General features: G+C 46.7%; 196 protein-coding genes and 5 tRNA genes (1 of these 201 cut by a window edge). 77 read left to right on the top strand and 124 right to left on the bottom strand.

The features are described from left to right. Position 1 precedes the first annotated feature (1 nt). Together QL234_RS14980 and QL234_RS14985 are read left to right on the top strand one after the other, a co-directional pair. Positions 2-77, top strand: a tRNA-Val gene (locus QL234_RS14980). A gap of 34 nt (positions 78-111) precedes the next feature. Then, positions 112-187: transfer RNA gene (locus tag QL234_RS14985), tRNA-Val, on the top strand. A 527-nt stretch (positions 188-714) separates the two neighbouring features. On the opposite strand, the gene QL234_RS14990 is transcribed toward QL234_RS14985, so the two are convergent. Beyond that, a complete protein-coding gene (locus QL234_RS14990; RefSeq protein ID WP_281558633.1) occupies positions 715-1137 on the bottom strand; it encodes a hypothetical protein in 423 nt (140 codons plus the stop codon). A gap of 650 nt (positions 1138-1787) precedes the next feature. On the opposite strand from QL234_RS14990, the gene QL234_RS14995 reads away from it, so the two are divergent. Continuing rightward, entirely contained in the window at positions 1788-2294 is a 507-nt protein-coding gene (locus tag QL234_RS14995) for a hypothetical protein (RefSeq protein WP_281558634.1), read from the top strand. A gap of 18 nt (positions 2295-2312) precedes the next feature. On the opposite strand, the gene QL234_RS15000 is transcribed toward QL234_RS14995, so the two are convergent. Continuing rightward, positions 2313-3386: an endonuclease/exonuclease/phosphatase family protein gene (locus QL234_RS15000; protein WP_281558635.1), complete on the bottom strand. Its 1074-nt coding sequence runs from the start codon at positions 3384-3386 to the stop codon at positions 2313-2315. Between the two features lie 343 nt (positions 3387-3729). Here QL234_RS15000 and QL234_RS15005 point away from each other — a divergent pair, with 343 nt between their 5' ends. Next, positions 3730-4947 carry a lanthionine synthetase C family protein gene (locus QL234_RS15005; RefSeq protein WP_281558636.1) on the top strand — a complete coding sequence of 406 codons (1218 nt, stop codon included), beginning with the start codon at positions 3730-3732 and terminating at the stop codon, positions 4945-4947. A gap of 140 nt (positions 4948-5087) precedes the next feature. On the opposite strand, the gene QL234_RS15010 is transcribed toward QL234_RS15005, so the two are convergent. After that, positions 5088-5291, bottom strand: a complete 204-nt coding sequence (locus QL234_RS15010; RefSeq protein ID WP_281558637.1) for a GDCCVxC domain-containing (seleno)protein — start codon at positions 5289-5291, stop codon at positions 5088-5090. A 270-nt stretch (positions 5292-5561) separates the two neighbouring features. On the opposite strand from QL234_RS15010, the gene QL234_RS15015 reads away from it, so the two are divergent. The 4 genes from QL234_RS15015 (at position 5562) to QL234_RS15030 (ending at position 7914) form a co-directional block, all read left to right on the top strand. Beyond that, complete coding sequence (locus QL234_RS15015; RefSeq protein ID WP_281558638.1) at positions 5562-6713, top strand: patatin-like phospholipase family protein; 1152 nt, start codon at positions 5562-5564, stop codon at positions 6711-6713. A 379-nt stretch (positions 6714-7092) separates the two neighbouring features. After that, positions 7093-7293: a hypothetical protein gene (locus QL234_RS15020; RefSeq protein ID WP_281558639.1), complete on the top strand. Its 201-nt coding sequence runs from the start codon at positions 7093-7095 to the stop codon at positions 7291-7293. A gap of 38 nt (positions 7294-7331) precedes the next feature. Beyond that, positions 7332-7499: a hypothetical protein gene (locus tag QL234_RS15025; protein WP_281558640.1), complete on the top strand. Its 168-nt coding sequence runs from the start codon at positions 7332-7334 to the stop codon at positions 7497-7499. 199 nt (positions 7500-7698) lie between these two features. Beyond that, positions 7699-7914, top strand: a complete 216-nt coding sequence (locus tag QL234_RS15030; protein WP_281558641.1) for a hypothetical protein — start codon at positions 7699-7701, stop codon at positions 7912-7914. Positions 7915-7952: 38 nt separating this feature from the next. Here the strand turns inward: QL234_RS15030 and QL234_RS15035 are convergent, their stop codons facing one another. The 4 genes from QL234_RS15035 to QL234_RS15050 all read right to left on the bottom strand — a co-directional run bounded on the left by QL234_RS15035 (position 7953) and on the right by QL234_RS15050 (position 14749). After that, positions 7953-9338, bottom strand: a complete 1386-nt coding sequence (locus QL234_RS15035) for a copper chaperone PCu(A)C (RefSeq protein WP_281558642.1) — start codon at positions 9336-9338, stop codon at positions 7953-7955. A gap of 5 nt (positions 9339-9343) precedes the next feature. After that, positions 9344-13024 carry a multicopper oxidase domain-containing protein gene (locus QL234_RS15040; RefSeq protein ID WP_281558643.1) on the bottom strand — a complete coding sequence of 1227 codons (3681 nt, stop codon included), beginning with the start codon at positions 13022-13024 and terminating at the stop codon, positions 9344-9346. A 443-nt stretch (positions 13025-13467) separates the two neighbouring features. Beyond that, a complete protein-coding gene (locus QL234_RS15045; protein WP_281558644.1) occupies positions 13468-14352 on the bottom strand; it encodes an NPP1 family protein in 885 nt (294 codons plus the stop codon). Positions 14353-14539: 187 nt separating this feature from the next. Further along, positions 14540-14749 (bottom strand): hypothetical protein, encoded by a 210-nt coding sequence (locus QL234_RS15050; protein WP_281558645.1) that lies wholly within the window; start codon positions 14747-14749, stop codon positions 14540-14542. A 277-nt stretch (positions 14750-15026) separates the two neighbouring features. Between QL234_RS15050 and QL234_RS15055 the strand changes: the two genes are divergently transcribed. Then, the gene (locus tag QL234_RS15055; RefSeq protein ID WP_281558646.1) at positions 15027-15311 is read left to right on the top strand and encodes a hypothetical protein; all 285 of its coding nucleotides are present in this window, start codon (positions 15027-15029) and stop codon (positions 15309-15311) included. A gap of 46 nt (positions 15312-15357) precedes the next feature. Here the strand turns inward: QL234_RS15055 and QL234_RS15060 are convergent, their stop codons facing one another. From QL234_RS15060 to QL234_RS15105, 10 genes are all read right to left on the bottom strand, one after another. Further along, positions 15358-15729, bottom strand: coding sequence for a hypothetical protein (locus tag QL234_RS15060; RefSeq protein WP_281558647.1), 372 nt, complete (start codon positions 15727-15729; stop codon positions 15358-15360). Between the two features lie 129 nt (positions 15730-15858). After that, complete coding sequence (locus tag QL234_RS15065; protein WP_281558648.1) at positions 15859-16446, bottom strand: cytochrome b/b6 domain-containing protein; 588 nt, start codon at positions 16444-16446, stop codon at positions 15859-15861. Between the two features lie 482 nt (positions 16447-16928). Next, entirely contained in the window at positions 16929-17996 is a 1068-nt protein-coding gene (locus QL234_RS15070) for a hypothetical protein (RefSeq protein WP_281558649.1), read from the bottom strand. 504 nt (positions 17997-18500) lie between these two features. Continuing rightward, positions 18501-18641: a hypothetical protein gene (locus tag QL234_RS15075; RefSeq protein WP_281558650.1), complete on the bottom strand. Its 141-nt coding sequence runs from the start codon at positions 18639-18641 to the stop codon at positions 18501-18503. Between the two features lie 212 nt (positions 18642-18853). After that, positions 18854-21415, bottom strand: coding sequence for a M9 family metallopeptidase (locus QL234_RS15080; RefSeq protein WP_281558651.1), 2562 nt, complete (start codon positions 21413-21415; stop codon positions 18854-18856). 461 nt (positions 21416-21876) lie between these two features. Further along, complete coding sequence (locus QL234_RS15085; RefSeq protein WP_281558652.1) at positions 21877-22482, bottom strand: DNA-3-methyladenine glycosylase I; 606 nt, start codon at positions 22480-22482, stop codon at positions 21877-21879. A gap of 27 nt (positions 22483-22509) precedes the next feature. Then, a complete protein-coding gene (locus QL234_RS15090; RefSeq protein ID WP_281558653.1) occupies positions 22510-22797 on the bottom strand; it encodes a YciI family protein in 288 nt (95 codons plus the stop codon). 20 nt (positions 22798-22817) lie between these two features. Continuing rightward, positions 22818-23399, bottom strand: coding sequence for a TetR/AcrR family transcriptional regulator (locus QL234_RS15095; RefSeq protein WP_281558654.1), 582 nt, complete (start codon positions 23397-23399; stop codon positions 22818-22820). Positions 23400-23699: 300 nt separating this feature from the next. Further along, positions 23700-26411, bottom strand: a complete 2712-nt coding sequence (locus QL234_RS15100) for a TonB-dependent receptor (protein ID WP_281558655.1) — start codon at positions 26409-26411, stop codon at positions 23700-23702. A gap of 418 nt (positions 26412-26829) precedes the next feature. After that, positions 26830-27348, bottom strand: coding sequence for a DUF1697 domain-containing protein (locus QL234_RS15105; protein WP_281558656.1), 519 nt, complete (start codon positions 27346-27348; stop codon positions 26830-26832). 485 nt (positions 27349-27833) lie between these two features. Here QL234_RS15105 and QL234_RS15110 point away from each other — a divergent pair, with 485 nt between their 5' ends. Then, entirely contained in the window at positions 27834-28655 is an 822-nt protein-coding gene (locus tag QL234_RS15110) for a Vps62-related protein (RefSeq protein WP_281558657.1), read from the top strand. After that, positions 28636-29310, top strand: coding sequence for a Vps62-related protein (locus tag QL234_RS15115; protein WP_281558658.1), 675 nt, complete (start codon positions 28636-28638; stop codon positions 29308-29310). The genes QL234_RS15110 and QL234_RS15115 overlap by 20 nt, the downstream gene beginning before the upstream one ends. A gap of 73 nt (positions 29311-29383) precedes the next feature. On the opposite strand, the gene QL234_RS15120 is transcribed toward QL234_RS15115, so the two are convergent. Next, the gene (locus QL234_RS15120) at positions 29384-29815 is read right to left on the bottom strand and encodes a PACE efflux transporter (RefSeq protein ID WP_281558659.1); all 432 of its coding nucleotides are present in this window, start codon (positions 29813-29815) and stop codon (positions 29384-29386) included. An 82-nt stretch (positions 29816-29897) separates the two neighbouring features. Between QL234_RS15120 and QL234_RS15125 the strand changes: the two genes are divergently transcribed. Further along, the gene (locus QL234_RS15125; protein ID WP_281558660.1) at positions 29898-30776 is read left to right on the top strand and encodes a LysR family transcriptional regulator; all 879 of its coding nucleotides are present in this window, start codon (positions 29898-29900) and stop codon (positions 30774-30776) included. Between the two features lie 165 nt (positions 30777-30941). Continuing rightward, on the top strand, positions 30942-31208 hold the full coding sequence (locus tag QL234_RS15130) for a hypothetical protein (RefSeq protein WP_281558661.1): 267 nt from the start codon (positions 30942-30944) through the stop codon (positions 31206-31208). A 698-nt stretch (positions 31209-31906) separates the two neighbouring features. On the opposite strand, the gene QL234_RS15135 is transcribed toward QL234_RS15130, so the two are convergent. Further along, positions 31907-32542 carry a hypothetical protein gene (locus tag QL234_RS15135; protein ID WP_281558662.1) on the bottom strand — a complete coding sequence of 212 codons (636 nt, stop codon included), beginning with the start codon at positions 32540-32542 and terminating at the stop codon, positions 31907-31909. A 275-nt stretch (positions 32543-32817) separates the two neighbouring features. Between QL234_RS15135 and QL234_RS15140 the strand changes: the two genes are divergently transcribed. After that, the gene (locus tag QL234_RS15140) at positions 32818-33072 is read left to right on the top strand and encodes a hypothetical protein (protein ID WP_281558663.1); all 255 of its coding nucleotides are present in this window, start codon (positions 32818-32820) and stop codon (positions 33070-33072) included. Between the two features lie 121 nt (positions 33073-33193). Continuing rightward, positions 33194-33457 carry a SymE family type I addiction module toxin gene (locus tag QL234_RS15145; RefSeq protein WP_281558664.1) on the top strand — a complete coding sequence of 88 codons (264 nt, stop codon included), beginning with the start codon at positions 33194-33196 and terminating at the stop codon, positions 33455-33457. 215 nt (positions 33458-33672) lie between these two features. Here the strand turns inward: QL234_RS15145 and QL234_RS15150 are convergent. The 9 genes from QL234_RS15150 to rlmE all read right to left on the bottom strand — a co-directional run bounded on the left by QL234_RS15150 (position 33673) and on the right by rlmE (position 40684). Further along, positions 33673-33757 (bottom strand) — tRNA-Leu (locus tag QL234_RS15150). A gap of 165 nt (positions 33758-33922) precedes the next feature. After that, positions 33923-34007: transfer RNA gene (locus QL234_RS15155), tRNA-Leu, on the bottom strand. Positions 34008-34172: 165 nt separating this feature from the next. Beyond that, positions 34173-34257, bottom strand: a tRNA-Leu gene (locus QL234_RS15160). 16 nt (positions 34258-34273) lie between these two features. Then, entirely contained in the window at positions 34274-34666 is a 393-nt protein-coding gene (gene secG / locus QL234_RS15165; protein ID WP_281558665.1) for a preprotein translocase subunit SecG, read from the bottom strand. A gap of 3 nt (positions 34667-34669) precedes the next feature. Continuing rightward, positions 34670-35440 carry a triose-phosphate isomerase gene (tpiA, locus tag QL234_RS15170; protein WP_281558666.1) on the bottom strand — a complete coding sequence of 257 codons (771 nt, stop codon included), beginning with the start codon at positions 35438-35440 and terminating at the stop codon, positions 34670-34672. A 109-nt stretch (positions 35441-35549) separates the two neighbouring features. Next, positions 35550-36887, bottom strand: coding sequence for a phosphoglucosamine mutase (gene glmM, locus QL234_RS15175; protein ID WP_281558667.1), 1338 nt, complete (start codon positions 36885-36887; stop codon positions 35550-35552). A 74-nt stretch (positions 36888-36961) separates the two neighbouring features. Next, positions 36962-37741 (bottom strand): dihydropteroate synthase, encoded by a 780-nt coding sequence (gene folP / locus QL234_RS15180; RefSeq protein WP_281559008.1) that lies wholly within the window; start codon positions 37739-37741, stop codon positions 36962-36964. 321 nt (positions 37742-38062) lie between these two features. Next, positions 38063-39997: an ATP-dependent zinc metalloprotease FtsH gene (gene ftsH / locus QL234_RS15185; RefSeq protein WP_281558668.1), complete on the bottom strand. Its 1935-nt coding sequence runs from the start codon at positions 39995-39997 to the stop codon at positions 38063-38065. 57 nt (positions 39998-40054) lie between these two features. Beyond that, positions 40055-40684, bottom strand: coding sequence for a 23S rRNA (uridine(2552)-2'-O)-methyltransferase RlmE (rlmE, locus tag QL234_RS15190; RefSeq protein ID WP_281558669.1), 630 nt, complete (start codon positions 40682-40684; stop codon positions 40055-40057). 96 nt (positions 40685-40780) lie between these two features. On the opposite strand from rlmE, the gene yhbY reads away from it, so the two are divergent. Further along, positions 40781-41077 (top strand): ribosome assembly RNA-binding protein YhbY, encoded by a 297-nt coding sequence (gene yhbY / locus QL234_RS15195; RefSeq protein ID WP_281558670.1) that lies wholly within the window; start codon positions 40781-40783, stop codon positions 41075-41077. Between the two features lie 131 nt (positions 41078-41208). Here yhbY and greA read toward each other — a convergent pair whose 3' ends face one another. The 7 genes from greA to QL234_RS15230 all read right to left on the bottom strand — a co-directional run bounded on the left by greA (position 41209) and on the right by QL234_RS15230 (position 49626). Then, entirely contained in the window at positions 41209-41685 is a 477-nt protein-coding gene (greA, locus tag QL234_RS15200; RefSeq protein ID WP_281558671.1) for a transcription elongation factor GreA, read from the bottom strand. A 131-nt stretch (positions 41686-41816) separates the two neighbouring features. After that, positions 41817-45035: a carbamoyl-phosphate synthase large subunit gene (gene carB, locus QL234_RS15205; RefSeq protein WP_281558672.1), complete on the bottom strand. Its 3219-nt coding sequence runs from the start codon at positions 45033-45035 to the stop codon at positions 41817-41819. A 44-nt stretch (positions 45036-45079) separates the two neighbouring features. Then, on the bottom strand, positions 45080-46210 hold the full coding sequence (gene carA, locus QL234_RS15210) for a glutamine-hydrolyzing carbamoyl-phosphate synthase small subunit (RefSeq protein WP_281558673.1): 1131 nt from the start codon (positions 46208-46210) through the stop codon (positions 45080-45082). Between the two features lie 323 nt (positions 46211-46533). Continuing rightward, the gene (gene dapB / locus QL234_RS15215) at positions 46534-47343 is read right to left on the bottom strand and encodes a 4-hydroxy-tetrahydrodipicolinate reductase (RefSeq protein WP_281558674.1); all 810 of its coding nucleotides are present in this window, start codon (positions 47341-47343) and stop codon (positions 46534-46536) included. Positions 47344-47354: 11 nt separating this feature from the next. Then, positions 47355-47789: a hypothetical protein gene (locus tag QL234_RS15220; RefSeq protein ID WP_281558675.1), complete on the bottom strand. Its 435-nt coding sequence runs from the start codon at positions 47787-47789 to the stop codon at positions 47355-47357. A gap of 130 nt (positions 47790-47919) precedes the next feature. Further along, a complete protein-coding gene (locus QL234_RS15225; RefSeq protein ID WP_281558676.1) occupies positions 47920-48543 on the bottom strand; it encodes an FKBP-type peptidyl-prolyl cis-trans isomerase in 624 nt (207 codons plus the stop codon). 156 nt (positions 48544-48699) lie between these two features. After that, positions 48700-49626, bottom strand: a complete 927-nt coding sequence (locus QL234_RS15230) for a 2-dehydropantoate 2-reductase (RefSeq protein WP_281558677.1) — start codon at positions 49624-49626, stop codon at positions 48700-48702. Between the two features lie 292 nt (positions 49627-49918). Between QL234_RS15230 and QL234_RS15235 the strand changes: the two genes are divergently transcribed. After that, a complete protein-coding gene (locus QL234_RS15235) occupies positions 49919-51253 on the top strand; it encodes a Na+/H+ antiporter NhaC family protein (protein ID WP_281558678.1) in 1335 nt (444 codons plus the stop codon). An 80-nt stretch (positions 51254-51333) separates the two neighbouring features. Here the strand turns inward: QL234_RS15235 and QL234_RS15240 are convergent, their stop codons facing one another. Further along, positions 51334-52131: a M48 family metallopeptidase gene (locus tag QL234_RS15240; RefSeq protein ID WP_281558679.1), complete on the bottom strand. Its 798-nt coding sequence runs from the start codon at positions 52129-52131 to the stop codon at positions 51334-51336. A gap of 46 nt (positions 52132-52177) precedes the next feature. Beyond that, entirely contained in the window at positions 52178-52882 is a 705-nt protein-coding gene (locus QL234_RS15245; protein ID WP_281558680.1) for a hypothetical protein, read from the bottom strand. Positions 52883-52989: 107 nt separating this feature from the next. Here QL234_RS15245 and QL234_RS15250 point away from each other — a divergent pair, with 107 nt between their 5' ends. Beyond that, complete coding sequence (locus tag QL234_RS15250) at positions 52990-53370, top strand: hypothetical protein (RefSeq protein ID WP_281558681.1); 381 nt, start codon at positions 52990-52992, stop codon at positions 53368-53370. A gap of 33 nt (positions 53371-53403) precedes the next feature. After that, complete coding sequence (locus QL234_RS15255) at positions 53404-54081, top strand: NAD(P)H-binding protein (protein WP_281558682.1); 678 nt, start codon at positions 53404-53406, stop codon at positions 54079-54081. A 63-nt stretch (positions 54082-54144) separates the two neighbouring features. Here the strand turns inward: QL234_RS15255 and QL234_RS15260 are convergent, their stop codons facing one another. The 6 genes from QL234_RS15260 to smc form a co-directional block, all read right to left on the bottom strand. Next, on the bottom strand, positions 54145-56940 hold the full coding sequence (locus QL234_RS15260; RefSeq protein WP_281558683.1) for a LamG-like jellyroll fold domain-containing protein: 2796 nt from the start codon (positions 56938-56940) through the stop codon (positions 54145-54147). 37 nt (positions 56941-56977) lie between these two features. Further along, the gene (locus tag QL234_RS15265; RefSeq protein ID WP_281558684.1) at positions 56978-59377 is read right to left on the bottom strand and encodes a LamG-like jellyroll fold domain-containing protein; all 2400 of its coding nucleotides are present in this window, start codon (positions 59375-59377) and stop codon (positions 56978-56980) included. 496 nt (positions 59378-59873) lie between these two features. Further along, the gene (locus QL234_RS15270) at positions 59874-60197 is read right to left on the bottom strand and encodes a DUF3392 domain-containing protein (protein WP_281558685.1); all 324 of its coding nucleotides are present in this window, start codon (positions 60195-60197) and stop codon (positions 59874-59876) included. Beyond that, the gene (gene ligA, locus QL234_RS15275; protein WP_281558686.1) at positions 60194-62248 is read right to left on the bottom strand and encodes an NAD-dependent DNA ligase LigA; all 2055 of its coding nucleotides are present in this window, start codon (positions 62246-62248) and stop codon (positions 60194-60196) included. The genes QL234_RS15270 and ligA overlap by 4 nt, the downstream gene beginning before the upstream one ends. A gap of 142 nt (positions 62249-62390) precedes the next feature. After that, positions 62391-63470, bottom strand: a complete 1080-nt coding sequence (gene zipA, locus QL234_RS15280) for a cell division protein ZipA (protein WP_281558687.1) — start codon at positions 63468-63470, stop codon at positions 62391-62393. Between the two features lie 14 nt (positions 63471-63484). Continuing rightward, positions 63485-66979, bottom strand: coding sequence for a chromosome segregation protein SMC (smc, locus tag QL234_RS15285; protein WP_281558688.1), 3495 nt, complete (start codon positions 66977-66979; stop codon positions 63485-63487). A 224-nt stretch (positions 66980-67203) separates the two neighbouring features. Here smc and cysZ point away from each other — a divergent pair, with 224 nt between their 5' ends. Then, the gene (gene cysZ, locus QL234_RS15290; protein WP_281558689.1) at positions 67204-67968 is read left to right on the top strand and encodes a sulfate transporter CysZ; all 765 of its coding nucleotides are present in this window, start codon (positions 67204-67206) and stop codon (positions 67966-67968) included. Positions 67969-68239: 271 nt separating this feature from the next. After that, the gene (locus QL234_RS15295; RefSeq protein ID WP_281558690.1) at positions 68240-68587 is read left to right on the top strand and encodes a hypothetical protein; all 348 of its coding nucleotides are present in this window, start codon (positions 68240-68242) and stop codon (positions 68585-68587) included. 160 nt (positions 68588-68747) lie between these two features. Here QL234_RS15295 and QL234_RS15300 read toward each other — a convergent pair whose 3' ends face one another. Together QL234_RS15300 and QL234_RS15305 are read right to left on the bottom strand one after the other, a co-directional pair. Continuing rightward, positions 68748-70595, bottom strand: a complete 1848-nt coding sequence (locus QL234_RS15300; protein ID WP_281558691.1) for a M1 family metallopeptidase — start codon at positions 70593-70595, stop codon at positions 68748-68750. 144 nt (positions 70596-70739) lie between these two features. Continuing rightward, positions 70740-71606, bottom strand: a complete 867-nt coding sequence (locus QL234_RS15305) for an OmpA family protein (protein WP_281558692.1) — start codon at positions 71604-71606, stop codon at positions 70740-70742. A 181-nt stretch (positions 71607-71787) separates the two neighbouring features. Between QL234_RS15305 and rnt the strand changes: the two genes are divergently transcribed. Continuing rightward, positions 71788-72525, top strand: coding sequence for a ribonuclease T (rnt, locus tag QL234_RS15310; RefSeq protein WP_281558693.1), 738 nt, complete (start codon positions 71788-71790; stop codon positions 72523-72525). Positions 72526-72678: 153 nt separating this feature from the next. Here rnt and QL234_RS15315 read toward each other — a convergent pair whose 3' ends face one another. After that, positions 72679-73284 carry a peroxiredoxin C gene (locus QL234_RS15315; RefSeq protein ID WP_044831509.1) on the bottom strand — a complete coding sequence of 202 codons (606 nt, stop codon included), beginning with the start codon at positions 73282-73284 and terminating at the stop codon, positions 72679-72681. A gap of 109 nt (positions 73285-73393) precedes the next feature. Continuing rightward, positions 73394-73732, bottom strand: coding sequence for a Grx4 family monothiol glutaredoxin (locus QL234_RS15320; protein ID WP_044831508.1), 339 nt, complete (start codon positions 73730-73732; stop codon positions 73394-73396). A gap of 324 nt (positions 73733-74056) precedes the next feature. On the opposite strand from QL234_RS15320, the gene sodB reads away from it, so the two are divergent. The 4 genes from sodB to QL234_RS15340 all read left to right on the top strand — a co-directional run bounded on the left by sodB (position 74057) and on the right by QL234_RS15340 (position 79957). Further along, positions 74057-74638, top strand: coding sequence for a superoxide dismutase [Fe] (gene sodB / locus QL234_RS15325; protein ID WP_281558694.1), 582 nt, complete (start codon positions 74057-74059; stop codon positions 74636-74638). A gap of 510 nt (positions 74639-75148) precedes the next feature. Continuing rightward, the gene (locus QL234_RS15330; RefSeq protein ID WP_281558695.1) at positions 75149-77083 is read left to right on the top strand and encodes a PrkA family serine protein kinase; all 1935 of its coding nucleotides are present in this window, start codon (positions 75149-75151) and stop codon (positions 77081-77083) included. Positions 77084-77132: 49 nt separating this feature from the next. Further along, entirely contained in the window at positions 77133-78419 is a 1287-nt protein-coding gene (locus QL234_RS15335) for a YeaH/YhbH family protein (RefSeq protein WP_281558696.1), read from the top strand. 23 nt (positions 78420-78442) lie between these two features. Then, a complete protein-coding gene (locus tag QL234_RS15340) occupies positions 78443-79957 on the top strand; it encodes a SpoVR family protein (protein ID WP_281558697.1) in 1515 nt (504 codons plus the stop codon). A 109-nt stretch (positions 79958-80066) separates the two neighbouring features. Here the strand turns inward: QL234_RS15340 and fadR are convergent, their stop codons facing one another. Beyond that, on the bottom strand, positions 80067-80777 hold the full coding sequence (fadR, locus tag QL234_RS15345) for a fatty acid metabolism transcriptional regulator FadR (protein ID WP_281558698.1): 711 nt from the start codon (positions 80775-80777) through the stop codon (positions 80067-80069). 416 nt (positions 80778-81193) lie between these two features. On the opposite strand from fadR, the gene nhaB reads away from it, so the two are divergent. Both nhaB and dsbB read left to right on the top strand, forming a co-directional pair. Then, positions 81194-82783, top strand: a complete 1590-nt coding sequence (nhaB, locus tag QL234_RS15350) for a sodium/proton antiporter NhaB (protein ID WP_281558699.1) — start codon at positions 81194-81196, stop codon at positions 82781-82783. A gap of 346 nt (positions 82784-83129) precedes the next feature. Continuing rightward, the gene (dsbB, locus tag QL234_RS15355; protein ID WP_281558700.1) at positions 83130-83648 is read left to right on the top strand and encodes a disulfide bond formation protein DsbB; all 519 of its coding nucleotides are present in this window, start codon (positions 83130-83132) and stop codon (positions 83646-83648) included. Between the two features lie 184 nt (positions 83649-83832). On the opposite strand, the gene QL234_RS15360 is transcribed toward dsbB, so the two are convergent. The 3 genes from QL234_RS15360 to QL234_RS15370 all read right to left on the bottom strand — a co-directional run bounded on the left by QL234_RS15360 (position 83833) and on the right by QL234_RS15370 (position 87100). After that, positions 83833-85209, bottom strand: coding sequence for an SLC13 family permease (locus QL234_RS15360; RefSeq protein WP_281558701.1), 1377 nt, complete (start codon positions 85207-85209; stop codon positions 83833-83835). An 83-nt stretch (positions 85210-85292) separates the two neighbouring features. Further along, positions 85293-86306: a beta-N-acetylhexosaminidase gene (gene nagZ / locus QL234_RS15365; RefSeq protein WP_281558702.1), complete on the bottom strand. Its 1014-nt coding sequence runs from the start codon at positions 86304-86306 to the stop codon at positions 85293-85295. A gap of 161 nt (positions 86307-86467) precedes the next feature. Further along, positions 86468-87100 carry a TetR/AcrR family transcriptional regulator gene (locus tag QL234_RS15370; RefSeq protein WP_044831498.1) on the bottom strand — a complete coding sequence of 211 codons (633 nt, stop codon included), beginning with the start codon at positions 87098-87100 and terminating at the stop codon, positions 86468-86470. A 471-nt stretch (positions 87101-87571) separates the two neighbouring features. Here QL234_RS15370 and QL234_RS15375 point away from each other — a divergent pair, with 471 nt between their 5' ends. Next, positions 87572-89422, top strand: coding sequence for a M2 family metallopeptidase (locus QL234_RS15375; protein WP_281558703.1), 1851 nt, complete (start codon positions 87572-87574; stop codon positions 89420-89422). A 270-nt stretch (positions 89423-89692) separates the two neighbouring features. Next, the gene (locus QL234_RS15380) at positions 89693-90565 is read left to right on the top strand and encodes an aspartyl protease family protein (RefSeq protein WP_281558704.1); all 873 of its coding nucleotides are present in this window, start codon (positions 89693-89695) and stop codon (positions 90563-90565) included. Between the two features lie 129 nt (positions 90566-90694). On the opposite strand, the gene rimO is transcribed toward QL234_RS15380, so the two are convergent. The 27 genes from rimO to QL234_RS15515 form a co-directional block, all read right to left on the bottom strand. Next, entirely contained in the window at positions 90695-92116 is a 1422-nt protein-coding gene (gene rimO, locus QL234_RS15385) for a 30S ribosomal protein S12 methylthiotransferase RimO (RefSeq protein WP_281558705.1), read from the bottom strand. Between the two features lie 162 nt (positions 92117-92278). Next, positions 92279-92698 (bottom strand): hypothetical protein, encoded by a 420-nt coding sequence (locus QL234_RS15390; protein ID WP_281558706.1) that lies wholly within the window; start codon positions 92696-92698, stop codon positions 92279-92281. Between the two features lie 156 nt (positions 92699-92854). Next, on the bottom strand, positions 92855-93943 hold the full coding sequence (locus tag QL234_RS15395; RefSeq protein ID WP_281558707.1) for a hypothetical protein: 1089 nt from the start codon (positions 93941-93943) through the stop codon (positions 92855-92857). Then, complete coding sequence (locus QL234_RS15400; protein ID WP_281558708.1) at positions 93943-95268, bottom strand: hypothetical protein; 1326 nt, start codon at positions 95266-95268, stop codon at positions 93943-93945. The genes QL234_RS15395 and QL234_RS15400 overlap by 1 nt, the downstream gene beginning before the upstream one ends. Before the next feature lie 64 nt (positions 95269-95332). Further along, positions 95333-95626 carry a PAAR domain-containing protein gene (locus QL234_RS15405; protein WP_281558709.1) on the bottom strand — a complete coding sequence of 98 codons (294 nt, stop codon included), beginning with the start codon at positions 95624-95626 and terminating at the stop codon, positions 95333-95335. A gap of 162 nt (positions 95627-95788) precedes the next feature. Continuing rightward, on the bottom strand, positions 95789-96058 hold the full coding sequence (locus QL234_RS15410; protein ID WP_281558710.1) for a hypothetical protein: 270 nt from the start codon (positions 96056-96058) through the stop codon (positions 95789-95791). A gap of 129 nt (positions 96059-96187) precedes the next feature. Next, on the bottom strand, positions 96188-96667 hold the full coding sequence (locus QL234_RS15415) for a hypothetical protein (RefSeq protein WP_281558711.1): 480 nt from the start codon (positions 96665-96667) through the stop codon (positions 96188-96190). Between the two features lie 8 nt (positions 96668-96675). Beyond that, entirely contained in the window at positions 96676-98091 is a 1416-nt protein-coding gene (locus tag QL234_RS15420) for a hypothetical protein (protein WP_281558712.1), read from the bottom strand. A 27-nt stretch (positions 98092-98118) separates the two neighbouring features. Next, on the bottom strand, positions 98119-99954 hold the full coding sequence (locus QL234_RS15425) for a type VI secretion system tip protein VgrG (RefSeq protein ID WP_281558713.1): 1836 nt from the start codon (positions 99952-99954) through the stop codon (positions 98119-98121). 90 nt (positions 99955-100044) lie between these two features. Then, on the bottom strand, positions 100045-100524 hold the full coding sequence (locus QL234_RS15430) for a type VI secretion system tube protein Hcp (protein ID WP_044831486.1): 480 nt from the start codon (positions 100522-100524) through the stop codon (positions 100045-100047). Positions 100525-100966: 442 nt separating this feature from the next. Then, positions 100967-103585 carry a type VI secretion system ATPase TssH gene (gene tssH / locus QL234_RS15435; RefSeq protein ID WP_281558714.1) on the bottom strand — a complete coding sequence of 873 codons (2619 nt, stop codon included), beginning with the start codon at positions 103583-103585 and terminating at the stop codon, positions 100967-100969. A gap of 55 nt (positions 103586-103640) precedes the next feature. Next, the gene (tssG, locus tag QL234_RS15440) at positions 103641-104663 is read right to left on the bottom strand and encodes a type VI secretion system baseplate subunit TssG (protein ID WP_281558715.1); all 1023 of its coding nucleotides are present in this window, start codon (positions 104661-104663) and stop codon (positions 103641-103643) included. Then, positions 104660-106492, bottom strand: coding sequence for a type VI secretion system baseplate subunit TssF (gene tssF / locus QL234_RS15445; RefSeq protein WP_281558716.1), 1833 nt, complete (start codon positions 106490-106492; stop codon positions 104660-104662). The genes tssG and tssF overlap by 4 nt, the downstream gene beginning before the upstream one ends. 88 nt (positions 106493-106580) lie before the next feature. Then, the gene (gene tssE / locus QL234_RS15450) at positions 106581-107072 is read right to left on the bottom strand and encodes a type VI secretion system baseplate subunit TssE (RefSeq protein ID WP_044831484.1); all 492 of its coding nucleotides are present in this window, start codon (positions 107070-107072) and stop codon (positions 106581-106583) included. Between the two features lie 63 nt (positions 107073-107135). Continuing rightward, on the bottom strand, positions 107136-107942 hold the full coding sequence (locus QL234_RS15455) for a type VI secretion system accessory protein TagJ (protein WP_281558717.1): 807 nt from the start codon (positions 107940-107942) through the stop codon (positions 107136-107138). A gap of 14 nt (positions 107943-107956) precedes the next feature. After that, positions 107957-109537, bottom strand: coding sequence for a type VI secretion system contractile sheath large subunit (gene tssC / locus QL234_RS15460; protein ID WP_281558718.1), 1581 nt, complete (start codon positions 109535-109537; stop codon positions 107957-107959). A gap of 122 nt (positions 109538-109659) precedes the next feature. Continuing rightward, positions 109660-111153 carry a type VI secretion system contractile sheath large subunit gene (tssC, locus tag QL234_RS15465; RefSeq protein ID WP_281558719.1) on the bottom strand — a complete coding sequence of 498 codons (1494 nt, stop codon included), beginning with the start codon at positions 111151-111153 and terminating at the stop codon, positions 109660-109662. Next, positions 111150-111656, bottom strand: coding sequence for a type VI secretion system contractile sheath small subunit (gene tssB / locus QL234_RS15470; RefSeq protein WP_281558720.1), 507 nt, complete (start codon positions 111654-111656; stop codon positions 111150-111152). The genes tssC (QL234_RS15465) and tssB overlap by 4 nt, the downstream gene beginning before the upstream one ends. 163 nt (positions 111657-111819) lie before the next feature. Beyond that, on the bottom strand, positions 111820-112938 hold the full coding sequence (gene tssA / locus QL234_RS15475; RefSeq protein WP_281558721.1) for a type VI secretion system protein TssA: 1119 nt from the start codon (positions 112936-112938) through the stop codon (positions 111820-111822). 240 nt (positions 112939-113178) lie between these two features. Beyond that, positions 113179-113955 (bottom strand): protein phosphatase 2C domain-containing protein, encoded by a 777-nt coding sequence (locus QL234_RS15480; protein ID WP_281558722.1) that lies wholly within the window; start codon positions 113953-113955, stop codon positions 113179-113181. Beyond that, a complete protein-coding gene (gene tagF / locus QL234_RS15485) occupies positions 113955-114677 on the bottom strand; it encodes a type VI secretion system-associated protein TagF (RefSeq protein ID WP_281558723.1) in 723 nt (240 codons plus the stop codon). Before tagF ends, QL234_RS15480 begins: the two co-directional genes overlap by 1 nt. Then, positions 114659-118204, bottom strand: a complete 3546-nt coding sequence (gene tssM / locus QL234_RS15490) for a type VI secretion system membrane subunit TssM (RefSeq protein ID WP_281558724.1) — start codon at positions 118202-118204, stop codon at positions 114659-114661. Before tssM ends, tagF begins: the two co-directional genes overlap by 19 nt. A gap of 74 nt (positions 118205-118278) precedes the next feature. Beyond that, positions 118279-119577, bottom strand: coding sequence for a type VI secretion system protein TssL, long form (gene tssL / locus QL234_RS15495; protein WP_281558725.1), 1299 nt, complete (start codon positions 119575-119577; stop codon positions 118279-118281). A gap of 69 nt (positions 119578-119646) precedes the next feature. Further along, positions 119647-120975 (bottom strand): type VI secretion system baseplate subunit TssK, encoded by a 1329-nt coding sequence (gene tssK, locus QL234_RS15500; protein WP_281558726.1) that lies wholly within the window; start codon positions 120973-120975, stop codon positions 119647-119649. Positions 120976-121020: 45 nt separating this feature from the next. Next, entirely contained in the window at positions 121021-121494 is a 474-nt protein-coding gene (gene tssJ, locus QL234_RS15505) for a type VI secretion system lipoprotein TssJ (RefSeq protein ID WP_281558727.1), read from the bottom strand. A 28-nt stretch (positions 121495-121522) separates the two neighbouring features. After that, positions 121523-122848: a type VI secretion system-associated FHA domain protein TagH gene (gene tagH / locus QL234_RS15510; RefSeq protein WP_281558728.1), complete on the bottom strand. Its 1326-nt coding sequence runs from the start codon at positions 122846-122848 to the stop codon at positions 121523-121525. An 80-nt stretch (positions 122849-122928) separates the two neighbouring features. Beyond that, complete coding sequence (locus QL234_RS15515; protein ID WP_281558729.1) at positions 122929-124914, bottom strand: serine/threonine-protein kinase; 1986 nt, start codon at positions 124912-124914, stop codon at positions 122929-122931. 542 nt (positions 124915-125456) lie between these two features. On the opposite strand from QL234_RS15515, the gene QL234_RS15520 reads away from it, so the two are divergent. Next, positions 125457-126359 (top strand): ABC transporter substrate binding protein, encoded by a 903-nt coding sequence (locus tag QL234_RS15520; RefSeq protein WP_281558730.1) that lies wholly within the window; start codon positions 125457-125459, stop codon positions 126357-126359. Between the two features lie 47 nt (positions 126360-126406). Further along, a complete protein-coding gene (locus QL234_RS15525; protein WP_281558731.1) occupies positions 126407-127978 on the top strand; it encodes an ATP-binding protein in 1572 nt (523 codons plus the stop codon). Here QL234_RS15525 and QL234_RS15530 read toward each other — a convergent pair. The 5 genes from QL234_RS15530 to QL234_RS15550 all read right to left on the bottom strand — a co-directional run bounded on the left by QL234_RS15530 (position 127975) and on the right by QL234_RS15550 (position 136281). After that, on the bottom strand, positions 127975-128787 hold the full coding sequence (locus QL234_RS15530; RefSeq protein ID WP_281558732.1) for a hypothetical protein: 813 nt from the start codon (positions 128785-128787) through the stop codon (positions 127975-127977). The genes QL234_RS15525 and QL234_RS15530 overlap by 4 nt on opposite strands. Further along, positions 128780-129637, bottom strand: a complete 858-nt coding sequence (locus QL234_RS15535; protein WP_281558733.1) for a hypothetical protein — start codon at positions 129635-129637, stop codon at positions 128780-128782. The genes QL234_RS15530 and QL234_RS15535 overlap by 8 nt, the downstream gene beginning before the upstream one ends. Next, positions 129637-131754, bottom strand: coding sequence for a TonB-dependent receptor (locus QL234_RS15540; RefSeq protein WP_281558734.1), 2118 nt, complete (start codon positions 131752-131754; stop codon positions 129637-129639). The genes QL234_RS15535 and QL234_RS15540 overlap by 1 nt, the downstream gene beginning before the upstream one ends. A 105-nt stretch (positions 131755-131859) precedes the next feature. Continuing rightward, positions 131860-133635: a thiamine pyrophosphate-binding protein gene (locus QL234_RS15545; RefSeq protein WP_281558735.1), complete on the bottom strand. Its 1776-nt coding sequence runs from the start codon at positions 133633-133635 to the stop codon at positions 131860-131862. Positions 133636-133776: 141 nt separating this feature from the next. Beyond that, a complete protein-coding gene (locus tag QL234_RS15550; protein WP_281558736.1) occupies positions 133777-136281 on the bottom strand; it encodes a GGDEF domain-containing response regulator in 2505 nt (834 codons plus the stop codon). 654 nt (positions 136282-136935) lie between these two features. Between QL234_RS15550 and QL234_RS15555 the strand changes: the two genes are divergently transcribed. The 7 genes from QL234_RS15555 to QL234_RS15585 all read left to right on the top strand — a co-directional run bounded on the left by QL234_RS15555 (position 136936) and on the right by QL234_RS15585 (position 144197). Then, positions 136936-138138: a multidrug effflux MFS transporter gene (locus tag QL234_RS15555; RefSeq protein WP_281558737.1), complete on the top strand. Its 1203-nt coding sequence runs from the start codon at positions 136936-136938 to the stop codon at positions 138136-138138. Positions 138139-138317: 179 nt separating this feature from the next. Beyond that, positions 138318-139739 carry a pepsin-like aspartic protease gene (locus QL234_RS15560; RefSeq protein ID WP_281558738.1) on the top strand — a complete coding sequence of 474 codons (1422 nt, stop codon included), beginning with the start codon at positions 138318-138320 and terminating at the stop codon, positions 139737-139739. A 103-nt stretch (positions 139740-139842) separates the two neighbouring features. Further along, positions 139843-140427 carry a GNAT family N-acetyltransferase gene (locus tag QL234_RS15565; RefSeq protein WP_281558739.1) on the top strand — a complete coding sequence of 195 codons (585 nt, stop codon included), beginning with the start codon at positions 139843-139845 and terminating at the stop codon, positions 140425-140427. Positions 140428-140523: 96 nt separating this feature from the next. Beyond that, complete coding sequence (locus QL234_RS15570; RefSeq protein ID WP_281558740.1) at positions 140524-141015, top strand: GNAT family N-acetyltransferase; 492 nt, start codon at positions 140524-140526, stop codon at positions 141013-141015. 294 nt (positions 141016-141309) lie between these two features. After that, positions 141310-142098, top strand: coding sequence for an SAM-dependent methyltransferase (locus tag QL234_RS15575; protein WP_281558741.1), 789 nt, complete (start codon positions 141310-141312; stop codon positions 142096-142098). Positions 142099-142155: 57 nt separating this feature from the next. Further along, positions 142156-142422 carry a hypothetical protein gene (locus tag QL234_RS15580; RefSeq protein ID WP_281558742.1) on the top strand — a complete coding sequence of 89 codons (267 nt, stop codon included), beginning with the start codon at positions 142156-142158 and terminating at the stop codon, positions 142420-142422. Positions 142423-142556: 134 nt separating this feature from the next. Continuing rightward, positions 142557-144197, top strand: coding sequence for a GGDEF domain-containing protein (locus QL234_RS15585; RefSeq protein WP_281558743.1), 1641 nt, complete (start codon positions 142557-142559; stop codon positions 144195-144197). A gap of 86 nt (positions 144198-144283) precedes the next feature. On the opposite strand, the gene QL234_RS15590 is transcribed toward QL234_RS15585, so the two are convergent. Continuing rightward, entirely contained in the window at positions 144284-144946 is a 663-nt protein-coding gene (locus QL234_RS15590) for a glutathione S-transferase family protein (RefSeq protein ID WP_281558744.1), read from the bottom strand. Between the two features lie 152 nt (positions 144947-145098). Between QL234_RS15590 and QL234_RS15595 the strand changes: the two genes are divergently transcribed. Beyond that, positions 145099-145551, top strand: a complete 453-nt coding sequence (locus QL234_RS15595; protein ID WP_281558745.1) for an Lrp/AsnC family transcriptional regulator — start codon at positions 145099-145101, stop codon at positions 145549-145551. Between the two features lie 85 nt (positions 145552-145636). Here the strand turns inward: QL234_RS15595 and QL234_RS15600 are convergent, their stop codons facing one another. Then, positions 145637-146014, bottom strand: coding sequence for a Mor transcription activator family protein (locus tag QL234_RS15600; RefSeq protein WP_281558746.1), 378 nt, complete (start codon positions 146012-146014; stop codon positions 145637-145639). A 298-nt stretch (positions 146015-146312) separates the two neighbouring features. Here QL234_RS15600 and QL234_RS15605 point away from each other — a divergent pair, with 298 nt between their 5' ends. Further along, positions 146313-146945 carry a S24 family peptidase gene (locus tag QL234_RS15605; RefSeq protein ID WP_281558747.1) on the top strand — a complete coding sequence of 211 codons (633 nt, stop codon included), beginning with the start codon at positions 146313-146315 and terminating at the stop codon, positions 146943-146945. A gap of 86 nt (positions 146946-147031) precedes the next feature. On the opposite strand, the gene QL234_RS15610 is transcribed toward QL234_RS15605, so the two are convergent. Next, positions 147032-148570: a dipeptidase gene (locus tag QL234_RS15610; RefSeq protein ID WP_348650719.1), complete on the bottom strand. Its 1539-nt coding sequence runs from the start codon at positions 148568-148570 to the stop codon at positions 147032-147034. 94 nt (positions 148571-148664) lie between these two features. Beyond that, on the bottom strand, positions 148665-148820 hold the full coding sequence (locus tag QL234_RS15615; RefSeq protein WP_281558748.1) for a hypothetical protein: 156 nt from the start codon (positions 148818-148820) through the stop codon (positions 148665-148667). Between the two features lie 93 nt (positions 148821-148913). On the opposite strand from QL234_RS15615, the gene QL234_RS15620 reads away from it, so the two are divergent. The 3 genes from QL234_RS15620 (at position 148914) to QL234_RS15630 (ending at position 153930) form a co-directional block, all read left to right on the top strand. Then, complete coding sequence (locus QL234_RS15620; RefSeq protein WP_281558749.1) at positions 148914-149852, top strand: LysR substrate-binding domain-containing protein; 939 nt, start codon at positions 148914-148916, stop codon at positions 149850-149852. 208 nt (positions 149853-150060) lie between these two features. Next, on the top strand, positions 150061-151776 hold the full coding sequence (locus QL234_RS15625) for a proline--tRNA ligase (RefSeq protein WP_281558750.1): 1716 nt from the start codon (positions 150061-150063) through the stop codon (positions 151774-151776). 93 nt (positions 151777-151869) lie between these two features. Further along, complete coding sequence (locus tag QL234_RS15630; RefSeq protein ID WP_281558751.1) at positions 151870-153930, top strand: hypothetical protein; 2061 nt, start codon at positions 151870-151872, stop codon at positions 153928-153930. Positions 153931-153939: 9 nt separating this feature from the next. On the opposite strand, the gene QL234_RS15635 is transcribed toward QL234_RS15630, so the two are convergent. After that, on the bottom strand, positions 153940-155184 hold the full coding sequence (locus QL234_RS15635) for a hypothetical protein (protein WP_281558752.1): 1245 nt from the start codon (positions 155182-155184) through the stop codon (positions 153940-153942). Between the two features lie 317 nt (positions 155185-155501). Between QL234_RS15635 and yfbR the strand changes: the two genes are divergently transcribed. Beyond that, positions 155502-156095: a 5'-deoxynucleotidase gene (gene yfbR / locus QL234_RS15640; protein ID WP_281558753.1), complete on the top strand. Its 594-nt coding sequence runs from the start codon at positions 155502-155504 to the stop codon at positions 156093-156095. Positions 156096-156264: 169 nt separating this feature from the next. After that, the gene (locus QL234_RS15645) at positions 156265-157479 is read left to right on the top strand and encodes an EAL domain-containing protein (protein ID WP_281558754.1); all 1215 of its coding nucleotides are present in this window, start codon (positions 156265-156267) and stop codon (positions 157477-157479) included. Between the two features lie 54 nt (positions 157480-157533). Here the strand turns inward: QL234_RS15645 and QL234_RS15650 are convergent, their stop codons facing one another. Continuing rightward, positions 157534-158871 carry a HAMP domain-containing sensor histidine kinase gene (locus QL234_RS15650; RefSeq protein ID WP_281558755.1) on the bottom strand — a complete coding sequence of 446 codons (1338 nt, stop codon included), beginning with the start codon at positions 158869-158871 and terminating at the stop codon, positions 157534-157536. A 9-nt stretch (positions 158872-158880) separates the two neighbouring features. Next, positions 158881-160422 carry an HD domain-containing phosphohydrolase gene (locus tag QL234_RS15655; protein WP_281558756.1) on the bottom strand — a complete coding sequence of 514 codons (1542 nt, stop codon included), beginning with the start codon at positions 160420-160422 and terminating at the stop codon, positions 158881-158883. Between the two features lie 534 nt (positions 160423-160956). On the opposite strand from QL234_RS15655, the gene QL234_RS15660 reads away from it, so the two are divergent. The 5 genes from QL234_RS15660 to QL234_RS15680 all read left to right on the top strand — a co-directional run bounded on the left by QL234_RS15660 (position 160957) and on the right by QL234_RS15680 (position 165934). After that, positions 160957-162681 (top strand): acetolactate synthase 3 large subunit, encoded by a 1725-nt coding sequence (locus QL234_RS15660; RefSeq protein WP_281558757.1) that lies wholly within the window; start codon positions 160957-160959, stop codon positions 162679-162681. Next, a complete protein-coding gene (ilvN, locus tag QL234_RS15665) occupies positions 162681-163178 on the top strand; it encodes an acetolactate synthase small subunit (protein ID WP_044831448.1) in 498 nt (165 codons plus the stop codon). The genes QL234_RS15660 and ilvN overlap by 1 nt, the downstream gene beginning before the upstream one ends. Before the next feature lie 82 nt (positions 163179-163260). Continuing rightward, positions 163261-163737: a GNAT family N-acetyltransferase gene (locus QL234_RS15670; RefSeq protein WP_281558758.1), complete on the top strand. Its 477-nt coding sequence runs from the start codon at positions 163261-163263 to the stop codon at positions 163735-163737. A gap of 190 nt (positions 163738-163927) precedes the next feature. Next, positions 163928-165313, top strand: coding sequence for a hypothetical protein (locus QL234_RS15675; protein WP_281558759.1), 1386 nt, complete (start codon positions 163928-163930; stop codon positions 165311-165313). Positions 165314-165538: 225 nt separating this feature from the next. Further along, positions 165539-165934 (top strand): biopolymer transporter ExbD, encoded by a 396-nt coding sequence (locus QL234_RS15680; RefSeq protein WP_281558760.1) that lies wholly within the window; start codon positions 165539-165541, stop codon positions 165932-165934. 187 nt (positions 165935-166121) lie between these two features. Here QL234_RS15680 and QL234_RS15685 read toward each other — a convergent pair whose 3' ends face one another. From QL234_RS15685 to QL234_RS15700, 4 genes are all read right to left on the bottom strand, one after another. Beyond that, on the bottom strand, positions 166122-167750 hold the full coding sequence (locus QL234_RS15685) for a SulP family inorganic anion transporter (RefSeq protein WP_281558761.1): 1629 nt from the start codon (positions 167748-167750) through the stop codon (positions 166122-166124). 196 nt (positions 167751-167946) lie between these two features. Next, positions 167947-168399, bottom strand: a complete 453-nt coding sequence (locus QL234_RS15690; RefSeq protein WP_281558762.1) for a hypothetical protein — start codon at positions 168397-168399, stop codon at positions 167947-167949. A gap of 224 nt (positions 168400-168623) precedes the next feature. Next, positions 168624-169739, bottom strand: coding sequence for a DUF3083 family protein (locus QL234_RS15695; protein ID WP_281558763.1), 1116 nt, complete (start codon positions 169737-169739; stop codon positions 168624-168626). Positions 169740-169971: 232 nt separating this feature from the next. Continuing rightward, positions 169972-170631 (bottom strand): glutathione S-transferase family protein, encoded by a 660-nt coding sequence (locus QL234_RS15700; RefSeq protein ID WP_281558764.1) that lies wholly within the window; start codon positions 170629-170631, stop codon positions 169972-169974. A gap of 198 nt (positions 170632-170829) precedes the next feature. Here QL234_RS15700 and QL234_RS15705 point away from each other — a divergent pair, with 198 nt between their 5' ends. Further along, positions 170830-171195, top strand: coding sequence for a helix-turn-helix domain-containing protein (locus tag QL234_RS15705; protein ID WP_281558765.1), 366 nt, complete (start codon positions 170830-170832; stop codon positions 171193-171195). 22 nt (positions 171196-171217) lie between these two features. On the opposite strand, the gene QL234_RS15710 is transcribed toward QL234_RS15705, so the two are convergent. The 3 genes from QL234_RS15710 to QL234_RS15720 all read right to left on the bottom strand — a co-directional run bounded on the left by QL234_RS15710 (position 171218) and on the right by QL234_RS15720 (position 175446). Next, positions 171218-172423 carry a cation:proton antiporter gene (locus QL234_RS15710; protein ID WP_281558766.1) on the bottom strand — a complete coding sequence of 402 codons (1206 nt, stop codon included), beginning with the start codon at positions 172421-172423 and terminating at the stop codon, positions 171218-171220. Between the two features lie 104 nt (positions 172424-172527). After that, complete coding sequence (locus QL234_RS15715; protein WP_281558767.1) at positions 172528-174357, bottom strand: GGDEF domain-containing response regulator; 1830 nt, start codon at positions 174355-174357, stop codon at positions 172528-172530. 210 nt (positions 174358-174567) lie between these two features. After that, complete coding sequence (locus QL234_RS15720) at positions 174568-175446, bottom strand: LysR family transcriptional regulator (RefSeq protein ID WP_281558768.1); 879 nt, start codon at positions 175444-175446, stop codon at positions 174568-174570. A 202-nt stretch (positions 175447-175648) separates the two neighbouring features. On the opposite strand from QL234_RS15720, the gene QL234_RS15725 reads away from it, so the two are divergent. The 4 genes from QL234_RS15725 (at position 175649) to QL234_RS15740 (ending at position 181746) form a co-directional block, all read left to right on the top strand. Next, positions 175649-176746 carry an efflux RND transporter periplasmic adaptor subunit gene (locus QL234_RS15725; RefSeq protein ID WP_281558769.1) on the top strand — a complete coding sequence of 366 codons (1098 nt, stop codon included), beginning with the start codon at positions 175649-175651 and terminating at the stop codon, positions 176744-176746. Further along, positions 176747-179842, top strand: coding sequence for an efflux RND transporter permease subunit (locus QL234_RS15730; RefSeq protein ID WP_281558770.1), 3096 nt, complete (start codon positions 176747-176749; stop codon positions 179840-179842). It begins immediately after the preceding gene. A 347-nt stretch (positions 179843-180189) separates the two neighbouring features. Further along, a complete protein-coding gene (locus QL234_RS15735; protein WP_281558771.1) occupies positions 180190-180966 on the top strand; it encodes an alpha/beta fold hydrolase in 777 nt (258 codons plus the stop codon). Positions 180967-181020: 54 nt separating this feature from the next. Continuing rightward, positions 181021-181746 carry a 4'-phosphopantetheinyl transferase superfamily protein gene (locus tag QL234_RS15740; protein WP_281558772.1) on the top strand — a complete coding sequence of 242 codons (726 nt, stop codon included), beginning with the start codon at positions 181021-181023 and terminating at the stop codon, positions 181744-181746. Here the strand turns inward: QL234_RS15740 and cobN are convergent. From cobN to QL234_RS15755, 3 genes are read right to left on the bottom strand one after another with little or no spacing between them, the layout of a single operon-like run. After that, positions 181743-185828, bottom strand: a complete 4086-nt coding sequence (gene cobN / locus QL234_RS15745) for a cobaltochelatase subunit CobN (protein WP_281558773.1) — start codon at positions 185826-185828, stop codon at positions 181743-181745. The two genes, QL234_RS15740 and cobN, sit on opposite strands and share 4 nt — an antisense overlap. A gap of 4 nt (positions 185829-185832) precedes the next feature. Continuing rightward, positions 185833-186189 (bottom strand): DUF2149 domain-containing protein, encoded by a 357-nt coding sequence (locus tag QL234_RS15750; RefSeq protein WP_281558774.1) that lies wholly within the window; start codon positions 186187-186189, stop codon positions 185833-185835. Beyond that, entirely contained in the window at positions 186189-186719 is a 531-nt protein-coding gene (locus QL234_RS15755) for a MotA/TolQ/ExbB proton channel family protein (protein ID WP_281558775.1), read from the bottom strand. Before QL234_RS15755 ends, QL234_RS15750 begins: the two co-directional genes overlap by 1 nt. Before the next feature lie 305 nt (positions 186720-187024). On the opposite strand from QL234_RS15755, the gene QL234_RS15760 reads away from it, so the two are divergent. Beyond that, positions 187025-189217: a TonB-dependent hemoglobin/transferrin/lactoferrin family receptor gene (locus QL234_RS15760; RefSeq protein WP_281558776.1), complete on the top strand. Its 2193-nt coding sequence runs from the start codon at positions 187025-187027 to the stop codon at positions 189215-189217. Positions 189218-189332: 115 nt separating this feature from the next. Here the strand turns inward: QL234_RS15760 and QL234_RS15765 are convergent, their stop codons facing one another. The 6 genes from QL234_RS15765 to QL234_RS15790 form a co-directional block, all read right to left on the bottom strand. Beyond that, a complete protein-coding gene (locus QL234_RS15765) occupies positions 189333-190133 on the bottom strand; it encodes a GNAT family N-acetyltransferase (RefSeq protein ID WP_281558777.1) in 801 nt (266 codons plus the stop codon). A gap of 3 nt (positions 190134-190136) precedes the next feature. Then, positions 190137-190580: a DMT family transporter gene (locus tag QL234_RS15770; RefSeq protein ID WP_281558778.1), complete on the bottom strand. Its 444-nt coding sequence runs from the start codon at positions 190578-190580 to the stop codon at positions 190137-190139. Positions 190581-190649: 69 nt separating this feature from the next. After that, the gene (locus QL234_RS15775) at positions 190650-191291 is read right to left on the bottom strand and encodes a Crp/Fnr family transcriptional regulator (protein WP_281558779.1); all 642 of its coding nucleotides are present in this window, start codon (positions 191289-191291) and stop codon (positions 190650-190652) included. 276 nt (positions 191292-191567) lie between these two features. Continuing rightward, positions 191568-191990 (bottom strand): GNAT family N-acetyltransferase, encoded by a 423-nt coding sequence (locus QL234_RS15780; protein ID WP_281558780.1) that lies wholly within the window; start codon positions 191988-191990, stop codon positions 191568-191570. Positions 191991-192097: 107 nt separating this feature from the next. Next, the gene (locus QL234_RS15785) at positions 192098-192553 is read right to left on the bottom strand and encodes a VOC family protein (protein ID WP_281558781.1); all 456 of its coding nucleotides are present in this window, start codon (positions 192551-192553) and stop codon (positions 192098-192100) included. A 59-nt stretch (positions 192554-192612) separates the two neighbouring features. Beyond that, complete coding sequence (locus QL234_RS15790; protein WP_281558782.1) at positions 192613-193374, bottom strand: class I SAM-dependent methyltransferase; 762 nt, start codon at positions 193372-193374, stop codon at positions 192613-192615. Between the two features lie 181 nt (positions 193375-193555). On the opposite strand from QL234_RS15790, the gene QL234_RS15795 reads away from it, so the two are divergent. After that, positions 193556-193849: a hypothetical protein gene (locus tag QL234_RS15795; protein ID WP_281558783.1), complete on the top strand. Its 294-nt coding sequence runs from the start codon at positions 193556-193558 to the stop codon at positions 193847-193849. 46 nt (positions 193850-193895) lie between these two features. Here the strand turns inward: QL234_RS15795 and QL234_RS15800 are convergent, their stop codons facing one another. Further along, positions 193896-194789: a LysR family transcriptional regulator gene (locus QL234_RS15800; protein WP_281558784.1), complete on the bottom strand. Its 894-nt coding sequence runs from the start codon at positions 194787-194789 to the stop codon at positions 193896-193898. A 95-nt stretch (positions 194790-194884) separates the two neighbouring features. Here QL234_RS15800 and QL234_RS15805 point away from each other — a divergent pair, with 95 nt between their 5' ends. The 5 genes from QL234_RS15805 (at position 194885) to QL234_RS15825 (ending at position 198998) form a co-directional block, all read left to right on the top strand. After that, complete coding sequence (locus QL234_RS15805; protein WP_281558785.1) at positions 194885-195265, top strand: hypothetical protein; 381 nt, start codon at positions 194885-194887, stop codon at positions 195263-195265. 108 nt (positions 195266-195373) lie between these two features. Further along, a complete protein-coding gene (locus QL234_RS15810; protein ID WP_281558786.1) occupies positions 195374-196345 on the top strand; it encodes an MBL fold metallo-hydrolase in 972 nt (323 codons plus the stop codon). 377 nt (positions 196346-196722) lie between these two features. Continuing rightward, positions 196723-197007: a SymE family type I addiction module toxin gene (locus QL234_RS15815; protein ID WP_281558787.1), complete on the top strand. Its 285-nt coding sequence runs from the start codon at positions 196723-196725 to the stop codon at positions 197005-197007. 290 nt (positions 197008-197297) lie between these two features. Further along, positions 197298-197744 (top strand): hypothetical protein, encoded by a 447-nt coding sequence (locus tag QL234_RS15820; protein ID WP_281558788.1) that lies wholly within the window; start codon positions 197298-197300, stop codon positions 197742-197744. 225 nt (positions 197745-197969) lie between these two features. After that, entirely contained in the window at positions 197970-198998 is a 1029-nt protein-coding gene (locus tag QL234_RS15825) for an endonuclease/exonuclease/phosphatase family protein (RefSeq protein WP_281558789.1), read from the top strand. 52 nt (positions 198999-199050) lie between these two features. On the opposite strand, the gene QL234_RS15830 is transcribed toward QL234_RS15825, so the two are convergent. Then, the gene (locus tag QL234_RS15830; protein ID WP_281558790.1) at positions 199051-199527 is read right to left on the bottom strand and encodes a hypothetical protein; all 477 of its coding nucleotides are present in this window, start codon (positions 199525-199527) and stop codon (positions 199051-199053) included. Between the two features lie 228 nt (positions 199528-199755). Between QL234_RS15830 and QL234_RS15835 the strand changes: the two genes are divergently transcribed. Next, on the top strand, positions 199756-200823 hold the full coding sequence (locus QL234_RS15835; RefSeq protein WP_281558791.1) for a UDP-N-acetylglucosamine 2-epimerase: 1068 nt from the start codon (positions 199756-199758) through the stop codon (positions 200821-200823). A gap of 38 nt (positions 200824-200861) precedes the next feature. Here QL234_RS15835 and QL234_RS15840 read toward each other — a convergent pair whose 3' ends face one another. The 10 genes from QL234_RS15840 to QL234_RS15885 all read right to left on the bottom strand — a co-directional run bounded on the left by QL234_RS15840 (position 200862) and on the right by QL234_RS15885 (position 208473). Further along, positions 200862-201479, bottom strand: coding sequence for a hypothetical protein (locus tag QL234_RS15840; RefSeq protein WP_281558792.1), 618 nt, complete (start codon positions 201477-201479; stop codon positions 200862-200864). A gap of 87 nt (positions 201480-201566) precedes the next feature. After that, positions 201567-203192 (bottom strand): YHYH protein, encoded by a 1626-nt coding sequence (locus QL234_RS15845; protein ID WP_281558793.1) that lies wholly within the window; start codon positions 203190-203192, stop codon positions 201567-201569. A gap of 185 nt (positions 203193-203377) precedes the next feature. Beyond that, the gene (locus QL234_RS15850) at positions 203378-203665 is read right to left on the bottom strand and encodes a hypothetical protein (RefSeq protein WP_281558794.1); all 288 of its coding nucleotides are present in this window, start codon (positions 203663-203665) and stop codon (positions 203378-203380) included. Between the two features lie 134 nt (positions 203666-203799). Next, positions 203800-204234: a hypothetical protein gene (locus tag QL234_RS15855; protein ID WP_281558795.1), complete on the bottom strand. Its 435-nt coding sequence runs from the start codon at positions 204232-204234 to the stop codon at positions 203800-203802. Positions 204235-204526: 292 nt separating this feature from the next. After that, the gene (locus QL234_RS15860; RefSeq protein ID WP_281558796.1) at positions 204527-205075 is read right to left on the bottom strand and encodes a hypothetical protein; all 549 of its coding nucleotides are present in this window, start codon (positions 205073-205075) and stop codon (positions 204527-204529) included. Between the two features lie 122 nt (positions 205076-205197). Beyond that, entirely contained in the window at positions 205198-205899 is a 702-nt protein-coding gene (locus QL234_RS15865; RefSeq protein WP_281558797.1) for a hypothetical protein, read from the bottom strand. Continuing rightward, on the bottom strand, positions 205896-206153 hold the full coding sequence (locus QL234_RS15870; protein WP_281558798.1) for a helix-turn-helix domain-containing protein: 258 nt from the start codon (positions 206151-206153) through the stop codon (positions 205896-205898). Before QL234_RS15870 ends, QL234_RS15865 begins: the two co-directional genes overlap by 4 nt. Positions 206154-206339: 186 nt before the next feature. Further along, positions 206340-207680, bottom strand: coding sequence for a hypothetical protein (locus QL234_RS15875; protein WP_281558799.1), 1341 nt, complete (start codon positions 207678-207680; stop codon positions 206340-206342). After that, positions 207677-207988 (bottom strand): DUF2249 domain-containing protein, encoded by a 312-nt coding sequence (locus QL234_RS15880; RefSeq protein WP_281559010.1) that lies wholly within the window; start codon positions 207986-207988, stop codon positions 207677-207679. The genes QL234_RS15875 and QL234_RS15880 overlap by 4 nt, the downstream gene beginning before the upstream one ends. Positions 207989-208014: 26 nt before the next feature. After that, on the bottom strand, positions 208015-208473 hold the full coding sequence (locus QL234_RS15885; RefSeq protein ID WP_281558800.1) for a hemerythrin domain-containing protein: 459 nt from the start codon (positions 208471-208473) through the stop codon (positions 208015-208017). A 263-nt stretch (positions 208474-208736) separates the two neighbouring features. Here QL234_RS15885 and sigZ point away from each other — a divergent pair, with 263 nt between their 5' ends. The 4 genes from sigZ (at position 208737) to QL234_RS15905 (ending at position 212289) form a co-directional block, all read left to right on the top strand. Then, the gene (gene sigZ, locus QL234_RS15890; RefSeq protein ID WP_281558801.1) at positions 208737-209279 is read left to right on the top strand and encodes an RNA polymerase sigma factor SigZ; all 543 of its coding nucleotides are present in this window, start codon (positions 208737-208739) and stop codon (positions 209277-209279) included. A 237-nt stretch (positions 209280-209516) separates the two neighbouring features. After that, the gene (locus QL234_RS15895; protein ID WP_281558802.1) at positions 209517-210200 is read left to right on the top strand and encodes a hypothetical protein; all 684 of its coding nucleotides are present in this window, start codon (positions 209517-209519) and stop codon (positions 210198-210200) included. A gap of 13 nt (positions 210201-210213) precedes the next feature. Continuing rightward, complete coding sequence (locus QL234_RS15900; protein ID WP_281558803.1) at positions 210214-211821, top strand: hypothetical protein; 1608 nt, start codon at positions 210214-210216, stop codon at positions 211819-211821. An 84-nt stretch (positions 211822-211905) separates the two neighbouring features. After that, positions 211906-212289, top strand: coding sequence for a DUF2750 domain-containing protein (locus QL234_RS15905; RefSeq protein ID WP_281558804.1), 384 nt, complete (start codon positions 211906-211908; stop codon positions 212287-212289). A gap of 98 nt (positions 212290-212387) precedes the next feature. On the opposite strand, the gene QL234_RS15910 is transcribed toward QL234_RS15905, so the two are convergent. Beyond that, complete coding sequence (locus QL234_RS15910; protein ID WP_281558805.1) at positions 212388-217766, bottom strand: response regulator; 5379 nt, start codon at positions 217764-217766, stop codon at positions 212388-212390. Positions 217767-217983: 217 nt separating this feature from the next. Here QL234_RS15910 and QL234_RS15915 point away from each other — a divergent pair, with 217 nt between their 5' ends. Both QL234_RS15915 and QL234_RS15920 read left to right on the top strand, forming a co-directional pair. Continuing rightward, positions 217984-218913 carry a diguanylate cyclase gene (locus QL234_RS15915; RefSeq protein WP_281558806.1) on the top strand — a complete coding sequence of 310 codons (930 nt, stop codon included), beginning with the start codon at positions 217984-217986 and terminating at the stop codon, positions 218911-218913. A 165-nt stretch (positions 218914-219078) separates the two neighbouring features. After that, positions 219079-219429, top strand: coding sequence for a hypothetical protein (locus QL234_RS15920; protein WP_281558807.1), 351 nt, complete (start codon positions 219079-219081; stop codon positions 219427-219429). A 92-nt stretch (positions 219430-219521) separates the two neighbouring features. Here QL234_RS15920 and rssA read toward each other — a convergent pair whose 3' ends face one another. After that, complete coding sequence (rssA, locus tag QL234_RS15925) at positions 219522-220424, bottom strand: patatin-like phospholipase RssA (protein ID WP_281558808.1); 903 nt, start codon at positions 220422-220424, stop codon at positions 219522-219524. Positions 220425-220467: 43 nt separating this feature from the next. On the opposite strand from rssA, the gene QL234_RS15930 reads away from it, so the two are divergent. From QL234_RS15930 to QL234_RS15950, 5 genes are all read left to right on the top strand, one after another. After that, positions 220468-220647: a hypothetical protein gene (locus QL234_RS15930; RefSeq protein ID WP_281558809.1), complete on the top strand. Its 180-nt coding sequence runs from the start codon at positions 220468-220470 to the stop codon at positions 220645-220647. An 88-nt stretch (positions 220648-220735) separates the two neighbouring features. Further along, positions 220736-221230 carry an N-acetyltransferase family protein gene (locus QL234_RS15935; protein WP_348650720.1) on the top strand — a complete coding sequence of 165 codons (495 nt, stop codon included), beginning with the start codon at positions 220736-220738 and terminating at the stop codon, positions 221228-221230. A 54-nt stretch (positions 221231-221284) separates the two neighbouring features. Next, positions 221285-221794: a GNAT family N-acetyltransferase gene (locus QL234_RS15940; protein WP_281558810.1), complete on the top strand. Its 510-nt coding sequence runs from the start codon at positions 221285-221287 to the stop codon at positions 221792-221794. A 339-nt stretch (positions 221795-222133) separates the two neighbouring features. Then, a complete protein-coding gene (locus QL234_RS15945; RefSeq protein WP_281558811.1) occupies positions 222134-222349 on the top strand; it encodes a hypothetical protein in 216 nt (71 codons plus the stop codon). A 160-nt stretch (positions 222350-222509) separates the two neighbouring features. Next, a complete protein-coding gene (locus tag QL234_RS15950) occupies positions 222510-222701 on the top strand; it encodes a hypothetical protein (RefSeq protein ID WP_281558812.1) in 192 nt (63 codons plus the stop codon). 12 nt (positions 222702-222713) lie between these two features. Here the strand turns inward: QL234_RS15950 and QL234_RS15955 are convergent, their stop codons facing one another. Next, a complete protein-coding gene (locus tag QL234_RS15955; RefSeq protein ID WP_281558813.1) occupies positions 222714-223223 on the bottom strand; it encodes a hypothetical protein in 510 nt (169 codons plus the stop codon). A gap of 239 nt (positions 223224-223462) precedes the next feature. Here QL234_RS15955 and QL234_RS15960 point away from each other — a divergent pair, with 239 nt between their 5' ends. After that, positions 223463-224317, top strand: a complete 855-nt coding sequence (locus tag QL234_RS15960) for a glycoside hydrolase family 18 protein (protein ID WP_281558814.1) — start codon at positions 223463-223465, stop codon at positions 224315-224317. Positions 224318-224399: 82 nt separating this feature from the next. Here QL234_RS15960 and QL234_RS15965 read toward each other — a convergent pair whose 3' ends face one another. The 3 genes from QL234_RS15965 to QL234_RS15975 form a co-directional block, all read right to left on the bottom strand. Next, positions 224400-225224, bottom strand: coding sequence for an ion transporter (locus QL234_RS15965; RefSeq protein ID WP_281558815.1), 825 nt, complete (start codon positions 225222-225224; stop codon positions 224400-224402). Between the two features lie 76 nt (positions 225225-225300). After that, the gene (locus QL234_RS15970) at positions 225301-225942 is read right to left on the bottom strand and encodes an MBL fold metallo-hydrolase (protein ID WP_281559012.1); all 642 of its coding nucleotides are present in this window, start codon (positions 225940-225942) and stop codon (positions 225301-225303) included. A gap of 285 nt (positions 225943-226227) precedes the next feature. Next, positions 226228-229101, bottom strand: a complete 2874-nt coding sequence (locus tag QL234_RS15975) for a TonB-dependent receptor (protein ID WP_281558816.1) — start codon at positions 229099-229101, stop codon at positions 226228-226230. Between the two features lie 496 nt (positions 229102-229597). Here QL234_RS15975 and QL234_RS15980 point away from each other — a divergent pair, with 496 nt between their 5' ends. Beyond that, positions 229598-230686, top strand: the 5' portion of a protein-coding gene (locus QL234_RS15980; RefSeq protein WP_281558817.1) for a TonB-dependent receptor. 1452 nt of this gene lie beyond the right edge of the window; the window shows 1089 of its 2541 coding nt (coding positions 1-1089); the start codon lies at positions 229598-229600; the stop codon falls past the right edge of the window.

The raw sequence follows: 230686 nt of genomic DNA on the forward strand, positions 1-230686 counted from the left end.
TGGACGATTAGCTCAGTTGGGAGAGCACCGCCCTTACAAGGCGGGGGTCACTGGTTCAAGCCCAGTATCGTCCACCATTTCGCTTTATAAGACTATCAAATATCTCTATACGGACGATTAGCTCAGTTGGGAGAGCACCGCCCTTACAAGGCGGGGGTCACTGGTTCAAGCCCAGTATCGTCCACCATAACCTGCCTTTACGATTCGTGAACACCACCATTTCACGGAAAAACTTTGCTGTTAACGCGCAAAAAGAAACTTTTTATTAAATATTTTGTTACACAGTACCGCTTTAAACTTTACTTTTATTTAACTAAAAAACTTGAGTTTAACACTGACATTCCTTTTCCTGATCATTTTCCCTATATTTCTCTAACTGAAATGCGCAAGCTCACCGCCAAAATGCATAAGTAGTCGCTCTTGATAAAGACGTACCTTTGCTATAGCTGCACAGAGCCGCTGTCAGCTCAGTAAATATTCGAGACATTACTTCATCCTCTCATCAAACATGATAAACCTTAGCGCCCGTTGCAGAGGCTGGATAAGCAAATAACCTTCAAGCCAGGAACATCGTAAAGGCTCAAAATCAAAGGCTTGACTGGTTCGAAACAGGAAATAATATCAGCGAGTGCTTAGTCGGTAATTACAGAAAAAGTATTGAATAGGGATCGACCGATCCCTATATAAGTAAGGTAGTTTTAATCAATAAAGTGATTAAAAATCAAACTCATGTACCGAGTAAAAATATTCTTTATTGTCACAGTCAACTGCCTTGGCGGTCACCGGCTTAAAGTCAGATAAATACCAGGTTGCCGTCAGTTCACTATTTACGCTGCCTGCCGGGCATGCACCGGCAACGGTATGTGCAATATCACGACCGGCGGCAATATCGGCCGGCACATTCTGATTCCAATAAAGTCTTGCTTCACTGTGCGGTGGCGTACCCACTTCATATTTATAATAAACGGTCATCGCGCGAAAAGGCGTGGTAGTCCCCGGCGTACAGGCACCGCCTATACATTTCAAGTAAACCAGGGAATCACTGTATTTTTCTACGCCGTCATCGGTGGCTGTAGCCGCAAATGAAGAAGAAGCAAGAACCAGGGCAGCAAGTAAAGTTTTTTTATTAGCTAGCATAAATTTTCCTTTTTATATTAATTTTATATTCCGTATTACTGCTTGTTAGATCGTATGAGAGGAATCAACCTAACAATACGGGCTAGAACAACCTGCCGGAGTCAATTCCAGAAGGCATTAATAGGTATAACAAGGAAAATTTATTCATACCAGAGGGCGAGTGTTTCAAAGCTTTTCCCTGTGTTTCAAGTCATTACCAGCTTTTTTAAGGAGGGAAAATACTTTTGCTTTCCACCCAAATTACAAGCCCGGGTTTAAATAACGCTTAAAAATCCTCCAAAAAGATAACTTTTTGAGAATTCTTCAATAATCTTGCACATTTCAGTGTTACACTGCACGACCAGTTGATTCACTGCCTCCTTGTTATCAAGGAGTAATAAGAGGATGCCAGCTAAAATCCTCAAGATTATGCTCTCGTGGCCGATAAATAAAATCTGGACAGATCAGGAACAAGGTAGCGTCACTGCCATATAACCTGTCGCAGCAGACATTGCCAGGTTCAACTAAGGAGCAATAATCCCGCATAGACGGGAAATAAATAAGAATAAGATGTACAGAGGTTAGTCGTGACAACTATGTTCAACCCCATCCGGTATCATAGAAAAACAAAAGGTAATGCCCCCACTAATACCATGCAGTTCGGTAGTATCATGGTTGAATTATACCAGTTAGGCAAAGATGCTTACCGCATTGTCTGGCGCAGTAAGATGACAGGCGCCAGCACTACTTTTATCAGTATGGCCAAAGATAAATACCAGGTGATCCGTCAATGGGCGCAAAATAAAAGGCTACCTGATATCAATATTGAATTTGAACAACGTAAGGTCGCCTTCAGCCATTTTTTACGCAATGTCGATATTGTTAAAATTGCCCATGATCTGCTGCGCAAAGCCAGAGAGTTTTGTACCGGTTTGTTTGCCGAGCAGGAAAACCTGCCGGATATCAAAGCCCCCGATTTTCGTTTTGGCCGCCTGCAGTCCGCCATCGGCCGAAAAGTGAATATCTACTCAAAAACATCAAAAGAGCACCTAATCGCCCGGGGATACCTGTTACAGCTGGTGGGCTCGCAGGTAGAAGTGCATATCACCGAAAGGCTTGATTTACAAAACCCGAAAAAGATCCAGAAATTCCCCACCAATAGTGCGTTCTTAGTCTAGCTCCCGGCGCTTGTTTCGTCATGCTCGCAAGGTCAGGGTCACCAGCACAATACCGTGATCGCTGCTTTCACCGTCCCGGTCAAAAACCGGATTAATCAAATGGCGATCATAAGTTTCATGCCCGCCTACCTCGAACAGGCTTAATTGATAACCGGCGTCGAATTCACGGGAAAGCAAAATATAGTCCAGGACCGAGCCTTTAGCGCCGTAATAATGACTGGGCTTGCGGAGAGGTTCAGCCTTTCCCCGGCTCTCCACCAGTGCCTGAAACATATTCCAGGCATCCTGCAGACAATATTTTTCCAGATAAACTTCACTGCCTTCAACGCCATCAGCACGTAGTGCTTGCGTTGTTAGGAACACCAGCTCTTCCTGAGCCAGGCTGTTATTAAAATCCCCCATCAGGATCATTGGCAAGCCGCCCTGTTCGCGCCGACTGATCATCTCAACAAACAGCAATGCCGCTTCACTGCCCCTTTGTATTGCCGCCCCCCAGCCTCCTGCGACCTGGGCTTTAAGCTGCTCTAAAGTATTTTTTTCACCTGACAGGGCTTTAGCCGCTTCATACTCAAACAAGGGGCGCTTGGATTTAAAATGCACCACATAACAGTCGCAAAAACCGATATGGGGCAAATCCACCGTCGCCCTGAGCACCTTGCGGCTAAAAGCAAACCCCGCTTTAAGCCCCATAGTTTCGGCAAGTTCGGGATCTGGCACTACCGGTACAGCTTCAGCCACAGGATAACGGGAAGCTATCGCCACCACAGGATGCGAATAAATAAAACCATCCGTGACCTGAGGTTGATCCACGACATGAAAATAAGGATAGCCCTGCCCTGCCAGCAATGCTTTTAAAGAGTCGGGACTAAAGACTTCCTGAAAGCCGATCACATCCGGTTGATGCGCGGTTAAATAGTCAACTATCCATTGTTGTTTTTTACGCCACTGCTGTGCGCTGTAGATACGCTGGAATTCATAGAATGCATTGGGAGGTTCAAGATAATTGAACAGGTTGAAACTTGCTATTCGGATCTGGGATTGAGATACAAGTTTATCGGTAGACTTTTGTAGTTTCAGCTTTTTTTCTGACAAATGATTTCCCTGATGATTAAACTCCTACTCCCAAAAAAAGCTCCTCGAAAATAGGATGTAAGCACAAAGCGCTCAGCATGTCTTACCTTAAGGGGCAAAGCGGCTGCTGTAAATGAGTTTATCGTTTTATTTCTTTGCCGGCTTGATAAATACAGACAACAACCTTGGCTGTAAATATAAATCAGCGGATATTTATGAGACTTGATTAAAAACCGTGGTGAAATTTTTTTAATTAGGCTAAATTGTCCCTACCTTGATTTATCAGAGACTTAAGCAATAAAAGACCTCAGATAAGAGATCAAGCAAAGAACCCAAAATAATAACCAAAAATAAGGATGTTTTGATGTCTCCTGCATTATCGTCAGCCCTTGAAAACCGCCCGCTTATCGAGCAAATTCTCAAACAACTCGGCGACACGGTCGCAAATTTACCCTCAAATCCGGGCTTTTGTGGTTTGTTGAGTGGTTTAAGCGGAAACCTGTTGTTTTTATATAAACTCAGCGTATTTGATGCCAAGCTGGTCAATGAAGAAATCTTTGATGACAAACTGGAATTTTTACAACAGCAACTGGCCGCCCATATTCATTATAACGATTTAAGCAGCGGTCTCAGCGGACAGGGCTGGTTGCTGGAATACCTCAACCAAGCCCAGGGGGACGATTATGATCCCGAAATGTGTGAAGAAATCGACAGTCTTTTACAGGAAAGCCTGTCGGATACCCCCTGGCCGGGGGAAATTGAAATGGTGCTGGGTCTGGGGGGCGTCGCCGTCTATGCCGCCAGACGTTTATTGAAATCACCCTCTGCCGATTTATTTGAAACTTTAGTCAGCCATTTTGAACAGGCAGCCGTGCAGGTGACCGAGCACACCCTGACCTGGTCACAGCCGGCGGACTCAGTTTATCGCTTCAATAAGGAAGAGAAAGAGACCCCTGAATTTAACCTCGGTCTGGCCCATGGCGTCCCCGGGATCATTGCCGCCTTGCTACCGGCATTAAAAATACCGGCTTTACACCAGCGTACGAAATCTTTGCTGATCCAAAGCTGTGACTGGTTAATGGCACAGGAGCTGGATAAGCATAAGTTAGGCAGCTGTTTTGGCTCTTCGTGTAACGAAGAGCACATTTCACGCCTGGGCTGGTGTTACGGCGATCTGACCATAGCCTTAACCCTGGCGCGGGTCGGCCAGACGCTGGAACTGCCTTCTTACCTGGAAAAAGCCAGGGAAATCAGCTTACATGCTGCCGGGCGCGACCAGGATAACGGTATGGTCAATGATGCCGGTTTATGTCACGGCAGTGCCGGCATCGCCCTGGTTTTTCAGTTATTGCATCAACACCTTGATGAAGAAGAATTATTGCACACGGCAAATAAATGGCTGGATATCACCTTGAACGACTACCGGGAAAAAGGCTTAAAAGGATTTTATATGTTTTCCGGCGTGACCAAAGAGCACGAAGAAGATACCGGATTGTTAATGGGCTACACAGGGATCGGCCTGTGCCTGTTATCGGCCTTAACTGGCGATACCGACTGGGTAGACTCCTTGCTGATGGCTTAAGCTAAACCCTGAATGCAACCCAAACAAGCGCCAGACAGCTAACGGATGACGACAACAATAACATCCGTTAGCACCGCTTCATGATAGCGAAAGATAGCGCTTTGTCACCGGTGAGAGAGATGCCCCGATAACTGGCGGAGTTAATGACCACAGTTATCACCAAGCTGTACCGGCGGGCATTTCACCGTGCCAAAAGAGCAAAAAACACAACAATCCCCCTTTAAGGGTTTCAGCCAGACCTGGCAGCTATTGCACTGATAATAATACCAGCAGGCATTGACCGGCATCGTTTCTTCCTGCTGAAAACCGCATTCCGGACAAGTAATTTTTGAAACAAGTATCATCTTCACACCCGCAGATCCGGGCATGGAATTAGCCCTGGCCTGATTTTAAAAAACTCATTACACTGACAACTATATAATACCAAAAGAAATAATTAATTGATCACCTTCAATGGTCTAAACACTCAATTCCTTCGTTGCACTCAATCCCAATAACTGGCTATTGGTCAATCATGCGCCTTGAACTTGAATGTTTATCCTCATTGAATCTTGGTCAATTATTTATTACGTTTGGTATAAGATATAACTATATAAGAAAAAAATATCGGATTTATGTCGAATAAAAGAACCTATAAAGATTCTAAAAATGCCCTGGTATTAACCGGCGGCGGTGCACGTGCCGCCTACCAGGTAGGGGTGCTGACGGCTATCGCGAAATTCGTGCCGAGAAATCACGGCATCCCCTTCCCTATTTTGGCGGGCACATCCGCCGGCGCCATCAATACCACGGGTCTTGCCTGTTACGCTTCCTGCTTTCACCTCGGGGTAAAAAAACTGGAATGGGTATGGAAGAACCTGAAAACCAACCGCATCTACCACAGCGATCCGCTGCGGGTTTTTGGCAATATCAGCAAAGGCATGCTGGCCAGTTTCCAGGCGGATTATGCCACCAAAACCGCCCGCAGCCTGTTAAATAACGCCCCGCTAAGGGATTTGCTCAATTTAGTGGTGGATTTTAAACGTATAGACGCCAATATCCTGCGCGGCTATCTAGATGCGGTGTCCGTCACCGCCTCAAGTTACAGCAGCGGCGACTCCATCAGTTTCTATCAGTCTGAGCAGGCGATCCCCCCCTGGCACCGCGCCAAAAGACGGGGCCAGGTCGGAAAAATCAACAGTGAACATTTAATGGCTTCTGCCGCTATCCCGATGATTTTTCCCTCGATCAAGCTGCAGACCGAACATTTCGGCGACGGCTCGGTTCACCAGCTGTCCCCTTTGAGCCCGGCCATTCATTTAGGCGCCGAGCGCTTGTTTATTGTCGGGGTCGAACAGCCGAAAGAGCCGCGCCATGCAATGGAGAACAACCCCCATCCCCCCACCAGCGCCACCATCGCCGGACATATGTTAGATACGGTTTTTGCCGATACCCTACAAAGTGATCTTGAACGTATGAAACGGATAAATGCCACCTTGTCGCTTATTCCCGAAAAGCAGCGGAAAAGCCACGAGGGACTCAAGCATATCGACAGCCTGGTACTGAACCCCAGCCATGATTTTAATGCCATCGCCAGCGAGTATTTTGACGAGTTACCTTTATCCATCCGCATGTTGCTGCGCTGCATCGGGATCCGGGAAGACTCGGAGTCAAGCATCACCAGTTACCTGCTGTTTGAACAAAAATACTGCAAACACCTGATCAAACTGGGATATGAGGATGCAATGGAAAAAGAAACTCAGATCAGGGAATTCTTATCCCTGTAAAGAAAAGACCAACCAAAAAATCGCTCATTAACGGGGACATCAATGAGCGAAGAGAAGCAAAAAAATGTATCCATACCCAGCTTCATGAAACAATTTAATTATAGCGCTTTTGTACAATTTTTCTTCTTATCAAAGCCCCGAAGCACACAATTTACTGCTCAAGATTATCCGTTTTTGTCCAGAATTTTAAACACCTTAAGCTAAGTTCCTAAATTACAGCAATAAGTTACCACTACAATTTTACCCACTAAAAACATAAAGCCATCCCAAAAAATAACAGACAAAACATCAATAAAACACCGGGATTATTGAAACCCTCAATTGCCACTGCTACATTATTTTTAAGAAGGAAAAACATCTCAGGCAAAGGATTGACCTTATGTATACTTCGACTATCACTTGCGCTCAATGCAAAGACAATATTCAACTGCCGCCTAATACCGGCCCGTTTGAACTAGTCACTTGTCCCCATTGCCAGCACACGGCAAAATTCATTGACCTGCAATTGAAGGCCCAAGAAGAAGATCAAAAATTTGTCGATGAGTTAACGCTGACATTAGCCCCGCCTACGGGTGATTAGCAAGCTCTAGCCTTATCAAGCAAGCAGGGAGAATTATTTTGAACACAAGCGCAACAAGCCAGGAAAGTATTCAACAAAACACTTATTCACAGCCGGGCAATGCCAGCTTTCGCCTGGGCCCGGAGCAACAAGGGATCATTTATGCCGGTTTAGTGCTACTGGTGATGGTCGCCATTGTTGTGGTCATTCTTCGCAAGAAAAAATAATCTTCCTATGCCTCAGATCGTTGCTCGCGGCAATCATCGCGGGGCATAAGCTTTCCTCTGCTTATTCCAACCTTTGATAAAGGCCTAAGAGAAGCCCAGATAATTCCTCAGTTTACCCGAGCGGTCAATTTTGCCCTTTGCGAAAATCAGCAAAATGATATCTTAATCGCAACTTTACCCCTGTTATAAGGACATCAAGATGTTAGCCCAAGTACCCGATCAAAATGCCCAATTAAAAAGAATTATCGCCCAAAGCCAGGACATTACCGACATTAATGAACGCAAGTTTATCGCCGATCTGGCAATAAAAATCTGGCTGTCCGGCCGTAATATCGCCGGCAGCCTGGAAAGTGCACTGGAGCAGGCCAAAGTCATTCATCAGGATTACCAGGCCTTTATCAAAGGGGAATGTTAATGCATGACCCCGGCTTCCCTTGCCGGGAAAGCACTCGGTTATTTTGCCGTCACCTTCACCGAAACTTTTTGCTGCCAGCCGGATTTAAACTTTAACGTCAGGTTAATGCTGTCATCTTCATTTAACGGCTTTCGCGGCGACTTGAGCATTAAATGTTTACCGCCAGGCAGCAATGCCGCCTGCCCGAATGCAGGCACAGCCAACTCATCGAGCTTTTGCATCGCCATCAGGCCATCTTGCATCGCCATTTCATGAATTTCTATCTGGCTAAATGCATCACTTTCCACTTTCACCAGCGTCAACTCCTGCCCGGTGGGATTAATCAAGGTCAGATAACCGGCATTGACCTTAGCCTCAGGTAAAGCCTGACGCACCCAGGCATTGACTATCTTCACCGCTTTATCGCCAATGCTGCGCTGGCTGCCAGGAGCTTTAACCGGCCCGGACGCGGCAATACGCTCGCTTTCCTGCTTGATAAAAGCGAGTATTTGCATGGTCTCCTTATAGGTTAGCCGCATATTCGGCATGGCCAGACGGTCATATTGCAGGTAGAGGGACATGGCAATGGGATCTTTCTCTGCCAGCATTTTATCCGGCGCCATTATCCAGTTGACCAGCCAGTTTTTTTCCCGCCTTTGACTCACGGCAAATAAATCAGGCCCCAGCGCTACCGGCACTGTTTGTGCGGCCTTTTCCCCAGTGCTTGTTCCGCTGCTCACTCCGTTATTTTCCCCGGCAATGTTATGACAGTTTTGACAACGGGTACGAAAAAGCTGCTCTCCGGTTGCCAGGTTACGCAGCTTGGGCGCGCTGGCATAGTCCGTTAACGGCTTGGCAGACTTCCAGTCACTGAGCCAGTTGCCGATTTGATCCGCCAACACATAAGGGTTTTCAAACGGCGAACGTTTCATCCAGCGACCGGTACTTTGATTGCCGATGATCATGCTGACATTGTGATTTAAAGAGCCGTCCTGAATCTCCTCGATATATAACCCCAGTTTGCGCCGCAGCCTGCTGATATCATTTTCATTACCGGTGAGAAAGGTCCATTTGGCGCCGAAGCGGCTGCGATAGGCATCGAGGACTTCCGGGGTATCGGTTTTCGGATCAATGGAAATCGAATAGAAAAACACATCTTTACCCAGCCGGTTGCCCAGGATGTTTTGCACCCGGATCAGCTGGGCGGTTTCCAGCGGACAAGTATCCGGGCAAGCGGTATAGATAAAATTAATGACCACGGTTTTATCTTTGATTAAGTCATCAAAAAACCTGACTTTTCTCCCTTCATGGGTTGTTAACAGGGTATTGGGAAAATAGTTTGCTCCCCAGGGGCTCGCTGCGCTCAGCACTTGAAAACTGCTCGAGATAGTCAGCGCAACCAAGAGCACCACACTCATTTGCAAACGGGGTTGATAGTTAGCCATCTTAACTACTCCCCGTTATCGGCTTTGCCGGCATTACGGGCATCATGCACCAGCTTATCCACTGTCATCGGCACCGGACAGTTGACCACATGGGGAGAGTTGAGGTTTTCAAAATCATAATTGTTGAGGCCGATATTCGGCGGCGGCGGAAACTCCAGCACTTCCAGTTCGCCTTTGGCACGCAACTCTTTTACTTGTTCCAGGCCCTTAACAACACCAACGCTGTCTATCGCCGGCGTCAGCCAGTGGGCAAAGCCGATATGCCACATCGGGCTATAATCGTCTTCCGGCATAAAGTAGGAAGGTACCCCCACCTGGCTGCCAAACGGCCCGCCGCCGAGCAGCCCCATGCCGTCGCTTGGCGTGGGCGGATAACTGCTGCGTATCGGCGCCGGCGGTATAAACTGGATCAGCGGTACGGCAACCGCGCCGAGAAATTGATGCTTAGGCACATAAGGCACCCCCATGGCTTTGGCCGGGCCAAAGGGAAAAGTATCAAGCACAATATAATAAGGCAGATAGTCCCCTTCCCCGGCCCAGGATTTATGCAACTTAAAAGTCACATGGGGATTTTCCCCTTCGGTCTCCAGCGCAAGCACATGGCCGGAAGCATTTAAACCGCCCCAGACTTCGCCGTTATATAAACATTGCGTATTGGCGGGCAAATCGGGAAAGCCGCGGCAGGATTTATCGATGCGATTTTGCTGCCAGGGTTTATCCCCCCACTTAATGATCACGGCATTGAAGATCACCTCTTTACCGTTATAGTTGACCCGGCGCAGCGGCGAATAACTGTTGTTATCATCAACCTCGGGAATACCTTCGGGGTTTTCATCATTGGCCCACACGGGATTTGGCAGGTCGCCGTAAAAGGTCCACTGCCCCGTCGGCGATACCGAAGCCGAAGCCAAAGCCGCTTGTGGGGTTTTCGCCAGCGCCCCGGCCCAGGCCAGGCCTAACTCATCCGCCAACGCCTCATCGCTGACATCATGCAAAAAATACCAGACCAGGGTTTCTACCCCCTGCTCATCAATATTGATACCCTGCTTCAAGGCAAAGGTCGCCGTGCCCCGTTCATTATCCGGCGGCACTGCCGACAAAGCATCGCCGATAGGGTTATCGCGAATATTATCCAGCTCGCCGATTTCTGTCCCTTTCACCCAGACGGATACCGGCTCAAGCTCAGGGCCGTACTGACCTGTGCCATCACCGGTTCTTGCTGTCGGCAGCGCCACGGTATCGACATAACCGACCCCGTCCCAGGAAGGAATCGGCGTTGGCATCAGCTTGGTTTGCCCGGGGTTTTCCACATCCCAGCGCAGCAACATGGCATGATCTTCATGCTGGGTATTATGACAATGCTCCATATAGGTACCGGCAAATTCCCGAAAACGAAAAGCAATCTCTATTATGCTGCCGCTGTCTTCCTGCGGGCCGAGCCGGTAGACATCCTTGCGCGCCCACTTTTCCCATTCCGGCGGCTCTTTGCCGTCACGCCTTAAAATGATGCCTTCTTCAAAATGGATATGTACCGGGTGGCTCCAGCTGCCGCTGTTGACCAAACGCCAAACTTCAATGCCGCCCGAGTTCTTATCCGGCGCCGCACTGAGCCTGCGGGGATCCATACTCAGCCCTTTGCCGCCATCGGTTTCTATCACCCAGGGCTTTTCGTCCGTGGGTTGACGTTCAAATTCAAAGGTGCGGTGCAAGGCATTGGCGAGCTCACTCTCATCGGGGCGATTTAAGGGGATCAGGGTTTTCTTGCCGGCAACAAAGTCGGCGGGATCCATGCTTTTATCTTCTCCCTGGTACCTTTGCACGCGAAACTCAAGAAACTTGCCCACCACGGGATCGCCGTGCATCCAGCGATCCACCTGGCCATCATCTTCATCATCATAAGGGAGGGCATAATAATCACCGCTAAGAATATCCCCGAGCGGGATCACCTTGTCGGTGACCTGGCCGTTTTTATGCTGCAGCATATTGACAAAATAAAGCTTGTCACCGGCTTTAAAGGCGCTGAAATCCACAATAATGTCATAACGCTCGGCGATGCCCAGGGTGGGTAATTCGCCGTTTTCAAAATAAACGGTATGCTCCATAATATTACCGTCATTGGCGATCAGGTAAAAAGGCACCGGCTCGCCTGCTTCATCCACCAGCGCCAGTTTAAAATAGCGCGATACCGAGCCGTTTAAAATGCGAAAACGATACTGGCGGGCGCGCACATCAAAATAAGGTTTGTAAAGCCAGTTCACTGTCATGACATCGCCGACAAAGCCTTTGACATTAAAAGGATTAAACCAAAGCTGGCCTTCGCTGTCCCAGGCCTTTTCCGCCAGCAGCAGGTTGACATCATAATCCCGGTTGCCCCAGTCCAGGGCGCTGCCGCTGGGCAGACGCAAATTCACACCATCGTCGAGGGCTTCATTGCCGCGATCAAGAGCGCTGTAATAATTCATCATGGCAACACTGCCCTTGTAGACATTTTGCGCGGTAAAGTCGAGCATATGATCATGGAACCAGTGGGTACTCATGGTTTCGCGCCAGTCACCGCGCAAATTAACTATGCCCCCCTGGCCGTCCGGGCTACCAGCCCTGGAATCCTTTGCATCGCGATTAATCGAATCATAACCGGCCAGTACCATAGGCCAGCGGTAATCAAAGAATTGTCCGGGGAAAAAGAAAGCATTGGTATAACCGTCACTTTCCGCCGGGTTATGGCCGTTATGCTCATGGGTACTCAGGGTATGCACGCCAAAACCGCGGTTGGCGGAAACATCGATGGGCAAAGCATTATAGTGACGCATAATAAGCGGCTCACCGTAACGCACTTTCAGCAGCTTGGGCGGGAAAGTGCCGTCGAAGGTCCACAAGGTGGTTGGCCCTTGCTGCGGCATATTCGGATGGAACCGCACCGGAATGCCGGCCGTGGTGCCTGCCCCGCCGACACTCTCATGATAAAGCCCGCCGGGGGCAAACTCTCCCACTTGGTATTGATGATCCTGCTTATTATCCCTGAGTCCGCCGTTAAGGCGGGCGCCTGTGGTCGCGGTCTGAAAATAACGTGTCGGGGTAAAATCAGACCAACGTTGGTGCGACCAGCCTAAACCCGGTGGCCGCCCTTCGGCGGGCGGCTTATCAAGCGCCCGGCCGAGATATTGCTGGATATGCCCTTGCCAGGGGTTTAACTCCCGGGTATTGGCGGCCACGGTCGGCAGCGGCCAAATCCCCTGGCTCAGGAAGTTGTCCAGCTGCTCACCATTGGGCAGGCTTTGGCTGTCTGGCGGCGTTGGCAGCGACCGCCAGTTACCGGGTTTATTGTTATCCAGGTTTAACGGCTCCAGACCAAACTCTTCAAAACGCAGCATCGGCTGACTGAAGGGCAAGGCGCCAAACAAAGGGCTGGGGGCGCCATTGGTGGGGATATTAAAATAACCGTTATCCTGCAAACTGCCCTTGGGCAAAACATTGGTTATGGTGGTATCTTCGCTGGTACCGGTTGCGCCTCCTTCAAAAGCCCCTTTATTGGCCTCTGGCAGATCATCGGGCAGATCACCGAATACCGGTCCCGTTGGCAAGGAAGCATCTTCTTCTGCCACTTCTGTGTTATCGTCGCTACCGCTATTTAATTCCCATTTACACCCAGGCACAGCAGCAAACACCAGCGATAAAGCCAAGAGCATCGCACCTGGCCTTACTTGTGTGAATACTGATCTGAAAAGAGAAGGAAATGAATAAAGCGACAAAGATAAAAACGGACAGTGTTTTTTTTGTAATAAGCTCATAAAATCACCTATACACCTCTAGCCCTTACCTGTACCCCGGTAAGCGCAAAGAATTAACTTAGGCACTTAATACTTTTCCAAAGTATAGTGTTATTGGCTGTCGGCAGGTGCAGTGGATGTCTTGCAGTGGCACAGGAAAATGACCATGGAACAAAACAATGCTCCCTGCCATTCTCCCCTGGATTTTACCGGGAAGTAATTAACAAGCATAGGCGGGAAAAAGACCACCGGCAAACCTCTAAACACAGAAATAAAAACCGCGGTCTTTCTTTTATCAGGATAAAAAGCTTATCTATTATCGGATTAAGCCAGCTTTGCTTTAGCTGCAGGTTGTTAAGCCATTATTCGCTGAGATCAAAGTAAGCATGAATGCTGTCGGCGGTAAAAGCCGGGTAAGCTGAAGGCTTAAACTCATTAAGCTTGTTTTGGAAATTGCTGTTTCTAAAATCAAAACTGGCATTGCCGAAATCACTGTTATTGATCAACTGCCGGAACATGGCATTATCCGCGCTGCCATCTCCTTTGATCATGGCATAGCTGACAATTGTTGGTGTCAGAAATGCTCCCGGCGCTTCCGGCTCGGCAACATCGCTGGCACGGGCAAAGCGAAAGGCATGGGTTAAAATACTGTCTTTGTGATAAACAATGGCCGGATGTGCACCGATAAATTCAACCTCATCTACGCTGCGGGTGTCATAATCACCATGGGCGCTGGCACTGACATGGGTCATCACGCCATTGACAAACCAGGTGATAACATGTTCGAGATCATGTCTGTGACCAAACCAAAAAGATGCCTGATCTTTAATAAAATACAGGGCATACATATTGGCACAATACTCTACCGAGTCTTGCTCGACGCAGGCATGCCTGTGATAGGTATTTGACTCGTTATAAAAATCACTGAACTGGCAATTTTCGCTGACGCCGCCGCTGATCTTCAATCCCGGATTGGCCACGCCGCTGCGGTCAAACGCCGCGGCAGCATAACAGCCGTCACCGTCAAAATCCCAAACCGGCGCCTGGCTTGCCACTACCTGGCTGTTGCGATAGGTACTGTCCTTACGGATATAGGTATGCCCCTGATACTCCAATAAGTAAGGTTCCTCAACCGCCCAATCTAATTTTTCATCATAGCGAAAATCGCCTGCCAGCGCCGAAAAAGAAATACCAAGTAAGGCAGAAAGAGGTAGGAGTTTCAGGAGGTTCGTTGTCGTTTTTTTCATGTTTTTCCCTTTTATCTATAACAGCACGGGAGTGCAAATTTTAAAGCTTATCTATGAGCAGCTTAATCACCCTTCCCGGGTGGCGACGCGTACAATATAGAGGGACTGGCCATTAATCAAGGACTTTTACAAAGGGGGTTTAAATACGGCAGCCGAAGGAGAGCTCGACCGCCGTAAACTCCCTGCTTTACATTTCAGGGTTAATACAGGCTTCCCATGGAGTAGAAAAACATCTGCTATTGGTTGGACAGCCATTAAATACATCGGTATTCGGAGCACAACCTACTACTGTCGGTATAGGACCGGCACCGCCAACCTGAGGCGTCATTGCCGCCGGTAGTGCTTTATTGTCTCGTGATAGGTTTTTTAACTTTTTCTTATTCAATTTTAATTTCACGACATATCCTTATTATTTTTAATTGATAAACAGCTGCTGAACAAATTTCACACAGCAAAATATAAATTAGCCAACAATTAACTTATCGTCAACATTATGAATACACAAATGAAATATATATGGTTGTCATATGATCGCGATCAACATCCGCCGCAGGAATAAAACCGGGAAAAGACCAGCACACTTTTTGCTGATATTTTGTACAAAGGTTTGATTGAACTCCCAGTCGGCCCCTGATAAGCTAAACTAGCTAACAACTTGATTTAAGGGGAAGAAAATGGATATTAATTTAGAAAAATTCGACAAATCAGCCGTAGCAATCCTCAGGCATCTGGCCGCAGAATTCCCGACCGGCAAACGCATAGACTTTAAAAGCCTGTTCACAACAGATCCCAGCGATGATGAATTTGATACCCACCGCGGTGCTATTACGGTATTACGGGATAAAAAACTTATCGTCGAAACCAAATCCGCCAAGTTCACCCTGTCTAACGAAGGCCTGACCATGTTTGGCATTGCCGATATTAAAAACCATCTGCAAACGAAAGTGGATGCCCAATAACCGTTAACACGAGCCTGCCTTACACCGGTAAGATGCGGCTGCTTTGTCAGCCGTAACTTTGCAGCCAGACACTTAAACCACGAAGGGTTAAAATAAGGAGCCCGGCAGTGGTCACAAAAGCGACAATCGCCAGCACAGAATATAAAAACCTTTTAAAGTTAATGCCAAGCCTTTTAAAAAAACCTAGCTCCCTGCTGGCCTTGTCCGGTACGCCGGGAAAGGTATACAACAACCAATAGATGAGTGCCGACCATAATAATGCAATCACACTGGGAATATGCAGGTAATCATACTGGCTTGAACCGGCGTTACCTATCAGGATATAAAAGATCAAGGCTAAAGATGCCAAGCCAACAACAAGCGCAACCCCTTTAAACCATTGAACTTTTAATGCCAGTAATCGTAATTTATCTATCATTTCCTCAAGCTATCTCTTTTAACTATTACCCGTACCGCCCTTATACTGAAAGACAGCCCGGCTTGCTGTGCACTATTCCTTCTGGCATAAAGGCACGGGATTTATGGTTTTCTTATCTTAACCGGCAATCTATTTGTTGGTGGTCATTTTGGCAAGGGTACGATCTTTTTTAACGAACTGGTGATACAGGGCAGCCATCACATGTGCCAATATCAGCATCCACACCAGCCAGGCGCCCAATATCTCTTTATGGATAAAATCTATCGGCGCTTCAAATTCTTTAAAACTTAACCCCAAACCTTCGCTGACTAATGACACAAATAACTGGGTGTCTTCAAATTTCGGGATATCAAATAGAAAGAAATACTCGGTATTAACCCCGGTACCCACATAGCCGGTAATGGGCATGATGATCATGATGGCATATAAGGCATAATGGCCGGCATGTGCTGCCAGGTGTTCCAGCTTAGAACCCGGCTCTAAATCCGGTACACGGTTAGTCATACGCCAGACAACTCGCAGCACAACCACTACCGCAATCGTCACCCCAACTGATAAATGCAACTGCAACGCAGTCCAGTTCTCCGGCGTTTTCTCCTCGGTAAACCAATGGCGGTAATAAACACTCATATATGAAGCTAAAAATAACACCGCTGTGCCCCAGTGTAACCATTTTGCTATTGTTCCGTAATTATCAGCAGTGTTTTTAAATTCCATTCAATACTCCAAAACAGGTAAATACATAAAAACCCCTTTAAAGGGGCTTTGTGGCGTATACATCTCAAGTCAGCAAACCTTTACATTACCAAAGGTCACCTCTTGTTATAACAGGCTCAATTTCACCCGGCCAAACGGACTTTCCATGGCTGGTGATCAAATGAAGCCAGGTACAGCCAGAAAACTTCTCTCTTCGGCTGTGTCTGGTTATACCCTAAGTTACTCTGATTTGAATAGTGATTTCAACACATTAAGCTAGATTACGGCTGAATATTCTAAAAAACTGAACATAAAAGCCGCTCAAAAACATGATAACACCGTCTAAGGTTTACCAACGACACTCACCTTACCATGATGCCATTCAGGCCAAGAGACTGACAATACAGGACAATTCATTTCAGGGGACGGTGCATGATAATTACCTTAAAGATATTGCTCCGTATCCCCTGCATTGTCCTTTTTATTATCACTAAGTTGGTAAATTACTTCCCGGGTACACTCGGGCTAACACGGGAAACATCGCCATGTTTATAATAGCTTCGATTATCTTTAGGGCCAAAGACAACCGCAGTATGTTTTTGATAGCCGATTTTCCCGAATTGCTCACGCTTTTTCGATATTACCGCACCCTGTGTTGTCGGCCCCATATAGCCGACAACCCGGTTATGACGTTTGTCCATGGCATCAATCGCTTCTTTACGCTCTTTGGTGAGATTGTCAGGATTGAAAAAGGCTTTTACCTGGCCCCACTTGCCCAAAGGCCTGTCCATCATTTTATCGACCTGTGACTTATTTCTTAGGTATTGAGTTTTATAGCTGGGTTGATTTAACTCCTGCTCCAGGGAACCGGCAAAGGTTTTACTCCATTTACCGGCGCTTTGCTCTATGGTTTGTTCACGAAACTTTTGCGGTACATTCTGCATATTCGATAAATCCGTTTCCGTTCCGCTAAAACATGAGTTTGCACGCAGCTGGCTTACGCTGGGTAAGCCCATCTTATCCAGCATAGAGGCAACGGATTTCGCTGACGTTGCCTCATGGGCATCCGAATAAATTTTCTTATCACCGGCAGAGCCGTGCCCCTGAACAAAAACCACCGGATGGGATCGCTTGGTATTAACACTGCTAAAATCCATCATGGCATTATCTTGATGAGACCAGTCACGCAGTTGCTGATAAGTTTGCTTCTCGGTGGCACTCATAAACCCCGGGGCATTTAACTTCTGTTTGGCTAACTGATGAAAGGCATCACGTTGTTCTACATCCTTAAAAATAGGCCTCACCATGGGATGATCATCGCGTAATGCCTGCATCCCCATACCGCGCGAATTTGCCATAAAATTCGTGACATCACGGTGGGGAGAAACCATATAACGCTGCTGATCCACCAGCGGACTCAGGTCACTTTTATTAAAATTTTCGATCTGAGACAACATAACATTACGATTCATATCACGGGGCTGTGGATTGGCCACCCCCATACGTTTCAGCATATTGGTCGTTGCTTGTTCTTTTGTCGGGGGAGCTTGAGGTTTTCTAAGATTCAACATAAAAATGACTCCTTTTCTGTGGCTACGAATAAAGACGGTTACCTTCATTGCCCAAATGAGATTCAGGCAATGAAGGTGCCACAATAGAAAGAATCCCCCAAATGCATATACGCAACTGATTTACCAGTAAAAGCTAAACAAGTGTCATTTTTTGTTGTCTTAAAGACTCCACCAATATCAGCTATTTGGGCAGGCAATGGATATAATTTGACCCAGAGGGTTAAAACAGACCCGCATAGTTTTTACCCGGTAGCAGGTATTTCATCGCAGTTATTCCAACAGACTTGAGAAGTTTGCAATTTTTGGCTGCACTGAAAATAACCAGGGGGGGGACTTAAGCGATGGAATGAAGATTAGCCGCACAAGCTGCTGTTCAGGTTAAGACAGCTTAACGGACGGGGATTGGCCAAGGCAAACTCACCAATGTTCTCCCCAGCAAAGCAATAGGGGGTAATAAGCAGCGTGGTCTGAAGCACCACGCCCTTACTGTTTCACTGTTTACAATCAGCAGTGAGTAATGCCGATATAAGTGGTATTTGGCATCTCTTTGGCACCACCGGCCACTTTGTCAGTCATATCCATAGGAAGGGTTTTATTATCTTTAGAAAGGTTTTTCAGCTTTTTCTTGTTGAGTTTAAGTTTCATTTTTTCATCCTTATTATCATTATCAGTCAACACTTATTGCCTAAGTGCACCTTTAAACTAGCAGAGCCACACGCGAAGTCAACAAAACAAAAAACAAAAAGTTACAATTAATTTACATAATTCAGAAGAGACTAAAACGGCCCTGACCCATATGGTAAGAGCCAGAGCCGCTTAAACTGTATACTGGCTAAGCCAGCATACGTACACAGGTGTTATTTATAGTCGGCAACCAATTGTGTACCCGTCCCCTGTCCGGTGATCATAATATAATGCCAGCCTGACGAAGGGTTATTTACCACTATGCTTTCTTCACTGGTGTTTGCTGTGGTTGCCGCATTTTCATAGTTGCTGCTGCCCGGCCAGCCAGTGGATGACTGGTAGATACTGGCATCGCCATTGCCGCCGCTTGTGGTAAAACTCAGGCTGCTTTGACCACCAGGCACACTAAGAGCCATATAAATCGTGCCATCACCTAAACATACTGCCTGGTTGTCGAGCAGATCACCGCGAGTTACCGGCCCCTGGCTGTCACAGGCATTGCCTGTGCCGCCGCCGTTATCTTCGCTCCAGCTGGCACTCAGGCTGACATTATCGAAGGCCTGATTGTTATACGGATTGCCCATAACATACCAGATACCGGCCTGTGGCGATGCCACATTGACAGTTTCGTTATTGCCCGACTTATAGGGACGGTGATCATAATTGGTCAGGGAGACTTCACTGCCGGCTTTGACATATAAATCGACATCGCCGCTGCCGCCGGAAGACTGGATCACCAGATCAGTTGCCCCCTGGGGAAGTTCAAAGGTATATGTTGGTTGTTCGCTGCCGTCGGAGCTGATGGTGACGCTCTGGCCATTTTCCAGGACATTATCCGGCTCGGTTGGCGTTTCTGTGGTGCTTTCTACCGTTTGCAGCCAGGCGGCAAATTCAGTATCTAAACTGGTGCCTATATTGTCTAAAATACGGTCATAAGCGTTAAAGTCCCCGGTGCGCAGCTCAGACAAGATGTTATTGACATAACCCATTTCATTTTCAAACATGAAACGTACCGCCAGATAACTCCAGTCGTAAATCCGGCTTGAACTGTGGTCATAGTTAGTACGCAGTAATTCACTTAACTTATAGGTGTTTTTACGCGCTTCGGCGATGGCATCATCGTTATAGTCTTTATTGGCGATATATTCCGCCAGCCCTTCGCCCCACCACACCGAATCATGGGCATTAAAGTCACCGAAGTCGCCGTATTTGTTAAAGCGGCCATCCAGGTAATGCACATACTCGTGTTTTAAATTCCACACGGCAAACTCCGGCAATAACCAATCGGCCTCATGAGCAAAAAAGCGTGCGACATTGCCAACAACCGACGGGTCGCCTTCAAGATAAATACCGCCATTGTCTGTGTTGTTGCCATAAATATGATAGGAGAATTTCTTATACTGGGCGGTGCTGTCGTAAATCACCAATTCAAGCGCTGAGTTGTGATCATCTGCCACCGGAATATTGTTCGTGTTCAGGCGTTGATGGAAATAACTTTCCTGCTCCCCCAGTTCATCACACACCTGGCTCAGCTGACCATTGGTCAGCTGCTGGGCACGTATGGTTAAAGTTGAACTACAGGCATGGGTAATCGGCAGGATTTGCGCTTCCAACTCGGCTTTGTAATTACAGGTATTATAAAAACTACAATTTGCACCGTCGTAATAGTCCACCTGGCTTATCATTTTAAACCAGGCCTCGGAAGCATCGCCTGTCATGCTGTGACGGGATAAGAAATCTTTGATTAAATTTTGTGCCCGGGTACGGGTTGCGCCGCTGTATTTCAAGATACGGCCGAGTTCGGAGGCGGCATCGTTAAACTGCGGCTCCTGGCTGTGGCCGATCAAATCGGTATTATTTTTTAAGAAACGATCCAGGGCATTAACCAGGGAGAGATCGGCTTCTACCGCATTGATAAAGGCGGCATCGTCCCTCGCACGATAGATGTAGATAAGCGTTTTGGTAAACCAGTTCTGGCCATTGCTGCCCCATTCCTTAACGTAGGCATCCAATATGCCGATGGCCTGTGGCAAATAACGATAACGATCGACAGGCTCTGTAGTATACATCAAAATCATGACTTCTTTGGCAAGATAGGCATGGGTTTCATCGCTCTTATAAAAATTGCTGTTGGCGGCAAAAGCATCGAGAAAACTGACGATGGCCTCATCAAGTGCGCTGCCATAGTTGCCGATAATGCCTGAGTTTCCGGCTTGTTCTTGGGTCCATTTGCCCGAACGCAGATAGGCAACAAAAAAACGTAAGTTATTGGCGCTGGTGCCGTCATAACTCTGCGCCAAAGCTCGGGCTTCATTGGCGATATCTATCATGGCGCTTTCGTTAAACAGTGACTGCATATCAGCCGTTGGTGTGGTCCAGATGTTATCTTCAAAACAGCTATAATCATCCTGGGTTTTCATCAGGTCGTTACGCGCCCTGCCGGTAACGGCGGCAAGCTCGGTTGTGGTGGCACAAGTTGCAGCAGCCGTGACTTGTTCGGCGCTTTTCGCCAATAGCCGGTTTTTCAACGTATGGCGTAGCGGGCTGGTTGTCGCCCGATCCCGTGCCAGGGGATCGGCATCGCGAATATCGTGCTTAACGGCTGTTAGCGCCGTTAAATGGCTGGGTTTATGATCATGGCTTAAGCGGATGTTTTTATCGGATACTGTACTGGCGATACTGGCATTGGCCGCTAATATCGCAGATGTTGCAAGGATTATTGTTTTAATTTTCATCGTTTTTATCTTTGTAGTTATTGATTTAGTTTTATTAACTCCCGCCACATCAGAATTATCCCGTTCATTTTTCAATGAAATTTATACCTTCAGAGAATCTTTCTTTCCGTGACTATAAAAACATATATTGTATACATTATACCCGTCAAGCAGTTTTGTTTATTACTTGACCACCGCCATCAGCAGCACCAAGCCTTTAAAAATCAATTAAGCACTTGATATAAATAGAAAAATGTGTTTAGAATTCAAGAAATAATACTCCCCTGCTTATTTCTTTAAGGAATATGTGATACACAATAGGAATGAAAATCGTCTATTTAGTCGCCACGACGTAACATAAATTTAACAAAGAAATGTTATTGGCAGCAGCGTTAACGAAGGGATTAGTGAAGGTTTTGATCATCCGCACAGTAAAGGTGGGATGATCATTCAGGGACTTTACTTACCAGCAAAGAGTCACACTAAGGTCTTTGAAAGCAACTGCGCGACTGCTCTACCCGGGCTCTGACCACACAGCCTTTGGCGTGATCATTGATCAGCCCCATGGCCTGCATAAAGGCATACACGGTCGTGGGACCAACAAATTTCCATCCCATCTTTTTCAATGCTTTCGACAACGCCACCGACTCATCTGAGGTAGAAGCCGTCTGCGGCTCTGCCAGGGCTTCGGCTTCAGGTTCGTAGCCCCAGAAAAACGCCGCCAGGGAGCCTTGTGTTTTCACCAGCTCCTGTGCCCGCTTGGCATTATTGATCACCGCTTCAATTTTACCGCGATGTCTTACTATGCCTTCATCCTGAAGCAGGCGTTCAACATCCTGGCCGGTAAAGGCGGCAACTTTATCTAGCTCGAAATTATCAAAAGCAGCACGAAAATTGTCGCGTTTGGCCAAAATCGTGCGCCAACTTAGCCCAGACTGAAAGCTCTCAAGGCATAACTTCTCGAACAGGCGGCGATCATCGTCTACCGGAAAACCCCATTCATTATCGTGATAGTCAAGAAACTCGGGCGCCGCACCGCACCAGCGACAGCGTGAACCGCCATCCGGACCGACAAAACTTTCTGTCATCTTTTTCTCCTTAAGTCATATAAGCAATCAATTCAGCAGGAAGTTAAGGCGTTCATCTCCCCGGTGCGGGGAAATTTCCAGAATTTCTGCATTAACCACATTTTCCACCACAAATGGATCGCTATTTACCCGGCTTTGCAGCGCTTGCAAAGTGCTGTTATGGGCTAAAACCGCTCCCCCTTTATTCGGTTGCAGGCTGCCCACCATTAAAAATACGCCATCCGTCAGACCCTGTTCAATCCAGGCCTTATGCCCGGCCATAAACCGGCTCGCCTGGCTTTTATTTTCAGAAAACGTCAGTAAGATAATAAACATCTGGTTAACTCTCCTTTGATTTAATGTTCTGGCTTTGGCTTTATATACACACTGAGCCAGCGATAGAGCTGCTCGACTTCTTGTTTGATAAAGGTTTCATCATTAAAGGCACTGGCCAGGGTCGCCACCCCCTGGCTGCGTGCCAGAAGGTGCATCGCCAGGGTATCGGCTTCGTCCTTATGGCCAAGCTGCTCGAATTGCCGCGCCAGCCAGGCGCGAAACAGGGAAAATAACTTATTGGCTTCGCTTTGACCGATATGGTTTAACTTCGACAGCTCAGTGGTAAGGGTGCCTAGCGGGCAACCGTAACGCTTAATTTTATCCCGGTTGACGAGCAGAATATTAATAAAACTGCGGATACGATCTGCCGGGGCTTCCCCTTCCGTCTGCCACTGCTCCAGCATGGCGCGGGTATTAGTCAGCCGCCGTTGGATCACGGCGTCGAGTATTTCGTCTTTGCTTTTGAAGTGATAATAAAAATTGCCCCGGGAAATTTTCACTGCCCGGGCAATATGCGCAAATGAGGTATGCTCAAAGCCCTGCTGATAAAACAAATTATCGGCCGCTTCAACAATATGCTCGCGTGTCATTTTTTTACTCATGAAAAGGCTTCCCGCTCTCCCCTGATCGGACGGATTCATTTAGATGACTAAAAACTCTCCCGTCAGCGAACACAGTCATGTACCCGCTTAAGAGGCTAAACCCACACAAATAGGACACTTGTCCTAACCCAAGAAAAAAAGAATAGGACAATCGTCCTATTCTGTCAAGAGACCGGCTAAGATAAAGCGCAACAAGTGCCTCTACTGCTGATAATCGCCCTACTAAAAGCCACAGCAATAACAACTATCAAGCAAGCGCACCGGGGGACAGGCCGTCATGACCTGTCCCGGGCTCTCACACTAAAACTCCTTCGCCAGCGTCATATAGAAGAAATTCCCCCGCAGCGAGTAGGTATTGTAATCAACACCATTGGTGCCTTCATACCTGAGCGGCGGCTCCTTGTCCCACAGATTTTTTACTCCCAGGTTAATGTCTAACCCCAGCGGCTCATAAAAATAATCCACCTGGGCATTATGGAAGTTACTGGAGCCCATGACATGGCCGCCGGGCTCGTCGGTGGCGGAGATATATTCGACGTTATAAGTGACCGACCAGTCGTTTTTGCTCCAACCCAGGGTCAGATTGGCACGATCTTCGGGGATATTGCCGAATGAGTTGTCATACAGGCCAACGATAGAGCGCGACGGCGAATCGGCGGTGTCCTGTACATCAAAAGTCAAAAAGTGCGACCATTCCAGATTGATGTCCCAGTCGCCCACGGAAGAGTCAAAACCATACATCAGCGCCAGATCAACTCCGTCCAGGGTGCGCTCGGCAATGTTATCATTGGGGGCATTCACCGACACGATATAACCTGTGCCGCCCAGGGCGCGGGTGACCTGGTCGGTATAATCGGGATTTTGCGCCACATAGGCCTGGTCCAGCACATATTCAGGGCTTTGGAACACGACATTTTCCTGGGTAATTTTAAAATAATCCAGGGTCAGGGACAGCTTGTCCGTCGCCTGGTAAACCAGCCCTAAAGTGAGATTTTTAGCTTCTTCAGGTAGGAGCTCGCTGTTACCGCCCGAGGTGACATTAAAGCCTTTCACGGTATTTAAAATATTGCCGTCCACTAAACCGGCACAGCCCGGCATATTGGCCACCACGCCGGTACCACTCGGATCACAGGGATCGGCTATGCCTTCGGTAAAGGCGGCATTGGCCTTGGAATACATTTGCAGCATAGTCGGCGCCCTGAAACCGGTGGAATAACTACCCCTTAAAGTCACCTCTTCCAGCGGCTTGTAGATAACGCCAACTTTTGGATTGGTGGTGGTTTCCCCCAAGTCGCTGTATTTCGAGTGACGGACCGCCAGCTGCACTTCTAAGGCATCCAGGGTCGGGATCACAAATTCCGCATAAAACTCGTCAATTTTTCTCACCGGAGAAACCACATCCGAGGTCGCCTCCCCCCAGGAAACATCAAAGGTTTCCGTTTGCTGGCTGATATCCGCCCTTTGCTTGGACTGCTCTTCCCTGTGCTCATAACCGATGGCAAATTGCACGGTACCGGCGGGCAATTCCATCACGGGACCGGCCAGGCTGGCCTGGTAATAATCCAAGGTATTGTCATTAATGGAGAAAGGTTTAGTGACATTAATATAATCGAGCATCTCCTGGGTAATGGTGCCCGGGGGACCAAAGACATTTAACGGCACACAATCGGGATCTTCACTGGTGCCGCATTCGTCGGATAAGGCCGCATCGATGCGCATCAGAGAGGGTTGCAAGCCGCCGTCTGTGGTCATGCGCCCTTCCTGTGACGAATAGGTCAGGTTCCAGTCATAATCGCCAAAGGTACCGTTAAAGCCCAAGGTATAGCGGGTAACATCGGTTTCAGTGGTATAAATGCGCGGGCCATATTCGACAAAACGGCGCGAAACATTACCTTCCACCCCGAACGGGTTATATTTTTGGTTGGCCCCGACACCGAACTGGTTACCGTCAGCGTCATAATGATGGAATGCCGGCGTTTCGGTACCGCTACCGTACCAGGCGGTATCGACCCCGGGAGGCGCCTGGTTGCCCCGGTTCCAGCCCTGGTAAGAGCTGATTTCAGCGAATACCTGGATATCATCAGTTAGCTCATATTCACCGGTAAAAAACATGGTGGTATTTTTCAAGGTATTAGAGCCGGACGTCACGTCATGATAGTTATAACCCATAACATCATAATCCCAGGGGATCACATCACCCGGATTGGCGGCATCGGGCACGGTCCATTCTCCCTCGCCTAAGCCAAACCCCGTCAGCCTGGCATTGGGGGCCGTACCCGAACGCTGGTTTTGCCCGCCGACATGACGAAAGTCGGCATCCCGGGTACGGGCCCTGTCTCTTGATAGCCAGCCGTCGGTATTGTTTTGCGCTAACGCTATCATCAAACTACCGCGATCACTGCTCGCCCCCAGGGTCAGGCCGATACGCTTTTCAGCCCCGTCTCCCCTGCCCGAAATGCCGTAACTGGCATTGATACGGGCCCCTTCATAATTGCTTTTAGTAATAATGTTTACCACACCGGCAATGGCATCCGAACCATAAATAGCCGAAGCACCGTCTTTAAGTACCTGGATTTGCTCAACCGCCTCAAAGGGAATAGATAATAAATCCACCTGGTTTTCGGCATTCGCAGCTATGGTGCGCCGGCCGTTGATCAGGATCAGGGTATTGCTGGCTTCGATGCCGCGCAGGGTGACGGTGGCAACCGAGCCTGCGCCGCTGTCCGACTGGGCATTGGCGGTATTGCCGGTCAGTGCCGGTAATTTACGCAAGGCTTCCCCGACATCGGTGATCCCCAAGCGCTCCATTTGCACTTTCGAGACCACAGTGATCGGAGAGGATGAACTTAGCTCGGTGCGCGCAATACGCGAGCCTGTAACCATAATTTTTTCGATATGTTCTTCACTTTGTTCACTGACAGCTTCGGCAAAAACCGGCACTGAGAGCGTGGCTGCACTTGAGATCAACACGCCTGATAACGCGGAGCGCTTAAAACTTGAATACTTGCTCATGGAAATTCCCTCTATTAACATTAACTTGAAAAGACAAGGTAACAAGTTGTTATTTTTATATTTTATTTATAAGCTTTTTGCTTTTGTCGTTTACTTTTCCATTGAGTGAACAAATAGAAAACCAAAGACTGCATACAATATACTTTATAAAAATAAAGAAAAATAGCTAACAGCAGGTTTTTTAACCAAGTTTCGCTGAGTGAATAAGCTTTAAGGCTAAAGGGTGATATAAAGAGAGCCAGAGAGCAGGCTTTGGCAAAAGTGATATTTGCCAAAAGACGCTAGCTGCCACGCGTATGCCCCACTCCCCGACAGTTTACAATTCAAATAAAGGCCATGCATGGGCCTTAATCCAAGCACAACACCAGGACCCGGGACTCAATCCCCGGGCAGGTTCTCCCGCTAATAGCTGGCGAGATCAGGCATTGCTTGCCATATCGGTGAGTTTATTAACAGTATTAAGGTTTCGCCCGGTAGCAGGTACGCCTAAACAAGCCTCAATATTAGCAACCAGTTTAGAGCGGCCAATACCGTCCGGTGCATGCAGATAAAAGACCTTATCAACAAGCTGGTAGCTTTCCGTTGCCGAGATCAGGGCGGCCATTTTTTCTGCATTTATTTGTGGCTGAGTTTTGCAAAAATAAAAATGCACCGATTTTCCTTCAAATGCCTGATAAGGATTATTGGCAACACAGGTGGTAAATTCCTGATTATCAAGCACCAGTATTTCGGGAGTAAAACCAAATTCTGTCTGAATTAATGTCGCGATTTCGGTTTCCGGGTTGCTGTCACTGACAAGTGCGATGTTGCCACTTTGAATATAAGTTTTCACTTGCTCAAAACCAGCCCCCGCCAACACTGTTTTTAATGCTTTCATGGGAAGCAGGTTTTTGCCCCCGACATTTACTCCCCTGAGTAGGATAATGTACGTTTTCATATGCTGTGCTTATATTTTTAGTTTTAGGAAAAGATGCACTTGCACCCTTATCTTTTGATTTTATGAGAAAAGTAATGGCTGAGCATAACATTACACTAATTAAAAAACACCACTAAAATCCGGCTCCAGGATTAAAAAACCGACTCAGTAAAATACCAGCAACAACAAAGCATAAAGTGCAATTACCGCGGCAAAAGTAAAAGCGGTATAAGCCCCTTTCTTTGAAAAATAACGTACTCGCCAAGCTCTTCACTTTTGCTGTTATTTAAAAAAACACCTTGCCGGGAAAACATTTTCTGCGAATATGTTTCGTAAACTTAACATCGTCAAGATAAAGGAGGTGTCACCACAACTATCAACAGCATGTCGGCATTATCCCCTGCAGCCATGCCGGTAAAGCTAAGTTGAAGGGCTGCAGCTTAAAAGGAAAGGAGATAGAAAACCATGGAACAAAAATCAACAATCAAGCTAAAAGGATTTTTCAAATGAAGTACCCATATAAAACCCATCTCAAATCTCTGGCATTGATGCTGTGCGCATTAACAGGCAATGCCCTTGCCAGCGAAGTAAAACTGGTGGCCAAACCCGTCACCCAATTTGACTGGATTTATGACGATCATGATACCGGCGCCGATGGCGATATCAGTATCTGGCGACCAAACTTGTCCCACAGCCGCTTTAATGACGGCAACTATTACAGCCTGGGCGATGTCGCCATGAGCAGCCACGGCACACCGCCGAAAATGGCCATAGCGGTAAAAGCCGTGGCGGCCGATGCCCTGGCACCGCCGATAAGTTATACCAAAGTCTGGGATGATTCCGGCTCCGGCGGCAGCCATGATGTCATTTTCTGGAAACCGGTAGCGCCGTCAGGTTATACCTGTTTAGGCGATATTGCCATCAGGAGTTATTCACAAACCCCGGATACCAACTGGATCCGTTGTGTTAAAACCGAATACCTGCGCAGCGGCGGCTACCAGAAAGTCTGGGATGACAGCGGCTCAGGCGCCGACGATGATGCCGGTGTGTGGCAGGCGACCCCGGCCAGCGGCGACGAAGCCGGTTTAGCGGTGAATACCTTTATTTCCCGCCGCAGCCACAATGTCGACGGCCAGCAATTTTTTGTCTTAGACAAACAAAAACTGCCCGGTTTAGGTTTTAACCAGCAACCCAGCTCAGACGCCGACTGGGCGGCGATGGCAAAAACCTTTGCCCCGTTGGTATATTTGCATCATGAAGATGAGTTTTTACCCTCTTCGGTGCGCCATTTGTACCAACCAGGCCTTTTTGTACGGTCAAAACCCTGAATCTACCAGTGTGCCGGTTTATGCCAGCATCATCACCAAAAACTCACCCGGTACTACCACTAACGGTATCACGCCGTCAGATACGGTGACCGATATTGTCTACTGGATGTTTTACCCCTATAACCGCGGCAAGTGGATCAACCCAATTTTATGGGATACCACCTGGTACGGTAACCATGTCGGCGACTGGGAGCATTTAACGGTGCGTTTTGTTAACGGCTATCCCTACCAGGTATATTTAAGCCAGCACGGCGACGGTTCAACATACCTGTTCGGCGATAAGAACCTGGCGTTAACCGGCAGCAGTACCGGGGAATTCGGCGCCGAAGTCTATTCGGCCAACGGCTCCCACGCCTTATACGCCTTTGCCGGCAGTTATACTTACCAGAGCATTAATATTGTTGTGGACTCAATTGATTTAACCGACCATACCAGCCGGGGCAAGGCATGGCATACCTCGGATAATGTCGAAGTGATGTTTTACCAGACGCCGGGACAATACTCAGGTAATTTTACCTGGATGAACTACACCGGCCGCTGGGGTAATTCAGAGCAGGCCTGTATCAGCACCATAGGGGTTTGTCGTTTAGAAGACGGTCCGACCGGCCCGATACGTAAAAATGCCCTGAATCCGGGTTATTTCAACTTAGATTAATCCTAATGTTAATCAGGTAGTTGTATCTGCTTTATGGCCCGGAAAGTACCGGGCCATTTTCCTCTCCGGCTGCTTAGCAGCTGCCGGGACTTGTCTGCCACAGCACCACTTGTTTCCTGATGATGTCATAACCCCAATTAAACAAAACGGCATACACCAAAAAGAACAGCACAACCCCTATATCCATCAAGAAAACCGAGAGCAAGTCCAGCTGCGTTACGTACATAATAACCGGGAAAGACAAAATAACCATGCCAAGCTCAAATGCCAGGCCGTGCAGTATCCGCTCGGTTAGCTTCCTGCGGCTGCGATCGGCACCGAAATAGTGGTCATAAGCCAAGTTATACAGGTAGCTCCAAACCATAGCGATCAAAGACAAGCAAACGGCAAGGCCTCCCATCGACAGGGCTTCTTTCCCGGTCATATAAATCGCAGCCAGTGTCAGTAATGCCAGCGCCAATGCCTCAAAAAGTACCATATGGAATATTCTTTCTTTGTGTGTCATCTACTTCTCCCGATAAAAACTTGCCGCTCATTGTATTCATCATTATGATTGCATAAAGTTAGTAACTATCAGTTTTAGTGATATGTATAATATCGAACAACTTAACATGCTGGTGCAGTCTGCCGAGCTTGGCTCATTTTCTGCCTGTGCCCGCAAGCTGGGCAAGGTGCAATCCGCCATCAGTCAGGGCATCGCCAACCTGGAAATCGATCTTGATGTGGTTTTGTTTGACCGCAGTACCCGAAAACCAACCCTCACTCGCGACGGCGAGCGGATATACACTTACGCCAAAGCAGTATTGCACCAGGTGTTGGAGCTGGAAAAAGTCGCCCTGGCGACAAGCAAAACAGAAGAGCCTATCGTAAAGCTCGCCTTCGACTCAGCCTTGTTTACCCCGAAACTGTCGAAGCTGCTGCAACGATTTAGTGAGCATTTTCCCCATACCGCCCTTGAAGTGATCACTGTCGCCAGCACCGATATTGCCGCTTATGTTGAGTCGGGAAAAGCAGACATAGGGATCATCTTTGCCGACCTGGCCTTTAACCGTAATGTCGACCTGTGCTTTATCGGCAATTTGTCCTTTTATGGTGTTTGTCACCCGCAGCATGCACTGTCGAGTAAAAAAGCACTTAATGCCGGTGACTTGATCCCCCACAGGCAGCTATTACTCAGGGGGGAGCACGGAGACGAGCTGCAGCACTTTGCCGCAATATCCGCCACGCTATGGTGGGCGAATAGCTTCGATGCCATTTTAGCCCTGGTAAAACAAAACATCGGCTGGGCTTATTTACCCCGACATATGGTGACAGGCTTAATTGCAGACAAACAACTGCACCAGTTGCCGATAATTTTTGATCATAAGCCCTGGAACCTGCCGGTTGATGTGATCACGGCGAAAGGCAGCTCTTTCGGCCCGGCACTCAACTACCTGTTTGAAGGTTTAAAAACCGTCCTGGAGTAATAAATGGCTTTTAACATAATAAGCTCCAAAGAGTATCCGGGTATTGAACAAAAACGAGCGTCTCCATCCAGGTTTAAGCCTGAAACCTTGTTCTAAATCAATAAGCTGTATATCTTACTTGCTAAGCTATTATTGCGGTTAAATTGAACTGACAAAGGAATGAAAATGAACAATCCAACCAGCAAAATAGAAGAAATAGAAACCTTATTGTTAACCTGGAAAAATAATATCGACTCGCCAGAGCAAGCCTACACGCAAATCAAAGATCTGATCCTTGAATTGATGAGTAACCGCGCGCTGGAGCATATCAGCGACAACCTCATCGACCTCAACTGGCATGTAAACAGAGCTTTTGAAGGGCAAACCCGGCACCTGCTTATCGCCATAGATAAAACCCGAACATTAAAAGGCATGTTTTTGGTTCCTGCCTGATCACGGCTGAGTAACACGGTTAACAAGAAAACGGGTAGTGCTTTCGTGAGCGACACACCCGTTAATGCCTGCAAATGCACCGCGAAGCACAGTCTCCCTTACGGCTGGTTTATATAACATCTGCTTTACTTGCTATACTTACAGATGTATGCCGTGGACAAATGTTATGAACAAGTCAGCGAATACCTCGTCGGTACAAACACAGCAACCCCAACAAGCTTCTCCTAACTCACAGAGAAATACCTATAAGCTCGGCATTTATCTTGCTGAAATATTTGCGGTTCTGGCTTTCCTTATGCTTGTGAGCTTGATTGCGAATCAACTGATTTTCTCGAAGATCACCTGATAATAGCTATTTGCTGTTACAAGTAGGAAGTGGATGCCGGGAGCAGGAAAACACAAAAAAAGCCTTTAGTTCTTAAACACTAAAGGCTTTTATAGAAACGAGATTTGCTTGTTAAACAATTGACGTGGATGGGGAGATGATTCTACTTTTAACTTCAATTATTGTTCGGGGGAATTACCCTTACACTAGATATTTTTAATGCATGCCTTAACTAAAAAAGCCCCGGAATTTTCTGACGAGACTTTAACAACAATATTAAAATAGTATCAAAAGTGGCTGTAATAACAATCATCACCGCCAGATTTCGAGACTCTACATCCATAGTCTATTTAAAAGTTTTTATAACTTAAAGTTAATGGATTTGAATAGCTCCCGGTACTCCAGAATGTTCATTGCTAGCGATTATAGAATAGGCAAGTGCCGCAGTCGGAGCCTTCCAAATAGAATAATCCGCATTAGAGCCAATCCAAAGCGCTCCTCCTCCAGAGGTGCTCCTTACTACTCCAACACTCCATGTTCCTGTAGTTCTAGAATCATTAACCAGTGAATTCATTAGTGAAGAAGTAACAGCATGACCCTGTCCTGTTATACCAGTATATTGAACTGTTATTATTGCGTAGGAACTATCAAATACAGCACTAGATTCCGCCAATATACCAGCATCAAGACCGCTAAGAGAGAGAACAGGATAGTGCGAGCTCCCATCCACTCCTTTGACTTGAACACCTTTAGCAGCTATTTTTTCGCTCGTTGATAGCCTTAAGGTTAAATAGCCGTCATGTTTAAAGCTTTCAATAGTATCAATTTTATCTTCGTTTTTATCACTAAAAATCGAGTCTCCAGAAATTAATATATCAGATACCGATTCACCATTTAGCGTATCGAAAGTCAACGTAACCTGATGAATTATCGGTGAACCTGCTGATAAAGCGAGTGGACTAAAACAAAAAGACGTAATAGCGAAAAGAATTATTTGCAAAGTTTTCATAGTAAACCTCCATGTGAATATAGGGTTGTGCTCAAATGTAGACAGAGCATCAAAAAGGTTAGCTTGGTTCTTAAAATAAAATATTACGCCTCTATTACATACGATGGGATTTACTTTTATTCCAGTTACGAAAAAGCCCCGGCATTTCCTACGAGGCTTTAACAACAATATCAAAATAGTGGCAAATTTGAGGTGTGAAAAAAGGATTCACTTATAAAGTCATTGGAAGTGATTATCGTTGATAATTCTCCTACTGGCTGCAAAGGAGGTTTACCATGCAAGAAACAAAACCTGCCCCTTACGACACAGAGCAGGGAAAAGTCAACGCAAGTGGTGCTGTGCGTATATGTCGTTACGGTTATACGTCAAGTGAACTCATCCCCATAATCGTATATATTTTTCATGCTTTTCAATATGTTGATTCTTCCGTACAGCCTTCTATACAGTACTGGTCAATAGCTACAATATTAAATGCCAACTCAGCCGGATTTATCCAGAGTTTTGTACTATTAACTATGTGGCAGCAATAACACACCACAACCAAGGAGGCTATTTACCAGCAATATCCCTGAGCAGATAAACCAAACGCCATCCCCGAGTGCAACAACACCCGGAGACAGCTAACCAAAACGAACTTAACTGGAGTCCGTCATGGCTGAATATCATCATACGCCAGAGCTTAGCTCGGCAAAAGTAAAATATCCCCTCTACCGCCAATTCACCGTCCTGGAAACGGTCTGTGAGTCTGCATCAAAAATCCGCGGCATAGGCATTAACTATGTCCCTGTAAACCTTGAACCTTGTATTGTGCTTCGGGGAAAGTGGTTAAGACAGGCCGGCTTTCCTATCGGGCAAAAAGTCAGTATTGTAATAAATCAGGGAGAAATGATTATCACGGTGAAAGAAGCTTGTTAAAGTTGGTCAATGGATAACAAGAGCATAAACCACTGTACCTGAAATCAGATATGGTGGTTTTCTCAGCTTTTTGTAAAGCACAGTGAAAACCTCCAGCAGGCCCCCCTGCACAGTATCTGTGAACTGTATTTTCAGCAATTAGCTATCGGAAAGCCGACTCTACATAAGATACAAAAAAGCCTGCAATGCTTATGCACTACAGGCTTTTATTGAATTGGTGCGGATGGAGGGAGTTGAACCCTCACGCCCTAAGGCACAGCCCCCTCAAGACTGCGTGTCTACCAATTCCACCACATCCGCGAAACTTGTTGTATATTTTTCTTTTACTTGCTGTATCCCCTATTGGATCAGCAGTTAACTCTTTCTTTTTATCTCACCCGACAATACTTGGGGTGAAAAAAAACCTGCAGAGCATGGCGCTACAGGCCTTTTGTCTTCATCAGGGCCAAGCCCTTATATAATAATTGGTGCGGATGGAGGGAGTTGAACCCTCACGCCCTAAGGCACAGCCCCCTCAAGACTGCGTGTCTACCAATTCCACCACATCCGCGAAACTTGTTGTATATTTTTCTTTTACTTGCTGTATCCCCTATTGGATCAGCAGTTAACTCTTTCTTTTTATCTCACCCGACAATACTTGGGGTGAAAAAAAACCTGCAGAGCATGGCGCTACAGGCCTTTTGTCTTCATCAGGGCCAAGCCCTTATATAATAATTGGTGCGGATGGAGGGAGTTGAACCCTCACGCCCTAAGGCACAGCCCCCTCAAGACTGCGTGTCTACCAATTCCACCACATCCGCGAAACTTTTCTTTTACTTACTCTGGTACGTTAGTATCAGTATCAGCTGCCGGTACGTCTTCGTTCGCAGCTTTAGGCTCAGCACTCGCACTTGGAATAGTATCTTCTGGAATAGATTGCTCAGCAGGTACTTCCAGGTTATTCCACTCGTCGGTCGCTTTTACGCGGTTAGCCGTCATGTTGCCTAAGAAAAGGCTGATAACGAAAAACAATACCGCTAAAATTGAGGTGCTTTTGGTCAGGAAGTTACCTGAGCCGCTTGAACCAAAAATTGTTGCTGAAGAACCGGCACCAAATGATGCGCCCATGTCAGCACCTTTACCCTGCTGGATTAAAACCAATCCGATCAGGCACAAGGCTACAATTAAATAAGTAATAATTAGAATGTCGTAAACAAGTTCATTAAACATCTTTTAAGATCCCTTAGCTGCCGAACAAATCACTTTAAACTCGTCGACTTTTAAACTGGCACCGCCGATTAAACCGCCGTCTATATCAGCTTGTGCAAATAATTCTTCACAGTTGGCGGCATTTACACTGCCACCATATAACAATGGTACTCTTTTCGCCACTTCAACATCGGCATTTGCCAAAAATTGACGAATAAACTCGTGAGTTTCCTGTGCCATTGCCGGTGAAGCCGTTTTTCCTGTGCCTATTGCCCAAACCGGCTCATAAGCAACAACAACTTCATTAAATTTCTCTATGCCGATTTCATCGATAACCGGCTGTAACTGGGCAGCAAGTACAACTTCTGTTTGCCCTGTCGTGCGCTCGCTTTCGCTTTCGCCAATACAAAGAATGGGGTTTAATCCGGCTGCCAGCGCTGCTTTGACCTTGTGGGCTACTAAGGTGCTGGTTTCTTTATACAGGCTTCTGCGCTCAGAATGGCCAAGGATGACATATTCGGTAGAAACTTCCTGCAACATAGTTGTAGAAACTTCGCCGGTATAGGCCCCTTTTTCATGTTCGCTAACATTCTGGGCACCAAGGTGAAAGTTTTTACTTAAACCTTCGTTTTTAGCCGTTAAGGCAAACGCCGCCAGATAAGGAGTACTGGGACAAACAACAACATCAACATTTTGGTTAAGTTTTACATCTTTAAGACCACTAACCATATCATCGATAAGTGCCAGGCTACCGTTCATTTTCCAGTTAGCCGCAACTATTGCTTGTCTTGTCATTAATCATTCCTTCTCGAAAGCGGCGTGATATTAACTAACCTAAAGAAAAGATACAAGCTTTTAACTTAATATCTTTTCCGTTTGCCTAGATTTCAACCGTTGGCGAATATTAGCAGGCTGATTTTACCGCATCTGCGATATTATTCGCCAGCTCAGTCACTTCTTCGAGCTCCGGCCCTTCTACCATCACCCGAATCAGCGGCTCAGTGCCTGACTTACGAAGCAATACCCGCCCGCGTCCGGTAAGTTTTTCATTTACTACGTGCACCGCTGCTACTACCGCTTCGGCTTTTAACGGATCGCTGTCACCGGAAAAACGCACATTAACCAGTACTTGGGGCAGTTTGTTCATCCCCTGGCGCAGCTCATGTAATGTTTTACCGCTGCTACAAATCGCCGTAAGTACGTTCAGCGCGGCAATAATGCCGTCACCGGTAGAGGTATGCTTCAGGTTGATGATATGACCGGAATTCTCTGCTCCCAGCTGCCAGCCGTTTTGCACTAGCATTTCCATCACATAACGATCACCGACTTTACTGCGGGCAAAAGGCACGCCCATATCCGCCAGAGCAATTTCCAGTCCCATGTTACTCATTAAAGTGCCGACCACGCCGCCGCGAATGTTGCCGCTTTTGAGATCGTTACAGGCAATCACATAAACAATTTCATCGCCGTCAACAACATAACCGGTATGGTCAACCATCATCAGACGGTCGCCGTCACCGTCAAGGGCAATACCTAAGTCTGCTTCATGCTCAACAACCGCCTTGCTGATCATGTCCATAGAAGTGGCGCCGCAGCCATCGTTGATATTGGTGCCGTTAGGGCTGGTGCCTATTTCAACGACTTCGGCGCCAAGCTCCCTGAATACATTCGGGGCAATATGGTAAGTGGCGCCATGGGCACAATCGACCACTATTTTTAGACCTTTTAATGACATCTGGCTCGGGAAGTTACTTTTACAAAATTCAATGTAACGGCCGGCGGCATCATCAATACGGTTGGCCTTACCCAACAGGTGTGAATCAACACAGGACATTTCTTTATCAAGCTCGGCTTCTATCGCCAGCTCCACTTCATCGGGTAATTTCTGCCCGTCCTGAGAGAAGAATTTAATGCCGTTATCATAATAAGGGTTATGGGAAGCACTGATCACAATACCGGCTTCGGCGCGGAAGGTTTTTGTCAAATAGGCAATCGCCGGTGTCGGCATAGGCCCGAGCAGACCGATATCGATACCTGCGGCAGAAAAACCGGCTTCAAGCGCCGACTCCAGCATATAACCGGAAATACGGGTGTCTTTACCAATCAGCACTTTTTTGGTGCCCTGGGCCGCCAGTACCTTACCGGCAGAATACCCCAGCTTCATCACAAATTCCGGTGAAATCGGGTATTTTCCCACTAATCCCCTGACACCGTCAGTACCAAAATATCTTCTGTTAGACATAATTTTTTAATCCTGTTTTGATTCTTTCTTTATTCTTTATTGTTTCAATCTTTACTGCTTTAACAACTAAAGCGTTAAGCATACTCGTTACATGCTTGTAATATAGCCAGGGCATCCACGGTTTCTTTAACATCATGGACCCGGATAATACCCGCCCCTTTTTGTGCCGCCAGCACTGCGGTGGCTAAACTGCCCGCCAGGCGTTCATCCACTTCACGCTTTAATAAATTTCCTATCATGGACTTGCGCGATAAGCCCGCCAATAGCGGCAAACCAAAACTTTGAAAGTCGCCAAAATGAGCCAGCAAGTGATAATTTTGTGCCAGGGTTTTGCCAAAACCAAAACCCGGGTCAAGCACCAGGCGCTCTTTGGCAATGCCGGCCTGTTCACAGGCGCTGATGCGCTCTTTAAAAAAGCTTTTGATATCACCAATCACATCATCATATTGCGGATTGGCCTGCATCGTTCTTGGTTTGCCCTGCATATGCATCAGGCAAACCGGTAAACTGGCCTGGGCCATTACCGATAAACAATGCTCATTTTGCAGGGCGCAGACATCATTGATTAATCCCGCCCCATGCTCAATGGCTTCAGCCATCACCGCCGCTTTGGAGGTGTCGATGGAAACAATAATATCAAATCTTTGCTTTACCGCTTTGAGCACGGGGATCACCCGGGATAACTCATCGCTTTCACTGACATCATCGGCGCCGGGACGGGTGGACTCGCCGCCGATATCAATAATAGTGGCGCCGTCAGAGATCATTTGCTCGGTTTGCGCTAAGGCAGCATCAATAGAGTTAAAACGGCTGCCGTCAGAAAAGGAGTCCGGGGTTACATTTAAAATTCCCATCACCTGGGGCGTGGATAAATCCAAACTCTGGCTGCCGCAGGCTAAAGAAGCCGCGCTGGATGAAGTCGGGGGCACAATTAAGCTCTCTTCACTGATGTTTTTGTCATCGGGGGATTATACGTGCTTTGTTGATAAAAAGTCATGGAAAAACATTACAGCAGATAACAGCGAAGGTTAAAACTTCAAGGTGGCAGTCAATAAGCCAATGCCGAGTAATAAAAAGAGCCTTATCAGACTGGCAGGGATGCACAAAAAAGCCCCGCTTATCTTTCGACAAGCGAGGCTTAGCTTATTTGCTGTTATTCAGTACAGCAACCGGAATTATTCCGCCGGCATATCGCTCGGATTTCTTAAATCAGGTTCAACCTTCTGGCTGCTGTCCTTCTTTGAAGAGTCATCATCAGAGTTGCTGCCTGAACTGTTACCGTCAAAATCAGCCGGTGGACGCACATCACGACGCGCCATCAGATCATCAATTTGTTTGGCATCGATTGTTTCATAAAGCATTAACGCATCTTTCATGGCATGCAGGATATCCATGTTTTCTTTCAGGATCTTTTCTGCACGCTCATAGTTGCGGTTAACAAAGTCTTTAATTTCTACGTCAATCGCTTTCGCGGTTTCATCCGACATGTGCATCGACTTGGAAGAAGTACGGCCAAGGAATACTTCACCTTCTTCTTCGGCATAAAGCATAGGTCCCATTTTATCGGATAAGCCCCACTGGGTAACCATTTTACGGGCAATATCGGTAGCGCGTTCGATATCGTTTGACGCACCGGTAGAGACTTTATCGGCACCATAAATCAACTCTTCCGCGATACGGCCACCGTATAAAGAAGAAATCTGACTTTCTAAAAATTGCTTGCTGTGGCTGAACCTGTCCTGCTCAGGCAGGTACATAGTTACACCTAAGGCACGGCCGCGAGGAATAATACTTACCTTATAAACAGGATCATGATCCGGCACTACACGACCAACAATGGCGTGACCGGCTTCATGGTAAGCGGTCATTTCTTTTTCCGCTTCATCCATCACCATAGAGCGGCGCTCCGCCCCCATCATGATCTTATCTTTGGCCTGATCAAATTCCGACATACGTACCACACGGCGCGATGCACGTGCGGCAAACAAGGCTGCTTCGTTTACCAGGTTAGCCAAATCGGCACCTGAGAAACCAGGAGTACCACGGGCAATTACCGATGCCTTAACATCATCGCCCAGAGGAATTTTACGCATGTGTACTTTCAGGATCTGTTCACGGCCGCGGATATCCGGCAGACCAACAGTTACCTGACGGTCAAAACGACCTGGACGTAATAACGCAGGGTCAAGTACATCCGGACGGTTAGTCGCGGCAATCACGATAACCCCTTCGTTACCTTCAAAGCCGTCCATTTCAACCAGCATCTGGTTCAAGGTTTGCTCGCGCTCGTCATGTCCGCCGCCTAAACCTGCGCCACGCTGGCGACCTACGGCATCGATCTCATCGATAAAGATGATACAAGGGGCAGATTTTTTCGCCTGTTCGAACATGTCACGTACCCGGGAGGCACCGACACCAACAAACATTTCTACGAAATCCGAACCGGAAATAGTGAAAAACGGTACTTTGGCTTCACCGGCAATGGCTTTTGCCAGTAAGGTTTTACCGGTACCCGGCTGACCCACCATCAAGACACCCGATGGAATACGGCCGCCAAGTTTCTGAAATTTGGAAGGATCTTTTAAGTAATCAACCAGTTCCGCCACTTCTTCTTTGGCTTCATCACAACCGGCAACATCAGAAAACGTGGTTTTGATCTGATCTTCGCTGAGCAGGCGCGCCTTGCTCTTACCGAAAGACATGGCGCCCTTGCCGCCACCGCCCTGCATCTGGCGCATAAAGAAGATCCAGACACCGATAAGCAACAACATCGGGAACCAGGAAATGAAGATAGACGTGATTATGCTGGGCTCTTCCGGCATCTCCCCTGTTGATTCAACGCCCTGTTTTACCAGGTCATTGATCAGATCTTTATCGTAGCCACCCGGCACCATAGTAACGAAACTTTCCCCGCTACGCTTGCTGCCCTTGATAACTCCGCTGCGATCCACTGTTACATCACGCACTTGTCCCTGACGCAGGTCATTGACAAACCGTGTATAACTCACCTGGTGTTCATTGCTGTTGCCCGGAGTAAAACTCTGGAACACAGACATTAACACAACTGCAATTACTAACCATAAAATAAGATTTTTTGCCATATCGCTCAACTTAACAACCTCTTGTTACTCTTAACAATGGTGCGACCATTCATTCCTATTAATTTACTACAATTTAAAGCCGGTAGCTACCAGATAAACTTCTTTTGACCTGGCACGGGACGATTCCGGCTTCCGTGTTTTCACCACGCTAAAGGCTGCGCGTACATCTTTTATAAACTGTTCAAATCCTTCGCCCTGAAAAACCTTGACCACAAAAGCGCCATTTTTTTTCAACACCTGGTGACACATATCCAGCGCTAACTCCACTAAATACATGTTTCGGGCGGCATCGGCAACATCATTGCCCGTCATATTGGCGGCCATATCCGACATAACCACGTCGATATTTTTGCCGTCTATGCGGGTCAGCAGCGCATCAAGCACAGCTTCTTCTCGAAAATCCCCCTGTAAAAAATCGACACCGGCAATGGGGTCCATAGATAAAATATCACAGGCCACCACCTGGCCACTCTCCCCCACAGCTTTTACGGCATATTCAGACCAGCCACCTGGGGCCGCGCCTAAATCCACCACTTTCATGCCGGGACGGATCAATTTATCCTTGTTGTTGATCTCTTCAATTTTAAACACCGCTCGCGAGCGTAACCCCAATTTCTGCGCTTTTTTAACGTATTCATCGTCAAAATGTTCTTGCATCCAGCGGGCGCTGCTGACGGTTAATTTCTTTTTACTCATTAATTCTGTTTACCCAACAGGTACTTTTATTAGTATTACAGACAAGATGGAGGTAAAATAGTGTTAATTCAAGCTAACTTGTAACGAAAATTGTTAATGAACTTAAATAAAAAACAAATCCAGCACTTAAAAGGCCTTGCCCACTCATTAAAACCTGTAGTTTTACTTGGTAGTAATGGCCTGACCGAAGCCGTAGTTGCTGAAATTGATTATGCACTTAATCACCATGAACTTATCAAGGTTAAAATCCCTACCGATGATCGCGAAAACAAAGGGCTGATCGTTGATGCTATCTGCCGTGAAACCCAGGCCACTAAAGTTCAGGTGATCGGAAAAACCCTGATCATCTACCGCCAGTCTGAAGAAAAGAAAATTCATATTCCAAAACTTTAACTCTTGCCCCCCTGGCATAAGTTACTGGCATAAGCTGTATCGTCACTCCTGTTCATCCATGAATCCGTGACATACCGTTCATCCTGAACATAAAAAAGGCACATCACTGTGCCTTTTTTTATGCCTTGAGGTTAAATATGATCAACCGCGACAATTTCGTATTCAACAACACCGCCCGGCGTGGTCACTTCCACTTCCGTGTCTACCATTTTCCCTACTAAGGCGCGAGCAATCGGAGAATTTACCGAGATACGGCGTTCTTTGATGTTAGATTCATCATCGCCTACTATCTGGTAGCTGACTTCTTCATCGGTATCGATATTAAGCAAAGTCACAGTTGAGCCGAAAATGACCTTACCGTTATTGGGCAGTTTGGTAACATCGATAATTTGGGCATTACCCAGTTTACCTTCAATATCCTGAATACGGCCTTCGCAAAAACCTTGCTGCTCACGGGCGGCATGATATTCGGCATTTTCTTTCAAATCACCGTGTTCACGGGCTTCTGCGATAGCATTAACAATTTCAGGGCGTTTAACGGTTTTAAGATGGTGCAATTCATCACGTAAGGCATCTGCACCCGCTAATGTCATTGGAAAGTTATTCATTGTTGACCTTTATCTTTTTTACTCAAAAAGTTGTTCTTAAAAAAGTAAAGGTGGCTTTTTACTTAACGTAAAATGCCACCTTTAACTGGTATCACGTAAATTATGGTATCTATGATACCTAATTTTTTACCTTACTGACACCTTTGATGCAACTCCTGAATGGAAGTAACGATATTTCTATCATCTGCCGCATGCGCCATACAGGCAGCAAACGCCGCATTTAAGGTGGTGGTATAAGCCACTTTATACCTCAGGGCTGCACTGCGAAGCATTTTTGAATCTTCAATCGCTTTACGGCCTTCGGTGGTATTAATGATATAACTATATTCGTCGTTTTTAATTCTATCAAGAATATGTGGACGGCCTTCGTGCACTTTGTTCACCAGGCGGGTAGGAATATCTGCTTCGCCTAAAATCACCGCGGTGCCGTGGGTAGAGTCAAGCTTATAGCCTAAGTCAACTAGCTGTTTTGCCAGTTCAACCACACGCTCTTTATCACTGTCACGCACGGAAATTAACGCACGACCGGATTTAGGTACGGAAACACCGGCACCTAAGTTGGCCTTGGCATAAGCTTCTTCAAAGGTATTACCTACCCCCATAACTTCACCGGTAGAGCGCATTTCAGGGCCTACCAGCGGGTCACTGCCGTGGAACTTGTTAAACGGCATTACCACTTCTTTTACCGAGAAGAACGGTGGTACAGTTTCTTTCGTTACACCCAGCTCGGCTAATTTCTTACCCGACATGACGCGCGCGGCAACTTTAGCTAAAGGCACACCGGTAGCTTTAGAAACAAAAGGTACGGTACGGGCGGCACGCGGGTTCACTTCAATCAGGTAAACCTTGCCGTCTTTAACCGCCATCTGGGTGTTCATTAAGCCGTTAACGCCTAATTCGAACGCCAGCTTGGTTACTTGCTCACGCATCACATCCTGAATTTCCTGCGGCAGACTGTAGGCAGGTAATGAACAGGCAGAGTCACCCGAGTGAACACCGGCTTGTTCAATGTGCTGCATAATACCGCCGATCACTACGGTTTCACCGTCACAGATGGCATCAATATCTACTTCGATGGCATCATCAAGGAAATGATCCAGTAATATCGGCGAATCATTGGAGACACTTACCGCATCCGTCATGTAACGGCGCAGGTCAGCTTCGTCATAAACAATTTCCATCGCCCGGCCGCCTAATACATAAGAAGGACGAACGACTAGTGGGAAACCGATAACTTTTGCCTGAACCACGGCTTCTTCTAAAGAAGTCACGGTGGCATTTTCCGGCTGTAATAAACCTAAACGGTCAACTGCTTGCTGGAAACGCTCACGGTCTTCGGCGCGGTCAATCGCATCCGGTGAAGTACCGATAATTGGCACACCGGCCGCTTCAAGGGCACGAGCTAATTTAAGCGGTGTCTGACCGCCGTACTGCACGATAACCCCTTTAGGTTTTTCAACCCGGACGATTTCCAGTACATCTTCAAAGGTTACCGACTCAAAATATAAACGGTCCGAGGTATCGTAATCGGTAGATACGGTTTCCGGGTTACAGTTAACCATGATGGTCTCGTAACCGTCTTCACGCAGGGCTAATGCTGCATGTACACAACAGTAATCGAATTCGATACCCTGGCCGATACGGTTAGGGCCACCACCGATGATCATGATCTTGTCATTATCGGTTGGGTTGGCTTCACACTCTTCGTCATAGCTGGAATACATGTAAGCGGTATCTGAGCTAAATTCAGCAGCACAGGTATCAACACGCTTATAAACCGGGAAGATTTCAGCCTGGTGACGTTTCTTACGGATTTCCGCTTCACTTACCCCTAAGATGCTGGCAAGACGGCTATCGGCAAAACCTTTACGTTTTAGCTGTTTAAGGTAATCAGGGGTAAGGCCAGCCATACCGCCCTGCTCAACTTTCTGCTCCTGTAAGATCAAATCTTCAATCTGTACCAGGAACCAGCGGTCGATCTTAGTGGCTCTAAAGACATCTTCAATGCTTAGTCCTAAACGAAAAGCATCGGCCACGTACCAGATACGCTCGGCGCCTGCTTCCTGAAGCTCATGCATGATCTTGGTTTTCGCACCCGGCTTAGTGACATCCACCAGAGGGTCAAAACCGCTGACGCCCACTTCCAGGCCGCGCAAGGCTTTTTGCATAGACTCTTGCTGGTTACGGCCTATCGCCATTACTTCACCAACAGATTTCATTTGTGTGGTCAGTCTGTCTTCTGCGCCAACGAATTTTTCGAAGTTAAAACGTGGAATTTTCGTGACCACGTAATCGATAGTCGGTTCGAATGACGCCGGGGTAGCACCGCCGGTGATGTCGTTGGATAATTCGTCTAAGGTGTAACCTACGGCTAACTTGGCGGCGATTTTGGCAATCGGGAAACCGGTCGCTTTTGACGCTAACGCCGAAGAGCGGGATACACGCGGGTTCATTTCGATAATAACCATACGGCCTGTATCTGGACAAACACCGAACTGAACGTTAGAGCCGCCAGTTTCAACACCGATTTCACGCAGTACCGCCAACGAGGCATTACGCATGATTTGATATTCTTTATCGGTCAGGGTTTGCGCCGGGGCAACGGTGATGGAGTCACCGGTGTGGATACCCATAGGGTCGAAGTTTTCGATGGAGCAGATAATGATACAGTTATCATTTTTATCCCGCACCACTTCCATTTCATATTCTTTCCAGCCGATCAGAGACTCATCAATAAGCAGCTCATTGGTCGGTGACAGGTCTAAACCGCGCACACAAATCTCATCGAACTCTTCACGGTTATAGGCAATACCGCCACCGGTGCCGCCCATAGTAAACGAAGGACGGATGATACAAGGGAAACCGATGCGTTTAATGGTTTCGTTGGCTTCTGCCATAGAGTGCACAATTTCTGCTCTTGGCGTTTCCAAACCGATTTTTTTCATCGCCTGGTCGAAACGGCTGCGATCTTCCGCCTTGTCGATGGCATCGGCGGTAGCACCGATCATTTCGACATTAAATTTTTCCAATACCCCGTGCTTTTCCAGATCCAGGGCACAGTTTAGCGCGGTTTGTCCACCCATAGTCGGCAGCACGGCATCGGGACGCTCTTTTTCAATGATCTTGCTGACCACTTCCCAGTGGATAGGCTCGATATAAGTGGCGTCCGCCATTTCCGGATCTGTCATGATGGTGGCGGGGTTGGAGTTTACCAGGATCACCCGGTAACCTTCTTCACGTAATGCTTTACAGGCCTGGGCGCCCGAATAGTCAAACTCACAAGCCTGACCGATAACGATAGGGCCGGCGCCTAAGATTAAGATACTTTTGATGTCAGTACGTTTTGGCATTGTTTCTCTACTCTCTGATTATCTTCTTTACGCTGTGAGTTTGATTAAGCTTTACTTTTTTTAATGAGATCAATGAAGTGATCAAATAACGGTGCCGCATCCGTTGGTCCCGGGCTCGCTTCCGGGTGCCCCTGGAAACTAAACGCCGGCTTGTCGGTGCGGTGTATGCCCTGCAAAGAGCCGTCAAACAACGATTTATGCGTTACTTTCAGGTTGGCGGGCATATTGTGCTCGTCTACGGCAAAACCATGGTTCTGGCTGGTGATCATCACCACATCGCGATCCATGTCTTTTACCGGGTGGTTAGCGCCGTGATGGCCAAATTTCATTTTTACGGTTTTCGCGCCGCTGGCAAGGCCCAGTAACTGATGCCCTAAACAAATGCCAAAAACAGGAATATCGGTTTCCAGGAAAGACTTAATGGCAGTGATGGCATAATCACAAGGTTCAGGGTCGCCCGGGCCGTTCGATAAAAAGATCCCGTCAGGATTCATCGCCAAAACATCTGCTGCCGGGGTTTGTGCCGGTACCACGGTAAGCTTACAGCCGCGGTCAACCAACATACGTAAAATATTGCGTTTGGCACCAAAATCGTAAGCAACCACATGAAACTCACTGTTTTCTGGCGTTACATGCCCCTGGCCTAACTGCCAGCTGCCTTCAGTCCAGCTATATTGCTCCTTGGTGGAGACAACTTTTGCCAGGTCCATGCCTTTAAGGCCAGGAAATTCCTGTGCCTGCTTTAACGCCTGGGCTTCATCCAGATTGTCACCGGCAAGAATACAGCCGTTTTGCGCACCTTTTTCCCGTAATATCCGGGTAAGTTTACGGGTATCGATATCGGCAATACCTAAGATATTATGACGCTTAAGGTAGCTGCTTAAATCTTCTTCGTTTCTAAAATTACTGGCAAGTAGCGGTAAGTCGCGGATCACTAATCCTTTGGCCCAGATAGCGTTGGATTCTTCATCTTCGCTGTTGGTGCCGGTATTGCCTATATGGGGGTACGTGAGGGTTACGATTTGCTCTGCGTATGAGGGGTCGGTAAGAATTTCCTGATAGCCTGTCATTGAAGTATTAAATACCACTTCACCGACTGCGGCCCCTTGTGCACCAATGGCGGTGCCTTTAAATACAGTGCCGTCTTCAAGCACTAAAATGGCAGATTTAGTCAATTTAACCTCCGTAAAGAAGAAAAGATAATTAATACCGGTAAGCCAGACTTAACCCGGCATTAATCGTTAAAATTACATGTACAAAACCTGTCAAAACAACGCTAAATTATGAATTTTTGACAAATTCCGCATATGTTACGCTCTTGTGTCGCACTTGTCCAGAAAATATAGAGAAAAAACACTTTTAACTTAAAATTCAACTAAAGCAGCTAAAAGTGACACTTATCCCTGCTACACCGACAAAAAGGCCTTTAAAAAAAGCCGTTAACAACTCTGTTAAAACCGCGTTACATTCAAGGTGCTAACATACTTTCTCTGAGCTGTTACAGGCCTTTTAATCCCAGCACGTCCTGCATATCGTAAAATCCGGGTTTAGCCTGGGCCACCCAAGTACAGGCTCGCATAGCGCCTAAGGCAAAGGTCATGCGCGAGCTGGCTTTATGGCTGATTTCCAAGCGCTCTCCCAGATCGGCAAAAAGTGCCGTGTGCTCACCGACAATATCGCCGGCTCTGACGGTAGCAAAACCTATGGTCTTTTGATCCCTTTCCTCCATGATGCCTTCACGGCCATAGACAGCACATTCATTTAAATCCCGGCCTAATGTTTCGGCAATCACCTGGCCCATTTTTACCGCGGTGCCGGAAGGGGCATCTTTTTTGAACCTGTGGTGCGCCTCAGAAATTTCTATATCAGTATAGTCGCCTATGGCCTTGGCAGTGATTTCAAGCAGCTTAAATAGCAGGTTAACACCGACACTGGTATTTGGAGCCAGCACCAGGGCAATATCCTGACCTGCGGCTTTAATGGTTTCCACCTGCTCATCACTAAATCCCGTGGTGCCTACCACCAGAGCTTTATTGTTTTGCCGGCACCAGTTGATGTTTTCCAGGGTCGATTCAATCGAAGTAAAGTCGATGAAAACATCGGCATCGGCCAGTGCTGCTAAGCTGGTGGAGGTCTTTAAGCCGATTGCGCCGATCCCCGCCAGCTCACCTAAATCAAAATTAACAAAACTTGAGCTTTCCCGGACGGTGCCCCCGACCAACTCAATGGCTTCGTGCTCTACTGAGGCTTCAATAAGATTGCGGCCCATGCGGCCACTGCAGCCTAAAACGGCAACTTTTACTGTCATAATCATTCTACTTATTGTTCAATCAAAATGGGTTGGCTTAAAGCAAGGGAGTTACTGATATCATGTGAGATCACATTGATAATTTTAATCTCCCCACCGGATATCATTAGATGATAGATAGCGCTGAAGTCGGTGAAGACCTCGCTGCTGCTATTAATAAACTGCCAGTCGACACAGGCCAGCAGCAAGTTTTCGCTTAACGGCGTGAAACTCGCTTTGAGCGCCTGAATATCTTGGGTGTCAGCCTGCTTAAGCTGTAAAAAGATTTCATCGAATTCACGTGCTAAATCATCAAGGTTTTCGATATAAACACATTTATCCGGGGTATTAAGGGTACAAGGCCACTGATAGCATTTTTCGATGGCCTGAACATCATAGGCTAAAAAACCTTTACGATAGGTTTGGAAGAAAGTCTGAAGTTTTTCCGTATGCACTGGTTTTTCCATTTGTTCTGATAGTACCCTGTTGAAAAATTAAAATACCTATTTATGTACCGGGCCATATTCCGGACTATATAGCGAACTTTGTACCGGACATAAAAAAGCCGGGAAATCCCGGCTTGAAAAAATAAAACGATTAGCTGACGACGGCTAGTAACTCAACGTCGAAGACTAAAGTCGCGTAAGGTGGGATAGCACCTTGTGAGCCACGCTCACCGTAAGCCAGGTTGTAAGGAACGAATAAACGCCACTTAGAACCTTCAGTCATCATTTGCAGGGCTTCAGTCCAACCGGCAATAACACCGCCAACTGGGAACTCAGCCGGCTGGCCACGATCGTAAGAGCTGTCAAATACCTGACCGTCGATAAAAGTACCGTGGTAATGAGTACGTACCGTGCTTTGTGCAGTCGGCTTTTCGCCTTCACCGGTTGCCAGTACTTCATACTGAAGACCTGACTCAGTTACAGTAACTTCTTCACGCTTGGCATTTTCAGTTAAGAAAGCTTCACCTGCGGCTGCTTTTTCTTTAGCTTCGGCCATTTCTTGTTCCTGGATTTTCTTAGAAACAATAGAGAAGGCTTCATTAAGTGCTTCATCAGATACCTGGCTCTTGGCATTTGCCAAAGCATCGGCAAGACCTGCTTGAACAGCAGTGACGTCAAAATCTTTAAAAGGATTGTTGCGTAACTGGTCGCCTAACTGACGGCCAACACCGTAACTGACACGCTCTTCTACAGACTCAAATTTGTTTTCAGACATAATCGATTCTTCTTCCTATAAAATTGCGCGCAAGGATAGCACAAAGTCAGCGGCGACAGTAGAGTGATAGCAGAGAATTTTTGATTTAATTATCCGGACCCGCTGAATTTAAAAATTCAGCGGCGATTTTTACACCAATAAAGGAATGACATCGCTTTAATGACCCAAGTGCAGGGCTATTATCGCATGACAAAAAGATAGCCTGGGTACATCCAGGCCCTGCTCCCGGGCAAGGTTAAGGGCATCTGTCACTAAGGCATCGAATTCGCTGGAGGTTTGATTGGCAATATCCCGTTGCATCGAGGTTTCACTCTGCTCGGGTAACTGATCGATAAAGGCCAGGGTTTCATCGATGATTTGCTGATTGATCTCCACCCTCAAACTGTTGGCAATGGCCCGGTATTCCTGCATTAGCTTGATCAACACCACCCGGGTACCGGAATTTTCCCGAAGCGCCCCAACAGGTGCCCGGGCAACACAAGCCAGGGCTCCCCAGGCAGCAACAAATAAATATTTCCGCCATAACGCCAGCTCGATATTGCGGCTAAGGCCGGTGCTGATACCGGCTTTCTTCAGCCTTTGTGCCAGGTCATTAAGCAAGGTTTGCTCTGAGGCTTCACTGTCATTAAATAACCCCAGGGTGATATGCGGAGTCGCACCGGTATGATTAATCACCCCGGGCTCACTGACCTTGGCAATGATTTTTGCCAGGCCACCAAGAATATGTTGTTTGGCAATGCCGCCTTCCATCAGGTTTTTTGCCGCACTGACACCGTTAAGTAAAGGGATCACCCGGGTATGGGGGGCCAGCATACTTTTAATGGCCGGGAGGGCCCCGGCCAACTGGAAGGTTTTCACTGTCACAAAGATAATATCGGCTTTAAAACCGGCCTCCGGATTCTCCATCGCCTGAATATCGGTAAGGCTGGCGTCACCGGCGATACTTTTTATGGTGAGTCCCTGCTGTTTTAACGCGGTAAGCTGCTGATTTCTGGCAATAAACGTTACGTCTTCTCCGCTTTGCAGCAAGCGGGCACCAAAATAGCCACCAACGGCTCCGCAACCAACAAACACAATACGCATTTTTCTTCCTTTAATTGTTTCTCTTGCCATTCGTGAATTAATCATAGTAAGAGATCTGTATGGGAATTGCGAATTCGGCTTTCATTTCTCGGGGTAAAGTGCTGGCAAATACAGTAACTACCCGGCAATGGAGAAAAACAGTATAGCCATCTAAACATCTAGATTGACAATTATTAATATATTTCTATAATGCCTGCCTTTAGTTAAAGAAGGATAGACATTTAGCCAAATTGCTTTATGGTCAGAAACTAGCAATTAATGGATGAATAAACGGCCGGGTCAAAATAAAAAAATGAACAATCACAGAGAAGCCTTAATGACGGAAAGTAACACTTCAGCAAAAAATTTGCTCAGCCTGATGCCCTTCGGCGTCTTTCTCGGGTTATTTTTAGGTACAGGTATCGTCTTAACCCTGCAAGGGGTGGATTATGCCTTTTATCAGCTGCCCGCCAGTATTGCCATTATCCCGGCGATCATCCTGGCAATTTTTCTCGGCAAAGACAGCATCAATGAGCAGATAAGCCAGTTTATCTCCGGCGCCGGTCACCAGAACATTATTACCATGTGTGTTATCTACCTGCTCGCCGGCGCCTTCGGTACGGTCGCCAAAGCTACCGGCAGCGTAGATGCCAGCGTGCAGCTGGGGCTGGCGGTTTTCCCTGATTATCTGTTATTGCCCGGATTATTCCTGGTGGCGGCGTTTTTATCTACCGCCATGGGTACTTCCATGGGCACCATAGGTGCTATTGCCCCCATTGCTGCCGGTTTCGTCGATTCGGCGCAACTCGACGCCGCCCTGGTGGCGGGCTGTATTCTTTCCGGCGCTATTTTTGGTGATAACCTATCGATCATCTCCGATACCACGATTGCCTCCACCCGCAGTCAGGGGGCCCATATGAAAGATAAATTTAAGGTCAATTTCAAGTTTGCCTTACCCGCCGGTATCATCGCCGTGGTCATTTTTGCCTTACTCGGCGATGTGGTGACCTATCAGGGCAGCGGTGACAGCCAGTTACTCGGCCTTTTGCCTTATGTGGTGATCCTGGCGTTAGCCCTGTCCGGGGTCAATGTCTTCCTGGTGCTGACCCTGGGTATTATTTTAGCCGCGGTTATCGGCATGATCACCCATGATTACCAGCTGGGCAGCTGGATAAGCGATATTCAAAAAGGCTTTGCCAGTATGCAGGATATCTTTATCCTTTCGCTGTTTATCGGCGGGTTAAGTGAATTGGTGCGTCACCAGGGGGGGTTAAGCGCCCTCACCCGAGGCTTGGAAAAACTGGCAGCAAAAATCAGCCCGAACAATAACAAACGCGCCGCCGGTCTCGGCATTGCCAGCCTGGCCTTTAGCAGTAACTTTTTCACCGCCAATAATACCGTTTCCATCATAGTCTCGGGTGAAACCGCCAAAGAGCTCGCCGACGACGGCCAGTTAACCCCGGCACAATCCGCCAGCCTGCTGGATATTTTTGCCTGTATCAACCAGGGATTATTACCTTATGGCGCACAAGCGCTGCTGTTGGGGGCAAGTTTAGGCATTTCACCGCTTGAGCTGGTGGTATACTCCTTTTACCCGATGATTTTGCTGGTGGTGGCAAGCATTGCCTTCTACCGGTTAACCCGCTAACCGAAAAAGTACAACTCAAAAAATAAAAAGCCCGGGGAATGAGATATTCTCCGGGCTTTTTTATTCAACGGATAAAAAGCTTATTTTCTCGGTCTTTTACAATCAGGTTTGGCGGCTGCCTTATTATAGAGCGGTAAAGCCTTTGGCAAATGGGCGGTTAAATCCTGGATCCGGGTCTGGTTCGACGGGTGGGTCGACAGAAATTCCGGCGGCGCGTTTTTGCTGGTTTTTGCCATATTGTGCCAAAGATCAATGCTGGCTTTGGGATCAAAACCCGAGCGGGCCATCAGATCCTGGCCGACAATATCCGCTTCACTTTCATGGGTACGACCATAAGGCATTAAAATTCCGTACTGCACCCCGAGCCCCAATCCTGCCATCAGGGTATCACGGGCAGCGATATTCTGACTTTCCAGCGCGGCATTGGCCAAGCTCAGCCCCGCTTGTGAAAGCTGGTTCGACGATAACCGCTCATTGGAATGGTTTTCAATTACATGGCCGACTTCATGGCCGATAATGGCCGCCAGCTGCTGCTGGTTTTCCGCCACCTTTAAGATACCGGTATAAACCCCTATCTTACCGCCGGGCAGGGCAAAGGCATTAACTTGATCGGCATCAAACACCACCACTTCCCATTCGCCGTCATGGGCTGATTTGGGCACATTTTTGGTAATGGCATCGGCAACACATTGCACATAAGCATTGGTGGCCTTGTCCTGGCTGATTTTTTCTTTCTCTTTCATCTGCTCAAAAGAAGAAATCCCCATTTCATTAAGCTGATTGGGGGAGATCAGCATCAGCTGGTTACGCCCGGTAGAAGAAGTGCTGCAGCCGTTTAACGCAATCAGCAGCGCACATAAAGAGAGTTTAAATTTCATGGTATTTCCAATATCTGTTTAGCAATTCTATATTCTAAAAAATAACTTACCTGGTTAGAGTTTTCGAGTCCTGGTTAAGTTCTGTATCTCTTAACAAGGTTTCAACACCTTTACTGACCCCGTAGACATCCTGGGGATCAAACCCTAAAGTGACATGGAAATCTTTTGGCGGCAATAATTGTTTTTGCCTGAAAAACTGTCCGTCAGCTGACTGTGCAACCACATAATAAGTGGTTTTCTTGCCGGCAGAAACCCGGCCCAGTCCCAGCAGCTGAACTGTCAGCGGCTGCTTTATCTGCTCGGGGCTAATCTCCAGGTTTTGGTATTCATAAGGGTTAATCAAGGTCATATGAAAGGAGAAATGATCCCTTTTTCCCTGGTTTTGCCTGAACAGGGCAAAATCATCTGCCAGTTCTTGTTTAAGCTCTGCCAGGTACGGGGCTAGATCCGCTTCACTGATCTTAGCGCCCAGATAAACCAGGCCACTGCTGTCGGTGAGTATCTCCGGTATAACACGGAGTGTTTTTTGCACATTAGCAGCGCTTTTTTCGGATAAACGCTCGCTTGAGGTTTGTGTTAAAAGCCCGGAGGCTTCCTGCTTTTTAATACGCTCTAATACCGAGGCTTTTTCCACTGGGACGCTCTTGTTCCCGCTATTGGCTTGTTCGGCATGTGCAAAAACATGGCCCGATACCAATAGACAACAGCCAAACAGCACAGAAGGTAAAATAGTCTTAGAGGTTTGATTCATTGTTATTTATCACTACAAATTTACACCGGATACGAATGTTGGTACCCATATTGAGTTCCTGTCCCTCAATGTTATCATACTGGTATGCATTTAGTTCAGAGTTTGATATGAAGTACTGGTTTACACCTGAATCTTTCCACCTGGCGGCAAGCACCCTGTCTCCCCTGCGCTGGCGTTTATTAGCCTGGAGCCTGTTTGCCTTTATCCTGTTTTTAATACTTCAGGCACAGATCAAATTCGCTACCCCAAACTTCCTGGTGTGGGTGGCGCTGTTTATTTTATTTTCCGCCTTACAAGCGCTGGTGCTGGCATCTTTTATCTTTTTTTTCCAGATATTACCTTCAGACAGCGCCAAAACCCGGTATTGGTTTCAGCTCTACCGTGTGATTGAATGGTGCGAAACCTTACTCTTTGCCCTGCTGCTGCCCTTGCCGACTCTAAGTTTTATTTACGCGCTATTGTCGGTTAATGGTATAACCCTCTTTTAACTTCCCATAGAATCCCATAGACAAAGGAACACTATGACCTCAGCCATGATTTTAGGCGCAAGCGGACTCACGGGGCAGGCTTTGCTAGCCGAACTTATCTCAGATGATAAGATCCAAAAAATAACCCTGCTGGTACGTAAGCCACTTGATATTAGCCATTCTAAGGTTACACAACACCAGATAGATTTTGGCGCGATTGACCAATACCATGAGCTCTTTGCCGTTGACCATATTTTTTGCTGTCTGGGGACAACCATAAAAACCGCCGGTTCAAAAGCCGCTTTTCAGGCGGTCGATGTCGAGCTGGTCAGACAATGCGCACAACTGGCAGTGAACGCCCGGACGAAAAAGTTTATTGTCATCAGCTCCGTCGGCGCCAATAGCACATCAGCCAACTTTTACAGCCGCTGTAAGGGACAAATGGAGAAAAGCCTCAAAGATATCTGCCAAACTTCTGCCATGGCCCTGGTGATTTGCCGTCCCAGTTTATTGCTAGGGCAAAGAGAAAATTTCCGCTTGGGGGAGTCTGTTGCTGCAGGCTTAACGAAATATCTCAACTTTCTGTTTATCGGGCCGCTGCGAAAATACCAGCCCATTGCCGCCAAGCAGTTGGCAAAAGCCATGCTTAGCATCAGCAGGCAAGAAAACAATCAGCAAATTACAACCCTGCCTTGTCACAAGCTTATCGGCTTGGCACACAATGAGAGGTAAAAACGGCAAGCCCAAAAAGGGCTTGCCGTATGCGGTTAATCGCTATTTAGTTCTGAGGGAAAATCACAGCGCGGTGATCTTATAATCGTAAGTAAAGGCTTCAAAGTCGGTAAACTTAACCGATGGCGTGCTGCTAACCACCAGGTAAAGCTTATCGCCGCTGCTGGCCGATACCTGGATACTTGCAGGTACACCTGCAGAAGTCACGGGTAACTTATAATAGCTACGAGTGCCGCTTTGCTCATTATAAACCACTACCTGCGCCCTAAACTCGGCATAGTCAGGATTGTCCACTGAAGGCTTGATCGCCACTTCATAGTCCCTGTCCTGGCTGACTTCCACCTGATAGGCATTATAGGCCCAGGCACCGATTTTATAACGCGCAGGTACGGTTAACCATGCATCCCCGGTGCCGTTAACATCATAAAATTCAGCAATTTTATTATCTACTTCTTCGGCCGGGATCGGATCTTCCGAATTATTGTTATTGCCGTTCATGCGATTAAATGAGGCAATTTCTGAAACTAAGAAGCTCTCACCGTAATCCATATCCCAAGTGGTCACCCGGGCAGCAAAGTCGCTAAATACTTCCCGCATATCAAAACCGGCATTTTTCAGGACATTATAAAACGCCTCTGCCGGCTTGCCACTTATCGGTGCAAGCCCGAGCACGCTGCGGTTAAAGACTTTCCCTATCATGTTATCCGCCAGTACATGATGGGTAACATAATATTCAAAGATACTGGCGCCGTATTGGTGCCCGCCTTTGGCATAATCGATAATGCCCTCTTCAAATACCGAACTTTGCGTAGTCCACAGTGCCAGGTGCGGCTGTAAGGTATACATACCGAGCAAAGAATCTTTGGCGGTCGGTTTCATAGAGAAGGCTCCCCAGGAGGCACTGGATTCTGCCAGGAACTTTTCCGAGCCGCCGGTGCGGCTTTGATAGGCGTGGAAATTTTCATGCAACACATACTGGTTCCAGGGCTGCTCAAAATTGAACTTACTGACCCAGGACTTACGGTAACCTTCGCTTAATAACAAGTCCCTAGGTTTGGCATATTCTTGGCAAAGCTCGCCATGACGATACATGCCCGTGGTCATGACATTATGCTCCCAGGTCATGTCGTGACCGTGCAGTTGATACTCAAAACTTTCCTGCGTGGTATCGGTGACACCGTCGGGCCAGTAGATACACTGGTAAACCCCGCACAGATAATTAGGATATTCGCTATCCGGCACAGGTTTGGTTAAGGCATCATCACAATCCTGCCCCAAAGTAGCAATCTCTTCCTGGCTTAGCGCCTGATCAAAAATTCTGACATCCCAAACCTTACCGGGATAGGGACCGATATTAAGCGACTCGCTTAACCCAGCGATTGATGCCGTATCCACAGACACTTGTGTCATCTGGCCGTTTACAAAACTGTTAATCACATTATCGCCGACCTGGACCGCGATATGGTTACAACTACGGTGCTTTAAATCGCTTAAATCGTTTAACAAACTGATTGCCGAGGAGTCGGTATCAAAGGTCGCTTTTAAGGCACCGGCCAGGGTTTCTACCCTTAGCCCCTCACCCGCCATGATTTGCTCGCTTTGCGCCTGGCTCTCGGGGATCATTTTAAAAGACAAGGTCATTTGCGCCGCCGGACGTTTACCGGCAAAATCAAGGCTAACGCTTTTATCCGCCATATCAACACTGCTTTCATAAGGAAATTCGCTGTTATCCTCATGGGCTAATAAACGGGTATCGAGCTGATGGCGGTTGGCAGAAAGATCTTCAAAGGCAAACTGCAAAGGCACATAGGCAAAAAGATCCGTTAACGGTCCGTTATCGATTTGAGCCAGGGAGCAACTTGCTTCACAGCGATTATTAGAGCATATCTCGCCAGTATTACAAGTGCCGCAGCTTAAGGTACTGCCACTACCGTCACGCACCACGCCACATTGGGCACCGGCAGCGGCACATACCGCACCGATTTGTACCGGATCAATCGGCTCACAGCTATTGCTGTTACAACTTGAGTCTGTAGAACAAGCGCCGCACTGCAAGCTGCCTCCCTGCCCGTCGTCAATCACACCACATTGCGCCCCTTGTGCCTGGCAGACATTGGCACTGTTGTCGGACTCCACCTTAAGGTTATCGAATACGGCAATATTATTATCGCTGGTCACATGGGGACTGACCGCCAGGCCCAAATAGATGTCCTGGGCCATAACCAGAGTTTTACTCGTGGTTAATAACCAGTTATTGCCATCTAAAGAATAATAGCCGGTAAATTCGTCTCCTTTACGCTCAAGTTTCAGCCATACAGGCCCGGGCCCGCCATTACGGCTGAAATAATAGGAGCGTTTGTCCTGTATCGGCCGCCATTGCAACGCCACTTTTTTATGGGCGGAATAACCCAAGGTAACATTAACCGCCCCCGGCTCCAGGCTTTCCCGCATCATTAAAGCGCCCTTGGCCCAGTCATGGGTATGTTCAACACTTAATACCCGCACCGTGACACTCACGTCCCCTTCGATGGGGATATGAAGATAATAGAAATCATCCTGGTTATTCCAAATATCATTGCCTGAGCCTGTGATAGTGATCACCCCGGACTCTTCGGTAAAAGCGCCGGGCATAGTGATATTGCCGATATCCAGCCCTTGCCAGGACGAGATGCCCTGCACTGCGGAAAGATCGAGCGCCGCCGGAGAAGATTGCTCCAAAGGCGTTAACCAGGAAAGTTTATCAGCAGCAGAACCCGGCACACTGACTAGCATTAACAAGATAAACACCGACATCAGCGCAAATGCGGCAAAGCCGTTTTGCTGCCAACGATTTAAATATCGCATTTTATTTTTCATCATATTTCCTTATTAGAAAAATACTTTCATTGAGCTAGATTTAATTGAGCTTATGGTAGAGGTTATTAATTTCATCCGCCGACAGTTTTTTGCGGTAAAGGCGTAACTCATCCATATAGCCTTTATAAGATTGCGAACTGCCATTACCACCGCCTGAGCCATCGCCGATAGCGGATTCGTATTTGTTGATCTCACCCGACAGGCCGGTCAGATCTGTTTGCCCGACAAGCTTACCGTCAATATAAAGTTTCATGGCATTTTCACCAAAGCCAAACGTCACCGCGAGATGGTGCCACTGACCGTCGGTTAGATTGATATCACCGCCAATCACACTTTTACTTTTATCAACATGGTTTTGATGATCATAACTGCCGACAAAAGCCTTAATCGCAGTGCCATTATTGGCCAGGGTAAAGGCAAAGCCCCACTTGCTGTTGTAATAATATTTATTGCTGATCAAGATAGGCTCACCGCTAATGCCGGCATCGGGTTTCACCCAGGCAGAGATACTAAAGTCTTGATCTGTGCTGAGATCCAAAAAGTCATAAACCGGGTATTCGCTCAGATAATGCAGTACGGTATTGCCGTCAAAATAAGCCGAAGTGTTGACGGCTCCGGGATGCTCAAAACTGATCCCTGATTTCACCACGGCAGCAGGCACGCCGGAAGCGATATCTTTAATAGCCTGTTCATTGGCACTGGCATTAGTATCGTCAAAATCATAATGCAGCACCAGGGGATCTGTGTTATCCCTTACCCAGAGGGTCACCTTGGCACTGTTGCCCTGACGGCCATTTTTGATTGAGCGGTAGGTAAAACTGTCTTCACCGACATAACCTGCAACAGGCGTGTATTCAAAAGAGCCGTCCTGATTAAGCACAAGCGCGCCGTGGCTGACATCGCTAACTAAATTGGCGCTGGTCACACCTTCATCATTCGTTAGCACTCCGTTTGCTGCATCAATGGTTAATACGGTGTCGGGGCTGGCAGTATATTCATCCGAGGTTGTCACCGCATAATTTAAAAAGGCTAAGCTTTCCCGGGCGATACGTTCACCGATAACAATATAACTGTCATGGCCGTAGTGGTAATAAGGGCGTTGATCTGCAGTATAAACCAGCCGAGCCAAGGGATCTTCCTGCGCCACTTTAGCCTGCGCCGCCATCACCATATCACCGGCACTGCCGCGATTGTCATTGATCTGGGTGATCACTACTGGCAATTCAGGCTGGGCTAAATCGGTGCGCACTGAGCTTATCAAATTGCGCAGATGGTTTTCATAAAGCGCTTCTGTGCCAAAAGTGTCGTTATATCCCTGGAACCAGATAAAACCGGCAATTTCATAATCAATATTATTGGCAACCAATTCCTCCTGTATAAAGGCCTTAAAACCGCTAATAAGTTGATCATACAAGTTGCCCGCTTCACCGCCATGGACAAGCGGACGCCAATGGGCAGTATTGTCCAAGGTCGTGCCCCCTTCAGCCCCCTTAAACAAATAGACATTTTCCTCCAATACATCGCCAAGTACATTGCCCATTTTTAATTCCACGCCATAACTGCTGCTGCGCGCACCATAGCCCGGTGCCAGTCCGTCCAGCCCCCGGCTGTTGGAAATGATATTTTTAATAAAGACATCATCACGCTTAGCGACCAGGTCGGCACCTGAGGTGGTCGCCAAAGCACTCACAGCACCATGCCCCTGCATATTGGACTGGCCTGCCATCAGATAAACCTTGGCTTTATCGCTGTATGGCTCAACGGTATGAAGCTCAACATCAGAAAAAATCACTTCATTGGTTGCCGTGGTCACATGAGGACTGGCGGCCAGGCCGACATAGAAAGTATCCGCCATGTCTATGGTTTGGCTGGTGGTCAGCTGCCAGTTGCTGCCATCGAAGGAATAATACCCAGTAAAGCGATCACCCTGTCTTTGCAGTTTTAACCATACCGGCATAGTGCCGGCGTTGCGGCTAAAATAAAAAGAACGCTCATCGGCTACCGGACGCCATTGCAGCGCCACCTTACCGGCGGCGGCATAATCCAGCGCGATATTGACCGAACCGGGCTCCAGGGTTTCACGAAACATCACCGCCCCTTTGGCCCAGTAATGGGTGTATTCAACACTGTGCACTTTGGTGATGATAGTGGTATCGCCGGTCACTTCCCGGTAAAGATAATAGAAATTATCCGCTTCATTCCAGATATCGTTACCTGAGCCCTGCAGCTCAATAGTTAAATCGTCATTAAGGGTAAAACTCCCGGGAATACTGGCCTGGCCGATATCTTTAGCCGCCCAGCGGCTGAAATCGGGTCTTTCCCCTATTAAAGGGGAAGAGAAGGCATGCGCCCATGCCGATAGCAGCAAGGCGAGTACAGGAACGAGCAGAAATTTTAATAGACACGGCGGTAGCATCTTGATACGCCTGTTTGTTTGCATATGTTTTTCCTTAAACTTGAAAAATAATAAAAATGATCCAATGACTGTCGGTGATGGCCATTCCCCTCAACACAGGGAATGACCATCACAGGCTATTGGATAAAGGGTTTGGATTAACTAAACCAAAAGGATAAAACTAAGAATTAAACCAAAAGGCTAAACCGAAACAGCTCAGCCACCGGGGTTGGCCCGGATATAGCAGGAGAGTAAAAGGGTGAATAAAACATTAACATCAAAGCGCAAGTGCCAAGCAAAGCACAAGCCCAAATACCCGTGTATTGATTAACGAAAATCTTAACGATCATTTGCTTAATATGAGATTTCATCCCTGAACCATCCTTGGTTTAATCTAATTCCCGCCGGGCAAAGGCAAAAGTGATACCAATTAAAGTAAAACCTTGCTTATCAAGGATTAGCGCTTGATGGACAGCCAAAAGAACCGCCAAAGATGAAAAATGCGGAAGCATAGCTTCCGCGGGAGGAAAGCGCGGCCGCGTTAAATTTGCCGCTGCTTTTGGGCAAACAGACCCAGTATGATAAATGCCAGCAGACAAGCCGGCATAAAATAAAGATTGGGGATTTTTGCCAGCTGCTGGGCCAGCAAAGCCGTGAGCCAAACCGTAGCCAGGCCATAACCAAAAGCACACACGACAACAAAAACCACCAGACGAACGACAAAGTGCTGCCCGCTGAGCAGCTTTTTCAGCCAGCGGTTAATATCATTGCCAAACAGCACCAGCAAAGTGGCGATGATCGCCAATGCCAGCTGATATTGGTAGGGCCGCAGCCACTGGCCCATTTCGGCTAACAAGTCTGTCATGGCATGGCCTTATGCTCAGTCAACAGGGCCACCAGCTCGTCTTCCGTTAACACATCAACCCCTAAATCCTGCGCCTTGGTCAGCTTAGAGCCGGCCTTTTCCCCTGCCACCAGGTAATGGGTTTTCGCCGAAACGCTGCCGGAAACCTTGGCCCCCAGGCTTTGCAATGCCGCCTTGGCATCATTTCGGCCCATTTGACTTAACGTACCGGTTAAGACAAAAGTTTGCCCGTCAAGGGGCTGCTCGTCGGCTGCTTTCACTTCAATTTCCGGCCAGTGAATACCGACCTCAAGCAAAGCCGTCAGCACCTGGCGGTTATTTTCCTGTTGGAAAAAGTGCAAGATGTTGTGCGCCACCACGGCGCCAATATCGCTGACCTCCAGCAAAGATTCTTCATCCGCCGCCATAATGGCTTCCAGGGTAAGATAATGATTGGCCAGGTTTGCCGCCGTGGTTTCCCCTACTTCACGGATCCCCAGGGCATATATGAAACGCGCCAGGGTGGTTAATTTTGCCGTCTCCAGCGACTTTAACAGCTTAGCGGCCGACTTTTGTCCCATGCGCTCTAACGTGCTGACTTGGATCTCCGTCAGGGTGAATAAATCCGCCGGTGTTGAGATCAGCTTTTCGTCCACCAGCTGCTCCACCAGTTTATCCCCTAAACCGTCGACATCCAGCGCCTTACGGGAAGCAAAATGTTTGATCGCTTCTTTACGCTGCGCGCCGCAAACCAGGCCGCCGCTACAGCGAAGCACCGCTTCCCCTTCGGCTTTTTCCACTTCCGAGCCACATACCGGACAGGCCTTGGGAAATTCAATATCCCGGGCATTTTCAGGGCGTTTATCTTTCACCACACTGACAATTTGCGGGATTACATCGCCGGCGCGGCGGATCACTACGGTATCGGCTATTTTGATTTCCAGGCGCTCAATTTCATCCTGGTTATGCAAGGTCGCATTGCTGACGGTTACCCCGCCGACAAACACAGGTTTTAAACGGGCTACCGGGGTGATGGCACCGGTACGTCCCACCTGGAATTCCACATCTTCCAGTACGGTAAGCTCTTCCTGCGCCGGAAACTTGTAGGCAGTGGCCCAGCGCGGCGCCCGGGCAACAAAACCGAGCTTTTCTTGCAGCGCGATATCATCCACTTTTAATACCGTGCCGTCTATTTCATAACTGAGCTGCTCACGGCTGTCCAAAATATCCTGGTAAAAAGCCTGACATTGGCTTTCATTGCTCAACAGGCGTACTTCAGGACACATAGGCAGACCTAAGGTTTTTAGCTGCTCTAAGCGTCCATAGTGGGAGTTTTCCAACCAGGACTGCCCCAAGGCATTAGCCGTGCTCTCCCCGACAAAACCGACACCGTAGGCATAAAACGCCAGGTTACGTTTAGCGGTTATTTTCGAGTCCAGCTGACGCAAACTGCCTGCTGCCGCATTCCTCGGGTTGGCGAAGGTTTTCTCGCCTTTTTTAATCGCCTGTGCATTAAGGGCATCAAAGCTGGCTTTAGGCATAAAGACTTCACCGCGAACTTCTAAAATCCCCGGATAAGTTTCGCCGCTCAGGCGCAGCGGGATCGATTTGATGGTGCGGATATTTTCGGTGATATTCTCACCGGTACTGCCGTCCCCCCGGGTTGCCGCCTGCACCAGCACGCCGTCTTCGTAACGCAGGCTCACCGCCAATCCGTCGAGTTTCGGCTCGGCGCACATGGCCAAGGTATCGCTTGACCCCAAACGGTCATGCAAACGTTTCACAAACGCCTGCCACTCTTCGGCAGAAAAGACATTATCCAGGGACAGCATAGGCAATTGGTGGGTCACCTGGGTAAAAGCCGTTAGCGCCTCGCCCCCGACTTTCTGGCTGGGTGAGTCCAGGGCTTTTAATGCCGGGTGGTTATTTTCAATCTCGATCAGCTCCCGCATCAGGCGATCGTATTCCGCATCAGGCACGCTGGGCTGGTCAAGCACATAATATTGGTGATTGTATTCATTGATTTGCCGGGTAAGCTCGGCAACACGGCTTGAAAGCTGCTGTTCAGTCATGGGTTTAGTGATTTCTCTTTCGTTGTTTCTTATATTCGCCCTAAGCCGGATATCTGCCGGGGCAATAATTTATCTAGTTGGAAAAGTGACTCGAAGGACAACAGCCTCTTGCCGGTGATGGGGGCAAGAGGCTTGAAGGGTTCTAGGCGCCGGCAATACAGCGTTTACGCTCAAACTCCCGGATATTACTGATGTAATGCTGCTCGGTTTGTTTGGTCATCACGCTGCGCTTATCGTCAAGCACCTGGCCGTTAAATTCCGAGGCCAGCTGTTTCGCCGCCGATAACATCTGCTCGAAAACCTCGAAGGCATCTCCCTCGTTTGGCAAAGTCATAAACAAGCTCACCCCCTGAGTGGCAAAACTTTCCATATTATCCAGATCAAAGGTCCCCGGGTTCATCATGTTTGCCAGGCTGAAGGTGACTTTTCCGTTACCGGCATTGTCCTGGTGGCGATGGAAGATCCCCATATCGCCGTATTTCATGCCCAGGGTCAGCAAGCTCGGCAACAAGGCCGCGCCTGAAATCAACTGATTTTGCGGCATCACCACTGAAAGTACCAGCACTTCCTGCTCTATGGTTTCCCCTTTGGGCTTGGCCTCTGGTGCAGCTTTTTTGACCTCTTTTTGTACTGCTCTTTGAACCTGGGGTTTAGGCTGAGACACCGGGGTCTGGTAAACCGGCTTCTCGATTTCTACCGGCTCAAGCATTTCCTGCTCGGCTTCAGATAATAGTGTCTTGGTGGTGCCCCCCTGACCCGGCACGGCTGGTGCCATTTCTTCTATTTCATCGATATTGCCTAACGCAGGCTCAACATGATCAGGAGTCAGATCGTTACCTGCGATTGGCGCCATAACCGGCGCCTCTTCGTTGGCATAAAAAGGCTCAGGCTCTTCTGCCGCCGTTTCAGTTTGCATCTGCTCAGCTACGGGCGCAGCTGGTGCTTGTTCAGTGCTTATCTCAGGTTCATGGGCTGCACTGTTCGCTACAGCTTTGTGCTGGTTGGCCGCTGCTGACTGGCCCGCCACTTTCGGCTGGCCGACGCCGTATTGATCGAAACCACTTTTATCGACTTCCTCGGATACAGGTTCGATTTTGGCGTTATCGGCCTTTAACTTATAAGGATTCTTATTTTTGCGGATCGTCCACAAGCCATGGACAAAAATGGCACCAATGACCACTGCACTGATTATAAGTAATGTATTTCTGAAACTATCTTCCATCACCGAGCCTATTGTTAAGATACTTCTGCCATAGCAATCGCTTCATCAATATCAACGGCGACCATTCTTGAAACACCCGGTTCAAACATGGTCACGCCGGTGAGATGAGAAGCCATTTCCATCGCAATTTTATTATGACTGATATAGATAAACTGTACCGTTTGCGACATTTCCCGCACCAGGTTACAAAACCGTCCCACATTGGCATCATCCAAAGGGGCATCCACTTCATCCAGCATACAAAAGGGTGCCGGATTCAACCTGAAGATGGCAAACACCAATGATAAAGCGGTCAGCGCCTTTTCACCACCCGATAACAGGTGAATTGTGCTATTTTTTTTGCCCGGCGGCCGGGCCATGATGCTGACCCCGGTATCGAGCAAATCATCACCGGTTAAGGCAAGATAAGCACTGCCGCCGCCAAAAACTTTTGGGAACAAACCTTTAAGATCCTGGTTAACCTGATCAAAGGTGAGTTTAAATTTATGACGGCTTTCTTTATCAATTTTTTCTATCGCTGATTCTAACGTGGTAATCGCTTGAGTTAAATCATCATTTTGCGAATCCAGGAAAGTTTTTCGTGCCATTTGGCTATTATATTCTTCAATTGCCGCTAAATTAATCGCTCCAAGCTGATTAATGTCTTTTCCAAGACGAATAATGTGCCCCTGCCACACCGATTCTTTTGCCTCAGCAGGCATCGAAGCTTTAACTTCGGGCAAACTTTGCTGCATTTCAGCCAACTGCTCCAAGGATGCTTCGGCACGCAACCGGTAGCTCTCACCGTCGAGCTGAAATTTTGCCATCTGCTCTTTGAGTTTTTCCTGCAGTTTCTGATTGGCTTGTTGCTGCTGCTCTATCTCAGCGATGCTATGCCGGGCACCGGTTTGTTTTTCCGTAATAACCGCCAATGCCTGCTCCAGCGTCTGCATTTGTTCAAGCTGATGCTGCAAGATACTGCTGTCCTGCTCGCCCGGGTCCGTTAGCGATGCCAGCTGTTGCTCACTTTCCTCTAACTGTTGTTTTAACCCTGTCAGCTGCTCGGACGCCCTGGTGATATTGTGCTGAAGATGAGACTTCTGGCTTTTACCCTGCTCTATTTCCAGTGCCTGCTGATGATTTTCCTGCTGGCAGTTACGGATTTTTACCTGCACCGTTTGCAATTGCTGCTGAATTTGCTCCTGCTGTACTTTCAGCGCCCGGGTACGCCCTTCATCTTCACGCCCTGCACTACTCTCTGCCTGTTCATGCTGCAGGCGATCAAGTTCGGCCTGCTCGGCTTTTATTTGCCCGGATAACTGCTTAAGCTCTGACTGTATCAGTGCGCTTCTTTGCTGTTCGTGTTTTACTTGCTGTTGAGTTAACAACAGCTCTTGCTGTAACTGCTGGACCTGATCCCGGACTTGCTTTAACTGCCCGGTAAGATCTTTATCCTGCTGCTGCGCCTGTTTCAGGTTTTTTATCAGGACTTGTAAGGCTTGCTCGTACCCGCTTCTTTCATCTCCAAGGGCTGCAAGTTGGGCTTTCAGTGCCATGATATTTTGCTTACGCTGCAAGGCATCCGATGAAACACCTAGGGTGCCCTTTTTTAAAAAGCCGTGCCCTAACCAGCTGCCATCGGGACAAATTACCGACTCTGCGGGGGCCAGTGACACGAGTACTAATCGTGCTGCATCCAAATCGGCTGCAACATAGATTTGATTTAGCCAAGGCTGAAAAGCCCCTGCCCCGCTTACTTTTTCTGCCAGGGTCTTCGGCTTGCTCTCAAGTTTACTTTCACCCGCAACATCATTGCCTAGCTTGGTGACCAATAACGCCGTCTCCAACGGCAATGCCGACGGTAAGCTATCGACAACCCCAGCTTCGAGCCAATACGACAGCACCTGTTCAACGGCCAGCTCCCAGTCAGGTTCAACCGTTAACCCCTCGAAAAAAGCACCGCTATATTCGATATTTTGGCTTTTTAACCAGCTTGTCTGCTCCAGTCCCCATTCTGGCTGCTGTGCCTGTCTGTCCTCAAGCTGGCTTAAATTAGCAACAAGCGCCTGCTCAAGCCCCTGGCTTTTGGCAAGCCCTTGTTGATGCTCTGTTATTTGTTGCTGTAATACTGAAATTTGCTCCGTCAATTCCTGCTGCTGATACAAACCTTCATCCAGGCTTGCCTGTGCCAGGGCGAGTGCCTGTTGCTGCTCATCAACAACATGTCCCTGCTGATGTTGCTCCAGTTGCCCACTTTCATCCGTTAGTGCCTGCTGGCGGACCTGACTTCGCTCAATAAGTACCAGCTGCGCGCTGATCTTGCTTTCCAACAATGCCTGAAGGCGTTTATGTTCGTGCAGCTCCTGCTGATGCTGCTCCCAGCTTTGTTGCCACTTGTGTTGCTCATCCTGATATTGCTCCGCCACCTGTTGCAGCTGCGCCAACTGCTCCTGGGCAAGTGCCAGCTCAGGCAGCTTTTCATCCAGCATCAGGCTGACCCGGGCCAGCTTTTCTTCATCCGCGCTCACCTCTTTACTCGCCTGTGCAACTTGTTGGCGGTATTTTTCCAGCTCTTGCAACAGCAATTGCTGGCGCTGTTTGCTGTGTTTGAGGTTTTGCTCGAGGCGGGCGATATCATTGCTTTTTTGCAATTTTTGCTGTTGCAGCTTCACCAGTTCGTCGCTGTCGTCGGTCAGCGCCTGTTTTGCCTGGAAAAGCGCCGCCTGCTGCTGGTTTTTCTTCAACACCAGATCTTCAATTTCTCCCTGACGCCGGGTAATTTCTTGCTGGTTAAACTTATATTTTTCATCAAAGGCCCGCCAGCGCAATACCGCCAGCTCGGCCTTGTATTTGCGCTCACTGGCTTTAAGGGTTTTAAAACGTTTGGCCGCTTCTGCCTGCTGATGTAATTTATCCACCTGCAACGCCAGTTCGCTGCGGATATCCGACAAGCGCTCTAAGTTTTCCCGGGTATGGCGGATACGGTTCTCGGTGTCACGGCGGCGCTCCTTATATTTGGAAATTCCCGCCGCCTCTTCGATAAACACCCTTAATTCCTGCGGCTTGGATTCGATCAACCGGGAAATGGTGCCTTGTTCGATAATGGCATAACTTCTCGGCCCCAGGCCTGTGCCTAAAAAGATATCGGTAATATCTTTACGGCGGCATTTTGAGCCGTTAAGAAAATAACTGTTAATGCTGTCACGGTTGACGCTGCGTTTAATGGAAACTTCGCTGCGATCCGCCATTGAGCCCTGTAAACGTCCCGTGGTATTTTCAAACAAGAGTTCAACACTGGCCTGGCCCACGGGCTTTCGAGTCGCGGCACCGTTGAAGATGACATCGGTCATGGCATCGCCGCGCAAGTTTTTTGCCGAGCTTTCCCCCAGCACCCAGCGCACCGCATCGATAATATTAGATTTGCCACAGCCGTTGGGACCAACGATGGCAGTCATTTGCTGCTCAAACGGCACCTTGGTCGGATCAACAAAAGATTTAAAACCCGCAAGTTTAATTTGCTTTAAACGCATAAACCTTAGCGAACCAAGTACTTAGGACTTGGCAAAGAGGAGAAGTTAAGGCTGGAGCGGGTAGATATTTTCATAAACCTTTTCGTAAACCGTGGATGTTATTGTCATTATGGGCAGACTTTACCAGAAAATGTTTTACTTTGTAACATCTCAGCGCTGTTCTTCCTGTTAGCTGCCCCTTATAATCGCCCTGTAATATCAAGTGACGGGAAATAATGCCGGCTATGTCTTATCAGCAGCTAACAACTCATGCACCTCACGCCAACAGCGGCGCAGGTTATTTTATCAAGGGCTTTGAACTCATCCGCCTTAAAGGGGTACGCCGTTTCGTTTTTATCCCCTTGTTGGTTAATTTACTGTTTTTCTCCATTGCCTTTTATTATCTTTTCCTCGAACTCGAGCATTATATGGCCATGGTTGAAGGCATGGTACCCGACTGGCTCAGCTGGATAGGTTATGTGCTCTGGCCGCTGGCTTTATTTACCCTGTTAGTGATCTTCTCTTTTATCTTCAGTACCGTCGCCAATTGGCTGGCGGCGCCTTTTAACGGCCTTTTATCGGAAAAGATCGAGCAAAAGCTCACCGGCCATCAGCTTGATGACGGCAAAATAACGGATATCATCAAAGATATTCCCAGGACTTTAGGGCGGGAATGGTGCAAATTAAAATATTACCTGCCCCGGGCCATCGGCTTTTTCCTTATTATGTGGTTTTTACCCGTTATCGGCCAATTGATCTGGTTTTTGTTTATTGCCTGGATGATGGCGGTGCAATATAAGGACTACCCGTTTGATAACCATAAAGTGCCCTTTAGTGAAATGAAAGCGGCGCTGCAGCAAAACAAAAGCCTGAGTTACAGCTTCGGCCTTACCGTGATGGTATTTTCCATGGTGCCGATCATTAACCTGATCGTGATGCCGGTAGCCATCTGCGGCGCTACCGCGTTATGGGTAGATAACTACCGCGGGGAATTTGTTACCCGGTCATAATATTTAATCTGAAGCTGTTTTCAGCTTAAGAGCAATGTAAGGCCTGAGAGGTTAATCTTTCAGGCCTTTTTATTACGGCTTCAACTTACTTAGGTTTCCCCCTAAAGATATTGCTTATCTACGATCTTAAAATGTTATCAAGAGGGTTAACTATTGCCACTTAACTCATCGTTAACTGGGTTTGTATTTGATTTTTAATAGGGTTTTCTGCCGTCTTCGGCTAAACTTCGGATAAAGCTTGCCTATACCTTAGCCTGTGGAGTCTGTCAGGATGAAGAAGATCACCTCTTTATTAGTGTTATGCAGCACTGTCTTGTGCTTAACCTGGCCGGTTGCCGCTATTGAGCCCTCAAATTTATCTGAAAATATTCCTTTACCGCAAGATGCCCGGGTATTTGCCCGGTTTGATGACAATTTACCCGCCGTGGTTAATTATTTCACCCGGGAAAGCGAACAGGCTATTGTCAGCTTATACCAACAGCATTACGGCGAGCCCAGCAGCCGGGAAAGAAAACGCGGGCGGTTAACCATGGTTTTTAGCCACGAGAGCGCAGAGCTCCGTCTCGTTATTTCCGAGCAGGATAAACAGCGCCAGGTCGATATATTAAAAATGAAGTAATAACACCGGCTCCTTATCTTGCTAAAATCAAGGTTCTTAAAATCACCATCCCGAAACCTTAAAGTAATTTACGCCATGTATAAAAAAGGCAGCTCATATCAAATGAGCTGCCTTCATCAGGGCTGATATAAAACGCCGAATTATTCGACCGGGTCAGAAACTAGTCTTTTAAGATAGCATCAACCGTGCCCTGCGCCAGCGGGTGGTATCCCGGACGGGCTTGCAAGTAAACTTTCTTGGCCCAGGCTTTACCCTGCTCCGACTCTGCCAGGACTTTATAAAGCGGCACAATCAGTTTACGGCGGCCAATGCCGATCAGGTAATCAGACATCGCCGAATAAACCTTGTCATAACCCGCCCTTAACGATAATAAATACCAGGCATGAGCAATTTCGGCATTCTGGCTGTGGGTCAGGTTAAATGCCTTATCCAGGCTGGCCATACGCTCTAAAGAAATATTAAGCGGCAAATTGTTGATAAAATGCAACCACTCATGCAAGGTCCAGTTTGCCGTTGGCACTTGCGCTAAAGTAATTTCATCGCTTAATAACTGGTTAATTTGCGTATCGATGTTTTTAAAGGCATCTGAGGTAGGTTTAGGCACAAAAGTCGGCAGACCCTGCTCGTAAATCCACTCATTGACTTCTGCATCGCTGACAATATCCGGATACTTTTGCAGCAATTCTTTTTTCAGGTATTTGACAAAGTTTGCTGTCCCCAGACTTTCAAAAGCGTGGCTATCGAAGTAGTTAAGGATGAATTCATCAAAACGCTGACGCCCGAATTTCTGCTCTAAATAAATCAGGAATAACTGGCCCTTGGTATAAGGCACACCTGAGAAGGCATCATCGGGATCGCGTCCTGCCAGATCGATATATAACTGGGTATCACCCGGGCTAAGCTCGGCAATTTCAAAGTTAAGCCCCTGGGCATCAAGCGCCTGCTCCATCACCGCGCGATCACGACCGAAGACTTCTTCCATGATGCGATTTTCAACATAACTGGTAAAACCTTCGTTTAACCACAGATCGCGCCAGCTTTCGTTGGTCACCAGGTTACCGGACCAGGAGTGAGCTAATTCGTGGGCAATCAGGTTTACCAGGGATTTGTCGCCGGCAATTACCGTTGGCGTGATAAAAGATAACCTTGGGTTTTCCATACCACCAAAAGGGAAGCTCGGCGGTAAAATCAACAGATCATAACGACCCCAGCGGTAAGCGCCAAAAAGCTTTTCAGAAGCATCGATCATCGCCTGGGTATCATTAAATTCGGCTACCGCGCTATCGAGTACGCTTTTTTCGGCGTAAACACCGGTAATATCGCTCATGGCCTTAAATTCAAGGTCACCGACACCGATTGCAATCAGATAAGGTGGGATCGCCTGCGGCATAGAGAAGAAATAGTCGCCGTCTCTTGCCGTATCCGGGGTATTATTCGCGCTCATGACCGCCAGCACATCACTGTCGGTTTTAATTCTGGCGGTATAGGTTACCCGGACACTCGGGGTATCCTGAATAGGGATCCAGGAGCGGGCATGAATGGCCTGGTTCTGACTGAACATAAACGGCTTTTTCTTGCCTGCTGTTTGCTGCGGCGTCAACCATTGCAGGCCGGAGGCCTTCTCGGTGGAGTTGTAGTAAACCCTTAACTTTGTCGCTTTAAAGCCCGGCTTAACGGTAAGCTTTGAGCCCAGGACATCATCGCGCTGTGCCAGTTTAAAACTGACTTTTTGCCACTGGCCGTTTGACTTCTGCGCCTGTACCTTGTGGATCACTAAGTCCCGGGTATCTAAATAGATAGGCTTGGCACTGTCGCTTAACCAGTTCAGAGATAATTCGGCAAAACCTTTAAGTGATTTTTCATCAAAGTCGACCGCAAGATCTAAGTAAACATGCTTAATTTTTACCTGATCATAGTTAGCATAGGTATAGGCATCATTAACCTGTGCCCAAAGTGATGGAGTTGCAAAGGCAGCAAGTAGCACCGCCAAACGTGCAAAGAATTTCATTTATTGAACTTCCCTTGAAAAAATAGGCCATTAGGTTAGTTTAACCTAATGGCCTATTCAACAATTAATTAGAAAATTCAGCTAAATAAATTGCCCGGATAGTTAACTATCCGTTAACTTTTCCTTACTCCCGATGCTGCGGGGCTAAGGTTTTTCCATATGTATGACCACGCGGCGGTTTTTACCCCGTCCTAAGGTGGTCCGGTTCGAGGCAATATGGCGTTTCTCACCGTATCCGCTGGCTTCAATCCTACTCGGATCTATGCCGTTGGCGACAAAATATTCACGGATTTTATTGGCCCGTTTCTCAGATAACTTCAAGTTAGTCCAACGTCCACCATAACTATCTGAATAAGCATCAATTAATACCAGCTCAAGATCCGGGTCCAGGCTCAGGTATTCGGAAATCATCGCCATACGCTTTGCTGACGACTTAGTAAACTCATCGCTGTTTGACTGGTAATTAAGTACCGTATAAGAAATATCTTCAAAACTGAAATTCAGCAGGTTACCGACACAACCGACAAATTTCTGATACGCCTTTTGAAATTTTGCCGTTGATAAACCAACAGAAATTTTATCCTGCTCGTTATACCAGTCATTATAAAAGAAGGTCGGACTCATGCCCTGCTCTAGCTCACTTAACATCGCCCAGGCGACTTTTTTCGGCAGGCTGGGGGTAAACTGCTTGTGTAACTTCATTTTTGCCAGTACATGATCGCCTACCCCGGGACGCCAGCGCGGCGCAACCGAACGAACTTCTGCCAGGGCATAATTATCCGGCAGCAATAACATGTCCAGCTCAAATTCCATATTCATCTTACGGCTGGCTTTGCTATAAAAGCGTGCTTCGCCATAATTGGGGATTTTATGGGATAAAGTGCATTCCAGGCGTGAGTCATTCGCCAGTTGCCATTGGGAAGAATCCAAGTCGGCACTATATTGCCGGATCCCGCCTTGTGCCTGGCCCATGAAGAATAACAGCAGAATTGACGCAATTTGTTTTTTCATAATTCTAAAAATACGATTTATTAAGCGGCATTAGTTATATCGGCAATTTCAATAGTTACTTTAACACTTTATCAGTAAAAATAAAAAAACTATAGCAAAGGCTTACTATAATAGTGTCGTTTTCAAACTAATTTTCTGCGATAATCCCCCCAAAATTAATATTCAGTACCCTTATTTTTCTATGTCAGAGTCTTCATCAAGCCAAACAATTGATGTCAGTAATCAAAAAACCGCTTTCGCCCAAAGGTTCAGGGGTTACTTTCCCGTGGTCATTGATGTTGAAACCGCAGGTTTTAACGCACAAACCGATGCCCTGTTGGAAATCGCCGCTTCGGTATTAGCCCTGGATGAAGCTTCCGGCTTATTTTCCATTGATGAAACCATACATTTTAATGTCAACCCGTTTGAAGGAGCCAACCTTGAACCGGCGGCCCTCGCCTTTACCGGGATAGATCCCGAAAACCCGTTAAGAGCAGCCGTTGATGAAAAAGAAGCGTTAAAAGAAATTTTTAAGCTGGTCAGGAAAAAAATGAAAGTCGCCGGTTGCCAGCGGGCTATTATCGTCGCTCATAACGCTTCCTTTGACTTAGGCTTCCTTAATGCCGCCACTACCCGTTGTGGAATCAAGCGCAGCCCGTTTCACTCTTTTGTCAGTTTTGATACCACGACATTATCGGGACTGGCGCTGGGACAAACGGTATTGGCAAAAGCTTGTGCTGCCGCCAACATTGAGTTTAACGGTAATGAAGCCCATTCGGCGTTATATGATACGGAAAAAACCGCAGAGTTGTTCTGTCATATCGTCAATAAATGGCAGGCCTTAGGCGGCTGGCCACTTGCAGATGAGGCAGAGAGTGAAGAAAGCTGTGCCAGTGAGTCAGCAGAAACCGGCAGCTCAAAAAAAGCCAGTAATGCTTAGGAGTTCAGGGAGATAAGCTATAACGGGATATTACTACATTATCCTGTCTTTGTTTATTAACATGTTACCACTGCATACACCCTAATATAAAAAGCCAGCGCGAAGCTGGCTTTTTAATGGTAACCTTTCAGGCCCTCAGGCCTGAGCAATCACTTATAACTGATCGGCGTTATCGGCCAGGTAAGAAGCAACACCTTCTGGAGAAGCTGTCATACCTTTGTCACCTTTGTTCCAGCCAGCTGGACAAACTTCACCGTGCTCCTGGTGGAATTGAAGCGCATCAACCATACGGATCATTTCGTCAACGTTACGGCCAAGTGGTAAGTCATTCACTACCTGGTGACGTACGTTACCTTCTTCATCGATAAGGAAAGAACCACGGAAAGCAACACCGGCTTCTGGGTGCTCAACGTCATATGCCTGACAGATTTCATGTTTAACATCAGCAACTAAAGTGTATTGAACCGGACCAATACCACCTTCATTTACCGGCGTATTACGCCATGCATTATGAGAAAACTGTGAATCGATAGAAACACCGATAACTTCAACACCACGGCTTTTGAACTCATCCATACGGTGATCAAAAGCAAGTAATTCTGATGGACAAACAAATGTAAAGTCTAATGGATAGAAGAATACTACTGCTTTCTTTCCTTTAATAGCTTCGGCTAAATTGAAGTTTTCAACAATTTCACCACTACCTAAAACTGCTGCGGCAGTAAAATCTGGTGCTGGACGACCAACTAATACACTCATTATTATTCTCCAAGGTTTAATTATATTGACCACACATGTTGGACACATGCATGCTCGGATTGATTAACACCACTACTATGGTGGCACTAATTAATATTTCAATGCAATCTTATGCATTTTCTTCTGAACGGTTCTTATCTGCTGTTTCTTTAATCAGGGTTTGTAATTCCCCCTGCTGAAACATTTCCAAAATAATGTCACAACCGCCGATTAATTCACCTTCCACCCATAATTGGGGAAAAGTCGGCCAGTTGGCGTATTTAGGCAATTCGGCGCGGATATCCGGGTTTTGCAGGATATCGACATACGCAAACTTTTCACCACAAGACATCAGGGCTTGTGCCGATTGTGCAGAAAATCCACAGCTAGGTAATTTAGGAGAGCCTTTCATATATAACATGATGGGGTTCTCGGCGATTTGTTGTTTAATACGTTCAACTGTGTCCATAATGACCTCTGTACTGTGACCAATAAAAATATGCAAGTTGACTGGCTATATGGGGGCTTATCCCAAAAGAATCAACCGAAATAAACTGCTTATTTTATTTATCCTGCATTATTTAGGTGTAAAACCTGAAGAAGAAAATGCAAAAATAAAAAATAATATTAAAACTTACTGCACTTGATAAATATTCTGGCAATACCCATATATTTGGTTAAACTATGCAGGTTTTTTAAAACCCGAGTATTTTACTTGGTTTTTAGTAAAAACAAACTACTTCTTTATTTTTGTGCAAGAAAAAATATTTATAATACATTCCTGGAGAAAAAAATGGCTATAGAGTTACCAGCACTACCTTATGCAAAAGATGCCCTGGCACCACATATTTCTGAAGAAACTTTGGAATATCACTATGGTAAGCATCACAACACATATGTAGTTAAGCTGAACGGTTTAATCGAAGGAACCGATTTTGAAAACAAATCGTTAGAAGAGATAGTAAAATCATCTTCTGCTGGAATTTTCAATAATGCTGCACAGATCTGGAACCACACTTTCTACTGGAACAGCTTAAGCCCTAACGGTGGCGGCGAGCCTAGCGGTGCCCTGGCCGAAGCGATCAACGCCAACTTTGGCTCTTTCGCTGAATTTAAAGCAAAATTCACCGACAGCGCCATCAACAACTTCGGCTCTAGCTGGACCTGGTTAGTGAAAAATGCCGATGGCAGCCTGGCAATTGTTAATACTTCCAATGCCGCTACGCCGTTAACAGAAGAAGGTGTTACCCCGCTGCTAACCGTAGATTTATGGGAGCATGCTTATTACATCGATTATCGTAACCTTCGTCCTAACTATATGGAAGCCTTCTGGGCTCTGGCTAACTGGGACTTTGCTTCAGCAAACTTTGCTTAAGCCAAAACCAAGCCATTAGCTGATCCCACATTACCCGCTATATGGTATCAGCAAAGTTTAAAAGCCGGTGCCTGTCACTGGCTTTTTTGATCTCGACGCCGGTAAAATAATCACCAAAAAAGAACAACTATTTGCCGCTGGCAGAGTCAAACAAGAAGTGTGACAAGATATCTCAAGACTCCGGTGCCGGATACGTTAAGATAACCAGCTGTATATACGCTACGCCCGTATCTTGATGCCGATATTTGAGACTTTGCAATTCTTAACGGTTTGCACCTTTTTTATCACTGACAAGTAACCAAAACAGACCAATAAAAGCAACCTGGTTAGAGCGAAAGCCGGAAGCTGATGTTTTCGATTTTATTGGCCAAACATTCCTAATACGACAATAAGTTACAAAAAAAGCACTATTAATTACGTGCTTGGCAAATTAGCAACTACGCTTATAAATAGATAACACTATTTCTCGGTCTTTATTTTATACACCTTTGATTTCGATTGGAGACGAGTATGAGCATTTTTCATCATTATCAGTCGCGCTATGAACAAGCACAAGAAGAAGAATTTAGCTTACAGGAATTTTTAGATATTTGTCGGGAAGACAAATTCGCCTATGCCAGCGCTGCAGAGCGGCTGTTAAAGGCGATAGGCTCCCCTGAGATGGTTGATACTTCTACCGAACCGAGGTTAAGCCGGATATTCTCCAACCGGGTTATTGCCAGATACCCGGCCTTTGAAGAATTTTACGGGATGGAAGAATCAATCGAACAAATAGTGTCCTATTTAACCCATGCCTCCCAGGGACTGGAAGAGCAGAAACAAATCCTGTACTTGCTCGGCCCGGTTGGCGGCGGTAAATCTTCCCTGGCAGAAAAATTGAAGTCTTTAATGCAGCAGGAGCCGATTTATGTGCTCAGTGCCAACGGCGAGAGAAGCCCTGTCAATGATCATCCGTTTTGTTTATTTGATAGTAACGCCGACGGCAAGGTCTTACAGGACGAATATGACATTCCGCTGCGTTACCTTAATAATATTATCTCCCCGTGGGCGGCAAAACGCCTGCATGAATTTAAAGGGGATATTGCCAAGTTTAAAGTGGTAAAAGTTTACCCGTCGATACTGGATCAAATCGCCGTTGCCAAGACCGAACCCGGCGATGATAACAACCAGGACATTTCCGCTCTGGTAGGCAAGGTGGATATTCGCCAGCTTGAGCATTTCGCCCAAAATGATCCCGATGCCTATAGCTACTCAGGCGCCCTTTGCCGTGCCAACCAGGGGCTAATGGAATTTGTCGAAATGTTCAAGGCGCCGATCAAAGTCTTGCACCCGTTATTAACCGCAACCCAGGAAGGAAATTACAACCCTACCGAGGGCCTTTCCGCCCTGCCTTTCCAGGGGATTTTACTCGCCCACTCCAACGAATCTGAGTGGCAAACATTCAGAAACAATAAAAACAATGAGGCATTTCTCGATCGTGTTTATATAGTCAAAGTGCCTTATTGCATGCGGGTGTCAGAAGAAGTCAATATCTACAAGAAACTCATTGAGAACAGCGAGTTAAAAGATGCCCAATGTGCTCCAGACACCCTGGAAACCCTGGCGCAGTTTTCTGTGCTGTCCCGGTTAAAAGATCCGGAAAATTCCAGTATTTATTCCAAAATGCGGGTTTATGACGGTGAAAGCCTTAAAGATACCGATCCCAAGGCCAAATCCTACCAGGAATACCGGGATTATGCCGGCATAGACGAAGGCATGTCGGGATTATCCACCCGCTTTGCCTTTAAAATATTATCCCGGGTCTTTAATTTTGACCATAACGAAGTTGCCGCCAACCCGGTGCATTTATTCTACGTGTTAGAACAGCAGGTTGAGCGGGAACAATTACCCAAAGAAACAGCCGAGCAATACCTGGAATTCATTAAAGGTTTCCTCACCCCGGAATATATCGAATTTATCGGCAAGGAAATTCAAACTGCCTATTTAGAATCTTATTCCGAGTACGGGCAAAACATATTCGATCGTTATGTCACCTATGCCGATTTCTGGATCCAGGATCAGGAATACCGGGATGCCGAAACCGGGCAGTTATTTGACCGGGAAGCTTTAAATAACGAGTTGGAGAAAATCGAAAAACCCGCAGGCATCAGCAACCCCAAAGATTTCCGTAATGAAATCGTCAATTTCGTATTAAGGGCCAAAGCCCATAATAACGGAAAAAATCCGGTATGGACCAGTTATGAGAAACTCAGAACGGTAATTGAGAAGAAAATGTTCTCCAATACCGAAGACTTGTTGCCGGTGATCTCCTTTAATGCCAAAACCTCAGCCGATGATCAGCAAAAACATGATGATTTTGTTGAGCGCATGATGGCCAAAGGATATACCCAAAAACAAGTCAGGTTACTGTCAGAATGGTACTTGCGCGTAAGAAAATCCTCTTAACCTTGGCGCTTAACCTTAGGCTCTTAACCTTAGGTATGGGGAGTATTAAATGACCAACTTTATCGATCGCCGGTTAAACAGTAAAAACAAAAGTACCGTCAATCGGCAGCGTTTTTTGCGCCGCTATAAAAGTCAGATCAAAAAATCGGTTTCTGATGCCATCAATAAACGCGGCGTCACAGATGTTGACAGCGGTGAAAGCATTGTTATCCCGAAAAAAGACTTGAGCGAGCCAATATTCCATACAGGAAAAGGAGGCGTTCAGGACAGGATACACCCGGGCAACGACCAGTTCAGCACAGGGGACCGTATCCCCCGTCCACCCCAGAGTCAAGGACAAGGCGGTGGACCAGGCGAAGCGAGTGATTCAGGGGAAGGCGAAGATGATTTTATCTTCTCAATTTCCAAAGATGAATACTTAAACCTGCTCTTTGAAGATTTGGAGCTGCCCAACCTGGAGAAAAACCAGCTCGATAAGTTAATCGAATATAAAACCGTGCGTGCCGGTTTTTGCGCCGAAGGTGTGCCCGCCAATATCGATATCGTGAAATCACTGCAGGGCTCTATCGCCCGGCGTATTGCCATGACATCCGATAAACGCCGCCGATTAAAAGAGTGCCAGCACAAGCTCGAGCAACTCAATAATGATACCCATGAACATGTTAAAGAAAAGCGTGAGTTAAGCGAAGAAATAAGCCAGTTAAAACAAAAAATCGCCAAAGTGCCTTTTATCGACACCTTCGATTTAAGGTTTCGCAACTATACCCGGCAACCGGTACCGACGTCTAAAGCTGTGATGTTCTGTTTAATGGATGTTTCCGGCTCTATGGATCAGGCAACCAAAGACATCGCCAAACGCTTTTATATTTTACTCTACCTGTTTTTAACCCGTACCTATAAAACCATAGATGTTATTTATATCCGCCACCATACCCAAGCTAAGGAAGTGGATGAGCAGGAATTTTTCTACTCCCAGGAAACCGGCGGCACCATAGCATCAAGCGCCCTTGAACTTATGATTAAAGTGGTTGAAGAGCGCTATAGCAGCTCAAACTGGAATATCTATGGCGCCCAGGCTTCGGACGGTGATAACTGGGCTGACGATTCTCCTTATTGCCGTAAACTGTTAGCAGATAAGATTTTACCGAAAACACGATATTTCAGCTATATAGAGATCACCCAGAGAGCGCATCAAACACTTTGGCAACAGTACCAGCAACTTGAAAAAGATAATCCGCATTTTGCCATGCGGCATATTAAAACCGTTGACGATATATACCCAGTATTCAGGGACTTATTTCACAAGAATACCCAAGAGATAAAAACAACAGGATAATTTGCTAGCGAGTAGGTGAGGATATGGCCAAACGCAAACCGCTTGATGACAGCCCAGACTGGACATTTGATTTATTAAAACAGTATCAGACAGAGATCGCCCGGGTAGCTGAGCATTATCGCCTTGATACCTACCCCAATCAAATAGAAGTGATCGCTGCCGAACAAATGATGGACGCTTACGCGTCTGTAGGCATGCCAATTGGTTATAACCACTGGACCTTTGGTAAGAAATTCATCCAAACAGAGCAAACCTATAAACGGGGACGTATGGGGCTTGCCTATGAAATAGTGATCAACTCAGATCCCTGTATTGCCTATTTAATGGAAGAAAATACTATGACCATGCAGGCCCTGGTAATGGCGCATGCCTGCTATGGCCATAATTCCTTTTTCAAAGGCAATTACCTGTTTAAGTCCTGGACAGATGCCAGTTCCATCATAGACTATTTATTGTTTGCCAAAAACTATATCGCCGAATGTGAAAACAAATATGGTATTTCCGAGGTAGAGTCTACCTTGGATGCCTGTCACGCCTTGATGAATCATGGCGTCGACAGATACAAAAGGCCACAAAAAATCTCCCTGGATGAAGAGCTGAAACGGCAAAAAGACCGGGAAGAATATCTTCAGTCCCAGGTTAACTCCCTCTGGCGCACCCTGCCGGCAGCACAAGCACAGGAAGCCGTAAACAAAACCACATTTCCCAGCGAACCCCAGGAAAATATTTTATATTTTATCGAAAAAAATGCGCCTTTGCTTAAACCCTGGCAACGTGAAATAGTCCGGGTTGTACGAAAGATATCACAATATTTCTACCCGCAAAAACAAACCCAGGTAATGAACGAAGGCTGGGCCTGTTTCTGGCATTACACCATACTAAACCACCTTTATGATGAGGGGTTAGTGACCGACAAATTTATGATGGAGTTTCTGCACAGCCATACCAGTGTAGTGGCACAACCCGAGTATAACAGTCCTTATTACTCAGGCATTAACCCTTATGCCCTCGGATTTAATATGTTTATCGATATCCGGCGCATCTGTGAGCACCCTACCGAAGAAGATAAGCAATGGTTTCCGGAAATTGCCGGTAGCAACTGGTTAGATACCGTGCATTTTGCCATGGAAAACTTCAAGGATGAAAGTTTTATCAGCCAGTTTCTTTCCCCGAAACTGATGCGGGACTTCAAGTTATTTCATATCCATGACGACGAAAGCAATAATTATGTGGAAATTGGCGCAATCCATAATGAACAAGGTTATAAAAAACTGCGCACCACCTTGTCCAACCAATATAACCTGAGCAACCTGGAGGCTAATATACAGATTATTGATACCAATATTAACGGGGACCGTGCCCTGACCCTACGCCATACTCCACATAAAGGCGTGCCCTTGGCCGACTCCAAGAGTGAAGTACTCAAGCACTTACATTATTTATGGCAATTTGATGTCAAACTCGTTCAGGCCAATAAAAGCGGTGAAGACGATGTTATTGCCCGTTGTCCTGACATAGAACCCCAGGAACAACTGTAAATTTAAGGTAACAGGAGCGGGCCTCACTAAAGTAAGCTTCTCCACCATTCATATACAAAAAAACCGGCAATTTTATTGCCGGCTTTTTCATTGATAAGAAATATACCTGTTAGTCGGATAATTCTTTTAATACGTCTTCTTTTAGCTCCAACCAGAGCTTACCGGATTCGATACCGTATTTACGCACAGCAAATACCGCATCATCAAATTTATTTTCCTTGGCCAGGTCAATCAGCTTTTGATAATAAGTTCTTGATATCTCACGCCCTTGCTCCTGGGCAAAATACAAGCTACCGATGCGAGAATATAAGCCTTTAAAACCATTTAGAATCAAAAGATAAATCGGATTTTCCGAGGCTACCACCAATTCTTTATTCAAGCGATAGTCGAATTCGGCAAAGGCTTCACCGGTATCTTCTACATCACGGTAAGCACTTAACAATTCGATGGCTTTTTCTGGATTATTCTTAATAGCTCCGCGAACATAGATAGCGCTGATATTGGTGCGGGCAGACAATAAGTTGTCCACCAGATCGGGAATACCCTCCTGATCCAACTGGGCCAAATTCTCAAGAATATTTAAACTTGAAGTATCCCAGAAATTATTCACCTTAGTAGGCTTACCGTGTTTTATGGTCAACCAGCCATCACGTGCCAGACGTTGAAGCACTTCTCTTAAAGTGGTTCTGGTGACGCCGATCAGTTCAGACAACTCCCTCTCCGCCGGTAATATTGAACCAGGAGGGAAACCACCATTCCATATGGATTCGACGATATATTGTTCAGCAAATCCCGCCGGACTTTGTGCTTTTATTACCATGAGGCTATTTTTTACCTTTAAGTGTTAATTTAACCGCAAACTGATTGTACCAGAAGCTCTCCCGAGTACAAGCGTGTAAAAAACGAATATTGCGAATTATTCTCAATTCCCCCTTGTTCAGGTAAAAATGCTTTTTGTCTCATGCCCTAAGTTTTTTGCTATTGTGCAATAAAAAGCCACTCTAACAAGCGAAAAGATAAGAAAAGAAAATACCACTATAATCACAATAGCTCGCTAAAGCTTTTAAATTAATCAATAAAGGCCTGAGTCCAAAAAATTTACCTTTAAATGAGAATTAATTTAACATCGAAGTTAATAAGCCATAATTTATTGTGGTATATTGTGATTTTACATAGTTAATAATAAAACGCGATGGTATTAAGCCATTAAGTTTAAAACAACGATAAAGGTTAGTTATGCAGCAATCATTTATGAGCGCACTGTACAAAAATTTCTTAGGGTCTTCGCCCGAATGGTACAAGCTTGCTATTGTTTCTTTCTTAGTCATCAACCCGCTACTGTTTTTCTTTGTCAGTCCCTATATTGCCGGTTGGGCATTAGTGCTTGAGTTTATTTTCACCCTGGCCATGGCCTTAAAATGTTATCCCTTGCAGCCTGGTGGCCTGCTCGCCATTGAAGCCGTGATGATAGGCATGACTTCCCCCAAGCAGGTTATGCATGAAGTTACCGTCAACCTGGAAGTAATCCTGCTACTGGTCTTTATGGTGGCCGGTATTTATTTTATGAAGAACCTCTTGTTGTTCTTATTTACCAAAATCATCACTAAAGTGAAGTCGAAGACCATCGTTTCCCTGATGTTTTGTTTTACCAGCGCCTTTTTATCCGCTTTCCTCGATGCGCTGACGGTGATCGCCGTAATTATCAGTGTTGGCGTTGGCTTCTACTCGGTTTATCACAAGGTAGCCTCGGGCAAAGAGCAGCACCATGAGCATGACCACACAGAAGATCATCACCTGGGAGAATATAGCCGCGGTGACCTGGATCAATTCCGTGCCTACTTGCGTAACTTATTAATGCATGCCGGTGTCGGTACTGCATTAGGCGGTGTTTGTACCATTGTCGGTGAGCCGCAAAACCTGATCATCGGACAACAGGCCGGTTGGGATTTTCTTGAATTCGCCATCCGCATGTCACCGGTCACCTTCCCGGTATTAATTGCCGGCCTGATCACTTGTGTGCTTTTGGAAAAAGTTAAATGGTTCGGTTACGGTGCTCAGCTCAGTGACAATGTCCGTCAGGTCTTAATTGATTTTGATGAAGATGCAACCAAAAACCGCACCAAGCGCGATAACGTTAAACTTATTATGCAAGGGGTTATTGCCATCTGGTTGATTGTTGCCCTGGCACTTCACCTGGCAGCTGTAGGTTTGATCGGTTTAACCGTGATCATTTTCGCGACTGTTTTTACCGGTGTTACCGACGAACACCAGATTGGCCATGCTTTTGAAGAAGCCCTGCCCTTTACCGCCTTATTAGCAGTCTTTTTTGCCGTTGTTGCCGTAATCATCGACCAGCAACTCTTTACCCCGGTGATCACTTGGGTATTAACCTTTGAAGGCAACATGCAACTGGTAATGTTCTATCTCGCCAACGGCTTTTTATCTATGGTCAGTGATAATGTCTTTGTTGGTACGGTTTATATTACCGAAGTTACCAAAGCACTGGCTGCCGGCCAAATCACCCGGGACCAGTTTGACCTACTGGCGGTTGCCATCAATACCGGTACTAACCTGCCAAGTGTTGCTACCCCCAACGGTCAGGCCGCCTTCTTATTCCTGCTAACTTCAGCCCTGGCCCCGTTAATTCGTTTATCCTACGGCCGTATGGTGATCATGGCTTTCCCATACACTATAGTTCTGACCATAGTGGGCTTGATAGCTATCTCTTCAGGCCATTTAGCGGACTCTACCCAAAGCTTATATGATTCTGGCTTGATCCAACATCATACCGAAGTCCCCGGAGCCCATGCCCCGTCTGCACATTAATATTTTGAAACGATTTTAAAATACAAAAAGCGCCCTAGTGGCGCTTTTTATTTACAGGATGTAATGTATGATGCGACAACAGGGATGTTTTAGAGCATCGATTTACAGGATGTAATGTATGGCGACAACAGGGATTTTTTAGAGCATTGATTTACAGGATGTAATGTATGATGCGACAGCAGGGATGTTTTAGAGCATCGATTTACAGGATGTAGCTATGATGCTGTTATTAGATATGACATCAAAACAAGCAAAGTTAAAAGTTCATCAGCTGATTTCAGTCAATAATGAACAAGAGCAGACAAACAATTAACAATAATAACCAAAAACTATTAAAGGAAACGAAGTGAAAACTATCAGTGATCTCGTTGACAAGGCTACCCCATGGAAATTACTGGCATTGAGTGCTTTAGCCCTTGAACTGGTTGCCCTCTACTTTCAATATATTATGGGACTTGAGCCCTGCATCATGTGCATCTATCAACGTGTGGCGATTTGGGGTATTTTCTTTGCCGGTGTTGTCGGCAGCCTGGGACATAACTTTTTTATTGGCCGCTTTATCGCCTTTGCCTTATGGGGGATTGGCGCTATCTGGGGGTTACTGATCGCCATGGAACATGTCGAAATGCAGTCAGCATCCTCTTCATTGTTTTTTACCTGCGATTACGTGCCTAATTTCCCCAGCTGGGCACCGCTGCATCAATGGCTTCCCTGGTTATTTGAAGCCACAGGTGATTGTGGTGAAATCAGCTGGAGCTTCCTTGATTATTCTATGCCTCAATGGATGATAGCCACTTACGCCATTTATACCGGTGTTTTTGTACTAATACTGCTGGCACGGTTATTATATGCCAGAAAAATTTAGTATGAAGCCAAACGCTCTGTGAAGATAGCGACTCTTTGACATCCTGTCATCGCTGCATACCGTTCTTCCTGAACATCAGTTGCTCTTTGACATTCTGTCACCGAAACATACCCTTCTTCCTAAATATAAAAAAGCGATGTTAACTTAACATCGCTTTTTTATTATCGGGCTAAAATTTAATTACTTAAATCAAAATGAAATAACAGAATAAACCGATAATACTGGAAACCAGCACACTCAGTATCGCCCCTTCTTTCACCATATCCTGTATTTCTATATATCCGGTACCGTAGGCAATGGCATTCGGCGCGGTTGCAACCGGCAACATAAAGGCACAACTGGCCGCCATCGCCGCCGGGATCATAAAGACCACGGGATCATAACCGGACGAAATTGCCGCCACCGCCAATATCGGCATTAACAAGGTGGCCGTGGCGGTATTACTGGTAATTTCGGTAAGATATGTCACCACCAGGCAAATGGTTAAAATCATCAAAATAGCCGGAAGGTTGGCTAAAGTTGTCAGCCAATCGCCAAGCATGGTACTTAATCCGGAGGCGGTGAAACCTTTGGCAATGGCAATACCGCCGGCAAACAGCAATAACATGCCCCAGGGAATTTTAACGGCGCTGTCCCAGTCCAGTAAACGTCCACCTTTGCCGTTGGGAACTAAAAACATCAGCACAACCGCAGTAAGCGCCACTGTGCTGTCACCGGCAATGGGAATATCCAATGCACCACTCCAACCGCCAAAAGGCTCTTTACGGGTGACCCAGGCTAGTGCCGTTAAGCCAAACACCCATAAGGTTCTTTTTTCCTCTGTGCGCCAAGCCCCTAATTCAGGCAACTCAATTTTATGCTCTAAGGTAACATTACGGGTCAACCATACCGCCATCAGCGGCAAGGCTACCAAGATCACGGGAACACCTATTTTCATCCAGGCGAAAAAGCCAAACTCTTGACCGGTTTGTTCTTCATATATACCGGCAAAAATAACATTTGGCGGGGTACCGATAAGGGAGCCCATACCACCGACACTGGCAGCATAGGCGATGCCCAAAATTAACGCCACTTTAAGTTTAGGGTTATCGACATGGGCCAGAATCGCCAGGGCAATCGGCAACATGATCAAGGTTGTCGCGGTATTGGAGATCCACATACTTAAAAAGCCTGCCGCCAGCATAAAACCAAGCACCAGGCGTCTGCCGCTGGAAACCCCTACCAGACGTATCATATAGACCGCCAACCGCTCATGCGCGCCACTTTTTTCCAGTGACTTGGAGAGCATAAAAGCCCCCATAAGCAATAAAATCACATGGCTGCCTAATGCCGACGCCACCGACTTATGATCAAGAATGCCAAACAAAGGGAAAAGGGCAAAGGGCACCAGTGAGGTTGCCGGAATGGGGATGGCCTCGCTGACCCACCACATCACAGTCAATAAGGTAATGGCGGCAGCCAGCGCCGGCTTTTCTGCCAGGCCCAGTTGTCCCAGGATAAAATAAAATGCCATTGCTGCCAGCGGCGCAATCACAATAAAATGCTCTCGATTAAGTTTCATGTCTGTTGTTTTTCTTTTCGTTATTAGTTTACGTATAAGTTGCCTTTATAGCGTCAAGGCTTATGCCGTATCATTTATTATCTTTACAGGAAATCTTTGACAAAGCGGTTCGCTTGCTGCCAACGGGGATCCTTTGCCAACCCGGCCCAATCGGTATCGGTTATCTTCAGTAGCTTGCCTAAACGCCTGCTGCTTACCTGGTCAATGCTGATATTGGCGTTATCGATCACCTCAATAGCCGCTTCGCGGTTATTACACACCAGCAACATATCACAGCCCGCCTGCTGAGCGGCTTCGGCCCGCTCCATATAACCGCCGATCACCGCCGCCCCTTCCATGGATAAGTCATCACTGAAAATAACTCCGTCAAAAGCCAACGTCTGTCTGAGGACTTTTTGCAGCCAGACAGAAGAAAATCCCACACCGAGCTTATCGACATCAGGATAAATCACATGGGCCGGCATCAGCGCAGACAAAGCACCTTTATCCAACATCGCTTTAAAAGGTTTGAGATCTAAACCGGCAATATCATTAAAACAGCGAGAATCTACGGGTAAAGCAATATGGGAGTCTTCTTTAACACTGCCGTGTCCGGGAAAATGTTTACCTGTTGCCAGCATACCTGCGCTATTCATGCCATCAATAAAGGCCGTTGCCAGGGGGATGATAACATCCGTTTGCTGGTGGAAGGCGCGATCGCCAATCACCTCACTGATGCCATTGATATCCAGTACCGGGGCAAAACTGATATCTATGCCCACCGCCTGGACTTCCAGTGCCATTAACAGCCCACACTGATGCGCCAACCTCATGGCCCGGGTTTTATCTTCCCCGGCAAGTGACCAGAGTTTTCCCATGGCGGGGATCGCCGTGAAGTGCTCACGAAATCGCTGTACCCGGCCACCTTCATGATCCACCGCCAACAGGATATTCTCACCGGCAGCGTTCCTGATGTCCTGTGTCAGCGCCGTCATTTGCTGCGGCGAATGATAATTTCGCGAAAATAAAATACAACCACCCACCAGTGGATGCTCAAGCAGCTCTTTATCTTCTGCCGATAATGATGTGCCCTGCACATCAAGCATTATTGGACCCATAACCACACACTTAAAATAAAATATGCTGCTACTCTACCCAATTTAGCGACATTAACAAAGCTGCAGAGGGGAATTTCAAGTAATGGCGGGCCGCTTGGTGAAAAAGTAGGCAATAGCCCTGCCCGGAAATTTCATTTTCCGGGCATTAAAGGGGGGATAAATTAATCAGCTCTGTTTATCGGCGCCGCCACTCCGGCCGCCACATAAGGGATCACCTGCTGGATCACTTCACCGATATCCATTTTCCGGTCAAAATCATTGGCGGCAATATCCATTAAGGCATCACTTGATGACATGGTAAACACTATGGTGCCCATAGTGAAATGCAAGCGCCAGAACATGTCTTCCGGCGTCAGCTCAGGATAGGCCTTTTGCACCGCATCAACAAAATAAGAAATGACATTAGGATATTGAGTGGTTAAAAACCAGCGTAAAAAGCCCTGGCTGTCGGTATAACCCCTACCCAATAACTGCAGGAAATTGCTGGTACCGTTTTCCTGAAACTCATTTAAGGAAAGTAAAGGTTCAACAAAAGCCGAAAACACCTGTATCAGGCTGGGCTGCCCCTGCTGCTGACACACGGCTTCAAGCGCCGACTCCAATCGCGGAGATAATTCATTCATGTAGCGGGACATGACCGCCTTGATCAACTCTTTTTTAGAGCCAAAATGATAATTCACCGCCGCCAGATTCACCTCAGCCTGGCTCGTTATTTCCCTTAACGAGGTGCCATTGAAGCCTTTATCTGCAAACAACTGCTCAGCTGCATCCAAAATTTTATTTTTTGTACTCATATGCTTTCAGGCACCATTACAACATTATTAAAACAAACGGTTTAAACAGATGTTTAAAATAGCCTAAGTTGGTTCATCAGGTCAATAACAGTTACTGAAGAAAAATTATCGAACAAATTTTTCAAAACCATTTAACACGATTCACCTAATAATAAATTATTGAGAATTATTTTGCATTTTAATGAACTTTGCCGGGGATCCCTGCTCAAACAGGTATTAGCGCATATGCTTAAACAATTCCTCCCTGGCTCTGTGACCTGATCTGTCAATCACCACCGAGCCTTTTTTTTGCCCAAAAAACCACCTGAAAACGGTTATTTGTATTTTAATGCGCCATTTCTGCAATTACCGGACAGATTAACAATGAAACTCAACGATAATTATCGGCATTTCCCCGCAAATCCCTTGTTATCACTGGACAATTTTATATAATCTTGCCACCCCAAAGGATCACAAAAATTACAACAAACTATGAAAAAAACAACATTTAAATTGACCGGTGTTGCGCTGCTGATCGCGGCTACGCTTACCGGCTGTAACCAGACGACTTCAGATGCCTCTGCGCCCCAAGCTGCCAAGGCAGAAATGAGCAAAACCTTAACTGCGAAAGATGCTGATAGCTTCCTGGCCCGTGTTAGTGAAGAAATGGTGCGTTTAAATAAAGAAGGTGCCCGTGCGGAGTGGATTTACCAAAACTTTATCACCGAAGATACCGCCGCCCTGTCCTCTGCCGCCAACCAAAAATCCACCGAAGCCGGCGTACGTTTCGCCATGGAAGCAGCCAAATTTGACGATGTCGAAGTTACGCCTGATCAACGCCGCAAGCTCAACTTCCTGAAACAAAGCCTGGTTATCCCTGCCCCGCAAGATTCTAAAAAATCAGCCGAGCTTGCCAAAATAGGCGCCGAGCTTGGCAGCATGTACGGTAAAGGTACTTATACCACCAAAGCCGGTGAAAAATTAAGCCTGGGTGATATGACCGCCACCATGGCCACTTCACGCGATTACGACGAGTTGCTGGAATTATGGCAAGGCTGGCGTCAAGTCAGTCCGCCGATGAAAGACTTATATACCCGTCAGGCAGAATTGGCCAATGAAGGCGCCAACGGCCTGGGTTATCCTGACTTGGGCACCATGTGGCGCTCAAACTATGATATGTCACCCAATGAATTTGCCGATGAATTGGACCGTTTATGGGGCCAGGTAAAACCCTTATACGATGATCTGCATTGTTATGTGCGCTCTGAACTGGGTGAAAAATACGGTACCGATAAGGTACCGCAAAACGGCCCTATTCCGGCACATCTTTTAGGTAACATGTGGGCGCAAACCTGGGGCAATGTTTATGACCTGGTTGCCCCGGAAAATGCCGATCCGGGATACGATGTTACCAAGCAATTAGCCGTTCACGGCTATGATGAAAAGCAAATGGTGAGAGGAGCTGAGAAATTCTTTACCTCCCTTGGCTTTGAAGCCCTGCCGGAAACTTTCTGGCAACGCTCTTTATTTACCAAGCCAGAAGACAGAGATGTTGTTTGTCACGCTTCCGCCTGGGATTTAGATGCCAAAGACGATATCCGCATCAAGATGTGCATCCAGCGCACCGGTGAAGAATTCTCTGTAATCCACCATGAGCTGGGCCATAACTTCTACCAGCGCGCCTATCAGAACCAGCCGGTGTTTTATCAAAACAGCGCCAACGACGGTTTCCATGAAGCTATCGGTGATACCATTGCCCTTTCTGTTACTCCTAAGTACCTGAAAGAAATAGGCTTAATTGATACTATCCCGGATGAGTCCAAAGATATCGGCCTGTTGATGAAAATGGCACTGGATAAAGTGGCATTCTTACCTTTTGGCCTGTTAGTTGACCAGTGGCGCTGGAAAGTATTCTCAGGTGAAATTACTCCGGAAAACTACAACACTGCCTGGTGGGAATTACGTGAGAAATATCAAGGTGTCACCGCTCCGGTTGCCCGTGATAAAGAGGCTTTCGATCCGGGTGCTAAATATCACGTACCGGCGAATACTCCTTATTCCCGCTACTTCCTGGCGCATATCCAGCAGTTTGAATTCCATCGCGCCTTATGTGAAATTTCCGGTAATACCGATCCTATCCACCGTTGTTCTATCTACAACAACAAGGATGCCGGTAAAGCCCTTAATACCGTGTTAGAAATGGGCTCAAGCATGCCATGGCAACAAGCCTACAAGGTATTAACCGGTAATGAACAGATGGATGCCACCGCCATTTTAGATTACTTTGCACCACTGCATACCTGGTTAAAAGAGAAAAACAAGGGTAAACAATGTGGTTTTTAAGCGGTTTTAAAGTTAGGCACTAAGCTGTAATAACTAAGCGCTACAACTTACCCTAATAACCCCCTCACTCTGAAAAAGATGAGGGGGTTATTTTTTAGCCCCTACCCTGGCAGCTCCCTATATCAGGAAGCCTGGTTCCTTATTTGAGGACATCACTTCTCTATATAAAAATAACTGGCGAATTACCTCTTATAAAACAACAACTTTCCTTCCGGTACGCATATTGCCCTTTAGTCTGCAACAACAAAGACAAGACCTAAGGAAAATCTTATGCACTTACAGCAAGTAATTCATAAAAATCCCCGCCTTTTTGCCGGCATTTTATTTGGCCTGACAGCCGCCATCAACACAGCCGATGCCAAGCCAAATACCCTGACACTGGGTAAATTTGGCCCGCGTCCCACGGTAGATATCGCCATTAACGGGTCCAAACCTTTTACCGTGATTGTCGATACCGGCTTTACCGGCGGATTAATGCTGGACAAAGCGCTGGTACAGACATTGGATCTTACCTATATCAATACCACGCAAATGCAGAACATGGGAAAAGGCAAAACCATAGACATCAATAACTATCAGGGGGAAACCGTAGATTTTGGCAGTTTCTCCCTGAAGCTGGACAACATCAGCAGCCATGACTCCCACATATTAGCCGGTAAAGACATGCCCAAAGGGGTGTTAAGCGCCTGGGCCTTTACCCCAGGCACCTTCACTTTTGACAATGCCAATAATACTTTAACCCATGACAGTGAGAAGCAACTCAGCGCCAGGCAAGCAGGTATCTTGCCGCTGGAAACTGAGCAGCAAATGTTTCCCAGCTTTGACGTTAATATTGACGGCAAGGTATTAAAAGGCCACCTGGACACAGGCTCCCCCGGCACTATTACCTTGCCATTAGCACTCAAGGATAAATTTGAATATCAACAAGCCCCGCAAATTACAGGCAAGGCAAGAATGCCGGGACGGGAGTTGGATATCTGGTCAGGGAAACTCAAAGGAGACGTAACCATTGGCCAGGTGCGCCTTAACTCACCCGAAGTGAAATTTCTCGACGGTATTCCGGGGATCAATATTGGCTCGTCATTTATCAAAACCCATAAAATATCAGTGGATGTCGAAAATAAACTGATGCAACTGCATTAGCCAATGCTTTTAAACAACTTAGCCGGCACTTTGCCAGCCATACAGCACATAAATATAGACATACCCAAATAAAAAGCCCGGTAACATACACATGTCACCGGGCTTGGTTAGGCTTTGAAAAAGTAGCGGTTAATCTTCTACCCGCACGCCCCAAACATCATGCTCATCGGCGTGGATGATCTGCACCCACACCTGATCGCCGGGCTGGACATCAAATTCATCGGTAAGATAAACCTTACCATCAACTTCCGGCGCATCCATATAGCTGCGACCAACCGCCCCCTCACTGTTCACTTCATCAATGAGGATCAGGTATTCCTGACCGATACGTTGCTGTAGCTTATCGGCGCTGATTTTCGCCTGCACAGCCATAAAGCGCTGCAGGCGCTCTTCTTTCACGGCTTCATCGATTTGATCCGGCAAATCATTGGCCTTGGCGCCTTCTACCGGCGAATACTTAAAGCAGCCAACCCGATCAAGCTGGGCTTCTTGTAAAAACGCCAGCAACTCTTCAAACTCTTCTTCGGTCTCCCCCGGGAAACCGACGATAAAGGTCGAACGGATCACCAGCTCAGGACAGATTTCACGCCATTTTTTAATGCGCTCTAACGTACGCTCCGGGCTGCCGGGACGTTTCATTAATTTTAAGATGCGTTTATTGGCGTGCTGAAACGGGATATCCAGATAAGGCAAAATTTTACCTTCTGCCATCAGCGGAATGATATTATCCACATGAGGATAAGGATAAACATAATGCAAACGCACCCAAACGCCCATTTTTGATAATTGCTCGCACAGGGCCTGCATATGAGTTTTTACCGGCATCCCGTCCCAGAAATCGGTTTTGTGCTTAACATCGACGCCATAAGCTGAGGTATCCTGGGAGATCACCAATAACTCTTTTACCCCTGCGTTGACCAGGCGTTTTGCCTCACCCAAAACATCCCCGACAGGGCGTGAGTCGAGATCGCCGCGCATCGATGGGATAATACAGAAGGTACAACGGTGATCGCAGCCTTCAGATATTTTCAAATAGGCAAAATGTTTCGGGGTCAGTTTAATGCCGTGATCCGGCACCAGGGAAGTAAAAGGGTCGTGTTTCGGCTTAGTAACATGTTCGTGCACCTGATTAAGCACTTCTTCATAGGCATGCGGCCCGGTAACGCCAAGCACATTAGGATGAATCTCGGTGATTTCATCTTCTTTAGCCCCCAGGCAACCTGTGACCAGCACCTTACCGTTTTCGGTTAATGCCTCACCGATAGTGTCCAGCGACTCTTTTACCGCAGAGTCGATAAAACCACAGGTATTAACGATCACCAGCTCGGCATCGTCATAGCTGTTGACGACATCATAACCTTCGGTTCTGAGTTGGGTCAGAATACGCTCAGAATCCACTAGGTTTTTCGGACAGCCAAGTGAAATAAAACCTATGCGTGAACGCTTGGCTTCCCCCCCTTGGGGCGCAAGTTCTGCTTGATTCGCTTCAATAGTTTTTGAAGGAATATCTAAAGTCGTGGTTTGCTTGGGATCGAATTGTTCAACTGTCATGGACTACCTTGGCACTTGGCTTTTACATCATCTAAATATCTCGGGTAAAGCCGGCGGCTTTACAAAGTTGCGCGATTATACCCGAAAGTATTTAACAGGGGAAATATGATATATACAGATAAGAAACCAGGCACAGACCTGGATAATGACTAAGGCAAGTATTTATGCTTCATCTTCAGCACCATTAGCATTTAACTCCTCTTCCAACCCTTTCAGTCCATTAACAATATCCACCAGAGTGCCGACACCTGCCCCGTCGGGATCGTAGTTGTTTTGCTCAAACTCGTTTTTTGATGCATTTATGCAGGTGATAAATTTTGCAATTAAGGCGTTATCATCACAGCTGCCCAAGACCTCATCCAGGCGGTACTGTGCAAAAGCCACGGCGCGATACACCAGGCTTTGATTGTTATGACCCGAGGTCGAATAAATACCAGCTCCCACTATTTCAGCATTGTTAGCTTCAATAGCCACCAGCAAGTGATGAATTTTGGCTATTAATTCAGGGCTATTACCGACTTCAGGCACAGCATTCTCTTCGACCCCGATAAACAGTGCTTTCATTTTGGCAAACAGCTTCATAGACAATAATATCTCCACTTTCGATGATATATTGAACTAATGGATTGAATATCTCACACTTTTTGATAAATACATATAGCAATAGAAGATAAGCCAAGTTAATAGCAGGTCATATACCTGTCAGTCACGGCCAAAAACACCTGGCCACTTAGCTCATCAGGAGGGCTGCTGATTGCTCTCTGTCTCTTGCCAGGAATAAAGAGCCAGTCCCTGATACAAAGACTGTGACTGTTCAAGCTGTACTACCTTGCCAACCAACTCCTGCTGCTCAAAGCCGTTATACAGATGAAGTAAATTATATAAGCCGGTAACGCAACCTAGCTCTCCAGTAAATAAGGCACTCTGGGTAATGCTCGCCCGTTCCTCAAGACACGGCGCCAGCCTCAAATAAGCATCTAACCAGGGTTGAGATAAAGTTTCGTCGCCATTTCCGGGCAAGTATAAGTGAGTAACTTTTTCTTCTTGCCCAGCTAACTCCTGCGAGACTTTTAAAAACAAACTTTCAACACCCAAAGAACGCTGATGTATGCTGGTGCTTTCCTGTGCTAGTAAATCAATTGCTATGCCCTGCTGATTTGCAGGCTTGATACAAGTGAATATCGCCCCTTCAGAAGGCACTATGCCGCTGTCACATTCGGCGGTGATCAGTTGCTTCTCCCGTGCCAGGGCATTAAGTTCATGATAGAGACTGTCTACGGCGATAAAACAAACCCCGGGAACTTTGGCTTTAGTACCGCTCTCTCCCCCACCTTCGACCACATGACCATTTAACAATTCAGCCATCGAAGTTAATGCCATAGGCAATGCCGCCCGGCCAAAAGGGAAAAACTGACTAAGTTCATGGTTAAATAAACTGGGAAACGTTTTTTTTAACCGCCCGCCCCAAACAAGTAAATGCTGATTTTCTTCATCGGGTTTTTCCTGGTTTGGCAAAGGCTGGTGTGACAACTCGGGCAAAAGCCAAAACACCGGCATTTGGTTATAAGGGCTCGTGCCACTATCCTGATTTTCTTTGCTAATTTTGGCTAACAGCTGCATAAGAAGCCCTTCAATACGCTCAAGTTTATTGCCAACCGTTAATATTGGCGCTTCATCGGGCAAGGAACAAAATGCAGAAACCACCTGCTGGCCATATTCAAGCTTTGAGTAAGACGTTTTTGCCGGCAGTTTATCCAGGAGCAAGGCTTTATCAAGGTCAGTTTCTCCGCCAAGTAAAATGTGTGAGTGCTCGAGAATATAACTCATCAGCCGGCCACCGATAGATAATGTGAAACTCTTTGCTGCGGAGATAAAACCTTTTGGTGCAAGCTGGCATAACGGCAATGTAATAAACTGCCCTGTACGAATGTCGTTTCAATATTGTCTAAAGTTATCGGCAGGCCATTAAACAATCGAGCGGGAACCTCCTTTTTTGCCGACATTTGCTCCCTTGCCTGTTCCGAGTCAACTTCACTTCCTCCTTGCTGCTTCTCTGGAGCCTGCTCCACTGTTAATAGCTGTTGCCAACAACCAAGAATTTTCGCACCGTAATAACTTAAATCCGTTAACCTTTGCGCTTCATCGCTTGCAAACTGGATAGCTAATGGAATGAATTGATCCAGCTTATCTCCCAACATTAAACGCAGGGCAGTATAGGCTTGTTGGGTGTATCCTGATTTTTGCAAATAGCGGGCGAGAAAAGGAATGAACTTACTGTAACCGCTCAGCGCCATAGCAAAAATTAAAAACTCCTCCAGGCTTTGTTTATTATCCTCTACTTGAATACAGTCAGGCGTAGAGACATTATCCTGCGAACTACTTAACTGGTTAACCACCCGGGTTAAAGAGGCTTCATCCAACGAAACAATAAATATTTCAAAAAGATGAGTGTTTAGGCATTCATATTCAACAAAGTCCTTTAATAATATCAGCGGATCATTTTCAGTTTGATTCGCTCTTTTGGACATCTCAATTTGAGGAGTGGCGGCAGTTAACAAAACTCTCAGATACAAACGGCTTAAAGGCGCCTGTTTTTTTATATAACTTTCCAGTTCGTTATCATCCGAAAAAGCTTCATTTTCTCCCTTATCAACGGCAAAGGATAAGGTTTTCATTAAGGTATTGTGATAATAGCCCGCCAACAAACAAACATGATAGGCCTCAGCATTGCCTTTGGCTAAAACAAACGGTAAAAATGACTCTTGCTCATTAGTAACACCCAGTGCCAGGTGCAATTGACTCGCCATCAGTTGAAGTATGTGCTCCTTACATTGCACTAATGCACTAATGACCTCAGCAGTTAACGCCTGCTGTCGAGACAACATCAGCTGTAACAACAGTAATAAATCATCAGCTTCAAACCTGGTATTTTCCCTGATAGCTTCAACCAGTTCAGCAGCATTTTCTGTCTGAAACAAAACCAGCTGAGTATCATCTTCTGCCCCGTTATTTTTTACCTTTTTTAGTAAACGCAGACAGGCTGTCAGCGATCGACTATTCTCATCCAGGTTTTGCTGGTAGCTATAAAAGGTTTGGTGAATGGCTCGCCTTTGCGCCAGTAATTCGTCAAGATATAAACTTATCTCTTTCATCACATCCGTGTGCTTGTTTTATATGATTTATATTGCCCTAGAAGATAACCGAAACAACAAATATTCAGTCACCGATTAATACCGTAGGGTTGCCGACTAATATAGTCCCGCCATGAGCCGTACTGTCACCCACCCGGGCAGCAGGTTTGCCATTAATACTGACACTTCCCGATCCGGCATTAATGGTATCCGGCGGGCCAACACATACGGCTTTATCTCCTTTGCGGGCAGCAGGTAAGCCACCGATTTTTACATTCGGAGAACCAACGATTACCGGCCCGCCAACATGGGGCACAGGACCGGGGTTAACCTTAGGACAAGCATGAAAACTGGTAACTATTGCTGCAGGCATTCCCATTTTCTTCCCTCAATACAATACTTAGCTACTTAATTAATCTGTTTAGTCTTGTTAAGCATCAACTACCAACAAAAATTTATTACCGATGGAGAGATTTTAAGTATCTAAAAAACATAATCTCACCTGTTTATCCAAGTTTCATCAAGTCATATGATTGACGAGTTATACCGTCAAACCTTCAACTAAATTTGCAAATCGTCCATAACAATTGAAAAGAGCCATATCATTTGAAAGTGGGCTTTCAAGCATGAACCTTTCAAGTTTTATGCTTCCAATGGGCCGATACTGATTCATTTTGTCGACCTTATCAAAGTAAGGTTTAAGTGCATCAAGTACTATTTCTGCATCTTCACAACTTTTTTTAGCTTCAATTAGTAATTTTTCAACTAAAGCTCGTTCTTCTTTTAGTTTAATCAATATGTCGTCTGGCATTAAATGACCTTAAATATTTTTCGGTTCAAAGAAGCTACTTTATTGGTAACAAAGGCTTGAGTAATTCTCCCTCATAATGAACATCAAATACTGCAAGTTTACTTTAATAAACAAGTATATCTTCTTTACTCATACACTCTTCATCGCCTGAAGTAATTTTTTATCCTTTAAGGTGTAATAAGGAATGGCAATAGATGAAAACTTTGAGCGTCTATGTGGTCTGGAGTAATTTTTTATGGTGATCCCAGGTTCAAATTCCTTAAGGCAATTTGGGGTAAACCTTATTTTTAAATCTTCACCGCCAACGGTATTTTTATAATGTAAAACATCCACAGGCGCTCCACCCTGGCTAGGCTTTTTCCAAAATTTATTTTCGATAATATCTACCAGCCAAGAGAGTGAAGATAAAGGTACTGTGAATTCATTTAAACTATAGCCAGGTTCATCTTCATCCCGAAAGCCTGTACTCAGATAGGGATCTTTAGATAAAAAAATAGCTTCATGACTATTTGTGATCAAATATATTTTCTCACCAGGATTAAATGCGTCAAAGATTTCAATGATAATTTTATAGCCAACAGGTAAATTATTCGTATTTAAGAAAGACATAATTTCTCCTAAGCAATCGATTTAGCGGGAATACGAAGAATAGCGCCGCGAGCTTCTAATTCATTCATAGTTTCTGGGGACTTTTCAAAGATAATAGTTTCTAAAGTGCCGTGTTGTCCCTTGGCAAGGTAACCTGACTCACCTTTAGTTTTGGTTAAGCCATCCCCGGAGAAATGCTCATTAGTACCTATTTCCATGGTATATTCATGACGAGCCATAAAGGCATCATAATCTTGATCATTAGTAAATCTTTTTTCAGCATATGGTACAAGTTGTTTCGAATCATACAAATGCCCTCCTTTTGCTTTGTAATCACTAATATCATCAGCATATTGCTGACTATATTCTGGTTTCATTACCGTTTGTAAAGTTTCCTCTGAAAAGTCTTCTGAAAACTCAGCTTGTCCAAGTGCAGCAGTATTTTCATAAGTAGGAATGAAGGCCAAGGCACCATCTTGTTTAAAGTACTCCCCTTGATCAATAATGATTATTTCCCATTCGGCCTTATCATCCCACGTCATGCCGTTAAGATCATTAAGCAACTTGGGATCTGTATCACCGTTTTCCATCTGATCAAAGGTCGTGATCCAAGTAGTCGTTCTACCTGAATCTCTTTTATAGCCAACAGGTTGATCCCCTGCTTTTATCTTTTGCAAAGTCACCACAAACCTTGATGTTATTCTGTCTTGCGCTACTAATGCTTCAAGCTCAGCCTGGGAATACTTAGGTTGATATTCTCCTGTGGCGATTAATCGCTCTCTTGCCTGTTCCAACCTTTGCTTCACCTCTTCAAGTGATGTCGCTTCCGCCTCAACAGATGCTTCTGAGGAGATTCTTGCTGCCAGCTCTTTATTGTCCGGCTCTGTTTTTACCCGGGCATCTCCTGCCTGAACATTTGATGATCCACTATCACTAATTTCTGATGAGTTGATCGCCGTTTGCTTTGAAGTCTTAGCGCTTTGACTTACTCCCTGCCCACTTCCTTCTTCCAACACCAAATTGTTATTTTTTGCGCTACTTGATGACGATGATTCCTTGCCCCAATGACCGCTATAAGTCATTCTCGGCTCATCCATCTCAAAAATCAGCAAGTCGCGATTAAGCAAGCTATCCACCAGGTACCTTATGGCCTGTGCTTCGCTAAAACGCGACAGGCTTTGCTCATCCCCAAGCAGATAAGACATCAAGCGGCTGATAATATCCAAGGGGTTTTTCCATTGGTGCAGGGTCGTTAAAAATTGGCGGGCATAATATTCATCGGCGTAACATTGCATCATAGGTAATCCCAACAGCGGCTCGTCCGGCTTATCTGCGGCTTTACAGGCCAGGTACTGATAGCCGAAGTTGCAATAAAGATAATGCCCTTTGCAAAAATGTCCGTTGCGGCCAACGCCGGGATATTTAAGCAGGTCCATTAATGCCATTCCTTGTTCCATCCTTGAAACCACCTGTTAATTCAACTTGATCTGCGCAGCTTTTAACGCAATGGTAGTGCCGTTGACTTTCACATCTGTGCCTTTAATCTCTATGCTGCCGCCGCTGTTCATGGTGATGGAGGCGCTGCCGGTTTTAAAGATTATTTCACTGCCGGCCTCAATGTTGAGTACTTTACCCACATGTAAGGTATCGTCCTCGCCTATTTCACTAAGCCTGTTTTTACCGACTTTTAAGTTATTGTCGCTGACAACCTCTGTGACCCTGTTATTGCCGATACTGTCTTTTTGATCATTTTTTACCTTAAGCTCATGGTCTTTTTCCGCCTGGAAAAACAGCAGCTCTTTGCCTTTGTCATCTTCAAAGCGTACTTCGTTAAAATTATCCGCCCCGCCCTGCTTAGTGCTGTGGCTTTTAATGCCGCTCTGGGTTTTCTTGGCCGGTAAGGCATAAGGAGGCATTAAATCGGCGTTATAGACAGCGCCGCTGATAATGGGCTGGTCGGGATCGCCGTTGATAAAGTCCACCAAAACTTCCTGGCCGACCCGGGGAAAGAAGAACGCCCCCCATTTATTACCCGCCCAGTTTTGCGCCACGCGAATCCAGCAAGAGCTTTCGCCGTTAAATTTTCCTTCCCGGTCCCAGTGAAACTGTACTTTGACCCGGCCATATTTATCGATGTGCTGCTCGTCACCGGCATCGCCGGTCACCACCGCGGTTTGCACGCCGTTTATCACCGGCTTGGTAAATTTCAATGATGGCCGATAGGGGGTATCTTTGGGGACACAGTCAAAGTCATTACTGTATACGGCAATGGCGCTGCTTTGGTTGGCTCCCGACTGGTTCGGCTGGGTGGCATTGACCCGCATCCGGGTCAGCAGATAACTTTTACCTTTATAACGGGCATCTTCATGATCGGCAAAGGTAAAGAATTTACCGACGGCAAAGCTGCGGCAATCCCCCTGACCGACGGCCAGGTGCATGTCTTTTTGCAACGCTTCCAGGCGCACATTGGCAGAGGGCTGCGCCCTTTTATTAAACTCTGACTCGCCAAGATATTCATAAACTTCATAATTTTGTTGTGATGGCAGACTGGCATCGAGTTTGTTACCGGCGGGAAAGAGTCCCGGCTGCTCAAAGTCATAACCTTTTTGCGCATAGCCGCCGCTGACCATGCCAAGGCCCCCCTGCCAGTGGCCGATATGGGGCTGGGCCAGATGGCCGGAGAAACACCTGACTTTATCTTCGGCGCATTTTTTATAGGCGGTGATATCGTCCGCCAATACCAGGGTATGGCAGCTGTCGCTGTGTTCGAAAAAATAAAAAATGCCTTCTTGCTGCAATAAACGGCTGATAAAGTCAAAATCGCTTTCATGATATTGCACACAGTAATCGTATTTTGGGTAGGTTTTAGTGGTTTTATCGCTAAAATCCACCTGGTGCTGGCCGAATAGATCGGCGACAATTTCCTGTACCGACAGGTTTTGATAAATGCGGCAGTTGCTGCGTTTGACCATCAAAGACACACTTGGCACCACCACAGCACGATAATCGATATAATCCTGTGCCACCTCGCTGTCTGAGGTGCGCATGCCTAAAGATTCCAAATGAGAGACAACGCCGTGAAAATAGCGCATATCCCCGCCGCCTTCGGCATTTCTCAATGAGATACAGACCTTTTTCCCCACCAGATCTTTTAGGGCAATCTTAGTGCCTACGGTAAACATCATTACCTGATAGCTAAAGGGATGCGACATGCTTTCTTCTGCCGCAAACCGGGTTAAGTAAAGCACATCCTTACCCAAAGGTGTGTCGATACTGATGACATTATTTTCTTGCGTAGCCTTTTGCATTCCTTGCCTCTATACCTGTAGCCAACATCAAAGGAAAAGCCCCGGAAACTTTTTAGGGAGAAAGCCCGGGGCCATCAGCATGTATAAAACTTACATTTGCTGACCTTTAACACCACTGTAGCCGTAAACCAGCGGCGCAGTGACATTGTTTTTATCGTCTGTCGGAGTAACCGTCATCATCATTTCGGTGTAGCTGATGGTGATGCTTTCGGTGGGTCTGTCTGCCTGAATCGACACACTGTAGTTGGAAATCATGGCATCGGTGAGTTCGATTTTCATGATTTCTTCGATTTTATCTCCTTGTTTGGTGATATGAAAAACCGCTTTTTTGCCTTTACCTATGGTGGCTTCCTTGAACAAGTCAGGAGAGGCGCTGTCTTGCAACTTAGTGATCACCACATCACCCAAACGGGTGGCGCTGGCTTCACGGTCTTGTGCAGTACCTGTATGAGCGGAGAGTTCACGGGTCACATTCCAGTCAACAGACTTAATGGTGATCAAGTCCTTGTAGCCTTCAGCCGTGGCTTCGCCTTTTATTCCTTCATAGTCCAGGTAGGTATTTGCTTGCATGTTCAATGCTCCTTTTGCATGTTTTTTTATCCTTTATGGATAAGCTAAGTTAAGTTTGAAGTACTTCAAACCCGTTCAATATGAACTTAATTTCCTTATTCCCGCTTACTGCAAACTTCCAACGTGTAGATAAGTATTCTTTTTCGCTTTACGAAAGTGGCCAGGCAAAAAGTTAACCGGCTTTAACCCGTAAAAATTAGCCTAAGGCCGTTAACATTACTACTTGAATATAATGAAATTATACTAAAGTAGTATCGACAACCCCGGTTAACGCCAGCAGTGCAGACAAACCAAACTCCAGCATGCCTTGATACTGTTTTCCCGGGGTATGTCGGTTAATGCCAGTGCCCATAACACTGCTATGGGCTCTGGCACTTACTTGCCCTTATTGCTTAACGTTATGCTATCAAGCCTTAAGGACAAGCAAATTTATCCTGCTTCCTTATAATTTATAATTAAATTCCCCGCCCTTGATATTCACCTTCACCGAAGTTGTGACTTCATTACCGGTCATTTTTTCTAATATTCTTACCGACAACTCAGGCAGCAGGGTATTTTGCAAAATATTATGGATATTACGCGCCCCCGAGCCAGCATCCCGGCACATGCCGACAATTTTCTCAACCACCTGATGGCTGTATTCAAACTTGGCCTGGTAATGTTTTTCCAATCGCTGTGCAACCCGCGCCAACTGAAGCTCGGTAATATCGGTGAGCATGTCACGGCTTAGCGGAATATAAGGAATAACATTTACCCGGCCTAAAAACGCCGGTTTAAAGTGCCCGAGCAAATCATCCTGTATCGCTTTGCCCAGCCCTGTGGGTGAAGGGGCGGTATTTTCATCGGCAAATAACTCCATGGTGGTCTCTGTGCCAACATTTGAGGTCATAATGATAATGGTGTTTTTAAAATCAATATCCCGGCCTTCACCGTCTTTAATGGTGCCTTTATCAAACACCTGATAGAAAATATCCTGCACCCCGGGATGGGATTTTTCCATTTCATCGAGCAAGATCACGCTATAGGGCTTACGGCGCACCGCTTCGGTTAATATCCCGCCTTCGCCGTAACCGACATAACCCGGAGGTGAGCCCAGCAGCAGGGAAACCTTATGTTCTTCTTTAAACTCCGACATATTGATCACGGTCACATTATCTTCACTGCCGTAAACCTGCTCCGCCAGGGCCAGGGCAGTTTCGGTTTTACCGACCCCGCTGGGGCCGCTGAGCAGAAACACGCCGTTGGGACGCTTTTCATCCCCGAGCTGGGCGCGCGAGGTTTGTACCGTTTTCGCAATCAGCGCTAGGGCATGATCCTGCCCGACAATGCGCCCGGCCAGGTTTTGCTGTAAGGCTAAAATGGTGGCAATTTCATCGTGCTGCATTTTCCCGACAGGAATACCGGTCCAGTCGGCGATCACTTCCGCCACCAGCTGTTCATCTACCTGATAAAACACCATGGGCTGCTTGTTTTCTGCCAGGGTGGCTTTTAACTGATTAAGCTCGGTCACTAAGTCCGGCGTATTTTTCTGCTCATCCTGTAATTCCAGAGTCAGACTGGTAATTTTTTCCACCAGATCCCGCTCGCTTTGCCAAAGGGATGTTAACGAGGTTAACTCCTCCCGGGCATCGCTTAGTTCCTGCTCCAGGTCGGTGATGGCTTGCTTATGGTCAACGCCGGTTTTCGCTTCCCTGTTGAGCAAACTGATTTGCGTTTCCAGCTGCTGGGTCTTGCGCTGCAGGTTTTCTATCGGCCCCGGGGTCGATGCCTGGCTCATGGCCACCCGGGCACAGGCGGTATCGAGTAAACTCACCGCCTTGTCCGGTAACTGCCGGCCGCTGATATAACGATGTGATAAACTTACCGCGGCGTTAAGAGCTTTGTCGGTAATAAAAATCTGATGATGATTTTCCATCACCGGCAATAAGCCGCGCATCATCACCACAGCGGCTCCTTCACTCGGCTCTTCAATTTTTACCACCTGGAAACGACGGCTAAGAGCAGCGTCTTTTTCAAAATATTTTTTATATTCCGCCCAGGTCGTGGCAGCAATGGTGCGTAATTCCCCCCTGGCCAGGGCAGGTTTTAATAAGTTGGCGGCATCGTTTTGTCCCGCCGCCCCGCCGCTGCCAATCATGGTATGGGCTTCGTCAATAAATAAAATAATCGGTGTCGGCGAGGCTTTCACCTCGCTGATCAGTGACTTAAGCCGGTTCTCAAATTCCCCCTTCATGCCTGCGCCAGCCTGTAGCAGGGCCAGATCCAGCACCCGGATGCTGACATATTTTAAAGCATCCGGCACATCCTGCTCGGCGATTTTTAACGCTAAACCTTCCACCACGGCGGTTTTACCGACCCCGGCTTCGCCGGTTAAAATCGGGTTGTTCTGGCGGCGCCGGGTGAGAATATCCACCATCTGGCGGATCTCATTATTCCGCCCCAGGATAGGATCAACTTTCCCCGCTTTGGCCAGCGCGGTAAGATCTTGGGTAAACTGATTTAATCCCGGGGTGTTCTGTGAACCGCCCAGGCCTGCATTTTCTTGCTGCGCTAACGGCGTGCCACCCTGTGCGGTAAGGCCCGACTCTTCAGATTTGGCGGCCAATTGCGGCCAGGCATGTAATAGCTGCGCCGGGTCAATATTCGTGAGTTCTCCACCGGAGCGGGAAATTAACGCCGTTAAGCTGTCATCATTGAGCAAGGTATAAATCACATAAGCAGAGCGGATCTGGCTGTCGTTAAATTCTATGCTGGTATTAAGCCAGGTCTGGCGCAGCAAATTAACGATATGCGGGGATAAACTCGGCGCAGCACTGTTACCGGTTTTCAGCTTTTCCAGCCCCTGGCGTAACTGCCCCAGCAAGCGCTCTTTTTCCACAGAAAAACTTGCCAGGATCAAGCTTAAATCACCGGCATCCTGCTCCAACATGGCCAGCAGCCAATGCTCCATTTCCACCGTAAACTGACTGCGGCTATGGCAAATACCCGCCGCGGCTTCCAGCGATTGGCGGCATACGGGGTTAAGTTTCTCCACCAGTTTATTCAAGGTCATGGCTGACATAAATATTAGTCCTTTAATTTATTATCAAAAAGCTTTGTATCCCCTGACCTGCCTATCAGGACAAGGATAAGGTACAAGGCTTGTTCTCTTTTTCCACACGGCTTAATAAACCACAGCCCATGCCCAGAGGCACACCGGCCCCTGATAACTGTGCCGGCGGCACATCCCGCTGTTTAATATGCAGCAGAATTTTCACTTTAACGGCATTACCCAGATAGCGCTTTATCACTTGTTTTACCAATTCCGCGCTACTTTCACCGGGTAAAAAATCCTTCACCTCCTGCCCGGCCTCCGGGGTGAGGTGAATGGCAATAGAAGAATTAATATCCCATACCCGGCTACCGATACTGGCATCAAGACCTAAACGGGCATACTGGCCTTCCGGTTGTTGACGGGAACCTAGCCGTGTTTGTTCACTGCCCGGCAGGTATTGCCATTTTCCCTGAAATTGTTCGATGCGCACTTTCGCGCGGGTAAATTCCGACAATATTTGCTGCAAACCGTCGCTGCTGCGAATTTTTTTACTGAAAAGTCCGGCATAATATTGATTAAAACCCTCACCGCCGCTTAAACGGGCCAATACCTGGCTGAAGGGATCTGATTGACTTTTGTCATTGTTTTTAGTGCCATTTTCCCCCTGATAATTCGCATTCTGGAAATTAATGGCAAAACGGTATTTTTCCCAGGCCCGGTAAAACAGGGAAATCAGCCTGTGGTTAAAAACATCATAAAAGTCGCGCATACCGGTATCTTTAAATTTCAGCCGCTGCAAAATAAGCTCGCTGTAATGGCGGGGTAAGATCCCGCTCGGGCCGGTCAAGCCCATAAAAGAAACCAGCATATCGACACTGATATTATCTTGCTCGTCGGTGCCCGCCTGTTTTATTGCCGCTATCGCCTGCCCGGGGAAACCCAGATGCTGCTCCGACTTAAAACGGATCAGCTCATGTTTTGGCAAACTATCAAAACCGACTTTCCTAAACTGCTGCTTTTCCCCCGTCAGCTGGCGCTGCAGGATATATACCGCCTGGTAGAAGTCAAAAGCAGCAGGATCTTTAATTAACGCATCTATGCTCATAACAGCGGCCTCCTGCCGGCCCTGCTTGGCCAGGTGTGATATATGCCTTCCTGCTCCTTAAAGCGCACACTTAAACGGGTAAAGCTGTTGATTGCCGCATACTGGGCAAAGAAATGGTCCAGTATGGTACAAAAGAAAAATACCCCGCTGCCGCCATAGTGATCCCCGGCAAAAACCAGCTCAATCTCGCTGCCGTTGCAAAAACTGATGCGCCCTTGCTGGTTCACCCTGGCGGTGGCGCTGGTGATGGTAACGCCGGTAATATTTTCAATCAGGGTTTTATTTTCCGGCGAACTTTTAAAGTCATAAAGCTTCAATGTTTCTTTTAATGTCTTTAAGGCATCCGGTCCGCTAAAATGCTCCAGCGATAAATGGCTGACCAGCTGCCAGCGACTGGCATCATCAAGTGCCGCCCTTACCGGCATGGTCGGCGCCGACAGGCATTTCACCTGCTTGATAATATCCGCCCTTGACGGCACAAACATTTTCGGTTCATCGGTGCCAAACGGCAAGTGGGCGGGTAAGTTACGGTTGCTACACAGCGCGTTGATACTCAACAACCAGGTGCCGTATTCATCCGGGGCAGTGAAACCTTTAAATTCATGGTCCACCAAAGACAGGAAGACTTCCGTGCCCTGCTCGGCAAAGCCCCCGGCCCAGCTCGACGCCTGGCGGTTGATATGCCAGAACATACGGTTTTGATCTAAATAGGCGGGATGGGTTTCGCCGTAAAAAGGGCTGATACTGACCTTATTGTCTTTAGGATCGTAAGCCGTAACTTCGCCGATATTAATAATTTCCGCCACTTCGGCATCAAGATACCTGGGGGCAAGTTTATATTCATATAAACTCGGCTCCAGCCTGACCGGTTCCAGCTCCTGTTCAAATAAATTAATTACCGGGGTACAGCCAAGTAAAAAATGACCGGCCCCCACCTGTTTTTCCAGATCTTCCGAGCCTTGCTTTAAATAAAAATAGATATCCCATTTATCTTCAATCCCGGCCCAGGAGCTGTCCAATTCATCCAGTTCAAAAAATAAGAATTTTTCCGGAAAAATAAAGTTTTCCACCAATAAGCGATAGCCGGACAAGGTGCGCTGGCTGTATGGGATGACCTTGTGCTCATCATCAAACCCCACGGCCTTAATATGCCTTGGCTGCAAATATTTAGCCTGCTCTATTTGCCCTGACGGCACTATGGCCAGGCCAAGGCAATGCTCGAATAACAGCTGGTATAACAACAAACTCTGGTGGGGCTGGCCGTTAAGGTAAAAACGCAAGCGCTTGACCCCCAAACCGGGCATAGACACTTCTTCAAATTCCGTGGCCAGGGAAAGTTTGATCACCGCTTTGGGCTGTTGCTGCCAGACAGGCTCAGGAGCAGTAAAAGGCGCATTTTGAAAACTGGCTTGCTGCACTTCCAGCGGCCAGAGTTCAGTATCGTAACAAGTGCGAAAATGACAGGTTTTCATGCCCTCGACCCGGGTATCTACCTTAGTGCCTTGGGGCAGGGTAATGCCCGTGGTAGAGACATTTTCGGTGATCATTTTAATCACCGTCATCGAAGGGATCGGCGCCTGATAATCCGGATAGAGCTGGCCGAGCAGCGCCTGGGTTAATTCCGGAAAACTGTCGTCTAATTTTTGCCGGATTTGCGCCGTCAGCAAAGAGAAGGCTTCAATAAGCCTGGAAACATGCGGGTCTTCCACCTGCTCGTCACTTAATCGCAGCCGTCCCGCCAGTTTAGGATATTTACTGGCAAACTCAGCCCCCATATGACGGATAAAGGCCAATTCACGGTTGTAATATTTCAGCAAGTCTTCGTTCAAAATACCATCCTTTGCACTTTTACCTTTAACTTCACTTTCAACACCTAGCTTCTGCTTTTACCTTCAAAGAAAAGAAAACAAAAACAACTTACAGCTGAGTTTCCTGTACTTTCATGCCTAAGTTCACCGGCTCTACCTCGGAATCAAAGCTGATATATTCCGGCTCGGGGTCGGCATATAACAGGGCATTGATACGCAACCTCAAAATACGGTCCAGCGGCTGCTCGTTATCCACGGTTTCCACTTCCACTTCGATAAAGCGCGGCTCAAACCTTTTAATGGCATCCGCTACTTTCTGACATAATAATTGCCGCCCTTCCAGGCTGCCCACCGCCATACTGGAAAAGTCCTGCAGGCCATAGTTCACCAAAGAGTTATCCAATTCCCGGTAACATTCCGGCCAGGTTTGCCAAGGCACTTTAGCATTAAGCAAATTTTCCAGATCTCGCCTGACATTGGCACGGATCTGCTCTAAGCTGACACCTCTGTGCCCTTCCCTGATATCCGGCTGCTCGGGGTTGTCATCGATAAGTTTATCCAGCAAGGACACTTCAATGGCTTGCCGGTTATATTGACTCATAGCGACCTCCCGCTAAATTGGGCAGCTTTTTCCTGCCTTTTTCTCTGCCAAGCTCCCGGCACATTATTCGGCTTCGCCCTCAAGGGAGACGCAGTTGATGTGGTTCACCTCTGATATTGCCATTGCCTTATCATCTACAAACCACATTTTCTGCCCTGCCCCCCGCGACACTTCCGGCGCCAGTTGTTGCCAGTCGGTTTCGCGGCCAAGCTTTTGCTTATCGGTTACACTGTTGGCGTAAACCAGCGGCAGATAAGCTTCACCGCTGGGGCCGCCTTTAATGCTTAAATCAACCCGGCGCCATACCTGTTCAAGCAATGAAGACACCGGCTTGAAATGGAGATAATCCAGCTCGGCTAACTGGGCGATATAAAACTTGCCGTCGGTGCCGAAAATTTCGATAAAGCCCCCTAAGGTATCATCAAGATCCCTGACAATTTTTCTGCTGCTGTCATTAATCTTGACCCGGGTATCCGGCCTGCTGCGCTCGAGCTGCTCACAAACCTGCTGCAACGCTTCCCCTTCCTGTCCCTGGTTGATTTCCAGGTTCAGCTTCATAAAGGCCTCCAGATATTCATCTCTTTCGTTAAAGAGATTAGGCACCCCTTGCCCCTGTAGAAAGTCCTGGCGCTCCTGTGCCGCACGGATCAGCAAACGCAGGTTTGAAGCGCCGACAATAAGATCAGGATGTTTTTGTACCATGGCATTGATCAACTGGTCCGCCCGTTCCAGTTCACCATTAATGCACAACAGCTCCACCAGGGCACTTTTAAGATCAACATTGAGAGGGTCATCGCGCAACTGGGTTTCAATATGGCTGATGACGTCTGTTAAACGCCCCTGCTGCAACATGCTTTTTATTTCTTTCATTCATCTTCCTTAAACTAGTGTTTAGGCGTTAATTCGGTCACCAACTTGATACTGGACACCATTTGATCCAGCTGAAAATGCGGCTGCAACTGGATAACGGAATAATAATGGCCGGGTTTACCCGGCATTTCTTTCACCTTGATTTTTGCGCTGTGCAGCGGATATTTGCTGCGTACTTCATAGGAGGCAGAATCCGAGCCCGTGGTGTATTGGTGCAGCCAGGTTTGCAGTTCCTGCTCACACAGGCGGGCAGAATGATAAGAGCCGATTTTTTCCCGCCCCAGTACTTTTAAGTAATGGGCAAACCTGGAGACACATAAAATATATTGCAGCATGGCCGATAATTTCGCATTTACGCAGGCGGGCAAAGAGTCAAACTGTTGCGGTTTTTGCACCGAGGCATTGGAGTAAAACACTAAATGTTCACTGCCGGGCACAGCAGAAAGCGGAATAAAACCCAGATCTGATAGTGCCTTTTCTGCCCGGTCTCCCACCAGCAAATTCACCGACGGCTTAGGACTGTTCTGATATAAGTCGGTTTCATAACGGCACAGGGGTAAGTCGCACACCAGGCCTTTTTTCTTTTCCCCCGGCACCATGCCGCGGATCTGCCCGAACCAGCCGGACTCGCTAAAAGCGCGGATAAGCACGCCGGCAAAAGCAAACGCGGCATTCCCCCATAAATGATCTTGCTGGGCATTGATGATACTTTCTTTAAACTTAAAACCTTCACTGCGACTACCGTCGGAAAGATAAGGTGCCCGCATTAAAACATAGGGTAAGGTCAAGCCGAGAAAACGGGCTTCGTCCATGTTCCTTAACGTATGCCACTTGAGGTATTCATCCTCGCCGAAGAAATGACTGAAGTCACTGTGGCCGGCGAGATCGGAAAAATCATCGGCGCCAAAAAATGACGGCTGCACCGAAGTGATAAAAGGCGCAAACGCCGCGGCACAACAGCGGGCAATATCTTTGAGTACATCAATGTCATGGCTGGCGCTTGTCTGGGAGCTACTAAAACCATTGCCCACGCCGCTTCCTACATCATTAGGGGCTCTGTTGCTATGGCGGATGTGATAGTTTCCTATGATCACCCCGAAAGGTTCGCCGCCTGACATATCATACTCATTGTTGTAAACCAGTTTGAAAAACTCACTTTGATCGAACTCAATCGCCTTATTAATATCTTTACTCAACACCTGCCAGCTACAATCGAGTAGCTTGATTTTTACTTTTTTCCCCTTATCAAATGTCGCTTTTTGCCCGGTGACATATGCTAAACTGCGCCAGGCAGCCTCCAGCGCCTGAAACCTTGGATGGTGGAGAATACTGTTGATCTGCTGCTCTAATTGCCTGTCTATTTCATTGATGGCTTTAAGCAGTACAGGCAAGACATGCTTTTTATCAAAACGGGTGAGTTTTTCTGCAGCATTTTCCAACCACAATAATAAAGATTTAAGGGTATCGGTTTCGCGTAGAAAACGCTCCAGCAACTGTTTGTTCTTTAATTTTTCCCCACGCACAGACACGGCTCCAGACACAGGGGCCTGCTGAAATATTTCATCGTCAACAAATGAAATGCTGTCCACCGTCATAGTTAACATCTGTCCTTAATGCCAAAGGGCTAAACAAGAATACATAATCAAAGCAGCGCTAAAGCTGGTGTTAAGCTGCTAAAGGGGAAAGCCCGAGCCTCCCCCTCCACTCACTTAATGACTTAGCCCACGCTGGGGATCTTGGCGACTAAACGCAAGGAGGCGGTAAGCTCTTCCATTTGCAGCCAGGGACGCAACCAGGCCACAGCATTGTAGGAGCCTGGCTGGCCGGGGATTTCCTTGACCTGAACCTTGGCATCCGCTAGCGGGTATTTCGCCCGAATTTCCTGTCCGCCGCCCTCGGAAGCATTAACAAAGGATAAAATCCAGCGGTTAAGCCAGGACTCGACATCTTCGGCTTCCATAAAGCTGCCGATTTTATCCCGCGCCATCACTTTTAAATAATGAGCAAAACGCGAAGTTGCCATCAGATAAGGCAAGCGTGCGGAAATCGCGGCATTGGCGGTGGCATCGTGACTGTCGTAGACCTTAGGCTTCTGACAGGACTGGGAGCCGAAAAATACCGCATAATCGGTATGTTTATAATGACACAGCGGCAGGAACCCCAGCTTACTAAGTTCGGCTTCACGGCGGTCGGTAATGCCGATTTCGGTGGGACACATCAGATCCGGATCACCATCGTCACTGGTAAAAACATGGGCCGGTAAACCTTCAACCTTGCCGCCACCTTCCGCGCCGCGAATGGCGGTACAAAAACCGTACTGGCTAAAGGCCTGGGCCATATTGGTGGCCATGGCATAAGCGGCATTCATCCAGCAGTAGTCATCATGGGCCGTGGTTACCGAGCGGGTGCCGGTTTCATCCAGTTCAAACTCTTCAAAGCTGAATTCTTCCACCACTTTGGTTGCCTGGCCGTAAGGTAAACGGGCCAGTACCCTGGGCATGGTCAGGGTCACAAAACGCGAATCATCGCTGTCCCTGAACGAACGCCATTTGGTGTATTCCAGCGATTCAAAAACTTTTTCCAGATCTCTGGGTTTACTTAATTCGGTCCAGTCGTCAAAGCCAAACAGGGAAGCACCGGAAGCAGAGATAAAGGGGCAAAAACCGGCAGCAGCAACGTTTGACATTAATGACAGGGTTTCAATATCTTCCGGGTGGTTGGTAAATTCATAGTCACCCACCAGGGCGCCATAAGGCTCTCCCCCCGGGGTGCCAAATTCGGCTTCATAAATCTTTTTAAAGATCTGGCTTTGGTCAAACTCCACCGCCTTGCTCAGGTCTTTGTGTAATTCTTTTTTACTCAGGCTCATCATGCGAATTTTTAAGGTCGCATTGGTTTCTGAGTTTTGCACCGTATGGTTAAGGCCGCGCCAACTGCCTTCGAGTTTTTGAAATTCATCATGGTGCATAATTTTCGAGAGCTGCTTGGAAATGGTTTCATCAATCACCTTGATCGCCTGGTTAAAGGTCACTGTCAGGTTTTTATTCCATTTTACCGTGCCTTTTAACGCTTCCTCGGTTAATGAACGGATCAGCTCCTCAGCCCTTGAACTGTCGGTTTGTTTGGTGGCATCTATCGCCTGTCCCAGGATAGATAAGCTTTCACCACTTTGGCTGCCTTCCTGGCTGAGTGTTTCGGTTTCTGCAGTCATTCCTGGTCCCCTTTAAGATCAAGTTCATCCGCCAGCTGATCTAAGCTTGTGGTATTGCTCAGGACATCTTCGAGAATATTTTCAAGGTCTTCGGATCTGTCTACCTTGGTCATCAGATCCCTGAGTTTATTTCTGGTATCCATGAGTTTTTTCAAAGGCTCAACCTGGTTGACGATTGCCGCCGGTTCAAAGTCCTGCAGCGAATTAAAACTTAGCGCAACTTTTAACTGGGAATTTTCCTCTTCACTCAGGGTATTATCCACGGCAATGTCGAGCGTCGGATTCATCTTTTTGAGAATATCATCAAAATTATCGCGGTCGATTTGCACAAAACGCCTGTCCTTAAGGGGTTTTAGATCTTGGGTATTATGACCACTAAAATCTCCGGCGACCCCGATAACAAAAGGCAATTCTTTTTTCACTACGGCTCCCTCGGTTTCCACATCATAGGTGATGTGGACCCGGGGCTTTCGAACCCTTTTTAATTTGTCATGTATACCCATGTGAGCTCCTTTATGTCACTAACTTTTACTAACTTATGTTACTAAACCAGGTACAACACAAGGCACTACAAACTACGCACTAAACCTGCACTTTATTGCTTTTTCTTCTTTGCTTTTCTTCTCAGATATTCTTTAAATTTTCTTTTTACTCTGCCCGCCAGGATCACTCATCAATTTTGATCCCTGATAACTTAAAGAAACCATTACGGGCTTCACCATCGACAATCAGCTCCTGAAGCAATTCGGGTAAACTCAGTTCACTCCAGCGGATCACTTGCTCTATGGCATAAGACATAGGGGAATGGGGCTCGGTTTTACGGAAAAATTCGGCAATATGATCTAGATTTTTAATCGCCTGCTCCCGGCTATTAAGTTGTTCAAGCGCACAAGCAGCGGCAGCAATGTCCAGCGGACTGACATTAGCTTCCTCTTTATTGGTCGAGATTTCTTGCTCGGGATCTACATCATCGGCTGCTGCCTGGCTGAGAATATCTTTAGCAATGCTTTTGATGTGGTTGGCACAACCGGCCAGGGTTTTACTGATATAACTGGTGGGTTGCGGCTCTCCTGCCATGGCGCTGTCCATGACTGATGATAAACGCTCGAAAGCCGAGACCGCCGCATCGACATCCCGGTTTAACTTCAGATAGAAATCTGCCGGGGTTTCCTTGATACTCAGTTGCACCGCTTCTAAAGACACGGCACCGGCTTCAAAACGTTTTTGCTGTTTTTCACTGTCGAGGCGATCCACTTCAAGCGCCTGTTCATATTGCCAGCTGGCAAAAGGCTCTTCACTGCTACCTTGGCTGATCAAAATGGCTTTGATCGGCTGGATCAGCGAGCCTTCGCTTTCAATGCCGTTAAGGCCGATAAGAGGGGCAAGGCGCTCGGAAAGATCGGTTGGATCCGGGGTCGGATAAAGATCCTGCCAATAACGTTCTATCAGTTCGGCGCCAAGATTAAAGCCAAAAGCCAGGCCTTCAAAACCATGTAAGCGGCATAAGGCTTCGATCAACCAGGCGACAAATTCAAGATCTTTACCTGAGGTTTTTAATGCCGGCGGCACCTGCTCTAAAACAGGCCGCCACTCTCCCGCCAGGGATAATAAACTTTCATCATCTACCAGGGCATTTCGCTCTTTCGCCCGGGCGCTATTGCGTATGTCTTTGAGCAGATAATAAGCTGAGGTTGGGGAAACATCCGCACGGGGATCTGTTCCGGTTGGAGCAGTATCCGAGATCGGTTGAATAAATTCGTCAAGTACAAGAGTCAGGGGATTCAAACTTATATTCATCCTTGAATAATCAATAGTTTGGCCAACCGCTTTTAAGCCAGGTGTAAAATCAGGTTTTCAAATAATAAAACTTGCTACAAATTATGCTCTTCAAATAGGGTTTTCTAAATATACATCCGATTATATTTTGACCTAGTTTAGCCTAAGTCACCTTAACAATACAGGGGAAATTTTTCCCCTGTTGCCAGGCGTTATTTTTCTTTCGCAAAAGCGCTCCGCCCGCGCTTATCATTTATTAAAAAGCGGTATGGTGCTTTCATCATTGGCACGCGGGTTTAGCTCATTTTGCAGGCTGTTTTTTATCAGGATACAGGTGACATTATCCCGGGCATTCCTGACGAGCGAAGCATGCATCAAGGCCATACCGGCATCAATAATATTGCCCGAAAGCAAAGTATGCTCAATTTCAAAATCACTGACTTCTTTATTTAAACCGTCGCTGCATAACAAAAAGACATCACCGCTTTGCAGCTCGCCGCTTTTGATATCCACTTCTAATTTGCTATCTACCCCGACCGCCCGGGTAATGACATTCGCCAGCGGATGATGCTCAGCTTCTTCGGCGCGCAATAAACCTTCATCCACCATATCATTGACCTGGCTGTGATCTTTAGTGACCTGGCTGAACTGCTCATTTCGAAGCAGATAACCCCGGCTATCTCCGACCCAGAGCAGGTGATAGCGGTTATCACGGATCCATAAAATCACCACAGTGCTGCCGGCAACCTTGCCGGAAAATTCATTGGCGCTCATTAACTGCAGTTTATCGTTCGCCTGCTGCAGCGCTTGAGTCAAGAGTTCACAGCTCATTTGTTCAACCGGTACGGTTTCAACCACGCTTTGTATGGTATCTATCACCAGCTGACTGGCAACATCTCCCGCGGCATGCCCTCCCATTCCATCGGCAACTACCCAGATCCCCAATGAAGGCAACTCTAAAAATGCATCTTCATTGATTTTTCTTACCGTACCCCTATGAGTTTGCGCATGACTTGATTGAGCCATTATAATTCCTTTCTATATATTTCACTGGTATTCCAGTTTCGTTGTTGCCACTGGCCGTCCATCATGGCAACAAATTGGCTTACCTGGGGCAAGCCATCGGTAACAATAAAACAGGGCTCAACCAGTTCTGAGCCCAAAGTCCACCACAGACTGTAATTGCCAAAGTGGTGAAGATACTGATGATGAAGCAACTCAATCGGCTCGGGCGCCATTTCTCCCCGGATCACCCAGCCTTTTTTTATCTTATCTTCAGATTCAATATGGCTGATATCAATCTGCTTACCCGAGACCTGTTGCTGCTGTTTTTTAAGCTGCTCAAACCAGGGCTCAAGCTCAAAATCATCCTCCAAGACCTCTAGGATGACATTTTCAAAGCTGGCAGACCAGTTATTTTTATGCCAGGCCTGCAATGGCGAAACATTATGCAGCGCCGCCAGGGTAAAAGGAAAATGCCGGCTCACCTGATCCACACTGGGGATCACTGTGCCTAATACCCCGGATTCGCAGCACACGCCCGGTGATAAAGCAAAATGCCATACCGGACTGGTGAGGTAATATTCCAGCCAGTTATCCTTCACCTGCTCCCGACTCACCGCAACCACCGCCTGCAACCATTCATTCCAGTTTTTTAAAAAATCCGGATTAAAGTCACTTTGCACGAAATCTCCCCTGGCGGGGATTTTTCCGCAAAAACCCAAGTCCTTTATAACGTGGTCGGACATGAAAAGCCCTCCAGGTTTAACATCCAAAAGGGGTTGTTGACACTGTTGGGCATAAACTTAAGCTTGGCATTATAACCACTTAGGGTGATTTCTAACAAACCATCCGACTTAGTTTTTGGCCTTTCCCGGTTTAATTTGTCCAAAAAGCGAAATAATGACCATTCACCGGCATATTTGGCATTGATGGAGCGGCCGCCATTGGGTGGCGTAAAAGCAATCCGGGTTTCACTGTTGGCACTGGGACCCGGCCAGATAAACTGCTCTTTTCTCGGCGGCCCGTGACGGTAATTTAGCTGCTGACCGTCAATTTCCAGCATAAAAAGACTGACATTGCGATCCAGGGATTGCGGCTGCAGGCTGAAATTAATCCGGGGGGATTTCATGCCGGTTTCAAAAAAAGCCTCGCGGATTTTTTCCGTATTCTGGTACATGGTTAAAATATCCCGGCTGATGCCGATATCTTTGGTGAAATGCCAGGGTACCTGGCTGGTATCGACATAATCTTTTAAGTATTTGTGCCAGAACTTATCTAAAGTGCCCTGATAACCGAAAAAACGGCTAAAGTCCTTTAAGCGTACATCTTTGCTTGATTTGCGGTTAAAGGGATAGCGGCCGCTGATACCACGGCGAAACTCTGACAATACCTGGGATTTCCAGATACCGTTTAAGCGTTCGTTCTGGTTGGCCCGCGCCAGCCCTTTCGTCTGAGTCGCGATAGTATCGAGCCAGTTGGCCAGGGGGTATGGCATATCGACAATTTGCTCGGACAGTTCATCGCCCAGCTGCTCAAAATTACTTTCCAGGCGCTGGTTCATATAAGAGCTGGCCTGGCTGTTGCTCAAAGACACCTTATCGAGATTGCGGTTGATGGACCTTAAGATGCCCTGTACTTTATCCAGCTGCTGTAAATCTATCGCCAATAAATCGCTAAACGCCTGCTCAACTTCTTTGCCCGGTAAATCCAGATCGAGTTTAACGCCTTTATCCGGCAATAACCGGCTAAGGCGGGATTTTTTCGATTGAAAGGCAAGGTCGGTGGCATTTTTCACCACGCCCGCCGCTGCTTTTTCATTGTTCGAGAGCGGAATTTTCGTCAGCTGAACATTTTTTTTCACCGCGGCAATAATGCTTTTCACCGGGGCATCGGGACTGGATAAGGCGTGGGTGATTTTCGCCCCGTCCCGGGAATTGGCATAAGATTTCAACATCAGGTCGCTGAGAAAATCTTCCCAGTAAAAGATATAATCGCGGATATATTTCTGCTCCAGCTGTTCGGCAATATCAATCTTGGTATCTTCATCCAGGGTGTTGAGATCATCGCCATACACCCAGCTGTCTTCGATTAATCTTTTGATGACACGTTTTTTTTCTATGCTGAAAATACCGTGAAAACCGCTATAGGTGAATAATCCCGGGATCCCCTGATTAAAACTGCGGCCACTTTGAAAGGTAAAACCTTCCAGGCTGTCGGGAGATAAAATATCCACCAGTTTAAAATCCGGGATACTGCTTTGCATAAAATCGCTTTTCAACCTTTGATAAGCCCGCTCCACCAAAGGCAACATGGTCAGCGCCTCCCGGGCGTGGGCGACCACGTTTTCAGCGTAATCCTCCCCCCGCATACCCAGCTCAAGCGCGGTGGCCAGATGTTGATTAAGTTCGCTGCGGATACCGGCATTGATCTCGCCGGGAATATTACGGTCAAAATAGGCGGAAAACCAAATTTTGACATCTTCTTGCTGATAGTGGCCGGCATCATACAACATCAGGTAGATTTTTAAGGTTTCGTATAAATAATTAAGATGTAAGGCATTATTAGCCATTTCCTGGCTCAGGACTTTCATCAGGTAAGGAAAAAGATAACCCTGCAGCGCACGCTCATAGGCGGCGATGGCCGGTTGCTTTAACTTATCCCCCTGATAAAGCCCCATGGTACGGGCATCGACAAGCTGCTCGCCGTCATAACCGACAGGCAATGCCCTTAAACTGGTTAATCCTTTGGTTAAGGTGATAATTTCGGTGTCTTTATTTAAGCCGCCGTCGCTGACTTCCTGATAATGAAGGAGTGCCTGCTGAGTTTGATCCACCAGGCCACTGTTCCAGTCATAACTGCTCCACCAGGCAAAACTCAGCCCCAGGGTCAAAACGGAAGCGGCGGCGATAACACCCCGCCTGAGCAAGTTATTTTGCTTATCATGCTGGCGGTTGGTACTGGCAAGGTTTTTTTCCGGAAAAATCACCTCTTCGAGCAAGCCCTTGATAAAATAGCCCCTGACATGTTTAGCCGGTTGTGATTTAACCTGGTTCCTGACCCCGGTGGATAAATGGGCGCTCAGATGATCTATCGGCGTGCCTTCCTGGGTGGCGCTCGTCAGGTAGACCCCGCGCAGCATAGGCACTTCTTCATAGGCATTGGGGGAAAAGATTTCTTTTAAAAAATCATCGGCAGCACTTTGCAATAACCTCAGCTGCTTGGGAAACTCGTAGATAATCGCACGGCGATCCAGATCCCTTTCCACCTTTAACCGGGTATTGATACGGGCATTGAGGTTTTTCAGCAAACCATGGAATTCTTTATTAAAGCCGCTGACCGTACTGCCCTGCTCATCCTGCCCTTTGAGATCAAAAGTGATCCCCCAGATCTGCTCGCAATCTTCTTTGGCAAAATCATCAAAGAATTCATTAAAGCCCGCCACCAGATCCGACTTGGACAAGAGCACATAAACGGGAAAGGTCATGCCCAGCTGGTTCTGCAATTCCTGCAGCCGCTGCTTGATCGCCCGGGCATGCAGGTTGCGCTCGGTTTTGGTTTGGTTAAGCAGCTCCGCCATACCCATAGAAATGATCACGCCGTTGATGGGACGCAGCGGCCGAAATTTTTTCAATAACCCCAAAAAACCCTGCCAGGCCCGGGCATCCTGTTTGGCATGGCTGTCTTGCGTGGTATAACGCCCGGCGGTATCTATCAGCACCGCTTTATTGGTAAACCACCAGTCGCAGTGCCGGGTGCCGCCGACCCCCTGGATCATGTCGATGCCCATTTTTTCCTTTAACGGGTACTCCAGTCCGGAGTTTTGTATCGCCGTGGTTTTACCCGACCCCGGCGGCCCTACCATGATATACCAGGGCAGTTCATAAATGCCCTTATTCTTCTCAAACCGGGTATTTTTCAAAATCTCGATGGCCTGGGCCATTTTTTTATGCAGCAGATCAATTTCCGTTTTTGCCCTGTCTTCCGCCGAACCGCCGTCGGCTTCTTCACCATTGATCAGGTTATTCACCACCTGCTCGTTCTTTTTCTTATCCTTGGCTTTAAAGCTCAGGTTAAACGCCCCCCAGGTAATAACAATCAAGAGCAGGACGATAATGCGCGCTGACGGACTCAACAGAGGTTCATAACCGGCAATGGCGATCAGCGGCCCGCCAAACCAGATCAGCAGTGCTAAACAAATCAGGCCCAAAGCGGTGATCAGCACTTTGGGTTTAAGTTTTGACAAATATTTTTTACTTGTTTCTTTAAACGACATGTTGCATTCCCTTAATGACGATTAAAACATCCCGGTTTATAAATGGTGGTAAAGCGGTGCATTAAAGCCGCCTGTTAAAGCAATAAATCTATCTCGATCCGCCGGTTCAATGAACGGTTCTGATCACTGGTATTTTCAACCCTGGGCTCTGACTCCCCGCGTCCTTCCGGCCAAAGCCGCCCGCTTAAAGAAGCATTATTGGCAAGAAAGTTTCCGATGGCCGTGGCCCGGGCCAGCGACAAGTGCCAGTTGGACGGGTATTTAGTGGTAAAAATCGGGTCGTCGTCGGTGTGGCCGGTGATCAAGATCTTGCCGTCGGTGCTTTCCAGGGTACGGGCAATTTTTGCCAGTATCGCTTCAAAGTCGGCCCTGGGCTGGGTACTGCCGGAAGAAAACAGCACCCCGGCGCCGATGCGGATGCGCACCCGATCAGGCAGTTGCTCAACATCAAGCAACTGGCGCTGGATTTCCGTTTGCAACAGTTGCTGCAGCATCAGGGCTTCATCGCGGCTAAGACTTTGCAGATCTTCCCGCCCCACCTGCTGCCAGGGCACTAAAGATACCAGCTGCTTATAAACATTCGAGGAATAATTATTGATGTTGTAACTAAAGGCCATATAGATAAAGAGCAGCAAAACGCCAAACAGCGCCCCGGTAACCCACAAGGGAAACGGGTGCTGGAATTCATGGTGCTGCACCACCCGCTCCCGCCAGCCGGGAGATAGTTCCCGGTAGCTATCCCCTTTAAAGCTTTGTACCGCCTGGTAACATTTATCCCTTAAATCTTCGAGCTTTTTTTCTCCCTGGTCTTCGATGCGCATTTTCCCGACAAAACCTAAGGAGAGGCACAAATACATAAGTTCGAGCAGGGGATGTTTTGCTGCCGGATTTTGCAGCGCCCCTTCAAGCAGGGTATAAAAATATTCCCCGCCAAAGGCTTCATTGTGAAAGGTGGATAGCAGGCTATCCGATGCCCATAAGCTGTTGCCGCCCCAGGAAGTGTTGAGTACGGTTTCATCCAGGAAACTGCACAGGCAATAACGGGCAGACTCGATATCTTCCGTATTGATATTATGAGTTCTTAACAGCTGTTCATAATGTTTGATCAGCTCAATACATTGCACTTTTAAGGTTTTGATATCCTCATGTTGCTCGGTATTGCGGATCTGGGCACAGATGGATAACAAGGTACCAGCACAGTCCACCAGGGGGTTAGCGGCTATGGTCAGTATTGAATTTTGCGCCCGGCTCTCGCCGCTGTTTTCTTCAAAAACGGTTTTGCCGTCATCGGCCGTCGCTTCCTTGCTGACAGGCTTACTGCCAGAGCCTGCTCCCCGTCCCGGACGGGGTTTTATTATGGTTTTATCATTCATGGCAAATCATCCTTACTCGCTGAAATCTTCCTTAATCCCTGTTCACGAAAACCCAAATAGGATTTTGGGCTAGTTATTAATCGCCCACAACTCCAGCGCTAATTCAGGATAATTTCCGGACAAATGCAAGGCAATGCCGCCGCTGCTGGCAAGCTTTAACCAATGACTGTTGGACTTATCCAGTTGGAAATAATGATAACCGGCATGATAAGGCACCTGCCGCGGCGCCACGGGTAAACTTGTGATCCCTATGCCCGGCAACTGGTTGTTGACCAGGTCACGGATGGTTTCTACCGCACCTATCTTGATTTGTCCCGGCAGGCGGTTACGAATTTCTTCATGGGGCAAACTGGCTTTAACCGCCAGGATAAACTCTGCCCGTTTAAGCAAGTCTTTGTCATTAAGCACCGCCAGGTAAACACCGAATTTACTCTTCTCTAACGGCAGCTCAATGGCGGTTTGTTCAAGCACACTGCTTAAGCCCTGGTTAACGATCACCATCACATTGCTAAAGATATAGGTTAAATTGTCGTGCTGATAACGGGGTAATTTGGCAGTGCGTTTATCTGGCGAGCTAAAGGTGGAAAGCTCGCCGGAAAAAGCCAGCAAACAGGTATAAAGCTGCTGGGGGTGCAAACCTGTGGCACTGGCATAATGCTCGAACAGCGGCTGGTATTTATTTAACAGCTGCAACATTAAAAAATCGGCAATGGAGCTGGAGCTGCCTTGTGCCTGAGACAACCTGGCGGCAATGGCATCCGCCCTTTGATGTATCATACCCAGTATTTCCCGGGTAAGGTTTGCCAGCGCCGGCATATGATCAAGCACCATGCAGGGGGGAATAAACTTTTTATCCAACCGGATAGCCCCCTCTTCAGAGACATCTGAAATACGGGCAACGGCAATGCTGAGATAGCCGGCCCTGTCTTCACTTTGCAGTTTCAGCTGACAGTTGAGTTTTGCCACCTGCAACACTTCCATGGCATCCGAGCCGATACTGGTATCGACAATATGATGATCGGTATAATTATACCGGGTGATCTGCTTATCCTCGGCGCAGGAAATATTCAAGCCCGTACTTTTGCTGACCGGCAGTACTAAATAGATCAGCTGGTCACTGGTGCCCGGTGCTATGGTGATGGCCTCGGGCAGCGGGCTTTGCTCCGGCAGAAGTGCCAGGGTATTGTCCTGAAAAACACATTCAATGTTATCCAGGCGAAACTGCCCCAAAGATAACAGCGCACTGTCTATTTCCAGATTAAAAACGCCCCAGGCAAAAGGGTTGATACGGGTATTGATACTGGCATGCTGAAACTGCAAATATCTTTCTTGCTGCTGCATATGTTGCGGGCGCAGGAACATGCCTTCTGTCCAGGCCACCGGGTTAAAGTCACTCATGATTTCCCTGTCTATTTTCGCTTAACTTCAAACGGATTAAATGGATTATTTTTTAATGGCATATACCGCCAGCTTTTCAATATTCATCACCACATTGTCATAACCGGTCGGCTCAACTTCGACCACGGCACGCCACCTGGCACTGTCGATATCGCGATATGCCACCACAACCCCGACATAACGGGCATTTTTATTGAGCTCCATTTTGTACTCGATATTGCCGTCCGGTTGTAATTCCAGCTCGTCTTTTTTGATTAAGTCAGGACCGAGCACATGCTCCGGCGATTCATACAAGGTAAAAAAATCCTGGGTATCAAAGATGGTTCTCGAGGACAGTTCGAATACTTTCACCACCACAGGCGAAGGGCGGCCACTGAGATCGGGATTGACATCGCCGGCGGTATGGAAGGTAATATCGGTAGAAGGCGGCACTATGGCATTTATGGTAGAGCATCCTGCTACCAGAAAAACACTGCCGGCGACCCATAGACTCAATAACGATTTTTTTAACATGTTCATTTTTTCAACCCATTTCACTGTTTGCAAATTATAAAGATTTAATTTTTTTATCGTACGCCCGGATAAAATCATCCGATAAAACTCCCCCCTGCCCGGCCTGCTCCTGTACCAGATCCTGATGCAGGCTTTGATATATTTTCCAGTAACGCAGCTGCTTTTGTCCCGGCACAATTTTATCCAACGGCGAGGGCCTGAAATCCCGGCTGGCAATCACTTCGGGATCCAGCTGGCTTAACACCCCTTCTATCGCTCCGACAGTGCCGGCGGTGAGGGCAATATCATGTTTTCGGATATCATCAAAAGCTTCGCTTATTGCCCGTTTGGAAGACAAAAAGCTTTTACTGCTGCGCAGAAAAAGATTCTCAAAGACATCATCGATAGAGGCGGAAAATTTCAGCGGATTATTTTCCTGTTGCTGGAAGGTGGTCTGGTTGACACGAAATTCGTGCTTAAGGGACGCCCGGCTGCGTAAGGAGTCCATTAATCCGGCAAGCAAAAGCTGCATCGCCTGACCCATTTGATAGAGCAGTTCATCACTTAGCTCCTGTGGCAGCACTTCGGGTGAAATCCCCAACCCTTTAACAAAAGCTTGTAACCCTGCCGGCGAAGAGGCGGTGTGATTTTTGTTATTGCTCCCTTTGACGGCCGTTGATGCTTCCGCCTTAGCAGCCACTTGCCCGGTGTCATCTGCCATTCTCGTACTCACCGGCTCAGCCGCCGGTATTGCCTGCTCTGCTTTTGAAAAATGTCCGCTAGTGCCCGACTCTTCCCCCTGCCCTGATGCGGTTTTGCCAAGCAGTTCAAGCTCCCACTCTTTGGGGATTGCCGCCTGGGGCAAAGAGAAATGATCATCAAGCTCTGTCTGTACCTCAGGTAAAGCAACCTGGCTGTTAACCGCCTTCTGCTCGCTTGTCTGTAATGTTTCGCCAAAGACACTGCCGACGGCAATACCGCTGCCCACAGGGGTAGCGGGTGCCGATACAGGCGTTTCAGCCTGCGCTGCTGCTTCTTTTTCAAATATGTGTTCAGCTGCCTGTTCCAGCAGGCTGACGCTGATTTCATAATCGCCAAAAGCAAGTAAATCACCGTCACAAAGCAGATAGGCTTTATCTTTGCCCAGGGCTTCAACAGCCCGGTTAATATAAAGGCCGTTGGTGGAGAGATCATAAATCACAAACCCCTGCCCCTGCCTTTCAATCCGGGCATGGGTGCCGGAGACGACCTTTTCAGGATCCGGCAAGTGCCAGTCATTTTTTTCAGAGCGGCCAAAGGTGATGCCATCGCGAACCCGTTTTTTTGTAACTTGCTCGGGAGAGAGACGGTGATAGCTGACAATTTCAAATTCTAATTCCATTTAGCTTCCATTATCCTTAACTTTTCTGATATGACTTAGGGTGTATATGTGCAACTAAAATGTCATAACTACACCCGGGTTTATAACACCGAAATCTGGTTGATCTGGTCGTAAAGTTCATTGCCCCTTTTCACCAGCTTTTGCGCGGCCTTATAATGTTTTTTGTCCATTAATAAATTTGCATGACGTAAATATAAACCGGCAATACGTTTCTCAATGGTAACTAACGGCTCAAAATCAGCCGGCAAAAGCTTGGCCAGCTCAGCAACACTTTCGTCTATTAACGTCAACTGGGTATGATCTTCTATTCCTTGCAACTCAGCACTGAACTGCTCAAAGGTTTTTTGATAAAAAATCTCGGCCGCCTGGTAGGGATAATCCGCCGCCCGGCCGTTGGCAATTTTTTCATTATAAGCGGCTAACTTGGCTACCGAAGTTTTCATGCTTTTACCAAATGCCAGCAAAGACTCCGCCTCGGGCACATGGTTAAAAACCAATTCGCCAACACCAATCAATACCGTGATTTCATTGACATCATGGTCCAGCAATGCCCGGTCAAAGTTTTCCTGATATAAGATAAAGGCCTGCTCGTCCGGTTGGAATTCAAAACCGGTATCGAGGAAATTTAAATCTTCCACCAGACGGGGGATATGGTTATCGCCGCTTTCCTGATAACGTCCCTGCACCAACAATAAATTTAACCTTTCCGCCAGGGCATCAACAATAGATAAACGGCTGGTTCTTTGCCCGTCCAGCATTTGCATTAAGCGCATGGAATCGGGGAAAATCACCAGGGCATCGGCAAGAATAACTTCGATATCATCATAATTTTTATAGACGCCATGGGGATCTTTGGGCACTTGCTCTATCCTTTGCTCGACAATATCAATAATTTTTTGTTGATGTGATCTTAATAACCCTTGCTTGATCAGGGCATGCTCGCGGGGAATATCATCCAGCCGCGCCAACAACTCCAGCGTGGTGAGTTGCTCGAACGTCGACAGCTGCGCCTGCTTGCTGGTATTTTCCGCCACCCCCTGACTGAGACTTTTTATGGTTTGCTCCTGTGTTTGATACACCTGGAGGACACCGAAAAAAACGATAAGCCCCGCAGCCGTTGCCAGGATTTTCGGCCACAGGCAACGGGAAAACACCTTAAGCATTTCATTAACATCGCCTGAGCGCTCGGCTTTATTCAGCGCCAGGCCTTTTTTCAGGGTCAGCCAGTAATAAAAATTGATATGTTTAGGTTTAACTAAGGGAATTTTCTTGGGATCAACCTTATTGGCGGCAACCCGTTGATACGGATGTTTGCCCGTCAACAGTTCATAGATAATACAGGAAAAGGCATAAATATCATCGGCAATACAAGGCGGCTCTCCCTCCAGTTGTTCCAGGCTGGCATAAGCCGGGGTATAACCGCTATGAGGGGTAGTATGTTGCTTATCCGGCATGGCATATTGATCAACATTTAACTGCATTGCCCGGGCAACGCCAAAGTCGAACACTTTAATATCTCCCCCCCGGGTCAGGATGATATTGGAAGGTTTTAAATCGGTATGCACTATGCCGACTTTATGGGCATGAATTAACGCGGCGGCGATCTGCTGCAGTAATTTCAACACCCCTTTAAAAGGCAGACCTAAAGGTTTAGAACGCTTAATCACCTGATCCAGCGGCTCACCGTCCAACCATTCCATCACCATAAAGTGATAATCACCGTCGGCATCGACATCGTATACCCGGATGATATTGGGATGCGAAAGTTGCTGGGTTTTTCTTGCCTCTTTGATCAGCAGTTGTTTGGCTTCGCTGCGCTGGCTAAATTCTTGTTGTAAGACTTTAATCGCAACATAAGGCTCATCTATGCCTTCGGCTTCAAGGTGCAAATCTTTAGCGCGATAAATATCGCTCATACCGCCATTACCGATTTGCGATTCGATCAGGTAGCGATTGTTAAAACATTTGCCCACCAAATTGATGTGCACTTGGGTTTTATTCGAGGTGATCCCGGCAACCAGGGTTTTATCATCGGCAACAGGGGTGCCCGGGTTATGCTTTTCCATGTTTAATCACTTCCTTGTGTGGCTCGGCTTTGCTCACTGTTTGCTCTTTTTTTTAAAAACAGCTGAGCATTTTTTGAGCTAAATTAACATTGGTCAATAACGGCTAAAATACCACCAACATTCTGCTCCTTTAATAAACAAAAAACAAGACAGGTGTTTATTTTATTGGTTATTTTTCAGATGATTTCCGGCATTTTTTCATGACAAACAAAAGAAACTTCGCCGGGTTCGCTGCTTGAATAAGCTTGATAGAAAAGCATAGACCAGCTAAATCACAATGCCATTTTTACCTGCACTTATTCTGTGACCTTTTTAGCGGTAATTTTTTAATCCGCTTATTGCAAGCAAAACCAATACAGACGATAATACCCGCTTAAGGGGTTAAATTTATTATCATTATAAGCAGGTCTATGCTTTTCATTTGATAGTCATTTTTAACCCGATCACATAATAGTAAGTATCAACGCTCGCAGGCTCCCTGCGCTATTGTGACAATGAAACTCAAGTAGTGAGTAGGCTGTAACTTATAAATGGAACACTAAGTGAAGTGGATTCATCGCGCTAAATTTTTAACCTTGCTTTTGCTCGCCTGTTGCTTTTTCAGCCAGGCAGAGTCACTCACTGTGGTTTACCCTGAAGTCAAAGCGCCCTATGACAAAATATTCCAGCAAATCACCCGGGGCATAGCCGAAGAAGCACAGGAAGAAATCCTGGAAATCAAGCTGTCGCATAAGTTCGATCCCGATGATGCGGCAGATAAAATCACCACGGATAAAGTGATCGCTTTAGGCAAACGCGGCTTGCAGGTTGCCCGGAAAATCTATAAGGACAAACCTGTCGTCGTCGGCGCGCTACCGATCAGACCCAATGGCATCTCCGGAGTGAGTTTAACCGCAGATCCCGATGAGCTATTTGATTATTTGCATGAACTTGCCCCGGAAATCACTAAAGTCACGGTTTTATATACGCCGGCTTCCGCCTGGGTCATAGATGATGCCAGGGAAAAGGCTAAAGCCAAGGGACTGAGTTTAAATGGCATCAAGGTTGAAAATATCCGGGAAGCGGTAAAAGCCTATGACAGAATTTTTGCCCGGGAAGATTTGACCAAAACCGCCATCTGGCTGCCGTTAGATCCCATTACCGCCAACGATAAAATTATCGTACCTGTGATCCTGGAAAAAGCCTGGAGCAATAAAATTGTCGTCTTCTCCAGCAAGCCCAACCATGCCAAACGCGGTGCGTTATTTTCCGCCATTCCCAATAATGAGTTGTTAGGACGCCAGTTAGTGCGCCTGGTAGAGAAAATCAGCGCACAACCGCTGCCGTCGATAGTTAACCCCCTAAAAACCGTTAAGCTGGCGGTAAACCTGAGAACCGCGGCGCATTTGGGTTATGAATATGGCTCAGGAAAACGTTCCGGATTCGCGTTAACTTTCCCCAAGTAATGATGTTTTTACCGATATTGAGATGTAGATAAAGTTGTAGATGTAGCATGAGCCAAAAGAATCAAACAAAGTCTATTGCCAACAAAAGCATTAAAAGCCTGGTTATCAGCTTTATGGTGATCAGTATTACCTTAATGACCATAGCCATGGGGATAGTAACGGCAATCGGTGTTAACCAGCAATCCAGGGATCTGATGTTAAATAACGCTTTCCAGATCACCGAAGGGCTGGCAAAACAGGCGGTATTTTCTATTCTTTCCGGCTCGAATCAAAATGCCCACGATGCCATGAAACAGGTCCAGGGCTTTCAATCGGTATTGGCTTCAAGTTTATTGCTTGAAGATCAAAGTGTGTTTTTAACCATGGGCAGCTACCCGGATCATTTTAATGTCACCCTGGACGCCGTCGATCAAACCTCCGTTATCGTCGAAACCAATAATTACTGGCTGATCCGCACCCCGGTAGAAGTGATCGCCGAACTCGGCTCGGATGAAGAAAGTGAATTTGAGCTCGAAAGCATCTCCCTTGAAGAGCAGGTCATAGGTTATGCCGAGGTGATTTACAGCAAGGAGAACCTGAGCCAGGCGCAAAACCAGGTCGCTATGCTGATCACTATCGTCGGCAGCATTTCCGTGGTTTTGCTCAGCCTGATCCTCCATACCGGTTTGCAAAAATTATTTAAACCTTTGGGCCAGCTGGCGCAAACCATGCAGCAGGCGAAAAAAACCGGCGAGCATCTGTTGGCACAAGTTTACGGCGCCAAAGAAATCCGTAATATGGCCAGCTCCTATAACAGCATGATGAAAGTGCTCGACAGCCAGGAAGATGATTTAAAAGAGCACAGGGATCAGCTGGAAAAAGAGGTGGCAGTGCGCACCCGCGAGCTGGTACAGGCAAGAGACTCAGCCTTGACCGCCAGCCGCCATAAATCGGAATTTATGGCCAATATGAGTCATGAATTGCGCACCCCTATTCAGTCGATTATCGGCTATGGCGAACTGGTCACGGAAGAACTTGAACTTGAGGGCAACTTTGACTTGATCGACGATATGGATAAGATCGCCAAAAACTCACAGCGCCTGTTGCTGATGATCAACAGCCTGCTTGATCTTGCAAAAATTGAAGCCGGCCGGGTGGAAGTCAACAATATCGAAATTACGGTAGATGAATTAAAAGCCAACCTTACCGATACCATAGTGCCGCTGGCGCAAAGAAATAATAATGAATTTACCATCAAGCAGCTCAGTAATATCAAGCTGTTATATCTTGATAAAGAAAAGCTTGAACAGACACTGCTAAACTTACTCAGCAATGCCTGTAAGTTTACCGAAAACGGCCAGGTTACCCTGACCATCTACAACGATAACCAGCAGATCTATTTTGACATAGTCGATACCGGTATCGGTTTAAGCAAAGAGCAGCAAAAATATATTTTTGACGAGTTCCGCCAGGTGGATGCCAGCCAGTCACGTAAGTTCAGCGGCACCGGCTTGGGTCTGGCAATCTCCAAACGTTTTATCGAAATGATGCAGGGACGGATCACTGTGGTGAGCGAGCTCGAACAAGGAGCCAGATTTACCGTGGCGCTGCCGCTGCAACGCCTGCTATCTCACGGTTAATCTTCTACCGGCCGGGGGGCAACACCGGTATAACGGATGTCGGTGCATTTTAACGGCAAAAAAGAATTCGGGGATTGCTCTTCCATATCCCGGTAACAGGCCACAGCACCGCCTATTACCGCAAATGTTTTCAGCTTATAGCCTTCGTTCGGGGTAAAGCCCTGATCGAGTAAAAATGCCGAGGCATAACCGCCGCTGTTAATGGTCAGCGAAAAATGCTCATCAAGATATTCGCTTAATTTTTTCGCAAAAGCCAGGTACTTGCCCTGGGGAATATTGAGTTTCTCCTGAAAGTCCTCATAAGGTTTTAACCTTTCATCATCCTTGTCTATCGGACGGGCAAAACCGACAATAATAGGTTTGCCGTTTTTCATTCTGGCCCGGGCAATAATTTTTTCAAAACCACTGCCTTGTTCGTGCTCCTGATAAGCCTGTTGCAAGAAACTCATACAACTATAAGATGTCTGTCCTCCGCCATAGGCCCTGGAGTCCGCCGATAAAATAGCAGCACTGGCCGCAGCCACCACAGAAGCATTGGTATCACCGGCATAAGCGCTGATTTGGTTACACCAGATGCGGCTATCGGGATAACTTACCCCCATAAAATTAACTTCAACCCAGTCGGCAACATTACGCGCCACCAGCTTGCCGGTTGCATTTAAAATATTAAGCTGCATTAAAGAAACTTTGCCCATCAGCTCATTCATCAATGAATGTCCCTGGCAATTAACATCTCCGCCGCCCTGCCAGTGTCCTACCCGGCTAAAAATCTGATTATTGCGCTTATCCCAGTACTCGGTATTACTCATCGGTTTTCGCTTTCTCTGTGTCAATCTCAGGGGCATAGATATGCTGTTCATCACTAAGCATAGGAATTGCCGTGATCGGTTTATGGGTTTGCTCAACCCCGTGGGCTAAAATGCCCGGTGCGCACAGCAGCTGGAACAAACCGCAACCCTGACGGGGGGAAATACCCAGCTGACAAAATACCGTGGCGGCAATACCGGTTTTAAGCCAACCCATCTCATGAGCTTTTAAAGCCTCAACAATCGCCTGCCCGAAGGCAATAAAACCTGAATCAGATTCTACGTCATTAAAAATCTGGATTGCCAGACTTGCTGCAAATGCATCGATAGCGCCATAACTGTTGCCAAATCCGGGGATAAGGTGGAACTCTCCCTGGGTAGTTTGATGCTGGCTTGTTTCGAGTAATCTCCTCACCAGCTCTTTCGCCGATTTATCCTGGTTTTCCTGCAGAAAAACCATCGCCTGTTCAACTTCTTTGGCGCCATTGGATTTTCCCCCTAACACCGACAAACCAACAGGCAACAAATGTTCGACATTGGCTTTACTGACACCGGCAACCATAGCGGCTTTTACCGCGGGATGCCTTGGCCCGGGATTGATCAAGCCCACCATCAGCTGTTCTAATAATTTCACCTTATCCGCAGATGGCAACTCTCCGGTAAAGAGCAACAACAAGGTTTCAACAAAAGACTTTTTAGCCATTAACTCCAGCACATCATAACCGTGTAAATAAGCCGCTTTGGTGATATACGGATTATGCTCACTGGGCTGCTCTAATAAAATATCGGTTTGTGCTTTATCGGCGTAAACAAAATCTTTTTTTTCCTGCCTTTTTTTTTCGGCGTCTGTCATCAGAAATAAACCCTCATTTCACCCAGCCAGGTACGTCCAGACAAAGGCAAGTCATCGGGAAGGTTCACCGTCTGCCCGTTATTTAACGAAGGCTCACGGGCGTCCTGATCAAAAACATTTTTTACGATCAAGGCAAACTCCAGATCTTTATCACTTGGTTGCCAGCGCAAAGTCATATCGGTGAGCACATAATCATCGAGGCTGCTGCGCATATCCTGTTCATCCCTTTTACGGTCCCTGACCCAGTTATTGCGCATATGAGCTCTGAATTCATCGGAGATCTTCCAGTCCAGCTGCAGGTAAAACTGACTTTGCGGTACAAAGGCGACATCACTGTCGGTTAAGTCATTGGTGGCTTTGGACCAGACAAAATTACTGGCCAGTTTCAGCTGCTTATTGATTTGCCAGTTAACTTCAATTTCCGCGCCGTAACCTTCCTGCTCACCATAGTTTTGTGCGGTTTTGGAATTGGCGCCAACATCCGGCACAAACTGGATAATATCACTCCATTTATAACGATAAAAACTCCATACCGTACCAAAGCCGGACTGGGGGTGATAATCAAACGCCAATTCCACCGTTTCCATTTCTTCTGGCTGTAAATCGGGATTTCCCAGGGTAACCGGGTTATTGATATTACCGGTTTCGGCAAATGAAGGAGCCCTAAATGCCTTACCATACAAGAGTTTGGTCGATAGGTTTAAGCTGGTTGACCATACCAGGGCCAGCCTGGGGTTGGTGGTGTTACCAAAGTCGGTATAATCATCAAAACGCACCCCGGCCGTTAATTCCCAGTCATTGGCAAAGTTCCAGATATCCTGGATAAAAGCGTAATGATTCTCCCGGTCGGTTTCCTTTAAAAACACATAATCGGTATCAGAAACATCAACCACAGGACTGCCCGGCGGCAGCAGATTGCCATCCGGCCCCCTGGAAAAGTTTTTCGACTCTTTAACCTTGTATAAATCGCCCAAATGATAACCCAGGCCAAAACGCAAGGTATGGTTTTCTATGCCGGTATATAAACCGGCGGCATTAAACCGGGTATGACGTTCAAATACTTCCGGATTACCGATAAAACCGTCGGGATAAAGGGTACCGCCGATCACCGCACCGGCAGGATAAATAGTGTAGTTATTTTTGATATCTTGCGAGGTGGTAAAATAACTGCCTTGTACATCCAGGGTAAAACTCTCCGTTAACGCCTTCTTGTAGTTAACATCAAGATTCCAGCGCTCGCTGGCCTTATTGGCCTCGGGATCTAACGCTTCAGCCAGGCCTGCACCTATGCCGCCATTGGTTCTTCTTTGCAAACCACCGCGCACGGTCCAGTCCTGATATTTTATCTCACCGCGAAAGTCCAGGTTTTCCGTACCTAAGCTCAACTGCCCCGGGGCATGAGAGGCATTGGTGCCGGTAGCATTATCAATCCTGGTTTGGGTATCCGAGGCAATGGTTTTATCCGAACCGTCAGTTTTATGGTATTCCAGGGTTAAGGAGTATTCCAGTGACTCCAGCTTGTCGGCGACGGCCAACCAATAATCCTGGGTAGATTGTTTGCCGGCCCGGGCAGCAATTTCATTTTGCTTAATATCATCGGCATTTTTAATGACGATATTGATGACACCGGAAAAGGCATCCGCGCCGTATACCGCGGAGCCCGGACCACGGATCACTTCGATTCGGGCAATGGCTTCCACCGGCATGCCCAACCAGTTTTGGTTGCGGTTACCCAAAAAGGTATTGGTTATAGGCACGCCGTTTATCAGCATGAGTACCTGGGGATTATAAATACTGTGGACACCACGAAAGGTATAAATAGGCAGATAGCTGTTGGCTAAACGGGTGACATGCAAACCGGGTACGGTTTCCAGGACATCGTCAATATCAGTCGCCCCCATGTTTTTGATCTGCTCTGCGGTATAAACACTGGCAATGGCCGGTGCTTTATAGATCTGGGTCTTGATGCCGGTGGCAATTTCCACCATCTCTTCACTGCCGTAAAAGTCATCAAAAAACTCATCATCGGCAGAGAATTCATCGGCGGTGTACAATTCAGCCGATACAGGAACCGCTAACGCGCATAATACAACAAGAGAGACTGTTTTTCTTATCATTTTATTTATACCTTAAATACTATCTGTTCAACGTCAAAACGTGCTGTTTTGCGTTGACTATTTCACTGTATAAAGTGATCCGGTATTTCCCCAAAATCAGGAGATTTACGTATAACCTATCGCGCTATTTGATTCTTCTTTTAAACTATTTACCCTGGCCATCATCGGCGGCATTTCATCGGGATCGATACGGATATCGAGTAAGGTCGGTACCTTAGCCGAAAAAATCGCCTCCAAATCTAAATCCATTAACTGCTGTGGCCGTTCGATAATATAACCGTTTGCCCCCTGCGCCTTTGCCAGGGCGGCAAAATCCACTTCATTCAGTTGCCAGCCGATGGATTCCGCCTTACTCAGTTGCTGGCCAAAACGTATCATACCAAAAGCAGCGTCGTTAAGAACAACAAATAATATCGGCAATTGATGTTGCACCGCAACGCCAATTTCATGGGAGCTCATCAGCCAGGCGCCATCGCCGGACAGGCACACATGCGGCTCATCACGGGAAGCCAGGGCCGAGCCTATCACCGCCCCTATCGCCCAGGCCATGCTGCCAAAGCCCATAGAGACCCGGTATAAACCTTCTTTGGCGGTATGGCTGAGATAATGGGTGGCCCAGGCCCAGATATTACCGGTATCGATAAAGACCCGGGTACTTGGCGACAAGGCTTCGGATAAATAAGCCATCAGCCTTTGCGGTTTGATCGGTACCGCATCGGAGAAACATTTTTCAGGTTCGATTAATTTGGTATAACCGCCGAGCACATTTTTCTGTTTATCCAGTTTCAGCCCCTGCCAGGTTCTGTTCCAGCCGTACTCACATACTTTATTGAGTACCCGGTTAAACACTGTGTTTAAGTGGCCGCAGACATGTAATTTTGCCATCGGCGAACGGCTAAAACTTTCCACCGTAGAGTCGACATGAATAAGTTTGTTATTGAGTAATTCTTTACCTAAGCTGCCAATGCCCATTTCGGTAATGGAAGTGCCTATGGCCAGCACCAGTTCAATATTAGGATCTTTGAATAAATCATGCGCCGACTCGTGCCCGGCATAACCATAAACCCCGCGATATAAAGGGTGACGCTCATTGACCCAGCTTTTGCCCATGGGACCGGAAACAAAGGGGGCACTGATGGCTTCCGCCAGTTTTTCTATTTGCTTATACGCCCTTCTGCAGTCATGGCCAATGAATAACACGATATTATCGGCTTCACAGATCTCTTGCACCAGGCGGTCGACGGCATTTTTATCCACCAGGGACGCTCTTTGCATCAGGTAATTCACCTGGACATTGGGATCTTTATGACCATAAGGGCCGCGTAAAATATCGGAAGGGATACTCAGGTGAACCGGCCCTTTAGGAGACTGCACCGACTCCATTAAAGCGGAAATCAATTTGCTTTCCAGTTGCTCGGGATGGGAGATCAAGGCGTTGAATTTGGTACAGTTTCTGAAAATACCCACCGTGTCTATGGCGGTTTCACTGGAGTCCTGCAGCGGCCTTTTACCAAATTTCGGCAAGGCGGTTTGCGCCGTTAACACCAGCATAGGAGACTTGTCTACCGACGCAGAAGCCACCCCGGTGATCAGGTTGGTGGCCCCGGGTCCTGTGGTCGAACAAACCACCCCTAATTTGCCGGTTTCCCGGTAATAACCTTCTGCCATAAAAGCGGCGCCGCATTCATGGCGGGCAATAATGGCTTTGGGGCCGCCCCGGCGCTCAGAACGGGCAAGGGCATTATAAAGCGGCTCTATCGCGCCCCCGGGCACACCGAAAACATATTCAACACCTAACTGGTGCAGATATTCCAGGATTAAATCAGCGTAATCTTCTATATCAGCTTTATATTCAGGATCTTGCGTGCTAAAACTAGTCATGCTCTGTTCCTATTCTTATTCTTTTAAATGAATTAATTGTTGGCATAATCGCCACAATACCTATCAGGGGATTCCCTGGTCATAGGCTGTTCATTAACGCAACAAGAACTTTACTCCTTAACAGTCAGATTAATACCTCGGCTAACACACTTTAACTACCGCGGGGTTTAACTGAGTCCTACTGTCCTCGAGCCCCTTTATATCCATGGGTTTACTAATATGGTATCCCTGAGCGTAATGTACACCTAATTCCGATAACTTCATTAACGTCTGCTCATTTTCCACAAATTCTGCCACGGTTTTCTTATTTAAGGCCTGTGCCGTTTCATGAATGGCTTTTACCAGCGCGGCGTCCGTTGGGTCTTTAAGCATGTCTTTAACAAATGAACCGTCGATCTTAACACTTTCTGCAGGAATTTGCTTTAAATAGGAAAAAGTACTGAAACCTGTCCCGAAATCATCGATGGAAAAACCGCAACCTAGCTCGTTAAGACGGTTTACCATGCGTTGGGTACCGGTGAGGTTTGACAAGCTGGCACTTTCGGTTAATTCGAAAATCACCCTTGAGGGTTCAATCGAATACTGGTTTAACTTCTCTTCAATAAACGCCAGCAACCGATCATCGCCAAATGCCTGTGCCGAGAGGTTGATTGCCACCTTAGTTAAGGCCGGATAGGTTTTCATCAGGTGTAACGCTTTGCCGATCACATGCCGGTCAAGCAGGGTCATATCTTCCGCTTTTTCCAGCGACGGAATAAACTCACCCGGCAATATCACCTTGCCGTCGACCTGTAAGCGCACCAGGGCTTCATAATATTCAATTTCCCGGGTTTTAACATCGATAATCGGCTGAAAATGCAACAGGATATTATCTTCTAACAGCGCTTTTTGTAATTTTTGCGCCCATTCAAAGCTTTGTTTTAATTCATCGGTGACATTATCGTCTTCGGTAAACAGGTGCACCCGGTTACGCCCCTGCTCTTTGGCAGCGAACATGGCTATATCCGCCTGTTGCAGGTAGATTTCGCTGGAGATGGCTTTACCGTCGATCACGGAAATACCGACACTGCAGCTGACCTTATACACCTGGTCGGCAAACTTAAAACTGGAATCGGCGATGGTCTGGCAAATTTCCAGCGCCACTTTTTCGGCATCTTCAACACAGGTATTGGTGAGCAAAATGGCAAATTCATCGCCGCCGATACGGCATAAGGTATCACTGGCGCGGGTGCGCTCCGACAACAAGCGGGCAATTTCTTTGAGTACTAAGTCGCCCTGATGGTGCCCTTGCGAGTCATTGATAATTTTAAAATGGTCCAGATCAAGATAAATCAGCGAGTGATAAATCCCGGTGCGGGTGGCGATGCTGGCAACATTTTTAAGCTCGTTATCAAAGTAATAACGGTTGTGTATTCCGGTCAGGGTATCGTGCAGGGCGACATGCTTTAATCTTTGCTCGGCTTTCTTGCGTACGCTGATATCGTCTATGGTGCCGGAAATACCGACAATTTTACCGCTCTCATCAAAGTAAGGATTTAAGTTGATTTCACACCAGAAATAACCGCCGTCACTTTTGATCAGTTTCACTTCAATTTGATCATGCTGGCGTTTGCCGCACAGCAGCTGGCTGAAAGACTCCTCGATGTTGTGTTTTAACAGGAAACTAGAGTCCTGGATAAAGTCGGTAAAGAGCTTACCGATACTCTCCGACACCATAAAGCCGGTGCACTTATACCAGGCATTATTAAGGAACAAAATTCGCCCCTTGGCGGTCACTTCAATAACGATACTGCTTAAGCTGTCCAGGATGCGGTAATGGGTTTTGGATAAGGAATAATACTTTTGCTGCTCGTTTTTCAGCTCTTGGGTTTTGGCGGCAAACTGTTCGTTGGAAACAATAAAATCTTCGCGTTTGGCGGCAATATCGCACACTTTGCGCAATTGCTCCGCCTTAAAGGGTTTCTGGATATAATCCGCCGCCCCTTTCACTAGCATCAGCTCAGCCAAATCGATAGTGCCGTGGGCGGTCATGGCGATAACCACCTGTTTGGGATTGAGTTCGATAATAACATCGAGTACTTCATCCCCTGACATGCCCGGCATCATGATATCGAGCAAAACGATATCATAGGATTTTTCCCTAAAGGCCTTGATCCCGGAAACGCCGTCGTAGGCAATATCAATATTAAATTTATGCTTGAGCATACGTTGCACGAGATTAGCGGTATCTTCGGTATCCTCAATCACCAGGATATCCAGGGGTTTATTAAAATTCCCCTGATCGGCAACCACCTGGCCGACCACATCTACCACTAAATCCAGTTCTTGATAGGAAATCACCTTGTTGATATCAAACATGCGCGCGGTGGTTTCGGCAATACGCTCACAATGATTTTCCGTAACCAATAAAATCGGCAAGTCTTTGCTTGAAGCTAGAATGCCGGAGCGGATCAAACGTGACAAACGCCAGCCGTCGACATCCCCGATATCGACTTCCGTCAGCACTAAATCCGCCTGGTGGGATCGTAAAAAGTTAACCGCTTCAACACTGTCTGATGCCAGAATAACTTCATGTCCGGCCATTTCAAGTTTACCCGAAGTCCGTTCCCTCACCGACTCATTTTGTAAAATCAACAATATTATCAAGGCATTATCCATATCATAACATACAAATGCCGGCCTGAAATGGCGACCGGCATATAATTTCTCTGAGCCTACTTTTGCTTATTCTCGGATAAAAGTAAATACATAGCGATAAAGATAGCTGGACGGGGAATAAAATATTCAATAAAAAATTGATTAGACTCAAAGGATAAGCACTGTTTTATTCCATACAAAAAAATAGCTTTTAAAATTTGTCCTCAACCAAGTGGCCGTTAACAAGCTTTATCACCGCTTTCAAAGCTTGCCGATAACAACAAAAAGAAAACGGTAATTCAACAAAAAAAGCTCTAATCATTCGATGAAATAAAAACCGTTAATTGTGCCGAAGTCAGCCACTGTACTTTAAGAGCGGCAAAAGAAAGCAACTAGCAAAGCACAAACGCCATCTATGCCTGACTCCGCAAGCAGGAGAAAACTATCGAAAAAATCGTTTTTATTCGCCAATTAATACCAATATAAAAAAGGACTTACTGTGATACACTTAGTAGGCAATTCAAGGGTTATTCCCCTTACCCCCATTTTCGAATGAAAAAAGCTGTCACTGTTGGTTCCTCAGGTAAAAAAAGCCCAAGCCAGGCTTGCATTCAGGAATTACATTTTTGCCAGCGGCCAAAGTCGTACATTCACGAGGTAGTAATGAAGCAAGAAAAACACACGGTAAAAAAAGAGTTTATCGCCCTGATGGCCATACTCATGTCGCTGGTAGCCCTGACCATAGACGCCATGTTACCTGCGCTGAGCCAGATAGGCGAAAGTTTGCAGGTGGCAAACAGCAATGACAACCAACTGATTATTACCAGCGTTTTTCTCGGCATGGCTGTAGGACTGATCTTTTACGGACCTTTATCGGATGCCTACGGCCGTAAAAAAATTATTTATCTGGGGATCGCTATTTTTATCCTGGGCAACCTGTTGTCGATATTCTCAAGTAGTTTCTTTGTTATGCTGGTAGGCCGGGTGCTGCAAGGCTTTGGCGTTGCCTCCTGCCGCGTTGTTTCCCTGGCGATGATACGGGATCAATTTGAAGGTCCGCAAATGGGCAAGGTCATGTCGCTTATTATGATGTTTTTTATTATGGTACCCGCCCTTGCCCCCTCTGTTGGCCAAGGGATCTTATTATTTAGTCAGTGGCGGGCTATCTTTGTGCTGATTTTGCTGTTTGGTATTATCAGTCTTATCTGGCTGCATTTTCGTCAGCAAGAAACCCTGGTGCCCCAAAAGCGCATCCCGCTTTCATTAACTTCTTTAAAGTCCGGGGCCGCTGAAACCTTGAAACACCCGGTATCACGCCGTTATATGTTCGCTTCCGGGATAATCTTCGGTGCTTTTGTCGGTTATTTAAGTACCGCCCAACAAATACTGCAGCACCAATATCAGCTGGGTGATTTATTTTCTCTCTACTTTGGCGCCCTGGCGCTGGCAATAGGTTTATCTTCATTCACCAATTCAAAGCTGGTGATGCGTTTTAACATGGCTAAACTGTGCCACGGGGCTTTAATTGTCCTTACCATTAGCGCCTTGGGGTTTTATTTTTATATCGAGTACCTGGGAGAGCAGCCGACACTGGCGGCATTAATGGTCTATTTAGCCGTCACCTTTTTTAGCATAGGCATTTTATTTGGCAACTTAAATACCCTGGCATTACAACCTTTAGGGCATATAGCCGGGATTGCCACCTCAGTGATCAGCTCGGTACAAACCTTCATTTCTGTACTCATTGGCGGCATCATAGGCCAGCTCTATGGTGCCAGCGTTGTTCCCCTGGTACTGGGATTTTTCTTTTGCAGCTTGACCACCCTGGTATTAATTCACCGGATAAAAAAAGCAGCTGAGATATAAACGGCCTCACCAAAAATAAAAAAGTGCTGACCGGCAGTTAGCCATCGCCGGTCAGCACTGAAAATCAAGTAAGCTCCCCGCTCCCATGGCAGGCAAAGAGAAAGTACTGGCCTGGTTTGACAAGGCCGGGTAATATCGACGCTTAGTTTTTACTCTAATTGGCAACATTCAAATTTAGCATGCACAAAACAGCCATCGACGATCAACTCACCAAGCAGTCACAGACAACAACACCAGAGCTTAAGGGTATGACAAAAGATAACCTCGAAAAAAGCATCCATATTCCCATCTGTAATGTTTATGCCAAAGGCGATTACTGCGCACAACTGCTGATCGGCAGTGAGCAAACCCCGGTCAACCTGATTTTAGATACCGGCAGCAGCACCTTAGTGGTTGAACAGAAAGTCTATCAGCCACAAACAGATCAGGAGCTACAGCCAACCTCTTTTGCCCAGGAAGTTAACTACGGCATTGGCGGCTGGGACGGCCCGGTGGTGACCACCTCAGTTTCCATAGGTAACCAGCAAGACCAGTTGACCTTAAAACAGACGCCCCTGGCCCTGGTTTCCTGTGACCTGCAAAATAAAACCTTTGGCCAAGCCGACGGCATGTTTGGCCTGGCCTATCGCCATCTCAATAAAAGTTATGATCTTAAAGCTTATTTGCAGCAAAATAATATCACCCCGGCGGTCACCTACCCTTGGCCCTTTAGCCATGACGAGAAAGCACACCAACAAGCCAATCACCATAACATCAACATAGCCGCGGCCAAGGCCAGCAGCCTAAACCAGCAGCCGGACGAGATAAACAGCGACGATTTAAGACAATTTAACCGGTTTTTGTGGCAATCGCCGAAGAAAAATATCATCCCCTATTTCACTTCTCTGGAAGAGCATGACTTAATCGCCAACAAGTTTGCTTTTTACAGTAAACGCTCCAGTATTTATGTCGCCGATGATAACGCCACTACAGCCGAACTGGCACAGCATCCTCTAAACCAGGGAGCACTTATTCTTGGCGGCGGCGAAGAACAGACCCAGCTTTACCGGGGGGAATTTAAAACCTTAAAGGTTGAACATGATATTTATTACAATGTCAGCCTGAGCTCGCTGCAGGTAGGCGATCAACCTGTTATTCCAGCACCTGAGCTGGCCGATAAACACCAAAAAAGCTATTTTACCAATGCCATCATAGATACCGGCGCATCCTTGGTAGTACTCACCAGCGGGATGTACCAGCAAATGCTCAGGGACTTTGCCGCCATATCCGCAGATTTTACCGCCTTACTTACTCCCTTTGCGGAAATATCAGCCCAGGAAACCGGTATCGACAGCTCGCTGCTAGACATGAATAAATGGCCGGATCTCACCTTTAATTTCACCGGCTCAGATAATAAGACCGTCAGTTTGGTGTGCAAACCCGAAACCTACTGGCAAACCAACAGTCCAAAAGCCGATAAAGCCTGCTTTAAAATACTGACCCAACTGCCAAACTGGCCGAATCAAAGCATTCTCGGCCTGCCTTTGATCAATAATTATTATTTGATTTTCGACCGGACGGTTAACTGTACCGGGGTGATCAAGTTTGCAACCTCCTGCTAATCGATAGCAGAAAGGAAATTAAACAAAAAGTGAATTCATCAGCAAAAATTCAAGCCAAAGAGACTAAAATTAAGCCATCCTCAAAATATCAGGGAAGAGATACATGGCCGGAGAAATTTTAGTCACCGATAATCAGCAGGCTTGTTTTGGCAGCAAGCATCTATTTTTCCGCCCGCTGGCAAAGCAGGATAAAGCCCTGTACTTTTCTCTTTATACCAATAAACAGGTCATGCGGCATATCGGCCCGCCTTTAAGCCACAAACAAACACAACAGCTTTTTAGTTTTACCCTTAACAACACCAGCAGCTATGGCGATCAGCGTTTCAGTTGGACGGTTGTCGAACGCCAAAGCCAAAAAACCATAGGTATGGTGGCTTTTACCTGGGATTTAACGCAAAGTGATGCTGCTAGCATCGGTATCATGCTTTATTGTGACAGCCAGGGAAAGGGTTATGGACTGGAAGCTCAAGGAGCCCTGAGTGAATACGGCTTTTCACGTTTGGCCCTAAACAGAATTTATACTCAGTTTGCGACAACTAACCTCGTGAACGAACACATCTATCACAAATTAGGCTTCATCATTTCTGATGAAAAAGAAGCTAGAAGTAGCAGTAACCCTTTGCCAACAAAATCCTGCTATCTTGATAAAAAGGGGTGGCAGCATAGCTTTATGGAAAGTTGTCCTTGATAAATTGCTTTTAATAAAACCTTCAGGTATAAAAAATAAAAGCCTCATCACGATTTGTCCTCAAAAGACAGGCCGCTGTTAATATTAAAAGACAACATGCATAGTTTCACTACCGAAAGATTATTCATCCGTGCGCTGGAAAAACAAGATCAAGCCTTATATTGTCATTTATATACCGACGCCAAAGTCATGCGCCATATTTGTCAGCCTTTAAGCCAAGAACAAGCGATGAAGGCTTTTCACACAACCCTTAATAAGCAAACGAGTAACACGAATCATCAATTTAGTTGGGCTATTACCTCTAAAGAAACGAATCAGGCCATCGGTATTGTCGGCTTTCAGTCACAAGAAAAAGAACACGCCATTTTAGGACTGCTGATAGTAGAGAATTCTCAAGGAAGGGGCTATGCACCTGAAGTATTTAAAGAACTCATTAACGTATGTCACAACACTTTTGGTTTTAAAAAATTCACTTCACAAGTTCAAAAAGATAATATTAATAGCATCAAATTTTTAAAACTAATCGGCTTTCGGTCTGAACAATTAGCACATACCAAAGATATAGATACTTATGTATTTAATATCTGAAGTGATAGAAAAAGTTCTGCCCGTCAGTTTACTATAGAAATAAGCCTTCATTTTTCATCGCAGAATGAATAACATAACACCATGATTTCAATAGAAACAAAGTATTCACCAAGATGTTTTTAAATTACCAACTAACACCTGTGGTAGATTTATTAATCATAAAGTGAGATCGCTTTATTTTTTTAAGAGATCTTCGTTTGTTAGAGTTTTCAAACAATTTAATAGCTGTTATCGTAGTTTCAATCAACTTGTTCCGCCCACGAGATATAAAAATTAAAAAAGGTATTATGGTAAATGTCAGGTAATTTAGTATGTGTTGGCATTGGCATGACCTTAGGGGCCCATATTTGTCCAATTGCTAAAAGTTACATTCAGGAAGCTGATGTGGTTTTTTCGGGTGTTTCTAACGGTATTGTCGAATTATGGATCAAAGAAATGCATAACGATGTACGTAGTTTGCAGCAATATTACAGTGAAGGAAAACCAAGAACCATTACCTATAAGGAAATGGTCGACGCCATGTTAAGTGAAGTCCGTGCAGGAAAAAAAGTCGTTGGTGCTTTTTACGGCCACCCCGGTGTCTTTGCTCATGCTCCCCATAAGTCAATCGAATTAGCCAAAGCCGAAGGCTTTGAAGCTAAAATGATCCCGGGCATATCCGCCGAAGACTGCCTTTTTGCCGATCTGGGTATTGACCCCGGTAAATATGGCTGCGCCCAATATGAAGCCAGCCAATTGATGTTTTACCAGCGAACAATTGATACCTGTGCTTATCTAATCCTCTGGCAAGTAGGCATTGCAGGCGACCAATCATTAGGAAAGTTCTCCACGACTAAAGCTTACCGCCAAGTTTTGATCGATCTGCTTGCTAAAGATTACCCTATGGAGCATCAGGTAATTTTATATGAAGCAGCGGTACTACCTATTGAAAATACCCGTATTGAAAAAATTTCTCTGGCAGACTTTCTCAATGCCGAACTATCACAGCACACAACTATGGTAATACCACCTGCAAAAAAGATGCAATCTAACGATGCTATTTTAAAGCGTTTAGCTGAACTGGACTCGACGATAACAGAGTAAAGCAACTAATACCTTTTCAATAGCATTATTTAACCCTAGACAACTCGAGGAATTAACATGTCTAACATTATTCAACTTTTAGAAAAAATGGGACAGGAAGCTAATTTACAAGATAAGGACAAATTAGAGCAGGCAATTCAAACAGCCGAATTAGAGCATTCATTAAAAGAGTCCTTATTGAATAAAGATAAATTGACACTGGAACGCCAGCTCGATATTTGCCCTGACATTGTCGCATTTTTATTCCCAGCTGAAGATGACCAGCCGCAGCAAGAAGATGATGAAGAGCAGAAAGAAGAAATTCGTTCTGTTATTAACGGCTAAGAGATAACTGCAATTTAATGAAAGCGATAACTAACATGAAATGTATGTCTTTCGGTTTATTATTGCTTTTGAGCACTATTATAACGGTGAAAGCTGAAAATAGTGCTCATCTATCAAAAACCTTAGCAGAAAAATTGAAATACGCGGATCAAATAAGAAGCAGTGACCCGGAATTATCAAATACCTTACTACTTGAGCTGCAAAAGCAAAAAGAGCAACTGACCTTAGAGCAACAATTTTATCTAAAATATTTATTAGCCTATCAACTGACTTTTCAGGGCAACCCTGGCGAAGGGCTAAAACTGTTTAAAGAGCTGACCGAGTCCAAGGCCAGTAAATCACTAAAATTTCGAGCCAGCATTACCATAATTAACACTCTGGCAAATACCCAAAAGTGGAATGAAGGTTTAACCTACTTATCAAAGGCATTGGAACTTCTGCCTTCTATAGAAAACAAAGAAATAATGCAAACAGGTCTAATGGTTGCGGCTAACTTTTATAACCAGCTGGGACAATATGATCTGGGGTATAAATATGCAGAGAAACTAAGCCTTTTACCTATAAATGACCGCAACCTGTGTCTGAGCAAGGGCGTGATTATAGAAGCTAAAATTAATCTCGAACTCTTAACAGAAAACAGCAGTGAAATTAAACAAGGCATTGAAATTTGCGACAAAGTTGGTGAAAGCTTAATGAGTAGCTTCATCCGCTCATTTCTCATTCGTTTGCATATCAGCAACCAACAAGCAGATAAAGCTTTAAATATTTTATTGCCTAACCTTAAGGTTGCTGAAAACAGTCATTACCCTCGCTTAATCATTATTTTTTACTCATCTATAGCAAAAGCATACAGCCTAAAACAAAACTATATAGAAAGTGAAAAATATGCACTTAAAACCATTGCCCGGGCAGAGCTTTTAGGGGCATCACAACCTGTAGTCCAAGCATATGAAATACTGTATCAAATTGCAGAGCAGCGAAAAGACTTTAAATTAGCACTTGAATATCATGTTAAATACACCAAGGCTAACAAAACCTATTTGGATAATATCAAAACCAAGCATCTCGCCTATCAGTTAGCAGAGCATCAGGCTATTGAACAGGAAACCCGCATTCAATTATTGGATGAACAAAACAAACTCTTACGGGTGGAGCAAGACCTTGCACAAGCAGAAGCAGAAAACAATAAACTTTTTATTTCACTGCTGATCGCCTTATCCACCCTGTTGATATTTTGGGCCTATAAAAGCCGGTTAACGCAAAAACGCTTAAGGCAAATGGCAGAATATGATGCCCTGACCGGTATTTATAACCGCGGCCACTTTACCCAGCTGGCATTAAGCTCGCTGGAATATTGCCAAAACAGTAACCTGCCGTTAAGTTGTATCTTGTTTGATTTGGATAAATTTAAAAACATTAACGACAGCTACGGCCATACCTGCGGCGATTGGGTACTGAAAAAAACCGCCGATGTCTGTCGTAATATCGGACGGAAAAATGATATTTTTGTCCGTCTTGGCGGGGAAGAATTTTGTATCTTGTTACCCGGCTGTGATCTGCCAACCGCAAAAGAGTTTGCCGAACTTTGCCGCCGGGAAATTGCTGCAATAGATTGCACAGAATCCGGTGCTAACTTTAATGTTACCGCAAGTTTTGGTATCACAACGGCCCAGCTTTCCGGTTTTGATCTCGATAAAATTATCGCCGACGCCGACCAGGCCATGTATTTATCCAAAAATAACGGCCGCAACCAAGTCACGCTGTTTACCCCCTAATTTTTCAGGGACACCAGCCTTAAGCACTTGCCAATATCAGCAGATACCCGGACTCAACTCATCCCTGAAAAGGGGGATAGCGGGTATTAACTGCTGAAATAACCTTCACAATAAATAGGCTCTAACGCATAAGCTTGTGTTAACCATTCTTGTACATAGGGCCGCTTAAGGAGACGCTCTACCCACTGGGCAACTAATGGATAATCTTCCCCCACCCTATGATGAGCGGTTAACCTCAATACCGAAGGCACTAAAGCAATATCCGCTAACGAATACTCTCCCAGCAAATATGCTCCCCCTGTGGATTCCAGGTGCTGTTGCCAGATACCATAAATCCATTCGGCGCTGCTAATTTCATCGGCGCTCAGTTGCTTTTTTTCTTTATAAAAGGCACTTTCAAATGACAAACAGGGACATAGCTTGCCTAAAGTGGAATGTTGCCAGGCCACCAGCGCACGCGCCCGGGCCCTGAGTTTAATATCCTGCGGCAATAAAGAGCCGTCCCCAAGCTCATTGGCATACTCCATAATAGCGGAAGAATCGAAAATCACGGTTTCATCATCCACCAATACCGGCACCGCTGCCGGCGGGGAAAAGGAGCCGATCTCGGCCAGGTTTTGCCAGCGCTGGGGCCGCCTGATATCTATCATCACTTCTTCAAAGTCGATATTTTGTTCTCGAAGGGCAAGCCAGGCGCGAAACGCCCAGCTAGATGCATTGCGATTGCCACTATAGAGTATTCTGCTCATTTTTGTTCCTTTTAATTACCTTAGCGAATGCCGCCAGGTTTATATTTCTGCTTATTATCTTACCGACACAGAATTAGCCATGCGCCGCAAAACCAGCGTTTAAAAGTATGTTAAACTGCAATTTTTGACTTAAATCGCATAATTTATTCACCATGGATAATTTTGATAAAAAAATTCTCGAATCTTTACAGCAAAACAATCGCCTCTCCAGCCTGGAGCTGGGAGAAAAAATAGGCTTATCGGCTACTGCCTGCCAGCGCAGATTAAAGAAATTGCGCCAAAGTGACGTGATCCGTAAAGAAGTTGCGGTATTAAATCCGGTAACATTTGCTAACTATGTCACGGTTATAGTCGAAGTGATGATGAAACAAGGAGGTATGGAGAGTATCGAAAACTTCAAGCAACGCATGTTGGCGCATCAAAATATTCAGCAGTGTTATTATCTTGCCGGCAATATTGATTTTATTGTCGTGATCACCGCCCCCAACATGGCAGCCTACGAGCAGTTAACCAAGCCCCTGTTTTTATGCGATAAAAACATACTAAAATTCCATTCAAATGTGGTAATGGACAATGTCAAAGCAGGTTTAAACATCCCTGTTTAAATGAAATTATCAGCTGCAAGCTCCCGGTTTGATAGATATGGTACAGCCGGCAAAGTGAAACCCGGGGTAAGCCCCTCGGTAGCAATTATGCCTGTATGCCCCTTTGCTTTAAAATACGTCTGATATTAGGGATCCCGGTTTTAAATTTTTGTGCCAGCTCCGGCAAAGTTTTCCCCTGGTCATTCTCTTCACAGATACTGATATTTCGGTATTTGGTCAACAGGGATTTCGGCACCCAGATATCGCCGCAACCAAAATGCTCCACCAGTTTCATGGCGGCAGTTAAACCAACGGCATTTATTATCGCCTTACTCGGCGCTCTGGCCGGTATATAAAGATAACTGGCACTAAAAACCCGCTCAAGCGCTAATGTAGCATTAACACCGATCACATCAATCAGCTCCTGTTCACATACACGGCTGCTTTTTTTGCTGTTATTACTTTGGGGATTATTTGCTGTCATGGTATTTCCTTATGTTACTACGGTTTTAAATGGCAACAGCGTTTGTTTAGGCAGATAAATTAACTTCTCTTCACCCTAGCAAAGGGGAATTCGCTAACAGTCAACAAATCTAAACCACCATTCAAGTCTGCTAAACCAATAATTACGTATTTTATTGCCGAATTATTGGCTTCAATAGACAAACTGCTGTTTATAATTTTTTTTGTTTAGTTTAGAATGGCAGAAAGTTTAGCGAGATAAACTTACATTGTCCAGCACAAAAGTTTAGAAAACAAAACAAAGTTTAGAGTTGAGAACTATGAGCATAGCATCACGTATAAAAGCAAGAATGGATGAGAAAAAGTTACGCGCCGTGGATCTGGTGAAATTAACCGGGGTTTCCAAAGGCACGGTGAGCCAATGGTTAAACGATATCGCCAAACCCAGAGGAGAAAACCTGCTAAAGCTGGCAGATGCCCTGGCCTGCAAGGTTGACTGGTTATTGCTCGGCAAAGGTATTAAGGATGTCGATTTGGCCCCCAATGTTGAGCCCGGGCCGGAAATTAAAGGCCATTACCCCCTGATCAGTTGGGTACAGGCCGGTGCCTGGTCGGCTATTTATGAAATAGATGTACTGGAGGCGGAAAGTTTTCCCTGCCCGGTTAAATGCAGCAGCCAAACTTTTGTGCTCAGCGTTCAGGGGATCAGCATGGAGCCTGTCTTTCGCGAAGGGGATCTGATCTTCGTCGACCCCCTGGCAGAGTCCCACCACGGCTCCTATATCGTCGCCAGGTTAGAAGATCAAAATGAAGCCACTTTTAAGCAGCTGATTATCGAGCAAGGGAAAAAATATCTCAAACCGGCCAATCCCAACTGGCCGGAGCAAATTATTCCCATCACCAGCGACTGCTCTATCGTCGGTACCGTGGTCTTTGCCGGCAAGATATTTTAAAAGCCCAAATAAAAGATTCACAAGAAAAAGCCGGTAATCCCTTTCGGGGTTACCGGCTTCTTCACACCTTAACGCGAAACAAGTCATTATTTCGCTAGTTCAATCATCACCGCGGTATACATTTTCAGGTTGAGTTTAAACTGCGCTTCGCTGATAAACTCATGCTCAGAGTGTCCGCTATAAACTTTTCCCGGCATTGACGGGCCGAAACTGACGGCATTGGGAAAAAGTTTAGAGTTGGTAGAACCTCCGATAGCAATAGGCTGCGGATTTTTCATCCCGGTATAATGGGAGAATATCGACAGCAGGGTCTTGGCATGAGGCGCATCTTTTTGCACAAAAGGCTCGCTTATACTGGTACTTATATTTAACAGCGCCACTTTATTTGCCTGCTGCCAGTTATCCAGTGCAGCCCGGATCTCCTGCTCAAGTTGTCCGGTTGATTTACCCTGCGGCCGGCGCAGGTTAATATTTAACGCTATGCCGTCACCTGCTTGTTTAAGTACCGTAGGCTGCACTGTCATCGGTCCCATAAAATCGTCCCGATAGGCAATATCGCCAAACTTTTTCCCGTATAAGCCAGTGCCCAGATAGTCATTTACAAAATTCACCAAAGCGCCGCTGGCATTATTGGGCCAGCGAATATCCGCTAATAATGCAGACAAATGGGTAATGGCATTTACACCGAATTCCGGTTTTGAGGAATGAGCCGAGGTCCCCGAGGCCTTAATGGTTAATTGCCGGCCCTTTGAGGAGAAAGCAAACTCCAGGGTTTTATAATCGAGTGCTTTTGCTTTTAACCGGTTGACGAGCCCCGCACTGGCATTTTCTATCACAACAGCGGCATCCTCGGGGATCTGGCTGCCAAAAAAACCACCGCTGAAGTGGCTTAAATAAGGCAAGTTACAGGTAACTTTTTTATCGGGGAAGGTCATTTCAATGCTGCCGTAACCTTTCTCTGCCGTCACAATCGGATATTCAGAGTCCAGGGTGATATTCACGCCGGGCAATTCATGACCCTTGATGAAGTCTTCCAGCGGCGCCCAGTCAGACTCCTCTGCCATATAAACATATAACTCAATACGCTTATTCAGGGAAATGCCGGCATCCTTGATAGCTTTCATGGCGTACAGGGCCGATGAAATAGGCCCTTTATCATCTTCCGTTCCCCGGCCTATGATATTCCCCGGCTCAGAGGTCATATCCAGCTCAAACGGCGACTTAGCCCATTTTATCGGATCCGCCGGTTGCACATCGCCATGAGTCACGATACCAAAGCGTTCATGCCCTTTGCCTAAACCAATCACGACCACAGCGCCATGATCGGTATAATCCAGCCCCAGCAGTTTTGCCTGCCGCGCCAGCTCTGCTTTAAAAGCCTTATGGACCGGGTTATCAAACACCGAGATCCCTTCACGGGCAACGGTATTAAACTTAACCAGCTCTCCCAGACTGTTCACCATATCATCGTAATAGTTCTCTACCGCGTAGCGGGCAGTTTTATCGGCTAAAGCACTGATCGTATTTGCCTGTACAGAAGGCGTTAAACTTAAAGCACAGCCGAGCAACCAGGCGCCGGTGGAAAACAGTTTTATTTTTTTATTTAGCATATTCAATTTTTTCAACGAACCTTCTCCAAACATCTCATCACTCCAAGTGGCGATTTTTCTGCCCGATACGCTTATTCACCTTGCCCGGGCAATCTTTTTTGCTCACCGGCTATTTATGCAAGCCAACACAGCATAAGCCTAACTTATTAGCAACTTTAGCAAGCCAGCGCTGGTAATCATGACTTTTATGACTGGCATTATCAGGGCAAACCTTGCCAAGCTCAACAGAGCACAAACAGTTATCACTTGATTTATTTACTTTCATCCGGGTATCCTCATTGCGAAAACATAGCCAGTTTACGAAAGGTTTCTTTGACAAACCAACAATAGATCTAAACAGATAATATAAGTACAACTTATGGATAAAAGATTAAAGCATTTAAGTGTCTTACGTGGTTTTGAGAGTGCCGCACGCCATAACAGCTACAGTAAGGCCGCAGAAGAGCTATTCATTTCCCAGGCTGCCGTCAGTCAGCAAATGCGCCAGCTGGAACAATCCCTCGGCGTGAAATTATTTATGCGCCAAAAAAGGGAAATGCAATTAACCCCAAGCGGCGAAACCTTGTATCAGGCCACCAATCAAGCTTTCAGGCTGCTGACCCAGGCATTGAACAATATACAAGGTGAAGAAGTCGCCGGCAGTTTAACCATAACCTCAACCCAGTCTTTTGCTTCCCTTTGGCTTATGCCCAGGTTGTACCGGTTTTCCATTAAACACCCGGAAATAAGCATTAAAATCGCCGGCTCCAATCATATTGAAGACCTGCAGCACAGCCATATCGACCTGGCGATACGTTTTGGCAGCGGGGCAAGGCAACAGACCAAACCCGGCCTGTATTGTGAAGCCTTCGGACAAGAAGAAGTCTACCCTGTCTGTACTCCAGCCCTGGCCGCTGAAATGGCGCTGAAAAAACCTCAGGATATCTTAAAATGCTGGCTGGTCAACTTACGTTATGCCAAACTCAGCAACTGGCCGGCCTGGTTCGAGGAAGCCGGCATTAAAAACTACCAGCAACATAAGCTGTGGACAGAAGTGACTTCCACCGACTTAGCGCTAAGTGCTGTGCTCAGCGGCCATGGTATTACCTTATCCAGCAAATCTCTATTTACCCAATATGTCAATACCGGACAATTGGTTATACCTTTTGACATCAAACACCCGATCACAGTACCCAGATACCTGGTATTTGACGAAAATTCCGCTAAAAAGCAACGCCTGGCTGTTTTTATCAACTGGCTTAAAGAAGAAATGCACGCTTATGAAAACAGCACACAGCCAGCGCCAGACTCTTTATAACCATCAAGTTGCTATCATCGCAGCCCGTGCTACTTAACAGGCTGCGACCACAAAAAACAGGACGTTTTTGTCAAAGATAAATAATCATGGGCAAAAATTGCCGATTTTATCACTAAAAGCCAACATTTAGCGCTTTTGCCAAAGCAAGCGCCCTGATAGAATAGGGCCAATTTTTTACAGCCACGCTTTTTACGGAACACTTTACTCAATGCGTACCAGTCAATATTTACTCGCTACTTTAAAAGAAACCCCGGCTAATGCCGAGGTGATCAGTCATCAATTAATGTTACGTGCCGGATTAGTACGCAACCTGGCCTCGGGCTTATATACCTGGTTGCCGACAGGCTTGAAAGTACTGAGAAAAGTGGAAAAAATCGTCCGTGAAGAAATGGAGCGCGCCGGCGCCATTGAAGCCCTGATGCCAGTGGTACAGCCTGCCGATTTATGGGAAGAGTCCGGCCGCTGGGACGAATACGGCCCGGAACTGCTGCGCATTAATGACCGCCACCAGCGCCCTTTTGTCTTGGGACCAACCCACGAAGAAGTGATCACTAAACTGGTCAGCAATGAAATCAGCAGCTACAAACAGCTGCCGCTGAATATCTTCCAGGTGCAAACCAAGTTCCGCGATGAAATACGTCCGCGTTTCGGGGTCATGCGTGGCCGTGAATTTTTAATGAAAGATGCCTACTCTTTCCATTTAGAGCAGGAATGCCTGGAGCAAACCTATCAGAAAATGTTTGATGCCTATTGCCGCATCTTCGAACGTTTAGGCCTGGACTACCGTCCGGTGATCGCCGACACCGGCTCTATCGGCGGTGATGCTTCCCATGAATTCCATGTATTGGCCGAGTCAGGTGAAGACGATATCGCCTTTAGCGACAGCAGCGACTTTGCTGCCAATATCGAAAAAGCAGAAGCCCTTGCGCCGGCAGGACCAAGAGGAGAAGCCACGCAAGACTTAACCAAAGTGGCCACCCCCGGGGTCAAATCCATCGAAGAAGTGGCAGCTTTTTTAAAGGTTGACGCTCAAGCGACGGTAAAAACCCTGATGGTGTTGGCACCGGAAGATGAAAACGGTCAGCAGGCAGTTGTCGCCCTGGTACTTAGGGGCGATCACCAGCTAAATGAAATCAAAGCGGAAAAACTTGAACAGGTCGCCGCACCGCTAACTTTTGCCAGCGAAGAGCAAATCCAGGCGGCAATCAACTGTGCTACCGGTTCTATCGGACCGGTGAACCTGCCACTGCAAGTCATTGTTGATCGCAGCGCGGCACATCTGAGCGACTTTGTCTGTGGCGCCAACGAAGACGGTTACCATTTTACCGGGGCAAACTGGGATCGTGACGCCAAAGATTACCGTGTTGAAGATATCCGTAACGTGGTCGAGGGCGACCCGAGTCCGTGCGGCCAGGGTAATATCATCATCAAGCGCGGTATTGAGGTCGGTCATATCTTCCAGTTAGGGAAAAAATATGCCGATGCCATGAACTGCGGCGTATTGACGGAATCCGGCAAACACCAGACCCTGACCATGGGCTGTTACGGCATAGGTGTCTCACGCATCGTGGCGGCGGCAATCGAGCAAAACCATGATAAATACGGCATCAAGTGGCCTGCAGCGATTGCCCCTTTCCAGGCGGCAATCGTACCTATGAATATGGCCAAGTCCGCCCGGGTAAAAGAAACCGCAGAAGCCTTATACCAGGAGTTACAGCAGGCAGGCATTGAGGTATTATTCGATGACCGCAAAGAGCGTCCGGGTGTGATGTTTGCCGATCATGAATTAATCGGCACGCCGTTATTGTTAGTTATCGGTGAACGTAACCTGGATAACCAGCAAATCGAAGTGAAAAACCGAATCACTGGCGAGAAATCCCTGCTCGCCATTAATGAGGTTTTATCATTATTTAACCCGCAATAAAGGTTAACAAACACCGGGGCCCTGCCCCGGCCATCAGGCGCCGGAGATGAGCGGCGCCTGCCACCCATAAATTTAAGCAATTGAATGCGCCCCATGAATAACAGCTTTATTAATCTGATAAAAATAACCCTGCTTTTTCTTACCTGTCACGCTTTTGGATATGCAGAGCAAGATATTCTGGACTTTATCAAGGACTATCAATATCAAGAGATTAAAGAGCAGCCACAGACAAGTATCAATGACATCGCACAGCAGCTGCTTAACAAACGCCTGACACCGACCGAAAAATACCTTGCCCTGCATAATTTAGCTTATGCCTATTACAAAGCCAATAATAAGGCCCAGGCGCTGGATACCATTTCTGCCGCGATCAATTTGTCATCTCCTCTTGAAGGTTATCATCAGGCAAAAAGCCTGCTGCTGAGGGCGAAAATATACGGCATTTTATTTCGCGATACCGATACTGCCCTGCTTGACTTGCAGCGGGCCAGCGACATCATCACCTCCAGCCGACATCCCAAGAGCATTGAGTTGCATTTTAATATTCTTACCGCCCTGGCCCAGGCCTATAACCAGAAGAGTAACCTGCCACAGGCAGAAAACTATGTCGATCAGGCAATAGTACTGGCAACGACCCTGGAAGATAAAAATGAACTTATTCATGCTTTAATTATTTCCGGGCGGATATATTTCCAGCAGGATAAATTACAAAAAGCCTACAAGCAGTATATGGCGGCCCTGGAACTCACCGATGACAATACCGATATTGAGCGGGTTGCTTCTATCGAGTTGCGCCTTGCCATGATCTTCAATGAGCAGGAGATTTACAGCGACAGCCTCAAACATGCGAAAAAATCGGTTGCACTCTACCATCAAACCACCCGATATAGAATGCAGGTAAAGTCCCTGCGGGTACTCGGCAGTATTTACCTCAACCTGGGCAAAGATGTCGATATGGCACTACTGCATCTGCTTAATGCCTTAAGTATTGCCAAAAAAACCAATGATCCCTATAGCATAGGCCATATCCAATATTTGATCGGCACCGCTTATTTTGCCGCCACCGACTATGATAACGCAATCAAGTACCTCAAGGCGGCTGAAGTTATTCTCGAGTCTGCCCAGAGCAATTTTTATCTTGGCCTTAGCCATATCAGTTTTTCACAAATAGAATTGGCACAAAACCAGCCACAACTGGCCATTGCCCGCATAGAAACCATGCTCAAAGACAGTCGTTTTACTCCTTATCCGGCCCTGATCAATGAAGCCAGAAAACACCTGGTCACCATCCTGGTCAGCTTAGAGGACTTTGAACAGGCCTTTGAGCACCAGCAAATGTTACTGACGGCGCAGCAAAATAAAACCGAAGAAACCAATAAAAACGCCCTGACCTCCCTCAACTCTGTGATTGAAGTGAAATCACTTAAGGAAAAAGTTACCGAGCTGACAGCAAAAGAGCAAAAAAGCGATAAAGCCATGCTGAAACTGCAAAACTGGCAATATGCCCTGGCAAGCTTTTTAGCTTTATGCCTGAGTGTGTTGCTCTGTCTGCTATACAAGTACCGCAACATTAAAAAGCGTTTTAAAGAGGTCAATAAGCACAAAGACATTTCCTGGCGCTATTTCTCACAACTGATCAAATATAACGCCAGTGAACAGCTGAAGGCACAAAACACCAACGGCGGATTGTTAATCGCTTTTCCCAAACTCAATGAGCTGATGCTACAAGCTGAAAACCGTTATTTTACCGGTCAAAACATTCAGCACTGGCAACAGCAACTCTTGAGCACCTTTACCCCGGAGGAGTCAATCTCCCATCAGCAAAACCTTTGGATGATCTGTGCAGCCCGGCCCAAGCATGATCTTGATCTGATCAATCAACGGCAAAATCCCGATGATGATGCCGGTTTCCAGCTGGTCTGGTTGCCCTTTAGCGATTTACCGCAAAAAATCTCCGATAATTTATTGGTTTTTATTGAAGAGTTGGTGCATAAAGCCAATGACGAACTGCCGTGGCAGCAGGGGGTAAGTTGGGGAGAAATCAAGCTCCAGACCAATGCCTTGTCGATGATATTGACCAGCCAGGCAAAACAGAAACTCTACTGGCGCATACACGATGCCCATAAACGCGGCTTAGTGAGCTTTAGCACTTAAGGTTACAGTTCACTGAATCCGATAAACCGCGATTAAGGCGAGTAAAGATTCGATACGTTGCAACATTTGCTGATAATCGGCGGAATTAACATCCCGGTAGTGCCTCTTAAAAAGCGGGCTGTGCAGCTCCTCGGGTAAGCCCAGCGGAAAAGGCATAATATCTAAATCATCCAGGGGGCCGGCCAGCAAGGCCTGAACTTTATTGGCGGAAACGTCCGACTCGGTGGCCAGCATAGCCAGGCGGGTGCCGGCTTTATCCGCCAGTAAATCGACAAAGCTAAAACCACTGCCTGAGCCGGCATCAAACAACTCTTTCACTTCCCCGATCACATTGCTGGTATGACTGTTGATCAATAATTGCAAAGCCATCGAATAAACAAAGTGCTTTTGCAGATCGACACGGTTATGCAGCAACAGGCTGTCCCTTAGCTGCCCCCGTTTTAAAAACTGTGTCGCCGACAATGGCAGTTCGCGCTCAAATAAAGTGTTGAGTTTATCTGGCCCTAAATATAATACTAAGGCCAATATCGCAGCACGGTTCTCAGCACCGCTTCCCTTTGACTCAAGCTTTTTACTGTTTTCTTTCGCCAGGGTAAACATATGGCCGACAAACCGGCTCAGCCGCCGTTGCCTTAAGTGCTTTTCCACATAAGAAAGCAGTGCCGCATAATATTGCCGGATCAGGGCAAAATTAACATCGGCCATCAGATGTAATTTAACTTGCACCAGCTCCGTCAGTGCCAATTGCTGCCAGCGAGGAAAATTGCCCGCCAGGGAATAATATAAATAAAACCTGCTCCTGCTTATCTTTACTTCGCCAATCCGGGCCAGCAAATCAACAGCGAGGTTATCACCAAGCATTTCATTTATCCGCCACTGCACTAAACCAAGCAGCCAGCTTGCGGGAAAAGTGAATGCTCCCAGGTTTGCCGATGTCAATTTGAGCCCTTTTTCCGATGGCAGCAATTCAATACTGAAATTAAGATATTTCAAAGGACCGGGAACAGGCAATTCAAGGGTCGCCGCCACAGATAATGCGGTTTCAGATAAGGAGAAGTCGGTGAATAGCTGAGGATATAACCTGTGTAGTAAGGCACTGATCCCGGGAAATTCCTCACGGGTAATAGAAAAAGCCGCTAACTTTTTATCTCCCTTCACCTGCCGATAACTGCGCAGCAGTAATTGCCGGGCATTGACGGCTTGCTGACTGTCAATCACATTCACCTGCGCAACTTTCGGGGTCGATTGCAGCAAAAGCAATAAGCCCGCTATGAGCAGGCAAGATAATAAAAGCAGCAGCGCCGTGATAAACTTTATTGCCGGTTTCAAGCGAGAAATAATAGTGCCCCCCTTGACTAACTATATATCAAAGGCATTAAGCTTTGCTGTTAATCTCCTGTGGCAAGAAAATAATGCCTTAGATACCAGGGATTGGCCACCTTGGCTTAACCGCAAAAGCATCAGCCGTTACCACATTTCTCTGCCTGGAATATTTTCCCTTATAGACGAATAGCCAACTGCCATGATACAACTGGAAGTCTTATCAACCTCTTAGCCATAAAGAAATCAATATGCAAAGTACCTTTCTCGCCTGGATGTTTCGTATGCCGCTGATCAAACGCTGGTCGTTAATGTTTTGTGTCAAGCCGGAAAATATTGCCGAGCACTCCCACCAGGTGGCGATCGTCGCCCATTTGCTGGCGGTGATCAAAAACAAAAAATTTGGCGGTCAGGTCAATGCCGACAGGGTCGCCACCTGCGCCTTATACCATGAAGCCAGCGAAACCCGTTACGGTGATATCGTCAACCCCACCAAATATGCCAATACCGAAATTGCCCGGGAATTTAAAAAAATAGAATACCTGGCGGAGCAGGAGTGCCTGGCATCCCTGCCACAGGAGTTCCAGGAGATCTTTGACGATATCATAGTGCAGGATAATGTCAGTGAGGAATATAAAGCCATTGTCAAAGCCGCTGATATTCTGGTGGCCTATATCAAGGCGCTGGATGAAATCAACCACCACAACCCCGAGTTTGAGCACGTTAAACAGCGCCTGGGGACAAAGCTTACGCAACTACAGCAAGCAATGCCGGAAGTGCAATATTTTACCGAAACTTTCCTGCAAGCCTGTACCGCCAGCGTCGATAAATTATCCCGCTCCTGAGCTTCCGGCAAAGTTTTTAAGCCTGGCCCCCTTGTTTAGCGCTATAAGCCTGCTTTGCCATGATAAAATTGCAGATTAGGCTATGCTTACAACAGCATGCTGGTTTTCCTTTTTATTGAACACCTTAGTGTGATTTAACCACACCAGGGTTTATGGATAAAAATACGACATGAAAGTCTATACTGCACGACAGCCGATTTTAAATCGTAAACAAAATGTAGTGGCGTATGAATTACTGTTTCGCGATGGCGCCGAAAACTTTTTTCCCGATGTCGATCCCCATGAAGCAACATCAAAGCTCATCATGCGCACCCACCTCAATGACGGTTTAATGCCGATCACCAACGGCAAACCCGCGCTGATCAACTTTTGTCAGGAATCCCTGCTTAAAGAGCTGCCGCTGTTATTGCCGAAAAAGCAGGTGATGGTAGAAATCCTGGAAACAGTGGAGCCTACAGATGATGTCTACCAGATGTGCCGTCAGCTTTTTCATCAGGGATATCACCTGGCATTGGATGACTTTATTTATAAACCCGAGTGGTCACGCTTTTTCAACCTGATCAAAATGGTAAAATTTGATCTGATGCAAACTCCGCTGCCTAAGGTCGCCCCCTTAGTTCAGGCGCTGAAAAAACGTAAGAATATAAAGTTACTGGCGGAAAAGGTGGAAAACCAGGAAGAATTTGATCAGGCCAAAGAGATGGGCATATCATTTTTCCAGGGCTATTTCTTCTGTAAGCCTGAAATGCGGGAAAAGCGTGATGTTGAAGGTAATCAACTGATTTTACTTCAGCTTTATCAGGAAGCATTAAAAACGCCTTTAAATGTCAATGCCCTTTCCCATTACTTTGAACATGATGTCGGCTTATCCTATAAGTTATTGCGTTTTATCAACTCTGGCTTTATTCCCATTACCCAGGAAATTAACTCCATCAAGCAAGCACTGGTTTACCTGGGAGATGAAAAAACCCGCAAGTTCATTGCCCTGTTGACCACGGCTATGCTGGCTGAAAATAAGCCCAAAGAGCTGATCCGCATGGCGATTATCCGCGCCAAGTTTTGCGAAATATCGGCACAAAAAGCCTTCCCGGCCATGTCCGAGCCGGCTTTTCTGGTGGGGTTATTTTCATTATTAGATGCGATATTGGACCAGCCCATGGAGTATATCCTCAATACCTTATCAATCAGCGAAGAAATAACCCTGGCTTTAAAAGAAAACAGCGACAGCCCTTTAGGGACTTTAATTAAGATGGTGCGATTGTTTGAAGACGGAAAATGGTATCAAACGGAAAATGAAGCAAGAAAAATAAACCTGAATTACCAACAAATTTCCGACTATTTTAAAAAGGCTGTTATCTGGTCAAACGCTTATGAAGAACTATAAAGAAACTTAGCTCTATCACTGGCCTCTTCCTTGCCGTCTCTTCCTTACGCCGCTTTAGGCTGGCATTGAAGAGAACTGATACTGAAAATGTACCCCTTGCTCACAGGGAATAAAAGCACATTCGCCGCCAAGCTCTTCAACAATCAGCCGGCGGCAAATCAATAACCCCAGGCCGGTGTCTGTTCGTTCAGCGCTAAGGCTTTCAACCGGTTGCAGTACTTCTGCTTGCTTGCCTTGCATCATACCGACACCGTTATCAAGGTAATCAACAATATAAATCCCCGCTTTATTCTCTATGGCGATGGTAATTTTATGCTCTCCCGCCGCAATAAAGCCATGTTCAATACTGTTTCTGACCAGGTTCATCAGCACCTGGGCATGACAGCCGGGTAAGGTGGTAAGCATATCATCCTCACAGCCGGTAAAAGTAATATTAGCTTTCTTACGTTTAAGCAAAGGGATCAGAGTTGAAATAACTCTTTGATAATACTCATTCAGTGCGATAGTTTCCGGTTCGATATTTACCTGTTCGGTAGCGGTTTTTTTAAAGTTTTCCAGGATCTGTCTCGCCCGCTCTAAATTATTGGCAATCATGGGCAGACTCGCCGACTGCTGCTCAATAAAGTGTTTCATGGCTTTAATGGTCAAGCCTTTACCATTGACTTTGCCGGTGAAATCCTTAAAGACCTCGGCTAAATGGCTTTCTGCTGTGATTGCCACCCCTATCGGGCCATTGATTTCATGGGCAATACCAGAAATTAAATCCCCCAGAGCCGATAATTTATTCATTTCAAGCCTGTGGGCATGGGCTTTTTGTAATTGATTTAAGGCAGATTCAAGCTCAGCCGATCGCAAACGGATTTTATCATCAAGGGCATCATTTACTTCCACCAAAGATTTATTCAACTCCAAAAGTTGTGCTTCCCGATCAAGGGCGTCAAACTCGGCACAAATACGTCCGGAGAAAATTTTAAATAGCGATAAGGTTTTTTTTTGCTCGGTTATCGGCTTGAGATAAATAGCGACCACAATGGCAACGACCCGTCCATCTGCCAGGGTTAACGGCATACCAAGATAACCGACGGCTTTGATCCGGGTGAGAAAATCATTTTCGGGGAATTGCAGACAGACATCCTGGGGATAGACACACAGGGTATTCGCAGCCACCTGCTCACAAGGGCTATGGCTTAAAGAATAACTGATATTTTCAACTAACTTACCCTGTTCAACAAAAGCCACGGTAGTTACTCTTGCTTGCTTTTGATCAATACGGGCGATAAAGGTGAGATCTGAAGCGATGGCCTTATCAAGCTGTAAGGTCAGTTCGGCAAAAAAATCCGCTCCCCGGCTATCCGAGACACTTTTAATGATATCCGCTAATAATGTTTCCATTATTATCTGTCAGCCATCTGGAAATTGCTGCCGGATAGCAATAAAGTCATCAAAATTGGCAAGCATTAAGTCAACCAGGGCAGGTTCAAATTTTCTCCCTTTTTGCTGCTCAAGAAATTCCTTAATTTCCCCATCTTGCCAGGGCTCTTTATAACTGCGCTTAGAGCCAAGGGCATCAAAAACATCGGCAATCGCCATGATCCGCGCTTCAAGCGGGATCTGTTCACCAATTAAGCCTTCAGGATAACCGGTACCATCCCAGTTTTCATGGTGATAATGGGCAAGCCTTGCCCCCAGTTTAGAAACATTTGCCTTGGATTTCCCCAGCAGATCTCCCCCGACAGGGGCATGTGTCTGCATAATTTTCCACTCTTCATCATCGAGCTTACCCGGTTTATGCAAAATGGACTCAGGAATGGCAATTTTCCCCAGATCATGTAACGGGGCTGCCAGGCGAATAGCCTCAATGAACTCTTGTTTAAGTCCGAGCTTTTCTGCAATCTTTTCACAAATCAGCGCCACCCTTCTGACATGAGCCCCGGTTTCTTTACTCCTGGCTTCAACGGCTTCCCCGACGATATAGAGTAACTCTTTCTGGGTTCTTTCTATCTCATGCTGGCGACTGATACTTTCAAGGATCAGGGCAATATTGGTGGCAAACAGCTCGGCAAGATTGGCTTTAAAGTGTTCGGCATCATCTTCAAACTCAATATAAAGCACGGAAGCGGCGTTACTGGAGGTTTCATAATAACCGACAAAGCAAGACTCGGTATTGAGATGTTCTTTCTGTACAAAGGTTTGCTGTATTCTGCTTTTCACTTCATCATCAATATCCGACGATTCCAGGCTATCAGACTCGCAGACATATCTCCCGGTACAGGCAATGATCAAATTAGAGCTTTGCTGGTCGAAGTCGGTCTGGGTACGCACGATATACAAGGCCGAACTTTCCACTTCCATCAGAGTCAGCAAATGGTTGAGGGCAGCTGAGCCAAAAAGCCGTAACTGGTTAATTTTCAATAAGTCATAAGTGGCTTCAATAAGGTGTTTAAAGGCATCAAGGCTGCGCTGAATGGTCATGATATCCCGATATGCCCGGATGCTGGCATAAACGGTTGTGATCATCTTGCCTGAGGTAAAATCCGTTTTTTCTTTATAATCATTAATATCAAATTCTTTAATGACCTTGGCTTCCGGTGCGGTGCCCGCCTGCCCTGTCCTGAGGATCAAACGTATCGCCTGATTCTTCAAATCATGGCGGATCCACTCCACCAGCTCTAAACCGGCATGTTCGGTTTCCATCACCACATCAACAAAAGCCATACAAAAGCTGCTGTCAACTTCCAGTAGTTTTTTGGCCTCAATTGACGAATAAACGGAAACGATTTCAAGCTGTCGGTGTTCAATTTCGGTATCCGATAACACCAATTTAGTGACCTGATGAACAGACTCATCATCATCAACCACTAAAATTCGCCAAACCCGATTATTACTCCTGATAGGTTTTTCTACACCCGATTCAGGTTCATCTTTAAAAACAAACTTCGACATTGCAGACACAAGTATATTGCTTTCATCTTATATCAGTGTAATGCAAGGCAGGCTTTTTGCGTAATATCAGATAAAAAAATTTAATAATATGAAGAGATTAAATCAAACTAAACAAGAGATTAAGATCGAAAAAAGTCAATGGTTAACGCCTGCCTTATATCCTTTGCCTAAAAAAATCCCCCTAAACAAACTTTTGAAAATTGGTTATTTCTCAAGTCAAGGGCAGACCGGGCATTTCATTGGTACTAATTTTACTAAATTTGTATTTATTGATTGACAGCAGCGGCCAAACCCCTTAAATATAGTGCACAGATAAATTTTATTTTTCGTATTAAGAATTTTTTAAATAGCAATGATGTTAAAAACTATACTCAACCTGGTCCTCTTTGTCGTCGTGATTGTCAAATCACCGCGGGGTCGTGGTTGTCTGTAGAAAAACAAAAAAGACACGAACACATCAACCCCCGCTCTGCATAAGACCGGGGGTTTTTTATTACATTTTTACGGTAAAGCACAACAAATAAGGGCAATAACATGACAACTGAGTTATATACCGGTGCCGAAATGGTAGTAAAAGCACTATCGGCATTAAAGGTAAAATACATATTTGGCTATCCCGGTGGCTCAATATTGGATATCTATGATGCAATTTATCAGCAACAAGATGTTGAGCATATTTTAGTACGTCATGAACAGGCCGCCACTCATATGGCGGACGGTTATACCCGTGCCACCGGCGAAGTAGGCGTGGTATTGGCGACTTCTGGACCGGGTGCCACCAACTGTGTTACCGGTATTGCCACCGCCTATATGGACTCGATTCCCATGGTGATATTGGCCGGCCAGGTTGCCAGCAGTTTAATTGGCGATGATGCCTTCCAGGAAACCGATATCGTCGGCTGCTCACGCCCGATAGTCAAACACAGTTTTAACTGCCGCAATATGGAAGAAATTCCTAATATCATCGCCAAGGCCTTTTATATTGCCGAGTCAGGTCGTCCCGGCCCTGTGGTAGTAGAACTGCCTAAAGATATGCTGATCCCGCAAAATAAGGCGCCGTTTCATATCGACACTCAGGTAAAAATGCGCTCTTATAACCCGACGGAAAAAGGCCACCCCAAGCAAATTAAAAAAGCCGTCAATACCCTGGTTAATGCCAAACAGTTAGTGATATATTCCGGCGGCGGCATTGTTTTGGCCGATGCCTCAGAGTTATTAACCAGCTTAGTCGAAACCTTAGATGCCCCGATCACCAACACCTTAATGGGCCTTGGCGGCATTTCCGGCACCCATAAAAACTTTATCGGCATGCTTGGCATGCACGGCTCCCTGGAAGCCAATAAAGCCATGGCCAATGCCGACGTGATCCTGGCCCTGGGCGCCAGATTTGATGACAGGGTCACCAATAATGTGAAAAAATTCTGCCCCGACGCCACTATTATCCATGTCGATGTCGACCCGACCTCGATATCAAAAACCATCAATGCCCATATACCTGTGGTTGGCCTGGTAGATGTCGTTATCAAGCAGTTGCTGGATGAACTTGACGCGGTAGGTTTTACCCCGGATGAAACCGTCACAGCTCCCTGGTGGCAGCAAATCAACCAGTGGCGCAGCGTAAAAAGCGTCAGTTATGAGCAAAACGGCGATAAAATCAAACCTCAACGCGTGGTTGAAGCCATGTACAAGATCACCAAAGGGCAGGCCTATGTTTGCTCCGATGTCGGCCAACACCAGATGTTTGCCGCACAATATTATCCCTTTGACAAACCCAGGCGTTGGATCAATTCCGGCGGACTCGGCACCATGGGCTTTGGTCTGCCGGCCGCCATGGGCGCCAAACTGGCTTTTCCCGACAGTGATGTCATCTGTATTACCGGTGACGGCTCTATCCAGATGAATATCCAGGAATTATCCACCTGTTTGCAATATAACTTGCCGGTGGTCATAGTGTCACTCAATAACCGCTCGCTGGGCATGGTACGCCAGTGGCAGGACATGATTTATGGCGGCCGCCATTCTTCCTCCTATATGGAATCCTTGCCGGACTTTGTCAAACTGGCGGAGGCTTATGGCCATGTCGGTATTCAAATTAACCATTTGGATGAACTGGACAGCAAACTGGAACAGGCCTTTGCCGTTAAAAACCGTTTAGTCTTTGTCGACATCCTGGTGGATGAAAAAGAACATGTTTACCCGATGCAAATTCGCCACGGTGCGGTAGACGAAATGTGGATCAAAAAAGGAGAGAAGTCCTGATGCGTCGTATATTAGCCATCTTATTAGAAAACGAACCCGGTTCCCTGTCGCGCATAGTCGGCTTATTCTCACAGCGGGCATTTAATATCGAAAGTTTAACGGTTGCGCCAACGGACGAACCCAGTTTATCCCGTATTACCATAGCCACCACGGGCGATGACAAAGTGCTGGAGCAAATTGTCAAACAGGTGAACAAGTTGGTGGATGTGATCAAGATCACAGACCTCACCGAAAGGCCCCATGTCGAACGGGAGTTGTTGCTGATTAAGGTGCTGGCGATGACGGATAAGTCGCGCACCGAAGTCAAACGGGTAACGGATATTTTCCGCGGCGCCATTATCGATATCGGCAAGCAGGTTTATACGGTGCAGCTCACCGGCGACAGCGATAAACTGAACGCCTTTATTAAAACCCTGGGCAATGAAACCGAGATCATCGAAGTAGTCCGCTCAGGCTGTGTCGGCATCGCCCGCGGAGAAAAAGCACTGCGGGTATAACACCAACCTCAAGGGATTATTGCAGACAAGGGCATAAAGCTGCAATAATCCCGCCTTAGCAACCACTCCAACCAGAGCGATAATGATCTCGTCTCCTGAATTTGAATTTTGCAGGGCGCAAAAGTCCGATAAAAAAGCCATCAAACGTTTTTACCGCAAGCATAGTTATAGTGCCAGCTTTATGGGCCTGGACAGCTGCTACCTGGCTAAAGATAAACAAGAGATTATCGCCTGCGTTCTGCATTCCCAACTGCTTGTTGAAAATAACCAGAGCTTCTTGCATGCCCTGGTCGTTGACCCCGCCTACCGCCGACAATCAATCGCCACCAGCTTACTGGACTATTGCTGCGCTTTTCATCCGCTCACGGTTTGCTTTGCCGCGCCAAAGCTGACGTCCCTGTATTTATCGAATAACTTTCAATTGGCAAAGCCGGAGCAGCTCTCCCCTTTGTTAGCCAAACGCTATTTGCAATATATTAAAACAAAACCTGAACTTGCCATCTTTATCCGCGATATGAACAAGCATCAGCAGTCGCCCGAAAACAAATCGAACAAATAATAGACAGCAAGTTAAAAATCCATTAACGTATTTCAAGACCGAAAGTGAGGTTGCCAAGTTCAACAGAGAAGTCAAACAGGACAAACTTGAATACCAAATCACCAGATAGATGCTTTAGTCAACCGCTATTATGATCCGGAAGTTCAAGCAGTAGGAGGAAATCAGCAAAGTTATAATTTAAGGATAAGTTATGCTTAATATATCAAATACTTATAAAAAACTCCCCGCACCGGTTAAAGACATACTCAAATATGGCTATAGTCGCCTGCCGCTACGTTTACGCTTAGGCAAAAAATTTTACCGTGAGCTGAAATTTCTTCAGCAATCCCAGTGGTGGAGCCGTGAAGAAATGCAGGCTTACCAGGATCATGAATTAACGAAACTGATCTCTCATGCAGTAAAAAACGTCCCTTATTACCGGGATCTGTTCCGCCAGCTGAAATTAACCCCGGATGATATCCAGTGCGTTGATGATTTGCAAAAGCTGCCGATCCTCACCAAAGACATTATCCGTGAAAATGTTCACCGCCTCAGGGCCGACGGATACACGGACGATCAGGTGATCACCTGCTCCACCAGCGGCTCTACCGGAAAACCACTGAAGTTTTATTACGATAAAGACAAAGACTATTTAAACTTTGACCCTTATATCTGGCGATTTTTCAACTGGGGCGGTCATAAAATAGGTAAGTTAGGGGCAAAACTTGCCGACTGGACCTTACCCGGTGAAGCAGTACATGCCTATAACCCGGTAAGGGATCTGCTGATCTTATCAGCCTATCATTTGCAAGAAGATAAAGCCGAGGAGTATGCCCTGGCATTGGCCCAATACCAGGTAGAATATATAGACACCTACCCCAGTGCCCTGGTATTGCTGACCAAGTTTTTAAAAGCAAAAAATTTCGCTCCCCCCTGCCAGCTTAAAGCGGTATTTTCCCATTCCGAAATGCTGCATAACTGGCAACGGCAGATCATAGAAGAATACTGGGGCTGTAAATGTTACGACTGGTACGGCATGGAAGAAAGGGCCATTTTAGGTATAGAGTGCGAGCAGCACCAGGGATTGCATTTATGCTCAGACTTTGCCATTACCGAGTTTGTCCCCCACAAGGAAACGAAAGGGGATAAAATTATTGCCACCAGCTTAACCAACTATGCCATGCCGTTTATCCGTTACGATACCGGTGATGTCGGCGTGCTTAAAAGCCAGGCTTGTAGCTGCAACCGCCCTTTTCCGTTATTTGAATTACATGGCGGCAGAAGAAAGAATTTTGCCGTGGGTAAGGACGGTGCCAATATTCCCATCGCCAATATCGATATTCCCAATGCCACCGACAATGTCATTCAATTCCAGTTCGTGCAAAAAAATAAAGGCGAGCTGGATCTGCATATCATCCGCAAAAATGACTTTAATGATAGCGATATCAAGAAAATAAATGACAAACTCAGCGAAAAGTTTGGCCAAAACATGGATATCAATATCGAATTTACCAGCCAAATCCAAAAAACCGGCAATGGTAAAACCGCCCTGTTTGTGCAGAAACTCAAGCCGGAGAGTAATTTAGAGATAGCCTGAGCAACCAAAACTGGAAACCCAGTGATTATCAGACTTACACGCGGGAAAAGGTTGTCCTGAAATGCCTAAAAAAAGCTCTGCTTCGGGCAACCTTTTGATATCATTCTTCAATCTAAAGCCACCTCAAATTACGTAACCTTTCGTATTTATTTCATCAAGCCACTTGAAATTACGTAACCCTTCGTACATAGTGGTCTTACCAACAATAAGAAAAGGACCACAATTATGGCCAGAAAACGCGTTACACACGAAAGTGAACAAGGTGATGTCGATATGACGCCGATGTTAGATATTGTTTTCATCTTGTTGATCTTTTTTATCGTCACCACCTCTTTTGTCAAAGAAGAAGGTATCTTGGTCAACCGGCCAGATGCCAATAAAACCACCAGCAACAATGGTCCTGTGATCATGATCAATATCGATGAAACCGGCAATGTCAGGTTCAACAATAAGTTGGTGGATATCGAGCGTATCCCGGCACGGATCGAAAACTTCCTTGCCACACATGACACCAACAGCGCCGTGGTGCTGCCCCACTTTAATACCAGTTACGATAAAGTGGTGCAGGTACTGGATCAAATCAAACTGTTTGATCACTTAACCATCTCTATCGCCAAATAGGCTCTTGATTTAACACTTAACCCGCGGCATACCGTACATCCTGTACAATCGCCGCTCTTGCTCCTCCATGAGCCCGCGGCATACCGTACATCCTGTACATAAAAGCCCCAGCTTATTATTGATAAGTTGGGGCTTTTTTAGGTTTTGGTTTCAAAAAGGCAATAAATATTGCTTGAGTATATGCTCTTTATGCCTGCTTTTCGCTTAAATAAGTCAATGCCTGTTTACGGCTGGTAAAGATATGCTGCTTTGGTATTTTCTCCAGCAGTTTCAACTTATCAAAGTCTTTACGAACCCGTTCGCAAACACTGGCCAAAATCACATCCCGCCCCTGATTCAGGTGGCTGACAATGATTTCTTCAATGGCGATAGTGCTGCTGATCCCGACAAAACGGGCGTCACTTAAATCAATCAATAAGGTTTTATCCTGATCTACCTGGGCAACACTCTGCTTCAAGCTGCGGGCAACGCCAAAGCTGATGGGACCGGAAATATGCAGCAATAACACCCTGGATGACATGGCCTGCAATAGCTGTTTTTCATCCTGGGGAAGCTGCTCATCTTCCTGGCCGCTACAGAGCTTTAAATTATCCAGCTGAATTTCAGACAAACGGCGTATGGTCACCAGGTTTGCCAGGAAGACGCCGATCAGCACCGCCGTCACCAGATCTATCGCCACCGACATCACTAAAGTCGACAACATTAAACCAACGCTGAATAACGGAATTTGATGGATACGCTTAAGGAAATTCCAGTCGATGATACCTATGCCGACCTTAAGCAGGATAGCCGAGAGTACCGCCACCGGAATATAAGCGGTATATTCGCCGGCCCAAAGCACTATCGCCAGGATAAAGAGCGCGTGCAAAATCCCCGAAAGCGGCGTGGTGCCCCCGGCCCTTAAATTGGTCACGGTACGCATAGTAGCACCGCCGCCGGGCAAAGCGCCAAACAAACCGGCGATCATGTTGCCGACCCCCTGGCCGATCAGCTCCTGATCCGAGTCATGGAGATCGTTACTGATACTGTCTACGGTCAGGGAGGTCATTAACGAATCCAGGGTACTTAAAGTGGCAATCAATAACGCCGACTTGATCATTTCACTGAAAAGTTCAGCATTGTAGACCGGCAGGTTAAAAGAGGGTAACTCAGAAGCTATCGCACCTACCACGGGAACTGAAGCCCCGGAGAAAATAAAATAAGCAGTGGCCATCATCAGGGCGACAATGCTCGCAGGAACTATCCGGTTAAGCCTTTCTGGCCAGAGAAACAATAACAGTAAACACCCGCCTCCGAGCAATATATTGCTGTTTAGCAGTTGATCCGCCGAGATATCACCGGAAGAAAATTGCGTCAGCATTTGCTGTGCGCTGACACCAAACAATGGCTCCATCTGGGACAGGATGATCAATACACCGATGCCGGAGGTAAAGCCGGAAATCACCGGGTAAGAGACCAGGACAAAATATTTTCCCAGCTTCAATACCCCGAATAACATCTGGAACAGACCCGCCAGGGTAACAACGGTAAAGGCCGCCGCTATGCCTTGATCAGGGGACTGGGCAATAAAACTGCTCAATATCGCCGCCATGGCTACCGTTAAGCCGGTATTGGGGCCAGAGATCTGCGGATTAGTGCCGCCGAACAGCGAAGCAAAGAAACCGGTTAAAACGGCGCAATAGATACCGGCAATAGCACCGGCGCCTGAGGTAACGCCAAAGGCCAGCGCAAACGGCAGTGCAACTATGGTGGAGGTAAGGGCGCCAAAAATATCGCCCTTAATGGTATTTCGGTTAAAGTGTGATAAACGAAGCATGCTTGCCTATAAATGAAATGACGCTTTTTCTTTAGTTTCATCCATGAGACAGCTGGAAAAATAAGCTGATAAAACAATGCGCTAATAATAGCAGTTTTTAACAGTCAGCTCCATCTCTTCAAGGCTTACCCGGTATTAATCGCTCATAAGTCAGGCACAGGGCAATGAACCGGGGAAGCAAACAAGGTCAACGCCGTTAGACGGGCATAGGATCGGCTAATATCTCATCAATCAACCAGGTATTTCCCTGCTTGATCATTTTGATTTTTTTTAAGTCTTTATAAACTTTTTCCTGGCGAAGACCGGTAAACAATATCGTTAAACTGCCCTGCTGATTAAATTCTTCCCTGAGTTTTTTATCCCCTAAAGCGGCATCGATTTGCACTGAATCAAACGACATATTAAATAAACGCCTGGCTACCTGGCTTGCCGAGCGCTGCTGCTTCACTTTTTTGGCAAACCTTTCTGAACACAACACCAACGCCTGGTTAATATCCTTTTGATTATAGATAGCATCAAAAAAGGCTACCGCAACCTCATCCGCCGACGGCTCCTGCTTTTCTTTACTACAACCCGAAACCAGGATTGAGATAAAAAATACTATCAAACACTTTTTTATCAATTCCATATGAAACATTTTTTTCGCCACCAATTAATACCTCTTATCTGGCAATTATAAAACAATTTCATCACAAGACAGGCTTTATTAACATTTAATTTTAAATAATAAAGCGAATGTTTTATTTTCTGTTTGAAAAAACAGCAAAGCGTTTACTATTAGCACTAACACAGGCAAAACGAGGGAAACAAGTGTCCGGCGAATAAGCAAGACACCGACAGGGGAACTCCTTTCGGTGCCTTTTGGCTTAATCACTAAGCGGGATAAAAACCGATATGCTGATGAAAACGCACCAACAACTCTTCTTTTGCGTACACATAGGCTAATTGCTCTGCCATCGCAGCCAGGGCATATTCAACCTGGCTTAAAAACTTACCATAGCCATATCCGGTATTGTCATGTACCGAGGCGACAAAAACTAACTGGATACAGTCAGTCAGCTTATTCCCGGACCAGAGGCTGGTGAAGCCGCTGGCGGCATGGGCGGGATTATAACCCAGCATCTGCAATTCGCCATTTTCCAGCGCCAGTTGCTGTTCACTGCGCCTGACAATAGGGATCAAACCATTGGCAACCATAGCGCCGTGGCTGAGGTGATAACGTTTGGCCGCTTCAATAAAGGCGGTTTCCACCAATTCATATAAAGGTTGATAAGGCTGGGCGACCAGTTCATCAATATGGGCAAGCTGTTTTAAGCGCCGGTTCACCGGCAAATCAACGATGGCATAGGTTAATTCATCAACATTTTCCTCAAGGTAATAACCGTCGGCGGCATACCTGTCGGTCATCGAACGCAGCTTATGGGCCTGAATGCCTGAAATCCCCTTTTCCTTGGCAAATAAGTCATAGGTTAAATGCTGATGATCGCATATCCTGACATCCTCACCCTTCAAGCCTAGCTGATCACTAAACTCATTAATGGCTTTTTTCACCTTATGGTGGAATTTTGCCGCATCAAGGCGGATATCATCACCATTGGCCAAAAATACCAAAGTGATTCTTTTCGCCCTTTTTTCCCCGTCATAATAGGCATTTTGCCCGGTATGGTATTGGGAGTTATATAAGAACAGAATTTGCTGATCCGTTTGTGCAGTCACCTTTTCCTGGCTATAGCGCACCCGGGTAAATTTATCATTGGCGACAAACTTACCGCTTTCCAAATCCAGTTCATTGTTAATATTAAAAAACAATCCTGAGATAATTTCATAGAAACGAAGGTAAGGCTGCTGGCAGCTAAGGTCAATCACACTGGAAAACCGGGCCAATAACTCATCCGTAAGATCAAATTTAGCCAATAAATATTGGTTTTCCCGCACAGACGAAGGGATATACACTTTATGCTGAGCGCTGCGTTTGCGTAGAATAGACATGAACAATTCCATTTATCAATTAAGTTTTTCGCTATTATACAAAACCCACAATATTTAAAGGGTGATACAAATCAATTTATGTCAGATTAGTGACAATTAAATGAAGATACGAATGGTTATCTTCTCCCTGCTCCTAAAAATGAACAACAAAAGCTGTCTGCAGGCCTTAACCAGAACAAACATTAAAAAATTAATTATTTGAAAATAATAGAGTTATCATCTAAAAACAGCTTTAGCTGGTTTGAACATTCGGCTTTCTGCCAATCAACTCAGGACTTGCCGGCGCTGTAGAGGCCCAGTGTGGAGCCTGGCGCAAACGGTCAAAGTATTCATTTACATAAGCAAATGGTGTCCAGTCGAAAGGGATCATCTCTTTAAAAAACTCAACATGAATTATCGAGTAATCTGCAAGGGTAATCTTATCCCCCACCATATAAGTTTTTTCTTTTAAGTGAGTGTTCAGCACCAGGGCAAACCTCGCCAGCTTATCTTGGCTCCACTCGATAAGGGCAGCATTTCCTTGCATATCCATAAAGTTAGGTTTGGCTACCGACTCAAACGCCAGAGTGCCGAAGGCCTGATTGAAGTGAGCCAGCTCCCAGGCTTGCCACCTGTTTATGTCTGCCCTTAGCGCAGGGTTTTTCGGGTAGAGGCTTTCATCCCCTGCTTTGTCGGCCAGATATTGATTGATAGCATTAGACTCCCACAAGTTCAGGTCGCCATCAACTAAGGTTGGCACCATGGCATTAGGATTTAAGGCAATATAATCTGCTTGCTGATTGTCACCGGCAAAAAAATCAAGATATTCAATGTCCACATCCAGGCCCAGGTGATTGATCACCGCCAGCACTTTACGGGAATTCGGCGAACCGACAATAGCGTATAATTTCATTTTTCTTCTCCTTGGTAGTTATGAGTTTTCTTTAATTTTGAGCCATTATCCTTAACTAAATTTAACTTGTTTTTTGCAAGTTAAATTAACCTTAGTCATTTAACTTTCTTTTTGCAAGTGAAGTTTGTTCACGTTACTATTTAACTTATGGTTGATAAAAAAACAAAAAATTGGGCAGGCTGCCCGGTACGCTTCGGCATGAGCCAATTCGGCGATAAGTGGAGCTTCTTGATCATCCGGGATCTAATGTTCAAGGGGCGTAAATATTACAATGAATTTTTAGAAGCCGGAGAAGGCATTTCTACCAATATCCTGGCTAACCGCCTGGCTGATTTAGAGCACAACGGCATTATCAGCAAGCATCAGGACAGGATAAAACGCTCGAAATACATCTATCGGCTGACAGAAAAAGGCATCGCCTTGATGCCGATGATGTTAGCGATGATCGATTGGGCAGAAAAATTTGACCAACAAACCGAGGTTCCCCCTGAGTTTATTCAAAAGCTTCGTCAGAACCCGGATAAACTGCAACAGGAGCTGTTACGCCAGTTAGAACATAATTAACCTGGAGTTGAGCAAAAGATATCTATTTATACAAGCGGTTGATAAAATTAAACAGCGGCAACTGGATCACCAGGGAATACAAAACCACACCAAACACCATGGCCTGAGTCGTCCACCAGTAACTCAGCTCCACCGGCAATGACAACACCAGGGCAACCGCCAGGGCACCGTTATAATTCCCCAGGACGATACTGTTTGCCATAGGCCCGGCGGCCACTTCCCCCCGGTAAGGTTTAAATAACCAATAGCCGCTGATACCGGCAATACACTTACCTGCGATCAAGGCAAAGATAAGGATAAGCATCGCCAGGTAGCGCTCGGTGAACATCTCTAGGGTAAAGGTCATACCGAGCAGCAAAAACAGCCAGGCATCGGCAAAGTAACCAATATTGTGCCAGCTATTTTTTATCGATTTAAAAGATGGCGCCTTGGCAAGTTTCAAGCGAAAGACGACTCCGGCCGCTAACACCGCCACCACCCCGGATGCCCCTAGCACAGCCTCCGCCAAAAAATAACTGCCGTAGGCCAAAGTAAATGTCAGTACTAAATATGACGGTGCTGACCGGCATATTTTAACCGCCAAAGTACTTAAATAACCTAATGCGGCTCCAAGCAATAAGCCGCCTAAAATCAATTTCAAGAAAGCAAAAGTCAAGTTACCACCAAGTTCATCTGTGTCTAACCCTGAGGTGACATAGATAAGCACAAAGCTAAATAACACGGCGGCCAGTGCATCGCTGATCACGGTTTCAACCTCGATCTGGCTGCGGATAGGGTTGCTCAGTTTCACCCGGGTAAAGCTTAACCGTGAACAGGCAGGCTCTACCGCAGCAATCACCGCAATAGATAAAAGCGCCGCCATCGGCGGAAAGTCGAAAGGCCGGTCCATTAAAAAATAAACGATAACGCTGGCGACAGGCACAAAAACAGCGAACAGGTAAACCGATAATCCCGCACACTTTAGCAGTTCCACCCGGCGGGCTTTTACCATAGACAAGGTCATTTCAAATAAAATCAGCGGTAAGATCCCCTGAAAGGTCAGGGTTGAGAAATTATCTGCTCTTAACAGGATATCGATGCCATGTCGGGTGAATAACTCTGAGGCAACAAAACCTACCAACAAATAACTTAACGGTTTATTTATTTTAATTTTGCCGGCAATAAACTCCGCTAATAAAAAACAAATCGCCAAAGTCAGTAGAATGGTTAACAGAGGAAATGACGCCATGAAAACAAAAATCCCGATATTCGTGTCGGTTTAAAAGTATGACGTAAGACAGGCTAAGTGACTAAAAACTTTCAAGTATGCTTGTTGTTCAGCCATGCATACGGCTAAGACTGCTCCAAAGTCAGCTGCTTATTGCCGCTACAACTGGTTTTTTTTAACAATAAGGCAAAGTCATCGGCGGCAAGGGGTTCACTGAAAAAATATCCCTGCGCATGTTCACAGCCGTTGTCCCGTAAAAATGCCGCCTGCTGGTCATTTTCCACCCCTTCGGCAATACAGCTGATGCCAAGGCGCTTGGCCAGATCGATAATAGTGGTGGTGATCGCCGCCACTTTAGGGTTGCTTACCAGTTGCCGGGTAAATGCTTTATCAATTTTCAGCACATCAATCGGTAATTCTTGCAAACACTGAAAAGAAGTGTTGCCGGTACCAAAGTCGTCAATAGCCAATTGGATATCCATATGTTCCAATATCTTGAAATCCGTTATTTCATTTCTAATGCCTTTGGTCAGGGTTTCCTCAGTTAACTCCAATTCCAGCAATTTGGCATCGATATCATAGTGCATCACTTGATCTAAAATATTTTGTAAGACCCGATTTTTCGCACACTCTTTATCCGCAACATTGATAGACATACGCACCAGCTCCAGCCCGGCGCCCTGCCATTGTGCCAGCTGGCGGCAAATTTCCCGGCGCACCCAGTCACCGAGATCTATGATCAGCTCGCTTTGCCCGGCAATCTCAAGAAAACTGTCGGGACGTAGAAAACCTTTACTCGGATGGTTCCAGCGCACCAGGGCTTCTGCCCCAACCACTTCTTTCGAAATCAGGTTAAACTTCGGCTGATAATAAAGTTCCAGCTGCTCCTGCTCCAGGGCAAGGCGTAAATCCCTTTCGATGGCAAATTGCTGGTCCACCTGCATATTCATTTCCACCGAGAAGAATTTATAATTATTACGCCCGGATTCTTTGGCCCGGTACATGGCGGAATCGGCATTTTTCATTAACTCTTCATAATCCGTACCCGAGTGGGGGTAAGTGGCGATGCCAACGCTGCAGGAAATATGTAACTCAAAACCCTGGATAATGAACTCGGCCCGTAAAGTCCGACAGATTTTTGCCGCAATGATGCCAAAAAATGCCGGTTCGCTGGCATCATCAATCAAAAGCACAAATTCATCCCCGCCAATGCGGGCCAATACATCTTTTTGCCGGATCACCTGCTTAACCCGTTTGGTTGCTGCAAGCAGTAATTCATCACCGACCTGATGGCCATAGGTGTCATTGACATATTTAAAATAATCCAGATCAAAATATAACACCCCAAATATTCTCCGGGCTCTTTCGGCATGCAGCAAGGTCTGCTCCAGCTGCTGCTGCAAGTAATTACGGTTGGGCAAACCGGTGAGAGGATCCCGCATCGCCAATTGCTGCAGTTTTTCATTTGCCTCTTCCAGGGCAATATTCCTTTCTTTGAGCAACTCATGCTCAATGCTCTTGATCTCTGCTTTTTGAAAATCAATTTGCGCCTTACGGTACTGGGCCCGGGCCAGCGCATAAAGTATCGCCTTATTCAGTACTAACGGGATACATTGGCTTTTGGGAATACAATCTGTCGCACCGGACTCCATCAGCTCTAACGCCAGATCTTCCAGCTCGGCCGAAGTCAGTACGATCACCGGGATCGATAAGGTAGGTCCGTCCTGGATCATCGCCAGCACCAGCTGGGCATTCATATCCGGCAGATCATTGCTAAGTAAAATGCAGCCAAAATTATTTTGTTTGATCACGTCAACGGCCGACTGGCCGGTCATCACCTCGAAAATCGTGACATTAAAACCGAAATCCCTGACCATAGTGCTATATAAGGCGCGTTCGGCCTCACTTGGTTCAACGATTAACAAATTAAAATGCTCGGTATGATAATGCATCATAGAAAGCTATCCTTGTCTTCTTCAGGATTATCGTGCAACAACCTTTATGCCGGCGCAGGTAAGTAAAATGCTATGCTCACAGAGCCTGTCCCATCCCTGAGCTCCGGAGTTCTTATAAGCATAGCCAGCTTATCAGAATTTGCTATTTCCTCTGCCGTTAATGGGGAAAATAAACCTTAACTCCCAGAGAGTTATTAACATTTAACCAAATTAAGGGCATAAAAAGTTTTGCCATATCATAGAAGCGACCGGACCCAAAGTATGCTCTTCCCGCCGCACCAGGCAAATTTCCCCCTGGATGCTAAATTCAAACCCTTGCGGAGTTAACGGCACCAGACGGCCATCTTCAAGGGCCTCTTCGGCCAAATGCCTTGGAATATAACCCCAGCCCAAACCGGATAACAACATTTGCTTCAAGGTTTGCATATCCCGGGTTTTCCATTTTCGTGCGCCCTTGACCAGCATCAGGTTTTCGCTGTCAAAACTGAGCTCACTTTCTTCGGACACCAGATAAACCTCAGATTTCAGCTGAGCAACATCTGTCACCGCCTGGCCTCGAAACAGTTGCGGCGCCGCCACCAGCAAGATCTCAAAAGAACCAATTTTCAAGGCTTGAAAATCACCGACACTATGAAAAGTCGGCCACCAGGGACTGATAGCCAGGTCAATTTCCGCCTTCTGTAATAACTCTAAGGCACCAAAACGTGACTCGCCGAAGACATGCAATTCGGTTTGCGGATAGTCCCGCTGGCACTTTTTCAGGACATTAAGAATCAAATCGTGGGGACAAACCGAATCATAAGCCAGGCGCACCAGGGCTTCATTGCCGCTGGCCAGATGTTGTCCCAGCGAATGCAATTGCTCGGCATTAAGCAATAACTCTTGCGCTTTTTGATAAAAGGCCTTGCCCGGGGCCGTGAGCCCTAAACGGTAGCCGCTGCGATCAAGGATCTCAAAACCATACTCGGCTTCTAACTTTTTAATCGCCATGGATAATGCCGGCTGGGTTTTATGTAAAACCCCCGCCGCCGCTTTAAGTGAGCCGTGTAAAACTATGCTGTTGAGGGTTTGTAGCTGCTCCAGTGTCATATAAATAAATTTTAACTTGATGAGAAAAAATATTAAATATTATTTTAGGGCAATTACCTTTATCATGCATTAAATTCTTTAATATCAAGCTATAGCATTCAAACGTTATTTGTTTATTATATAGTCAGGCGTTCAATAAACGGCCCAGCTGGCAGCAGTTTATTATCCCGTTTGGCTAGCCCCACTCCATTAAGAGGTTTATATGTCCGTTTCGTGCAGGCAAACATTACTATCCATCCCTATGCTACTATTGGCCCTTAGCGGTTGTAGTGAGCAAACCAATACCCAGGCGCAGACCGAAATCACCCGGCCGGTCAAACTATTTCAGGTAACAGATCCGGCAGCAGAGTCTTTTCGTAATTTTCCCGCCGAAGTTGAAGCCAATGCCGACTCGAAACTGGCCTTCAGGGTCAGTGGCCAGATCATCGAATTTCCGAAAAAAGCCGGCAATGAAGTCACTAAAGGGCAATTATTAGCCCGGTTGGATCCGCAAGATTTCAAGCTGCTGTTAGACGATCGCCAGGCGCGATACGAATTAGCCAAATCGCAGTTTGAGCGGGCCAAACTGCTGCTGGAAAAAAAACTCGCTTCCCAGGCGGATTATGATCAGGCCAAAGCCAACCTCAGCGTTTCTTTATCTTCCTTGAACAGTGCAAAAACCGATCTTGAATACACAGAACTGCGGGCACCGTTTAGCGGCAGCATCGCCAAGGTTTTTGTCGAAAATCATGAGAATGTCCAGGCAAAACAAACGATATTGACCCTGCAGACCCGGGATGTGGTCGATATCTCCATGCAAATGCCGGAAAACATCGCCTCCAGGGTGAAAAAAGATGTCCAGTATCAGCCGACGGTAATTTTCGACTCCCACCCCAACCAGGAGTTTTTAGTCACGGTCAAGGAGTGGGATACCCAGGCAGATCCCACCACCTTAACCTATAAGGTGGTTTTTTCCCTGCCGACACCAAAAACCTTTAATGTCCTGCCGGGCATGACCGCCAATATCCGTATGGATTTATCACAAGTCACTCATGACAGTGCCAACAGCTTTTTATTACCGGTCAGCGCGGTTTTTACCGGCAAAGACAGCCCGGTCAGCAACAAAATCCGCCATGTCTGGAAATATGATCCGACAAGCCAAACCGTCAGCCAGGCGGATATCACCGTCGGCAGCATCAAAAGTCAGGGCATTGAAGTCCTTACCGGCCTTGAACCCGGCGACCAGGTGGTTTCCGCCGGTGTGCATTTTCTCAATGAAGGCATGAAAGTACGCCCCTGGAACCGGGAAAAGGGTTTATAAATGAGACTGACCGAATATTCCGTAAAAAATAAAGTCACCAGCTGGATGTTTGCGCTGATCTTATTGATCGGCGGTATCATCTCCTACAACGGCCTCGGTCGGCTGGAAGACCCCGAGTTCACCTTAAAAATGGCGATGATCACCACTACCTATCCGGGGGCGACATCGGTCCAGGTAGAGGAAGAAGTTTCTTACCCGATAGAAAATGCCCTGCAGCAATTGCCTTATGTCGATTATATCACCTCCATTTCTTCGGCGGGGCTGTCCCAGATAGTGGTGGAAATGAAGCCCACCTACCGCAAGGAAGATCTCAAACAAATTTGGGATGAGCTCAGGCGTAAAATCCACGATCTCGAACCCAAGTTATCCCCCGGGATCAACAGTCCCAATGTCATCGATGATTTCGGCGATGTTTACGGTGTGCTATTCGCCATCAGCGGCGACGGCTACAGCTATGAAGAGCAAAAAGACTATGTCGATTATCTGCGCCGTGAGCTGGTGCTGGTCAAAGGCGTGGGTAAAGTCACCGTTGCCGGTTTACAGCAAGAGCAAGTGGTCGTGGAAATCGCCCGTAACAAACTTGCCGCTTTAGGCATACCGCCGAGCCGCATTTACCAATTGCTGCAAACGCAAAACCAGGTATCCAACTCAGGCAGTGTCAAGGTCGGCAGCGAATATATCCGCCTGCACCCCAGCGGCGAATTCCAGTCGGTAAAAGAGCTGGAGAATTTACTGATCTCCAACCCCGGGGCTTCCGAGCTGATTTATTTGGGCGATGTGGCCACTATCAACCGGGCTTATGCCGAAGTGCCGCAAAACATCATCAACTACAATAACCAACAGGCTCTGCTGGTAGGGGTTTCTTTCAGCTCAGGAGTCAATGTCGTTGAAATCGGCCAAAAACTGGAACAACGCCTGGCAGACCTGGAATATGTCCGGCCCGTAGGTATGGAAGTCGCTGTTGTTTATAACCAGCCGACGGAAGTGGATAAGGCGATGCAGGGCTTTATGGTCAGCCTGGCCCAGGCCGTATTTATCGTCATCGCGGTACTGCTGATCTTTATGGGCCTTAAAAGCGGCATATTAATAGGTTTGATCCTCTTGCTGACCATACTGGGTAGCTTTATCTTTATGAAGCTGTTTGCCATTGACCTGCAACGTATTTCCCTGGGCGCCCTGATCATTGCCCTGGGGATGCTGGTGGACAATGCCATAGTAGTGACCGAAGGCATATTGATCGGTCTGAAAAAAGGCAAAACAAAATTACAGGCCTCATTGGAGATCACTAAACAAACCAACCTGCCCTTACTGGGGGCAACCGTTATTGCCATCGCCGCTTTTGCTCCGATAGGCCTATCCTCGGATGCCACCGGAGAATTTGCCGGCAGCCTGTTTTGGGTACTGTTGATCTCCTTATTATTAAGTTGGATCACCGCCATCAGCTTAACACCGTTTTTCGCCGACCTGATGTTTAAAGAAACTCCGGCAAACAACCAGCAAGAAAACGACGATCAGGACGCTTCAACACAAAGCAGCGAATTATACCAGGGAGCAATATTTACCGCTTATAAAGCCTTGCTCAATTTCTGCCTGCGCTTTCGCGGCCTGACTTTGCTGGTGATGCTTGCCCTGCTCATCGCTGCCGTTGCCGGTTTTGGCCAGGTAAAACAGTCTTTCTTCCCGCCTTCAAATACGCCGATGTTTTATCTTGATTACTGGCGTTACCAGGGCTCGGATATCAGGGAAACCCAGAAAGATATTGAAGCCATCCAGGCCTATTTGCTTACCCAGGATAAGGTTGAGCAGATCACCACCACCACAGGCCAGGGAGCGCCGCGCTTTATGCTCACCTATGGTCCGGAGAAAGCCTACGCCGGTTTCGGTCAGCTGATTGTCCGGGTAGAAAGCCGGGAAGCGTTAAATCCTGTCATGGCGAATTTACGCCAATACATGAACGACAACTATCCCCAGGCCCAGTCAAAAATCAAACGCATGGAAATCGGTCCGTCCACCGATGCAAAAATAGAAGCGCGTTTTAGCGGCCCGGATCCCGATGTGCTGCGCCACTTAGGTGAACAGGCAATGGCCAAATTACATGCCGATCCAGGCGCCTTTAATATCCGCCATGACTGGCGCGAGCGCACGAAAGTGATCCGCCCTGAGTTTAATGAAGCCACCGGTCGCCGGGTGGGGATCAGCAAGCAAGATCTTGATGACTTATTGCTGACCAACTTCTCCGGCCAGCAAGTAGGGTTATACCGTGAAGGCACCCAGTTATTGCCGATTGTTGCCCGTGCACCTAAAGCAGAGCGGTTAAATATCGACAGCTTGCCGGAATTGCAGATTTACTCACAGGCTTCCAATACTTATGTGCCCATTACCCAGGTGGTCAACAGCTTTAATACCGACTGGGAAGACTCATTAATCATGCGCCGGGATCGCAAACGTACCCTGACGGTGATGGCGGATCATGATGTGCTGGGCAATGAAACTGCCGCCAGCTTATTTAACCGGGTAAAACCGGAAATCGAAGCGATACCGCTCCCGCCGGGTTATCAGCTGGAATGGGGGGGAGAATACGAGTCTTCTTCCGATGCTCAGGCTGCCTTATTTGGCGGCTTACCTATGGGATATCTGGCGATGTTTATTATCACAGTTCTGCTGTTTAACTCCCTTAAAGCACCTTTGGTGATCTGGGCAACGGTGCCGCTGGCCTTGATCGGGGTAGCTGCCGGTTTGCTGCTGATGGGTGCGCCGTTTAGCTTTATGGCGTTGCTGGGACTGCTCAGTTTATCCGGTATGCTGATCAAAAACGGCATAGTGCTGGTGGATCAAATCAACCTTGAACTCAATCAGGGTAAAGAGCCCTACCTGGCAGTATTTGACTCTGCGGTCAGCCGGGTAAGACCTGTGGCAATGGCGGCTATCACCACCATTTTAGGCATGATCCCCCTGCTCTTTGATGCCTTTTTCGAGTCCATGGCGGTCACAATAATGTTCGGTTTAGGTTTTGCAACCGTACTGACCCTGATCGTGGTGCCGGTATTATTTACCCTGTTGTATAAAATCCCTTACCAGCAGCTCAAAAAAACTTAACAATCATGAATTAACCCCGGCTCGCCGGGGTTTCTTTTACCCCACCTTACCTGAGTGCCAATAAAAAGAGTGACAAGCCCCGGCTTTTTTTTCTATCATGCACAGCCTGATGTTTTTGCAAGATTTAACCAGGGTCTGTTTATCTTTGAAGGGGATTAAGATTTTTGAGCGGTTTTTTCATATATCAAGGCAGAAAAATGGACGAGTAGTTGTTCTACATGACATTTTTCTAACGCCGATAGATGGAAAAACAGCCAAAAAGGTAATTCACGGTCAAAGATAAGCAGGCCCTAATCCGTCAGCAGTAAACGCAAAATAGTCTCTTAATTACATGGAATTTAACCCTAATGTCTAAATGGTTAGTCAACCCGAGTCCCCGTCCAAATGCCGATTTAAGGCTGATTTGTTTTCCCTATGCCGGCGGTAATGCCGCTACCTTTACCCCCTGGATAAAACAGCTAAACACCAATATAGAGCTTATTGCCATACAGGCGCCGGGACGGGCTTCACGGTTATTTGAAACGCCATATAATAAAATGGACGACTTGGTTGATGAGTTAATGACCCTGATCCCCCCGCTGCTGAATACACCAACCATCTTTTACGGCCATAGCCTGGGCAGCAGGGTTGCTTTTGAGTTAATGACCCGTCTCAAGGCACAAGGTTTACCCTTACCCGTGCATTTTATCGCCTCGGGCAGCAGGGGGCCGCAAGCAAAAGCCAAGGAAAACACCACTTATCATTTACCCGATGATGCTTTTATGGCCGAGCTGGAAAACCTGAACGGCACACCCAAGGCGGTACTGGAAAATAAAGAATTGATGGAGCTATTCTTGCCGCTGTTAAGGGCGGATTTTGAAATCGCCGAAACTTATCAATATACCTCAAACATAACCTTTGATTGCCCGCTCACCGTTTTAGGGGGCAAGCAGGACAGTAAAATAACCCAAGAACATTTACAGGGCTGGCAAGACTTTTTTGCCTTACCGGCAGATATCCAAATCTTACCCGGCGACCACTTTTTCATCGACAGCCACCCTGATCTGGTCACAGAACAAGTCAATCATATCATCGACCAGCTGCTCGCTAAGCTGCCGGCCAGAGCAATCAGCCAGTACGGATAAAGTCAGTACAAAGAACAGAGCTTACACACAAAAGAAAAGAACAGGAATTTTATCATGTTAGCCGTTAATTCAGATGCTGTTAGCGCGTTTATTGCCCCAAGCAGTTTCCCTGCCCTTGACTATGATAATAACATCACCTTAGTGGGGTATGATTACCGGCTAGCCGATTATCAGCAGTCCTTATTTTCCGAGCTGGCCATCCCCTTCCCCGCTTCCTTATCGCGGGCGGTGAACAAACGCCAGGGGGAATATCTGGCAGGCCGTTATGCCGCCATCCAGGCCCTGGCTGAACTCGGCATAAATACCCGTAATATTCCCACCGGAGAGCATAGAAGCCCGGTGTGGCCGGAGGGTATACTGGCCTCCATTACCCATACCTCAACAGCAGCCTTTTGTGTCGCCGCCAGCAAGCGGGCGATAAAATATTTAGGCATAGATCATGAAAACTGGCTGAAAGCGGATAATGTCGCCGAAATCAAAAGCAGTATTATCAATGAAAAAGAAGAAGTGTTTTTAAAACAATCTGATATGAGCTTTGAGCAAGCTTTTACCTTAGTGTTTTCCGCCAAGGAAAGCCTGTTTAAAGCCTTATATCCCGGCGTCGGCTATTACTTTGACTTTTCGGCGGCCGAAATTATTGACCTTAACACAGTCAATAACAGCTTATGTTTGCGCTTAACCGAAACATTAACGCCGGCAATAACTGCCGGCGCCCGCTTTAACGGCCAATTCATTTTTGATGAATCCGCCGTTCAAACCTTAATTTGTGAGCCCTGTTAAGCTGCTTGCTTAAGCTCAACCTGCCTTGCCCGGGTCTGGGTGCCACGCGGGATAAACCACTGCCTGAGCGCGCCGATAAAGAACACCAGCAAGAGGGCATACAGCGGCCAATAGTTTTGCTCAGCTTCACTTTTGTTCACTTCCTGCTGCTGCAGTTTCTGACCGCTGACCTGCTCCGTTTTTTGACTGGCCTGTGCCGGGACTGACTGCTGTGCCTGGGCTTTTGCCTGAGACAGCGCCTGACTCAGTAACTGCAAACCAAAACCTCTTGCCTGAGCATCAACATAGTCGGTGAACTTGTTATTGTCGGTGGCCACATCATAGGTTGCCGCCAGCTCGGTATACATTTTCACCATCTCTTCTACGGTTTGTGAATCCGCCTGCCAGTAATCCTTACGTACGGCTTCAAGCATACGTTCGAGTATCTGCGCCATGGCTTCGGGATGGCTTTGTTTGAAAAACGCTTCCATCTCCAGCTGATACTTGTCCTTGACATAAACCTCGAAAAACTCCTGCCACTGATCATCACGCACCGCCTCTGGCGTCATCACTTCCCAGCCCCACATATTGTTCATACGATCCAATATCGCGGTGGCCCCGGCATAACCGGCATCCTGCATCGCCGATATCCAACGGGGATGAAAGTAGCGGCTGCGCATTTCCTGATCAAGAAAGTCTTCCATGGTCTGGGCCTTAAGCTTGTCTTTACGGCGCAGGTTTGAGACATACATCTGCGGCGTTTTCCCGTCCAGGTGACGTACCGCTAGCCCTATGCCGCCAAAATACTGGAAAGGATCATCATTGGTCATCAGGGCATAAAGGTTGGTGGAGCGGGAAAACACCACCGCCTCGGTGCCGGATAATACCTTACTATAGAGGCCGGTATCCGCCATATTCTCACTCCAGCGCTTTTCATCCTTGCCGTAGGCAAAGCCCATACGATCCAGATACAAGTTCGCCAGCTTGGCATCGCTGTCCCAGGTATCCGATGCCAGACTCGATGCCGCTAGACCTGTGCCGTAATTACCGCTTTCATTGGAGAAAATCCTCACCGACGATAAATACTCGGCGTCCTCTGCGGACTTACCTTGTTCAAGCAGATCTTGCTTTAAAGCCTGGCTATGACGGTAGACAAAATTATTGTCTTCCTTCATTTGGGCGATTTTATCTATCGCCTCTGCCAGCCATAACATCACATTGGGAAACGCATCCCGGTACAAGCCGGTGGCGGAAACCACCACATCTATCCTCGGCCGGCTCAGTTCACTATAGGGGATCACTTCAGTGCCGGTAATATTCCCCTGCTGATTCCACTTAGGCTTTACCCCGAGGGCATGCAATATCTGCGCTTCCAGCGCCCCCTGATGACGCATGGTTTCCAGCGACCATAAAGAAAAAGCCATCTTTTGCGGATACTTGCCGTTTTTGGCGACATGATCTGCCAGCGTTTGCTCCAGCAGGGTCACCCCTGCCTGATAGGCTTCTTTCGACGGTACTTTTGCCGGGTTAAAACCTATCAGGTTGCGCCCGGTCGGCGCCGCTTCCGGGTTACGGATGGGATCGCCGCCGTGGCTGACGCCGATATAATGGCCGTTAAGGGCTGCCAGTAAATTCTCCAGCTCGGCGATTTGCTCAAAGTTAATCCAGTATTTTTTCGCCTGTAAGATATCCGCTTTAAGCTTTTCATCGAGCCCAGGGAACAAAGGGGCTTGGTCGATTTCAGCTTGCTCAACCAGGAAATGCTTTAACAGCTGATAACCGGGTAAAGCTGCCAGTTTGGTCACCTGATTTCGGTCGCGGCTGTCTTGCTCTTTTACCGCCAGGTGATTTTCCTGCTCGAACTTTGCTGCACGCTCGGTGAAGTTATCCCCCAGCATCTGGATCACCGTACTGAGCAGATGCGCCTGCTGTGGCAATAAACCAAAGGTATGCACACCCAGCGGCTGACTTTGCCCGGCAAGTTCGGTAAGGTGATCCTGGATTTGGCTGATACCGCTGCTAAAGTCAGCGTTGAGCTTAGCAACATCTAAGTCGATAGCTTCGAAGATATGCAGCTTCTCTGCCTTGGCAATAATCTGCTGTCGGGTATTTTCTTTACTTAAGCCCTGCTCCAGCATCACATAGTTGGCAATCAATTCATTAAGCTCGGCAACCTCGGCATATAAACCGGCCTTGGCAAAACCCGGGGTTAAATGACTGATCATAGTCGCGCGGCCGCGGCGTTTCGCCTGCATCGCCTCACCGACATTATCGATAATATAAGGATAAAATACCGGGATGTTACCTATCGCCAGGCTCGGGGCATCATACACAGACAAACCGCGTTCTTTACCGGTTAACCACTCCTGGGAACCATGGGTACCTAAGTGGATAAAGGCATCGGCATCAAAGACCTGTCTGGCATAGAGATAAATAGCCAGGTAGCTGTGATTAATGGGGGTCTTGGTGCTGTGATACAGGTTCGCATGTTCTTTGGCATCTTCTCCCCGAACGCCCTGGGGCATCACTATCATATTCCCCAGCGTCATGCGGGGAATGATAAAGGCGGGCTCCGAAGTTTTTTGTCCCTGTTCAGCATTATTGCCCGCAGCCGTCGTCAGCATGGCGCTGTCTTCAGGCTTGCCCCAGCGCTCGATAATAGGCTTACTCACCTCTTGCGGCAACTGATTAAACCAGGCCAGGTAAGTTTCAAGCGGTAAATAATCGGCTAAGCCCAACTCAATTAAGGTCGAAGTATCTTCTTTACGGTAATAAGGACGTAACAACTGCCCGGCGGCTTTAATAAAATATTGCGCCTCTTTATCTTCTACCTGGTAGCCCTGGGCTTTCATCGCCCGGCTGATTTGCTCAAGGGAGGAAGGTACATCTAAAAAGGCGGCACCGATATTTTTTTCACCCGGGGGATAGTTCCAGATAAAGGCCGCAACTTTTTTATCGCGGTTGTTAATATGGGCAAGGCTGGCATGATTATAGGCACGCTCAATCAATGCCTGCATTTGCGACTGCATCACTACTTTACGCCCCTGCTCGGTGGCGGCAATAATGCTCGGATCAACACTGCCGGTGTCTTCCGGCATCACCAGAAAAAAAGGCGTTAACGAAGGGGAAATACCGGCATTGTCACCAAGGAATTTTTCTTCATCTCCTTCGGTATAATTTAAGGCATGTATTACCGGTACGCCCAGTCTGGCAAACTCCTGGCGACGTTTTTCGACATAATGCAACGAGCGATAATTGATCAACAGGTTAACCCGGCTTTTCGCAGCCTCACCCTGCAGCTCAGTCATTAATAAATCCGTATAAGATAACAGCTCATCGTTTCCTTCAAAAAAGAAGGCAAAGGCCTTGGCTCCTTTATCCTCCAATCCTTTAATCATGGTATCGACCACCTGCTGCTGTTCATAATCTATCACGCTGCGGTGAATGGCAACGGCAATCACCGGCTGGTCATTTTTAACGGCCAGACTTTTTGTTTCCAGAAAAGCAAAAAAGGCGTTTTCATCCGAAGTCAGCAAACCGGGAAAACCATAGTGGTATAAACCGACATCCGGCACCGGGGCCGGCGGCTCGGCAACTTCAGATGAACGTTTAAACACGTCATGGCTAAGATAGGTCATCATGTTTTGATAATTGCTGCGCCCGGCATGCTTATAATAAGCGGCGATGGTATTTTTATGCTGTTCTGCCATCCCCTGGTTCATCGCAGCATTATCCGTGTCCCCCAGTGAAATCACCGGCACTTGCTTAAATTGGCTTAAGTAGGACTGGTATTTGCCAAACATAAACTTCGACAATTCGGGGTTGATGCCATCAAGCAGCACCAGATCCGCTTTTGACCAGATCCCGGCAATCTCTTCATCGCTTTTTCCCCGGGTTTTTATGTTGGTTAAGGTAAAAGCTTGATCTTTCGCCAGCGACAACAGTAAATCGGCCTTCGCTTTTGAGCCGTGTCCGGACATAAAGAGTAAAACTTCAGGTTTCCTCGCCTGCTCTGCAGCAAGTGCCGTTGCTTGCTGCGCCAATGACGGCGTAAGTGGCCAGAGCAGCAAACAAACCAATATACTCATTAAACGTTTTATCATTCTCTTATTCCCCTTGCGCCTGCTCGCCTTCCGGCCCACTTTTTTCCGGCACACCTTCTTCTGGTACGTAAACGAAACTACCGTCGGCCATTTTATAGGCGACACCGGCGCGCAGACCCTCGCCTGAGCCAATTTCACCATTGGCCTTGTATTCTTTGATTTCTTTACCTTTTTTCACAATGACTTCCATATTCGGTTTACCGGCATTTTTCACCACGGTGACATCGTCTTCGCTAAAAACATTAAGCGGATTTTGCGCCAGTGCAATCAGCAAAGCGGCGATGATCACCAAAAATACATCCACCAGGTTCACCGCACTGACAATAGGGTTGAGCTCTTCGTCTTCTTCTAAAAACCGCATCAACACCTCCCCTTAAGCTTGCGGATGTTGATCAATTCATCGGCACACCAGCGCTTTTTCACACTCGCCGGCCAGAAAGTTAATGAGGCAATCACCAACCCCCAGATAACAGCAGCAAAAGCGATGATCAGGTTTTCACTGATCCCCTGGATATTGCCGTCCGCCAGTGCCTGCAATGCCGGTCCCATAGGGATCATGGTGGCAATCAGGCCGAGCATAGGAGCGATACGGGTGACGATACGCAGAGTTTCCAGCTTTTTCAGGGCATATACTTCCAACTCATCTTCACTGGCCTCTGGGTTGTTAACAAAATAATTATGTACCGGATACCCCTTAAGCCAGTCGGTTTGCCCCGTCTGCACCTGCATCACATAAATAGGGGCATATTTTTTACGCAGCGAATATTGCCCGAGAAATCCTCCCAGGGCATAAATGGCATAAATCAACAAAGCCACAATAATTAAAATAACCGGCGCCATCAGCAAATGTGACAACTGCGCCATGATATTTTCCAGTGATTGAATGTTCACAAAATGATCCTCTAAACGGTTTAAAATTCACTTACATCAATAATCTGTCGCGCACTTTAGACTATTTATGAAAAAACCTCAACGCAAATACAAATAATTCTCATTTTAGTTTACATTCTCAAAATAATTTGTATTATTAAAAGCATCTGAAAGCCAAACCTGCCCGAAAATGTAAACTAGACCTTGTTTGTTATCACGCAAAAATCAGCGGCAACCTAGCCAGGTAACTGCACAATAGGTTACGCGACGGCGCAAAAAGCAAACCCGGTCATTGCGGGCTTTATTACCTTAAAAGGAAAAATCTCATGTTTAAGCCAACACCTAAGGTGCTAGCTTGTGTTATCTCAACTGCATTGTTCACCAGCCCAAGTTATGCCGAAATAGCTGACGATACCCAGGATATCGCACAGGATCTGGAAGTGATCGTCATCAGCGGCTCCCGCACTGAAAAAGCACTTAAAGACGTTGCCGGCAGTATCTCAGTCGTCAGCGCACAGGATATTGAAAAACAAGTGGTCACGGACATGAACCAGTTATTTAAATATGCGCCCGGGGTAGAGGTAACCGGCAGCGCCGGCGGTGCCCAAAATATCCTGGTGCGGGGCATGGGCAGCGATCGGGTATTGATGATCAAAGACGGCATGCGCATGAATGAAGGTTACGGCGCCGACGGCTTAAACGACATTGTCGGCCGGGGCTTTATCGAAACCGATACCTTAAAACAGGTGGAGGTGGCCAAAGGAGCCGCATCATCCCTTTACGGCTCGGATGCCTTAGGCGGCATTATTGTTTTTACCACCAAAGATGCCAGTGACTACCTGGGACAGGGAGAAACCTTTGCCGGCTCGGTAAAAACCGGCTACGACCACAGCACAGAGCAGGAAAGTATCAGTACCACACTGGCTTTTGCCCATAGCGATTTCGAGCACCTGCTCAACCTTAACTACCGCGACGGTAAAGAACAGCAAAATTATGATGAAAGCGAACAGCCGTTTACCATCCAGTCCGACAATATTTTTTATAAGGCCAAATACAACATAAACGACCAGGATCACCTGACCTTCACCACAGAGCACTGGCAACAGGAGAGCAAGGGCGATAGTGCCGACGGTTTGCTTGCCTATTTCCGCGGTCTGGGACAGTATGGCTACCAGATTGTTGACGAGAATATCAACAATGATAAAACCACAGAGTCTTATCAGCTCAGCTACCACAGCGAAAGCGGCACCCGTTTTTATGATCTGCTCAATGTCAGCCTGTATAAGAATAAAACCATCCAAAGGGATCAGGAATACGGTCAATTAGATATCAATGCCCCTATGTTCGGCGTTATCGAAATACGGGATATGTGGAAAACCTCCAGATACCAGCAAGACACGGTTGGCTTCCTGTCAAATGCCAGCTTTGAGCTTAACCCAAGCCATACCCTGGGTTACGGCCTGGATATCGAAAAAACCCAAAGCAGCCGCCTGGTGCACGAATACCGGGAAGTGGCCGGTGAATCTACCCGGGACTTAACCGACGAAAAATTCCCGAAAACAGATACCTCGCGCACCGGTATTTTCGTCAACGATGAAATAACCCTGCTCGAAGGCCAGCTCACGTTAACGCCAGGTTTAAGGTTTGACCGCTACAGTATGGATCCCAACGGAGCATTAAAAGCCGACGGCATCAATACTTTCTCTAAAATCGATGAAAACCATACCTCCTTTAATTTCGGCGCCCTGTACCGCTTATCGGACGATATCAGTTTATTCGCCCAATATGGCCAGGGCTTTAAGGTACCCGCCTATGATCTGGCTTATATCGAGCATTATAACCAGGCAAGCTCCAGTTATATTTATGAAGTCATCCCCAGCGACGACCTGTCGCCGGAAGAAAGCGACAGTTATGAACTGGGCTTAAGGGGCACCTTAGGCGATTTTGCCTTTAATACCGCGGTTTACTACACCAAGTATGATCAGTTTCTGGCCACGACTTTAACCGACAGTGAGTCGGTCATGAATGACGATGGCAGCTTTGCTTACCAACACGATACCTTCCAGTATCAAAACATTGATGCCGTCACCATTAAAGGCATAGAAGCGGCCATAAATTATGATCTCAGTAATGAAATTAACGTCTTTTTCAATGCTTCCTACCAGCACGGCAAAGACGATGAAACCAATGAGTATATCGAAACCATCAGCCCGTTATCGGGTATCGCCGGCATAGGATATCTGGGAGATAAACTCAACGCCGAACTGATTTTAAACTGGGCCAACAAAATGACTAAAGTGCCGGAAGGCAAGTCTGAAATTGCCGGTTACGGCAGCCTGGATTTATTAATGAGTTATCAGCTGAGCGATGAGATAATGATAAATTTATCTGCCACTAACCTCACCGATAAAGAGTATATCCGTTATGCCAACGCTAACGGACACAGTGAAGGGGACTCCAAACAGCACCTGACCGAAGCTGGCCGGGCCTTCGCCATCAGTGCCAAAATGACTTTCTAAGTCATAACTCACCGCTTTTTAACCGGCACACCTGGTTAAAAAGCGGTGTTAACCTTGCCCTTGTACACCATAGTTTTTCAATAAAAGCCGTAACACAGCGAATGCCATCATCAGGCTAAGGCTTTTTCCGGTAGTTATTGAGCAAAAACAGTTCTTTAAACCCTAAGCTTAGATACAAACCTTTCCCCATGGCCGATGCCTGCAAACAGAAAAAATCCGTATCCGCTGCGCTTTGTGCAAGCAATAGCGACATCAGCTGGCGGGCAATGCCCCTGCCCCGGTATTTTGCCGCGACCCCCAACTGGTGAATACCGGTAATGGCGGCCCCTTTGTATGAACTGTGAAACAATAACGCCGTTGCTACCACCTGCCCCTCTTCATAAGCCAGAATCACCCGGGCATCGCTATTCTCAGCCAGGGCCTGTACCACGGTAAAGTCGATTTCATAGCCAAATGCTTCACTACCGATGCGGCTCCAGCGTTTAATTTCATCATCACTGGCACAGGTTGTCAGCCTGAGTCCGCCGGCTGCATGATGCTGTTCGCCTTTGCCGATACCTTTGCCCATGTCTTCGCCAGGCGTCAAGGCCATAGCCACTAACTCAAGCGAATGCATATAGCCGGCATCCATTAAAGCCTGCTCCAGAGATTTATGACCGTCATAGAGTGAAGGCCACACAGGGATCACGGTATTCACAGGTAAGCTTGCCAAATGATCAAGCCAGCCAGGAGGCTGTGATACTTCCCTGCCCGGTACAGCCACCGCCTGTTCATGCCAAAAACGGTAAGGCCAACTGCGTGATAAAAACCCCTTATGCTCAGGCGACAACATCAGGCTATTGGCGCCCATGGCCTGCCATAAGCGGGTAAGGTTATCCAGGTTGGCCAGCTTTAGCTCCTGCTCGGTTAAGATCATTTGTTACCCCTTGTTTATCAAAATAATACCGCTAATAAGTGCCGCTACCCCGGCCATTTTAGCCACAGTGATCGGTTTGACCGGCAAATCAAACCAACCGAAATGACCGGCCACTATCGCCAGTAACAGCTGCCCGGTTAAGGCGGCAGATAACATGGCCCCTATGCCCATTTTAGGAATAAGGTAATAAAAACAGCCCAGTCCGAAAGCACTGAACGCCCCGCCGGCAAACCAGAGATACACAGGTACTTCACGGATCACCTCGACACTGGGAATTTCCCGGTTCACCAGCAGCACACCGCATAAGGTAAAAAAGATGCTGCTGACAAACGCCACACTGGTGGCCAGTAACGGATTTTTCAGCATCACCCCTAACTGGGCATTCATACTGGTCTGGGTCGCAATTGCCGCGCCTGCGATCAGCGCAAGTAAAGATAAATAAATCATACCGCCAGCATAAAGGGCACTGAGCCTACCGTCATTTACCTATGTTGATTTTACCGGTAAATAATAAAACTATTCCCCGGCAAGCTGTTTGCGAATCCGGCTTAACTGGGTCGCGGTGATACCCAAATGCGAGGCAATATGGTATTGCGGCAGCCGGGATTCAAGCTTTGGATATTCGGCTAAAAACCGTAAATACCTCGCCTGCGCCTCTTCCTGCACCAGGGCAACCTCCCTTGCCTCTTTGGCAATCAACCAGTTCTGCTCCAGGTAATGAATATGGTACATTTTCAAATCTTCTTTGGCCGCCAATAACCGGCGAAAACCGTTAAAGTTAATGGTCACCACAGTCGATTCCTCCAGGGCTTCTATAGCAAAGCGTGACACCTGCCCCTTAAGCAGGGCCACCATAGAGCCGGGAAAGGTATCTTCATCAAAAAACATCTTGTTGTATTCGTTGCCTTTTTCATCGGCAATAAACAAGCGGAACAAACCGGAATAAACAAAGGCAAAAGAGTCTGGTAACTGGCCTTGCTGATAAAGGAATTGATTTTTTTCAACACTGAGCAGCTGGCAAATACCGGTAAACTCCAGCCAGGTTTGTTCAGAGAGAGGGTAATAGGCCGACATGGCTTGGCGCAGTGCTGAAAAAGCGGTTTTCCCTAAAGGGCTGCCAGCACTTATGATCTTCATGGGGTGGTTGGTCAAATTCATGATTCCACAGGTAATTTGAAATATTACTTATAAATCAGGTAATTTAATCAAATATACCTGTAAACGTCCATGTAAACCTGCCTGCCCTTAATGCTGTTTTATTTCTGTTTAAGCGCGACCACCGCCAGCCTTTGCAAAAATACAGGCAGCAAATTTGCCCTGGCTTAAACCGCGGGCTATCGCCAATAACAAACACGCCAGGGAATATGTGAATCAGATATCCGGGGGAAACATGACTTATTTTTTATCAAATGACTTTTGCGTAAACACCAAGTGCTAAATATCCCGGGTCAGGGAAAACAGTAAAGTCTTGTGCTCATAGCTGTTGTTACACCAATTGTGCTTTTCAAGGACAACCCTGGGCACCTTAGTTAACTCCTGCTCGGGAGCAAAACCAAACTTTTGGTAGAATGCCTGCAGGTGGGCAAAAGGTAAACAGTATATTTTCTGATAGTCTGTGGCATTTTTTACCAGGTAATCAACGATACGTCCGGCAACACCCAAACCGCGAAAGCTATCCTTTACATACATGCCGCCAAGCTCGGCGATGCCTTTCTCTATCAATTGCAGGCGGCCCAGTCCGGCTTTTTCGCCGTTAACCTCGGCAATGGCAATCAGCTCCCGCTCAAAATCAGACAATTTAAACCCTATGCTCAGGTATTGGTTATTAACCCAGGCCATGTCCTCTTTTTGGGCCATTCTTATGCTAACCTGCTGTTGCGTTTTACTATTCAAAATCAGATTTTCCACTTCATAAAACCTATATGCGCTTTATCATAACGCCACGCGGCCGCCCTTTCATCACCTTATTGCTGTGATTTGAGTTCAACGGTATTACCATCGGGATCCTGGATATAAACCGAATCCCCAAATCCCTGGGCGCCGTAACGGGTATGAAACTGGCCGACTTTTATCCCTTTAGCAGTTAAATAATCATTAATTTCGCCGCTGGAAATGGCTTTTAGCTGCAGGCAAAAATGATCGAGGTTTTGCTCTGTTTTTGTCGGTGCTCCTCCTCCGGCCCTGCCCAGTTTGCTGCTGACATCAACTAAATCAATCAAGGCATTACCGGCGCGTAACTGGGTCAGAGCAGTTATTTTTTCATTACCGGCGACCCCCTCGGCTTCTTCGGTGATTTCTTCGGTGATTTCTTCGACAATGCGTTCCACACTGCAGCCGAGCACCTGACAGTAGAAGCTGACCATCTCATCGACTTGTGCCGTTCTGAGCACCAGGTGATCAATTGCTGCAATTTCAAACATAGTCCGCTCCTTGTAAGAAAACATGATTATTTAGCCGGTTTAGCTTTGTATAGCTGCAATTAAGCTTTTTGGGCAACAAATATGACCGACAAAGGCGCACTATTGTTGCACCTTTTCGGCTCAATAATCTCCGGCGACGTTAAGCCATTGTCCGTAAACAATGCCAGCCAGGAAGGCAAGGTTCTAAAATACCAGGGAGGCGGGTCAACAAAGTCTTCACTAAACCCTTGCCAGCTGCCGCTGCGCCAGCCATCCCGGTATGGCTGATCGCCGCAGGCGCTAACGGGATGCAGGGTTTGCACAACGAAAACCCCCTCATTGTTAAGTAAATCCTGCACCTGAGCAAAAACCCGGTTAACGGATTGCTCCCCCAGCAGGGAAAAGTTACAGACGATCACATCAAACTTTTCCTGAAGGTTTTCAAAAGACAAGGCTTCATAACTTAAGGTTTTAAAACGGCCGACTCCCTGTTTTTCTGCATTTGCGATAAGTTCAGGCACAACATCAGTACCTAACATATCAATAACACCGGCATCACCCGACTTTTGTAGGGCTTTATCCAGCGCCCGTATCAGCCAGCCCTCACCGCAGCCGAGATCCAGCAACTTCAACGACTGCCTCTTCGAACATTTTTGTGAGCATAATGTCAAAAGTAGCTCTATCACCGCCAGATTAGTCACCTCTACCCGGCTGGTAATCTCGTCATTATCAATCGCCGCAGTCCAGGGGGCGGCATTTTTCAGCCAGCTTTTAATAATTTGCTGATCCGATAATAACGCTTTTGACTGGCTTTGCTGATTTAACCTCGGGTTTTCTGTCATTCTCGGCTCCTTCACTGATATAAACAAGATAACATAAAGTTTTCTAAGCATATTACTGACCATTACACCAGCCTTGCGCAATATCAACAAATAATCCCAAACAGCCGGGAAGTTTTCATGTTGCTCAAGCGGCTTTACCGTTATAATCTGGGCCCTGTTAACCTGAAGTAGCTATTTATCAATGACTCAAGTTTCGGCCGTCTGTGCTGAGCGGCAACTGGAAAAAAGCCATCAGTTAACGCATGCCATTACCCAGGCCCAAGTGGCACATTTCGTTCCCATGGTGGCTGAAAAAATCAACCAGGGTCCCTCCCCCGTTGCGGTGGCCGAGGCGGTACAGTCGGTATTGGAAAACGAGCAGGCGCCTATTGCAACTCCGGTGGGCACTGAAGCCGAAGCCTTCCTGCCTCAGGCAAAAGCGCTAAGCCCGGAAGATTTCGAACAGCATATCAAGCACACCTTTAACTTTGCCTGATAGGGCTTAGGGCAAACGAATAAATCAGCATTTATCGGGCATTGACTCACCACTTCTGGCAATGCTCGATAATAAAATCCAGTAATAACCGGGCTTTTTTCGCCTGCATCGCCCCTTTAGGGTAAACCCCGTAAAAACCGACATCCTGAATACTAAAATCCGCCAAAAGTGGCACCATAAGTCCCTGCCTGATAAAAGCATTAAACAGATGCGACGGCCCGAACATCACCCCCTGCCCTGCCAGCACAGCATCCACCAGAAACCTGGGTTCATTGCTGTGCAGGTTGCCGGATACTTTAACACTGATACGTTTGCCGTTTTCATGCCTAAACGGCCAACGGGCAGAAAAACTGCCGCCGGTAAAAATCAAACAATTGTGCCCGGTTAATTGTTCAGGCTCGGTAATATCTCCCCTGTCTGCCAGATAAGCCGGACTGGCGCACACCAGATATTGGCTGTCGAGCAACTTTTTACAGATCAACTCAGAGTCTTTAAGCTGCCCGACCCTCAGCGCCAGATCTATCCCCTGGTCAATCATATCGAGCTGCTGCCCGCTGACATGAATATGCAAATCAACATCAGGGTGTTGCTGCTGAAACAGTCTGAGGGTCTCCCCGAAACCGGCGATTGCCATGCTCGCCGGTAAAGTCACCGACAGTTTTCCGATAACTTCCTCCTTGACCTCTTTAACGGCGGCAAGCGCCCGGTGTAACTCACGGTCCAGCGTCTGACAATGGGGATACAGGCGCTCCCCCGCTTCCGTCAGCTGCAGTTTTCTGGCGTTACGGTAAAACAGGGCAATATCCAGCTCAGCTTCCAGGGCCGTTATTTGCTTACTCACTACCGACTTGGAAACAGACAAAACCTGGGCAGCCCCGGTAAAGCTACCGGTTTTCACCACCTGGGCAAACGTTAACATCAAACGGGAAAGATCTTTCATTTTGGAAACCCAGCGTTTCTTTTTCTTGCATTTATTTATTTAGGCTAATCTATAGACTAGTTGTCAGGATATCAACGCATTTATCGGAGTAAAAGATGACATCATCACACTGGGCCAAGCTCGCAGCTGCCTTTTACTTTATCTGGGGACTATTGCATATCAAAGCCGCCTGGATTGTTTACCAGATGGGGGAAAACCTGCCAGCTGATATGATACAGGGGCGGTTATTCCAAAGCGGCTGGAACCTGCTGTTTTTTGCCCTGGCCGCCATGGCCATAGCCGTATTTTATAACTGGAAAAACGACCGTCAGGGCTACTGGGCCAACCTGATCATGGTCAGCGCCACCGATATAGGTTTTATCCTCTTTATCCTGGTACCGGGGCATTTAGCCTTATGGCCCGGGATCATGGGGCCTGTATTCTGGCTACTGGCACTTGTTGCCAGCACCATCGCCCTTAAGCAAAACACCAATTAACCACCGGCTGATTTATTTAGCCTAAATCATTCCACTCACTTTTTAACCTGATGTGCCGACACCTAAGTGCCGACATACGTTTAACCCTGCATATTACACGGAGAATTTATGATGTTATTTCGTCAACTTATTATCCCGGCCCTGGCCGGATTATTCAGCCTGCAGGCACATGCCGCCGATCCCGTTTGGGACGCCAACACCGTTAACCTCGCCATAGAAAAGATCGATAACGGCGTTTATACCGTTTATGACGACAGGGCCCACGATTTCGCCCCTAAAGGTCTGCCGCTTGCCACCAGCGCCGGGGTAATTGTCGGCGACAAAGGTGTAATGCTGGTAGAAACCATGTTGAATAAAAGATTACACCAGCAATTATTGACCCTGGTGAAAACCGTTACCGACAAGCCGATACTTTACGCCGTTAATACCAGCTTTCACGGCGATCACTCCTACGGCAATTACCTGCTGGACGATTCTGTGACCTTGATTCAGCATAAAAATACCCAGGCCTATATCCAGCAGCATTTTGCCAAAGACGTTGATTTTATGATCAACACCTTCGGTAAGAACCGCGGCATGGAGCAGGTTACCCCGACAACAGCGGATATCTTAATAGAAGAGAAAGGCGCCCTGACCATAGACTTAGGCAATAAACAGGTGCAAATCAAAGACTTCGGCTTTGCCCAGACCGGTGGCGATTTATTTGTCTATTTGCCAAAAGAACACGTTGTCTGGACCGGCAATGCCATAGTGGCACAAAAACCCGGCCTGCCCTGGCTGCTGGACGGGCACTTAAGCGATACTTTAACCACCTTAACCTCCCTGTATCAGGCGCTGCCACAAGATACCAAGGTAATACCGGGACACAGCCATGTAGTGGATAAAAGCGCAATAAAATGGAATATTGATTATCTGGCAGAAGTTAAGCAGCAGGTCACTCAAGCGGTTAGCAAAGGCCTGAGCCAGGAGCAGGTTATCCAAAAAGTAAAAATGGATAACTTTCGCGGATATGCCCTGTTTGACTGGGTACATCCAGCCCTCAATGTCCCCGCTGCTTATCAAGAGCTGAACACTCACTAATCTCTAACCGCCCGGGAAAAAGACTCTCGGGCATTTTATCACTATATGCTTTTATCAGTTTTTAAAGATTAAGACAAAGCTTTAACTGAAGACCCTTGCCTCAAATCCTTTACTTAAAAACCCAAATATTCCCCTCAAGAAATATCTTTATCTATCCCCAAAAAAAAGACCATTCCCTGTTGCTTTATCCAGTGGAATAGTCTTTATTTATAGTGCGATCCACTCACAAAAGGAGAGCGCCCACTTCAATATTTCTCTTTCATTAACAGTATTAACAGCAACCTCTATATCTGCCGTTAATACATAACAAGTCGCAACCCCTGAGTGCACCAACACCCAGAGGCCGCTAACCACAACGAACTTCACAGGAGTACGCCATGGCTGAATATCATCATACGCCAGAGCTTGCCTCGGCAAAAGTAAAATATCCCATTTATCGGCAACTTACCGTGCTGGAAACCAGCTGCGAGTCGGCGGTAAAAACCCGCGGCATAGGCATTAACTATGTACCGGTTAATCTTGAACCCTGCATTGTGCTCAGGGGGAAGTGGCTAAGGCAGGCCGGTTTTACTGTCGGGCAAAAGCTGGCTATTCGGGTAAACCAGAGAGAAATACAGATCACGCCTAAACTGATTTGTTTCGACCAGGCAACGCAAGACTAAAACGTAAACCTTTTATTGAAAAACAGCAAACCTGGCTGCTGCACCTTAAAGCAGGCGCAGCAGCTCCCGCCTCTTCCCGGATAACCCCCCCGGCAAATATTTTCCCAACAGAGTAATCGATTCACGCTAGTTATAATTCTCTTTGCAGGTGAGATATTTTCCCTTCTCAGTGCACTGAATAAAGAAGTAGTAGCAACGGCTGCTGCCTCTTGCAACCGGGTAATTGCCTTCCCCTTAACGGCAAGACAGCAACAAGAAATGAAACAACTTCTGCTAAACGGGAGGAGACAATGACCACTAACACCCAACCAGCCAACACAACCGGGGCACATCCCCTGGCCTATTTTCTTGTCGCCAGTGGCGGTGGTGTGGTAGGCATCGACTATGCTACCTGGCTGAAAGTAGACCCTGTCATTGGCGCTGTGATCGGCGGAGTAATAAGCCTGTTTATATTACATCTGGCTTACCATTTGTATGCCGATCCCGAAGGGGAAATTAAGAAAACCTGCACCGAAGCAGGCGGGATTCTTGGCGTTTTACTTGGCGCCTATATTACCCTGGAAAACTCCAGTGAAGAGCTGACTTGGATGATTGGCGCGATTATCGGTGGCGCTATCGGCGCGGGCATGGGACAACTGGCAGCGGCGATCATTTCCCTGGCGGGCTTTGCCATTTTATTTCTTAGCCAGGGTCCTGTAGGTATGGCGGTGCGCACCTATATCTTAAACATCAACTAGGCATCACAAACATCAGCAACCACAGCCCTGTCGCTACTGTGGTTTTGATGTTGTTGCATACCTTCAGACAGCTTATCCCTTTGCTTCTTAAAACCCCTGACAACTGGACTACCTGTTATTATTTGTTAACTGGCCCGACAAGCAATTGACTCAAAAAACAAACACGGATAGATTGTTTTTCGGGCACCAACCCCGGAAAAATAACAACCACAAGGAAATGGATATATGACTAAAAAACTTCCCCTGAAACTCGCCTTATCCGCGGCACTGCTTTGTAGCAGCAACCTTGCCTATGCAGCTTGTAGCATCAGCGGTTATGAGTTTACCCCCACAGGCACCAAAGACAGCCGCGGCCTGGATTATCAAACAGGTGCAGCCCCAGCCGATGCCAACAGCGGCAGCTTTGATGTCGTGGTGTATAACATCGACGGCTTCCCCAAGTGTATCGGCGGCAACAGCAATACCGACTTCAAAAACCTGCTGAGTGAGCTCGACAATGCCAACTATAATATCGTGCTGATGCAGGAAATGTTCAGTAAAACCAAACATGGTTATCTACGCGACGAAAGCCGTCTCAGTATCGACAGCTACCCCTACCGCTCCAAAAACTGGCGCGGCGGTATGACCTCATACGGCGATGGCCTGATACGTTTATCCGATTTTCCCTTTAACATGGCAAATCGCGATGACGATGATTACACCCTGGCCACTCACGAGTTGGAAGAATTTGACAGCTGCCATGGTGACTTAACCGACAGCAACCCCGATTGTTTAACGGAAAAAGGCTTTACCGTAGCGGTACATGAAATTACCGAAAACTTTTCCGTGCATATCTACAACACCCATATGGATGCCGGACGGGACGATGATGATGTCAAAGCCCGCCGCAAACAATTCGAGCAGCTGGCAGACTTTATCAATAATTATTCCAGCCACGCTACCGTGATCCTCGGCGGTGACTTCAACAACAAATGGTCGGATTATCCCCATGCCGACGAACAACTGGAGATCTGGCAGACCTTTCTGGCGACAACCGGCATGACCCTGGGTTGTCAGGATATGATCAGCGGCAGCGACAAAGCCATCAGCAACTGCGACGGCCATTTCAGCTCCAGCACAGATCAGCTAGGTTATATTAATCGCCAGCACAACCCTTATAGCCTCACCCTGGCAGAATACGGGGAATTAACCAACTTTACCGGCTTAAGCGATCATGAGCCTTTACGGGCACGCTTTACCTGGGTGAAGAACTAGCAAGATACTGCCTGGCGGTTAACCACCGACAGGCAGTTAAACACTCAGGTCATTATTCACTACAAGGATACCGGGGAACTTTGGCGATAATGATCACTTGTTCGCCTTTTTTCTCCATTAAATAACAATTGTCATCTTTGCCCAACTGATAATACTTATTTTGCTCACTGTTGCTTTCGGCTTTCGGGGCGGTTTCAGCCTGGTTTTCACTTTCTCCCTTGCTTCCCCGGTCAGGTGTTTGCACGGCGGTCGGTTTGCTTTTTGTTCTTTTTCTGGCCGCTTCAGCTTCATGCTCGGCATCATGTTCGTGGGCCGCCTCGGTAATAACATGACCAATAATACCACCGACGATCAACGCCCCTAAAATAGCCCCGCCGTTGCTGTGATAACCGCTATGAATAGAAACATGCCCTGAAACTGGGGGATAATGTCCGTGATGACCGGAGCGGTGATGACCGCCATGATGAGATGCACAACCGGCACTCAGCAAAATTGCCGGTACCAGTAACCAGGTTGCTGACTTTTTCATATTAAACCCTGGTGTCGCGGATTGTACTTTAAGTATAAAGACTGAACCTGAACCTAAGCTGAACAGAAACCGGAAATATCCCGGTTACCGCATAAAAACATAATGGCCAAAACTTATTTGCCAAGCGCATTCCCAAAAAAGAACGCAAGTGGTAAAATCGCCGGAAAATATGGCCCCAACAAGGGGTTATCTGCGGAATCACCAGGATATTTCAGCACCAGGACTTATATGAAACGATATCTCTTTTTTGTCTCCCAGCTTTATTCTTTATCTATTGTTCGCCCCTTGCAAAAGGCCATTCGCGAACGGGGAGATGAGGTCGCCTGGTTCCTGAACCAAAAGCAATATGCCGATTACCTTAACGAAGATGAAAAACAGCTGGCCACGGTGCAGGAAGTCATGGATTACAACCCAAGTGCGGTGTTTGTTGCCAGTAATACCGTGCCGGATTTTTTCCCGGGTATTAAAGTGCAACTGTTCCACGGATTTAACGCGCAAAAACGCGATGAAAACAAAGGCCATTTCCGCTTAAGAGGTTTTTTTGATCTCTATTGTACCCAGGGGCCGTCTACCACAGAGCCGTTTAAAGAACTGGCCAAAGAACACCAAAACTTTGAAGTGGTAGAAACCGGCTGGAGTAAAATGGATCCCCTATTTGAGCCTTTTACCGCCAAACCGTTTTTCCCCGGTAATAGTGACGCACAGACACCGCAAGCCAAGAAGCCGGTGATCCTGATGACTTCCACCTTCACCCCGGCATTAAGCGCCGCCTACCACTTGTTTGAGCAGGTCAAGCGCATGTCAAAGCGGGAAGACTGGAACTGGCTGATCACCTTCCATCCAAAAATGGACCCAGAGATTGTCAGCCAATATAAATCGCTTCAAAGCGACAATTTACACTTTGTCGAGACCGACGATATTATCCCGCTATTGCAGGAAGCTGATTTAATGTTATCGGACACTTCCTCGATTATTTCCGAGTTTTTATTACAGCAAAAACCCGCGGTCACCTTTAAAAACCGTGTGCCCGGTCCGCACCTGGCCAACATCACAGACGCCGATGACATTGAGCAGGCGATTGAGCAGGCACTTACTAAGCCTGCAGAGTTGATGTCGGCGATAGAAGATTATATCAATCTTATTCACCCTTATATGGACGGTAAATCCAGCCACCGGGTAATCGATGCTACCGACGCTTTGGTTGACAGCGGCATGAAACATTTAAAACGCAAGCCCCTGAACCTGTTTCGCCGTTTAAAGGTGCGTCATAAATACGGTTATTACAAATTCTGGTAACCTGCCCTTCGCCGGGAACGTTTTGCTTAGGTATAAGCTTAACGGCTGGCAAGTAAAGGTGATGAACTGAAGCTGTGCTTGATAAATTGCTCTTTACCGGCATCGAGAAACACAGAAGCCACTACTTGCTTTTTATCCCGGCTCCAGATCTTATGATCATGGTTGTTTAAGGTCACCATCACCTGATTAATACCTTGTTTGAATAACGTGGCGGGCAAATGCAGGTATTGCCCGTAAACACGCTGGATTTTTTGACCGTTAATGAACAAGTGCGCATGCCCCTGTACATAACTTAACGGTTTTTTGGAGGCAAATTCAGGCGCTTCCAGTTCAAAGTCTGCCAATTGCAGATGTAAGTTAAAACCGGATTTTTCATCTTTGTATAAGGCGACCTCCAGTTTAGGCACAGGTAAATTGGCAGGAATAGCCACAGGTTCATGGCTGTGATCCATCATAGCTTCGTGCCCTGGCATTGCCTGAGGCATAGTCTGCGTCATAGCACCTGCCATCGGCATTTTATGCTGCATACCCAAAGCCATTTTCTTACCTGGCTGTGATACTGCCTTTACTGCCTCTTGCTCAGTTACTTGTGTGCTTTCTTGTGCGGCCAGGGCAACAGAGCTTATCAAGGCAAACAGCCATACATAGTTTTTCATATGAATACCTTTCGTTAATAAAGTTGAAAAACCGGCTATCCGTTAGCTGAGATAGCCGGATTAATCGCTTGGATAATTATCACTCCTTTAGCGAGGTGGTGGACCACCCGGGCCGCCACCGGTAAAGCCACAGGCGGCAACCGAGTTATCTGCCAGTTCACCGTAATACTCAGGCCCGAAGATAAACGGGAAACTTGGAGTCTGCTTGCCATCACTGTCCTCGGTCAGGGTAACGTGATAATGATAACCACGGGTTTCATCGCTATGTCCGTTGTGCTGATCTAATACTTCGTCACCGCTAAGGCTTGAATCCCAGTAATAATCTTCAAAGTAGAAGCCGGATACAGCAGTAAATTCCACCAGGCCGGTCAGATTAGGTACAAGGTCGCTTGTCGTCGGCCCGGTGGTAACCGCTGTGGTGCCCGCACTGGGATCTAAACTGTCCACCAGCTGACAACTACGCTCTCCGGCAACACCGCAACCGGTGATGGAGTCGGCACTCTCATAATCCCGCGCAACCCAGCTGCTTTTTGCCAGCACACCATCAGCCTGCCAGGGACCGTAAATGGGATAACCATCGGCAGCATAACCATAAATGGGTGAATGGCCATTGCCGGTATCGCCGACCAAATCAGCCAGACAACTGGAGTACTGATGCTGGTGATAAGTGCCGTTGGCAGCATGGCCGCCACAGATATCGACATCATACACTTCCTGGATCGGCGCCAATGACTGCCACACGCCCTGGTTGTTATAACTTTGACCATCACTCCAGGTAAAGACCGCAGCGCCGTTTACCCAAAGCCCCTGGGTCGACATGCCGGTTTCACAATTTTCTGCTGCAGGCTCAGGCTCTTTTGGCAGATAAACTTCGGCATTGATATCCTCAGGACAAACCGGCCCCGGCGGCCAGTAGCCGTAACCTGCCCCGGTAGTACATCCGGCTTCATTGCCGTCGTAACCGATATCCTGGCCGAATTCAATCACATCACCAGCACTGGCACTGGTGGCCCCGCTGATAAAAGCCTGATCGGCATCTGGCCGGTTATTGAGGCTGTCTACCATCTCTTGGGTCATGGTGACCCGGTAAGCCGGTACACCGCTGGTTTGGATATAGGTGTAATCTTTATCATCTACCGTAGTGGTGGTGACACTCCCGACATTCACTAAAATATCGGCGCCATTGGTGGTAAGCACAGCTGACGCTTCACCGCTTTCATTAACAACCCAGACATCATTGCTGCTCACCGGATCTGTGTTGTCTGAGCTTTGTGTGGCACTGCTAATGGTGACGCTATCGACACTACTGTCTTCGCTGCCGTCATTAACCACTAAGGCAATGACATAATCACCATCGACATCGGCAATAAAACTGGCGCTTTCACTGCTGGCATTGCTTAAACTGATATTGCTGCCAGAGGGCATAGAGCTGACAGACCAGCTATAGGTCAGGTTGTCACCGTCGGCATCTGAGCTGCCACTGGCATTGAGGGTTATGGTTTCTCCGGTGACAACACTTTGATCGCTACCGGCATTTGCCACCGGCGCCGTATTGGTAGTTGTCGGGGTTGAAGTGTTAGTTTCTGTTGTACTGTCACTGCCGGCATCATCACTGGATGAACTGCCGCAAGCGGTTAATACACTTACCATCACCAGCGGACACACACTTTGCCGGATCAAGCCGGTCAACGAAATTGTATTTTTATTTATCACACCTATCTTCCATCTATCTTGGTTAAGATGAAAAAATTATGCCAAGGGAATGTGCAACGAATATGCAAACTTTATGTATTAATGTGAATCTGCAGGTTAGCCTGGCTGCAACAGATAATTACCGGCAAACCGGCAATTTAGTGACGAATTGCCGGTATTGTATATTTACCGCCAAACCTCCCTGGTTAGTGAACGATATGCGCCATTTTTTCATGCAAAACGACTATCTTCTGGGCGTAATGTTCAGCTTCGACTTCTGATAGTTTAGATATGATAGAATGCTTACCTCGCGGCAAAAGCGTCTCAACAATATTGCGGTAATCATCAGACAATTCTTTTGGAATATCGGCTTCAACACAGATATGCAGCAAGTGACTAGTCACGGCATTTTCCAAACGACTTTTCATCGAGCCCGGCCCGACCAAATTAAACACCGCCATGTGTGTTTTTTCCAGACCATAAATATGAGACATAGCGACCACCTTTAGTCTCGTTTACCTGATGTAATTGTAGTCTGCTTAGTGATAGATACCTAGTATCCACCAGGGCTACTGGAGGCCCAATCGATATACAACACAAGAAAGTATCAAGCAACTTATATGGATGATTAATAATATTGCTGTGTGACCGGGGAGTGAATGGTTGGCTCTTCCTGCTGGGCTTTTTTCATCGCCATAAGCGCCTTGGTATGAGAAATTTTTTGCAATTCCTGCACATACATCAGCAACTGTGCAGCGGTAATGAAGGGCATGACATTTTCATGAGTCACGGGGATACCGTCGTCCCCCCATTTTTGTGAAAATACCGAAAGTTTAAACTGACCGTTTTCCGCGTAGGCCACACACCATTCAGGTAAATAATCAATTAGAAAACGTTTTTGATAACCTGTACCCTGAGAGGTGGCAGGTGCACCGTTTTTATACATTAAACGGCCAAAAGAATAGGAGACACTGGCATCACCCCGGGCTTGATACTCGGTATTGTCGACAAAACCGACCATCTTAAGTAAGGTGAAAAATTCAGTTATTTTTGCAGGTGTCACGACTACATCCTTTTAATCACATAGGTACTAACTTAGCTGTAACAGAGCTCTGAAAGCCGCACTAAATAAGTAATGCCAGAGTTGGTTGAAGATGTTGTGAGTAAGTTACGACTCATTATCAAACAAACCTGTCGATAGTACTCCAGCATCCTCGCTGATAGTGGAGTACTATACATTATACAAAGTGGAATGTGCTGCACATTTTGTTTTTCTATGTTTTTTAACTTATTAGCATTACAAAAAACACCTAGCCAAGCGAAGTTTCTGTAGCCTTTGGTAATACACGTTTACCCTATGTATTGAATGTTAGTGGCGGTACACGTTTACCACCGACATTAACTGCCAGCGGTGGTACTCGCTTACCACCGACATTAACTGCCAGTGGCGGTACACGCTTGCCGCCGACATTAACCGCCAGTGGCGGTACACGTTTACCGCCGACATTAACTGCCAGCGGTGGTACTCGCTTGCCGCCGACATTAACCGCCAGTGGCGGTACACGCTTACCGCCGACATTAACCGCCAGCGGCGGTACACGCTTACCGCCGACATTAACCGCCAGCGGCGGTACACGCTTGCCGCCGACATTAACCGCCAGCGGCGGTACACGCTTGCCGCCGACATTAACTGCCAGTGGCGGTACACGCTTACCGCCGACATTAACCGCCAGTGGCGGTACACGCTTGCCGCCGACATTAACCGCCAGCGGTGGTACTCGCTTTCCGCCGACATTAAACGTTAGCGGTGATACGCATTTATCTCCCACACTTAAGGAAAAAGCTGTAGCCGAGGTAGATATAACTAAACATAAAAGTAAAGTAGCCAATTTAGGTAGGTTCATTATTTTTTCTCCAGTAATAGTGATAAAGAGTGGAATTCAATCCACTTCAACTATTATCTGAGTAAAAAATAACAAGGCAAAGACATGCCCTATGAGACCCGTTTTTTCCGTTTACTCCCGGATCAAGCGGTTAAAATAAAACGAGATCGTAAGTAATCTTCGGTGAGATAAAAAAGTGAAGTAACGGCAATAGCATGCATAAAAACAGGATAAACCTGATAAACATGTAACGGGTTTAAAACGGTCAAATGTCTAATCAAATACTCCGCCAGCATGGCGGCAAGAATGAAAACACTCCATTTTGATAGCCCATAAAACTTCCAGTCTAACGGTAAAGACTTCCCTCCCTTAAGCAAACGGTCGGTTAGGGGAACACGCATAAACAACAAATGCCGAGTGACTAAACTAAGCAAAAGCATACAAACATAGAAGTATATTTTTGGCGCAGGATAACCGGTAAAAAACCAAAAGAACTCAACCAGTACGATTAAAGTTAATAAGGGCGCACAGAAGAGAAGTACTAATTTATCGTACTTTAACTTGTATAGGACAGCGACGGCCAATAAGTAAATGATGAGTTTAACATCAAAGTCGATTATCAAATAAGCTATCTCATCAAGAGAGCGTACAAGAATAATAATGAGAATCAGACCCGCCATATTGACGTCACGATTTTTTATTTTTATCAGGCCCCAAAGCATCAGGGCAACTAAAAACCAACGATCAAAATATTCGGCATAACCAAAGGTATAGACACCTATTAGCGCAAAAGTAATAACCAGTATCGGAGTAAATAACTTGCGCAGATATAAATTCAGTATCATGAATTTTGAAAGTTGAAAAACCTTAAGATCTGGCTTTTAAAAGATTCCTTGGTTTTTGCAGAAACTGTGCGGCGGCACACTGCCCACCAGGAGTTGACAACTTCTATACTGAGCTTATCGATAGAGCCGACATATTCATTTTCAATGGCAACAACGGTTTCACGACTGAGGCCGATTCTCGACGCCAGCTCTTTTTGTGTTAACCCCGCCTCTTTGCGCAGACTTTTTAAATGCGCTCCTGAAAAATTTGCCATATTAAAATCATACCTCTACAACTCATCCCTTTATTTTGGGGATCATGGTTATTTTTTATGCCTAAGTCAAGCGCTATGTTCAAACGCCTGTGCTTAGTTTTAACCTAGTATCTTCTATATCACAACAACTTGAGGACAAGCTCAAAAAACGCCCCCCATAAAAAAGTAATGGCTTCATTACCTTAATTAACCGTTGACCAACTCCAGTTTTGCCATTTTACTTTTACAGCCCAAATATAAAACCAGGGTTTTAAGCATCAAATAAAATAAGCCGCTAAATTCAATCAGCAGTAACAGTGCAAACAGCCAGTAAAAGGCAGGATAAAGCACTGTCACCAGTAAACCCAAACCGCTGAATATATGGCTGATAAAAAGCAGGCGGCCATACTTTTTCGGTAACAACTCATGCATATTAGGCAAATACTGCATCGCCTGAAAATTCATTAAACACTGTTGCTGCAAATGGTTATAACTTAAAAAAGGCAAGATCTTTAACAGCAATCCCTGAATAACCGAGAGCACATAAAAATAAAGGTACGCCGCCATCAGCCACATGTGTTTTTTGCTGTTAAACAGTTCAGGAAGAGCATCTTCTGGGATCAGGAAAACGGCGGTGATCACAAATAAACTCACCGACGATAAGCGCCAATAATCCAGGGTATTGTCAGGCACCTTACGTTTACGCCGGGCTATTACCCGCAATAAAACAGCAGCAAACAGACAGTTAAGCAGTAATAACAGCTGTACGGGTTGATTCAGCACACCACTACCTTCACCACTGTTAACGCTGTTTAATCCCCGCTCAAATAACCAAAACAAAAGGACTAAAATCAGCAAGGGAAACGATCGGCTCAGCCATTTGGGAAAATCAGGAGCAACATGGAACATGGGGATCACCTGAAAACTGACCCCGATAATCAACATGGCTACCCATCCCGCCAGCCCGGCGAACACATGTAAATTGGTGTAAACCTTGTGTCCGGAAATAAACTCAATGCCTAAATTGCGGCTAAGCAGCAAGCCCCCCAAGATCACGGTAACGGCTAAAGCTAATACCGCCAGGCGGATGGCATTTATCGTTGCCCCCTGGCTCAGCTTTTGCGATAACACCCAGGCCACCGCTGCCAAATATAAGAAAAACCCCGTAAGCAAAAGTGCCAGCGCCGTTTGCATCAAAAAAAACTGCTGCGGCTGCGGCCAGATAAAAGCTAACATCAAAGTCACACTGCCGCAGACATGCAACACATGACAGGCTCCGCCAACTAAGCGTACCTTGGGAATACCTACCCCGCCGACCACAGGCAGCAACTGCAATAATGCTCCCATCATCACCGTGGTAATAAAACCTAAGGTAAAACCATGGGTGATGGTCAGCATGGCCGGATGCCAGCGGCTAAGCCAGGGATCCGGTCCGGCAAAAAAAATAAAACCCGCCAGCAAAATCACCATCAACGCCGCGCTAATAAAATAACGAAACGGGACAGTTAACGGCGGCATCACAGAAAAAGATAAACCGCTGAGTTTCATAGCCGTGTTTTATCCGTTGCCAACAGATAATCCAGCAGCCTATCCTGCTCGGCTAAACGGTAGATATAAATAAAATAGCGGATAGCTGTGTTTTGTTTCGCTCCGCCCTGATTGACAACATCGGCGCTATTCGCCTGGCACGAATAACCCCAGCCCGCAGGCTGCAACTTTTCAAAAAGTGGCACCGGCTCGCGGCTGTGCGCGACCCTAAGATACTGGCCAGCTTGCAGCTCAGCCAGGGCCATGAGGATTTTACTCATGGGATCCGGCGGAGCCAATTCACTGACATCAAGATAAATTTCATCCATGGCTTGCACTCAAGTTATTCCTGCCCCTAAACCGCCATGGCTTCGCTTTGTTCGCAATATTCCTTAAGGTCATTTAACGTTTTATCACCATCGCTGATATGCTGCTGACTCATGGGATACAACATCATTTCTTCTTTCATATTATGTTGCTGCATCAGCACCATTAGGGTTTCCGACAAGCCCAGGTAAACTTCCTGATCGGCGGCTGCCAATGCCTGGTTTAATTGCTGCACCAGGGCGCGCATTTGCTCATGTTCGCCGCGCATCACCATAGTAGGCCCCTGGGTAATGCCGGTCGCCTGTTCAAAACGGGGGAATAAAATAGTTTCTTCCGCTTCAAGATGTGCCTCAAGCTCCCGGGTAAAGATTTGCCATTCTTCTTGTGCCAACGGCCAATTGCCGATGGCAACGGCAGATTCGGCAGCAGAAAAAACATCATCGCAGTGACGGTGCTGACAGGTCATATAATCTGGAATTGAGCTCATAGAGGTTTACTCCTTTACTTAATTTAATCTTAGCGTTGGTGGCCCGGCTGTTGCCTTGGCTGTCACTTTCGCTATTACCTTAACTTTTACCTTAATGAAGCAAGTGTAAAGGGGAAAAAAGTTAGGGATATTGACCTGAAATAAGAAACGCCTACTTTGGCGAAAAAGCAAGTTATGACATGATATCGGTTTTTACTATCCAAGTGGTTAATAATAAAATATGACATTTGGCAGAGCACTTGTGGGGCTAAGGGTATGACATTATGAATATCGAACAAATATGGAAAGCATATAAAAACCATCTCAAAGCATTTCTTCATGCCAACATCAACAACCCCGCCGATGTCGATGATTTGTTACAGGAAATACTGATCAAGTCATACCTGAACTTGAAAACCATTAAAGATAACACCAGCATTAATGCCTGGCTGTTTCAAATCGCCCGGCGAACAATTATTGATTTTTACCGGCAAAAAAGCAGAGACCAAAAACTGGGGGACGATGAACTCTGGTACCGGCAAGAGCAGCCCGGCGTACATACACAATTGGCCAAGTGTCTAACCCCTTTTATCCAGTCGCTAACCGCTAAAGACGCCGAACTGTTAACGCAAATCGAGATCAACGGCCTGTCGCAAAAGAGTTATGCCGAGCAAAATCAACTGAAATACTCGACCCTGAAATCCAGGGTACAAAAAGCCCGGGAGCAACTGCACAAACGCTTTAGCGACTGTTGCGAGTTATCCCTTGACGCTCAGGGGAATATCGCTGATTTCACCCCAAAAAATACCCAATGCAAAAAATGTTAAATGAATTTCATCCTTTTCATCCGTTTTAAGCTTTATCCGGGCAAACCTACCCGGGCTTAGGGCAAAACGTTACCGACTGAGGAAAAAGGTGAGTTTATCTAGCCATCTTTTCCTTCATCTGTTTGTATAACCTCAATATTAACGGCTAAAAGTCCAGTCAAACTGTAAATTTTCAATACCTGACCACGGGTTATTACCTATAATCAGGTCAGCGTTCCCCTGATTATGTTTGCAGATATGCAGCCAAAAACACTCGCTATCGTTGTCACGTTTTTACCCCTTATCGTGATGAACCTGGTTTATGTCATGAGCGCCACCGCCGAGTTAGTGCCAAGCTGTATTCCCTACCTTGACGGTTGCACTTCTATCAGCCGGGCAGCACGGCGCGGCAATGCCATTTTTGTTTTTCGCGCCTGCATGATAGTCCAGGCGGTATTTTTAGCCGGGTACTGGCTCATTGCCCGGCAATGGCTGAATCAGCTGGCCGGAAAAGCCTTAAGGCCGGCAACCATTATGTGCAGCCTAGGCATCATAGCGTCCTTATTTCTGATCCTCTATGCCGACTTTTTGGGGACCGACGGTCGTATCTACCGATATATGCGCCAATACGGCATCATCTTTTTTTTCACCCTCACCCCCTTTGCACAAATGATCATGGTAAATGAGCTGTTTAAATTAACGAAACAACAGCATTTCTCCCCCCTTTATATCGCCGTGATACGCTACCAGATAGGGGTAGTGATCTGTATTTTAACCCTGGGCTTGATCAGCCTGTTCCTTTCCTACAGTGGCAATAGCACCTTTGAACGAGAAAATATCCTGGAATGGAACTATGCTGTGTTGATGTCGATTTTCCACTTAGGTTCCTGCCTGCTGTGGGGGGATGTGAAGATTCATATTTCCGTTAAGCAGAGAGAGTAATGGTGAGGCCCGAATGTTTCCGGCCAGAATTGGTTATTATTTATCTTACTTAAATTTTTTCCTCTTACCGCTGGTAAGTTATCCCCTTTTGGCCAACACAGACACAGCCCCCTGCCCCAAACCTGAGTTTATTTTTATCAGCCACCCTATCTTCGATGAGAACCAGCCGCAAACCTACTTCTTCCATCGCTGGGCCAATTTTTTACATATCAAAACCAAAGAAGTCACCTTAAAAAACGAGTCGGCATTTTTCACAAAAAAATGCCGTTTCTTACAAGATGACCTGGACCAGCTGGAGCGGCACTTGCGGGATAAAAAGTACCTCCATAAAGCCAAAGTTTCCATGGATAAAGCCGGCAACCAGGTGAGGATTGAAGTCTGGGATAACTGGTCATTATTACCCTCTCTCGACTTAGGCCGTAAAGGCGGTGAAAATCGCTTTTCCATAGGGCTTAAAGACAGGAATCTTCTGGGGTTAGGCATAGACGCCGAAATCAAGTCTTTCTCCAACTCACAGCGCAGCGGTTTTAAATTTGACGGCCATGTACCGCTGTTTTTACACAATCACAGCCAGGCCAGTTACCGGATATCAGACAATGATGACGGCAAACAGTTATCCCTTTTTTTAGCTAAACCTTTTGTCAGTCTCAGCAGCAGTAATGCCTTTACACTTGGTTTCAACGATGAGGAAAGGGAAGATACCATTTACCAAAACGGTGAAAACGACACGGTTTTTCGCCATGACATCAACTATAAAACCGCTAGTTTCGGCTGGCTAAAAAAACAGACACCGGGCTACTCCCTCAGGTATAAGCTGGGCATCACCCGGGATAAGCACAGCTTCAGCCAACGGGAAGACCCGGCGAAGCATATCCCGGACAATGAATTACCCCAAGACAGATATTTTTTATATCCCTGGCTGGGTCTTGAATATATCGAAAATGACTACCGGACACTGAGAAACCTGCAACTGATCAGCCAGCACGAAGATGTCAACCTGGGCTGGCAGCTAACATCGAGCTTAGGTATCAGCACCACAGATAAGCAAAATAGCGCCGATATTTTATGGCGGGCCGACCTACATAAAGGTTATAAACTGTTTAAAGATTCCCATTTATTGTTATCGGCCAGGCATGAAGGGCACCATGGCAGCAACACCCGGTTATTAACCCAAGTCTCCGGCGAACTTTTTCATGTCTTATCAGATCGCTGGACACTGTATTTTAAAAGCATCTCCAAATTCAGCCATAACCAGTATTTAGATCTGCCCGTCGCCTTAGGTGGCGGCAAGGGGCTTAGGGGCTATCCGCTGCAATATCAGCACGGCAAAAACAGTACTTTATTTACCGGTGAGCTCAGGTATTACCCGGGGATCAACCTTTACCGGTTATTTGATATGGGAGCGGCACTATTTATCGACAGCGGCAAAACCAGCGGCAGTACACCGCGGGAAAACATAGAACCGGGCTGGCTGCAATCTGTCGGTCTGGGGTTGAGGCTTTTTACCCCGCATGCCCGACGGGATGGCCAGGTCATACATGTCGATTTAGCCTATCCGCTAACCGATAACCCCAAGATTGACGGTTGGGAAATTCGCCTGGAAAGTAAACGGGCATTCTGATTTCAGGCAATCTGGCCGTTAACACTGACTATTGACCGCTTTGTCCGTATAATTGCTCCTGATTTCAATTGATATGAGCAGATTATGAGCGACAACAAGCAGGAAAATGCAGCAGAACATCCGGTACTGGCCGAGTTTCTTAGCACAGTAAAGCCAGAGCAGGTACTGTGGGCCTTGCAGGATAAGGACAGTGAAGACTGGGTTGTCCTGGCTTCGGTCAACTTTGAAGAAACCGATGTTATGCCGGTATGGTCAACAGAACAACTTGCCGGGCAGCATTGCATTGACGAATGGCAGGATTATCAACCGGCACAAATCAGCGTATCCGACTGGCTGGAATTCTGGATTGAAGATCTCAATGAAGACGGCATTATTATCGGGGTTAACTGGCCTGTAGAAGGAGATTGCCTGGAGCTGGAACTGGCAGACTTTAGCCAGGCCATCGCCGCTATCGAAGATTTGGCTTAAAGCCATTAGCCCTCCCAAAAAACCGGCGCTGCCTTTTCCTCCCCCGATAAAGGCGCGCCGGTTATTTTTTCCTCAGAGAAAAATATAACGACATCACCTTAGTTCTGCTTCATCAAAAGTGCTAAAGCTTCTTCATAATCAAAATTATCCAGGGCATCCATAATTAACGTCAGTATTTCAGCATTAAGGTGCTGGCCAGCGCTGGTTCTGAATTCAAGCAGCAAAGATTCTGGAATCAGCTCACTTTTAGTTAACAAGTCGATCAAGAGTTGTTTGACCTCTTGATAATCACGCACCTGAATATCCCCCTTCTCCACTTCGTTAAACAGGAGTATCTGCCGGGCATCACCAAGGGATTGCTGGAGTAAATGACAAAATTGCTCAAGTGCTGCCTGCTCGATACTGCCGCTTTCAACAATCATCTGCTCAAGGGTGAGGGCTTGTTCATAGACAAGATACATACCTAAATTACCACTGGTGCCTTTCACCGCATGGATGATTTTTTCAATCCCCTCCTCAGGCGCCCGGGCGGTGTCACCGGCCAGTTGCTCCAGCACCTCTTGCCCCTGGCGGACATAAAGGGATAAGGCTTTGAGATATACTTTAGGGCTTTCCACAGCCTCAGGCCGCTTATGGGTAAAATCAACGGCTTTAAGGCCGGGAGGCAAATGCAATAAAATTTTCTCCGGCAGTTTACGCGAACACACCACCTCTGCCCGGGACACGGCCAATCCCCCCTGATGTTCACTGGCAACTTTATCTTCTGCGTGTTCCACAGACAGCCAGCGACAAAGCGCCTGTACTATGGCCTCTCTGGCTAAAGGCTTTGTCAGGTAATCGTCCATACCGGCATTGAGACATTTTTCCCGATCACCTTTCATGGCATTGGCGGTCATGGCAATCACGGGAACCTTGAGGTACCTTTCGCCGGCTTTCCCCCCCCGGATACGGCGAGTGGTTTCATAACCATCAAGCTCCGGCATCTGACAATCCATAAAAATCAGGGTATAGGCAGCATCTTGCGGCGATTCTCTTAACCCGGCAATGGCTTCAAAGCCGTTACCGGCAAAATCACAATCGAGAGACAATTCCTGCAACAGCCCCTGAACCACCAGTTGATTTACCTGATTATCTTCCACCAGTAAAATCCGGGTATCGCTGGGCCAAAGCGGTAAGGGCTGAGCAGACACATGATCCCGGCCAAAAGTATTCAGGTAAGCGCGGGTGACTATCCTTGCCGGCTCAGGGCTGATTTCCGCTTCAGCCGTGACCACAGACAAGGCATCAAATAAGTCGGCCGTGGCTACCGGCTTGCTAAAAAAGCCGCTAAAGCCCATTTCATATAATACCTGATGATCACTGTGCTCCGGCATAGAAGTCATCAGGATCATTTTCATGCCGTCAAACTTGGGCTGTTGGCGGATGGCTTTTGCCAGAGACTCGCCGTCCATTTCAGGCATATGCATATCTATCAGGGCAATATCAAATAAATGATCTTGATGTTGCCGGCACAAGACCAGTGCCGCCTCACCGCTTTGTGCTTCAACGACAGAGGCTCCCCAGTGCTCCAGCTGATGGTGATAGATCTCCCGGTTGGTGGCATTATCATCAACAATCAAGATATTCAAACGGCTGATATCAACCTTTGGCATCACTTTAACCGAACGGGCACTGGGCTTAAGTAAGACATCAAAGGTAAAGCAACTGCCTTTGCCAAGCTCACTTGTCACCCCGATATCCCCCGACATCTGTTGGCATAACCTTTTGCAGATAGTCAGCCCCAACCCGGTACCGCCGTATTTTCGGGTCGTGGAAACATCCGCCTGGGTAAAGGAATCGAACAGGATCGCAATAGCATCCTCAGCGATGCCATCGCCGGTATCACGTACGCTGCAAACAAATTTTAACGTCTCAGCGTTTAATTGCTCCAGCGAAGCAGTGATCACCACTTCTCCTTCATGGGTAAACTTGATGGCATTACTGATCAAGTTAATCACTATCTGGCGCAAGCGGCTCTGATCGCCTATCACCATCGAATAATCAATATCGGTTACATCCAGCAACAGCTCCAGGCTTTTTTCATCGGCGCGAAACGCCATACTCAGGGCTATTTCTTCCAGCAGGTGACGTAAGTCGAAGTCCAGCTCTTCCAATTCGATTTTACCCGCTTCGATTTTAGAAAAATCAAGAATATCATTAATCAAAGACAACAAGGCCTTAGCACTGTTTTCTGCCACCATCACCCGATGTTTCTGCTCTGTGGTCAGGGAGCTGTTGGCCAGTAACCCCAGCATGCCGAGCACGCCATTCATCGGGGTGCGGATCTCATGGCTCATACTGGCCAGGAAATCGCTTTTCGCCCGGTTGGCGGTTTCCGCCTGCTGCCTGGCCTGCTCCAGCTCTGCCTCATAACGTTTCCTTTCGCTGATATCGGTATGAATGGCAACATAGGCCCGCGGATTGCCGGTATCACTGGTAAAGGTGGCAATAGTGGCTTCAACCCAGTATAAATGGCCGTCTTTGGCGCGATTGCAAACTTCGTTATGCCAAACCTCTCCTGCATTAACCGTACGGTACATTTGCTGCCAAAAGGCCTGGTCATGCTGATCGGAAGAAAGTAACCTATGATTTTTCCCCAGCAGTTCATCACTGGCATAACCGCTTATTTCAACAAATTTTTCATTCACATAACTGATGTTGCCGTCCAGATCGGTTACGGCAACGATGGCATGCTGATCCAGAATGAATTTCTGCTCCTTTAGATCAAGCAGCGCCTGCCTTAACTGTCTTTCTGCCTGTTTTCTTTTACTGATATCCAGGGCAACGCCGACCAAACCCAAAGTTTCGTTTTCGCTGGAAAGGATAGGCACTTTGGTAATTAGGAAGTCGTGCTCACTGACGCTATCATGCAAGCCCTGCTCTTCAAACTGCACCGCTTCACCGCTGCTCATCACTTGCCGGTCAACCTTCATTAACCGCTCGGCAATGTCTCTGGAAAACATCTGCAGGTCGGTTTTACCCAAGACTTCTTTTTGCGATAAGCCGACCACCTGCTCAAACATATTATTGACCAGTTGGTGACGCCCTGAGGCATCTTTAAAAAAAATTGCCGCCGGCACATTATCGACAACTATCTGCAAACGCTGTTCGTTGCTGGCCAGTTCTTGCAGCGCCTGTTCCAGCTCTTGGGTACGGGTAAAAACCCTGTCTTCCAGGGTATCATGGGCGAGCTGCAAAGCCCGGTTTGCCCGACTGCCAAGCACCATAGTAAATAAGGTAAAAGCAATAGAAATGATCACCATCACGGCAAGCACGGAAAACACCGTGAGCCGGGCAGTGTAATAAGCTTCCATGGCTTCATCGGCATCTATTTCCGTGGTCATGCCGATCCCCAGCACGGGATCCCAGAGCCAGGCCCCCATCACCTTAATACCGCGATAATCGCGATAACTGCGAATATCAGAGCCGGTTTCACCGGCAATGGCACTCCGGGCCATACGGGTTAACGGACGCTCTTTAACCGGCAGCGCCTGATCAAAGCCCCGGATCAGGTCGCCGCCGGGATCGCGGATTTCAATGGAAAGTATACTTTGGGTATTTTCCTGCAGCAGTCCGCTTTTTAATAAGTTGGCCTCGAACCGGCTCTTAGATAACAGCTGCCCCCGGCTGTCAAAAGAATAGGTTTCACCGCTGGTGCCCATTCTGCCCAGGTAGTGTATCCGGGCAAATTCCCCCTGGGGGTCAAAACGCTCGGCCAGCGCCGCTATCACCCTGCCGTGACTGTCCTTCACCGGAACGACAAAAAACATGGTCGGCGGATAATCATGTCCGGCAACATTGGCAACACCCGCCAAAGCCACATCGGATATTATCGGCGGCACCATCAAAGCCTCCCCTGTAAAGACGCGCCTGAGCAGCTTAGGCCTTTGCCGGGAGATCAAGTTCACCTGCCCGAAATCAGACAGTTGCATCGACGCAAGGTTAGTACCGTCTTTAGCGATCACAAAGAAACCGATATAATTACCTTTTGCCTGCAACCCGGCAAACAACAGCTGAAGTTTTTCAGCAGTTATGGCCGCTGCCTGCCTGTTTCCCCGGTTGATCAAAGAGACCTGGCTGGTCACAAGGGAGAGTAACTCAGGATTGGCCGCAAATTCCTGCAGTCCATTGATTTGGTCTGTCGCCCAAATATTCATCGCCTCCTGACTGGTAGTGACCACGGTTTGTAAAGAGTCGCGTACCTGCTCTTCAATTTTAGCGCGGACATTATCCAACGCCCACCACGCCAGAAACAAAGCGATAGCCAGTAAAAAGGTATTTAACATCACCGCAATTTGCTTGCCGCCGGCAGAAGCAAATGGATAAGCCAGCGGATTCTTTTTAGAGCGATCCAATAAGCGAAACAACAACAAGGTGATCAAAATAACCAGAAACAAAATAACCGTAAGCATCGCCAGGTTGCGCCATTTTTGCTCAGACCAAAAAGACACATCCTCATCACTTCGCCGCTCCCGGACCGCAGGCGCAAGCCAGCGGTTATCCAAAACAGCCAACTCCTCCGGTTTAACGCTGGCCATGGCTTTGTTTAACAGTGATGCCAGTTCAGGCCAGTCGCTACGCACCGCCAGATGATAACTATGGGCCGTTCCCTGGCGTGCTTGCAGCTCTGCGGCAATATGAAGGTTGTTCAGTAACAGCTTGCGACTCAGATAATTCACTACCGCAAGTTCACTGACAGTGGCATCTGCCTTGCCTAAAGCTACGGCCTTTAATGCTGATTCGTTATTCTCGACCAAAAGAAGAGCAAGATCCGGAAATTCTTTTGTTAATAAGGAGATGGAGGCATCTCCTTTAACGACAGCCACTTTTCTACCGCCAAGATCTGTCAACCCTGCAACCTTACTTTCATCCCGGCGGGTCACAATAACACTGACCGAAGCTTTATAAGCCTGGCTAAAAAGAAAAAACTGCTCTCGCTCCGGCGGGTAACGAAACAGGGTATGGAGCAGGTCTATTTCTTTTTGTTTGCCCCTGTTGAGCAAACCAGCAAAGTTGTCCTGAATATATTCGGCCCGGATCCCCAAGCGCTTAAATAACATTTCAATATAATCAACCGAATAACCCACAGCTTGGCCATTAAGATCAAAAGCATAGGGGGCATAATCGACTTCATTGCCAACACGGATCACCGGATGTGCCGTTAACCAGGCTAATTCTTTCTCGCTCAGTTCAAGCCCGCCAGCGCTGGACTTTTTCAGGAGAGGAACTGGTGCCAAGGCAGGGGGAATAATAGATTTGCCAGCTTGCGTACCCGAGACAAGAAAATTGCCGTTAACGCCGGATTGTGCCACTTTTATCAGGGAAGTGAAGTTATTTTCAGGTTCAGGCGGCAAACTTTCCTGTGCCCACAGGTGAAAATAGCTAAAGACCAGAAGTACGCAGACAATAAATTTAGATAGGGTTTTAGCACCACTCACGATCAGCCTCAGGCTTTATCCGGCATCTTAGTTAAAACCGTCTTATCTCCATAACACTTGATCCGCCGATGTTATATCAAGATTTTATGTCAGTATAGTCAATGCCCCTGATATTCTCCGCTCTGCTTTTTATTTCCAGACCATGGCCGAATTGACATTCGCGCCGAACTTACTTCTGCTATACTGTAGTCGACAGCTCTTGTAACATCATGAAATAATGAAAGAAAAAAATAAGATAGTCAGACAATACCGAATTTTGCTGGTGGAAGACGAACCTGCTAACATTCAAATGATTACCGGGTATTTAAGCTCTGATTATATTCTTGCCATTGCCAAAACCAGAAAAAGGGCCCTGGAGCTGCTCAGTAGCTCCCCGTTCGACCTGATGTTGCTTGATATTCAGCTACCTGATGGCAACGGCTTCGAAATATGCCAGCATGTGGTCAGCAACCGGGAAAAGTATGGCGATATCAGTATTATTTTTATGACCAGCCTGGATTCTCCTGATGATGAAGCCCGGGGCTTAAGCCTTGGCGGTAACGACTATATCCATAAACCCATCAATGATGTGGTGCTGCGCGCCAGGGTAAAACTTCAAATCCAGTTGATCCGAAAAAACGAATTACTCGAACATCTCACCTGTTTCGACGGCCTGACAGAAATCCCCAATCGCAGGGCATTTGATGACCAGCTGAAAAAAGAGTGGCATCGGGCCCGGCGTGAGCATAAAAACTTATCGTTAGCCATACTCGATATTGATTATTTCAAGCAATACAATGATCTCTACGGACACCCGGCAGGCGATCAGTGCCTGAGAATTATGGCCGCCAATTTAACCACCTCTTTTGTCAGAAATTCTGACTTTATTGCCCGTTACGGCGGAGAGGAATTTGCGGTACTGCTTTACGATACCGATCTGGAAACCTCGATACAGCTCATGGAAAAATCACTGACAACTTTCGTTGAAAAAAATATAGAACATCAAGGTTCCAGTGTGAAATCCTGCGTCACCTTTAGCGCCGGCATATGCACCGCCGCTCCGAAAACAGATGTATTCAGCGACTTTGTCAACACCGCAGATAAAGAGTTATACCAGGCAAAAAATCTTGGCCGGGCACAAATTTGCGGCAAATACTTAACCTCATAACCCTTGTCACCTGTTGTAAGTTAAATAAACTGCGTTAGCGCTTTATCAAGGTTGAGAGCCGGACCATCTTGCGTTAACTTATCCTTTAGCAGAGATAATTTACCAACTGATAGCTAAGTACTTAATTTAGAATACTCAAGCATGAATGTCTTATTGGGAGTGGCAATGGATACGGTTTTTACAACATTAGCAAACATCATGAAAAAGCATGCCGCACAACTGGAAATCACCACAGATAAACCCGGCAACCTCTACATCAATACCGGCAAACTCGATGCCAAAAAGAAAGCCATTTTCTTTGGCATGGTGAAGCAGTCTAAGGATAAAGTAGCCTATCACCTGATGCCTGTTTATTGTAATCCAGAGTTACTCTCAAACATCTCTGCCGAATTAAAAAAGAAAATGCAGGGAAAGTCCTGTTTTAACTTTAAAGCACTCGATACGGACCTGTTTACAGAGCTTGATGCTTTAACAAACGCCGGCTTAGCAGACTACCAAAAAGCGGACAAGGTCTAATAGGCATAACAGTGCAATCAGTCAAGCACTACGCCAAATTTGCAGAATAAACGGGAATAGGAGCATTTACGGTTAAAAAGACTTCTTTAAGCTCACGCTAAACCCAGCTGGTATTTAATTTGTTGCGCTAAGCGCTCAACACTGGCATGGCCTTCATCAATCAATTCCTGTGCACGGTGATATTCCATCATGCCAAAATCCCCTAACTGGGGTTCAATCAAAATTTCCGGCGGCTCTCCCGCCAGCTTGGCCCGGGTCACCCTGGCCTGCATAATTTCCAATGCCCCGGTGAAAGTTCCCAGCATACTCGGGGACTGGGGTTGTACTTTTTCCTCAGGATCCCGTTTGAGCCACTGATTAACCAGGGTTTTGCTTTTAGCAAAGAAATTATCGGTTTTTTCCTGGTTATGCTGATGCTCCCGGGTATGGCTTTCCCGCAAATGCGGCCGGTGATCCGAATTTAAATTGACCCCAATGATAAAATCCGCCCCCAGGTGGCGGCATAAGGACACCGGTACGGGATTGACCAAGGCACCGTCCACCAGCCAGCGATTTTGCCCGTGATGCCACACCGAGGGAAATAATGCCGGGGTAGCGCAAGATGCCCTGACCGCTTCAATAACATCGCCATGGGTAAACCATACTTCCTTGCCGCTGTATAAGTCCGTGGCCACCACACCAAAGGGCTTTTCCAGCAGTTCAAACGATGGCATGGAAAACTCCTGCAGTTGTCTGAAAACTTTTTCACCATTGGCGATACCACCGCGGTTAAAACCGACCCCCATTAAACCGGCCACTTGCCATTCACTCAGGCTTTTCACCCAGGTTTTTAAGTTGCCAAGGTTATCATTGGCATATACTGCGCCAACATAAGAGCCTACCGAACAACCGGCAATCACATCAGCACGAATGCCCATCCGCTCCAGGGCTTCAATCACGCCGATATGTGCCCATCCACGTGCAGAGCCGCTGCCCAGCGCCAAGCCTATTTTCATAACATAACGCCCCTGTCATTTTTCATACCCTATGCTATTAATATTGTTAAATTTTATTAATAAATCAAACCTGTCGTTAAAAACCCGTCTCAGGCCTGTAGCCATCAAAAGCAAAGCTGAGCAGATGATATTGCTCACCCTTTATTCCCTGAGCGGCAAAATGTTGCTCAGTGGCGAAGATAATTTTCATCCGCAGCAATCAAGCTCCCAACCGATAAAATAATGCAAACGCAAACCATTTCCCGATAGCAGAGAAGAAAAAATCAAGGTAAAGTTAACAGTCCAAACATTTGTTATCATTGAGGAGTATTATGATAACGGTCCGTCAATTTACCAAAAACGATTTCCCTGCCGTACAAGAGATATACCGACAAGGTATCAATAGCGGCAATGCCACCTTTGAAACCCGGGTAAAATCCTGGCAGCAATGGCATCAGGCGATGCTGGAGCCTTGCCGCTTAGTAGCGGAAAAAGACGGAAACATTCTTGGCTGGGCCTCCCTTTCCCCTATTTCGGCCCGAGCCGTCTACAGCGGTGTTGCAGAAGTCAGCATTTATATTGCTGACAGCGCTCAAGGACAGGGCATAGGCCGGCAACTGATGTCACAGTTAATAACAATGTCAGAAGCGCATAATCTCTGGACGTTGCAGGCAGCCATTTTTCCGGAAAATAAAGCCAGCATTCACTTACACCAAAAACATGGTTTTAAAGTTTTAGGGGTAAGAAAGCACTTAGGGAAATTAAAAGGGGTCTGGCGCGATGTCGTGTTAATGGAAAGGCGCAGTACGCAAGTCGGCATAGACTGAATATGCCCTTTCATATAGCAAAAGTTATAAAACAGTAAAAAATCGGGGATACCATTGAACAAGTTTGAACTGCACACACCAAGACTCAAAATCCGGGAGATATCAAACCAGGATCAGGATAACTTAACCCGGGTATTAGCCGATCCGCAAGTGATGTTATATTCCACCGTTGGCGTACATAACCGCGAACAAATCCAGGCCTATATCGAAAATTGCCAACAACAATACCAGGTACCGGGATATGGTACCCGTGCCATAGTTGATAAAGTAACAAATGAGTTTATCGGTATTTGTGGTTTACACAAAGAAAATTTGGATGACCGGGCCCTCAGCCACCTTAACTACCGCCTGGCGGTTAAACACCAGGGAAAAGGTTATGCCAGCGAAGCCGTAAACGGCCTGCTGACCATGGCAAAAGACACCCTGAACCTTGATTGTGTATCGGCCCTGATTGAACCGGAAAATCGCGCTTCAGTGAATGTCGTGACCCGCCAGGGCTTTGCTTATCGCAACACGACCTCTTTTCGCGGCTTTAAAGTGGATGTTTACCAAATAGAGATTTAACCCAAGGTATTTCGGCGCCTGAATCACAATGATACCGCTTCAAAACACCGGCGATTTGAGCCGCTAAAACACAATAACCACCAAAAGCACCTGCCCGGGTAATTTTCACACTATAGCTGATGAAATACCGGGCAAACCTTCGCTGCAAGCCCCATTACACTGTGTGTAATACCATGTAATACCGTTTTTGAGTGAAACCCCCTAACATAGCCTTGTTGAATTAAATTGATGCAAATGGATTTTCTTCATAATAAAAATCGGGGAAATAACATGGTTTCCATTAACAAAAACAAGGGTAGTAGGGTGTATTTCGAAATATTGAACAAGACACAGCAGCAAATGTCTCAAATTGAAAAAGCAATGGCGGGTGAATATAAAAACGCCGATTTTATGCTGGAAATCACCGAATCAGATAGCCCGTTTTCCCCCATGGAAACTGAAAATACAGATACAGACAGCCAGATCTTAGCTGACAGTGAAGATAGCTGCCACTCACTCGATCAAGTGTTTAATGCCGTACTGATGAAGCGCCTGGCAAGCTTGAAAAACAAATAAGCCAAAAACAGGTAAACCGGTCAGAAAAAACCGATAAACAGCAGACACTGTTTATCGGTTTTTTTGTTAGCAATAAAATTTTTTTCTTTATTTATTGTGATGTTACTTGGCCTTGATTCAGATCAAAAAAAATCGTCAGTCACTGGCTTAGAATAACTTCATGGCATTAACCTCAACTCGTGCCATTTTCATATTACAGGAAGGAAATGATCAGCAGTTTTGGACACACAAATTGATCTATTTCGTATTGCCTATAAAAGAAAGATCAAACGGAAAAGCATTGCTGGATACTGGCTTTGAAGTTATTTTTGATCTTTCTTTTTTTTATTCTCCCTTTCCTGCTTTAGCTTAATGTACTTGCTTCTCACCTGGCATTAGCCGGTAATTCACTAAAATTGGACAATAAAAACAAAGCTGAACTGTCTTTAACGCAACAGTTGATAAATTGCGGCTGATAATCCGATTCAGCAACATAACCCACCATATCAAAGTCGGGTTGATCCATCTGGTTAATGATGTCTTCCGGTACTGCCAGCCGGGTGGCGAGCATCATGCGGTAACTATACCTTTGATGATATATTTCCTTAAGAAAGAACATATCATAGCTTATCCCTTCCCCTTCCAAGCGACTTGGGGTAAGAATAAATTCGGCGATGGCAATCGCCACTAAAGTAAATTTGGTTTTTCTGTCGTTATTCGGACTCAGCTTGATCACCGGATTTTTATCTTCATCACTGATATAGATCCGGCATAAATCCGTCATCTGACGGTCCAGTTCAATCTTGATATTAAAGAACTCGGTAATTTCCTTTAAATTGACATTACCATCATGGGTGCTTTCTTTGATTAATTTTTCAAGAACCGACGGGATCATCTATGCTCTCCGCTAAAGCTAAACTGTATCCTTTGCTGTAATTTTAGCAGAACTGAGCTATTCGCTGATTTTATTAACAGAAAGTTACCCTTGTCAGTGAAGCAATAGATAAATCATCATATTGAACTAGGATAAAAGAGTTGCCCCGAAAAACGGCATACAGGCTGCCAACCTGGATATTGAAGCCGTCAGCAACAGGTGTCTTCGCCACTTTTTATGCTGATATCAAGGAGAGAAAAATGAAACCGGGATTTATGATAGGTTATCTAGAAAGCTGGGGAAATATCACTTTTACCGAAGCCGCCGCACAAGGTTACGATACGCTGATCATGGCGTTTGGCAGTATCGACGGAGCCAATATCGGCATTTATAACGGCGTATTTAATCCCTCCCCTACCCCGGCTGAGCTTATTACCGATATCAAAAACGCCAAAGCCTGCGGAGCCAAAAACCTGCTGTTTTCCGTTGGCGGCAAGAATAACAGCTACACCCCCGGAAATACTCCTGCGGGCGATATTGCCCGGTCACTGGTCAATTTTCTTAGAAGATACGGTTTTACCGGTGTTGATTTTGATCTGGAAGTTAACTGCGACCCCAATTACCTTTGCCTACTGTGCCGGGAAATTAAAAAGCGCGATAGCAGCTTAATGCTTACCGCAGCACCGCAAATTAATCAGACGGAGCAAGGAGGCGATCTGTTTCTGGTTGCCGGTGGTAATCACAGAGTGTATGACTTGGCCATCAAAAGCCGCCTGTTTGACCGCTTGTTGATCCAGGCATATAACAACCCCTGGCCGGAAATATCCGGATACAATGAAACCGAACTGGGCTTTATCCAGGCGGCCTTTAAAAACCTGAAACGCACCATCCCCAAAGAAACCTTAATCGCCATCGGCCAGCCCGCCTGCATTAAAGGCGCCGGTACCAGCATCTTCAACGGCCCTAATGCCGGAGATAATATCTATCAGGGGATCAGTAAGCAATATCAAATGATCTGTGATGATCCGCAGTTTGGCGGCATTATGGAATGGAGCATCAACTGGGATAAGGCAGCGGGTTACCCTTTTATCGATGCGGTAAGAAATATCAATTAAGGACGATAAGTTATTAAGACAAGGCAAACTCAGGTGTTAACAGCCCGGTTTGCCCTGTCGGCACTAAGCCAGGTAAAAGCGGTTAAACCTTCTGTTTGAGCAAGGCCTTTATTTCAGCCAGCTCCTGTTCCAGTTTATCTATTTGCGCCCTGCTTGCCGGCTCTCCCCCTTCCGGGGTTTCGCCATGGGCCTGGGCACGGAAGTTTTCATGCTCCTGTCCCATCACTTCCAGTACAGTACCTACCATCATATTCAGGAAAATAAAGGCGGTGAGGAAGATAAAACTCAGGTAGTAAATCCAGCTCATAGGGTGGACCGCCATGGTTTCATACATAACATCGGTCCAGTCTTCAAAGGTTGCCACCCTAAATAAGGTCAGCATGGAGATGGAAAGATCTCCCCATAGCACCTCATTAATCTGATTAAACAAAATGCTGCCGATGGCGGCATAAATATAGAAGATCACAAACATTAATAACCCGATATAACCCATGCGCGGGATGGCTTTAAGTAAAGCATTTATCAGGATACGCAGTTCCGGCACCATAGACACCAGACGTAACACCCGAAACACCCTTAACAGGCGCGCCAGCAACACGCCCGAGCCGCCTGTGGGAATAAGGCTACCAATAACAATCACGGTATCAAAAATATTCCAGCCGCTTTTGAAAAACTTCTTTTTCTCGGGAAACGCCAGATAGCGGATCACTATCTCGATAACAAAAAACACCGTCACCCCAACATCCAGTATGGATAACAGGGCAAATACCTGCGGGGGTAAGTCATGGGTCTTGGCACCGATTAACAGCGCAGATAAAATAATGACGGCAATCACTATGCCTTGAAAAATATTACTCGAATCCAGTTTTTTAAGACTGCGTTGTATACGAAAAACTTGTGAATTCATCTCTTACTCGGGATCTCTCTTTCGGTAAATGGGTTAATCTGTAGATGGTTGTTATGGCAGTGGGCAAAACCCGGGGTTAACGCACACCTTCCCCGACATAAGGGTTATGGATGCGCTCTTCACCGAAGGTGCCCATAGGGCCATGTCCGGGAATAAAGCGAACATCATCCCCCAGCGGAAACAGGTTTTCTTTTATGGATTTGATCAGGGTTGCGCTATCGCCACGGGGAAAATCGGTACGTCCGACAGAGCCGCGAAATAAAACATCCCCGACCTGGGCCAGTTTTGAGGGACGGTGGAAAAAGACCACATGCCCGGGCGTATGTCCGGGGCAAAAGTACACTTCCAGTTCGATATTGCCAAAGTGCACTTTATCCCCCTGCTCGAGCCAGCGATCCGTTTGAAAAGCTTCGGCGTGGCTAAAGCCAAAGCGCTCTTTTTGCTCGGGAATAAGGTCTATCCAGAACTGATCTTCGCTGTGGGGCCCCTCAATTTTGACACCAAAATGATCAACCATGGCCTGGGTCGCCCCGGCATGGTCAATGTGGGCATGGGTCAGCAACACTTTAGCTAAGGTCAGTTTTTTTTCACCGATGAAGGCGATTAATTTTTCGATATCACCGCCGGGATCAACTACCGCTGCCTGCATGGTTTCATCACACCAGAAAATGGTGCAATTTTGCTGGAACGGCGTCACCGGGATTATTTGATATTGCAGCATAAGGAGCCCCTTTAAAAAAAGAGCCAGTATAAATAAATATCAGGGTAAGCGAAAGCATCTTACTGCCGGATATGATTGCAAATATCAAGAAGCATAAGCTTTAAAGGAGCTGATAGGCTAAGTTATTGCCTGCAGGTTTCAAAGATAAGTAAATGGCTTTAACAATTAGAGGATGAAAGAATAAAAGTCATTGGATAAAAAAATGCCCGGGCTTTGCCCGGGCATTTCATTACTTGTTTATCTCTAATTTCTTATTAACTTATTGCTAAGTTAACGCTCAAATTAGAATTTAACGTTAACACCGGCAGTAATACGACGACCGATTACGTCAAAGTAAGCACCTTCATCAAACGCATATGGGTTGATTGGCGGTGTTCTGTCTGCAATGTTTTGCATACCAACACGTACTTCTACGTCATCAATTACATTATAATTTACAGTTAAATCAAATGTAGTGTATGAAGGAATGTCGTTGTAGTTATTCACTTCAGGCGTCCAGTCATTTCTGTCATATACAGTGCTATGTCTGTAGTTACCGATCAGAGCTATACGCAGATCTTCATTATACTGGTAAGCCGAAGTGAAACGAGCTCTCCAGCGAGGTCTGTCGATTTCACCTGTGTAAGTTTTGTTATCGGCAGAAAGACCAGTGGCGTTTACTTCACGATTTTCTAAGTAAGTCGCAACCAATTTAAAGTCAAACGTACCGAAAGATGTATCTAGCTTATAGCGAGACTCAATATCAACACCGCTGATTTTTTCAATCGCAGCGTTTAATGAAGTCTCATAGTAACCGTTTACTTCATGAGTATTCGGGTCACGAGTGAACTTGCTACAGAACGGGTTGTCAAGACTATCAGACTGGTAACAGAATGCATTGGCATCTTCATACTCATAGAAGCGGATAGCATCTTCAATTTCAAACTTCCAGTAATCCACTGTAATATCGAAATTTTCTAAGTAGCTAGGCGAGTAAACAAAACCAACTGTGATATCGTCAGATACTTCGTTTTGAAGATCCGGGTTACCACCTAAGTCACCTTCAAGTGAACCACCGTTGTACCAGTCATCAGACGGCGTCCAACCGGCAGGAATACCATCGGCAGCACAGTTACGGGTTAACTGCTCTTTGTATTCGCTCTTTTCAATAAAGTCGGCAGCACAAACTTCTGCACGAGTAGCAAACTGTGTACCGGCAGGTGAGTATAACTCTTCAATGTTTGGAGCACGTACTGATTGAGCTTTCGCGGCACGAATTCTCAAATCGTCGTTAAGCTGCCAGTTAAGAGATACTTTATAGGCACTATCGGTACCGGTAGAGCTGTAATCCATGTGGCGGTAAGCCATTTCAAGACTTAAGTCTTGTGCCAGGTACTGATCGGCCAGTAACGGAACAATAACCTCAGCTGAGTATTCTTTTACTTTAACTTCACCCTTGTAAGAATCGCCTGAGTTACCAAAGATAATACCGGTACGGATACCTGTACCAGGAGTTTCAAACGCTCTTTCTTTACGCCAGTCATAACTGAAAGCTGCCTGAACCGCGCCTGCAGGTAAGTCGTATACATCACCACTTACTGTAACGCCCCAGCTAGTTTGATAGTGACCACGCTCAGCTGTAGCGACAGTAGAGATATAGTCATTCGCTTCTGGAGAAACTTCATTTTTACCTAAGAAGTTAACCGGAGAACAACCCGCCAAAGCACCAACAACTTCACCGTCATCGTTACGGTCGGCACAAACGATTTGACCGTCAACTTCAACTGCATCAATAGCGTTGATCAGGTTCTCAAGGATAACTTCCCCTTTCCATGCCGTGTCTTGTTTCATTTGACCGTGCTGGAAGTAGGCAGAGTATGCCCAGTCATCGTTAATGATACCGTCAAGGCCTAAAGAAGCACGAACCGTAGCACGCTCTTGTACATATTTACGAGGACCGAAATCATCACTTAAACGACGCATGCTGATGCTGCTAACGCCAGCTTCATCCATAGCTGCTGCTAAGTCATCTTTAATATAGGCATTGTCACGCTGAATAACCAACTGGCTAGAACGCAAGAAAATAGGCGTGCTCTGACCGTGTGCTTTACTGTCTGAGTAAGTCATATCCCAGGTCAGTTCATGGTCGTCGTTAAGCGCCTGATGACCGGCAAGGTTAACAGTGAAACGTTTTAACGGCGTACGGAAGAACTCATCGGCACCGTATTCAATACCATCACCGAATGGACCTGTGTAGTACCAAGGTCGAGAAGAACCTTCGATGCCGCCAGCTTCTTGACGGGCATTATTATTGTTAAATGGACGTAAGTTGCCGTTTTCATCAAACGTCCAGTGATCGCCGCCTAAGAAAAATTCACTTGATTCATCATAAAGACCGTAATGCTCGGCTTCACCGTGTTGAATCATACCTGGGATGCCATCGTCACCACTGGTATCATCCGGGTTAGGACGTGATTCAGACGGGTTGTTGCGGTACCAGGCTTTATCCAGCATGGCCATTTGATCTTGCTCAGCATAATCAATGTTGAAGATGTAACCGCTGTCTTTTTCTTCTTTACCGAAAGTTAATGAAGCAAAGTCTTGATCACCGCCACCTTCATTTGGACGAGTGGTTGCTACGTCAATTTCAATGCCATCAAAAGACTTACGAGTGATGATGTTAACAACACCGGCTACGGCATCGGCACCGTATACAGCAGAAGCACCACCAGTAGTGATCTCGATACGCTCAATGAAAGATGTCGCGATGTTGTTTAAGTCAACTGAGTTACCACCGGCAGAACCAGGGATAAAGCGTCGGCCATTAACCAATACCAAAGTACGGTCACTGCCCAGGCCACGAAGGTCTGTAGTGTTTAAGCCGTTGGCATAGATGAAGTTGTTTGAGTTTTCAGGGCTTAAGCCAACATCAGCAGAAGGCATTTCTGCTAAGAAGTCGTTGACGTTACTGATACCGGCATCTTGTAATTCAACGCGGCTGATAACTGTAACAGGAACAGGAGAGACCGCCCCGATACGTTTAATTTTTGAACCGGTAACTGAGATACGCTCAACAGTTTCTGCTTCTTCAGCGAATGCCGGTAACGAAATTGCAGTGCTCGCGCCAACTAACATGGCTAAACGAACAGCTTTAGCGATTTTGCTATTGCTATACATATTATTTTCCCTGGAAAATTTCATGATTTATATAAAGATTTATTATTAAAATTATTTCTTGTTTCTGTTTGATGATTTTTTGTAAATTAAAATTACAAAATTCACGCCCAATAGTAAACGGATCCCAGTAACACGGTCAATATAATTAGGCAAATTCTTTTACATTACTTTTACAAGTATCGTAAATATCCAGTAAAGTATGTAAACAAGTCATTATAATTAAAGGACTTAGCAAGAACTGGACCTTTTTTAACCAGATAAAACAAAGCCCAACGAGGAGCCTCGTACTTTAGTATTGATCCCCTTATCTTTCCCTTGCTATAGTCTGCTAGCCTAATTTGTGTACCAGATAACAATCCATCAAGAGATGAAATGGTGACTTTCTTTAGTTGAACGAAATTTAACCCCGGTTAAATAAGTTGAGGATGCCTGCTATCGAAGCTTATTACTGATTCATAGCGGCAAGCGTTAATACCAATAAAAATAAGGTAGGGAAATGAAAAAAAAATTCATCACAAGGACATTAACAGTAGCCATCTCTCTGGCACTCGGCCATAACACTGTATCCGCACAACAAAATCCTGCACCACAGGCAGAAGAAATCGAGAAAATATCCATTCTCGGCTCCCGGGTGTCCAGCCGCACCGCCACCGAATCTTCGGTACCGGTCGATATTATCAGCGCCGAATCTCTGACCAAAGGCGGCTTTACCGAGCTGGGGCAGAGCTTACAGGCCACCGCGCCGTCATTTAACTTTAGCCGCACCCAGGTTTCCGACGGCTCAGACTTGTTCCGTCCAGCGACCCTGCGCGGCCTGCAACCGGATCAAACCCTGGTCTTGATCAATGGCAAACGTCGCCATAACCAGGCGATATTTGGCTTAAACGGTACTGTCGGCGCCGGCGCCGCCGGTACAGATATGAATGCCATTCCGATGACGGCGCTGAAAAACGTCCAGGTGCTGCGTGACGGCGCCGCGGCGCAATATGGCTCAGACGCTATTGCCGGTGTTATCAACCTCAGCTTAAAAGACACTACAGATATCACCTCAGGTTATTTCCAGGGCGGGGCTACCGGTGAAGGTGACGGGGAAGTATTTTCCATGGGCCTGAACACCGGCTTTGATATCGGCAAGGATGGCGGCTTTATCAACCTCAGCGTTGAACTGCGCGACGGCGAAGGCACCAACCGTGCGCAGCGGGATATCGGCGGCTCTTCCACCACGGCCCGCGGCACGCTTTCCGATAAAGTGCGCTGGGGACAAGGTAATGCCGAGTCTGAATTTATCTCCACCTTTTATAATATGATGGTCCCGGTTAACGAGCTGGAAATTTATTCTTTCGGCGGCTTCTCCAACCGCACCGCTTTGGGCAACGGTTTTTTCAGAAATTATGATGAAGCGGCCAAAAACGTGCCCCAGGTTTATGCCGACGGCTTCCTGCCCTACATAGACAATGAAGCAGAAGATATTTCTGTCTCCTTGGGCCTCAGGGGTGATATCAACGACGACTGGCAGTTTGATCTTTCCGCCGTTTACGGGGAAAACAAATATGATTTTGACTCGAAAAACACCATCAATGCTTCT

Origin of the sequence: Thalassomonas sp. RHCl1, from assembly GCF_947387555.1 — a bacterium.
Classification (GTDB): Bacteria; Pseudomonadota; Gammaproteobacteria; order Enterobacterales; family Alteromonadaceae; genus Thalassomonas.

Coding starts and splice junctions, on each gene's coding strand:
- QL234_RS15605 (WP_281558747.1), top strand. CDS start 146,313: ATGAGCATAGCATCACGTATAAAAGCAAGAATGGATGAGAAAAAGTTA.
- QL234_RS15090 (WP_281558653.1), bottom strand. CDS start 22,797: ATGTTTATTATCTTACTGACGTTTTCTGAAAATAAAAGCCAGGCGAGC.
- QL234_RS15790 (WP_281558782.1), bottom strand. CDS start 193,374: ATGACAGAAAACCCGAGGTTAAATCAGCAAAGCCAGTCAAAAGCGTTA.
- tssG (WP_281558715.1), bottom strand. CDS start 104,663: ATGAGCATAGATGCGTTAATTAAAGATCCTGCTGCTTTTGACTTCTAC.
- QL234_RS15645 (WP_281558754.1), top strand. CDS start 156,265: ATGAAAGTCTATACTGCACGACAGCCGATTTTAAATCGTAAACAAAAT.
- QL234_RS15010 (WP_281558637.1), bottom strand. CDS start 5,291: ATGATACTTGTTTCAAAAATTACTTGTCCGGAATGCGGTTTTCAGCAG.
- ilvN (WP_044831448.1), top strand. CDS start 162,681: ATGCGTCGTATATTAGCCATCTTATTAGAAAACGAACCCGGTTCCCTG.
- QL234_RS15875 (WP_281558799.1), bottom strand. CDS start 207,680: ATGAAACTCAGCGGTTTATCTTTTTCTGTGATGCCGCCGTTAACTGTC.
- tssL (WP_281558725.1), bottom strand. CDS start 119,577: ATGAATGATAAAACCATAATAAAACCCCGTCCGGGACGGGGAGCAGGC.
- QL234_RS15715 (WP_281558767.1), bottom strand. CDS start 174,357: ATGATGCATTATCATACCGAGCATTTTAATTTGTTAATCGTTGAACCA.
- QL234_RS15220 (WP_281558675.1), bottom strand. CDS start 47,789: ATGGAAAAACCAGTGCATACGGAAAAACTTCAGACTTTCTTCCAAACC.
- QL234_RS15815 (WP_281558787.1), top strand. CDS start 196,723: ATGGCTGAATATCATCATACGCCAGAGCTTGCCTCGGCAAAAGTAAAA.
- QL234_RS15240 (WP_281558679.1), bottom strand. CDS start 52,131: ATGAAATTTAAACTCTCTTTATGTGCGCTGCTGATTGCGTTAAACGGC.
- QL234_RS15595 (WP_281558745.1), top strand. CDS start 145,099: ATGGATAATTTTGATAAAAAAATTCTCGAATCTTTACAGCAAAACAAT.
- QL234_RS15735 (WP_281558771.1), top strand. CDS start 180,190: ATGTCTAAATGGTTAGTCAACCCGAGTCCCCGTCCAAATGCCGATTTA.
- tssC (WP_281558718.1), bottom strand. CDS start 109,537: ATGACGGTGGACAGCATTTCATTTGTTGACGATGAAATATTTCAGCAG.
- QL234_RS15740 (WP_281558772.1), top strand. CDS start 181,021: ATGTTAGCCGTTAATTCAGATGCTGTTAGCGCGTTTATTGCCCCAAGC.
- QL234_RS15065 (WP_281558648.1), bottom strand. CDS start 16,446: ATGGAATTTAAAAACACTGCTGATAATTACGGAACAATAGCAAAATGG.
- QL234_RS15080 (WP_281558651.1), bottom strand. CDS start 21,415: ATGAAAATTAAAACAATAATCCTTGCAACATCTGCGATATTAGCGGCC.
- tssB (WP_281558720.1), bottom strand. CDS start 111,656: ATGGGTATACATGACAAATTAAAAAGGGTTCGAAAGCCCCGGGTCCAC.
- QL234_RS15320 (WP_044831508.1), bottom strand. CDS start 73,732: ATGGACACAGTTGAACGTATTAAACAACAAATCGCCGAGAACCCCATC.
- QL234_RS15125 (WP_281558660.1), top strand. CDS start 29,898: ATGTATAATATCGAACAACTTAACATGCTGGTGCAGTCTGCCGAGCTT.
- rnt (WP_281558693.1), top strand. CDS start 71,788: ATGTCAGAGTCTTCATCAAGCCAAACAATTGATGTCAGTAATCAAAAA.
- QL234_RS15245 (WP_281558680.1), bottom strand. CDS start 52,882: ATGAATCAAACCTCTAAGACTATTTTACCTTCTGTGCTGTTTGGCTGT.
- sodB (WP_281558694.1), top strand. CDS start 74,057: ATGGCTATAGAGTTACCAGCACTACCTTATGCAAAAGATGCCCTGGCA.
- QL234_RS15140 (WP_281558663.1), top strand. CDS start 32,818: ATGCAAGAAACAAAACCTGCCCCTTACGACACAGAGCAGGGAAAAGTC.
- tssH (WP_281558714.1), bottom strand. CDS start 103,585: ATGTCAGCCATGACCTTGAATAAACTGGTGGAGAAACTTAACCCCGTA.
- QL234_RS15395 (WP_281558707.1), bottom strand. CDS start 93,943: ATGAGTTATATTCTCGAGCACTCACACATTTTACTTGGCGGAGAAACT.
- QL234_RS15300 (WP_281558691.1), bottom strand. CDS start 70,595: ATGAAATTCTTTGCACGTTTGGCGGTGCTACTTGCTGCCTTTGCAACT.
- QL234_RS15660 (WP_281558757.1), top strand. CDS start 160,957: ATGACAACTGAGTTATATACCGGTGCCGAAATGGTAGTAAAAGCACTA.
- QL234_RS15800 (WP_281558784.1), bottom strand. CDS start 194,789: ATGAAAGATCTTTCCCGTTTGATGTTAACGTTTGCCCAGGTGGTGAAA.
- QL234_RS15885 (WP_281558800.1), bottom strand. CDS start 208,473: ATGAGCTCAATTCCAGATTATATGACCTGTCAGCACCGTCACTGCGAT.
- QL234_RS15005 (WP_281558636.1), top strand. CDS start 3,730: ATGTCTCCTGCATTATCGTCAGCCCTTGAAAACCGCCCGCTTATCGAG.
- nhaB (WP_281558699.1), top strand. CDS start 81,194: ATGCAGCAATCATTTATGAGCGCACTGTACAAAAATTTCTTAGGGTCT.
- tssM (WP_281558724.1), bottom strand. CDS start 118,204: ATGTCGTTTAAAGAAACAAGTAAAAAATATTTGTCAAAACTTAAACCC.
- QL234_RS15390 (WP_281558706.1), bottom strand. CDS start 92,698: ATGAAGCTGTTTGCCAAAATGAAAGCACTGTTTATCGGGGTCGAAGAG.
- QL234_RS15960 (WP_281558814.1), top strand. CDS start 223,463: ATGAAACCGGGATTTATGATAGGTTATCTAGAAAGCTGGGGAAATATC.
- QL234_RS15580 (WP_281558742.1), top strand. CDS start 142,156: ATGTCTAACATTATTCAACTTTTAGAAAAAATGGGACAGGAAGCTAAT.
- QL234_RS15840 (WP_281558792.1), bottom strand. CDS start 201,479: ATGAAAAACTATGTATGGCTGTTTGCCTTGATAAGCTCTGTTGCCCTG.
- QL234_RS15250 (WP_281558681.1), top strand. CDS start 52,990: ATGAAGTACTGGTTTACACCTGAATCTTTCCACCTGGCGGCAAGCACC.
- greA (WP_281558671.1), bottom strand. CDS start 41,685: ATGAATAACTTTCCAATGACATTAGCGGGTGCAGATGCCTTACGTGAT.
- QL234_RS15270 (WP_281558685.1), bottom strand. CDS start 60,197: ATGACAGACTTGTTAGCCGAAATGGGCCAGTGGCTGCGGCCCTACCAA.
- QL234_RS15795 (WP_281558783.1), top strand. CDS start 193,556: ATGACTCAAGTTTCGGCCGTCTGTGCTGAGCGGCAACTGGAAAAAAGC.
- QL234_RS15920 (WP_281558807.1), top strand. CDS start 219,079: ATGGATACGGTTTTTACAACATTAGCAAACATCATGAAAAAGCATGCC.
- QL234_RS15045 (WP_281558644.1), bottom strand. CDS start 14,352: ATGAAAAAAACGACAACGAACCTCCTGAAACTCCTACCTCTTTCTGCC.
- nagZ (WP_281558702.1), bottom strand. CDS start 86,306: ATGGGTCCAATAATGCTTGATGTGCAGGGCACATCATTATCGGCAGAA.
- QL234_RS15630 (WP_281558751.1), top strand. CDS start 151,870: ATGAATAACAGCTTTATTAATCTGATAAAAATAACCCTGCTTTTTCTT.
- QL234_RS15625 (WP_281558750.1), top strand. CDS start 150,061: ATGCGTACCAGTCAATATTTACTCGCTACTTTAAAAGAAACCCCGGCT.
- QL234_RS15085 (WP_281558652.1), bottom strand. CDS start 22,482: ATGACAGAAAGTTTTGTCGGTCCGGATGGCGGTTCACGCTGTCGCTGG.
- QL234_RS15230 (WP_281558677.1), bottom strand. CDS start 49,626: ATGCGTATTGTGTTTGTTGGTTGCGGAGCCGTTGGTGGCTATTTTGGT.
- QL234_RS15360 (WP_281558701.1), bottom strand. CDS start 85,209: ATGAAACTTAATCGAGAGCATTTTATTGTGATTGCGCCGCTGGCAGCA.
- zipA (WP_281558687.1), bottom strand. CDS start 63,470: ATGGAAGATAGTTTCAGAAATACATTACTTATAATCAGTGCAGTGGTC.
- QL234_RS15965 (WP_281558815.1), bottom strand. CDS start 225,224: ATGAATTCACAAGTTTTTCGTATACAACGCAGTCTTAAAAAACTGGAT.
- QL234_RS15410 (WP_281558710.1), bottom strand. CDS start 96,058: ATGCCAGACGACATATTGATTAAACTAAAAGAAGAACGAGCTTTAGTT.
- QL234_RS15555 (WP_281558737.1), top strand. CDS start 136,936: ATGAAGCAAGAAAAACACACGGTAAAAAAAGAGTTTATCGCCCTGATG.
- QL234_RS15545 (WP_281558735.1), bottom strand. CDS start 133,635: ATGACTAGTTTTAGCACGCAAGATCCTGAATATAAAGCTGATATAGAA.
- QL234_RS15935 (WP_348650720.1), top strand. CDS start 220,736: ATGATAACGGTCCGTCAATTTACCAAAAACGATTTCCCTGCCGTACAA.
- secG (WP_281558665.1), bottom strand. CDS start 34,666: ATGTTTAATGAACTTGTTTACGACATTCTAATTATTACTTATTTAATT.
- QL234_RS15780 (WP_281558780.1), bottom strand. CDS start 191,990: ATGGCCCAAAAAGAGGACATGGCCTGGGTTAATAACCAATACCTGAGC.
- QL234_RS15575 (WP_281558741.1), top strand. CDS start 141,310: ATGTCAGGTAATTTAGTATGTGTTGGCATTGGCATGACCTTAGGGGCC.
- QL234_RS15975 (WP_281558816.1), bottom strand. CDS start 229,101: ATGTATAGCAATAGCAAAATCGCTAAAGCTGTTCGTTTAGCCATGTTA.
- tssK (WP_281558726.1), bottom strand. CDS start 120,975: ATGAGTGACTTTAACCCGGTGGCCTGGACAGAAGGCATGTTCCTGCGC.
- QL234_RS15330 (WP_281558695.1), top strand. CDS start 75,149: ATGAGCATTTTTCATCATTATCAGTCGCGCTATGAACAAGCACAAGAA.
- QL234_RS15295 (WP_281558690.1), top strand. CDS start 68,240: ATGAAGAAGATCACCTCTTTATTAGTGTTATGCAGCACTGTCTTGTGC.
- QL234_RS15730 (WP_281558770.1), top strand. CDS start 176,747: ATGAGACTGACCGAATATTCCGTAAAAAATAAAGTCACCAGCTGGATG.
- QL234_RS15335 (WP_281558696.1), top strand. CDS start 77,133: ATGACCAACTTTATCGATCGCCGGTTAAACAGTAAAAACAAAAGTACC.
- QL234_RS15145 (WP_281558664.1), top strand. CDS start 33,194: ATGGCTGAATATCATCATACGCCAGAGCTTAGCTCGGCAAAAGTAAAA.
- QL234_RS15835 (WP_281558791.1), top strand. CDS start 199,756: ATGAAACGATATCTCTTTTTTGTCTCCCAGCTTTATTCTTTATCTATT.
- QL234_RS15765 (WP_281558777.1), bottom strand. CDS start 190,133: ATGATCTTAACCGAGCAGGAGCTAAAGCTGGCCAACCTGGATAACCTT.
- QL234_RS15945 (WP_281558811.1), top strand. CDS start 222,134: ATGTCTCAAATTGAAAAAGCAATGGCGGGTGAATATAAAAACGCCGAT.
- QL234_RS15895 (WP_281558802.1), top strand. CDS start 209,517: ATGCAGCCAAAAACACTCGCTATCGTTGTCACGTTTTTACCCCTTATC.
- tpiA (WP_281558666.1), bottom strand. CDS start 35,440: ATGACAAGACAAGCAATAGTTGCGGCTAACTGGAAAATGAACGGTAGC.
- QL234_RS15685 (WP_281558761.1), bottom strand. CDS start 167,750: ATGCTTCGTTTATCACACTTTAACCGAAATACCATTAAGGGCGATATT.
- QL234_RS15680 (WP_281558760.1), top strand. CDS start 165,539: ATGGCCAGAAAACGCGTTACACACGAAAGTGAACAAGGTGATGTCGAT.
- QL234_RS15915 (WP_281558806.1), top strand. CDS start 217,984: ATGAAAGAAAAAAATAAGATAGTCAGACAATACCGAATTTTGCTGGTG.
- QL234_RS15370 (WP_044831498.1), bottom strand. CDS start 87,100: ATGAGTACAAAAAATAAAATTTTGGATGCAGCTGAGCAGTTGTTTGCA.
- QL234_RS15750 (WP_281558774.1), bottom strand. CDS start 186,189: ATGCGGTTTTTAGAAGAAGACGAAGAGCTCAACCCTATTGTCAGTGCG.
- QL234_RS15055 (WP_281558646.1), top strand. CDS start 15,027: ATGGATATTAATTTAGAAAAATTCGACAAATCAGCCGTAGCAATCCTC.
- fadR (WP_281558698.1), bottom strand. CDS start 80,777: ATGGTAATAAAAGCACAAAGTCCGGCGGGATTTGCTGAACAATATATC.
- QL234_RS15110 (WP_281558657.1), top strand. CDS start 27,834: ATGAAGTACCCATATAAAACCCATCTCAAATCTCTGGCATTGATGCTG.
- QL234_RS15020 (WP_281558639.1), top strand. CDS start 7,093: ATGTATACTTCGACTATCACTTGCGCTCAATGCAAAGACAATATTCAA.
- QL234_RS15720 (WP_281558768.1), bottom strand. CDS start 175,446: ATGACACTGGAGCAGCTACAAACCCTCAACAGCATAGTTTTACACGGC.
- QL234_RS15235 (WP_281558678.1), top strand. CDS start 49,919: ATGAACAATCACAGAGAAGCCTTAATGACGGAAAGTAACACTTCAGCA.
- QL234_RS15880 (WP_281559010.1), bottom strand. CDS start 207,988: ATGGATGAAATTTATCTTGATGTCAGTGAATTGGCTCCGCCGGATCCC.
- QL234_RS15820 (WP_281558788.1), top strand. CDS start 197,298: ATGACCACTAACACCCAACCAGCCAACACAACCGGGGCACATCCCCTG.
- tagF (WP_281558723.1), bottom strand. CDS start 114,677: ATGTCCGACCACGTTATAAAGGACTTGGGTTTTTGCGGAAAAATCCCC.
- QL234_RS15480 (WP_281558722.1), bottom strand. CDS start 113,955: ATGGCTCAATCAAGTCATGCGCAAACTCATAGGGGTACGGTAAGAAAA.
- QL234_RS15620 (WP_281558749.1), top strand. CDS start 148,914: ATGGATAAAAGATTAAAGCATTTAAGTGTCTTACGTGGTTTTGAGAGT.
- QL234_RS15130 (WP_281558661.1), top strand. CDS start 30,942: ATGAACAATCCAACCAGCAAAATAGAAGAAATAGAAACCTTATTGTTA.
- QL234_RS15600 (WP_281558746.1), bottom strand. CDS start 146,014: ATGACAGCAAATAATCCCCAAAGTAATAACAGCAAAAAAAGCAGCCGT.
- QL234_RS15135 (WP_281558662.1), bottom strand. CDS start 32,542: ATGAAAACTTTGCAAATAATTCTTTTCGCTATTACGTCTTTTTGTTTT.
- rimO (WP_281558705.1), bottom strand. CDS start 92,116: ATGACAGTTGAACAATTCGATCCCAAGCAAACCACGACTTTAGATATT.
- QL234_RS15655 (WP_281558756.1), bottom strand. CDS start 160,422: ATGTCGAAGTTTGTTTTTAAAGATGAACCTGAATCGGGTGTAGAAAAA.
- QL234_RS15375 (WP_281558703.1), top strand. CDS start 87,572: ATGAAAAAAACAACATTTAAATTGACCGGTGTTGCGCTGCTGATCGCG.
- QL234_RS15850 (WP_281558794.1), bottom strand. CDS start 203,665: ATGTCTCATATTTATGGTCTGGAAAAAACACACATGGCGGTGTTTAAT.
- QL234_RS15425 (WP_281558713.1), bottom strand. CDS start 99,954: ATGCAAAAGGCTACGCAAGAAAATAATGTCATCAGTATCGACACACCT.
- QL234_RS15420 (WP_281558712.1), bottom strand. CDS start 98,091: ATGGCATTAATGGACCTGCTTAAATATCCCGGCGTTGGCCGCAACGGA.
- QL234_RS15400 (WP_281558708.1), bottom strand. CDS start 95,268: ATGAAAGAGATAAGTTTATATCTTGACGAATTACTGGCGCAAAGGCGA.
- QL234_RS15035 (WP_281558642.1), bottom strand. CDS start 9,338: ATGGCTAACTATCAACCCCGTTTGCAAATGAGTGTGGTGCTCTTGGTT.
- QL234_RS15100 (WP_281558655.1), bottom strand. CDS start 26,411: ATGAGCAAGTATTCAAGTTTTAAGCGCTCCGCGTTATCAGGCGTGTTG.
- glmM (WP_281558667.1), bottom strand. CDS start 36,887: ATGTCTAACAGAAGATATTTTGGTACTGACGGTGTCAGGGGATTAGTG.
- QL234_RS15805 (WP_281558785.1), top strand. CDS start 194,885: ATGACATCATCACACTGGGCCAAGCTCGCAGCTGCCTTTTACTTTATC.
- QL234_RS15405 (WP_281558709.1), bottom strand. CDS start 95,626: ATGGGAATGCCTGCAGCAATAGTTACCAGTTTTCATGCTTGTCCTAAG.
- QL234_RS15535 (WP_281558733.1), bottom strand. CDS start 129,637: ATGACAGACGCCGAAAAAAAAAGGCAGGAAAAAAAAGATTTTGTTTAC.
- QL234_RS15225 (WP_281558676.1), bottom strand. CDS start 48,543: ATGTCTGAAAACAAATTTGAGTCTGTAGAAGAGCGTGTCAGTTACGGT.
- ligA (WP_281558686.1), bottom strand. CDS start 62,248: ATGACTGAACAGCAGCTTTCAAGCCGTGTTGCCGAGCTTACCCGGCAA.
- QL234_RS15315 (WP_044831509.1), bottom strand. CDS start 73,284: ATGAGTGTATTAGTTGGTCGTCCAGCACCAGATTTTACTGCCGCAGCA.
- QL234_RS15830 (WP_281558790.1), bottom strand. CDS start 199,527: ATGAAAAAGTCAGCAACCTGGTTACTGGTACCGGCAATTTTGCTGAGT.
- sigZ (WP_281558801.1), top strand. CDS start 208,737: ATGAATATCGAACAAATATGGAAAGCATATAAAAACCATCTCAAAGCA.
- QL234_RS15825 (WP_281558789.1), top strand. CDS start 197,970: ATGACTAAAAAACTTCCCCTGAAACTCGCCTTATCCGCGGCACTGCTT.
- rssA (WP_281558808.1), bottom strand. CDS start 220,424: ATGAAAATAGGCTTGGCGCTGGGCAGCGGCTCTGCACGTGGATGGGCA.
- cobN (WP_281558773.1), bottom strand. CDS start 185,828: ATGATAAAACGTTTAATGAGTATATTGGTTTGTTTGCTGCTCTGGCCA.
- tssJ (WP_281558727.1), bottom strand. CDS start 121,494: ATGAACATGTTAAAAAAATCGTTATTGAGTCTATGGGTCGCCGGCAGT.
- QL234_RS15380 (WP_281558704.1), top strand. CDS start 89,693: ATGCACTTACAGCAAGTAATTCATAAAAATCCCCGCCTTTTTGCCGGC.
- QL234_RS15105 (WP_281558656.1), bottom strand. CDS start 27,348: ATGAAAACGTACATTATCCTACTCAGGGGAGTAAATGTCGGGGGCAAA.
- QL234_RS15560 (WP_281558738.1), top strand. CDS start 138,318: ATGCACAAAACAGCCATCGACGATCAACTCACCAAGCAGTCACAGACA.
- QL234_RS15900 (WP_281558803.1), top strand. CDS start 210,214: ATGTTTCCGGCCAGAATTGGTTATTATTTATCTTACTTAAATTTTTTC.
- QL234_RS15525 (WP_281558731.1), top strand. CDS start 126,407: ATGAGCCAAAAGAATCAAACAAAGTCTATTGCCAACAAAAGCATTAAA.
- QL234_RS15565 (WP_281558739.1), top strand. CDS start 139,843: ATGGCCGGAGAAATTTTAGTCACCGATAATCAGCAGGCTTGTTTTGGC.
- QL234_RS15530 (WP_281558732.1), bottom strand. CDS start 128,787: ATGAGTAATACCGAGTACTGGGATAAGCGCAATAATCAGATTTTTAGC.
- rlmE (WP_281558669.1), bottom strand. CDS start 40,684: ATGAGTAAAAAGAAATTAACCGTCAGCAGCGCCCGCTGGATGCAAGAA.
- carB (WP_281558672.1), bottom strand. CDS start 45,035: ATGCCAAAACGTACTGACATCAAAAGTATCTTAATCTTAGGCGCCGGC.
- smc (WP_281558688.1), bottom strand. CDS start 66,979: ATGCGTTTAAAGCAAATTAAACTTGCGGGTTTTAAATCTTTTGTTGAT.
- QL234_RS14990 (WP_281558633.1), bottom strand. CDS start 1,137: ATGCTAGCTAATAAAAAAACTTTACTTGCTGCCCTGGTTCTTGCTTCT.
- tssE (WP_044831484.1), bottom strand. CDS start 107,072: ATGAGTCAATATAACCGGCAAGCCATTGAAGTGTCCTTGCTGGATAAA.
- QL234_RS15060 (WP_281558647.1), bottom strand. CDS start 15,729: ATGATAGATAAATTACGATTACTGGCATTAAAAGTTCAATGGTTTAAA.
- QL234_RS15695 (WP_281558763.1), bottom strand. CDS start 169,739: ATGTCTATTCTACGCAAACGCAGCGCTCAGCATAAAGTGTATATCCCT.
- QL234_RS15760 (WP_281558776.1), top strand. CDS start 187,025: ATGTTTAAGCCAACACCTAAGGTGCTAGCTTGTGTTATCTCAACTGCA.
- QL234_RS15120 (WP_281558659.1), bottom strand. CDS start 29,815: ATGACACACAAAGAAAGAATATTCCATATGGTACTTTTTGAGGCATTG.
- QL234_RS15700 (WP_281558764.1), bottom strand. CDS start 170,631: ATGAAATTATACGCTATTGTCGGTTCGCCGAATTCCCGTAAAGTGCTG.
- QL234_RS15725 (WP_281558769.1), top strand. CDS start 175,649: ATGTCCGTTTCGTGCAGGCAAACATTACTATCCATCCCTATGCTACTA.
- QL234_RS15570 (WP_281558740.1), top strand. CDS start 140,524: ATGCATAGTTTCACTACCGAAAGATTATTCATCCGTGCGCTGGAAAAA.
- dapB (WP_281558674.1), bottom strand. CDS start 47,343: ATGACAGTAAAAGTTGCCGTTTTAGGCTGCAGTGGCCGCATGGGCCGC.
- QL234_RS15770 (WP_281558778.1), bottom strand. CDS start 190,580: ATGATTTATTTATCTTTACTTGCGCTGATCGCAGGCGCGGCAATTGCG.
- QL234_RS15870 (WP_281558798.1), bottom strand. CDS start 206,153: ATGGCAAATTTTTCAGGAGCGCATTTAAAAAGTCTGCGCAAAGAGGCG.
- QL234_RS15455 (WP_281558717.1), bottom strand. CDS start 107,942: ATGAAAGAAATAAAAAGCATGTTGCAGCAGGGGCGTTTAACAGACGTC.
- tagH (WP_281558728.1), bottom strand. CDS start 122,848: ATGGAATTAGAATTTGAAATTGTCAGCTATCACCGTCTCTCTCCCGAG.
- QL234_RS15075 (WP_281558650.1), bottom strand. CDS start 18,641: ATGAAACTTAAACTCAACAAGAAAAAGCTGAAAAACCTTTCTAAAGAT.
- cysZ (WP_281558689.1), top strand. CDS start 67,204: ATGTCTTATCAGCAGCTAACAACTCATGCACCTCACGCCAACAGCGGC.
- QL234_RS15615 (WP_281558748.1), bottom strand. CDS start 148,820: ATGAAAGTAAATAAATCAAGTGATAACTGTTTGTGCTCTGTTGAGCTT.
- QL234_RS15515 (WP_281558729.1), bottom strand. CDS start 124,914: ATGGAAAAGCATAACCCGGGCACCCCTGTTGCCGATGATAAAACCCTG.
- QL234_RS15015 (WP_281558638.1), top strand. CDS start 5,562: ATGTCGAATAAAAGAACCTATAAAGATTCTAAAAATGCCCTGGTATTA.
- QL234_RS15705 (WP_281558765.1), top strand. CDS start 170,830: ATGAGCCAATTCGGCGATAAGTGGAGCTTCTTGATCATCCGGGATCTA.
- QL234_RS15810 (WP_281558786.1), top strand. CDS start 195,374: ATGATGTTATTTCGTCAACTTATTATCCCGGCCCTGGCCGGATTATTC.
- QL234_RS15260 (WP_281558683.1), bottom strand. CDS start 56,940: ATGATGAAAAATAAAATGCGATATTTAAATCGTTGGCAGCAAAACGGC.
- QL234_RS15955 (WP_281558813.1), bottom strand. CDS start 223,223: ATGATCCCGTCGGTTCTTGAAAAATTAATCAAAGAAAGCACCCATGAT.
- QL234_RS15650 (WP_281558755.1), bottom strand. CDS start 158,871: ATGGAAACATTATTAGCGGATATCATTAAAAGTGTCTCGGATAGCCGG.
- QL234_RS15305 (WP_281558692.1), bottom strand. CDS start 71,606: ATGAAAAAACAAATTGCGTCAATTCTGCTGTTATTCTTCATGGGCCAG.
- QL234_RS15675 (WP_281558759.1), top strand. CDS start 163,928: ATGCTTAATATATCAAATACTTATAAAAAACTCCCCGCACCGGTTAAA.
- yfbR (WP_281558753.1), top strand. CDS start 155,502: ATGCAAAGTACCTTTCTCGCCTGGATGTTTCGTATGCCGCTGATCAAA.
- QL234_RS15710 (WP_281558766.1), bottom strand. CDS start 172,423: ATGGCGTCATTTCCTCTGTTAACCATTCTACTGACTTTGGCGATTTGT.
- QL234_RS14995 (WP_281558634.1), top strand. CDS start 1,788: ATGGTTGAATTATACCAGTTAGGCAAAGATGCTTACCGCATTGTCTGG.
- QL234_RS15030 (WP_281558641.1), top strand. CDS start 7,699: ATGTTAGCCCAAGTACCCGATCAAAATGCCCAATTAAAAAGAATTATC.
- folP (WP_281559008.1), bottom strand. CDS start 37,741: ATGGGAATTTTAAATGTAACCCCGGACTCCTTTTCTGACGGCAGCCGT.
- QL234_RS15040 (WP_281558643.1), bottom strand. CDS start 13,024: ATGCTCTTGGCTTTATCGCTGGTGTTTGCTGCTGTGCCTGGGTGTAAA.
- QL234_RS15255 (WP_281558682.1), top strand. CDS start 53,404: ATGACCTCAGCCATGATTTTAGGCGCAAGCGGACTCACGGGGCAGGCT.
- tssC (WP_281558719.1), bottom strand. CDS start 111,153: ATGACTGCAGAAACCGAAACACTCAGCCAGGAAGGCAGCCAAAGTGGT.
- QL234_RS15265 (WP_281558684.1), bottom strand. CDS start 59,377: ATGCAAACAAACAGGCGTATCAAGATGCTACCGCCGTGTCTATTAAAA.
- QL234_RS15415 (WP_281558711.1), bottom strand. CDS start 96,667: ATGTCTTTCTTAAATACGAATAATTTACCTGTTGGCTATAAAATTATC.
- QL234_RS15865 (WP_281558797.1), bottom strand. CDS start 205,899: ATGATACTGAATTTATATCTGCGCAAGTTATTTACTCCGATACTGGTT.
- QL234_RS15775 (WP_281558779.1), bottom strand. CDS start 191,291: ATGAATTTGACCAACCACCCCATGAAGATCATAAGTGCTGGCAGCCCT.
- QL234_RS15670 (WP_281558758.1), top strand. CDS start 163,261: ATGATCTCGTCTCCTGAATTTGAATTTTGCAGGGCGCAAAAGTCCGAT.
- QL234_RS15860 (WP_281558796.1), bottom strand. CDS start 205,075: ATGAACCTACCTAAATTGGCTACTTTACTTTTATGTTTAGTTATATCT.
- QL234_RS15590 (WP_281558744.1), bottom strand. CDS start 144,946: ATGAGCAGAATACTCTATAGTGGCAATCGCAATGCATCTAGCTGGGCG.
- QL234_RS15905 (WP_281558804.1), top strand. CDS start 211,906: ATGAGCGACAACAAGCAGGAAAATGCAGCAGAACATCCGGTACTGGCC.
- QL234_RS15785 (WP_281558781.1), bottom strand. CDS start 192,553: ATGTTTGAAATTGCAGCAATTGATCACCTGGTGCTCAGAACGGCACAA.
- QL234_RS15340 (WP_281558697.1), top strand. CDS start 78,443: ATGGCCAAACGCAAACCGCTTGATGACAGCCCAGACTGGACATTTGAT.
- QL234_RS15070 (WP_281558649.1), bottom strand. CDS start 17,996: ATGTTGAATCTTAGAAAACCTCAAGCTCCCCCGACAAAAGAACAAGCA.
- QL234_RS15950 (WP_281558812.1), top strand. CDS start 222,510: ATGGCATTAACCTCAACTCGTGCCATTTTCATATTACAGGAAGGAAAT.
- QL234_RS15540 (WP_281558734.1), bottom strand. CDS start 131,754: ATGATAAGAAAAACAGTCTCTCTTGTTGTATTATGCGCGTTAGCGGTT.
- QL234_RS15095 (WP_281558654.1), bottom strand. CDS start 23,399: ATGAGTAAAAAAATGACACGCGAGCATATTGTTGAAGCGGCCGATAAT.
- yhbY (WP_281558670.1), top strand. CDS start 40,781: ATGAACTTAAATAAAAAACAAATCCAGCACTTAAAAGGCCTTGCCCAC.
- QL234_RS15430 (WP_044831486.1), bottom strand. CDS start 100,524: ATGCAAGCAAATACCTACCTGGACTATGAAGGAATAAAAGGCGAAGCC.